This window comes from Pontibacter deserti, assembly GCF_023630255.1.
In the GTDB taxonomy this organism is placed as follows: Bacteria; Bacteroidota; Bacteroidia; order Cytophagales; family Hymenobacteraceae; genus Pontibacter; species Pontibacter deserti.
Window position 1 is genome coordinate 1,384,113 of record NZ_JALPRS010000001.1, and the last position, 230,686, is coordinate 1,614,798.

The 230,686-nt window shown below is 44.0% G+C and carries 189 protein-coding genes, 1 tRNA gene, 2 other RNA genes and 1 riboswitch (2 of these 193 only partly in view); of the genes, 104 read left to right on the forward strand and 88 right to left on the reverse strand.

Translation table 11 applies throughout. The annotated features are described in order from the left end of the window. The 3 genes from MJ612_RS05990 to MJ612_RS06000 all read right to left on the reverse strand — a co-directional run. Positions 1 to 3,413, reverse strand: partial view of a HAMP domain-containing protein gene (locus MJ612_RS05990; RefSeq protein WP_187030401.1) — the 5' portion only. Its footprint begins 547 nt before the window's first position; only the first 3,413 of its 3,960 coding nucleotides appear in the window; the start codon lies at positions 3,411 to 3,413; its stop codon lies off the left edge, out of view. Between the two features lie 140 nt (positions 3,414 to 3,553). Next, positions 3,554 to 4,300, reverse strand: coding sequence for a ParA family protein (locus MJ612_RS05995; protein ID WP_187030403.1), 747 nt, complete (start codon positions 4,298 to 4,300; stop codon positions 3,554 to 3,556). 86 nt (positions 4,301 to 4,386) lie between these two features. Continuing rightward, the gene (locus tag MJ612_RS06000) at positions 4,387 to 4,881 is read right to left on the reverse strand and encodes a SixA phosphatase family protein (RefSeq protein ID WP_187030405.1); all 495 of its coding nucleotides are present in this window, start codon (positions 4,879 to 4,881) and stop codon (positions 4,387 to 4,389) included. A 168-nt stretch (positions 4,882 to 5,049) separates the two neighbouring features. Between MJ612_RS06000 and topA the strand changes: the two genes are divergently transcribed. Then, positions 5,050 to 7,491: a type I DNA topoisomerase gene (gene topA, locus MJ612_RS06005; RefSeq protein WP_187030407.1), complete on the forward strand. Its 2,442-nt coding sequence runs from the start codon at positions 5,050 to 5,052 to the stop codon at positions 7,489 to 7,491. A gap of 611 nt (positions 7,492 to 8,102) precedes the next feature. Here topA and MJ612_RS06010 read toward each other — a convergent pair. Then, positions 8,103 to 9,194: a glycosyltransferase family 61 protein gene (locus MJ612_RS06010; RefSeq protein ID WP_187030409.1), complete on the reverse strand. Its 1,092-nt coding sequence runs from the start codon at positions 9,192 to 9,194 to the stop codon at positions 8,103 to 8,105. Between the two features lie 188 nt (positions 9,195 to 9,382). Here MJ612_RS06010 and pseB point away from each other — a divergent pair, with 188 nt between their 5' ends. The 8 genes from pseB (at position 9,383) to MJ612_RS06050 (ending at position 20,369) form a co-directional block, all read left to right on the forward strand. Beyond that, positions 9,383 to 10,402 carry a UDP-N-acetylglucosamine 4,6-dehydratase (inverting) gene (pseB, locus tag MJ612_RS06015; RefSeq protein WP_187030412.1) on the forward strand — a complete coding sequence of 340 codons (1,020 nt, stop codon included), beginning with the start codon at positions 9,383 to 9,385 and terminating at the stop codon, positions 10,400 to 10,402. Positions 10,403 to 10,445: 43 nt separating this feature from the next. Then, positions 10,446 to 11,651 (forward strand): UDP-4-amino-4,6-dideoxy-N-acetyl-beta-L-altrosamine transaminase, encoded by a 1,206-nt coding sequence (gene pseC / locus MJ612_RS06020; RefSeq protein WP_187030414.1) that lies wholly within the window; start codon positions 10,446 to 10,448, stop codon positions 11,649 to 11,651. Next, positions 11,648 to 12,340, forward strand: a complete 693-nt coding sequence (pseF, locus tag MJ612_RS06025) for a pseudaminic acid cytidylyltransferase (RefSeq protein ID WP_187030416.1) — start codon at positions 11,648 to 11,650, stop codon at positions 12,338 to 12,340. The genes pseC and pseF overlap by 4 nt, the downstream gene beginning before the upstream one ends. Continuing rightward, a complete protein-coding gene (gene pseG, locus MJ612_RS06030; RefSeq protein ID WP_250419070.1) occupies positions 12,333 to 13,808 on the forward strand; it encodes a UDP-2,4-diacetamido-2,4,6-trideoxy-beta-L-altropyranose hydrolase in 1,476 nt (491 codons plus the stop codon). The genes pseF and pseG overlap by 8 nt, the downstream gene beginning before the upstream one ends. Before the next feature lie 21 nt (positions 13,809 to 13,829). Then, positions 13,830 to 14,873, forward strand: a complete 1,044-nt coding sequence (gene pseI / locus MJ612_RS06035; RefSeq protein WP_187030418.1) for a pseudaminic acid synthase — start codon at positions 13,830 to 13,832, stop codon at positions 14,871 to 14,873. 3 nt (positions 14,874 to 14,876) lie between these two features. Beyond that, positions 14,877 to 16,151: a glycosyltransferase family protein gene (locus MJ612_RS06040; protein ID WP_187030421.1), complete on the forward strand. Its 1,275-nt coding sequence runs from the start codon at positions 14,877 to 14,879 to the stop codon at positions 16,149 to 16,151. 53 nt (positions 16,152 to 16,204) lie between these two features. Continuing rightward, complete coding sequence (locus MJ612_RS06045) at positions 16,205 to 18,820, forward strand: LamG-like jellyroll fold domain-containing protein (RefSeq protein ID WP_187030423.1); 2,616 nt, start codon at positions 16,205 to 16,207, stop codon at positions 18,818 to 18,820. A 64-nt stretch (positions 18,821 to 18,884) separates the two neighbouring features. Next, positions 18,885 to 20,369: a lipopolysaccharide biosynthesis protein gene (locus MJ612_RS06050; RefSeq protein WP_187030425.1), complete on the forward strand. Its 1,485-nt coding sequence runs from the start codon at positions 18,885 to 18,887 to the stop codon at positions 20,367 to 20,369. 65 nt (positions 20,370 to 20,434) lie between these two features. On the opposite strand, the gene MJ612_RS06055 is transcribed toward MJ612_RS06050, so the two are convergent. From MJ612_RS06055 to ffs, 4 genes are all read right to left on the reverse strand, one after another. Beyond that, positions 20,435 to 21,148: a cell division ATP-binding protein FtsE gene (locus MJ612_RS06055; protein ID WP_187030428.1), complete on the reverse strand. Its 714-nt coding sequence runs from the start codon at positions 21,146 to 21,148 to the stop codon at positions 20,435 to 20,437. Between the two features lie 6 nt (positions 21,149 to 21,154). Continuing rightward, complete coding sequence (locus tag MJ612_RS06060) at positions 21,155 to 21,358, reverse strand: fructose-6-phosphate aldolase (protein ID WP_162345577.1); 204 nt, start codon at positions 21,356 to 21,358, stop codon at positions 21,155 to 21,157. Between the two features lie 97 nt (positions 21,359 to 21,455). Beyond that, positions 21,456 to 22,112 (reverse strand): fructose-6-phosphate aldolase, encoded by a 657-nt coding sequence (gene fsa, locus MJ612_RS06065; RefSeq protein WP_187030430.1) that lies wholly within the window; start codon positions 22,110 to 22,112, stop codon positions 21,456 to 21,458. Between the two features lie 109 nt (positions 22,113 to 22,221). After that, positions 22,222 to 22,318, reverse strand: an RNA gene (ffs, locus tag MJ612_RS06070) — signal recognition particle sRNA small type. Positions 22,319 to 23,076: 758 nt separating this feature from the next. Here ffs and guaA point away from each other — a divergent pair. The 5 genes from guaA (at position 23,077) to MJ612_RS06095 (ending at position 29,012) form a co-directional block, all read left to right on the forward strand. Beyond that, a complete protein-coding gene (gene guaA / locus MJ612_RS06075; RefSeq protein WP_187030432.1) occupies positions 23,077 to 24,606 on the forward strand; it encodes a glutamine-hydrolyzing GMP synthase in 1,530 nt (509 codons plus the stop codon). 89 nt (positions 24,607 to 24,695) lie between these two features. After that, positions 24,696 to 26,387 carry an ABC transporter substrate-binding protein gene (locus tag MJ612_RS06080; RefSeq protein ID WP_187030434.1) on the forward strand — a complete coding sequence of 564 codons (1,692 nt, stop codon included), beginning with the start codon at positions 24,696 to 24,698 and terminating at the stop codon, positions 26,385 to 26,387. Between the two features lie 24 nt (positions 26,388 to 26,411). Next, positions 26,412 to 27,707, forward strand: coding sequence for a glutamate-1-semialdehyde 2,1-aminomutase (hemL, locus tag MJ612_RS06085; RefSeq protein WP_187030436.1), 1,296 nt, complete (start codon positions 26,412 to 26,414; stop codon positions 27,705 to 27,707). Positions 27,708 to 27,832: 125 nt separating this feature from the next. Continuing rightward, positions 27,833 to 28,369, forward strand: a complete 537-nt coding sequence (gene dcd, locus MJ612_RS06090) for a dCTP deaminase (protein ID WP_162345581.1) — start codon at positions 27,833 to 27,835, stop codon at positions 28,367 to 28,369. Between the two features lie 199 nt (positions 28,370 to 28,568). Then, positions 28,569 to 29,012: a hypothetical protein gene (locus MJ612_RS06095; RefSeq protein WP_187030438.1), complete on the forward strand. Its 444-nt coding sequence runs from the start codon at positions 28,569 to 28,571 to the stop codon at positions 29,010 to 29,012. Positions 29,013 to 29,080: 68 nt separating this feature from the next. Here MJ612_RS06095 and gldC read toward each other — a convergent pair whose 3' ends face one another. Further along, a complete protein-coding gene (gene gldC, locus MJ612_RS06100) occupies positions 29,081 to 29,422 on the reverse strand; it encodes a gliding motility protein GldC (RefSeq protein ID WP_187030440.1) in 342 nt (113 codons plus the stop codon). Between the two features lie 41 nt (positions 29,423 to 29,463). Here gldC and MJ612_RS06105 point away from each other — a divergent pair, with 41 nt between their 5' ends. Beyond that, a complete protein-coding gene (locus MJ612_RS06105) occupies positions 29,464 to 30,525 on the forward strand; it encodes an endonuclease/exonuclease/phosphatase family protein (RefSeq protein ID WP_187030442.1) in 1,062 nt (353 codons plus the stop codon). A gap of 130 nt (positions 30,526 to 30,655) precedes the next feature. Here the strand turns inward: MJ612_RS06105 and dnaN are convergent, their stop codons facing one another. The 6 genes from dnaN to MJ612_RS06135 all read right to left on the reverse strand — a co-directional run bounded on the left by dnaN (position 30,656) and on the right by MJ612_RS06135 (position 36,985). Beyond that, positions 30,656 to 31,780 carry a DNA polymerase III subunit beta gene (dnaN, locus tag MJ612_RS06110; protein WP_187030445.1) on the reverse strand — a complete coding sequence of 375 codons (1,125 nt, stop codon included), beginning with the start codon at positions 31,778 to 31,780 and terminating at the stop codon, positions 30,656 to 30,658. 106 nt (positions 31,781 to 31,886) lie between these two features. Next, complete coding sequence (gene gldG / locus MJ612_RS06115) at positions 31,887 to 33,587, reverse strand: gliding motility-associated ABC transporter substrate-binding protein GldG (protein ID WP_187030447.1); 1,701 nt, start codon at positions 33,585 to 33,587, stop codon at positions 31,887 to 31,889. Then, a complete protein-coding gene (gene gldF / locus MJ612_RS06120) occupies positions 33,581 to 34,309 on the reverse strand; it encodes a gliding motility-associated ABC transporter permease subunit GldF (protein ID WP_187030449.1) in 729 nt (242 codons plus the stop codon). The genes gldG and gldF overlap by 7 nt, the downstream gene beginning before the upstream one ends. 118 nt (positions 34,310 to 34,427) lie before the next feature. Continuing rightward, complete coding sequence (gldA, locus tag MJ612_RS06125; protein ID WP_187030451.1) at positions 34,428 to 35,342, reverse strand: gliding motility-associated ABC transporter ATP-binding subunit GldA; 915 nt, start codon at positions 35,340 to 35,342, stop codon at positions 34,428 to 34,430. A gap of 122 nt (positions 35,343 to 35,464) precedes the next feature. Continuing rightward, entirely contained in the window at positions 35,465 to 36,169 is a 705-nt protein-coding gene (locus MJ612_RS06130; RefSeq protein WP_187030453.1) for an SDR family oxidoreductase, read from the reverse strand. A 108-nt stretch (positions 36,170 to 36,277) separates the two neighbouring features. After that, complete coding sequence (locus MJ612_RS06135; RefSeq protein WP_187030455.1) at positions 36,278 to 36,985, reverse strand: SDR family oxidoreductase; 708 nt, start codon at positions 36,983 to 36,985, stop codon at positions 36,278 to 36,280. A 114-nt stretch (positions 36,986 to 37,099) separates the two neighbouring features. Between MJ612_RS06135 and MJ612_RS06140 the strand changes: the two genes are divergently transcribed. Next, entirely contained in the window at positions 37,100 to 37,831 is a 732-nt protein-coding gene (locus tag MJ612_RS06140; RefSeq protein ID WP_187030457.1) for an MlaE family ABC transporter permease, read from the forward strand. Positions 37,832 to 37,844: 13 nt separating this feature from the next. Next, a complete protein-coding gene (locus MJ612_RS06145; RefSeq protein WP_187030459.1) occupies positions 37,845 to 38,642 on the forward strand; it encodes an ABC transporter ATP-binding protein in 798 nt (265 codons plus the stop codon). A gap of 79 nt (positions 38,643 to 38,721) precedes the next feature. Here the strand turns inward: MJ612_RS06145 and MJ612_RS06150 are convergent, their stop codons facing one another. From MJ612_RS06150 to MJ612_RS06165, 4 genes are all read right to left on the reverse strand, one after another. Next, positions 38,722 to 40,023: a NupC/NupG family nucleoside CNT transporter gene (locus tag MJ612_RS06150; protein ID WP_187030461.1), complete on the reverse strand. Its 1,302-nt coding sequence runs from the start codon at positions 40,021 to 40,023 to the stop codon at positions 38,722 to 38,724. 101 nt (positions 40,024 to 40,124) lie between these two features. Then, the gene (locus MJ612_RS06155; protein WP_187030463.1) at positions 40,125 to 40,727 is read right to left on the reverse strand and encodes a bifunctional nuclease family protein; all 603 of its coding nucleotides are present in this window, start codon (positions 40,725 to 40,727) and stop codon (positions 40,125 to 40,127) included. Between the two features lie 17 nt (positions 40,728 to 40,744). Then, positions 40,745 to 41,725, reverse strand: coding sequence for an electron transfer flavoprotein subunit alpha/FixB family protein (locus MJ612_RS06160; RefSeq protein WP_187030465.1), 981 nt, complete (start codon positions 41,723 to 41,725; stop codon positions 40,745 to 40,747). A 1-nt stretch (position 41,726) separates the two neighbouring features. Beyond that, positions 41,727 to 42,467: an electron transfer flavoprotein subunit beta/FixA family protein gene (locus MJ612_RS06165; protein ID WP_187030467.1), complete on the reverse strand. Its 741-nt coding sequence runs from the start codon at positions 42,465 to 42,467 to the stop codon at positions 41,727 to 41,729. Positions 42,468 to 42,534: 67 nt separating this feature from the next. Between MJ612_RS06165 and MJ612_RS06170 the strand changes: the two genes are divergently transcribed. Beyond that, positions 42,535 to 42,867: a tetratricopeptide repeat protein gene (locus tag MJ612_RS06170; RefSeq protein ID WP_187030469.1), complete on the forward strand. Its 333-nt coding sequence runs from the start codon at positions 42,535 to 42,537 to the stop codon at positions 42,865 to 42,867. A 165-nt stretch (positions 42,868 to 43,032) separates the two neighbouring features. Here the strand turns inward: MJ612_RS06170 and MJ612_RS06175 are convergent, their stop codons facing one another. Together MJ612_RS06175 and MJ612_RS06180 are read right to left on the reverse strand one after the other, a co-directional pair. After that, positions 43,033 to 43,329 (reverse strand): antibiotic biosynthesis monooxygenase family protein, encoded by a 297-nt coding sequence (locus MJ612_RS06175; protein WP_187030471.1) that lies wholly within the window; start codon positions 43,327 to 43,329, stop codon positions 43,033 to 43,035. Between the two features lie 452 nt (positions 43,330 to 43,781). Beyond that, entirely contained in the window at positions 43,782 to 47,225 is a 3,444-nt protein-coding gene (locus MJ612_RS06180; protein WP_187030473.1) for a pyruvate carboxylase, read from the reverse strand. Between the two features lie 355 nt (positions 47,226 to 47,580). Here MJ612_RS06180 and MJ612_RS06185 point away from each other — a divergent pair, with 355 nt between their 5' ends. The 4 genes from MJ612_RS06185 to MJ612_RS06200 all read left to right on the forward strand — a co-directional run bounded on the left by MJ612_RS06185 (position 47,581) and on the right by MJ612_RS06200 (position 51,594). After that, the gene (locus tag MJ612_RS06185; protein WP_187030475.1) at positions 47,581 to 48,489 is read left to right on the forward strand and encodes a DUF2279 domain-containing protein; all 909 of its coding nucleotides are present in this window, start codon (positions 47,581 to 47,583) and stop codon (positions 48,487 to 48,489) included. A gap of 69 nt (positions 48,490 to 48,558) precedes the next feature. Continuing rightward, complete coding sequence (locus MJ612_RS06190; protein WP_187030477.1) at positions 48,559 to 49,512, forward strand: Smr/MutS family protein; 954 nt, start codon at positions 48,559 to 48,561, stop codon at positions 49,510 to 49,512. A 221-nt stretch (positions 49,513 to 49,733) separates the two neighbouring features. Then, positions 49,734 to 50,125, forward strand: an RNA gene (gene rnpB, locus MJ612_RS06195) — RNase P RNA component class A. Positions 50,126 to 50,457: 332 nt separating this feature from the next. After that, positions 50,458 to 51,594, forward strand: coding sequence for an MBL fold metallo-hydrolase (locus MJ612_RS06200; RefSeq protein WP_187030479.1), 1,137 nt, complete (start codon positions 50,458 to 50,460; stop codon positions 51,592 to 51,594). A gap of 88 nt (positions 51,595 to 51,682) precedes the next feature. Here MJ612_RS06200 and MJ612_RS06205 read toward each other — a convergent pair whose 3' ends face one another. The 5 genes from MJ612_RS06205 to MJ612_RS06225 form a co-directional block, all read right to left on the reverse strand. Next, positions 51,683 to 52,204, reverse strand: coding sequence for a nuclear transport factor 2 family protein (locus tag MJ612_RS06205; protein WP_187030481.1), 522 nt, complete (start codon positions 52,202 to 52,204; stop codon positions 51,683 to 51,685). Positions 52,205 to 52,264: 60 nt separating this feature from the next. Further along, positions 52,265 to 52,795, reverse strand: coding sequence for a glycine zipper domain-containing protein (locus tag MJ612_RS06210; protein WP_187030483.1), 531 nt, complete (start codon positions 52,793 to 52,795; stop codon positions 52,265 to 52,267). Positions 52,796 to 52,948: 153 nt separating this feature from the next. Next, the gene (locus MJ612_RS06215) at positions 52,949 to 53,551 is read right to left on the reverse strand and encodes a hypothetical protein (RefSeq protein ID WP_187030485.1); all 603 of its coding nucleotides are present in this window, start codon (positions 53,549 to 53,551) and stop codon (positions 52,949 to 52,951) included. A gap of 447 nt (positions 53,552 to 53,998) precedes the next feature. After that, on the reverse strand, positions 53,999 to 54,994 hold the full coding sequence (locus tag MJ612_RS06220; protein ID WP_222619609.1) for a transporter: 996 nt from the start codon (positions 54,992 to 54,994) through the stop codon (positions 53,999 to 54,001). 163 nt (positions 54,995 to 55,157) lie between these two features. Next, entirely contained in the window at positions 55,158 to 57,956 is a 2,799-nt protein-coding gene (locus MJ612_RS06225; RefSeq protein ID WP_317233041.1) for an MGH1-like glycoside hydrolase domain-containing protein, read from the reverse strand. 877 nt (positions 57,957 to 58,833) lie between these two features. Here MJ612_RS06225 and MJ612_RS06230 point away from each other — a divergent pair. Continuing rightward, positions 58,834 to 59,565 (forward strand): hypothetical protein, encoded by a 732-nt coding sequence (locus MJ612_RS06230; RefSeq protein WP_187030489.1) that lies wholly within the window; start codon positions 58,834 to 58,836, stop codon positions 59,563 to 59,565. Between the two features lie 147 nt (positions 59,566 to 59,712). Here MJ612_RS06230 and MJ612_RS06235 read toward each other — a convergent pair whose 3' ends face one another. Then, positions 59,713 to 61,941, reverse strand: coding sequence for a hypothetical protein (locus MJ612_RS06235; protein WP_187030490.1), 2,229 nt, complete (start codon positions 61,939 to 61,941; stop codon positions 59,713 to 59,715). A 717-nt stretch (positions 61,942 to 62,658) separates the two neighbouring features. Here MJ612_RS06235 and MJ612_RS06240 point away from each other — a divergent pair. The 10 genes from MJ612_RS06240 to MJ612_RS06285 all read left to right on the forward strand — a co-directional run bounded on the left by MJ612_RS06240 (position 62,659) and on the right by MJ612_RS06285 (position 74,781). Further along, on the forward strand, positions 62,659 to 63,891 hold the full coding sequence (locus tag MJ612_RS06240) for a DcaP family trimeric outer membrane transporter (protein ID WP_187030492.1): 1,233 nt from the start codon (positions 62,659 to 62,661) through the stop codon (positions 63,889 to 63,891). An 81-nt stretch (positions 63,892 to 63,972) separates the two neighbouring features. Next, positions 63,973 to 65,052 (forward strand): glutaminase A, encoded by a 1,080-nt coding sequence (glsA, locus tag MJ612_RS06245; RefSeq protein ID WP_187030494.1) that lies wholly within the window; start codon positions 63,973 to 63,975, stop codon positions 65,050 to 65,052. Between the two features lie 4 nt (positions 65,053 to 65,056). Continuing rightward, entirely contained in the window at positions 65,057 to 66,457 is a 1,401-nt protein-coding gene (locus MJ612_RS06250) for a porin family protein (RefSeq protein ID WP_187030496.1), read from the forward strand. A gap of 108 nt (positions 66,458 to 66,565) precedes the next feature. Continuing rightward, positions 66,566 to 67,663, forward strand: coding sequence for an amidohydrolase family protein (locus MJ612_RS06255; RefSeq protein ID WP_187030816.1), 1,098 nt, complete (start codon positions 66,566 to 66,568; stop codon positions 67,661 to 67,663). Positions 67,664 to 67,687: 24 nt separating this feature from the next. After that, positions 67,688 to 68,533, forward strand: a complete 846-nt coding sequence (locus MJ612_RS06260; protein ID WP_187030498.1) for a bestrophin-like domain — start codon at positions 67,688 to 67,690, stop codon at positions 68,531 to 68,533. Between the two features lie 372 nt (positions 68,534 to 68,905). After that, a complete protein-coding gene (locus tag MJ612_RS06265) occupies positions 68,906 to 69,706 on the forward strand; it encodes a bestrophin-like domain (protein ID WP_187030500.1) in 801 nt (266 codons plus the stop codon). A 162-nt stretch (positions 69,707 to 69,868) separates the two neighbouring features. Continuing rightward, positions 69,869 to 70,744, forward strand: a complete 876-nt coding sequence (locus MJ612_RS06270; RefSeq protein WP_250419071.1) for a hypothetical protein — start codon at positions 69,869 to 69,871, stop codon at positions 70,742 to 70,744. A gap of 37 nt (positions 70,745 to 70,781) precedes the next feature. Next, entirely contained in the window at positions 70,782 to 72,329 is a 1,548-nt protein-coding gene (locus MJ612_RS06275) for an alpha-amylase family glycosyl hydrolase (protein ID WP_222619610.1), read from the forward strand. A 253-nt stretch (positions 72,330 to 72,582) separates the two neighbouring features. Beyond that, positions 72,583 to 73,563, forward strand: a complete 981-nt coding sequence (locus tag MJ612_RS06280; RefSeq protein WP_187030505.1) for an acyloxyacyl hydrolase — start codon at positions 72,583 to 72,585, stop codon at positions 73,561 to 73,563. A gap of 225 nt (positions 73,564 to 73,788) precedes the next feature. Continuing rightward, entirely contained in the window at positions 73,789 to 74,781 is a 993-nt protein-coding gene (locus MJ612_RS06285) for a hypothetical protein (RefSeq protein ID WP_187030507.1), read from the forward strand. A 57-nt stretch (positions 74,782 to 74,838) separates the two neighbouring features. Here MJ612_RS06285 and MJ612_RS06290 read toward each other — a convergent pair whose 3' ends face one another. The 3 genes from MJ612_RS06290 to MJ612_RS06300 form a co-directional block, all read right to left on the reverse strand. After that, complete coding sequence (locus tag MJ612_RS06290) at positions 74,839 to 75,555, reverse strand: SIMPL domain-containing protein (protein WP_187030509.1); 717 nt, start codon at positions 75,553 to 75,555, stop codon at positions 74,839 to 74,841. A gap of 139 nt (positions 75,556 to 75,694) precedes the next feature. After that, complete coding sequence (locus MJ612_RS06295; RefSeq protein ID WP_187030511.1) at positions 75,695 to 76,009, reverse strand: hypothetical protein; 315 nt, start codon at positions 76,007 to 76,009, stop codon at positions 75,695 to 75,697. A 78-nt stretch (positions 76,010 to 76,087) separates the two neighbouring features. Continuing rightward, the gene (locus MJ612_RS06300) at positions 76,088 to 76,363 is read right to left on the reverse strand and encodes a hypothetical protein (protein WP_187030513.1); all 276 of its coding nucleotides are present in this window, start codon (positions 76,361 to 76,363) and stop codon (positions 76,088 to 76,090) included. Between the two features lie 191 nt (positions 76,364 to 76,554). Here MJ612_RS06300 and MJ612_RS06305 point away from each other — a divergent pair. Together MJ612_RS06305 and MJ612_RS06310 are read left to right on the forward strand one after the other, a co-directional pair. Next, positions 76,555 to 76,626, forward strand: a tRNA-Glu gene (locus tag MJ612_RS06305). A 373-nt stretch (positions 76,627 to 76,999) separates the two neighbouring features. Beyond that, positions 77,000 to 78,025 (forward strand): hypothetical protein, encoded by a 1,026-nt coding sequence (locus MJ612_RS06310; RefSeq protein WP_250419072.1) that lies wholly within the window; start codon positions 77,000 to 77,002, stop codon positions 78,023 to 78,025. Between the two features lie 244 nt (positions 78,026 to 78,269). Here the strand turns inward: MJ612_RS06310 and MJ612_RS06315 are convergent, their stop codons facing one another. The 3 genes from MJ612_RS06315 to MJ612_RS06325 form a co-directional block, all read right to left on the reverse strand. Next, complete coding sequence (locus tag MJ612_RS06315; RefSeq protein WP_187030517.1) at positions 78,270 to 80,870, reverse strand: NHL domain-containing protein; 2,601 nt, start codon at positions 80,868 to 80,870, stop codon at positions 78,270 to 78,272. Between the two features lie 560 nt (positions 80,871 to 81,430). Beyond that, on the reverse strand, positions 81,431 to 81,601 hold the full coding sequence (locus MJ612_RS06320) for a hypothetical protein (RefSeq protein ID WP_187030519.1): 171 nt from the start codon (positions 81,599 to 81,601) through the stop codon (positions 81,431 to 81,433). Between the two features lie 229 nt (positions 81,602 to 81,830). Further along, entirely contained in the window at positions 81,831 to 81,980 is a 150-nt protein-coding gene (locus MJ612_RS06325; RefSeq protein WP_187030521.1) for a hypothetical protein, read from the reverse strand. Between the two features lie 144 nt (positions 81,981 to 82,124). Between MJ612_RS06325 and MJ612_RS06330 the strand changes: the two genes are divergently transcribed. Then, on the forward strand, positions 82,125 to 82,538 hold the full coding sequence (locus tag MJ612_RS06330; RefSeq protein ID WP_187030523.1) for a hypothetical protein: 414 nt from the start codon (positions 82,125 to 82,127) through the stop codon (positions 82,536 to 82,538). 594 nt (positions 82,539 to 83,132) lie between these two features. Here the strand turns inward: MJ612_RS06330 and MJ612_RS06335 are convergent. Further along, a complete protein-coding gene (locus MJ612_RS06335; protein ID WP_187030525.1) occupies positions 83,133 to 83,987 on the reverse strand; it encodes an alpha/beta fold hydrolase in 855 nt (284 codons plus the stop codon). 460 nt (positions 83,988 to 84,447) lie between these two features. Here MJ612_RS06335 and MJ612_RS06340 point away from each other — a divergent pair, with 460 nt between their 5' ends. The 5 genes from MJ612_RS06340 (at position 84,448) to MJ612_RS06360 (ending at position 89,503) form a co-directional block, all read left to right on the forward strand. Beyond that, positions 84,448 to 85,575, forward strand: coding sequence for an OmpA family protein (locus tag MJ612_RS06340; protein WP_187030527.1), 1,128 nt, complete (start codon positions 84,448 to 84,450; stop codon positions 85,573 to 85,575). Positions 85,576 to 86,115: 540 nt separating this feature from the next. Beyond that, complete coding sequence (locus MJ612_RS06345; protein ID WP_187030529.1) at positions 86,116 to 86,328, forward strand: hypothetical protein; 213 nt, start codon at positions 86,116 to 86,118, stop codon at positions 86,326 to 86,328. Between the two features lie 511 nt (positions 86,329 to 86,839). Then, complete coding sequence (locus MJ612_RS06350) at positions 86,840 to 87,727, forward strand: AraC family transcriptional regulator (RefSeq protein ID WP_187030531.1); 888 nt, start codon at positions 86,840 to 86,842, stop codon at positions 87,725 to 87,727. 59 nt (positions 87,728 to 87,786) lie between these two features. Further along, positions 87,787 to 88,554 carry an MBL fold metallo-hydrolase gene (locus MJ612_RS06355; protein WP_187030532.1) on the forward strand — a complete coding sequence of 256 codons (768 nt, stop codon included), beginning with the start codon at positions 87,787 to 87,789 and terminating at the stop codon, positions 88,552 to 88,554. Positions 88,555 to 89,065: 511 nt separating this feature from the next. After that, positions 89,066 to 89,503 carry a hypothetical protein gene (locus MJ612_RS06360; protein WP_187030534.1) on the forward strand — a complete coding sequence of 146 codons (438 nt, stop codon included), beginning with the start codon at positions 89,066 to 89,068 and terminating at the stop codon, positions 89,501 to 89,503. Between the two features lie 130 nt (positions 89,504 to 89,633). On the opposite strand, the gene MJ612_RS06365 is transcribed toward MJ612_RS06360, so the two are convergent. The 3 genes from MJ612_RS06365 to MJ612_RS06375 all read right to left on the reverse strand — a co-directional run bounded on the left by MJ612_RS06365 (position 89,634) and on the right by MJ612_RS06375 (position 90,553). Then, a complete protein-coding gene (locus MJ612_RS06365; RefSeq protein ID WP_187030536.1) occupies positions 89,634 to 89,810 on the reverse strand; it encodes an ATP-binding protein in 177 nt (58 codons plus the stop codon). A gap of 227 nt (positions 89,811 to 90,037) precedes the next feature. Then, positions 90,038 to 90,244 (reverse strand): hypothetical protein, encoded by a 207-nt coding sequence (locus MJ612_RS06370; protein ID WP_187030538.1) that lies wholly within the window; start codon positions 90,242 to 90,244, stop codon positions 90,038 to 90,040. After that, the gene (locus MJ612_RS06375; RefSeq protein WP_187030540.1) at positions 90,245 to 90,553 is read right to left on the reverse strand and encodes a hypothetical protein; all 309 of its coding nucleotides are present in this window, start codon (positions 90,551 to 90,553) and stop codon (positions 90,245 to 90,247) included. Between the two features lie 280 nt (positions 90,554 to 90,833). Here MJ612_RS06375 and MJ612_RS06380 point away from each other — a divergent pair, with 280 nt between their 5' ends. The 3 genes from MJ612_RS06380 (at position 90,834) to MJ612_RS06390 (ending at position 96,749) form a co-directional block, all read left to right on the forward strand. Continuing rightward, the gene (locus MJ612_RS06380; protein WP_187030542.1) at positions 90,834 to 91,100 is read left to right on the forward strand and encodes a hypothetical protein; all 267 of its coding nucleotides are present in this window, start codon (positions 90,834 to 90,836) and stop codon (positions 91,098 to 91,100) included. 131 nt (positions 91,101 to 91,231) lie between these two features. Beyond that, on the forward strand, positions 91,232 to 95,605 hold the full coding sequence (locus tag MJ612_RS06385; protein WP_187030544.1) for a CusA/CzcA family heavy metal efflux RND transporter: 4,374 nt from the start codon (positions 91,232 to 91,234) through the stop codon (positions 95,603 to 95,605). A 4-nt stretch (positions 95,606 to 95,609) separates the two neighbouring features. Next, positions 95,610 to 96,749 carry an efflux RND transporter periplasmic adaptor subunit gene (locus MJ612_RS06390; RefSeq protein ID WP_187030546.1) on the forward strand — a complete coding sequence of 380 codons (1,140 nt, stop codon included), beginning with the start codon at positions 95,610 to 95,612 and terminating at the stop codon, positions 96,747 to 96,749. 337 nt (positions 96,750 to 97,086) lie between these two features. Here MJ612_RS06390 and MJ612_RS06395 read toward each other — a convergent pair whose 3' ends face one another. Then, positions 97,087 to 98,001, reverse strand: a complete 915-nt coding sequence (locus MJ612_RS06395; RefSeq protein ID WP_187030548.1) for a cyanophycinase — start codon at positions 97,999 to 98,001, stop codon at positions 97,087 to 97,089. A gap of 229 nt (positions 98,002 to 98,230) precedes the next feature. Here MJ612_RS06395 and MJ612_RS06400 point away from each other — a divergent pair, with 229 nt between their 5' ends. Beyond that, positions 98,231 to 98,938, forward strand: coding sequence for a pseudouridine synthase (locus MJ612_RS06400; protein WP_187030550.1), 708 nt, complete (start codon positions 98,231 to 98,233; stop codon positions 98,936 to 98,938). A gap of 240 nt (positions 98,939 to 99,178) precedes the next feature. Next, on the forward strand, positions 99,179 to 99,787 hold the full coding sequence (locus tag MJ612_RS06405) for a c-type cytochrome (protein ID WP_187030552.1): 609 nt from the start codon (positions 99,179 to 99,181) through the stop codon (positions 99,785 to 99,787). A gap of 270 nt (positions 99,788 to 100,057) precedes the next feature. On the opposite strand, the gene MJ612_RS06410 is transcribed toward MJ612_RS06405, so the two are convergent. The 3 genes from MJ612_RS06410 to MJ612_RS06420 form a co-directional block, all read right to left on the reverse strand. Continuing rightward, positions 100,058 to 100,660 carry a hypothetical protein gene (locus MJ612_RS06410; protein WP_187030554.1) on the reverse strand — a complete coding sequence of 201 codons (603 nt, stop codon included), beginning with the start codon at positions 100,658 to 100,660 and terminating at the stop codon, positions 100,058 to 100,060. 538 nt (positions 100,661 to 101,198) lie between these two features. Continuing rightward, a complete protein-coding gene (locus MJ612_RS06415; protein ID WP_187030556.1) occupies positions 101,199 to 101,621 on the reverse strand; it encodes an EamA family transporter in 423 nt (140 codons plus the stop codon). 217 nt (positions 101,622 to 101,838) lie between these two features. Then, complete coding sequence (locus MJ612_RS06420) at positions 101,839 to 102,354, reverse strand: DUF4136 domain-containing protein (RefSeq protein WP_250419073.1); 516 nt, start codon at positions 102,352 to 102,354, stop codon at positions 101,839 to 101,841. Between the two features lie 373 nt (positions 102,355 to 102,727). Between MJ612_RS06420 and MJ612_RS06425 the strand changes: the two genes are divergently transcribed. Next, entirely contained in the window at positions 102,728 to 104,563 is a 1,836-nt protein-coding gene (locus MJ612_RS06425) for an AMP-dependent synthetase/ligase (protein WP_250419074.1), read from the forward strand. Between the two features lie 55 nt (positions 104,564 to 104,618). On the opposite strand, the gene xth is transcribed toward MJ612_RS06425, so the two are convergent. From xth to MJ612_RS06445, 4 genes are all read right to left on the reverse strand, one after another. Next, entirely contained in the window at positions 104,619 to 105,392 is a 774-nt protein-coding gene (gene xth / locus MJ612_RS06430; protein WP_187030560.1) for an exodeoxyribonuclease III, read from the reverse strand. Between the two features lie 292 nt (positions 105,393 to 105,684). Next, positions 105,685 to 107,451: an APC family permease gene (locus MJ612_RS06435; RefSeq protein WP_187030562.1), complete on the reverse strand. Its 1,767-nt coding sequence runs from the start codon at positions 107,449 to 107,451 to the stop codon at positions 105,685 to 105,687. A gap of 331 nt (positions 107,452 to 107,782) precedes the next feature. Beyond that, on the reverse strand, positions 107,783 to 108,802 hold the full coding sequence (locus tag MJ612_RS06440; protein WP_187030564.1) for an LLM class flavin-dependent oxidoreductase: 1,020 nt from the start codon (positions 108,800 to 108,802) through the stop codon (positions 107,783 to 107,785). Positions 108,803 to 108,804: 2 nt separating this feature from the next. After that, positions 108,805 to 109,788 carry an ATP-grasp domain-containing protein gene (locus tag MJ612_RS06445; RefSeq protein ID WP_187030566.1) on the reverse strand — a complete coding sequence of 328 codons (984 nt, stop codon included), beginning with the start codon at positions 109,786 to 109,788 and terminating at the stop codon, positions 108,805 to 108,807. 362 nt (positions 109,789 to 110,150) lie between these two features. After that, positions 110,151 to 110,253, reverse strand: a riboswitch (SAM riboswitch). Between the two features lie 354 nt (positions 110,254 to 110,607). Between MJ612_RS06445 and MJ612_RS06450 the strand changes: the two genes are divergently transcribed. The 9 genes from MJ612_RS06450 (at position 110,608) to arr (ending at position 119,011) form a co-directional block, all read left to right on the forward strand. Beyond that, positions 110,608 to 112,017 carry an FAD/NAD(P)-binding protein gene (locus tag MJ612_RS06450; RefSeq protein WP_187030568.1) on the forward strand — a complete coding sequence of 470 codons (1,410 nt, stop codon included), beginning with the start codon at positions 110,608 to 110,610 and terminating at the stop codon, positions 112,015 to 112,017. 205 nt (positions 112,018 to 112,222) lie between these two features. Next, positions 112,223 to 112,462 (forward strand): Sec-independent protein translocase subunit TatA/TatB, encoded by a 240-nt coding sequence (locus MJ612_RS06455; protein WP_187030570.1) that lies wholly within the window; start codon positions 112,223 to 112,225, stop codon positions 112,460 to 112,462. Positions 112,463 to 112,647: 185 nt separating this feature from the next. Beyond that, positions 112,648 to 113,361 carry a ferritin-like domain-containing protein gene (locus MJ612_RS06460; protein WP_317233042.1) on the forward strand — a complete coding sequence of 238 codons (714 nt, stop codon included), beginning with the start codon at positions 112,648 to 112,650 and terminating at the stop codon, positions 113,359 to 113,361. An 8-nt stretch (positions 113,362 to 113,369) separates the two neighbouring features. Next, on the forward strand, positions 113,370 to 114,170 hold the full coding sequence (locus MJ612_RS06465) for a ferritin-like domain-containing protein (RefSeq protein ID WP_187030572.1): 801 nt from the start codon (positions 113,370 to 113,372) through the stop codon (positions 114,168 to 114,170). 257 nt (positions 114,171 to 114,427) lie between these two features. Continuing rightward, a complete protein-coding gene (locus MJ612_RS06470) occupies positions 114,428 to 114,988 on the forward strand; it encodes an RNA polymerase sigma factor (protein WP_250419075.1) in 561 nt (186 codons plus the stop codon). After that, positions 114,981 to 115,817 (forward strand): anti-sigma factor, encoded by an 837-nt coding sequence (locus MJ612_RS06475; RefSeq protein ID WP_187030574.1) that lies wholly within the window; start codon positions 114,981 to 114,983, stop codon positions 115,815 to 115,817. The genes MJ612_RS06470 and MJ612_RS06475 overlap by 8 nt, the downstream gene beginning before the upstream one ends. A 367-nt stretch (positions 115,818 to 116,184) precedes the next feature. Beyond that, a complete protein-coding gene (locus MJ612_RS06480) occupies positions 116,185 to 117,108 on the forward strand; it encodes a DUF808 domain-containing protein (protein WP_187030576.1) in 924 nt (307 codons plus the stop codon). A gap of 250 nt (positions 117,109 to 117,358) precedes the next feature. Next, the gene (locus MJ612_RS06485) at positions 117,359 to 118,450 is read left to right on the forward strand and encodes an endonuclease/exonuclease/phosphatase family protein (RefSeq protein WP_187030578.1); all 1,092 of its coding nucleotides are present in this window, start codon (positions 117,359 to 117,361) and stop codon (positions 118,448 to 118,450) included. A gap of 114 nt (positions 118,451 to 118,564) precedes the next feature. Then, positions 118,565 to 119,011 carry an NAD(+)--rifampin ADP-ribosyltransferase gene (gene arr, locus MJ612_RS06490; protein ID WP_187030826.1) on the forward strand — a complete coding sequence of 149 codons (447 nt, stop codon included), beginning with the start codon at positions 118,565 to 118,567 and terminating at the stop codon, positions 119,009 to 119,011. A gap of 51 nt (positions 119,012 to 119,062) precedes the next feature. Here arr and MJ612_RS06495 read toward each other — a convergent pair whose 3' ends face one another. The 4 genes from MJ612_RS06495 to tcmP form a co-directional block, all read right to left on the reverse strand. Continuing rightward, the gene (locus MJ612_RS06495) at positions 119,063 to 119,977 is read right to left on the reverse strand and encodes a pirin family protein (RefSeq protein WP_187030580.1); all 915 of its coding nucleotides are present in this window, start codon (positions 119,975 to 119,977) and stop codon (positions 119,063 to 119,065) included. 34 nt (positions 119,978 to 120,011) lie between these two features. After that, positions 120,012 to 120,968 carry an aldo/keto reductase gene (locus tag MJ612_RS06500; RefSeq protein WP_187030582.1) on the reverse strand — a complete coding sequence of 319 codons (957 nt, stop codon included), beginning with the start codon at positions 120,966 to 120,968 and terminating at the stop codon, positions 120,012 to 120,014. A gap of 100 nt (positions 120,969 to 121,068) precedes the next feature. Continuing rightward, positions 121,069 to 121,734: a hypothetical protein gene (locus MJ612_RS06505; RefSeq protein WP_187030584.1), complete on the reverse strand. Its 666-nt coding sequence runs from the start codon at positions 121,732 to 121,734 to the stop codon at positions 121,069 to 121,071. A 123-nt stretch (positions 121,735 to 121,857) separates the two neighbouring features. Next, complete coding sequence (gene tcmP / locus MJ612_RS06510; protein ID WP_187030585.1) at positions 121,858 to 123,003, reverse strand: three-Cys-motif partner protein TcmP; 1,146 nt, start codon at positions 123,001 to 123,003, stop codon at positions 121,858 to 121,860. Between the two features lie 325 nt (positions 123,004 to 123,328). On the opposite strand from tcmP, the gene MJ612_RS06515 reads away from it, so the two are divergent. From MJ612_RS06515 to MJ612_RS06530, 4 genes are all read left to right on the forward strand, one after another. Beyond that, on the forward strand, positions 123,329 to 124,132 hold the full coding sequence (locus MJ612_RS06515) for a pseudouridylate synthase (protein ID WP_250419076.1): 804 nt from the start codon (positions 123,329 to 123,331) through the stop codon (positions 124,130 to 124,132). Positions 124,133 to 124,333: 201 nt separating this feature from the next. Continuing rightward, positions 124,334 to 125,185 carry an alpha/beta fold hydrolase gene (locus tag MJ612_RS06520; RefSeq protein WP_187030587.1) on the forward strand — a complete coding sequence of 284 codons (852 nt, stop codon included), beginning with the start codon at positions 124,334 to 124,336 and terminating at the stop codon, positions 125,183 to 125,185. A gap of 195 nt (positions 125,186 to 125,380) precedes the next feature. Further along, positions 125,381 to 125,788, forward strand: coding sequence for a hypothetical protein (locus tag MJ612_RS06525; RefSeq protein WP_187030589.1), 408 nt, complete (start codon positions 125,381 to 125,383; stop codon positions 125,786 to 125,788). Between the two features lie 171 nt (positions 125,789 to 125,959). After that, on the forward strand, positions 125,960 to 127,237 hold the full coding sequence (locus MJ612_RS06530) for a GAF domain-containing sensor histidine kinase (RefSeq protein ID WP_250419077.1): 1,278 nt from the start codon (positions 125,960 to 125,962) through the stop codon (positions 127,235 to 127,237). Positions 127,238 to 127,285: 48 nt separating this feature from the next. Here the strand turns inward: MJ612_RS06530 and MJ612_RS06535 are convergent, their stop codons facing one another. Both MJ612_RS06535 and MJ612_RS06540 read right to left on the reverse strand, forming a co-directional pair. Further along, positions 127,286 to 127,720, reverse strand: a complete 435-nt coding sequence (locus MJ612_RS06535; RefSeq protein WP_187030590.1) for a hypothetical protein — start codon at positions 127,718 to 127,720, stop codon at positions 127,286 to 127,288. A 208-nt stretch (positions 127,721 to 127,928) separates the two neighbouring features. Beyond that, positions 127,929 to 128,525: a DedA family protein gene (locus MJ612_RS06540; protein ID WP_187030593.1), complete on the reverse strand. Its 597-nt coding sequence runs from the start codon at positions 128,523 to 128,525 to the stop codon at positions 127,929 to 127,931. Between the two features lie 535 nt (positions 128,526 to 129,060). Between MJ612_RS06540 and MJ612_RS06545 the strand changes: the two genes are divergently transcribed. The 13 genes from MJ612_RS06545 to MJ612_RS06605 all read left to right on the forward strand — a co-directional run bounded on the left by MJ612_RS06545 (position 129,061) and on the right by MJ612_RS06605 (position 145,895). Next, positions 129,061 to 129,852: a polysaccharide biosynthesis/export family protein gene (locus MJ612_RS06545; protein ID WP_187030595.1), complete on the forward strand. Its 792-nt coding sequence runs from the start codon at positions 129,061 to 129,063 to the stop codon at positions 129,850 to 129,852. Positions 129,853 to 129,867: 15 nt separating this feature from the next. Then, positions 129,868 to 132,180, forward strand: a complete 2,313-nt coding sequence (locus MJ612_RS06550; protein WP_187030598.1) for a GumC family protein — start codon at positions 129,868 to 129,870, stop codon at positions 132,178 to 132,180. A 169-nt stretch (positions 132,181 to 132,349) separates the two neighbouring features. Beyond that, positions 132,350 to 133,507, forward strand: coding sequence for a glycosyltransferase family 4 protein (locus MJ612_RS06555; RefSeq protein ID WP_187030600.1), 1,158 nt, complete (start codon positions 132,350 to 132,352; stop codon positions 133,505 to 133,507). 35 nt (positions 133,508 to 133,542) lie between these two features. Then, positions 133,543 to 134,862, forward strand: a complete 1,320-nt coding sequence (locus MJ612_RS06560) for a flippase (protein WP_187030602.1) — start codon at positions 133,543 to 133,545, stop codon at positions 134,860 to 134,862. A 142-nt stretch (positions 134,863 to 135,004) separates the two neighbouring features. After that, complete coding sequence (locus tag MJ612_RS06565; protein WP_187030604.1) at positions 135,005 to 136,150, forward strand: hypothetical protein; 1,146 nt, start codon at positions 135,005 to 135,007, stop codon at positions 136,148 to 136,150. Between the two features lie 133 nt (positions 136,151 to 136,283). After that, a complete protein-coding gene (locus MJ612_RS06570; protein WP_187030606.1) occupies positions 136,284 to 137,258 on the forward strand; it encodes a glycosyltransferase family 2 protein in 975 nt (324 codons plus the stop codon). Positions 137,259 to 137,320: 62 nt separating this feature from the next. Then, positions 137,321 to 138,250, forward strand: coding sequence for a hypothetical protein (locus MJ612_RS06575; RefSeq protein WP_187030608.1), 930 nt, complete (start codon positions 137,321 to 137,323; stop codon positions 138,248 to 138,250). A 47-nt stretch (positions 138,251 to 138,297) separates the two neighbouring features. Beyond that, positions 138,298 to 139,380, forward strand: a complete 1,083-nt coding sequence (locus MJ612_RS06580; RefSeq protein WP_187030610.1) for a glycosyltransferase family protein — start codon at positions 138,298 to 138,300, stop codon at positions 139,378 to 139,380. Beyond that, positions 139,377 to 140,477 (forward strand): glycosyltransferase, encoded by a 1,101-nt coding sequence (locus tag MJ612_RS06585; RefSeq protein WP_187030612.1) that lies wholly within the window; start codon positions 139,377 to 139,379, stop codon positions 140,475 to 140,477. Before MJ612_RS06580 ends, MJ612_RS06585 begins: the two co-directional genes overlap by 4 nt. Then, positions 140,474 to 140,962, forward strand: a complete 489-nt coding sequence (locus MJ612_RS06590; protein WP_187030614.1) for a glycosyltransferase family 28 protein — start codon at positions 140,474 to 140,476, stop codon at positions 140,960 to 140,962. Before MJ612_RS06585 ends, MJ612_RS06590 begins: the two co-directional genes overlap by 4 nt. Beyond that, positions 140,959 to 141,441 carry a PssE/Cps14G family polysaccharide biosynthesis glycosyltransferase gene (gene pssE / locus MJ612_RS06595; RefSeq protein ID WP_187030617.1) on the forward strand — a complete coding sequence of 161 codons (483 nt, stop codon included), beginning with the start codon at positions 140,959 to 140,961 and terminating at the stop codon, positions 141,439 to 141,441. The genes MJ612_RS06590 and pssE overlap by 4 nt, the downstream gene beginning before the upstream one ends. A gap of 84 nt (positions 141,442 to 141,525) precedes the next feature. Continuing rightward, on the forward strand, positions 141,526 to 142,455 hold the full coding sequence (locus tag MJ612_RS06600) for a hypothetical protein (protein WP_187030619.1): 930 nt from the start codon (positions 141,526 to 141,528) through the stop codon (positions 142,453 to 142,455). A gap of 518 nt (positions 142,456 to 142,973) precedes the next feature. After that, positions 142,974 to 145,895: a malectin domain-containing carbohydrate-binding protein gene (locus MJ612_RS06605; RefSeq protein ID WP_187030621.1), complete on the forward strand. Its 2,922-nt coding sequence runs from the start codon at positions 142,974 to 142,976 to the stop codon at positions 145,893 to 145,895. 128 nt (positions 145,896 to 146,023) lie between these two features. On the opposite strand, the gene MJ612_RS06610 is transcribed toward MJ612_RS06605, so the two are convergent. Continuing rightward, on the reverse strand, positions 146,024 to 153,784 hold the full coding sequence (locus tag MJ612_RS06610; RefSeq protein WP_250419078.1) for a PKD domain-containing protein: 7,761 nt from the start codon (positions 153,782 to 153,784) through the stop codon (positions 146,024 to 146,026). Between the two features lie 798 nt (positions 153,785 to 154,582). On the opposite strand from MJ612_RS06610, the gene MJ612_RS06615 reads away from it, so the two are divergent. Both MJ612_RS06615 and MJ612_RS06620 read left to right on the forward strand, forming a co-directional pair. Further along, positions 154,583 to 155,974: an undecaprenyl-phosphate glucose phosphotransferase gene (locus tag MJ612_RS06615; protein ID WP_187032592.1), complete on the forward strand. Its 1,392-nt coding sequence runs from the start codon at positions 154,583 to 154,585 to the stop codon at positions 155,972 to 155,974. Positions 155,975 to 156,120: 146 nt separating this feature from the next. Then, complete coding sequence (locus MJ612_RS06620; protein WP_187032594.1) at positions 156,121 to 156,966, forward strand: phosphatase PAP2 family protein; 846 nt, start codon at positions 156,121 to 156,123, stop codon at positions 156,964 to 156,966. Positions 156,967 to 157,026: 60 nt separating this feature from the next. Here the strand turns inward: MJ612_RS06620 and MJ612_RS06625 are convergent, their stop codons facing one another. From MJ612_RS06625 to MJ612_RS06655, 7 genes are all read right to left on the reverse strand, one after another. Further along, positions 157,027 to 157,437, reverse strand: coding sequence for a response regulator (locus MJ612_RS06625; protein WP_187032596.1), 411 nt, complete (start codon positions 157,435 to 157,437; stop codon positions 157,027 to 157,029). 6 nt (positions 157,438 to 157,443) lie between these two features. Continuing rightward, positions 157,444 to 158,838 (reverse strand): sensor histidine kinase, encoded by a 1,395-nt coding sequence (locus MJ612_RS06630; protein WP_187032598.1) that lies wholly within the window; start codon positions 158,836 to 158,838, stop codon positions 157,444 to 157,446. 292 nt (positions 158,839 to 159,130) lie between these two features. Next, positions 159,131 to 159,766, reverse strand: coding sequence for a response regulator (locus MJ612_RS06635; protein ID WP_187032600.1), 636 nt, complete (start codon positions 159,764 to 159,766; stop codon positions 159,131 to 159,133). A 7-nt stretch (positions 159,767 to 159,773) separates the two neighbouring features. Then, a complete protein-coding gene (locus MJ612_RS06640) occupies positions 159,774 to 163,577 on the reverse strand; it encodes an ATP-binding protein (protein ID WP_187032602.1) in 3,804 nt (1,267 codons plus the stop codon). A 168-nt stretch (positions 163,578 to 163,745) separates the two neighbouring features. Continuing rightward, positions 163,746 to 164,924, reverse strand: coding sequence for a CapA family protein (locus tag MJ612_RS06645; protein ID WP_250419079.1), 1,179 nt, complete (start codon positions 164,922 to 164,924; stop codon positions 163,746 to 163,748). After that, entirely contained in the window at positions 164,897 to 165,538 is a 642-nt protein-coding gene (locus tag MJ612_RS06650; RefSeq protein ID WP_187032604.1) for a phosphoribosyltransferase, read from the reverse strand. Before MJ612_RS06650 ends, MJ612_RS06645 begins: the two co-directional genes overlap by 28 nt. Before the next feature lie 181 nt (positions 165,539 to 165,719). Beyond that, positions 165,720 to 166,862: an acyltransferase family protein gene (locus MJ612_RS06655; protein ID WP_187032606.1), complete on the reverse strand. Its 1,143-nt coding sequence runs from the start codon at positions 166,860 to 166,862 to the stop codon at positions 165,720 to 165,722. A gap of 290 nt (positions 166,863 to 167,152) precedes the next feature. Between MJ612_RS06655 and MJ612_RS06660 the strand changes: the two genes are divergently transcribed. Beyond that, complete coding sequence (locus MJ612_RS06660) at positions 167,153 to 168,073, forward strand: bestrophin family protein (RefSeq protein ID WP_187032608.1); 921 nt, start codon at positions 167,153 to 167,155, stop codon at positions 168,071 to 168,073. A gap of 70 nt (positions 168,074 to 168,143) precedes the next feature. Here the strand turns inward: MJ612_RS06660 and MJ612_RS06665 are convergent, their stop codons facing one another. Beyond that, a complete protein-coding gene (locus tag MJ612_RS06665; RefSeq protein ID WP_187032610.1) occupies positions 168,144 to 169,007 on the reverse strand; it encodes a hypothetical protein in 864 nt (287 codons plus the stop codon). Positions 169,008 to 169,332: 325 nt separating this feature from the next. Further along, positions 169,333 to 169,944 (reverse strand): hypothetical protein, encoded by a 612-nt coding sequence (locus MJ612_RS06670; protein ID WP_187032612.1) that lies wholly within the window; start codon positions 169,942 to 169,944, stop codon positions 169,333 to 169,335. A gap of 255 nt (positions 169,945 to 170,199) precedes the next feature. On the opposite strand from MJ612_RS06670, the gene MJ612_RS06675 reads away from it, so the two are divergent. Next, positions 170,200 to 170,772 (forward strand): CDP-alcohol phosphatidyltransferase family protein, encoded by a 573-nt coding sequence (locus tag MJ612_RS06675; protein ID WP_187032614.1) that lies wholly within the window; start codon positions 170,200 to 170,202, stop codon positions 170,770 to 170,772. 33 nt (positions 170,773 to 170,805) lie between these two features. Here the strand turns inward: MJ612_RS06675 and ppsA are convergent, their stop codons facing one another. Both ppsA and MJ612_RS06685 read right to left on the reverse strand, forming a co-directional pair. Next, positions 170,806 to 173,259: a phosphoenolpyruvate synthase gene (gene ppsA / locus MJ612_RS06680; RefSeq protein WP_187032616.1), complete on the reverse strand. Its 2,454-nt coding sequence runs from the start codon at positions 173,257 to 173,259 to the stop codon at positions 170,806 to 170,808. 194 nt (positions 173,260 to 173,453) lie between these two features. After that, positions 173,454 to 174,080 (reverse strand): SRPBCC family protein, encoded by a 627-nt coding sequence (locus MJ612_RS06685; protein ID WP_187032619.1) that lies wholly within the window; start codon positions 174,078 to 174,080, stop codon positions 173,454 to 173,456. 257 nt (positions 174,081 to 174,337) lie between these two features. Here MJ612_RS06685 and MJ612_RS06690 point away from each other — a divergent pair, with 257 nt between their 5' ends. The 6 genes from MJ612_RS06690 (at position 174,338) to MJ612_RS06715 (ending at position 180,409) form a co-directional block, all read left to right on the forward strand. Further along, positions 174,338 to 175,093, forward strand: a complete 756-nt coding sequence (locus tag MJ612_RS06690; RefSeq protein WP_187032620.1) for an SDR family oxidoreductase — start codon at positions 174,338 to 174,340, stop codon at positions 175,091 to 175,093. Positions 175,094 to 175,115: 22 nt separating this feature from the next. Then, complete coding sequence (gene acsA / locus MJ612_RS06695; protein WP_187032622.1) at positions 175,116 to 176,834, forward strand: acetate--CoA ligase; 1,719 nt, start codon at positions 175,116 to 175,118, stop codon at positions 176,832 to 176,834. Positions 176,835 to 176,945: 111 nt separating this feature from the next. Continuing rightward, positions 176,946 to 177,935, forward strand: a complete 990-nt coding sequence (gene pdhA, locus MJ612_RS06700; protein ID WP_187032624.1) for a pyruvate dehydrogenase (acetyl-transferring) E1 component subunit alpha — start codon at positions 176,946 to 176,948, stop codon at positions 177,933 to 177,935. A gap of 5 nt (positions 177,936 to 177,940) precedes the next feature. Then, a complete protein-coding gene (locus MJ612_RS06705; protein WP_187032626.1) occupies positions 177,941 to 178,927 on the forward strand; it encodes an alpha-ketoacid dehydrogenase subunit beta in 987 nt (328 codons plus the stop codon). Further along, positions 178,920 to 180,164, forward strand: coding sequence for a dihydrolipoamide acetyltransferase family protein (locus MJ612_RS06710; protein ID WP_187032628.1), 1,245 nt, complete (start codon positions 178,920 to 178,922; stop codon positions 180,162 to 180,164). Before MJ612_RS06705 ends, MJ612_RS06710 begins: the two co-directional genes overlap by 8 nt. Continuing rightward, the gene (locus MJ612_RS06715) at positions 180,161 to 180,409 is read left to right on the forward strand and encodes an acyl carrier protein (protein WP_187032630.1); all 249 of its coding nucleotides are present in this window, start codon (positions 180,161 to 180,163) and stop codon (positions 180,407 to 180,409) included. The genes MJ612_RS06710 and MJ612_RS06715 overlap by 4 nt, the downstream gene beginning before the upstream one ends. A 149-nt stretch (positions 180,410 to 180,558) precedes the next feature. On the opposite strand, the gene MJ612_RS06720 is transcribed toward MJ612_RS06715, so the two are convergent. From MJ612_RS06720 to MJ612_RS06750, 7 genes are all read right to left on the reverse strand, one after another. Next, positions 180,559 to 181,212, reverse strand: a complete 654-nt coding sequence (locus tag MJ612_RS06720) for an OmpA family protein (protein ID WP_187032632.1) — start codon at positions 181,210 to 181,212, stop codon at positions 180,559 to 180,561. Positions 181,213 to 181,214: 2 nt separating this feature from the next. Next, the gene (locus MJ612_RS06725) at positions 181,215 to 182,969 is read right to left on the reverse strand and encodes a hypothetical protein (RefSeq protein WP_187032634.1); all 1,755 of its coding nucleotides are present in this window, start codon (positions 182,967 to 182,969) and stop codon (positions 181,215 to 181,217) included. Positions 182,970 to 182,978: 9 nt separating this feature from the next. Beyond that, positions 182,979 to 183,902: a hypothetical protein gene (locus tag MJ612_RS06730; RefSeq protein WP_187032636.1), complete on the reverse strand. Its 924-nt coding sequence runs from the start codon at positions 183,900 to 183,902 to the stop codon at positions 182,979 to 182,981. Between the two features lie 118 nt (positions 183,903 to 184,020). After that, a complete protein-coding gene (locus MJ612_RS06735; RefSeq protein WP_187032638.1) occupies positions 184,021 to 187,485 on the reverse strand; it encodes an acetate and sugar kinases/Hsc70/actin family protein in 3,465 nt (1,154 codons plus the stop codon). Between the two features lie 243 nt (positions 187,486 to 187,728). Further along, the gene (locus tag MJ612_RS06740) at positions 187,729 to 189,180 is read right to left on the reverse strand and encodes a hypothetical protein (RefSeq protein WP_187032640.1); all 1,452 of its coding nucleotides are present in this window, start codon (positions 189,178 to 189,180) and stop codon (positions 187,729 to 187,731) included. Between the two features lie 2 nt (positions 189,181 to 189,182). Continuing rightward, positions 189,183 to 189,596, reverse strand: coding sequence for a hypothetical protein (locus MJ612_RS06745; protein ID WP_187032642.1), 414 nt, complete (start codon positions 189,594 to 189,596; stop codon positions 189,183 to 189,185). 5 nt (positions 189,597 to 189,601) lie between these two features. Then, positions 189,602 to 190,921 (reverse strand): hypothetical protein, encoded by a 1,320-nt coding sequence (locus MJ612_RS06750; RefSeq protein ID WP_187032644.1) that lies wholly within the window; start codon positions 190,919 to 190,921, stop codon positions 189,602 to 189,604. A gap of 291 nt (positions 190,922 to 191,212) precedes the next feature. On the opposite strand from MJ612_RS06750, the gene MJ612_RS06755 reads away from it, so the two are divergent. After that, a complete protein-coding gene (locus MJ612_RS06755) occupies positions 191,213 to 191,695 on the forward strand; it encodes a hypothetical protein (RefSeq protein ID WP_187032646.1) in 483 nt (160 codons plus the stop codon). A gap of 2 nt (positions 191,696 to 191,697) precedes the next feature. Here the strand turns inward: MJ612_RS06755 and MJ612_RS06760 are convergent, their stop codons facing one another. Then, positions 191,698 to 192,594 (reverse strand): sulfotransferase domain-containing protein, encoded by an 897-nt coding sequence (locus MJ612_RS06760; protein ID WP_187032648.1) that lies wholly within the window; start codon positions 192,592 to 192,594, stop codon positions 191,698 to 191,700. Positions 192,595 to 192,827: 233 nt separating this feature from the next. On the opposite strand from MJ612_RS06760, the gene cysC reads away from it, so the two are divergent. Continuing rightward, positions 192,828 to 193,484 (forward strand): adenylyl-sulfate kinase, encoded by a 657-nt coding sequence (cysC, locus tag MJ612_RS06765; RefSeq protein WP_187032650.1) that lies wholly within the window; start codon positions 192,828 to 192,830, stop codon positions 193,482 to 193,484. 8 nt (positions 193,485 to 193,492) lie between these two features. Then, positions 193,493 to 194,287, forward strand: a complete 795-nt coding sequence (gene cysQ / locus MJ612_RS06770) for a 3'(2'),5'-bisphosphate nucleotidase CysQ (protein WP_187032652.1) — start codon at positions 193,493 to 193,495, stop codon at positions 194,285 to 194,287. Between the two features lie 2 nt (positions 194,288 to 194,289). Here cysQ and MJ612_RS06775 read toward each other — a convergent pair whose 3' ends face one another. The 6 genes from MJ612_RS06775 to MJ612_RS06800 form a co-directional block, all read right to left on the reverse strand. Next, complete coding sequence (locus MJ612_RS06775; protein WP_187032653.1) at positions 194,290 to 195,531, reverse strand: sulfate adenylyltransferase subunit 1; 1,242 nt, start codon at positions 195,529 to 195,531, stop codon at positions 194,290 to 194,292. A gap of 27 nt (positions 195,532 to 195,558) precedes the next feature. Continuing rightward, entirely contained in the window at positions 195,559 to 196,467 is a 909-nt protein-coding gene (cysD, locus tag MJ612_RS06780) for a sulfate adenylyltransferase subunit CysD (protein WP_187032655.1), read from the reverse strand. A 226-nt stretch (positions 196,468 to 196,693) separates the two neighbouring features. After that, positions 196,694 to 196,915 (reverse strand): hypothetical protein, encoded by a 222-nt coding sequence (locus MJ612_RS06785; RefSeq protein ID WP_250419080.1) that lies wholly within the window; start codon positions 196,913 to 196,915, stop codon positions 196,694 to 196,696. 9 nt (positions 196,916 to 196,924) lie between these two features. After that, the gene (locus tag MJ612_RS06790; RefSeq protein ID WP_187032659.1) at positions 196,925 to 197,335 is read right to left on the reverse strand and encodes a VOC family protein; all 411 of its coding nucleotides are present in this window, start codon (positions 197,333 to 197,335) and stop codon (positions 196,925 to 196,927) included. Further along, positions 197,314 to 197,811, reverse strand: a complete 498-nt coding sequence (locus MJ612_RS06795) for a VOC family protein (RefSeq protein WP_187032661.1) — start codon at positions 197,809 to 197,811, stop codon at positions 197,314 to 197,316. The genes MJ612_RS06790 and MJ612_RS06795 overlap by 22 nt, the downstream gene beginning before the upstream one ends. Before the next feature lie 23 nt (positions 197,812 to 197,834). Beyond that, positions 197,835 to 198,266: an SRPBCC family protein gene (locus MJ612_RS06800; RefSeq protein ID WP_317233043.1), complete on the reverse strand. Its 432-nt coding sequence runs from the start codon at positions 198,264 to 198,266 to the stop codon at positions 197,835 to 197,837. 165 nt (positions 198,267 to 198,431) lie between these two features. Between MJ612_RS06800 and MJ612_RS06805 the strand changes: the two genes are divergently transcribed. Next, positions 198,432 to 199,409 (forward strand): GlxA family transcriptional regulator, encoded by a 978-nt coding sequence (locus MJ612_RS06805; protein ID WP_187032665.1) that lies wholly within the window; start codon positions 198,432 to 198,434, stop codon positions 199,407 to 199,409. A 74-nt stretch (positions 199,410 to 199,483) separates the two neighbouring features. On the opposite strand, the gene MJ612_RS06810 is transcribed toward MJ612_RS06805, so the two are convergent. Next, positions 199,484 to 201,907: an ABC transporter permease gene (locus MJ612_RS06810; RefSeq protein WP_187032667.1), complete on the reverse strand. Its 2,424-nt coding sequence runs from the start codon at positions 201,905 to 201,907 to the stop codon at positions 199,484 to 199,486. 265 nt (positions 201,908 to 202,172) lie between these two features. Between MJ612_RS06810 and MJ612_RS06815 the strand changes: the two genes are divergently transcribed. From MJ612_RS06815 to MJ612_RS06830, 4 genes are all read left to right on the forward strand, one after another. Then, positions 202,173 to 203,534 carry a sigma-54-dependent transcriptional regulator gene (locus tag MJ612_RS06815; RefSeq protein ID WP_187032669.1) on the forward strand — a complete coding sequence of 454 codons (1,362 nt, stop codon included), beginning with the start codon at positions 202,173 to 202,175 and terminating at the stop codon, positions 203,532 to 203,534. Then, positions 203,524 to 204,876, forward strand: a complete 1,353-nt coding sequence (locus tag MJ612_RS06820) for a sensor histidine kinase (protein ID WP_187032671.1) — start codon at positions 203,524 to 203,526, stop codon at positions 204,874 to 204,876. The genes MJ612_RS06815 and MJ612_RS06820 overlap by 11 nt, the downstream gene beginning before the upstream one ends. Before the next feature lie 88 nt (positions 204,877 to 204,964). After that, positions 204,965 to 206,455, forward strand: a complete 1,491-nt coding sequence (locus tag MJ612_RS06825; protein ID WP_187032673.1) for a peptide MFS transporter — start codon at positions 204,965 to 204,967, stop codon at positions 206,453 to 206,455. A 20-nt stretch (positions 206,456 to 206,475) separates the two neighbouring features. Further along, positions 206,476 to 207,252, forward strand: coding sequence for an SDR family NAD(P)-dependent oxidoreductase (locus MJ612_RS06830; RefSeq protein WP_187032675.1), 777 nt, complete (start codon positions 206,476 to 206,478; stop codon positions 207,250 to 207,252). A 34-nt stretch (positions 207,253 to 207,286) separates the two neighbouring features. On the opposite strand, the gene MJ612_RS06835 is transcribed toward MJ612_RS06830, so the two are convergent. From MJ612_RS06835 to MJ612_RS06850, 4 genes are read right to left on the reverse strand one after another with little or no spacing between them, the layout of a single operon-like run. Further along, positions 207,287 to 207,709: a response regulator gene (locus MJ612_RS06835; protein WP_187032678.1), complete on the reverse strand. Its 423-nt coding sequence runs from the start codon at positions 207,707 to 207,709 to the stop codon at positions 207,287 to 207,289. Between the two features lie 23 nt (positions 207,710 to 207,732). After that, positions 207,733 to 208,521 carry a sensor histidine kinase gene (locus MJ612_RS06840; RefSeq protein ID WP_187032680.1) on the reverse strand — a complete coding sequence of 263 codons (789 nt, stop codon included), beginning with the start codon at positions 208,519 to 208,521 and terminating at the stop codon, positions 207,733 to 207,735. Then, positions 208,515 to 209,177 (reverse strand): hypothetical protein, encoded by a 663-nt coding sequence (locus tag MJ612_RS06845; protein ID WP_187032682.1) that lies wholly within the window; start codon positions 209,175 to 209,177, stop codon positions 208,515 to 208,517. The genes MJ612_RS06840 and MJ612_RS06845 overlap by 7 nt, the downstream gene beginning before the upstream one ends. Then, positions 209,177 to 209,548, reverse strand: coding sequence for a hypothetical protein (locus MJ612_RS06850; RefSeq protein ID WP_250419081.1), 372 nt, complete (start codon positions 209,546 to 209,548; stop codon positions 209,177 to 209,179). Before MJ612_RS06850 ends, MJ612_RS06845 begins: the two co-directional genes overlap by 1 nt. 229 nt (positions 209,549 to 209,777) lie before the next feature. Here MJ612_RS06850 and MJ612_RS06855 point away from each other — a divergent pair, with 229 nt between their 5' ends. The 8 genes from MJ612_RS06855 (at position 209,778) to MJ612_RS06885 (ending at position 218,462) form a co-directional block, all read left to right on the forward strand. Next, entirely contained in the window at positions 209,778 to 210,212 is a 435-nt protein-coding gene (locus MJ612_RS06855) for an HYC_CC_PP family protein (RefSeq protein ID WP_187032684.1), read from the forward strand. Between the two features lie 157 nt (positions 210,213 to 210,369). Beyond that, on the forward strand, positions 210,370 to 211,656 hold the full coding sequence (locus tag MJ612_RS06860) for an efflux RND transporter permease subunit (protein ID WP_187032686.1): 1,287 nt from the start codon (positions 210,370 to 210,372) through the stop codon (positions 211,654 to 211,656). Positions 211,657 to 211,793: 137 nt separating this feature from the next. Further along, entirely contained in the window at positions 211,794 to 213,692 is a 1,899-nt protein-coding gene (locus MJ612_RS06865; RefSeq protein ID WP_187032688.1) for an efflux RND transporter permease subunit, read from the forward strand. 118 nt (positions 213,693 to 213,810) lie between these two features. After that, the gene (locus MJ612_RS06870; protein WP_250419082.1) at positions 213,811 to 214,986 is read left to right on the forward strand and encodes a TolC family protein; all 1,176 of its coding nucleotides are present in this window, start codon (positions 213,811 to 213,813) and stop codon (positions 214,984 to 214,986) included. A gap of 84 nt (positions 214,987 to 215,070) precedes the next feature. After that, the gene (locus tag MJ612_RS06875) at positions 215,071 to 216,387 is read left to right on the forward strand and encodes an efflux RND transporter periplasmic adaptor subunit (protein ID WP_187032692.1); all 1,317 of its coding nucleotides are present in this window, start codon (positions 215,071 to 215,073) and stop codon (positions 216,385 to 216,387) included. Positions 216,388 to 216,456: 69 nt separating this feature from the next. Continuing rightward, a complete protein-coding gene (locus tag MJ612_RS06880) occupies positions 216,457 to 217,656 on the forward strand; it encodes an efflux RND transporter periplasmic adaptor subunit (RefSeq protein ID WP_187032694.1) in 1,200 nt (399 codons plus the stop codon). A 12-nt stretch (positions 217,657 to 217,668) separates the two neighbouring features. After that, positions 217,669 to 217,797 (forward strand): hypothetical protein, encoded by a 129-nt coding sequence (locus tag MJ612_RS18330; RefSeq protein WP_255487998.1) that lies wholly within the window; start codon positions 217,669 to 217,671, stop codon positions 217,795 to 217,797. 20 nt (positions 217,798 to 217,817) lie between these two features. Continuing rightward, complete coding sequence (locus MJ612_RS06885) at positions 217,818 to 218,462, forward strand: DUF3347 domain-containing protein (RefSeq protein WP_250419083.1); 645 nt, start codon at positions 217,818 to 217,820, stop codon at positions 218,460 to 218,462. Positions 218,463 to 218,583: 121 nt separating this feature from the next. Here the strand turns inward: MJ612_RS06885 and glgP are convergent, their stop codons facing one another. Both glgP and MJ612_RS06895 read right to left on the reverse strand, forming a co-directional pair. Further along, on the reverse strand, positions 218,584 to 220,236 hold the full coding sequence (glgP, locus tag MJ612_RS06890) for an alpha-glucan family phosphorylase (protein ID WP_187032696.1): 1,653 nt from the start codon (positions 220,234 to 220,236) through the stop codon (positions 218,584 to 218,586). A gap of 92 nt (positions 220,237 to 220,328) precedes the next feature. After that, on the reverse strand, positions 220,329 to 221,138 hold the full coding sequence (locus MJ612_RS06895) for a PepSY domain-containing protein (RefSeq protein WP_187032698.1): 810 nt from the start codon (positions 221,136 to 221,138) through the stop codon (positions 220,329 to 220,331). 210 nt (positions 221,139 to 221,348) lie between these two features. Between MJ612_RS06895 and MJ612_RS06900 the strand changes: the two genes are divergently transcribed. After that, on the forward strand, positions 221,349 to 221,966 hold the full coding sequence (locus tag MJ612_RS06900; RefSeq protein ID WP_187032700.1) for a hypothetical protein: 618 nt from the start codon (positions 221,349 to 221,351) through the stop codon (positions 221,964 to 221,966). Between the two features lie 71 nt (positions 221,967 to 222,037). Here MJ612_RS06900 and MJ612_RS06905 read toward each other — a convergent pair whose 3' ends face one another. Then, positions 222,038 to 222,688, reverse strand: coding sequence for a DUF2911 domain-containing protein (locus MJ612_RS06905; RefSeq protein WP_187032702.1), 651 nt, complete (start codon positions 222,686 to 222,688; stop codon positions 222,038 to 222,040). Between the two features lie 161 nt (positions 222,689 to 222,849). Here MJ612_RS06905 and MJ612_RS06910 point away from each other — a divergent pair, with 161 nt between their 5' ends. The 3 genes from MJ612_RS06910 (at position 222,850) to MJ612_RS06920 (ending at position 226,988) form a co-directional block, all read left to right on the forward strand. Further along, on the forward strand, positions 222,850 to 224,958 hold the full coding sequence (locus MJ612_RS06910) for a copper-translocating P-type ATPase (RefSeq protein WP_187032704.1): 2,109 nt from the start codon (positions 222,850 to 222,852) through the stop codon (positions 224,956 to 224,958). A gap of 111 nt (positions 224,959 to 225,069) precedes the next feature. After that, positions 225,070 to 225,780: a DUF305 domain-containing protein gene (locus MJ612_RS06915; RefSeq protein ID WP_187032706.1), complete on the forward strand. Its 711-nt coding sequence runs from the start codon at positions 225,070 to 225,072 to the stop codon at positions 225,778 to 225,780. 146 nt (positions 225,781 to 225,926) lie between these two features. After that, positions 225,927 to 226,988 (forward strand): hypothetical protein, encoded by a 1,062-nt coding sequence (locus tag MJ612_RS06920; protein ID WP_250419084.1) that lies wholly within the window; start codon positions 225,927 to 225,929, stop codon positions 226,986 to 226,988. Between the two features lie 22 nt (positions 226,989 to 227,010). On the opposite strand, the gene MJ612_RS06925 is transcribed toward MJ612_RS06920, so the two are convergent. Both MJ612_RS06925 and MJ612_RS06930 read right to left on the reverse strand, forming a co-directional pair. After that, positions 227,011 to 227,514: an ankyrin repeat domain-containing protein gene (locus tag MJ612_RS06925; RefSeq protein ID WP_187032708.1), complete on the reverse strand. Its 504-nt coding sequence runs from the start codon at positions 227,512 to 227,514 to the stop codon at positions 227,011 to 227,013. A 70-nt stretch (positions 227,515 to 227,584) separates the two neighbouring features. Then, a complete protein-coding gene (locus tag MJ612_RS06930; protein ID WP_187032710.1) occupies positions 227,585 to 229,135 on the reverse strand; it encodes a DUF3943 domain-containing protein in 1,551 nt (516 codons plus the stop codon). Between the two features lie 419 nt (positions 229,136 to 229,554). On the opposite strand from MJ612_RS06930, the gene MJ612_RS06935 reads away from it, so the two are divergent. Next, complete coding sequence (locus MJ612_RS06935; protein ID WP_187032712.1) at positions 229,555 to 229,890, forward strand: hypothetical protein; 336 nt, start codon at positions 229,555 to 229,557, stop codon at positions 229,888 to 229,890. 10 nt (positions 229,891 to 229,900) lie between these two features. Here MJ612_RS06935 and MJ612_RS06940 read toward each other — a convergent pair whose 3' ends face one another. Further along, positions 229,901 to 230,686 carry the 3' portion of an MATE family efflux transporter gene (locus tag MJ612_RS06940; RefSeq protein ID WP_187032714.1) on the reverse strand. Its footprint extends 639 nt past the window's final position, so only the last 786 of its 1,425 coding nucleotides appear in the window; its start codon lies off the right edge, out of view; the stop codon is at positions 229,901 to 229,903.

Below are 230,686 nucleotides of genomic sequence, written 5' to 3' on the forward strand. Positions count from 1 at the left end.
GAACCTTCCGCCAGCTTTCTGATCTCTTCAGCTACCACCGCAAAACCACGTCCTGCTTCACCTGCTCTGGCCGCCTCAATGGCAGCGTTAAGTGCAAGTAGGTTAGTTTGTGCGGCAATGTCTGTGATCACACCAAGTGACTTTGATATCTCCTGAGAACGAGTACTTAATACTTCAATCGTTTTAGCAGTAAGCGCCGCAGAGCTTGAAATCTCTTCCATGTTCTTCACCACTTCCGCAACTGTCTTTAGACCAATCTGAGAGCTTTCCTCACCAAGTAATGCTGTTTTGTTCACTACTTCGGCACGGTTGGCAGTCTCTTTAGTACCTTTCATGATCTCTTCGATCAGTTTAAAGGCCTGGTCTGTTTTTAACGCTTGGTTCTGTGCACCTTCTGCCATTTGCTGCATTGCTAAGGCCACATCCAGTGTCACTTTGTTCATGTCCAGACCTTTGGTAGCCATTTCTTCAGAAGAAGAACCTACTACTAAAGATGAGTCGTTGATTTCACCTAGTAACGCATTCAGGTTATCAACCGCCAGGTTAAGCGCATTCGCCATATCCTGGATATCACCGGCAGTCTGTATCTCAGCTTTCTGAGTCAAATCACCTTCAGAGATCGCACGTACTACACGAGATACTTCCAGTACCGGCGTTACGATTGATTCTAACAGGTCATTTAGTGTATCAACAAGCTCTTTCCAGCTGCCACCCACACCAAGTACAGTTGCACGCTCAGTAAGTTTACCTTCCACACCCGCAACTCTTGCCACACGAGATACCTCACCGGCTAGTCTGTTCAGGTCAACCACCATGGTATTGATTGTTTCAGCTAGTTCTGCAACTTCACCACGGGCTTCTAAGCTTAATTTCTGGGTTAGGTCACCTTTTGATACTGCTGTTACTACTTTTACGATGCCTCGTACCTGTGTTGTAAGGTTAGAAGCCATGGTATTCACATTGTCGGTAAGATCTTTCCAGGTACCGGCAACACCAATAACTCTCGCCTGGCCTCCTAGTTTACCTTCTGTACCTACTTCACGTGCCACACGAGTTACCTCACTGGCAAATGAACCAAGCTGATCCACCATTATATTGATCACGTCTTTGATCTGCAGGATCTCTCCACGCACATCCACCGTGATTTTCTGAGTTAAGTCGCCACTTGCAATAGCAGTTGCCACTTTAGATACGTCACGTAACTGAACAGTAAGGTTACCGGCCATCGCATTTACGTTATCTGTCAGTTCTTTCCAGGTTCCGCCTACGTTTGGCACTACTGCCTGACCACCCAGTTTACCTTCTGTACCTACTTCAAGCGCTACACGGGTTACCTCACCGGCAAATATGTTCAGGGAATCTACCATCTGGTTGATGTTCTCTTTAAGTAAGAGCATCTCCCCTTTTACATCCACCGTAATTTTTTGAGTTAAGTCACCTTTCGCAACCGCTGTAGATACGTTGGCAATGTCACGCACCTGCTGGGTAAGGTTGGCAGCCATGGTGTTCACATGGTCAGTTAAGTCTTTCCAAACACCAGCCACGTTAGGTACTATAGCCTGTCCGCCTAGTTTACCTTCCGTACCCACTTCACGAGCCACGCGGGTTACCTCATCTGCGAAGATGTTCAGCGAGTCCACCATCTGGTTAAGGTTACCTTTCAGGTCAGCAAGCTCGCCTTTTACATTAACTGTGATCTTCTGGCTCAGGTCACCTTTTGCCACCGCAGTCGCAACATTTGCAATGTCACGCACCTGGCTTGTAAGGTTTGAAGCCATGTAGTTTACGTTGTCGGTAAGGTCTTTCCATACACCACCAACGTTCGGTACATTTGCTTGGCCACCCAGTATACCTTCAGTGCCTACCTCACGTGCCACACGCGATACTTCCGCGCCAAACACATTCAGTCGGTCCACCATTTCATTCAATATATCCTTCAGGTCACCCAGCTCACCTTTCACATCCACAGAAACTTTCTGAGTTAAGTCACCTTTCGCAACCGCGGTTGCTACGTTGGCGATATCTCGTACCTGAAGTGTTAAGTTAGAAGCCATCAGGTTTACATTCTCTGTAAGCTCCTTCCAGGTTCCTTCTACTTTCGGCACATTTGCCTGGCCACCCAGTTTTCCTTCTGTACCTACTTCTCTCGCCACACGAGTTACCTCACCAGCGAAAATGTTCAGGGAATCCACCATCTGGTTGATGTTCTCTTTCAGGTCGGCCATCTCACCTTTCACGTTTACCGTGATCTTCTGAGTTAAGTCGCCTTTTGCAACCGCTGTAGATACGTTGGCAATGTCACGCACCTGAGAAGTCAGGTTGCTGGCCATTGTGTTCACGTTATCAGTCAGTTCTTTCCATACACCACCTACATTAGGCACTTTGGCTTGTCCGCCCAGTTTACCTTCTGTACCCACTTCACGTGCCACACGGGTTACCTCGTCTGCGAAGATGTTCAGTGAGTCCACCATCTGGTTCATGTTGTCCTTCAGCTGGGCAAATTCACCGCGAACATCCACCGAAATTTTCTGAGCAAGGTTACCTTTTGCCACGGCAGTTGCCACGTTCGAGATATCTCGTACCTGCAAGGTCAGGTTGGCAGCCATGGTATTCACATTATCGGTAAGGTCTTTCCATACACCGGCTACGTTTGGTACCGAAGCCTGGCCTCCTAGTTTACCTTCTGTACCCACTTCAAGTGCCACACGGGTTACCTCACCGGCGAACAGGTTCAGGTTATCGATGGTACGGTTTATAGTTTCGGCCATCACCTTAAAGTCACCTGATACCGGGATCTGGAATGTTTCATCCAGGTTACCGCGCGAGATGTTTTTAAGTACTTTACCTACTTCTAGTACCGGTACCGCAATCGAATCCACAAGACCGTTGATGTTGTTGATCATGTCCTTCCAGAAACCGGAAGCGTTCTCAGCAGAAGCACGGGCTTTCAGGTTACCCTCCACACCGGCTACTTTCGAGATACGTGACACCTCGCCACCCACACCACCGATCATTTCCACCATCGAGTTGTAAGCTTCTGCTATCTCGGCAAAAATGTCGTTATTCTGTTTGGTAAGTCGAACTGAGATATCACCTTTTTTAAAGGCATCCAGCGCGTATAGTACCTTATAAAGCTGTTCGTTAATATAGTCAGGGCTCTGCAGCAATTTTTCATCAGTGATTCTGATGTCTCCACCGTTAGAACCATTGATAGGTTTTTTGGTTGGAGTGGCAGGTTTTTCAGCCGGCGCTCCATCAACTGCTATAGTTGCGCCCGGAGCATCAGCTATTGCTGTAGAAGTAGCTTTTTTGTTACCGTTCCCTTCTTTAGGAACAGGAGTTTTAGCTGTACTGCCTTCCACATCACTGATGAGCTTGTCTTTGCTCAACTTCAAGTTTTTACCTAAGGCCATATGTGTTTAGTTGAATTGCTTTTTGAATTGTACTGAAAAGGCCAAAATCTCCTTTTCTTACTCCCTTATAAAAAGAGCAATTTATGCAACGCAAATTAATCAAATTTAATGGTTTGTTCAAATTTGGTAAATGATAGTATTTACCTTGTAATAAATTCCTCCGCAAGAGCCATATAATCTTTTGCACCTTTCGATGCAGCATCATATTCCATTATACTTCGCCCAAACGAAGGTGCTTCGGCAAGTTTAACATTAAGGCGTATGCTTTGTTTAAAAATATGCTCCTTTACGTTCTGCTGCAGATATTCTAATACTTCCTGACTCAGCTTTCTGCGCACATCAAACATCACCACTACGATACCTTTTATTTTAAGTTTCGGATTGAACGCTTTTTTTATTTTTTCTACTGTATTCAGTATCTGATCGAGCCCCTGTAAAGTGAGCACTTCCATTTGTAGTGGGATCAGAACTTCGTCGGAAGCAGTTAGTGCATTAAGTGTTAGCACTGATAAAGAAGGCGGACAATCTATAAGTATGTAGTCAAACCCTTTCAGATCTTTCAGCATCGTTTGCAGAAACTTCTCGCGTTCCGGTTGCGACACAAGCGATATCTCAATATCTACCAGTTCGTTAGAACCAGGCGCGATCCAAAGACCATCTTTTTCAACCAGCACATCCTGCAAACTGGTATTACCCAGGAATGCATCAGCTAAAGTTGCCTTAGGTTCTGTAACAGCAAGCGAGTAAGATAGATTCCCTTGCGGATCTAAATCTAATAATAAAACACGTTTGCCTAATTTACTTAAAGCACTCCCTAAATTTATTGTGGTGGTGGTTTTACCTGTACCGCCTTTCTGATTGATGACGGCTACTGTGGTTGTTGCCATTTTATAGTTGCGTTGATGTAAGGTCAGTTATTTAACTGCAGCCACTAAACTAAGTATAAAAACAACCTAAGACAAAAAGATTGTATTTAAACACTTTGTTGCAGGTTCATCTTTTCCAGTTCACCTGTTCTTACATAGATATCCTGCCATTGCTCCAGATCAAGTGCAACAGCAGCTACCTGCGCAGGCACCAGGTAGGGTAAACTCCTGTTTACCAGATTTCTGAGTAGTTGTGTAAGTGCAGGGTTATGAGATACAAGTACAATTTTTTTTACATGTGCAGGCAACTGGCTTATACTTTTAAGCAGCTGTGCTTCTTTAGGGTTATAAATTTCCGGATCGTAGGTAATATTGTCCTGCTCAAAGTATAAACGACTGGCTACAATACGGGCAGTGTCGCTGGCGCGCTTTGCGGGGCTGGCCAAAATAGCATCTGCTTTCTGGTAGTATTCTCTAATCCATTTGCCCAATTCGTGAGCCTGCCGTATACCTTCAGGAGTAAGCTCCCGCTCAAAATCTGGCTGCAGCGGATAAGGATCAAAAGTTTCTGCGTGGCGGCAGATCAGTAAATGTCGTTGCATAAGTTTTGCAGATATAGCCGTATAGTTGCTAAAAGGTATAAAACTGTTTGCTATAGCAGGGTAATTTAAGCACTATTAAACCTATGTTATATGGTAGAGGTTGTATTTGTAAGAAAAAAAATATGAACTTTGGGCAAAATAGAGCCTGAAAGGTTTTAAAAATAGAGGATGATAAAAAATTTAGTCATAGTTGAGTCGCCTGCAAAGGCCAAAACGATCGAAGGGTATTTAGGGAAGGATTTCGTAGTTAAGTCGAGTTTCGGCCACGTGCGCGACCTGCCTAAAGACAACAATGCTATCGATATAGAAAATGGGTTTAAGCCAACCTACGTTATCAGCAGCGATAAGAAAGATGTGGTGGCGCAACTCCGTAAACTGGCAAAAGAAGCAGAAACTGTATGGCTCGCATCCGATGATGACCGCGAAGGAGAAGCTATATCGTGGCACCTGACAGAGGCCCTAAACCTGAATGATGCTAAAACCCGTCGCATCGTTTTCAGGGAAATCACAAAAAATGCGATACTTAACGCGATCAGTTCCCCGAGAAGTATAGACATGGACCTGGTAAACGCACAGCAGGCACGCCGTATACTTGACCGCCTGGTAGGTTTTGAACTGTCTCCGGTACTCTGGAAAAAGATTAAAACCGGTTTGTCAGCTGGTCGTGTACAGTCTGTAGCAGTGCGTTTAGTGGTAGAGCGCGAACGTGAGATAGAGAAATTTAAAGCTGAAGCATCTTTCAGAATTACGGCATCTTTTGATGTACAGGGTAAAACACTGGAAGCTGAACTACCTACCAAGTATAAAACGGAAGAAGAAGCTCAGGCCTTTTTAGAAAAGTGCATTGGAGCAGCTTATACGATAGAGAACCTGGAGAAAAAGCCGCTGAAGCGTAGCCCGGCTCCACCGTTCACAACATCTACGTTGCAGCAGGAAGCCAGCCGTAAACTATACTTCTCAGTGGCCCAAACCATGTCGGTTGCACAGAAGCTGTATGAGTCTGGTAAGATTTCCTATATGCGTACCGACTCTGTGAATCTGTCTGAGGAAGCTATTCAGGGAGCATCCAGCGCAATACAGAATTCTTTTGGAGAGAAGTTTGTAAAAACCCGCCGGTTCAAAACAAAGTCATCAGGAGCTCAGGAAGCACACGAAGCCATCCGTCCAACTGATTTCTCTCAGATGAACGTGAGCAACGACCGCAACGAACAACGCCTGTACGAACTTATCTGGAAGCGTGCTATTGCATCGCAAATGGCAGATGCTGAAATTGAGAAGACAACAGCAACTATAGGCATTTCTACGCAACCAGAAAAACTGGTTGCTACAGGAGAGGTGATCAAGTTTGAGGGCTTCCTTAAAGTATACATCGAATCAAAAGATGATGATGAAGGTGCTGACGATGACGTAAAAGGCATGCTGCCTCCGCTTTCTATTGGTCAGACTATAGACCTGCGCCAGATGCTGGCTACACAGCGTTACAGCCGTCCTGCAGCCCGCTATACCGAAGCCAGCCTTGTGAAGAAACTGGAGGAAATGGGTATAGGCCGTCCGTCAACTTACGCACCAACTATATCTACCATTCAGAAAAGAGGTTATGTAGAGAAAGACAGCCGTGAAGGAAAAGAAAGACCTTACCGCGTGCTGACTTTACAGAAAGATCAGATCAGTTCTCAAACCAAAACCGAGATGACCGGTGCGGAAAAGGCCAAGCTTTTCCCGACGGATATGGCTATGGTGGTGAATGACTTCCTGGTGGAGCATTTCCCGAGTGTGATTGACTACTCATTTACAGCCAAAGTGGAAGCTGAATTTGACGAAATTGCGCAGGGCCATGAAGAATGGAAATCAATGCTGGATAAGTTCTATGGTAAATTCCATGAACGTATCGAGTCGAGTGAAAATATAGATCGTGCAGCTGTGTCCGGTGCCAGAGAACTAGGCACGGACCCGAATACCGGCAAGAAGTTAATAGCTAAACTTGGCCGTTTTGGCCCTTATGTGCAGTTAGGCGAAGAAGATCCGGAAAGTGGGGAAAAACCTGTTTATGCCAGTTTACGCAAAGGCCAGTTCCTGGAAAGTATAACCCTGGAAGATGCACTGGAACTGTTTAAACTGCCACGTGTGGTTGGAGTGTATGAAGACAAAGAAATGAAAGCCGCTATTGGCCGATTTGGTCCTTACATCAGCCACAACAGCAAATTTTACTCACTGCCAAAAGGAATGGATCCGCTGTATGTTACTCCTGAAGAAGCCATTGAACTGATTGAACAGAAACGTAAAGCCGAAGCTGAAAAACTGATCAAATCGTTTGATGAGAATCCGGATGTGCAGGTGCTGAACGGCCGCTACGGACCTTACATTGTGGTAGGTAAAAAGAACGTGAAGATTCCGAAAGGCAAAGAGCCTAAAGATCTGACACTACAGGAATGCCTGGATCTTGCTGAGGCTACGCCGGAGAAAAAAGGCAAAGGCGGATTTAAGAAAAAGACAGAAACAGCAACTGCAGAAAAAAAGCCAGCTACTAAAAAGGCTCCGGCAAAGAAAGCTGCAACTAAGACAAAAGCAGCAGCAAAGCCTAAAGCGACTGCTAAATCCAAAGCAAAGTAACTTTTATATTTAAATATGTAAAAGGGCAGCAAGTTTATACTTGTTGCCCTTTTGTTTTATAGTTTTACCTGTTATCCCAAGCGCAGCCGAGGGATCTTATATGTCCTATAGTTAAGGTTTATACTTATTCAGACCAGGCTATACTTTCAAATCGCCTGTTATCCTGGGAGCTTTACTAACCTACAGTTCTATAGTTGACTTTGGTGCCCTCACGGCCGGGAGGCCTCGTCTTTGGGCATCGCGCTGCTGATTTGAAGCTGCCTCCGCTCTGCTACGGCTGCCTTCGGCACCGCAACAAATCAAAGGCGCTCAACACAAAGACTGTGATCTTTCGATAGCTGATGCTATAGTTGATTTGAAATGCTATAGTTGTATAGCTTTATCGTGGTAATAATTCCGTAGGGACAGGTCGCGACCTGTCCGCTCACAGGCTGTAACTATAAAACTATACTTCTAACTATAGCAATAGCAGAAACTATCCCCTCTAGGGGATTATAGGGGTGTAAATGCTGTAGCTATGAAGCAATAGCTTGTGAATTTTGGGTGAGGTAAAAACTTCCCGCCTTAGACAAGGAGGGGTTGGGGGTGGTTAGACCACAGCAGCTATAAAACTATATCTTTTCCAGCCACTCTTCCACCTGCTGTACATTAACACTATAATTTTCTGACGTATCACCGGTTGTTCCTACTATACTTGCATATTCAAACCTTATCCCTTTACACAACAAGAAATAATGCGTCTTAACCAAATTGGCTGGGTGGAACTCAAGAACTTTACTATCCTCTGAAAAAAGTAGGTTTGTAAGGCCGGCACCGTGTGGGGCTATCACGGCTTCAGAGTTATAAAATAAATTTACCTGCTCCCGGTAACTTAACTCCTCTGCCCAAACAACTTCAAAATTATACCTGGCAAGCAGCGGCAACAAGTCCTGCTCATTCAGCAGTCGGCGTGTTTTGGCCCTGCTCCTGCTGATGTAGACTCTCCTTTTAACTTGCGCTGGTTGTATCTTATACCCTTCCCAAATTTTCGTTCTTAACCACTGGCTTACCGGCAAAGGCAGATACCCGCTCTGTGGATTAGATAGGAACGAAGGAAGTATAAACTGCTCTACCTGCCATTTCTCGTGCTTGCTAATGTAGACCACCTTTACATTTGGGTGCTCACGAAGTATAAATTCAAGTGTTTCGCGCTGATAAGCAGGCAGTTCACGGCGCATGATGATATTGATCGGCTCCTGAACCTGTTGCAGCAGAAAGTATAAACGTGGCAGGCAATCGAAAAACCAGTGGTAATTATTGTTTGCTGCCCATGGCAGATGCAAAATAGAAGTATACAGCCCTTTCCTAGACTTTGGTAGCATTAATGCAGGTGTTTTGTAGGCACTGGATTTAGATAAGCGGCTCACATCAAACACTGATTCCACCACCACTTTTCCATCCTGCACAACAGCCCCTGAATTACCTAAGAACATCACATCCCGAAGGTTAACTATAAACTGAGGTTTAATCCGGTACCCTAAGGTGTAATCCAGGCTATAGTTAAAACTTGACGCCGATTGCTCCAGAAAGGCTTGTTCCTGCTCATCAAAGTATAAAACCTGGGTTGGCGCCACCACTTTTTTAGAAGCATGATGCAGCACCGAAGTATAGCGGAAATAATAACTGGCAGTATGAAGTATCCGGAAGAGTGCCTTTTTCAGCATAGAGCAAAAGTATAGCCCGAAAGATACAACTTAAAGTTAAAAAGTTTGAAAGTGGTGGCGTCTGGTTTCATTTGTAGCAGTTCAACAATTTAACCATATAGCAATTCAACAATCAAAGATTAAATATTTAACTTGCAGCAAAATATTGGCTGTAGTTTGCCACACCCATAAAAGCATAAATTTAAAGCATGGCTTTAGACCTGAATCATAAGTCTATATTGGTAACGGGCGGTACGGGCTCGTTTGGTAAAAAATTTGTGGAAATGGTGTTTGCACGGTTTCCGGATGTGAAGCGCCTTGTAATCTACTCCCGCGACGAGCTGAAACAGTTCGAAATGTCGCAGACTTTTCCGCACAGCAAGTATAACGCTATTCGCTATTTTATTGGCGATGTACGCGATGGAGAGCGTTTCAAGCGCGCCTGCGAAGGAATCGACATTATAGTGCATGCCGCTGCCATGAAGCAGGTACCTGCGGCCGAGTATAACCCGATGGAGTGCATCAAAACCAACGTGTTAGGCGCAGAAAATATCATAAATGCAGCTTTGGATAGTGGCGTGAAAGATGTGGTTGCGCTGTCTACGGATAAAGCAGCTGCCCCGATAAACCTGTACGGCGCTACCAAACTATGTTCTGATAAACTTTTTGTAGCAGCCAACAACATGAAAGGCAAACGCGACATCAAGTTTTCGGTGGTGCGCTATGGTAACGTAATCGGCTCCCGTGGCTCGGTGGTGCCTTTCTTTTTGAAGAAACGCGAAGAAGGTGTGCTGCCTATCACCCACCAGGACATGACCAGGTTCAACATCTCGTTGGAAGAAGGCGTGGAAATGGTGTTTCATGCGCTGGAAAAACACTGGGGTGGCGAGATTTTCGTACCCAAAATACCATCTTATGTGATCACGGAACTGGCCAAAGCGATAGGGCCGGATTGTAAACAGGAGATCGTTGGTATTCGTCCGGGAGAGAAACTGCACGAAGAGATGATCACCGAAACTGACTCGCTGAACACCGTGGAGCTGGACAAATATTACGTTATACTTCCATCTACGCCAACCTGGACAACTGAATCTTTCCTGAAGGAATTTAATGGTAAAATGGTACCGCTTGGCTTTAAGTATAACTCGGGAACCAACGATGAATGGCTATCAGCAGAGCAACTGCGCGACCAGATCCGCCAGCACGTAGACCCGAATTTTACGGTTTAGTAAGACAACAGACACAAGTATTAAGATACAAGATTTCAGACTCGTGACTCAGCACTCAGAACTCAGAACTAATAGCAAGCCTATTCCCTACGGTCGGCAGCACATTACGCAGGAAGATATTGATGCGGTGATAGAAACGCTGCAATCTGATTTCCTGACACAAGGGCCAAAAGTGGCGGAGTTTGAACAGGCTTTTGCCAACTATGTAGGCGCTAAGTATGCTGTTGCTGTTAGCAACGGTACAGCTGCGTTGCATTTATGTACATTGGCGTTAGGTGTAAATGAGAAATCCAGAGTTATAACCACGCCAATTACTTTTGTTGCTTCGGCTAACTGCGTTCGTTATTGTGGCGGCACCGTTGAGTTTGCTGACATCGACCCTGAAACTGCCCTGCTGGATATAAACAAGGTACGTGTGATGCTGGCCAGCAAACCTAAAGGTTACTATACCGGCATTATACCTGTAGATTTCGCAGGAAACCCAGTAAACCTGGAAGAATTCAGGAAACTAGCTGATGAGTATGGAGTTTGGATCATAGAAGATGCCTGCCATGCCCCTGGTGGTTATTTTACCGACAGCAACGGCGAAAAGCAGTCGTGCGGGAACGGTAACTATGCAGACCTAGCTATTTTCTCTTTCCATCCGGTAAAACACATTGCAACGGGCGAAGGCGGTATGATCACAACCAACAGCGACGAACTATACCAGGAACTGCTGAAACTAAGAACTCACGGCATTACCCGCGACCCGCAAATGATGGAAGAGAACCACGGTGGCTGGTACATGGAAATGCAGGAACTGGGCTACAACTATAGAATTCCGGATATGCTTTGTGCACTGGGCATTACGCAACTGCAGCGCGCCGATGCCGGCCTTGCCCGACGCAAAGGCATTGCCAAAGTATACGACGAAGCTTTTGCTGATGTAGCAGGTATAGAAGTACTGGGGACTTCTGGGGAGGCTATCTCTGAGAACGGTGACACCGGCCACGCTTATCACCTATATGTAATTAAAGTAGCTGACCGCAAAGGCTTATACGACTTCCTGCGACAGCATAACATCTTTGCACAGGTACATTATATTCCGGCGCATACCATGCCCTACTACAGGAATCTTGGCTACAAAAAAGGTAATTTCCCGGAAGCAGAAGGCTACTATAGCGCGTGCCTGAGCCTGCCGATGTACCCAAGCCTGACAGCCGAAGAGCAGGAATTTGTTATTGAGAAAGTGAAGGAGTTTGTGGTATGAAATCCATTGCCATTATTCCAGCCCGGGGAGGCAGCAAACGAATACCCAGAAAAAATATAAAATGTTTTTTGGGTAAACCAATTATCGCCTACTCTATACAAGCCGCGCTGGAATCTGGCTTGTTCGATGAAGTGATGGTATCTACGGATGATCCCGAAATAGCCGCTGTTGCAAAGCAATATGGTGCTACAGTACCATTCATGCGAAGCTCAGACAACGCTGACGATTATGCTACCACAGCAGCCGTAATTACGGAAGTGCTGCAGAATTATGCTGCTCAGGGTACACAATTTGATGTTGGTTGCTGCATCTATCCTACGGCACCCTTGATTAAGCTTTCAGCGCTATCAGAAGGGTATCAGCAACTGCAAACACAAAACTTTGACACTGTTTTTCCGGTTCTAAAGTATAGCTACCCGATCTGGAGAAGCCTGAAAATGGAAGCCGGTAAAGTAGCACTTAATTGGCCGGAGCACCTTAACAGCCGCTCGCAGGATCTGCCTGCTGCTTACCATGATGCCGGACAGTTCTACTGGTTTAGAACAGACAGGTTCTTAAGCTCACAAAAGCTATTTACTGATAACTCCGGAGCCGTAGAACTGGAAGAACTGGAGGTACAGGACGTCGACAACGAAACCGACTGGAAACTAGCAGAACTAAAGTATAAACTCATCCACCGTCTTGCATAGCACCAATCCTAAACGTCGCATCATTTTCCGTGCAGATGGTAACAGCCGCATTGGGTTGGGCCATGTGGTGCGGTCGCTGGCGCTGGCAAATATGCTGCACGATGCGTTTGAATGCGTGTTTGCCATTCAGGAGCCAGATGAAGCGCTGAAAGCACAGATACTGGAGACTTGTCATGGCATCATTTCTTTACCTGTTTGTGAGCCGTCAGAAGAGCGTTTTAACTACGAGTTGGTAGCATATATCTCAGAAGAAGAAATCGTGGTGCTGGATGGGTATAACTTTGGGACTGCTTACCAGGAAACAATAAAATCAAGAGATGCACAACTGGTTTGCATAGATGACATTCACTCCTACTCGTTTGTAGCAGATGTTGTGCTGAACCAGGCTGGTGGTGTAGATGCAGCAAAGTATAAAGTTACTTCTTACACCAGATTGTTACTAGGTCCGCAATATGCCTTGCTGCGTCCGACTTTCTTAGAGGCATCCAAACAAAACAGAGCTATACCTGAAGGCAAGCTACACCTACTGCTAAACCTAGGCGGCGCTGACCCCGAGAACTATACGTTGAAGCTGGCGCAGGAATTTGCTGATTTACATAATTCAGTAACTATAGAAATAGTAGTTGGCAGCGCATACAAACATCTGGACTCATTACAACACTGGTTGCACGATAAGCCAGACTATAACCTGCACCAGAACCTGGATGCCAAACAGATGTGCCAGCTAATGCAGCAATGCGCAGTGGCAGTTACCTCTGCAAGTGGAGTGGCATACGAATATGCCGCAGTAGGTGGTGCATTATTTATACTTCAGACAGCCGACAACCAGGCTGATCTTTACAGCTTTTTGACTGAAACTGGAGTTGCAAAGCCTTATAGTTCAGCAGATTTAACCACAAATGTTACAGAACAGTTAAAAGAGCAGGTAGCGATACAAAGGCAGTTCTTTGATGGGCAAAGTGATACCCGTTTACGTGCAATATTTAAGCAATTAGATTTAAGTGCGAGCCTTATACTTCGGAAAGCAACTATAGCCGACCTGCAACTGGTGTTTGAGTGGAACAACGATCCGGAAGTACGCCAACGGTCGTTTAACCCGGAGCCGATCTTACTAGAAAACCACACTCGCTGGTTTACAGCTAAGCTTGAAGATACTGCCTGTATATTTTATATTGCAGAAGTAGCTGGCACTCCTGCCGCACAAATCAGGTTTGACATTAAAGATGCAACTGCAACAATAAGCTACCTGATCAGCAAAGATTACCGGGGCAAAGGGTTAGGACATACGGTGCTTCAAAAAGGTATTTCAAAGTTAAAGTCTGAAGCGCCGGAAGTGAAGGTTATTGAAGGGCTTGTGCAGCAGGATAACACAGCATCTGTAAGAGCATTTGAGAAAGCCGGATTTACCTACGGAACCCCAGATAAGCAGCACCCGCAGGCACACCGGTTTGTACTGGAACTGGCGTAGTAAATATAATTTTAGAAGATCATGATCAACGAAATAAATATTGCCGGCCGTATGGTTGGTGCAGGTCACAAACCTTTTATTATTGCAGAGATGTCGGGTAACCATAACCAGTCGCTGGAGCGGGCGCTGGCTATAGTTGATGCTGCAGCGGATGCAGGTGCAGATGCTATAAAACTACAGACCTACACCGCCGACACCATGACCCTGCCGGGAGCTTTTATTATTGAGGATGAAAACTCTTTATGGAAAGGTCGCGAACTTTACGACCTGTACAAAGAAGCCTATACACCCTGGGAATGGCACAAGCCTATTTTTGAACGTGCCAAAGAACGAGGCATGATCGCTTTTTCTTCGCCCTTTGATGAAACAGCAGTTGATTTTCTGGAAGAACTGGGTGCACCTGTTTATAAAATTGCCTCTTTTGAGAACACAGACCACCCGCTGCTGCGAAAGGTTGCTGCAACTGATAAACCAGTAATTATGAGCACCGGAGCCGCCACCGTGCAGGAGGTAGCCGAAGCTGTGCAGGTGTTGCGAGATGCCGGTTGCCAGGAGCTTATACTTTTAAAGTGTACCTCCACCTACCCTTCTACCCCTGAAAATACCAACCTGCTGACCATACCCCATATGCGCGAGCTTTATGATGTGCAGGTGGGCTTATCAGACCACACCATGGGGGTTGGTGCAGCCGTAGCAGCTGTTGCCTTAGGCGCAACCGTTATCGAAAAACATTTTACGCTGCGCCGTGCCGATGGCGGTGTAGATTCTGCTTTCTCGCTTGAGCCGGAAGAACTGAAAATGCTGGTGGTAGAATCAGAAAGGGCATGGCAGGCGCTGGGCCACGTGCAGTATGGAGTGCAGAAAGCAGAAGAAAAAAGCCGCCTGTTCAAACGCTCGGTATATGCAGCCAAAGACATTGCTGCCGGCGAAGCCTTTACCAAAGACAACATCCGGGTTATTCGCCCGGGTTTAGGTTTGGCGCCGAAACATTACGATGAGCTGTTAGGAAAACCTGCTGCCACCAACATTAAAGCCGGCACGCCCCTTACCTGGGACATGGTATAACCCATGAAAAAGTGGTACGACCTGTACAGTAACATCCTGCACCTGCACTTTTCAGAAGGGTTCCTTAATCTCCCGGAGAGTGCTAAAAATGCCGTATCTCCTACTAAACCACTCACCCGCTTCCTGAAAGTACTTGGCTATAGTTTAGTCAGGCTGCTGGGTAATCTGTTTAAGTCTGTTGAGAAAGGCGACACACTAAACAGCAAAGTATGGCTGTATGTGGTTAGCCAGAATAACTACGACAGTCTGCAGTTTGTAAAAGATGGCTTACCAGATGCAGTTTTTGTAGCAGGCCAGAGCAAGGAAATAGGTAAGTATAATAAAGCTGTCCAACGTATTTCGCTACGTAGTAAGGTTCTGTACTACTATAAGTTTCTGCCCTTATACCTGGAATTCCTGAAGTATAAAAAAGGCAGCACCCTCCGGTTTTATGACATCTTGTTTGATGCTGTCGGGTTTTATGAAGTATACCTGCACAAACTAAGAAAGTATAAGCCCGCAGCCATCATTTTTGCAAATGATCACAACGCCGATGCCCGCGCCATGCTGCTTGCCGCCAGAGCCGCAGGTATAAAAACAGCTTATATCCAGCATGCCAGTGTCAGTCCTATTTTTCCGCCTCTACAGTTCGACCTAAACTTACTTGAAGGACAAGACTCATTGGATAAGTATAAACATTGTGGCCCAGTGGAAGGACGTGTAGAATTGGTAGGTATGCCCAAAGCAGATGCCTATGTTTCCTTCAGAAATAAAAACCTAGAAATAAGAACTATAGGTATTGGGTGCAATTTGATGGATAGTGTTGCTGAAATTGAGAGCCTACTGCGCCAGCTTTCTGCTGATTTTCCACAGATCAATTTTATACTTCGCCCCCACCCGCGCGACACCCGCAACTTTAAAAGTATAGCAAGTATCAATCCGAACATCAGCATCTCTGATGGTAAAAAGGTAGCAACATTTGATTACCTGCGCCAGATTGATGTTCAGATCAGTGGCAATTCCGGGATTCACCTGGAGGCAGTACTACTAAATGTCTGGTCCATCTTCTACAACATGAATTCAGAAGAAAACTTAAAAGACTATTATGGATTTATTAAGTTTGGTCTTGTAGATGCTTGCCTTGACTATGAAGGTCTGAAAGAACTTCTACAACAACATATGCACGAAAAGCCGGAGGTATACCAGCGTGCCATGTATTACAATGCTACAGTAGGCACTGAATATGATGGGAAAAGCGGTGAATTAGCGGTAAAATTTATAAAAGAGTTCTTAGCTTAAATAATATAATTACTATTTTTAATTTATAGTAATAACTAACAACACCTACCTATTTGAAAACACTTATACTTCTCTCCGTTACTTTACTTTTTTTGATCTTTTCAACTAAAACAAGCCAAGCACAAGGTTCCAGAAACGCACTTCAGTTTGATGGATATGATGATTATTTATTCTTTGATACAAATAATCGAGGCATAACAAATGAAGTTACTGTAGAAGCTTGGGTTAAAACTACTGCAACAAAACTACAATTAGTGACTGCGAAGTACGATCGGGATGCTGAGCACGGTTACCAGCTGGTAATGAACCAAGGACAGGCAGCTTTCTCTGGCAGAGATGGATCTGGGGAGTACAGAATCTCTGGTTATTCTCCAAAAATAATAAATGATAATCAATGGCATCACTTAGCTGGAGTTTGCAAAAATGGAACCTGGTCAATTTATATTGATGGAATATTAGAAAATCAATCAGTTACTGGTTATGCTTTTGTTGATCTTAGAAGTAATGCCCCTTTTACCGTTGGCAATTATTATATGGTGAACAGAGATTTCTTCAATGGACAAGTGGACGAATTGAAAATATGGAAGAAGGGTAAATCGGTTGAAGAAATACGAGCAGGCATGTGTCAAACTGCAAATTTATCAAGTAGCGACCTTGTTGTATATTTAAAATTTGATGAAGGCAATGGTAGTACCATACAAGACTTAAGCCCAACCAAAATCAGCGGTACTTTCCGGAATATGATTCCCGCATCAGCATGGGTTATTTCTGGCGCACCAATTGGCGATAAGAGTACATACTTATATCCAGCTTTATGGTCCGGGCAACAATTCGATTTGGCAAGCACAGGAGGAAACAGAATTGCGGTGACTTCAACAGACCCAACTCTAAAGGGAATGCACATTTACTCTGTTGAATCGCCACCTGCTTCTAATACTGGCATAGACTATCCCGCTCAGGTTAACGATTATTTTGGAGTATTTAAGGTTGGTAATGCGAGCTCTGGCTATAAAGTAACAGCTTACCAGGTCAATGCCGAATGTAACAGAAACATCTTTAAGCGAGATAATAATACAATAACCAGTTGGGCTAAAATTGCCAGCGCACAATCTCCTTCTTTTCCATTCTTCAATTCAACTGCTTCACAAAATGAAGTTGCTTTAACAACATATATCTCAGGAAGTATAACCATACAAAGCTCAGGCGACTTTTGTTCGGGTTCAAATGGTACCCTTTCCGTTAATACAAACGGAACAGTACTATGGAGTACGGGTGAAGTAACAAAAAGCATTTCTATAACTACAGGTGGTACCTATTCAGTGACTGTTACTGAAAATGGCTGTACTTCTGTTGGAACAATTTCTGTTAATGCTGTAAATCCTCCCATTGTAAATTTAGGTCCTGATAGAACAATTTGTGAAGGTGAAACAGCTGTGTTGGAAGCAACTGCAGGAGCATTTACATATAAATGGAGCACAGGCGCTACCACTCGCAGTATATATACCTCAACAGAGGGAACCTATTGGGTCCAGGTAACAAATACAACAGGATGCACTACAACTGACGAGATAAATATTAAGGTTAATCCCAAACCGGTTGTTAGCTTACCAACTAACCATGAGATATGCCCGGGTGAAAGTGTAACGCTAGACGCAACAGTTCCATTGGCCCAATATAGTTGGTCAACCGGTGCAACAACGGCAGCTATACCTGTATCTGTACCCGGAAATTATTGGGTTGATGTAACACTGAATGGGTGTAAAGTAAGACTTAATACTTCTGTTACATACAAAGCTCAGCAAACATTTACAATTAGTGGTGCTTTAACTTTTTGCGAAGGCACAACAACTACGCTTAGTGTACCAGACATTGGGAATATTCTTTGGAGTAATGGAGCCACTACGCCAAGTATAACAGTAGCTGACGGAGGAACTTACAGTGCACAGACTATAGTAAATGGCTGCACTTTAACCAGCCAGGTGCAGGTTGCAAAAATTTCAAAACCAGTGTTTAGTTTAGGAGATGACAAAACTATTTGTGCAGGAGAAAAAGTAAATCTTAATGCACCTATTAATATGGGTTCATACCGTTGGAATACGGGAGAGACTACATCATCTATCGAAGTCTCAGAATCAGGAGCTTATTGGGTAGAAATAACCAGTAAAGGCGGCTGTACTTACCGTGACGAAATAAATATAACTGTTAAATCTGAACCTGACTTTACTCTTCCTGCTGAAGTTAACACCTGTTATGGCGAATATGTAACCATTGATGCTACAACTGCAAATGCTGCTACTTATCTATGGAATAATGGTAAAACGACAGCAAGTATATCTGTTACAGCGCCTGCAGATCTGGAAGTGACGATTACAATAGGCGGCTGCGATTATGTACGCAAAATAAAGGTATCTGCCGACGAATGCCCTATTATACCAAACATCATTACTCCAAACAGGGATGGTAAAAACGATACATTTGTGCTGCAGGGTATCAACATTGACAACATAGAAATAGAAATCTTCAACCGGTGGGGCAAAAGCATATACAAACGTACGGGATATGATAATATGTGGGATGCTGATGGTGCGAATGCAGGTATCTACTATTACCATCTAAAGAGCCGGCAAACAAATAAAGACTATAAAGGCTGGGTTGAGATTATAAAATAGACCTATACTATACTTTTATAGTTAATAAGCCAAAACCTGTACCTTTGCTCCCTGACTTTAGCCAATGAGTAGACAATTACAGCGCGAAGGTATCTGGAACACCATCATCTCGTACGCCGGCATCTCGATCGGGTACGTGAACGTGCTCATTCTCTTCCCAAATATTCTTAATGAAGAACAGGTTGGCCTTACCCGCTTACTGCTGACTATAGCAGAAATGTTTGCACAGTTTGCGGCGCTCGGGTTCGTGAACATGAGCGTGCGGTATTTCCCTTACTTCCGCAACAAAGAAAAGCAGCACCACGGCTTTCTGTTTGTACTGCTGTCGGTGCCCATGTTTGGCTTTGCGCTTATTACGGTGTTGTTCCTGCTTTTTAAACCTGCCGTAGCTAACTACTACTCCGAGAACTCAGAGCTGCTGCTGGATTACTATTACTACATTATTCCGCTGGCGTTCTTCACGCTGCTGTTCAACCTTTTTACAGCTTATCTGCGGTCGCTTTTCAAAACTATAGTTTCCTCCTTTGTAAAAGACTTCCTTTCGAGGTTGCTGATACTGGTGCTGCTTATAGTTTATACGTTCGGGTGGATGGACTTCAGGATGTTTGTGATACTGTATGTAGCCGCAAACTCTGCTATTGCCCTAGTTTTGATTGCTTATACTTTGTGGCTGAAACAGCTACATATTAAACCCTCTTTTGCTGTTGCCGCAAGTATAGTTCCGATCAAAGAGATGCTTTACTTCGGGCTGTTCACGTTTATGGGCAACATTTCTGTTACCATCATAAAGTCTGTTGACCAGGTCATGATAAGTGCTGTAAGCCTGGCTGATAACGGAATTTATACGACATCCTTTTATATTACCAGCGCTATAGTTACCCCTGCACTGGCTATTTTCAAGATTGCATTTCCGCAGGTTGCTGAGTTCTGGAAGGATAAGAATATGCCTGGTCTGGCTAAGTTTTATAAACAGATCACGCTCATTAACCTGATCATTGGACTATTACTGTTCATTGGGATCTGGGCCAACCTGGATAACCTGTTCTCTTTTATGCCTGAGACTTATAGCGCCGGTAAATATGTAGTGTTGTTTCTGGCGATAGCCCGGCTGGTAGATCTGGCAACAGGTATAAACGGGATTATACTTGCTACTTCCGACAAATACCGCTGGGACCTGCTGTTCAATATTGTACTGGCTGCACTAACTATCTGGACCAACTCTATATTTATCCCGCTTTATGGTATGAATGGTGCTGCATTTGCCACCATGCTATCATTGATATTTATAAACCTGCTTCGGATGTTCTTTGTGTTGTGGGCTTATAAGATGCAGCCGTTTGCCTGGAGTTCGCTGGGAATAACTATCATAGCTCTTATCGCACTGGGTGTTTCTTACCTTATACCTTACCTCGGAAATGTGTACCTTGATATAGCTGTTCGTTCGGTAGCAATAACTATAGTTTATGGCTCGTTGGCCTTAGGCTTTAATGTATACCCGGAAATGAATGTATGGGTACGTAAGATCGTAAAAACCTATACTGGTATATAAACCAACAGCTAAGCTGGAAATTCTAAAGTATAGCCTGGCTGTAGTTTATAGAAAAGGGAAGCAACTTAATAAGTGACGGTTGTAAACGCAAAAGTCTCTTTATTGGAATCCAGCACTTTGCCGCTCTCGCATTTCAGCACGCGTTTAGGATAACGGTTGATGATCTCGTAGTTGTGTGTAGCCATAAGCACGGCTGTACCACTGTTGTTAATTTCCAGGAAGAGCTGCATAATTCCATCAGCTACAATTGGATCTAAGTTACCGGTTGGCTCATCAGCAATAAGTATAACCGGCTCGTTCAACAAAGCTCGGGCTACCACTATACGCTGCTGCTCACCGCCAGAAAGTTGATGCGGCATTTTGTTGGCAGTTGCATCCAGTCCAACTCGCATCAGCACTTCCGAAATACGTTGCTTTATTTTGCTTTTATCCTTCCAGCCGGTAGCACGCAACACAAAAGATAGGTTTTCAGCTACAGTACGGTCAAATAATAACTGGAAATCCTGGAAAATAATACCAATACGGCGACGCAGGAAAGGAATTTTTGAGCGGGATAATTTGCTCAATGTAAAATCAGAGACAGAAGCCGAACCCGTAAGCAAAGGTAAGTCGGCATACAAAGTTTTAAGTAAAGAGCTTTTACCGCTGCCTGTGCGCCCTACCAGGTACACAAACTCCCCTTTCTCAATATCAAAAGATACACCACTTAGAATGGTATTACTGTCCTGATAAACAGCTACATCGCGCAAAGATACTACGGGTGAAGAAGAAAAACTCATGGGTACTTAAATCTCTAATTTCTGCAGTTTACCAAATTCTAACGACTCTATCAAAGCGGCCAGCGCATCTTCCTTACCTTCCAGTCCATAGCGGTCCAGGTTTTTCAAAGGTCTGTCTGCACGGAAATAGGCAATCAGTACAAAATTACTATCACGTAACTGTATGTAATCCGGAATCTTGGCCTTGCCTTTAACTTTGATAATGTACATTTTTTGGGGAATTAAGAATTATGAATTACGAATTAAAAATAAGCAGCAAATCTTATCACTCATTCTTAATTCGTAACTCGTAATTCGTAATTAAATATTACTTATTGCCTTTTGCGTGATCTGCCAGGAACTTCTGCAGACCGATGTCAGTCAGCGGGTGGTTCAGCAGGCTTGTGATTACATTTAGCGGGCAGGTAACTACATCGGCACCGATCTCTGCACACTGTACTAAATGCATTACGTGGCGAACTGAAGCAGCAAGTACCTGTGTCTGGTAACCATAGTTCCCGTAGATCTGCACGATCTGCTCGATTAGCTGCATACCGTCAGTAGAAACGTCATCTAAGCGACCAACAAACGGAGAAACATACGTTGCACCAGCTTTTGCAGCAAGTATAGCCTGGCCAGCAGAGAATACAAGCGTGCAATTTGTTTTGATGCCTTTTTCACTGAAATATCGGATAGCTTTTACGCCATCACGGATCATTGGCACTTTAACAACAATGTTCGGGTGCAGATCAGCAAGGAACTCACCTTCTTTTACAATGTTTTCATAATCTGTAGCAATCACTTCTGCGCTGATGTCGCCATCTACAATTTCGCAGATCTTTTTGTAGTGCGCCATCACATTGTCATGACCAAAGATACCTTCTTTTGCCATCAGCGATGGGTTGGTTGTTACACCGTCCAGCACACCAAGATCGTGTGCTTCGTGAATTTCCTGCAGGTTTGCAGTATCGATAAAGAATTTCATATGAGATGGGATGATTATACCTGCAAAGCTAAGGTATAAATCCTGAAACCGGAAAGAAAGCGTATTTTTTTGAGAGTGGCAGCGAATGCCGTTGGGGTATGGGCAAAAAAAAGTGGCAAACCAACATCGCGCCGCTTCGACCGCCTACCCTTGCTACCTTCCGGTCCTGGGGGATTTGGCAGGAGCTGGCCGTGCCGATTTGCCGTTACAAAAGTACTGATTTTATCTTTCAATGCAAACTATATGGGTATAAAATCTGATTAAATTTGCTTCAAAACTATAAACAGCAGGTTTTCAGGTAGTATAAATTCTTCTACTGTCATTTCGTACGGAGTGAGAAATCTCATATGTCCTATAGGTGAAATTAGTTGCAAATTGAACCAAGCTGTCCTTTCATAGCCACTTCTAATCCTGGGAGCTTTACTTGCCTTCAGTTTTATAGCTAGCTTTGGTGCGTTCACGGCCCCGCGGCCCCGTCTTCGGGCATCGCGCTGCTGCTTTCTTGCTACCCTCGTTCCTCGGGTTGGCTGCGCCACCGCAATAAAAAGGCGCTCAACCCAAAGACTGATATCAGTTCAATAGCTAATCTATAGTTGATTGGAGGTGTTATAGTGGTTTAGCTTTTCATGCACTGTAGATCCGTAGGGACAGGTCTTGACCTGTCCGCTCTACAGGCTGTAACTATAGAACTAAAAGCTGTTGAACCTCCATAGGCAGCAACTGTCCCCTTGAGGGGACTATAGGGGTGTAATCGTGCATGAGAAATAACTTCCCGCCTTAGAAAAGAAGGGCCAGGGGGATTGAACCTCAGCAACTATATCCTCTCCTCTCGAAAAGTGTTAGCCATAAGTTAAACAACTACAACTATAAAACCAGCCCTTCAGGTAGCCATTTATTATTCCCCTATCCTTCACATATCTTCAAAAGTATTGGCAATTACTATAAAAGCGCCTTACCTTTGCGCATGCCAGAAAAAATTCTCATCCTCGACTTTGGCTCCCAATATACCCAACTCATAGCCAGAAGGGTTCGCGAGCTTAATGTATACTGTGAGATTTACCCCTACAACAATGTTCCTGCCCTCACAGCAGATGTAAAAGGTGTTATACTATCAGGTAGTCCCTGCTCTGTACGCGATGCCGAACACCCAACTATAGAACTTGAACAATACTTGGGCAAAATACCTGTTTTAGGTGTTTGCTATGGTGCACAGCTTATAGCCCATGAAAGCTATGGCGAAGTAACACCATCAACCATCCGGGAATATGGCCGTGCACGCTTATCTGAGCTGCATACTTCAAACCGCCTGATGAAAGAACTCACACTGGGTTCTGTAGTCTGGATGTCGCATGGCGATACGATAAAAGAGGTACCTGATAATTTCGAAATCATTGCCAGTACCGAAACGGTACGTGTGGCAGCCTATAAACTCCGTAACCAAGAAACTTACGGCATTCAGTTCCACCCGGAAGTAACACACTCTGACGAAGGCAAAATCCTGCTCCGCAACTTTGTAGTGCATATCTGCGATTGCCAGCAAGACTGGACTTCAGAACAGTTTGTGGATGCAACAGTGGCAGAACTAAAACAGCAACTGGGCAACGATAAAGTAGTACTTGGCTTATCAGGTGGTGTGGATTCCAGTGTGGCTGCCATGCTGATTCATCATGCGATTGGGAAGAACCTTTACTGTATTTTCGTAGATAACGGTCTTTTGCGCAAAGATGAGTTCGAGAATGTGCTGGATTCTTACAAGCACATGGGGCTGAATGTGAAAGGCGTAGATGCGAAAGACAAATTTTACGAAGCCCTCGCCGGCCTCACCGATCCGGAAGCAAAACGAAAAGCCATTGGTCGTGTGTTTATTGAAGTGTTCGACGAAGAAGCACATAAGATAGAAGATGTGAAGTGGCTGGCTCAAGGTACCATTTACCCTGATGTGATAGAGTCGTTGAGCGTGAAAGGCCCTTCAGCTACTATAAAATCGCACCACAACGTAGGTGGCTTACCAGACTTTATGAAACTTAAAGTGGTGGAGCCGCTTAAAACCTTATTCAAAGACGAAGTACGCCTGGTAGGTAAAACCCTGAAAATAGATGATGCTATACTTGGTCGTCACCCATTCCCGGGACCTGGCTTGGCCATCCGTATACTTGGCGATATCACTCCTGAAAAAGTAAACATCCTGCAGCAGGTAGATCATATCTTTATCAGCAACCTGAAAAAGTCTGGGTTATATGATGAAGTATGGCAGGCCGGTGCTATACTTACCCCGGTGCAATCGGTGGGTGTGATGGGCGATGAACGAACTTATGAGAATGTGGTTGCCTTGCGTGCCGTTACAAGTATAGATGGCATGACCGCCGACTGGAGCCGCTTACCGTATGAATTCCTGGCTGATGTATCGAACGAGATTATAAATAAAGTAAAAGGCGTTAACCGCGTTGTGTACGACATCAGCTCCAAACCACCTGCAACTATAGAGTGGGAATAGGCTAATGACTGAATTTTGATTGAGTGAATGAGTGATTAAAACCTCGTTAATTCACACATTCACTCAATCCCTCCTACAAAATTGAAAATATGAACAACTTCTGTAAAAGTATACTTGTTATGTTAACGTTGTCATTAGCCACCCCGGCTTTTGCGCAACAACACGAAGATGTAAAGTATAGCAACGGCAAGATCCTCCTGCAACAGCAGCGCTATGAGCAGGCAATGGCGGAGTTCCTGCCGGTTACATCTCAAGGAAACACGTACGCACCGGAAGCTTCATATTTTTATGCTTTAGCAGCTTTCAAGGCTAAAAAGTATAAAGAGTCGCAGGAAATGCTGCAGCAACTAAAGTCGCAGCACCCTGACTGGCAACAGATGTCTGATGCCTCCTATCTGCTTGCTAATGTGCTTTTTGAGCGCAGTAATTTTGACGAAGCCCTTACACAACTGCAACAGCTTAATTCATCAGAGTTAGCGAATGATGCAGCCGGTTTAGAGCGCTTTTACCTGCAAAAGATTTCAGATAAAGAGGCGTTTGAAAAACTGATTCAGCGATACCCAAATGATGCTATTCTGGCTCAGGTATATGCTGATAAACTGATGAGTGGCTGGTATCGCCCGGAGGATAAGGCAACATTAGAGCGTCTGGTAAACAAGCACAACCTGGACAAGAGCAAGTACCGGAATGCCGCAGCACGCCGCCAACAGGGGTACAATGTGGCCCTGCTCCTGCCCTTCCAGTTAAACCAGGATCTTAACCAGAATGCACGTAAAAACCAGTTTGTAAATGATCTGTATGCTGGTATGCAGCTGGCCCAGGATTCACTGGAGTCTCAAGGTATTAAATTGAATCTGTATACTTATGATGCAGGCGCAGATACTGCGACAGTAAGCCGTATACTTGGTTTGTCAGAAGTAAAGCAAATGGACATGGTAATAGGACCCGTTTATAAGAGTTCAGCCCGCATTGCCAGCCGCTTTGCACGTGCAACCGGGACACCGGTAATTAATCCATTGTCTCAGGATGCGGAATTGGCCGGCCAGAACAGCAATGTGTTCCTGTTTGAGTCATCGGTAGCTACGCAGGCACGACAGGCTGCTGCTTATGCATACAGCACTTTCTCTCCTAAAACAGCGGTTATACTTTTCGAGAACACAAAAGACGATACCACCTTTGCTTATTTTTATAAAGAGCATTTCAAGAAGTTAGGCGGTAAAATAAAGACGTACAAAAAAATCAGTTCCAGCCAGACTTCTGCAACTGCCAGCACGTTCAACAAACTCAATTTAACTGATGTAGGGCATATGGCTGTTTTCTCAGAGAAGATGGCAGCTGCCGTAAATGCGACCAGCAAATTACAAGCAAGTGCAGCTAAACTGCCTTTAGTTACTTATCATAAGTGGCTAGATATTAACCAGATCTCACTGCGCCAGTTAGATAACCTGGAAGTATACTTCATTAGTCCGAAATATATAGATTCTACAAGTCCTGCTGTAAAAAGCTTTAAACAACGCTACATCAACCGCTACAACATAACGCCATCTGTATATGCCTACGCTGGTTTCGAAATGCTATACTATTATGGAAGTATGTTACAGCAATATGGATCTAACTTAACCCAGGCCTTACTGGAGTCCGGAATTAAACCGGGAGCCTTATATCCAGCAGTTGGTTATACCAACAGATCCTCCAGAAACGAACTGCGCCCGGACAACCAGTTTGTACCGATTACGAAATTAGAAAACCTACAACTTATGGTAGTGAACACTGTTTACTAACTATAAAAACCAAATTTATACCTGATGAAGACAGCCCCAATCAGTGAAGAACTGTTTCAGAGAGCACAAAACTTTATACCTGGTGGTGTTAATTCCCCTGTTAGGGCGTTCAGAGCCGTAGGCGGTAACCCACGTTTCATAAAATCTGCTAAGGGAGCATATTTATTCGATGAAGATGGAAACCGTTACATGGAGTTCATCAACTCCTGGGGACCAATGATTCTCGGACATGCTGCAGAAATTGTGCAGGAGGCTGTACAGCAAGCTATCCCTAACTCCCTTTCCTTCGGTGCTCCTACCCGCAAGGAAATCGAAATTGCCGAGCTTATCATTAGCATGGTGCCAAGTATAGAAAAGGTGCGCATGGTAAACTCTGGAACCGAAGCTACCATGTCGGCTATTCGAGTGGCGCGTGGTTATACCGGCCGCGACAAGATCATCAAATTTGAAGGTTGCTACCACGGTCACGGTGATTCTTTCCTGATTGCGGCTGGTAGCGGTGCCATTACACTTGGTGTTCCCGATAGCCCTGGTGTAACCAAAGGTGTCGCTAATGATACACTTACGGCCCCTTACAACAACCTGCAGGCTGTACAGACATTGGTTGATGCCAACAGAGGTAATGTGGCTGCTATTATTTTAGAGCCGGTTGCGGGTAATATGGGCCTTGTACTTCCTACTCCGGAGTTCTTGCAAGGCCTGCGCGACCTGTGTACCAAAGAAGGCATTGTGCTGATATTTGATGAAGTAATGACAGGTTTCAGACTTGCTCCGGGTGGTGCTCAGCAGCTATTTGGTGTTACTCCGGACATGACCACACTAGGCAAAATTATAGGTGGTGGTATGCCGGTTGGCGCATACGGTGGTAAGAAAGAAATAATGGATTGTGTTGCTCCGGCCGGGCCAGTTTACCAGGCTGGTACCCTATCCGGTAACCCGATTGCCATGTCGGCGGGTATGGCGATGCTGAATTACTTGAAGAATAATCCGCAGGTATACACCCAGCTTGATGAAACTACTGAACGCATGATTTCAGGAATGCGAAATAACATGCAGCAGTTGGGTCTGAACTATACTATAAATAAAGTAGGTTCGATGTTCACTATCTTCTTTACTGATCAGCCGGTAACTGATTTTGATAGTGCAAAAACATCTGATACAGCTCTGTTTGGCCGTTACTTTAACGAGATGCTGCAGCGTGGAATCTACCTTGCCCCTTCTCAGTATGAATCGCTGTTTGTTTCTACAGCAATTACACCGGAACTGGTAGACGAATATATCCAAGCAAACTATGATGCATTAAAAGCGATTCAGGGCTAAGTATAAAGTATAACTAAGAAGAAAGCGGCAGTTCCTGAAAATGGTGCTGCCGCTTTTCAGTTTATACTTGGTGTATATAGGCTTTATTCATTACTTTTACAATTAACTTTTAGCGTGCAATTTCCATGATCTTAACAGATAACCAGATTTTAAAAGAGATAGAGAAAGGTACTATCCTGATCGAGCCATTTAAGCGTTCCAGCCTCGGCACAAACTCCTACGATGTGCATTTGGGCCGTTACCTAGCCACCTATCGTGATGAGATTCTGGACGCACGCCAGCACAACGAAATTGATGTTTTCGAGATACCGGAAGAAGGGATCGTACTTCGCCCGGAAACTTTATACCTGGGCGTAACTTTAGAATATACTGAAACACATGCACATGTACCTTTCCTGGAAGGGAAATCAAGTGTTGGCCGTTTAGGTATAGACATTCATGCTACTGCCGGCAAAGGCGATGTAGGCTTCTGTAACACCTGGACACTGGAGATTTCTGTAACGCAGCCGGTGCGTGTTTACTATGGTATGCCGATTGGCCAACTGATCTATTTTGAGGTTAGCGGCGGTATCGAGAACTACTACAACAAGAAAGAGAACGCCAAGTATAACAATCGCACCATCACTCCCGTTGAATCTATGATGTGGAAGAACAACTGGTAGCATTACACCAATAACAGGCAATAAAAGAGCCATTCCACACCGGAGTGGCTCTTTTGGCATAATAACTGCAATACATCTTACAGAAGAGAACAACTGGTAAACAGAAGAAAATTTAACTGCTAAATGAATTTTTTTGGACGCAGGTTGGTTTAAAGAATAACAACAGGGAAGTAAAGTAAAACAGGAAAAGACAAACGCTATGAAAAGATTATTGGTATCAACATTCGCTTGCTTAAGCATTATTTTCTCAGCAGCAGCAAACGGAAATGAGAAATCCCTGACAGTGGAAAACAGAGCCAACAACCTCTCAGATCAGATGATCAGAGAACTGCGTCTAAATAACTACCAGTCTAACAAGCTTAGAGAAATAAACCTGGAAGTAGTAGCCAAGATGATGGCTGTAGAAGCTGAATTCAAAGGCAACCAGGAACTGATCGATCAGAAATGCAAAGCAATATGCTCTGAGCGTGATGAGAAGCTGGAAAATGTATTGAGCACAGTACAATACAATAACTACTTCGGCGATCGTAAAGTGTACAGCAAATACGATAAAGATTTTGTAGCTAGCGCAGGTCAGGCTTCTGAGAGCACAAAAGCTTTAGCAAGCACTACAGCTGAAACTGAAGTACCGACTGTAAACTAATTTATATCCAATCTATAAAACAAAAAAGACCGCTAAACATAGCGGTCTTTTTTGTTTTATACTTTATACTATTGATTGTTCTTCTGGCGTTCTGCTTCCACATGGTTCATCAGGTCTTCGCAAAGCGCGCGCATCTTTTGAGCCATCACGTTGTCGCTGGTAGCTGTAGCTATACTTTGCGCCATCGCACCAATTGTATCAATATAAAAATATTTCATCTCATCTACAGGCATGTCCTTTGTCCATAAATCAATTTTCATAGTACCGGCTTCATCTCTGTCCCAAAGCGAAATGTTGATCGCTTTTGCAAAATGAATCTTTTCACCAGCATCAGTAGCGCGCCAGCTAATAGCTTCAGGTATCTTCTGATCGTCAAGTGCTATGCTAAAGTATATTTCAGACTTCTTCATTTTCTTAATTTTTAAACTTTATAGTATCTAAATCTCGTAATATGCCTGATTACATATATTACCTACAAAGTTACGCGATGCGCCACGGAATAAAAATACTCTTTACGCTTTTTACCCTTTTCACCCTTACCGGTTGTGCCGGCCTGCTAACCCGCTCAGACAAAACCTATGCTGTCGGCTTTTATAACCTCGAAAAACTATACGACAGCAAAGCAAATGCCCGTAATATGGACTATACGCCTACTGGTACCATGAAATGGGATGATAAGCGTTACCAGCAAAAGCTAAAGAATATGGCCCAGGCCATTGTAACAATAGGCGGAAACGACGGACCGGCTGTACTTGGTATAACAGAAGCTGAAAGTCGTAAAGTACTGGATGACCTTGTAAACACTCCCCCGCTAAAGAAAAAGAAGTATGGCATAATCCATTTTGAGTCTGATGACCCACTTGGGCTTGACGTTGCGCTCTTATATAACCCTAAACGTTTTAAGCCGACTCTACAGAAAATAATAAGAGTAAATTACCCACAGCGTAACTTTAAAGGGAAAGATATATTGCAGGTTAAAGGCATGATGGCTGGCGAACCTGTAACCATCTATGTAAACCACTGGCCTCCAAATTATGGGAAAACACGTCAGGGCAACCGCAACAGACAGGCAGCCGCTAAAAAACTTCGTCAGCAGATAGATGCAGAGCTCAAAACAAATCCTGATGCCAATATTATTGTGATGGGTGACTTTGATGAAGAACCTAGATCAAAAATTTTACAGCAGACTTTAAAGGCCAACGGCAGACCAAACCCTTATTATAAAGAAGACCTGTTCAATACTTTTTACATTAACTATGTTCAGGGTTTGGGCAGCTTCTATAAACGTGGAGATTTTAAAATGCTAGACCAGATCATGGTATCTAAGGGATTACTGGATACAAAAGGGTTGGAATATGTACAGGGTTCAGCCCTGATACATGATCCTGAATTTCTGAAGTATACCTTCGGTAAGTATAAGAATACCCCAAGAACTACTTTTTCGGGCACCACTTATATAGGGGGTTACTCTGATCACTTCCCCGTCTATATAAAAGTTAAAGTAAATAAATAACAGCCCCCTCAGGTTATATACTGATTTTAAGACGCCTCAAATGCGTCTTTTTTTGTGCCTTATACTTGTCTGAAAATACAGAAGGCGGGCTTGTAGGCCCGCCTTCTGCGCGTTAGGAGAAATATATTCCTTATACGTAGTTGTTCAGCATTACAGGCATTACCAGCATCAAAACATTTTCGTTGTCTTCGTTGGCAAGCGGCATAAGCAAACCAGCTCTGTTTGGAGTTGATAGCTCAAATGTGATCTCATCAGAGTCCATGTTATTCAGCATCTCGATCAGGAACTTCGCGTTAAAGCCGATTTCCATATCTTCGCCATCATACTGGCAGGTCAAACGCTCATTTGCCTCGTTAGAGAAGTCTAGGTCTTCAGCAGAAACCTGCAGCTCTGAACCAGAAAGTTTCAAACGGATCTGGTGCGTAGTTTTATTTGAGTAGATAGAAATACGCTTAACAGAACTCAATAGAGCTTGACGTTCAATGATCAGTTTATTCGGGTTCTGAACAGGGATAACGTTCTCATAATCCGGATAACGCTCATCTATCAGACGGCAAATCATACGGATATTGTCGAAGCTGAAGAACGCGTTTGAGTTATTGAACTCCACGCGAACTGAAGTAGCCTCAGTTGGTAACGTAGACTTCAGCAGCGTGAAAGCCTTGCGAGGGATAATCAGCGATGCTTCCTGGCTGGTAGCGATATCGGTACGGCGGTAACGCAGCAGTCTGTGGCCATCAGTAGCTACAAATGTAACGTTATCAGAACGAAGCTGCACAAATATACCCGTCATGGCCGGACGAAGCTCATCGTTGCTAACTGCAAAGATGGTTTTGTTGATAGCCCTTGAAAGTACATTAGAAGGGATCTCAATCGCGTTGCCACCTTTTACAACAGGCACACGTGGGAAATCTGTCGCATTCTCGCCAGACAGTTTATAACGGCCGTTCGATGAGCTGATCTCGATAGTATAAGTTTCTTCGTCTATAGTGAAAGTAACCGGCTGGTCTGGCAGGTTCTTCAGGGTATCCAACAAAATTTTAGCTGGAGCGGCAATACGGCCATTTTCTTTTGCCTCAACAGGTAATTCCGTGATCATGGAAGTTTCCAGGTCGCTGGCAGTAATGGTTAAAGTGCTGTCGCTGATCTCGAACAGGAAGTTCTCAAGGATGGGCACTACCGGGTTGTTGGTTACCACCCCATTTATGCTGGCTAACTGCTTCAGCAGCGCAGATGAAGAAACTATAAATTTCATTCTATATCCCTATAATGTTATTTAGGCAAAGTTAAAAATAATTCGGATTTATACTAAGTCCGGAAGCAAAGGTTTTATAGATTTATACCTGTTTTAAAGTATATTTTTAGAACTTTTCATACTTACGCTTGCGCAGGTAGTAGCGTGTTATACCAAACAGCGCCAGCACCACAAGTGGGCCTATCAGGTTCAGCGCTTGCCAGAATGTTTTCTCCTCCTGCACACGTACCTTGTCTAACGGCCGAAGCTTAATTTCCTTGCTTCTCACGTTAATTAATCCTTCCGAATCCAGCAGGTAATGGATTGTGTTCATGGCAAGCTCCTTGTTGGCAAACTTAATGTTATTAAACCTGTCGAAACCAAGTTCATATGCCTGTCCGGTTCTTGGGTTCACATCATTCCGGATAAGGTCACCATCTGAGAAAACGGCAATCTTTGTCGGCACGCCCTGCTCTTTAACTGCTGTAGAGGCAGCCCCTGCCGGAGCTCTCCTGTTACGGAACAACGAGGTAAAGGAGCCTTCCAGCAGATATCCTACTGGCTGCTCCCCTGCTTGATATTGCTCGGGGTTTACCTCCATACGTATCTCCTCCAGCGTAAGCGGCACCGGGGCCTGCATTACCCGCGAATAGCGCGAAGTATAAACCAGAGGTGTCTTACGGACTCCGGTAGCCTTAACCGTATCTATAGTTCCAATAAACTTACTATATACGGCATCCAGGTTGCGGGTAATTGGGTGCTTGCTATACTTGTTCAGGAGCGGATAAAAACGCCAGTTCAGCATTTCAGTTTGTGGTCTGCCTCCTGTATAGCCGGTAACCATAGGTATAAACCCGGAGTTAAGATCCATTATTAGGGTTGGGTTAAGGCGTACACCATAGCGGAAGAACAGGTCGTCGAGGTTGTGGTTGTAAGGCATGGCAAATGTACCTCCGGCACCCAAACTATCTAGCTCGGCATTCATGGCATCTACAAAGAACACCGCTTTGCCCCCGTTCATAATGAACTGGTCAATTTTATACTTGTCGGCCTCGGTGTAAGATGCTGTTGGTTTGGCTATGATAATCAGATCCAACCCTTGTAGTGACGGAATCTGGTCCAGTTCTCCTAATGCCACGCGGTAATACTCCTGTAAAGAGCCTAACAAATCGGTTGCCTGCTGTTGCGGTAACTCCCCCTGTCCGGTAATATACCCAATCACTTTATTCCCCTGAAAAGCTACCTTGCGCACCGCTGTGGCTAGTTCGTATTCCACTCCTTCCACCGACTGGTTCAGGCGTTCGTCCGGAGAAGCAGCTAGGTTACCTTTCAGGAAGTTTACTGCCGTTTCTTTTCCTTTATACTTTATCACTGCTCCCGGAAAAACAAGGCGCTCTACCTGTTTGCCTTCTTCAGTTGCTTTCAGGTTAGTTGGTTGTATACCTTTTTGAGCAAGCTGCTGCATAAACTCTGCCCGCTTCTTTTCATCTGTGATTGAATTTGGGTCAAAGAATAGGAAACGTACATTCCCATCAGAGTAGATCCTGAACTCATCCAGCGTCTCACGCACCGATTGATGCAAACGCTTAAAGCCAGCCGGGAAATCACCCTCCAGGTAAACTTCTACAAACACTTCGTCCTGAAGATTACCCAACATCTGTTCGGTTACCGGTGAAATAGAATACCTTTTATCTTCAGTTAAATCAAGCCTGAAAAAGTAATTGTATACCAATGCATTAAGCACCACCAACACAACTATAGCTATAACATATCCGGTAATATCGCGGCGGTGCTTGCTTGCTGTTTTTGTAGTATCCTGCGTTACCATTTTCTGCTGCTCAGTACAAGTTTAGTAGATAGAATCATGATGGCTATTACCGTTAAAAAGTATAACACATCGCGGGAGTCAACAAGGCCTTTGCTGATGGCATCGTAGTGGTAAGAGATACCTAACTGGCCTATAAAATAACTATAGCTAGCAAGTGCCGGAATGGAAGCCAGCAGGTCGAAACCGGTATAAATGATGTAGCACATGAACAGCGCCACTATAAATGAAATGATCTGGTTGCTGGAAATAGATGAGGCAAAAACCCCAATGGCACAAAACACGCCAGCCAGAAACATAAGCCCCAGGTACGAGCCCACTACAGCAGCCGAATCTACGTTTCCTTGCGGATTACCTAATTCATATACTGTATAGTAGTATAGCAGCGACGGCAGTAGAGCAAAAAGCACCAGCAGCAATGCCGCAAAGTATTTACCTAGTATAAGCTGTAGATCTGTAATGGGTTTAGTCAGCAGCAGCTCAATCGTTCCTTCACGTTTCTCTTCGGCAAAGGTACGCATGGTTATAGCCGGTATCAGGAACAGGAAAAGCCATGGTGCCATAGAGAAGAGCGTCTGCATATCGGCATAGCCATAGGTTAGCACGCTGCTCTCCGGGAACACCCACATAAACATACCGGTAGCTACCAAAAACACCGCAATCACCATATAAGCGATCAGGGAGTTAAGGAAGCCGTTAAATTCTTTTTTAAGTATAGCGAGCATCTACGATGTAATTAAAAATTATGAATTAGAAATTAAAATCATGACCTGGCAGCTAGTGTTAAACTATAATCGACCAGGTACTTTAACCTTATCATTTCTAATTTCTAATTTTGAATTTCTAATTTTTTGTTAACTGTTGGAAAATCTGTTCGAGTGAGTTTTCTTCCTGCCGTAGCCCAACCAGTGGCCAGTTCTGTTCTGCTGCAATTCGGAACACTGAAGCACGGATATCGGCGTCCTGGAGCGATGTAATTCGATAGGTATTATTCTGAACCAGTTCAACATCTTCAACTCCGGCTATACTTTGCAGCAGTTCTATACTTATCGGTTGCTCAAACTCTACAAGCGTTAGTTTAGCTCCCCTGTTACCAGCCTGCAGACTTGCTACATCACTATCAGCTACCAGCTTACCACGGTTAATAATCACCACACGGTCGCAAATAGCGGTAACTTCCTGCATAATGTGCGTCGAGAAAATAACTGTCTTGTTCTGCCCGATGCGTTTGATAAGTGAGCGGATCTCTACGATCTGGTTGGGGTCAAGGCCTGTCGTGGGCTCATCAAGTATAAGTACCTGTGGGTCGTGCACCAAGGCTTGCGCTAAACCAACCCGCTGCCGGTAACCTTTTGATAATGCTCCAATCTTTTTGCCTTGTTCCAGCGTCAGACCGCAAAGCTCCACCATCTCCTGCACACGTGCTTTGGCTTGCTTGCCCTTTATGCCGTAAACTGACGCTACAAACTCCAGGTATTCGTGCACATACATATCCAGGTAAAGCGGATTATGCTCAGGCAAATAACCAACCATACGGCGTACCGCAATCGGGTCTCTTACCACGTCATGGCTATTTACAAGTATTGTTCCGGAAGTTGGTGGTAGGTAACAGGTGGCAATCTTCATAGTTGTGGATTTACCGGCACCATTTGGCCCCAGAAAACCCAGGATCTGCCCCTGCTCTACAGTAAATGATATATCATCTACTGCCCGCTGCGTTCCGAAAATCTTGGTCAGGTTCTTTACTTCTACAGACAAGCTTTAAAGAATTACAAATTAAGAATTACGAATTAAGAATGTGATCAAGGGTTTTAAATCCTTCCATTCTAATTATTTTGGCTCAAAAGTACTAAAATCCTGACTTTCTTAGAATCTTAGTTTTATTTCTGGATCCTGCCCTTCGGCATTAGCGGGCGAACTTCTATATCTACATGGTGATAATTTGGATGAGACTCCAGAGCATGAACTATAGTTGACGCAATATCTTCAGGGCGCATCATGTTTTCACGGGAGGTGATGTTCTCAAAGTTATCGAAGAAGTTTGTATTTACTGAGCCCGGGTAAATGCAGGTAACCTTAATCCCATAGTTGCGCACCTCCTTATACAAAGACTGAGAAATACCCCGCACCGCATGTTTAGAGCCGCAGTACCCCGACATTTCCTCGATACCTGTGGTGCCGGCAATAGATGAAATGTTTATGATGTGTCCTTCTCCCTGTTCTTTCATTTCCGGTAACACAAGGCGGGTGCAGTAGAAAATGCCATTTACGTTGGTTTCAAACATTGTATGCCAGTCATCAAGGCTTATCTCGTCTAACTTACCGCTTATACCTAATCCTGCGTTATTAACCAGCACGGCTACATGCACACCTAACCTGGTAATAGTTTGGTCAAAAGCATTCTGCACCGAATCCGGGTAGCGCACATCACATTCAAAAAAATGGAAATTCTGGTGCTGTAATTCGGGCGCTGTTCTGCCCCAGCCGGCAACTATAGCACCCTTATCTAAAAGCGCCTGAACTGTAGAAAACCCTATACCTTTGCTAACGCCGGTTACCACCGCTATCTTACCTTGTAATTCCATAGTTTTATAGTTTAAATTGCTGTTAGTTAATTGCTGATTGTTAAATTATTTATTACTGAATTGTTAACCTCTCTAACTCCTAAACTCTTCCTTCTTAAACTTTCTAACTTAAATATCTCCCAGTTGTGGCCTGATCAGAATTTCTTCTACCACACTGTTCTCTGACATAGTATAAGCTCCCCAGATAGCCTGAGCCACGTCTTCTGATTTCATAAAACGTTCCGGTGGCAGGTCCACTCCTTCCCAACTGGCTGTTAAAGTTGCACCCGGAAGTATAGCTGTTACTTTTACGTTATGCTCTTTTGTTTCTTCCCGCAGTACTTTCGTCATACCGTATAAAGCAAATTTAGAGATACAATAAGAGCCCCCGTTGGTGTAAGGCACAATACTGGCTGTAGAACAAAGCGTAAAAATATGTCCGCTGCGGCGTTTGATCATATCTTTCACAAAAGTTTTAGCTATATAATAAGCACTATACAAGTTAGTGTTGATCATGAAAGGGAGCGCGTCGTCATCTTCTTCACTTACCTTACCAGGTATAAAAAGTCCGCTGTTATTCACCACCACATCTACCTGAACCTTAAGCTCCTGCACGTACTTTATAAACTCTTGTAATGATTTACTGACACTTAAATCGGCCTGCATATACAGTACTTTTGAAAAAGTATAGGCTTGCTCTATATCTATTTTCAACTTTTGCAGGTCATTTTCGTTTCGGGAGCAGGTAATGATGTGGAATCCTTCTTTTGCGAATTGTTCTACAACTGCTCTGCCTATACCTTTTGTGCCTCCTGTTACAAGTATATATCGTTGCATGTGGTACATGTTAATTTTTATATGTTTTGCTATTTTAACCGTAAGATAGGCATTAATAGAGTATTTTTGACCTAAACTAACATAAACCCTGATCCTGAGAGGACAAACACCCATATGCTCGAGCATTTCGGAAAATATTTAATATTCATGGGTAGCCTTATCACCCGAAGCGAGTCTCCAAAGATTATCTTCAACAGGACGATAGACGAAGCCATCCTGATAGGTATAAACTCCATTTTTATAGTGGCTATTGTATCTACTTTTATTGGGGCTGTAACATGTGTTCAGGTATCTTATAATCTTACCAACGCACTTATACCCCGCTCTACCATAGGTTTTATGGTACGCGAAATGACAATACTGGAGCTGGCACCAACTATAACATCCATAGTATTGGCCGGTAAAGTTGGTTCTAACATTGCCGGCGGCCTGGGTACCATGCAAATAACCGAACAGGTAGATGCCCTTGAAGTAATGGGTATAAACTCTGCCAATTACCTGGTGCTGCCTAAAATACTTGCTGCACTGCTGGTTTTCCCAATGCTGGTTATACTTGCCATGTTCCTGTCGATAGCGGGTGGCTACGTGGCTGGTACGTTAACAAACGCGCTAACAGCTCAGGAATATATTACCGGTATACGCGATGCCTTTATTCCTTATAATATCGTATTTGCTCTTATAAAGTCTGTAGTTTTCGCATTCCTGATATCTTCTCTGTCTTCATTCCGGGGATATTATACGGCAGGCGGAGCACTTGAAGTGGGAGCTGCCAGTACAACTGCTGTAACAAACAGTGTAATTGCTGTGCTGATTGCTGATTATGTATGCGCCGAACTACTACTTTAGGCTTCTTTAACTTATGATAGAAATACACAATATACATAAAACCTTTGGCGGTAAGAAGGTACTTGACGGGGTAAGCGGTGTTTTTGAAACAGGAAAAACAAACCTGCTGCTTGGCGCCAGCGGAACCGGAAAAAGTGTTTTGCTCAAATGCATTGTGGGGCTGGTAAAGCCCGACATTGGCAGTGTAACATTTGATGGCACTTACTTTACCAATAACAAGTTGGACATCCGGCAGGAAATACGCCGCAAAATCGGGATGTTATTCCAAAGCTCAGCCCTGTTTGACTCCATGAATGTGGAGCAAAATGTAGAGTTTCCTTTAAAAATGCTTACTCCTGACATGAGCAAAAGCGACCGGATGGATCGTGTTAACTTTTGCCTGAAACGGGTGGGGCTTGAGGGATCAAATAAAAAGATGCCTTCTGAGCTGAGTGGTGGTATGAAAAAACGTGTAGGTATAGCACGCGCTATTGCTCCAAACTGTACTTACCTGTTCTGCGATGAGCCTAACTCAGGTCTGGACCCCCTTACTGCCCTTAAAATTGATGAGCTGATAAAGGAAATTACAGAAGAATATAATATCACTACTATAGTTGTAACCCACGACATGAACTCTGTAATAGAGATAGGTGATAATATTATGTTCCTGTACGAAGGCAAGAAACTCTGGGAAGGCACCCGTGACGAGATAATGGACACCGATATCAGAGAACTCAACGAATTTATCTTTGCCAACCGTTTAATGCGTGATGCAAAGAAAGTTGAAGAAGAAGAGCGTGAAGAACAGGAAGAGAAACGGGAATCGAAATAAAAAATTTGCTTTTAAAGCATAAAAGAAGAGGCTTCCGGTAAACCGGAAGCCTCTTCTTTTATTACTAACAATTTTGTGCTTAGATAGAGTATAACATACCTGCTACAGTAGCAGACATCATACAGGCAATAGAAGCTCCTAAAAGAGCAAGGAAACCCAGACGAGAAATATTGCCTTGCTGGTTAGGCGCCATACCTCCAATGCCACCAACCTGTATCGCAATAGAACTAAAATTAGAGAAACCGCAAAGCGCATATGTTGCCATAATTACAGACTTGGTTGTTAGTGTGCCTTCTGTTTTCATATTCGCAAGATCAAGGTAAGCCACAAATTCGTTAATAGCTGTTTTCTGACCAAGCAAGCTACCTACCTGTAGTGTGTCAACCCACGGAACACCCATGATAAAAGCGAACACTCTGAAAATCTGACCTAGAATGTACTGGAAAGAGAAACCATCAAACTGACCACCTGTGCTGGCAACCACAAGCTCGTTCAGGCCTGTAGCAGCACCCAGTTTCATTAAGGCATAGTTAAGTAAGGCAATTACTGCAATAAAGGCAAGCAACATACCACCCACGTTGGCAGCCAGTCTTAAACCATCTGCTGCACCTCTCGATACAGCATCAATTATGTTTACACCAACCTGCTCCGGGTTTACTTCCAGTCTCGTGTTTATTTTATCACCTTCGGTTTCAGGTACCAGCATTTTAGAAAGTACAATACCGGCAGGCGCGTTCATGATTGAAGCTGTAAGCAAGTGTGCTGCAAATATGGCTTGTTGTGCCGGGTCGCTGCCACCTAAAAAGGATACATAAGCTGCCAGTACACCACCAGCCAGCGTAGCCATACCTCCTTTCATCAAACACATCAGCTCCGAGCGCGTCATGTGGGAGATAAACGGACGTACCAGAAGTGGCGCCTCTGTCTGTCCCATAAAAATGTTACCTGCTGCAGATAAACTTTCGGCACCAGATAAGCGCATACCTTTCGACATTACCCAAGCAATACCATATACTATCTTTTGCAGAACGCCTAAATAGTATAAACCAGAAGAAACAGCTGAGAAAAATATTATAGTTGGAAGGACATTGAAAGCGAAGATAAACCCAAGTCCGGCATTTTGTGCAGGGTCGGCCAGGTTGCCGAAAAGGAAACGCGCTCCCTCGTTTGAGAAGCTCAGAAGTTTTACAAATGCCCGGCTTACAAATGCAAAACCATCGGCTACAAGCGGAACCTTGGTTACAAGTACTCCGAACAATAACTGAAGAAAAACACCGTATATAACGATTCTCCAGTTGATGGATTTTCTGCTCGTAGAGAACAGAAAGCCAATAGATAACAGGACAATAAGACCTATTATACCTCTAAAAATGTCAAACATAAGAAGGCTAAAAATTTGTCAAAAGTAAGGTATAAATGTTATAAAACAAAAAGTCCTGCACCTATTAAATGCAGGACTTTCGGTATAATATTATAGTTGTCTTAATTGCGTTTATTCAGCTCATCCCTGATTTTAGCAGCTTTTTCGTAATCCTCTTTTTCAAGTGCTTCGTTCAGCATTTTGTTCAGATCGTCAACCGAGGTTTCGTTAAGAGGTTCTTTAGAACTGCTGCTTGTTGTTGAAGTACTCTTCACAGTTGCAGCTTCTTCGTTTTCCTCCTCTTCTTCCTCCAGGTCGCTGAGTATAATACCGGCTTCGGATAATACACTTTCTACAGTATAGATCGGAACACCAAAACGTAAACCTATGGCAATGGCATCTGACGGGCGTGCATCCAGTTCAAATTCCTTTTCGCCATCGGAGCACATAATCTTGGAATAGAAAACCCCTTCTTTTAAGTCCGAAATCAGAACTTCGGTTATACTTACGTTTACCTGCTCTGCAAACGACTTGAACAAGTCGTGAGTAAGCGGCCGGTTAGGGTTTATTTTTTCGATCTGTATCGCGATAGATTGCGCTTCAAACATACCGATTATGATCGGCAGCCTTCTGTTTCCATCTCTCTCGCCAAGCACAAGCGCAAACGAGCCCGTCTGCGACTGACTGGAAGAGAGTCCGAGTATCTCTAATTGAATTTTTTTCACAATTAAGCCTTCTTAGTCTATTTGTCAAGGGCCTTGGCAGCCTCTATTAATTTAGGAACTACGTCAAAAGCGTCTCCAACGATGCCATAATCGGCAGCTTTAAAGAACGGCGCCTCCGGGTCCTTGTTAATAACGACAATAACTTTAGAAGAGTTAACACCAGCTAAGTGCTGAATAGCACCGGAAATACCTATAGCAATATATAGGTTAGGGCTTACAGCGATACCTGTCTGGCCCACGTGCTCGTGGTGAGGTCTCCAGTCAAGGTCAGCAACCGGCTTAGAGCAGGCTGTAGCAGCACCAAGCGCTTTTGCCAGATCCTCTATCAAATGCCAGTTCTCAGGTCCTTTCAGACCGCGACCACCCGACACTACAATCTCAGCCTCCGTCAGCAATACGCCGCCGCTGGTGTCCTGCATAATTGTTTCTTTCGGAGCAGCTACAAAGTCAGCATCGCTCAGGTCGGCAGAGAATTTCTCAACTGTTGCCGATCCGCTTCCTGTACTGGCAGCTTCAAGCGCATTTTTCTTAACAGCAATGATCTTTACATCAGAAGTAAGGTTTACATCAGCAAAGGCCTTACCTGAGAACACGCTACGTGTAACTATAAACTGACCGCCATCTGTTTTAGGCAGTGTAGTTACGTTAGTTGCCAGCGAGCCATTTAAACGCACAGCTAGCTTAGAACCAACTGCAGCGCCAATGTTTGAGTTAGAGAATACCAGCACTTTTGCATTCTCCTGTTGTGCAGCTTTTGCAATTACTTTTACATAAGCATCAGCAACAAACTGGTTCAGGCGGCTGTCGGCATCGTATAAAACTTTGCTTATACCGTGCTCACCTAATTTTGCAAGCGCATCTTCGTGCACCTCGCCTATTGCTACTGCTGTAGCTGTTGTACCAAGCTGCTGTGCTACCTGGTAGCCATAAGTGGCTGCTTCTAACGAAGACTTCTTGATCTCTCCGTTAAAACCTTCTACAAAAACTAATACAGACATTTTATAGTACTTTAGCTTCGTTTCTTAATAATGTAATTAATTCACCGGCATTTTCAGCATCGATCATCTTCACGCCACCTTTTTTCTCCGGCTTGCTGAAACTCACATAATCAGCTTTTGCTTCTGCTGAAACTGGTTCTACTACCTGCAAAGGCTTGGTACGTGCTGTCATGATACCACGCATGTTCGGAATACGAGGCTCCGACATAGGCTGCTGTGCGCTGGCTACAAATGGCAGTTTTACTTCTACCACTTCTTTACCGCCTTCAATCTCGCGCTCCAAGCGAGCTGTGCTGTCGTCAACCAAGTCCAGTTTAAATGCCGGTGTGATAGACGGAATGCCCAGCATCTCGCCTACCATGTTGTGTACCTGAAAGCCGTTATAGTCGATAGACTCTTTGCCCATCAGGATGATATCGTAGTTGTTCTGCTTGGCGATAGCCGCGATCTGCTGCGCTACAAAGAAAGCATCTTTAGGGTGCGCGTTAACACGGATAGCGTCGTCGGCGCCAATAGCAAGCGCTTTACGGATGTTTGGCTCAGCATCGGCCTCACCTACGTTTAGTACCGTAACAGTACCGCCTTTCGCTTCTTTCAACTCAATAGCGCGGGTAAGTGCGTACTCATCCCAAGGATTGATCACGAACTGTACGCCATTCTTATCAAACGACTTGTTGTCGCCGGAAAAGTTAATTTTGGAAGTTGTATCCGGAACGTTACTGATGCAAACTAATATTTTCATATGCGAAATGTTAGCTTATTAAAGGTTAAATTTGTTGCGAAGTTAGTTAAAATATAGCCAAATCGAAATGTCACAAGATAGAATAGCACAGCTTCATAAATTTCTGGAAGAAGACCCGAATGATCCCTTCACGATCTATGCCCTGGCCATGGAATATAGACCAACAGACAGGGAAAAAGCACTCTCTTACTACACGCAACTCCTGACCGAGCATGAACGATACGTGGGTACGTATTACCACGCAGCTAAGCTGTACGAAGAGTTGGGACAAAACGACGAAGCAGAACGCATCTATAAAAAAGGAATGCTGATCAGCAGGCAGGAAGGTAACCTGCACGCCTTCTCAGAATTGCAGCAAGCTTACAACAAGCTGATGGGCCTTGATTACGAAGATGACTAAACTGCCGGCTGCATGTATCAAAAATAGTATGCATGCAGCATATTTCCAAACTATACTTATATAACTTGTATAAGGTGGTTTTGTTATGATTTAAATCTTTTCTAAGTTATAAACCAAAAGAGCAGCCTTAAACCAGCTGCTCTTCTTTTTATCTTAAACTATAGCTTACCCGCAAACGTGCTCCAGGAACCTTACTTTGGTGCTGCCGGGCACTAACTTCAAACCCTTCGGGATGCCGTGGTGAGAGTCTTTGTAGTGGTTGGTGAACCATACTTTGTAGCTATCTTCGTCGGTCCAGTAGGTCATCAGCCAGATTTCATTTTCATTTTCCTGCGGGTACATTACCTCCAGTTTCAGAAAACCTTTTTCCTTATCAACCATGTGCGGCCTGTTCTTAAAGGCTTCTCTCACTTCTGCGGCCATGTCGTTGGCTATGGTAAACGTACTCAGTGCTATAAACATAATCAGTTCTTAAACGGCTGATGATAGTGCAACCAGCCGGAGTTTCAATCTATAAATTCTTTAAAATTAAGGAAAATCTGCCAGAACACGTACTTTAGTTCGGTTAACTATAGTTCTCATGAGATGTAAAACCCACCCCTGCCCCTCCCAAGAGGGGATTTTGGCTATAGTTATAGTTGGCATTATAGTTCGTAGTATATTATCACTGGCGCGGGTTTATAACCGCTGTTCTTCGCGATTTGTAATATGACTGGACGAAAGGCACAACTATAGTTTGACACTAGTCACAGATACCAGACTTGATTTGGAAAGAAGACGCTCTCGCAACATACTAAGGTTAATTCCCCTCCTTGGAGGTATTAGGGATGGGTTCAAACCTACAGCACCAACTATAAAACAAAGAGCCGCCCGATATACAGGCGGCTCTACAGTTCTGAACAATAAAAAATATCTTAAGATAAGGTCAGCACCAGGTCGTCGGTATTTACCAAAGAGCCTTCAGCCAGGTGTATAGCGGAGATCATGGTGTCTGCCGAGGCAGTTATAGTTGTCTCCATTTTCATGGCTTCAATTACAAACAGCGGTGTGTTCTTTTTAACCGGCTTTTCTTTCTCCACCAGTATTTTAGACAGTAGCCCTTGCAGTGGTGCCCCAACCTGCTTCGGGTTAGCTTTATCTACTTTCTGGTGCTCTACTTTTTCTACCTTCACCGACTTATCGCGCACATCAATGTTACGGGTTTGTCCATTCAGTTTAAAGAACACAGTACGCATACCGTCTTCATTCACGTGCCCCAGCGACTGGTATTTTATCACGATAGATTTACCGCGGGCAATGTCAATAATGGCTTCCTCGCCTGGCTGGAAACCATAGAAGAACAAGCGTGTTGGTATTTTAGATACATCACCATATTGCTCCAGGTGCTTATGGTAACCTTCGTATACTTTCGGGTACAGCTGGTAACTCAGGAAGTCGGTATACTTGGTATGATCTCCGAACTTCTGCTGAAAAGCTGCAAATTCACCTTCCAGATCAATTGGTGCCAGGTGCTCGTTTGGCCGGTCGGTAAACGGTTTCTCATCTTTCAGGATGATCTTCTGCAACTTTTTCGGGAACCCTCCTACTGGCTGGCCCAGCTCTCCTTTAAAGAACGACTGCACTGACTCCGGGAACGAGATCTCATCGCCGCGCTCCAGTACATCCACGGTGGTCAGGTTATTGGCTACTAAGTATAAAGCCATATCCCCTACAACTTTTGAGCTTGGCGTTACTTTAACCACATCACCGAACAGTGCATTTACTTCGGCGTAAGTTTCTTTTATAGTTTCCCACTTGTCGCCTAAACCCAGTGCATTTGCCTGCGGACGAAGGTTGGAGTACTGCCCTCCCGGAATCTCGTGGTGGTATACTTCAGCGGTACCTGCTTTCAGATCAGATTCAAACGGATAATAATATTCACGTACTGTTTCCCAATAGTTGGAGTGGCGGTTCAGGCTTTGCTGGTCGAACTCGCGGTGGCGCTCCTGGAAACGCATCGCCTCCACCATAGAGTTAAAGTTAGGCTGTGACGTTAAGCCCGACATAGATCCCAGAGCCACATCCACCACATCAACTCCAGCTTCAATTGCCTTTAAATAAGTAGCTGATTGTATGGATGATGTATCGTGCGTATGCAAGTGAATCGGTAAGCTTATGGTGTCACGTAGCGCTTCAACAAGCACCTGTGCTGCATATGGTTTCAACAGACCAGCCATGTCTTTAATACACAGAATATGGGCACCGCTGTCTTCAATCTGCTTAGCCAGTTGCAGGTAATAGTCCAGGTTATACTTTGTTTTCGATGGATCAAGTATATCGCCGGTATAGCAAATAGCCACCTCTGCAAGGCCCTGTGTACGCTTGCGCACAAAGTTGATGCACGGCTCCATGCTCTTCATCCAGTTCAGCGAGTCGAAGATGCGGAAAATGTCTACCCCTGTCTCCCACGACTTTTCTACAAAAGACTCGATCAGGTTATCCGGGTATGCTTTATAGCCAACACCATTCGAGCCACGGATGAGCATTTGCAGCAGGATGTTCGGGATTGCTTTGCGTATCTGTGCCAGGCGGTCCCAAGGGTCTTCGTGTAGAAAGCGCAGGCACACATCAAATGTAGCACCGCCCCATACTTCCATACTAAAGGTTTGCGGATTATCTTTGGCAAAGGCCTCAGCCACCTTCATGATATCAAAGGTACGCATGCGCGTTGCCAGCAGCGATTGGTGTGCGTCCCGGAAAGTGGTATCGGTATAGTGTATCTGCTTATCGTTACGGAGCCATTTCGAGAACTCTTCAGGCCCCAGTTGTGTGAGCAGATCTTTAGTGCCCGGCTGGTACACCTTGTTCAGGTTAAAACCGTGATAATCTGGTTTGGTAAGTATACGGTCTTTGTCCACTTTTTTGATATCCGGGTTACCGTTCACTATAGTTTCAGCCAGGAAGCCCAGCATTTTGGTAGCACGGTCCTGCGGCTTTTTAAATATGAACAGTTCCTGGTGGTTCTTTACAAAATCAACCGTTGCATCTCCTGAAATAAAGACCGGGTGGTTAATGATATTTTGCAGGAACTGGATATTGTGTTTCACCCCACGGATTCGGAACTCGTCCAGCGTACGCGACATCTTCATGGCGGCGTGCTTCAGGGTAGGTGCCTGCGCCGATACTTTTACCAGCAGCGAATCGAAGAACGGACTCACCTTTGCTCCCTGGTACACACTACCCTGGTCCAGGCGAATACCAAAACCTCCGGCGCTGCGGTAAGCGATGATAGTACCGTAATCCGGTTTAAAATCTTGTTCCGGGTCTTCGGTGGTTATGCGGCACTGTATGGCAACCCCATTGGCACGCACAATATCGTTAGGGCCCAACTGTACTTCTTCGTGATCTAAACGGTACCCATCGGCAATAAAGATCTGCGTCTTTATCAGGTCAATGCCTGTGATCATTTCGGTTACCGTGTGCTCTACCTGTATGCGCGGGTTTACTTCTATAAAGAAGATGTTGTTGGTATGCGGCTCCACCAGGAACTCCACTGTACCAACGTTATTATAGTTTACTGCCGAGCAGATCTTAATAGCATAGTCGTATAGTTTATGGCGTGTTTCCCTGTTCAGGCTGATTGCCGGCGCAACCTCTACTACCTTCTGGAAACGGCGCTGCACAGAACAGTCGCGCTCGAAAAGGTGCGTGATGTTGCCATAGTTGTCGGCCACGATCTGTACTTCGATGTGCTTCGGGTTCTCCACGTATTTCTCCAGAAATAGCGTATCGTCACCGAAAGCCTTCAGAGCTTCATTCTTTGCTTCAAAAAAGCCTTTTTCCAGTTGCTCATCATCCCTGATCACGCGCATACCACGGCCACCACCACCGGCAGCAGCTTTCAGCATCAGCGGGTAACCAATACGGTGCGCTTCTTCCAGGGCAGTTTCATATGTGTTCAGGTCCAGGTCGTTGCTCTGTATGATGGGCACTTCACAGCTTACGGCTACTTTTTTTGCAGCTATTTTATCACCAAGCGAGGCCATTACCTGCGGTTTTGGGCCAATAAATTTTATCCCGTTATCGGCGCAGCGCTGCGAGAAATGCTGGTTCTCAGACAGGAAACCATAGCCCGGGTGAATGGCATCTACGTCGTTCTCTTTGGCTATCTTAATGATGGCATCGATGTCTAAGTATGGCTGCAGGGGCTGGTTATCTTTACCAACCTGGTAGGCTTCGTCGGCTTTGTAGCGGTGCAGCGAATAACGGTCTTCGTAGGTATAAATGGCAACCGTTTTAATACCAAGTTCGGTGCAGGCACGCAATACACGTATGGCAATCTCGCCGCGGTTAGCAACAAGTACTTTTTTTATGTTCATATAAGGTGAGATGAATGTATAAGTAAAATCAGATCCTTCCGTGCCACCATTATGATAGCACAATTTGCATTTATAAGAACGTTCAATGTGATTTCTATACTTACTCCCGGGTTGAAGTAACTTGACCTGTAGCCCGTTCGGCACCCGTTAATACCGAAAAATTATAGATAAGGTTATAATTCAATTTTGACTATATTATTAAAGTATAAAGTACGGTTTTAACTCACCGTTTTGGGCTAGGTTATACTTCAATTGGAAGGGAAGAAAATATATTCAAAGTATAGTTGCAGCTAAGTTCAGAATAGCAGATGCAATGTATTGCTGGCATTTAACAGGTGTTCCGTATCTTTGACTGATGCTGAAACAACTGGCTATACTTTCGTTTCTGATTTGTTTGCTACTAAGGGTAAACATAGTAGCTGCTACAACTATAGCTACGCCAGATTCAAACCAGGTTCATAATCAAAAACTGTTGCTGCTCGGAGCTGGTTTTATGGTGGGTTATTCGGCTATGCTTGTCGGGCTAAATAATGCCTGGTATGCAGAGCAGGAACGTACAGATTTCCATTTTTTTAACGATAACAGCCAGTGGCGACAGGTAGATAAGGCTGGGCATTTCTGGGGAGCTTTTCACCAGAGCCGTGCCGGTATAGATATGCTGCGCTGGGCCGGTGTACCAGACAAAAAAGCTATACTTTACGGAGGCTTGTTGGGTGTGGTATTACAAACGCCTGTTGAAGTTTTTGATGGTTACCAGAAAGATTACGGTGCTTCGGTGGGTGATCTGGTTGCCAACACAGCTGGCTCAGCGGCTATAGTGGCCCAGGAACTGGCCTGGCGCGAAGTCCGCATCATGCCCAAGTATAGTTTCCATAAAACCCGCTACGCTGCCGAACGGCCTAATGTATTGGGAAAAAGCCTGGCGGAACAGGCCTTGAAAGATTATAATGGACAAACCTACTGGCTTTCTGTAAATGTAGGTGATTTTCTGCCGGAGCAGAGCCGGTACCCAAAGTGGTTAAGTATAGCAGTCGGGTATGGTGCAGAGGAAGTGGTATACAACCACGAGGCTACCAACTATAATTTAGGCTTTGATGCGCACCGGCAATTTTACCTGAGCCCAGACCTGAACCTGCTACACTTTAAAGGAAGAAGTAAAATTCTGAATACAGCTTTGTATGTGCTTAGTATAGTTAAAGTGCCTGCGCCTACGCTGGAGTATAATCGCAAGAATGGGTTTAAATTTCATAGCCTATACTTCTAGGCCAAACTATAGTAGCTTATACTTGTTCAACATCCGTAAATAGAACATAACAAACAGATTAAATAAACTATGAACGTAGGAGACCGTGTGCGACTGATGTCAGGTCGTGAGGAAGGCATAATTACCAGAATACTGGATAATAATATAGTTGAAGTAGCTATTGACAACGATTTTACCATACCCGTGGCCCGCCGTGAGATAGTGGTGATAGCTGCGGAAGAAAACAAGTATATGCGCACCGATGATGTGGTAGAGGCGCCGGTTCGTAAAGCGCCACCATCACCGGTATTAGCTGAAAAAGGCATTTACCTGGCTATGGTGCATCAGTCGGAAGAATTGCTGGCTGCAACTATAGTTAATAACACCGATTACGATGTGTTGTTTACTACCGGTGAGGAGCGCAACAACCAGTACCGCGGCCTGCAAAACGATAAGCTGGCACCAAAGACCACACGCGTTATCTCGCATTATCATCTGAAGGATTTTGAAAAATGGCCAAGCCTGGTGGTACAGTTCCTGCAGCACCGGAATGGCGCTCCTGCCCTATTTGAGCCGGTAACCAAGCGTGTGCAGTTCAGAGCTAACTCTTTTTACAAGAGCAAAAAAACAGCCCCGGTCATCAACAAGGAAGCTTACCTGTTCCAGCTCGATACAAAGCCAACTATAGTTGACACAGACAAAATCAAAGAACAGCTTGCCGAAAAGCCGGAACAAACAACTGAAAACTATAAGCTACAGGCACCAGAGCACGAAGTAGACCTGCATATCGAAAAACTGACTGAAGATTATAGCGGCATGAGCAATAGCGCGATGCTAAAACTGCAGCTCGACCGCTTTCAGGACGCATTGGACAGAGCGATGGCAGCCAATATGCACGAGATCGTGTTTATCCACGGGGCCGGCAACGGTGTACTCCGCAAAGAGATCCAGAAAATACTCAGCCGCACACCGGGCATTAAATTCTTCGAAGATGCCCGTAAAGAGAAATTCGGCTATGGAGCCACGTTGGTAAGGCTGAAGTAAGAGTTAGAGAGTTTAGGAGTTGATGAAGTTAGAAATTTAAAGGCAACTCTTTTTTGTCATTCCAAACGCAGTGAGAAATCTGGAACTACCAGTGTATTAGGTCCCAGATTTCTCGCGTTACTCGAAATAACAAGAATAATATTACCCCTAATTCCTAAACTCTCAAACTCTGTAACTCCTAAACTAAAAAAGCCTTACTTTTGTAATCTATAAAAGAGAAAACAGCAAGCCGTCTTATCGCCGCGAAGCAATTCGGGGAGGAAAGTCCGGGCAACGCAGAGCATCCTGCTTCCTAACGGGAAGGGTCTGTTTTGGAGACGAACCAGATACAGCCAGTGCCACAGAAAATTACCGCCAGCAGCAATGCTGGTAAGGGTGAAAAGGTGCGGTAAGAGCGCACCAGCGGTTGGGTGACCAGTCCGGCTGGGTAAACCTCAGGAGTTGAAAGACCAAATAGGCCGGCAGCGTCTTGCTTCGGCGAGACTAAGGGCTGCTCGTCCGATGTCGGTGGGTAGGTCGATGGAGCCTGTGCGCGAGTGCAGGCCTAGATAAATGATAAGACGCACGCTTTCGGGCGGAGCGACAGAACCCGGCTTACAGGCTTGCTGCTACTCTTTTTATAGTTTCCTACCTGCTCCTGTTTACTTTTATACTTCCAGGAGCTAACCATCAGCCTTTAATGACGGCGATGGCACCTCTACCCCATCAAAGATACTTGTATAAGTATACCCTCCCCGGCTATAACCTTAAGAACAGAAATTTACTTTAGATAGATAATGCTTTTGTAGTATAATAAAGCTAGATCAACCGTACTTATAATAAGTAAAAACTTGGCATGACATTTAGCTTACAAAGTATTTTCAGAATAAGCCAAATGAGGCCAATACACAGGTTTTAGATGAGGCATTTTGCCTGCCATAACTATAAAGATTACTTTTATACCTGATGATGAAGAGAATCAGCAACTGCTTGTATGTACTAAGCATACTTATACTGCTGGTTACGATGGCAGGATGTAAGGTACTGAATCTTGCCCCTCCGGTAGGTGCCAAACCAAAGGCTGATCGCCTGATGGCCATACAGAGCTCCCCCAACTTTAAGTATGGTCAGTTCCGGAACCTGGTGCCAACCAAAACTGGTCTCGACTTTTTAGGCTATACCAAGGTAATTTCGGTTAAGCTTGCCGGTAAGTTTTTCGGTGACAACGACCACCAGGAGCCAGCGCGGAAAATTCCGGTAATGAAAATCGACCTTACTCAATATGCTTGGGGTCAGGATTCGGCTACTGTAATTTCCTGGCTGGGCCACTCGGCTTCTTTTATTCAGATAGATGGTAAGCGCCTGCTGCTGGACCCCATGCTTAGCAATGTCGCTTCCCCCGTCAGCTTTGCTGGACCTAAACGCTTCTCCCCACCGGCCATCACCGCAGAAGAACTACCCCAGATTGATGCCATTCTCATATCTCACGACCATTACGACCACCTTGATTTTGATACTATCAAGAAACTCGGAAAGAAGACAAGGCACTTCTTCGTACCTCTGGGCATAGGAGTCCACCTGGAGCGTTGGGGCGTACCTGCCGAAAAGATAACTGAATTAGACTGGTGGCAGGAGGCCACTTTCATGGGGCTTAAGATTGTTGCGACTCCATCACGGCACTTCTCAGGTCGCGGCCTTAATAATGGTATGCAAACCCTCTGGAGTTCATGGGTTATTATAGGCCGCGTAAACCGGATCTTCTTCAGCGGCGACACCGGATACTCCAAAAGCTTTGCTGATATTGGCAGGAAGTATGGCCCCTTCGATATTACCCTGATGGAGTGCGGCCAATACAACAAACTGTGGCCCGACATTCACATGATACCCGAACAAAGCGTGCAGGCACACCTCGACCTGAAAGGAAAACTAATGATGCCCATACACTGGGGAGCCTTCGACCTAACCTCCTACTCCTGGAATGATCCTATAGAACGGGTAACCAAAGAAGCCAGAAAACTGGAAGTGAATATTACCACACCACGTATCGGCGAATCAGTTATCCTGCATAAATATGAGCCTGAACAGGTCTGGTGGCGGGAGTAACCCAGGATGGCATTTATTGTTGTAAATTAAAAATGTTAAATCGGCCCTGCCAAGGTTATGTTTTATTAAAGCTTATACATTATGTAGTTTACTTGCTTTGCTCTGGTGGCGTAAACTCATACCCCAACTGGCGTAGCGCGTCCGCCTCATTATAAAAAGTTAAGCTTTTCACGATTTTGCCATCCTCTATCAGGTAATTGGTATTTGCCCAGATAGTAATCGGTCCTCCCCCATTTTTATAATGAATATTCAACTCCGCCCAGTTGGCTACCCAATCGCCTTTGTTATCGCCGTCGGGTATACTTACACTGGCAAACCTTGACCGGTTATATTGAATTTTTTCATACAGGTTAGTGGCGTTGGCTTTCCAGTTCTCTACCGCCTGCTCTTTTCTGATTGAATCTCCGTAAGATGGTCCCATGCCAATATAGTTATCCCCCAGATAATTACTCATCGCATTGTAATCCAGGTTCTCCACGGCTTTTATATAGTTCTTAACCAGTTCAATGTTATCATCATTCTGCCTGGTACCAGTATTCTGTTTGTCTCCGGAAGAGGTACAGGCAACCAGGTAAATATTTGCTGCTGCTAAAAGGATCAGATGTTTCATATCAGTATTTTTAAACTATAGTCTTAAGTTCAGAATTCATTAAATGCTCCACACCAGCCATTATTTTATAGTGTATCCTTTCCCTTCTATACAGCCCGAAAATGCCCTAATATAACGACTCCAGTTTTCCTGTTCCTGGGCACTAACACTTGCTTGTATCTGCTGTTGTTCCGCCTTCTCTTGTTTTTTTCCTCTACGCCTGCCGGCTATAACACCGGTTATACCACCAATGGCTGCTCCTTCGCCAGCACCACCACCCACTATGGCTCCAATAGCGGCCCCTGCCGCTGCACCAGCAGCTCCACCCTTTAAGGCTTCACCGGTAGAGCTTGTTTCTGTTGGGGCTGCACCTTGCACTTTGGGCATGTTTGCCGGGTTAAGGCCGGTTTGTTGTATTGCCCAGTTATAGCACTCCGATTCATCTTTCTGTTGCTGTTCATTGCTTTGCCCCTTTGCCGGGTACACATACAAATTCAGCCCTCTCGATATCTGGTTATGACTTTGTGCTATAGTTTGGTGGGCAAAAACCACCAGGAATAAAACCAAAAGGAATAGACTGGCAGCTTTATTAATTAAATAGTTCGCTTTCATGTAATGATCTTTTGTAGTAAGGATAGATGCTACGCCATGATAACAGATAGAGGGAATTAAAGGGTGATATTAAAGCTTATAGTGGTGTTACTTACACCTCTTTAGAAGCCGGGGAAGTATAAGACAGTATATAATAAGTTAAGCCATTTCTGATCAGATCAGGAAGCCGTCCTCTCTCATTTTGGCAGCGACCGCATCCGCAATCTCATTGATTGTTTTATCTATATCAGTTGGATTAACCGTTTCCGTAGTTCCTGCCCAAACCAGTTTATCCGGGTTTACAGTGTATACTAATGTTTCTACCATATAATTTTTGTCAGTGGTGTAGTACCCGGGATCAGTATAGAATGCTGCCCCATACCCGTAATACCTGCCATAACCACCGTAATACCCGTGAGTTGCACCCGGCACATACCTGGTCTCCTCTTCTATATCCGCCAAACGCACCATTAAAATATGAGTGTATTGCCCGTCTGTCAGCATATTATTTAAGGCAGCTTCCCCACCTGACTTCATTGCCTCAGAATTAAGCATACTATAGGAAGCCACTGCTTTACCCGTCATGCGTTTAACCAGTTGGTCTTCCACCACACGTCGTGATGTTTCATCTTTCACCATGGCAATAACAAGTATTTTATTATTGGCGGCCTGGGTTACAGTTGCACCAGGGTCTCTCCAGGATTTAACGATTTGCGTAGTAGGCCCACAGGCGACCATAAATACTACCACAAATACAGCTATCAGAATTCCTCTCATAACTTTATCTTAACATTTATTTTTTTGTGTAGAGAGCAAACTAAGACACTTACAAGCAGAAGGGCTACTGCAGGTTTGTATTGATTATCGAATCAAATCGAATAGGCTAATTTGACCTCATTCTTTCCGTTTTTACCATCTACAGCTTCAATTAAAATTCTTTGCACAATGCTGTAAATAAGTAGTATGGCTGGTTGTATACTATAACAACGATTATTTGAAAGATTTAGTTATTTATAATAAAGGTTATATTTATAGCTCACAAACTTTCATCTGATCCAGTCATTTATCACGACTTAAACTATAGTTTTTCTGTTGATAAATGTGCTGTTGAGCAGCTAACTATAGCATCGGATAAAAAAAGAAATGAAGAATTTAAGGTGTGTAATGGCATAGCTATTTGTTATAAATCCCTTCAATTATTTACACAAGCATCTCAGAGCAGTATTAGAAAAAAACGTATTGATACCCGAATGATAAGACATCAAAAGTAGTACCGTTACCTGAATATACACTCGTATGAAACTGCAGTTTTACTACATGCTTCCCGGCAAAAGGTACGGCACAGGTAGCACCTACTCTCCAATGGTCAATCCGTCTGCCGGATGGTATATCATCTATTGAGACCTTTCCACCCTTGAACCAGTTACCATCTATACCAATCATTGATTGATTCTTAAAATAATAACTCACATGGGCTTGTGTACTCAGTAGCGGTTCTTGTTTCAGTATTTTGGTTTCCAGGTAAGCTGGGTTGCTTTCATAGAACCACATGCCTACATAGGCATCTGCATATACCTGATTGATTTTTTTAGAAGCACCTATTTCAGGCTTAAAAGCCCATCGGTGGGTCCCAAGATTAATTCTTTTATCGGTATAATATTGCCCTGTAGGTATAGAGGTAGTAAGGGTAATTCCTACAATAGTCTTTTGTGTGTACTTAACAAAGTCTTTCCTTTCCAGGGCCGGAGAGCCAATCAGGTTTATACCTATCTGTACCCTTGTATCACCAAGTCCGTTACGTGCAATACTTGTATCCTGCCCGATTACCTTTGCCTGGCCTGCTAAATCCACATAGGGCACAGTTACATGCATGCGTGCCAGCTTATGTGCAACCCCAAAAGTGCGGACATACCGAAAGGCATAAGTATGTGCTGTTAATGTAAAATCTTCAATAGGCAAAGAGGCATCAACAGCAACACTACCTTTTGTGTAAGCATAGCCTAATGCTACCGCATTCAGATCTTTGGGTAAATTGGCATAGGCCCTTGCCTCCAGTTCCTGGCTATTGGCACTTCCACTAAATCCGACACATATCAACAGCAGCCAGAATGCTTTTACGAAGAACTGATTATTACTTAAAATGTATACCCAGACGTTAGCGCTAGTGGGGTGTTGACCTGACTTTTGGTTTGTGCGAAAGTCTTGCAATGCCTCCATCATTTCATACCCACATTTCTGGTCAATATCAATAGTTAAGCTCTATTCTATTTCACTTTTCCAGTTGATTTTTAAGTCACTAAATTAGTGTTAAGTGAGTTTAACAAAGTAATTAGACCGGGAGCGCACAATGCCTTACTGTAGCAGGCGCTCCCGGCCAAATACGTCACCCATCCTTATTTGCAGAGTTTTCACCGTCACCACTGAAGCTGCCCTGTTCAGTTGCAGTCTGCTGTTGCTCTGATGAAATGGAACCAGATGCATCTACCACCATCTCGCTTGAATTTGCATCTCTTATCACTTCTTCAGTAATCATTTCCTTTGCGGACTCCTCTTTTTTAACGAATACTGCCCCCTTACCTGCCTTAAGCAAGCTTTCTGCGTCCAGCATACCGTAGAGCTGGATGAACTTTGCCACGAGCCCGGTCCAGCCTGTCTGATGGCTGGCGCCAAGGCCGGCTCCATTGTCGCCATGAAAGTACTCATAAAAGAGGATATGGTCCCTCCAGTGGGGATCGGTCTGGAATTTCTCTGTGCCACCATAGACAGGGCGCCGGCCATTTTTATCCGGCAGGAAGATACGGGTAAGTCGATCCGAGATTTCCTTGCTCACCTCGAAGAGGTTCATCAGCTTGCCGGAGCCGGTAGGGCATTCTATTTTAAAATTGTCGCCGTAGTAGGCATAGAACTGTAGTAGCGCCCGGATGATGAGCGCATTTACAGGCATCCAGACCGGCCCACGCCAGTTGGAGTTGCCGCCAAACATCCCGGTGTTCGACTCGCCCGGCAGATAGTCTACCCGGTATTCTCGATCACCCGTGTTAAAGACATAGGGGTGCTGCTCATGGAACTTGGAGAGCGAGCGAATGCCATGAGGGCTGAGAAATTCGTTCTCGTCAAGCATCTTGGTAAGTATCCGGCGTAATCGCTCAGGTGTGATTAAGGACATAATCCCGCGCTCGGCCTCACCGTAATGTCCGGGACCTACTGGATGTATATGCTCCAAAAGCTCGGGCATGCGCTCCAAACGCTGCTGTAAAAGGGCAAAAGCATGCGGAATTTGCTCACGTTGCCACTTTTCTGTTACCGTGACAGCGCATAAAGGAAGGAGTCCCACCATGGAGCGTACCTTCAGCTTCTGAGCACTGCCATCGGGCAGCCGCAGCAGGTCGTAGTAAAATCCGTCTTCTTCGTCCCACATGCCCTCCTGATCAGAGCGATTCATGGCAGCCGCGATATAGTAGAAGTGCTCTACGAATTTCAAAACCATGTCTTCGTAGATGGGGTCTTCCGCGGCGAGCTCTACTGCAAGTTCTGCCATGTTTTGGGTAAAGAGGGCCATCCAGGCCGTGCCGTCCGCCTGTTCGAGATAGCCGCCGGTGGGCAGCGGTGCGCTGCGGTCAAAAACGCCTATATTATCGAGGCCAAGAAAACCTCCTTCAAAAACATTCTTGCCGAAGCGGTCTTTGCGGTTTACCCACCAGGTGAAGTTAAGCAGGAGCTTATTAAATGCAGCCCTAAGGAAGTCAATGTCAGCCTCTCCGCGCATGGCCTGCTCAGTGCGGTGCAGGAAGAGTGTTGCCCAGGCATGTACAGGCGGGTTCACGTCGCTGAAGTTCCACTCGTAGGCAGGCAACTGTCCGCTTGGGTGCAGGTAAACCCCGCGGAGCATCAGTTTCATCTGAGTCTTAGCAAAGTCAGGGTCTACAATAGAGAGCGGGAGCGTATGGAAAGCCAGGTCCCAGGCAGCATACCAGGGGTACTCCCACTTGTCTGGCATAGAGATAATATCCTCATTCAGCATATGGAACCACTCCTTGTTCCGGAACTCACGTTTCCCTCCCAAGAGCGGGTTAGCGCGGTGTTCTTCCAGCCATTTATCAGCGTCGAAGAAGTAGTACTGCTTGCTCCACAGCATACCGGCTATGGCCTGGCGCATGACAGCAGCCGCTTCCGGGGAAACTGAAGGCGGGGTAACGGACTGGTAGAACTCATCCGCCTCCCGTAGCCTGGAAGCCATGATATCGTCAAATGCTGTTTTGAAGAAATCATCTTGTTTTTTAGCCTCTGCGCCTGGTTCATCCGGCAGGTGAGTCAGGCGCAGCCGTACCGTGGCAGATTGGCCGGCCTCGATCGTGAACCGATAATTGGCGGCCATCTTGGTTCCGGTCTTTTCGGGATTTACCGCTTCCTGTTGCCCTTTAACCACATAGTTGTTGATGCCATCCTTTGTATACCTGCTTTCATTCTCACCTTCCAGGTGTAGCAGTTCCCTGTTTGTTTCGTTGTCTGTAAAAAGTAATGGCACATCTCCTTCGCATGACAGGGTATAGTTATCCATGCCCTCGCGCATAACCAACGCAGTGCTAACTCCATTCGCTCCTTCTACCTGGCTGATATTTGGCTTCTGCCCGGCAGGGGTAGCCAACCATGCGGCCCAATCGTTTCGGAACCAAAGCGTTGGCAGCAGGTGTAATTCAGCTGCCTCAGGCCCCCGATTAACTGCCGTTATTTTTATTAATATGTCTTCAGGGTCAGCTTTGGCATACTCTACAAATACATCAAAGTACCGGTCATCATTAAAGACACCGGTGTCAAGTAATTCATATTCAAATTCGTTCTTGGATCGTCTGCGGTTCGTCTCCACCAGATCAGAATAGGGAAATGCCGACTGCGGATACTTATACAAGTACTTCATGTATGAGTGGGTTGGTGTGCTGTCGAGGTAGAAGTAGTACTCCTTAACATCTTCACCGTGGTTGCCTTCGCTGTTAGTTAGGCCGAAAAGCCGCTCCTTCAGGATTGGGTCTTTTCCGTTCCAGAGGGCCAGTGCAAAGCAAAGGAGCTGCCTGTCGCCGGAAATGCCGGCCAAACCATCTTCACCCCAACGGTAAGTGCGGGAGCGTGCCTGGTCGTGTGTAAAGTAATCCCAGGCATTTCCTCCTTCACTATAGTCCTCGCGCACGGTGCCCCACTGTCGTTCGCTTAAGTAGGGTCCCCACTTTTTCCATGCTGCCTTTCCAGTGCGATCGTCCTCAAGGCGGCTTTGTTCGATGGTTAGTTCAGATTTCATATAATATACTTAAACTCTTCATAATTGCCCATGATTTCTGCCAGGTTAATTGTCACCTTAAGCGAAAGACTTTAAGCTGAAATTGCCTCATCTTTAGCCTTTAAACTAGCAGGTTAATGAGATTTGTAATCACATACAGTGTTATATAACTGCATTAAAATGCCTCCGCAATTACTTTTAACCTGTTTTCTATACATCTGATGAAACTAGCATTCATAAAAATGAAGAAATGCGGAACAAAAACAATCAATTATTTGTATAGTGCAATTTTTTGATAAAAGTTACTTTGGGAAGCCCTTATTTGGTGAAGTGAATGATAATTTTTGTGAAGGAAATGCTTTGTATTACTAACTGTACTTTAATCAAACTTTTTAAGGTAGAAAGGCAAAAGTGCTAGTCCAGCAAAATACTCAATAATTGTTCTCAAATAATGCTTTATACCATGCAGATACCGTTGTCGCACTACAAAACACTCTATCATACTTGCCGTAATATAAATTGTACTATGGCTTTAATAGTCATAATTATTTTGCAAATTATCGACTCCTGCTGTTAGCAATAATATAGGTAGTGCTGCTTAAAAAACTTTAACCTTACTATTTATTCTCTTCAATTTATGCCAGGATTTAGCTGCTTAAGTCATAAATAGTGTAAGTATAAATTCTGCACTTGCTTTAATGGATATCCTATAGCTAAAAAAGTTGGCTATTAGAAGCGTAACCGGCCAAAGTAGATAACAGATGAAAAATTAACGTTACTAACAGAGATAATGCACCGGCACCCCACCATAGTAACAACTAATTTCCGGAAAGGGTATGTGAGGCCTGAACTAAAATGGTTACTGGTAGTCATAAGTATCCTGCTCTCCCTGGCTTCATGCCGCCCTCCGTTAGCTACTACTTCTCCCCGGTACCTGCCTGATGGAAAGTATAAAATTAAGCAAGAAGGTAAAGTAAGAGAGGCAACAGTTATCAACCATAACGATACTGCCTTCCTGCTTCTGGATGATAGGCAAACCCTTATTCCTGCCGCTAAGTATTTAGACGCCAATATCAAAAGTGCATTTGTAAACAAAGCCTTCGGGTTTAACGTGATTACAGTACCTTTCAAATTCCGGCCGCCACAGGACGACGTTCCTCAGCAACTTAACACTTCCTTCAACGCAGCGCTAGCCGCAGGATTTCGGAGCGACAGGTATACCTATAAAAAAGTAACATTAGCGCCTGGCTTGCAAAGGCGGGAAAGGTTTCATAGTGGCTACGGAGTAGGCCTGTTTTTAGGAGCCGGTACCGTTTTGGTGCGGAGTGCGTTTATTAATAACGCCTTACCACACGACTACGACGGCATGGTTGTTTACTATGGAGGATCTATAGTTTTAGGCTTAGGCAGGTTCAATACAGGTATAGCGTTGGGCTTCGACCTGCTGGCTGATAAGTATAAAGATCTCTGGATCTACCAAAACAAGCCTTGGATAGGTGCAGTTCTCGGCGTTAAGTTATAAAACATGAAGATCATCTTATACCTATTTTGCAGAGTAAAGTTCTACTCCCTAAGTATAAGATGATCTTTCAGCTTGTACAAGATGCTGACGATAAGAACCTGCCATGTATTAAACCCGCTTCTATAGAATTTGAATTCTGCTATTCGATTATCTTCTTCTGCCACCGCCTCCCCGTGACATCCCCCCTCTGCTGCCCATCGATCTTGAGGCATTATAGTTACGGCTCGAGCTCCTGCTTCGCATCTGGCTTTCGCGGTTCATACTTCCTCTATCGAAATTTGAAGCAGATTGCCAGCTTCTGCTACTGTTATTCCGCTGGTTCCAGTTGCCCTGGTTATCTCTTCGATATACATCACCGTTTCTGTCAGCATAGACATTATTGGCTGTATTAGCAGGTCTGGCTGTTGGCCTGTTGTCAAGCCCTCCCCGGTTGGCCGTAGTTGGTCGGTCGGCACCAGCTCTTCTGTCAGTTGTAGTAGGTCTGTTGGCAGCTGCTCTATCAGTTGCTCTTCTGTCCGTTACAGCACCTCTGTCAGCAGTAGAAGGTCTGGTAGTTGCCCTTTCTCTACCCCTGATATCTTCTCGTGTAGCAACACCTGGTCTATCTTTATAAACATTATTACGACCACCATTAACCCGGTTTCTGTCGCCCCTATCCACATTCCTATCTCCCCGGTTTACAGTTCTATCCCCTCTGTCAATATTTACATCAACGTCTCCATAATGTGATACATGGCCCCAGCCATATCCGGGATAACATCCGCCATGAAACCAACCATGCAATGCCGCGCCAACAAAAAGTCCCACAGTCAGGCCCACAAAGGCTGAACCTGCATACCAGCCAGCATATGGATTATAGGCGTATCCCATGCCCCAGGTAACAGGAGCCGGATAGTATACACTACCATACCATGGCGGGTAATAATAGCCTGTACCATATACCACGGTAGGGCCATCTACATAACTACCCACATAGCCCGGCGTATACCCTACCACCACGTATTCTGGTGTGGTTTCATATATGTACACGTATTTGGTATTGTACGCTTCGCTGCTGGCCGGTATATTTTCAACATCTTTTGGTCTTTCGGTGGCAACGGCCCATGGGCCTGTAGGATTAGAAGCTACAAACCAGACACCGTTATCAAGCGCGAAATACCTTCCTGATGCATCTTTCAACACAGTAATATTGGAGTTTTCGGCCAATTCCAGTGAAGTACCTTCAATATCATCGAATTTCGGCTTACCATCATATTCTACCTTAGTGGTAGCAGTTTTACGATCCACTTTGGCTGTTTGTGGAATTTCAGCATCAATTTTGGCTTCTTCTGCAGCCTCAGTACCTGCTACACTTGCCAATACTGCATCTCTTTCAGATCCTTCCGGTATTTTGGCAAAGTCTGCGGGTAATTTATCTGCACCAACATATTGCCATGGCCCCTGCAAAGATGATGCAGCAAACCACCTGCCAGCGATTAAAATATATGTTTTCTGGTTATCAATTGCCTTAAAAACCAGGTTAGGGGAATTATCTAAATACAGGAGGTTAGTTCCCAACACGTTTTTATATACCGGCTCTCCCGTAGTTTGCAGCAGCTCGGCTGGTTCCGTGCTAACAATTATCTCTCTTACCACTGGCTTTTCAGGTTCCGCGCCCTGAAGCTCCTCCTGCTCCTGCTTCTTGATCTGCGCATCTATGGATTTTACTTTAGCAGACAGCTTTGTATTCTGAGACCAACCACTTTTTACAGAAGTTGATTTATACCAGAGCCCCCCCACATATAAATTCCATTGATTGCCTTCCTTAAAGATCAAATAAGGGGAGTTCACCACCCGGTCAGCATCCAGTTCTATATCTTTCTGGATCTTTGGTTCCCCATCCAGGATCACGAGGGTGCTTGGTTTATCACGGTACAGTATTTTAGGTGGCTTGTTATTGAAATCTGCACCCGAGGCGATATTTTCTTTTCTGATGGTAGCTACCAGTTCATCAAGTGTTGTTTCTAGCTTCCATTTAGGTACTTCTGTTTCTATCAGGTTGGTGAGTTTGTCGATTTTTGTCTGGTCTTCAACACCCGGGAATTTAGCCTTGGTAATGTTCAAAGTTTCCAGGGTTGCCATACGGGTATCTTTATCCGTACTTATGGTTGCTTCATAAAAAATGGCTCCGAAAATAGGCTCATCTTTCGCCGTCGGATTAACGGATACAGCAGCTCTTCCGGTTAATTTATTCCCGGTCAGGTCATCAGGTTGAGGTTGGTAAATGACTACTTTACCACCTGATTTAAGGGCAATTTCCTTTGGCCACGTATTTTGCGCTAAAGAAAAAGTGCTGATAAAAGTAGTTACTATAAGTAATACAATTCTAGATACCATTATTAAATCATTTACATAAAAAGTACTATGATTTGCTGCAAATTTCACTCGGAATCTTACTCAGGCAATGGTCTTCGAATTGATAAATTCTTAGCTTAAGTACCTGAGATTAGAACAGGAAGGGACTGGTTATTTGAAATTGTTTTATGCAAGTTGGATACTTCATTCTAAAGGCTCTTTTAAATCCTAATAGATAAATGAGCAAGCCTATAAGCACATCACACATGTGCCACCCGCAATTCCTACTTCATTCCTTTATATCAACTTAAGGAAATGTTAAGCTTTTATACTTATAACTACCTTTATTTCTATAGATAGCATTTACATTATTTACGATTAAACAATAAAAAATGGGCTGATTTTGATATAAAGTTGTTATAACAATTATGTTATTTAGTGAAAGTTTGGTTTAATACTGTGGATATTACTCACATTTTATTTAACTAAAGTATTTAAATTTTAATTGCACGTATAATTATTATACAGTTTCAAAATATATTAATACCCGATTCTTTAATACAAGACTCAAATCACCCTTAGTATAATATAGATTGTATCTATTTACCCTGATTTCCAGAAAATCAGGTACTCTCCGGTGCGAAACAACCGCATCATACAATTACTGTTCATTACTGCTCCGGACAGTAGTATACTTAGCTAAAAGCTATAGCTAAGCTGATCATATCTCCAGATTTTTTGTACCAACCATTAGTTCCTATGAAAAATTTATTTACCCTGGCTTTTGTCATACAAAGTTTATTTGCTTCAGTAGCTACAGCTCAACAAGCTGAGCCACAGCAACAAAGACCAGTAAGTATGGAAATTTATGGGCATGCCATGACCGATGCCATTTACGATTTCAAACAAGTAGATCCTAACTGGTTTGATGTATTAAGGCCAACAAAATTACCTGCATTCGATAATCAGTTTGGTGCTGATAGAGAGATGCACTTCAGTGTCAGGCAAACCCGGTTTGGTGTCAAAGGCTATTTACCTACAGCTCTAGGCGAACTTAAAACCACATTCGAATTTGAGCTTTTTGGTACCGGTGTAGACGCCGGACAAACCACTTTCCGGTTACGGCATGCTTATGGCGAGCTTGGAAAATTTGGTGCCGGACAGTACTGGAGTCCTTTTATGGACATTGATGTATTCCCGAACTCATTGGAATACTGGGGGCCGAACGGTATGGTGTTTTTCCGCAATATTCAGGTACGCTATATGCCTATACAGGGTGATACCCGCCTTACCATTGCGCTCGAAAGACCTGGTGCAAGTGCTGACCAAGGGATTTATGAAGATAGGGTTGAACTTGAGGGGGTAAGCCCCCAGTTTACACTTCCTGACCTCTCTGCTGAGTACAGGTTTGGTCAATCCTGGGGCTATGTTGAACTGGCTGGAATGCTGCGCCGAATTGCATGGGAAGACCAAGGCAATACTCAGTTTGACTTAAGTGGTGACGACATCGGCTGGGGACTAAACCTGAGCTCAGGTATAAAATTCTTGGAAAAAGATATGCTCCACCTCCAGGTTGTTTATGGCGAAGGTATCCAGAACTATATGAATGACGCCCCTGTGGATATAGGTATTGAGAACCGCCCTGATGACCCTGTACGCCCAATCGAAGGTGTAGCACTCCCGGTACTAGGTGTTGTTGCTTTTTACGACCATTACTGGAGCGATAAGTTCAGCAGCACTATCGGCTATTCTATGTTAGATATAGATAACTCAGAGGCACAGGCACCCTCAGCATTCAAAAAAGGACAATATGCTTTAACCGACCTTATATATTACCCTACTTCTAATGTATTGATGGGCGTGGAATTCCAGTGGGGAGATCGGGAAAATTTTAATGACGGATGGAGTGTATCGGATTACAGGCTACAGTTTTCCTTCAAGTATAACTTCAATCAGAAGTTCTATCGTGAAGCTACAGACGAAGGCCAGTAAAGATGCATAGCCAGCAAGTACTAAGGTGGGTAAATCAACCTTGCATATAAATGAGGATTTGGAATTTCAAAATATGATGCTATGAAAAATCAATTTATTAATAGAGATTTTATCGCTCTTCTTGTATCTACTGCATTTCTTTTCTCTACCAATACTGGTGCATTTGCACAGACAGAAAAGAAAAGAGCAGCAACTACTACCCCACAAAAAGGGCAGATTGAATCTGTTCTGAAAGAAACTTATAACAAGTATAAAGATCTAAAAGAAGGAAAAAATGCCGATTATATACCCGAACTGGCTAAAGTACCCTCAGACCAGTTTGCAATCGTAATCATTGGCCCTGACGGCCATGTTTACAGCCAGGGCGATGTAGATGCGCTTTATTCTATTCAATCTATATCCAAAGTACTGACACTTGCCCGCGCCATAGAGGAATCAGGAGCCAAGGCAGTTCAGGATAAGATCGGGGTAGACCCTACAGGAGAGCGATTTAATTCTGCATTAGCGATAGAACAAAACAAAGGCAAAGAGATTAACCCGCTTGTAAATGCCGGAGCCATAGCAACAACAAGTATGCTGAAGGGCAACACGTACGAAGAAAAATGGAAAAACATTATACAAACGCATAACGACTTTGCCGGTAGAAAACTTGAAGTAAACGAGCCTGTTTATAAAAGTGAGGCCGCCACAAACCAACACAACCAGGCGCTGGCCTCACTTATGAACTCTTTTGAGCGCATGTATTTTGATCCGCCAAAATCGGTAGACCTCTATACAAAACAATGTGCCATTAACATAAATACCAAAGACCTGGCAATGATTGCGGCTACCTTAGCCAACGGCGGTACAAACCCGGTTACCAAGAAAAAAGTGGTTTCGCCTCAAACAGTGGCACATGTGCTGCCGGTTATGGCCACCTGCGGCCTTTACGACGACTCCGGCATCTGGTTCTATAACGTTGGTTTGCCAGCTAAAAGTGGTGTTGGCGGCGGTATAATGGCCATTGTGCCCGGTCAGTATGGTATTGCTGCATTTTCACCAAGGCTGGATGAAGCCGGAAACAGCATCCGTGCCCAGCGGGCAATAACTGACATAGTAAATAAGCTTAACCTGAACCCATACCTGATACATTCCAATACTTCTGGTGCAGCTAAAAAGTGAAGGTATGAAGACAGGTTTAAATGAAAGCTTGCTGCAGGCTAAGGTATGGACAGGTCCTGTTAAATATAGAATAATCTCCTCAGGTTGGTTAAAAGAAGCCAGTGCGATCATACTTCTGATCGTACTGGCACTTTTTTCACCAGCCCGATTACAGGCACAGGACGACACAAAGGTAGAAGCTTATGATACACTGAAACTGGAACTGGAGAAATACCCCAATACAACTTCAGGAGAGTTTACGCCGGGCCGGGGATTCGATATTTATAAAAGTAAATGGGGAAGTCTCAACCTGAGCATTTATGGCTTGTTCCGCTATATTAACCAGCAAGACTCCGACAGAAAATATATAGATCACCTGGGCAGGGAAAAGCCGGTAGATCCTCGACAGGATTTCCAATGGCATCGTACATTTGTTTGGGCTTCCGGCTTCTTTTATACTCCCAGGTTCAGGTATGTTATTAGTCTGTGGTCCTTACCTACAACAGACCAGACGCTCTTATTTGGTAACTTTCAGTACCGCTTTCACCGAGCCGCTACATTGGGCGCGGGTATCGGCCCCAATCTTGGTGTGCGGTCCATGCAAGGTCCGTGGCCATTCTTTATGTCATCTGACAGGATCATGGCTGAGGAAGCCTTACGACCTGGCTTTACATCGGGTATCTGGGTGAACGGAGAAGCACTGCCCCGGTTACACTACTGGCTGTTTATGGGTAATAACATGAGCCAACTAGGTATAACTGCCAACCAGCTTACCCGGCATCTTACTAAAAGTGCCAGCGTTTGGTGGATGCCTACTACAGGAGAGTTTGGCCCAAGGGGTGGCTTTGGAGATTTTGAGCAGCATGAAAAAGGCGCTACCCGCTTTGGAGCCTCATTCGTTTATGCTCGTGAAGACAGGTCAAATGCCATTTCTAATCCAACGCCGGCCAGTACCCAGATCCGCATCTCTGATGGCTCTTATCTGTTTGAAACCGGCGCTTTAGCTGATGGCGTTACCGTGCAGCGTGCTAACTATGAGATTCTTTCTGTAGATGCCGGTTGGAAGTATAGAGGACTTCACCTGCAGACGGAGTTCTTTTTCCGCAGGCTCTATGATTTCAATTCTACCGGTCCGTTGCCTATAAGCGAAATCAATGATAACGGATTTTATGTTCAGGCTTCTTATCCTATTATCAAGAAGCGGTTGCATATGTATGGTGCATACTCCATGGTGGTGGATGAGTTTGATCGGGATCCCTGGGAGGTTGTAGGGGGCCTGAACTATTACCCTTCAGGTACCAGAAACTGGCGCTTAAACCTGCACGCACTACGGGTAGAGAAATCGCCTGCCGGCTCACAGTTTGGCTTTTACGTTCCCGGGCAAACTGGTGCAACACTTTCAATAGGAACCGATATTCTGTTATGATGTAATTTCAAAACAAGGCTTTTCACTTCAAAGTATTCAATGAAGAACCTTCTACTATCTACACGCTCTAGCCGGGTTGTCAGTATTATAATTTCTGCCATACTGCTGATGCTGTTTTTAACACATACTGCTGAAGCCCAAAAGAGAAACAGGCAAACCCAGGCACCTCCTGACAATACCTTTCATGATTCCCATTTTCACCTGACTAACTACATCCAGGAAGGCGTCGATATTCATAAGTATTTAGAAATTATGGGCAGCCGCGTTGGCCGGTCTACGCTGTTTGGCATACCCTTGCAACAAATGTGGTATTACCCTAACTCAGGCAACTATGCTCCTACTTATTACCTGCAAAGCGATGCCCCACTCTATTATTATTCTTTTACTGACGCTTATATAGCAAGTATCTATAACTCTCTTTCAAAAGAAGAGAAACAACGCTTCGACCCTATGATTATAGGCTTTAACCCGGCTGATATGTATGCAAAAGCTCATATAAAAAGGGTGCTCCATACTTTTCCGGGTGTATTTACCGGTATCGGAGAATTCAGCATACACAAAGAGTTTGTTTCTGCAAAAGTAGCCGGTGAAGTTGCCAGCCTTACCAATCCTGCCCTTGACAGCCTGCTGGATTTTGCAGGAGAAGTTGGCTTGGTGGTGCTTTTTCATAATGATATGGATATGCCTTTTGCCAAAGCCGGTACAGAGCCAATATACTTAACCCAAATGAAAGACTTACTGAAAAGACATCCCAAAACAACAATTATCTGGGCACATGTGGGCTTAGGAAGGATAGTACGCCCGATTCAGGGCTCCCCTTCGGCTCCGTCAACAGAACGCACGCCCAGGCAAATGCAGATTGTGGACGATATTCTTTCGGACCCTGCGCTACGGCATGTATACTTTGATATCTCCTGGGATGAGGTTGCCAAGTACATTGTGGCTTCGCCGGAAGTGCTACGAAATTCTATCACAATTCTTAACCGATATCCTGACCGTTTTCTTTTTGGATCAGATGTGGTAGCACCTACAAGTCCGGAGATGTATTATGCAGTGTACAACATGTACGAGCCACTTTGGAAGGGACTTAAACCGGAAACCAGTGAAAAATTACGGAAGGGTAATTACGAGCGGATTTTTAACGAAGCCAGGCAAAAAGTACGACAATGGGAGAAGGTGCATGTAAGTACCGGAGCTAAAAAATAGCAAGATCCAAAATATTAAAACTATATGAGCCAGGTAAATTCAGGAATCGTTAGCGAGCCTAAACAGGAAAAGAAGGGACAGGGAATCGGGCAATTCTTTAGATCTATACCTGCTTGGGCTTTGTTTTTGATTGTTGTATCGGCTTGTATAGTAATTGCTGGCCTTGGATCCTGGATCGGGCAAGTAAGGTATCAGTCTGGAGCCAGAGAATCTGAGCAGCACCTTGGTACTGCGGTTGCAGCTATACTTGGGCTGCTGGCATTTATGCTGGGTTTTACCTTTTCCCTGACCTGGAGCCGCTACTCCAACAGAAACACCCTTGTTATACAGCAGGCAAAAGCCCTTGAAGCATGCTACCTGCATACCAGCCTGCTACCAGAAAACCAACGATCAGAAATTCAAAATTATTTAAAAGAATACATTGATATCCTGCTTGTTATCCAATCTTCAAAAGAGGTAGAAAAGCTGCTGGAACGGTTAGAGGAACTGCACGCTTCTATTTGGCGAGTTACATCATCCCTGGCTCAGGCAGATATGGATTCTGAGTTGAGGTCACAGTTTATCAGTTCAGTGAAAGACGTTTTAAATATAGCCCTGGAAAGAAGAATTGTAGCACTTAAGTTCCGGATTCCTGCCCCTATCTGGTCATCACTTTTGGTTCTCGCAGGTATGGGTATGCTTGCTTTTGGTTATCAAACCGGCATTACAGGTTCGAGTAGAACATTCGATATGCCGTTAGTCCCGATAGCTTTTGGAGTGGTTATAGTACTCATTTCCGATCTAAACTCTTCCGGGGTAGAACGCCGGTTTCAGGTTACAAAAGAGCCGCTACTTGAAGTAAAGAAGATGATTGAGAAAGAGATTGTTTAGATCGCATCCATACCCAGCAGCTATAATAACATATAATGTATGCAAACACTACCTAAGTATAGCTCATAAATCATCATTTAGTGCTAGCAAAAGAACAAGTATTGTCTGCTCTCCCGGCCCGGGTAAATTATTTGAGCTATACTATAAAGCGTTGTTAGTAGTAATCTAATGTATTCATTTTTATCTCGAAATGCCCAAATCTGAAACTCCTATAATCAACTACGTTCACTTCATCAGCCAGCAACTTTTTTGATTACTGATATAAGTATGGTACAAGAATAATTTAAGCTTATTTGCTTATTATTTATGATTATATGAAGGTTATATTTCGTATACGTTTATATAACCTGCCATTCATGAAATTTGCTACTAATGAAAATAGGTTTGCTTATTACAAGTTTGCCGTCGTGGGCCTTATTTATACTTATTGTAATCATTGGTGTACTTGCGGCCTTAGCTGGTATCCATATTGCGCTAAAAAAGGCCCCAAAAGAGGTTAAAGTTATGGAAGCCACTATCGGAACCGACGTTGGAGCAATGCTGGCATTGTTAGCATTCATGTTAGGCTTTACTTTCTCCATTACCTCATCCCGCTTTGCAGAGCGCAAGGAATTAGTGATACAACAAGCAAACGCTATTGGTACGTGTTATCTTCGTACAAGCTTTCTTCCGGAAAAACAAAAGAAGGCAATACGTGGGTATTTTCTTGAATATATCGGCATCCTGGTAAAATTACCAAGACAACCAGATAAGGATGTTATTAAAAAAGCTACCCAGAGAATGGATGCCATTAATTTATTGCTCTGGAAGCAGACCGCTTCGCTGGCTCAGGCAAATATGGATAGCGAATTGAGAGCTGCATTTATTGAGTCAGTAAATGAGGTAATAGATGTTTACAGCGAAAGAGAAACAGTAGCACTGGTATTTCGGATCCCCGATCTGCTATGGTTTTCCCTTATTTTACTCTATTTGTTAAGTTTATTTGCGATGGGTTATCAGAACGGCACCTATAAAAACCGGGGAGTTATTGATATTGCCTTTCTTGCCGCTGCTTTTGCTTTAGTTATTGTAATGATTGCTGACATGGATTCCTCCACCAAACCAACAAAATTCAAAGTAAGCCAGCAGCCTCTTGAAAATACTCAGAAGCTGATACAAACATATGTTCCTTAAAACTTATACATCTAAATATCAGGCAATAAGTTTAATCAAATTAAAACCTTCTACAGCTTTTTCTTATCTGTTACTGTTAAGTTTCGGCTTCTTAACATATGATCTATACTTAAAGATAACAAACTGTTTTCTGCTCCTGAACAACTATTTTGATTACTAGCTATGAGCATGAACGAAATTGTAATACTGGCACTTAAGGCAAGCATTTTACTTATAGTGCTTGGCTATGGTTTAAAAGCTACAGTAGATGAGGCTTTTTACCTGTTCCGAAAGCCAATGAAACTGTTTCGTACGCTGCTGGCCATAAACATTATCATGCCGTTGTTTGTAATTCTGTTGGTTAGCTTAATAGACCTGGCTCCATTAATCAGGGTTACGCTACTTGCTCTGGCAATCTCCCCTCTTCCGCCCTTGTTTCCTGCCAAACCACTTAAAGCCGGTGAGCGCGAAGAATATGTTATAGGTCTGCTGGTAGCTGCTTCTCTACTTTCAATCTTATTGATTCCGCTTTCATTGGAGGTATTTGAAGCAATAGCTAATAAACCTGTACAAGTATCTGAAAAGCGCCTCCTTTTAACTATACTTGTTACCATTATAGCGCCTTTGTTTTTGGGTATTGCTATCCGGCATTTAGCTCCTGGCTTTGCAGAAAAAGTTGCCAGTTCAGTTATCAAATTCGCTCAAGTCTTATTGATTCTGGCAATCGTGCCGCTGCTTTTTCTATTGTTCCCACTAATCAGGCATCTGGTAGGTAGCGGCATTGGGTTCATATTACTGCTCTTTGTATTTGTTGGTCTTATAGTTGGTCACCTTTTGGGTGGTACCTCCCAAAAAGACCGGAATATACTTGCTGTAGCAACCGCTGCCCGACATCCGGGTATTGCAATGACACTGGCTAGCGCTAATATTCAGCAGCAAGAGCTGGTACCTGCTGCAATTGTTTTATACTTGTTGATCGCCGCCCTGATTACGACCCCTTATCTGCTATGGCAAGGACGTGAAAAGCCCTCTCCTTCGCTATCCAAACCTCCCCTCTAAAAATTTATATTTATCTATCTATTTCAGATAAAAAGTTATGGACTTAAAACAAAATAGTGAGGTTCAGCATTCAGAAACAATGCAGGAAACCTATAGCAGGAACCCGGAAAAGCCATGGGCCAAACATCCTGTTATTTATGAGATCAACACCTGGGTATGGCTGGAAGAACTAAGCCGGAAATACCAACAGAAAGTGAATCTCTCCTCTGTGCCACCGGAGGAATGGGATAAGATCGCCATGCTTGGTTTTGATGCCGTGTGGCTGATGGGTGTCTGGGAGCGGAGCCCTGCCGGAATTGAAATATCCATGCGCAACAAGGGGCTGCTCGAAGACTTTAACAGAGCGCTGCCTGACTTCTCTGCTGAGGACAATGTTGGCTCGCCTTACTGCGTACGCAACTATGTGGTTGACGATCACCTCGGTGGGCCACAGGGTCTTGCTGCAGCCCGCGCCATGTTCCGTGATAGGGGGTTACGACTTATACTTGACTTTGTCCCTAACCATGTTGCAATTGATCATCCCTGGGTAACCGAACACCCTGAATACCTGGTACAGGGAAATGCTGACGATGCTAAGAAAGATCCGAATTCCTTCATAGAGTCGGGCGGTAAGGTGTTTGCCTGTGGCCGGGATCCATTCTTTCCGGCCTGGCCTGATGTACTCCAACTCAACGCCTTTGCTCCGGGACTCCGACATGCAGTTATCGACACACTTACGGATGTAGCAGGGCAGTGTGACGGTGTTCGCTGTGATATGTCTATGCTGATGCTCAATAAAATATTTGAACGCACCTGGGGAAACCGGGCTGGCACAAAACCGGCGGAAGAGTACTGGGCCACCATCATACCTGCAGTTAAAGCAAAGTATACGGAATTTAAATTCATAGCTGAGGCATACTGGGACCTTGAATGGGAACTGCAACAACAGGGTTTTGATTTCACCTACGACAAGAAACTCTATGACAGGATGGAGCACCAGGATGCCGAAAGCATACGTCAACATCTGCTGGCAGACCGTTCCTTTCAGGAGAAAAGTGTACGCTTCATCGAGAACCACGACGAGCCAAGAGCGGCTCACACATTTACTGGCGGTAAAGCCCGCGCTGCAGCTGCCGTAATTCTTACGCTACCTGGCGTGAAGCTGCTGCACGAGGGACAATTTGAAGGCAGGAAAGTGAGAGTGCCCGTGTTTCTTGCACGTCGCCCGGAAGAGCCGGTAGATCAGGATCTGCTAGCCTTCTATGGACGGCTGCTAAAGGGAGTAAACCATGATGTTTTTAGAAACGGGGAATGGCGGCTTTGTGAGCGGAGCGGCTGGCCCGATAACCAGAGCTACCTCCGTTTGTTGACATGGTGCTGGGTAAAAGGTGAAGAGCGCTTCCTTGTGGTCATCAATTTCAGCCAGGAGACTGCCCAGGCGCTGGTTCATATGCCGTGGGAAGAACTGGGAGAAAAGAAATGGCGTCTCAAAGATGTGCTTTCAGAAGAAACTTATGACCGAAGCGGCAGCGAACTACTTAATTCCGGACTGTTCGTCAATCTGGAGGCTTGGAAATGTAACTTGTTTCAGGTGCTCGCACTGTGAGCAACTATAGCCTATTATTAAATCAGAACGATTATTTTCAAAAATGAGCATATAGATTGTGTAAAAAACCAAGGGCAGCATAAGGCTTGTAGAGTAGTTAATTTTCTTGCCAATGAAGCGACCTTTACAAATTTTGTCAGTATGGCTGTTGTTAACCTATTGTTGCAGCTCTGCTATATTGGCACAACCCTCTGAACAACCTGCCCCTGTCAAAGGCCCCTGGTCATTTGGAGCTAATGCAAACTATGGAGCTATGTTACGCTACAGAAGTGGGATGTCAACGCTAAGCTTTACGCATCCTTTTGGGGTTGAAGTATACGCCAACAAGCATACTATTGGGAAACATACTTGGGAGCGGCTCTATAATTATCCCCAAATTGGCCTTGCCTTGTCATATTATAACTATGGCGTACCAGATGAACTTGGCATGGCAGTTTCGTTTACAACTTACCTGGATAACGCGCTTTGGCAATTCAGGAAAAGTAGCCTGCGCTTTAACCTGGGTACTGGCTTGGTATACTCTACCCGCTGTTATACCCCCGGCAGCAATGAGCAAAACTTAGCCATTGGCAGTAAGTTAGCCTTCGAGCTTCGAGGAACTTTACGTTATGAGTTCCCGGTAAATGAGCATGTCTTCCTGAACCTCAACCTGGCCTTCCGGCATTTTTCTAATGGAGCCTTCAGTAAGCCGAACCATGGCATGAACTTACCTTTAGTAGGCGTGGGAGTACGGTACCAGCCAGGAGAAGTCAGGTTGCTGGGTGTTCAGGATACCGTGCCCTCCTCTATAGCTAAACGCCTCCATTTCAATCTGAGAGTAGCTGGCGGCGTGAAGGAAGTGGTGAGGGTTGATGAGAAACACCCGATGTACAGCCTTACAATGTATGCCAGTAAAAGACTGACACAGACTAATACACTTTTGATCGGTGCTGATGGTTTTATAAATAAATCGCTGCTGAAAGAGTTTATTAATAATGGGCTTACTGTGCCCAACGATGACCTGGACCCGCGATTGGCAGGCGTAACTATAGGGCACGAACTTCATATGGATAGGCTATCGATTTTATTTCAGCTTGGGCGATATGTCTACCAGCCCTACAATCTGTATCCCAACTATTACCAGCGCTACGGCCTGCAATACATGCTCTCTCAAAACTTTTCTGCCGGTATTATGCTCTTGGCACATACCCGTTCGGCGCACGTTATTGAGTGGGGATTTGGTTTACATCTGTAAAGATCAGCTATGTAATAAGCAGCAGGATTAGTGAAAGGATATACTTCTATTGTTTTCTATTATGCTAAACAAGCCTCACCTATACTTAGAAAACTCATTCGCCTGAGTTTTGGCTACATTGCTTCTTAAAACTTATTTAACCGCAATCCATTTTATAAACTATAATCTCTCAGAAGGGAGGTATACAGCTATGTTTGTATCTTTGCACCGCAAAATTTACAAGCCATGGCTGACCTTAACCTATACAACCCATTTGGAAATATGCAGTTCGCCGACGAGCACTGTTTCCTGTGCGGTACAACTATAACCAAAGCTGACAGAACACCTGTTTTTGGAGAGTGGATGCAGCAAAAGTATAACCTCGAAAATAAAGAACTACTCCTGCTCGATAAAAGTGTTACCACGTTCAGTCAGCTTACCATCCCCTGTTGTGATCATTGCAATTCTGAATATATACTTCCGCTGGAGCAAGAAATTGAAACAGCAGCCGACTCAGGTTTTGAAGGTATAAGTGCGCTGGACCCGAAGAGGCTGTTTCAGTGGATCGGCAAGATGTATTACGGCACCTTGGTTACAGAACTTATCCGGGAAAAAGATCCGCTCATTATGCCGGAAAACCCTGTAAGTGAAAACCCTCAGATGCTGGGCAAATTCAAGACCTTTTTCCAGGTGCTGCAATCCCTGCGGGTGCCAATGGTTTTCTCAGATTTTTTGCCTTGCTCGCTGTTTATACTTCAGGTTGATCCTACAGAAGATGAGCTTCCTTTCGAGTACCAGGATGAGCTAACAACTATGGCTTTCAGCATAAAGCTTGGGCCTGTAGTTATCGTTTGTAAGTTGCTGGATAACGGTATCATCAACAAAGCACTGCACAGATTATACAAGCTTACAGAAGGCCAACTGTTACACCCAATACAGGTAGCAGAATTTAAAGCGCGTGTTTTCTATGCCGCCTATATCTTTAATGTAGTTCCGGATTATTTCATCAGAACTATAAAACCTGGAGATGAGCAACTGGTGCTGGATACCCTGATTGATGATGTGACCAACGAAGTATTTAACCCATGGGAGCCGCTGGCCTACGTACATATGCTGGAAGAAATGCTGAAACCATGGAGCATTCGGGAGCATGACATCATGAAAGACCCACAGCAGCCATTAACATTCCTGACGAATGAAGACGGCACATTTAAACAGATAGCAAAGTTTGAGCGATAAAATACAAAAAAGGCTTCCGGTTAATCCGGAAGCCTTTTTTAAAGTATAAGTATAAAATTAGTTTTCGATTATAAAGCTTACACTAACATTAGAAGTAACTATAACTTCACCACCAGCTATAGTTGGGCCTTCGGCACCTGCGCTATCCTGCGTTTTCATCATAGCAGCTTCGGCATAAAGAGGTATTGGTCTTCCACCGTTCGTACTTTCATTAATAGCATACACTCTGCCAACTTTTGCTCCAAGTTCGGTTGTTAAAGCTGTTGCTTTCTGCTTGGCATTATTTACTGCTTTTTTGCGTGCTTCTGCTTTATACTTTTCTATATCTGCAACCTGAAACTGCACACCATCAACTCTGTTCACTCCAGCTCCATACAAGCCAGACATCAGGTCATCAAACTTATTGAGCTTTCTTACAATTACAGTCATTGTTTTTTGAGCAGTATAAAAGTCCGGTGATGCTTTCCCATATTCGCCGCTGGTATAGATCGGGTAAATACTCATATAAGATGTCTGGATGTCTTTTTCGCTTACTCCCTGTTTTTTAAGATAAGAAATTATAGCAGCGGCCTTTGCATCCGCCTGTTTCCGCGCCTGTTCAAGGGTTTTCTCGCGTACTTCCACGCCCATAGCAAGTATAACCTGATCAGGCTGCACGCGCACCTCACCTACCCCATTTACATTTACCAGAGGCGGTAATACCTGTTGCTGTGCCTGTACTGCTACCTGGCCAAACAGGAACAAGGCCAGCAAAATAAAGAATGTCTTTTTCATGGTTTTATAGTTTTAGTCAGATAAAAGTATAGAGATTTTCTATATAGATGCGAATATCAAATGTTATACCACAAATTACCAATTAAAAACAAAAAGCCCTTACTATCTAGTAAGGGCTTCCATTTATAGCTCAGGACTATTAGTCTCCAGAATACTCAAATTCATCAGCGTTCTGACGTGCCAGCAATACAGCACCTATAGTTAGAGCTCCGGCTGCAAGTATAAGCTGGGTTGTTGTCAACCTTCTTGAAGCTCTGACAATAATGTTCCCGATATCCTGCAACAGGTCAGGCAGTTTCTCATGGTTACCCTGCAGCACATGCATTGCTGATTCTACCGTCTTCGACATATCATGCGGGTGCAAAAGTTTTAATACACTTTCATTTGAATCGCTTTGCTTCCCCTCTGATTTCTTAGAGTTATTATTTTGATTCTGTTTATTTTCGTTTTCCATAGTTATAATAGATACTTACACGAATGATAAATTAAATGAGTTTGTCTTTATACGGTATTTAACAACCTATCAGTTAACTCAGGAAGCAGATCTTCCGCCATACTCCTCTACCATCTGCGTCATACGTTGTACTAAGCTGTTCTCATTCACCATCATACTAGCCGGAAATCCAACACTCAGGTCATCAATTTGCAGACTCTGCTGCTCAGGGTTATAGTTATACTTTGCTTTAACACCTTTCTCATTTATATTTCCCTCGTTGCCCTGCAGGCTAAGTCCGAGTTGTTTCAATTTATCTTTTAACTGAGTGAAAGCATCCGGGCTAACACTAGTAAAATGAACTTGTCGTGCCATATGTTTGATTGTTTTGATTATGAACCTTAAAAGTACACTAACGCTATAAATAAATAATAGGTTAAGAGGCTGACATGTCTGTAAATACTGTCAGGTGGCTTATTTTAAGAACAGCATAAATAATTTAGCAATCAGATATTTGTTTTTAAGAAAAGGCATCCTATATTTGCACCGCAATACAGCAATTGCACGGTCCGTTCGTCTAGGGGTTAGGACTTCAGATTTTCATTCTGGCAACAGGGGTTCGATTCCCCTACGGACTACATGATTACCCATCAAAACCCGCTTATTTTATCAAATAAGTGGGTTTTTTGTTTCCAGAGTAACAGAAAAGTAACAAAAATGATCAATAGCGACGTTACTCTCCCACTTTATAACACATTATAGTTTAACGCTTCTTGTACTTCTTGGATATGAGGAGCTGTAAAATATTGTATATACTCACAGCTCTTTAAAAAGAAAAATCTACTAAATCAACTACCTTTACACTCTATTACTGAACCTAGTTTATCAGTAAGATTAGCACCTAAAAGAAGCCTACTTTAGCAAGCTTTTCAGTGATCAATCTTTACCTTCGGCTAAGTAAATTCCATCTTATCATTTATTCACAATTAATTCATGAAACATCTCTCTACTGTGGTATTACTACAGCTCATACACAAAAGCCCACTAGCATTAGCCATGCTCTTGGCATTCACGCTCATTTCGAGCCAAGCCTTTGCCCAACAGTTAATTTATACAGGAAAAGATCTCAGTAATAAATTCTATCTCTACAAAGGAGACAAGCTGAGGATTGAATACGCTGGGCCAGTTAAGAAAATGAAAGTATTCTTTAATGGTGCTTCAGATCCTGCTGCATCTTATGAGGATTATAACAAAAGAGCCGTTAAGCTAGAGAATATAGAACAATCGGAATGGGTTATTACTAAAGAAGGTTTACATAAGATCTCTGTGACACAGGAGAAGGGCGATTACGACCTTAAGCTGTTCCGCTATCCTGCCCCGGGCAAAGAAAAGGCCCCTTTAACCTATACCAAAAAATATTCTTTTGCCTACGAGCCAACTGATTTTAAAGCTGATGGCTTTACAACGTCTTACAAGAAAGTTCTAACCTCTAAACTCGTTTGGGATAATGTGGACGCAGAATGTTATGTTCCAGGCGATGAGGGACTCATAGATCATTCAATTAATAAATTCAATGCCAAGAAGGGCATTATCCTGTATGATGACACTTATAAAACGGGTCCTATCGTAGCAGGTGACAAAGTATTATCTAACCAATTGCCTTTTGCTTTACAGGCAGGTGATACCCTTACGTTTGAAATAAAATATGATGCCCCGGCTTCTTCCGGTAGTACATTCGGCAGAGCCTGGATTGCCCGGTATGATCAGCATTATGCGTTTGATCCAGAAACAGGATCGATGCCGGATTTTATTTTAAATACAGGGATGATCAAGGCTAGTACGCCTTCCAGCCATTCGATTGTGGCGGGGGCAGACGGCATGTTCTCTTTCTTTTTTAATGGGAGTGGTACCTTCACGGTGAAAGTAGTCAGACATCCAGGAAAAAACAACAACCCTAAATTTAGAATCCCTTACGACATGGTACCTGTAAAGCGAGAAGGGACACTACTATATTTCATTGAACCAAAGCTCAAATAAAGCACAACAAAAAGCAATCAAAAGCCCGTTACGGAAGTTTTCCTAGCGGGCTTTTATATTTCAATAAGCCTGAACATTTAGGAACTAAATGTTTCTAAATACACAAATAGTTTATTGATACTCTCTTTTTGATTAACGCTCTTTTGCTCCCGTAAAGCTCAATATGCCCTAACCTTGACCTTGAAAACAAGAAGACGCAAAAGGTATCTCTCGCGTCTTTTGTAATAAATCAAACTAGTAAAGCTTATTGCTTATGCACTTTGATCGTTTTCACTTCTTTATCGTTGGTCACACGTACCAAGTACAGGCCCGCAGCATGAGAAGAAAGATCTATCTCTGTCGGTGCAGTACGCCTGATGTGCATGCTGCGTACCAACCTTCCGCTAACCGAATATACTTCAACCAGCAAGCTGTTTTTGAAAATTACGTTGTCTAGTTCCAGGTAGAGTTTGCCATCCCGGGTCGGGTTTGGATACAGGCTCACACCCTTCAGCTCTTTTAAGTCATCTCCTAAACCGGTAGGTGCCTGAATGGTCAACGTCGCTGTAGCAGTGCCTTTGTAGTTGGGATCATTCACGGTGGCTAGTACCTCGTAAGTACCTTTGAGTGTAGGTGCTTCTGCTACGCCATTATAGGTAATGGTAACAGCTAAGCCTGCTGGTGTAGTGGTGGCTGTTACTACGCGTGGCTGGCCATTCTCCGGCTGCTCCAGATCATTTAAAGTAATAGTAGCAGTTGCTTTCTCCACCTGCATGGTTTGGGTAACTGGTGTGGCAGCTTCATAACACCCAGTACCAGCCTGAGTAGCTGTCACCTTTACTTCGCCAGCTCCCGTAATGTTTAGTATGTTACCATTCACTGTAGCGGGCCCTTCTGTGGTGTAGGTAATGGCCACGCCCGATGTCGTAGTGGCATTCAGCGTAATCGGTGCAGCACCATAGGTACTCGCAGCAAGGGCGTTGAAGGTAATCGTTTGCGGAGCTTTCTGTACGGTTACTGTGGCAGTAGCGGTATTGGTGTTGCCGCTTTTATCTGTCACGGTTAAGGTAACAGTGTTAGCTCCAACGTTTTCACATGAAAAACTTGTTTTAGAAAGCGCTATGTTTTGAATACCGCAGTTATCAGTAGAGTTATTATTTACCTGCTCAGGCGTGATGGTGGCTGCTCCGTTGGCATCCAGTGTTACTGAGATGTTCTTGGCTATGGCGGTCGGCTTGGTTACATCCGCAGCAGAAAGCGTTACGGCCTGCGTAATAGCTTCCGGAGAGCTGTTACCTGTTACCACGCAACGGTACTGCTTGTTGTGCAGGTCAGTGGAGTTGGCTATGGTTAACTTGGTAGTAGTAGCACCGCTGTAGATAGTATTGTTGGTGATGTTCTGCCAAGAAGTAGTAAACACCTGCCACTGGTAAGATACAGCATTGTTAGCTGTTACCGTAAAAGACGCGCTTATGCCCGGGCAAACGGTTGCATTCATTGGCTGTGTACCTATACTGGGAGCCGGGAGAGCAGCGCGTGTTATAGCAAGCGTATAGGTTTTAGTGATACCATTTTCGGCTGTCACCACTATGGCTAGTGTATTCACACCCACATTTAGGCTCATAGACTTTGCCGCTCCGCTTGCACTAACTGTACCATTAACAGTTAGAGTTGCTTTGGTATGGCTGAGAGTAGGTGTAATGTTAACAGTTGTTATTTCATTCGCTACTGAAGCGGTATAGCTGGTTGTAGCAGCAGCAAAAGCAGGTGAAAGTGTTCCTGTAGATAAGGTAAAAGATTTTAGATCAGCATCCGGTGACAAAACTACATTGTCTACCTTACGGATACGGTGACGTATCTCTTCTACGATGTAAAGATTATCCCTATTATCTAAGGCAACAGAATTTGGACGGATAACCATAGCATTAATTGCTAACACATTCTCTTCTTCACTTCCAGACCATGCACTACCGGTCCCCGTTAATGTTGTGATTATACCATCAGTAGTTACTTTCCGCACTCGGTAATTTTGAGAGTCTGCAATATATAGAATGCCACTACCATGGACTGCTAAGCCATTGGGATTATATAACTGAGCATTGATTGCCAATCCACCATCACCGTTATATCCAGATGTTCCAGTTCCTACTACGGTGGTGATGACACCATTCGTGCTGACTTTCCGGATTCTATGATTACCATATTCCGAAACATAAAGATTACCAGCGTCATCCAAAGCAATTTCAACAGGATTGTTAAATTGAGCATTTACTGCCTGCCCGCCATCTCCACTGAAACCTCTTACCCCAGTTCCTGCAACCGTAGTGACTACACCATTCGTGCTAATTTTACGAATCCTATGATTATTATAATCTGCAACGAAGAGATTGCCATTCTTATCAAATGTTAATCCCCAAGGCGTGTTAAACAGCGCATTAACTGCCTGCCCCCCATCTCCACTATAGCCTTGCCCATAACCAGCTATTGTCGAAATGATGCCATTTGTACCAATTCTACGGATCATATTTCCCGTTGAAAAATAAACGTTTCCTGCAGCATCTACAGCAACTCCCAGGGGATGATATATTTGCGCATTTATTGCTAAGCCACCGTCACCAGTAAACCCTCCAGTTCCGGTTCCTGCTATTGTAGTTATGATACCATTTGTATCTACTTTTCGAATTCGATGATTTCCCCAATCTGCAATAAAGAGATTACCAGCTGCGTCAATGGCTATGTCATTGGGATTATATAACGCGCTAGAGGTAGCAGGCCCCCCATCTCCTGCATAATAATAACCGTACCTGTTATCCGTAGTTCCGGCAATGGTAACAATGTTTTGCGCAACAGAAATAAAAGGAACCAAGAATAGGAAGCAAAGGAGTATTGGTTTCAATAGAGCATTGAGGTAGACACATCCCTTGTTTGGTCTTTGCATCGCAAAGACAATGTTAGTTGTTGTCATGAAAGGGTGGGTTGGTAGAAGTTTTACTATAGGATAAGTTTTTATGCAAAAGTATAAGTTTAATTCAATATAACAATGCCATGATCAAGCAAATAATCTATTAACTATCAGCCCATTAAACACAACAAAGCACTATATCTCTTATAAGAATTATCTAAGCCTAAGCTCATTAAGTTTGATGGAAATGGTAGCAGAATAAAGAATCTTAAAAATATGGATTTGCAAGAGACAAAGGAATACCTATTTCTAAGTATAAATTAGATTAATTAATTACACAAACTATAGATGATTTACCCTCAGAAATTAATTAAAAATAGAAACACTATTTCTTAAACTTACTAATTGCAAACAGGTTAATATTTAAAACCCACTACGGACTACTACTATAAAAAGTCGCTCCATATTAAATGGAGCGACTTTTTTGGTTCGATAAATTTCCCCTTTGGTTATGCATATCGAACCTAATAAAAGAGTAATCTTACATTATTACTGATAAGGAAGCGGGCATTAAAAGCCACATCTCCCAGCCATCCCCCCTGATGCCCTATCAGGTTCATCCCCGGTTTCCAATCTACCTCAATAGAAAAGAGAATATCCCGGAAAGAATACTCCAGCCCCAGGATCAATTCCACTCTTACTACGTTGTGGTGGTGGTCATCTTCATCATTGTATCATCATCAAACCAAGGATGCTTGTGATGGCCGTGATGATGCAGTTCCGCCTCACGACGCTTGTATTCTGCTTTCTTTCCTGCCACTCTGCCTCGGTGGCATTTTCTGCTTTAGCTGTATTTTCGTTTACCCAGGCAGAGAACTCCCCAAGCTCATTGTCTGCTTCCTGAGTGGCCTCGTTGGTTTCTCGTTAGGTATCATCTGCAGCAGCATCCATTTCCGTTTCTACCTTATTGGCTTCTTGCTCGGTCTCCCGTTGGGCCTCCTGGTTGCAGGCAAACATAAAGCCTCCTAAAGCAAAGGCCATTACAAACAATCTGATATAATCTTTTATTTTCATAGTTTTCCTAGGGTTTGGCGTTTCTATTTATCGCAGTATAGCCTATAAATAATATGGAACTAACATTTTTAACAGTCAAATAACAAACCTCCTACACCTCTCCTAAACAAAACCCTTTATATTTGTACCTTAAAATATCCCCTGTTGATACTCTACAGCGACCACATTATTAAACTGGATTACAAGCCAGCACATGACATCCTAACAGCATCCCTGCAAGTGCTGCGGGATTATGATGCAGCCGAAATCCGTAATGCCTTTCTATCTATTGTGGTCACGGTAAAAGAGTATAATGTTACGCGCTTACTGCTGGACTTTACCCGAAACACCTTGGATCTGACAGAGACAGAATACAAGCACTCCATCGCGCAGCTGACTGTTGGCTTGATGCAGACTCCGCTAGAGAAGATTGCCCGCATCGGCACCACACATCATGTGCGGGAGCAAAAGATTTCAGGCCTTTATGAGGGAATCAAAAATGCCGTTACACTGCCGATTGCTTTTCATATCTTTTCTGACAAAAGCACAGCTCTTGACTGGCTGCTGAAACAGGAATAACTGCCTTATTAAGCTTTTGTATAGGTGGTCTGACACTAACTGTTTCTGACCCAGGTAAATACTCTTTTAATATGCTATAAAAACAAAATATAGCTATAAGCAATACTTTGTTTAAATTCGTATAAACCAGTAGAACTTTCATAAAGTGGAGCATAAAAACAAGAAGTAGTGCTGATACCCCACCCTTATACTTCTTGGTTTATGCATAAACCCTTACCCCACCCTTACAGTTGATACCCACTAAAGGCTCCTGTCCCGGGAGCCTCCCTTTTAAAACACAACCAACTCAATACCTGGTGACATGGCATTTAGGCAAACACTGCATTTGCTATCGCGCCGTTACACTATTTGACTCAGATTTGATTTATTTGGTGAAATAACTTTAAACTTACTGCTATCCTAGCTCTATACATACTTCAACAGCAGCCAAATCCCTATGCAAATAGTTCGATAATTCATTCCTTTTTACCACAGTAAAAAAGCAATTTCAAGAAAATGGAGCGGCTTTTTGGTTTGATAATTTCCCCTTTGGTTGGGCTTATCTAACTTTTACAAATCGGGCGGTCATGGCAGCTATACTTCTTGGCAGCTACATCACTCTTCTTTGAGAAAAGAGAGTATCTGTAGGTTCACTTTTTCCGGCTGCTCATGATGCAGCCAATGCGTGGCCTCTTCCAAAAAGACAAGTTTCCCGTTCAGGCACCTGCCTATACTTTGCCGGGCCATGTGAGCGTCTAGCACAGCGTCCTTTTCCCCCCAGATCAGGAGTGTCGGCACTTCTACAGTCTGGTTTAAGCGGAGGCGGGAATACTTAAAAGCTCTGTACCAGTTAAGCATACCTGTCAAAGCACCAGGCTTTCGCCAGGCCTGCCTATAAGCAGCCAGGTCTTCTTTGGCAAAGGTGGAGGAATGCGCAGTACTCGTCATAGCATGAGCCAGCAATTTATAGTTAAGCGCCTGTAGCACTACCTCCGGCAGCACCGGCACCTGGAACGCAGCTGCATACCAGCTTTTGAGCATCTGTCGCGGGCTGTGCCGGAGGTAGTGCTGCATCACGTCCGGATGTGGAATATTGAGCAAGATCAGTTTGTCAAGCAGGTGCGGGAAATGCATGCCCATAGCCCAGGCCACCACTCCTCCCCAGTCGTGTCCTATCAGCACCACCTTTTCTCTGCCCAGCTGTTGGATAAGTCCGATTATATCAGCTGTTAGCTTTTCCAGCATATAGTCCTTTACTTCTTTGGGCTTGCTGCTTAGGTTATAGCCCCGTTGGTCTGGGGCAACGATATGGTAGCCTTGGCTGGCAAAGAAAGAGAGTTGTTTATGCCAGCCATACCAGTATTCCGGGAAGCCATGCAGAAACACCAGCACCTGACCCGCTTTGTCGCCCGCTGTCGCAGCATGCAGTGTTACATCAGGCAAGTGGAAATACATATGCTCCAGGTCCATGGCAGAAACAATAGTTTAAAGCGGTTTGAGTTATCTTACCTATAGCAGGTAAAATAGTTTTAACACTGCTATGCAAGCATAAAACACAGTTTAACATTTACACCCTATACCAATTCATGGAGTTTCATAGATCATACTCCACAGAAAAATGGTTTACATTCAGAGCATGGGTAGGGAGCCATATGTCTTATTGAAGTTTCTATTTTGAACCATAAGCTTACCTTACCCTTTGCTCTAAATATTCTTTATTAGCAGCAAAATAACCTTGAACAATGCGCTATAACTCCATGTAGGGGGCTACCACTATAAAACACTATCTATCTGATAAAGGCTTACTTATCTGCAAAGTTTACCTATTCCGTTTGCCGTCACATATTAACTAACCAATCACGTTTACTATAAGCGAGTGCATTGTAGCCTAGTGTATATACTTTACTTGGTACTCAACGTTGAAAATAAAATGAAAACTATCCTGCTATACTTATTATTCTGTTTATACATAGGACAGGTTAAGGCACAGAACCTTGTACGGAACCCAAGCCTGGAGGAGTTGAAAAATTACATTGTTGGGTTCAGGGGCGTAAGTGGCACACCAGACATTGCTTCCAAAGAAGATAAAGTCATACAATATCCACCCTATCATAATGCCTACATGTCAGACTCTCCTACACGCCATATTACCAGTATACGGTTTGGGGATATTTGCTTCTGCCAATGGTTCAGTTCCACATCCAGCGAACTGATGCAGGCACAGCTAAAAAAGCCACTTAAAAAGAATACCCAATATATTGTATCCCTTTATACAATAAGAGCCACTGTAATTGAGCCGCCAATTAGAGAGATAACTGTCTCTTTTACCCAAAAGCCTTTACCTTTAAACAGAAAGGTATATGGACAGCAAGACCACACATTAACAAGTGAGGGTATACCTTATTTGTCTCTGACTTCAGCTGCATCACCAAGTCTTGCTTCCCGCGAATCCTGGACAAAAGTAACCGGGGTTTATAAAGCCAGAGGAGGAGAAAAGTACCTACTTATTGGCAATTTTATAGGAGCAAACAGTATCGAGTTGGATGCATTGAACCCGGATAGTCCCCGGATTACAAGGTATAACAAGATAAAAGGAACCTACTACTGCTATGACAACATCAGTGTGATTCCTGTTTCCGCAGCCGCAAACCGGTCTGAATCAGCTATACCAGATCCAAAGCCACTATCAACTAAATTCGCCATAGGCAATACCATTACGCTGAAAGATTTAAACTTTAAAACAGGTGAATTTCAGATTTTAGAAACGGCTTATCTTACCCTCGACTCTCTGGCGGCATTTCTTAAAACCAAGCCGGAAGCTGTAATTGCTATTCAGGGGCATACAGATGATGTTGGATCAGAAGAAGCCAACCTCATCCTATCAGTACAGCGGGCAAAGGCTGTGATGGACTACCTGCTACAAAAAGGGATAGTGGCTGAAAGAATGACTTCAGAAGGGTATGGGGAAGCGATGCCGAAAGCAGATAATCTAACAATAGAAAGCAGAGCAATCAACAGAAGAGTGGAGATAAAGATTCTTCATAAAAAAGGTACTTGAACTCAAGGAGAATTCCTGTTGGCATTTCAATGTCTGAGATAAGTGAGTTTAGGCAGCTATACAAAGAAGAGGGGTAAATGATCAGCGGTTCCTTTTAGACATCGATAAGTAACAACTTGCGATACAATATCTACAAGCGTTTGTAAGTTAATTATCTAAGAAAGTCTTTCTTTTAGTAGAGTGGTTGTTAGACACAACAAAAGCTAGGTTTCAGAATACCATGACGTATGGAAAAGCTAACTATCACTTAACCTGAAGTATTTATTCTTTTAATCCTGAGTAATTAGACTTATTCACAATCATCAATTTACAACGCCTATTAAACAACTACTGCTGGTTTTCGCGCTGCTGTTTAGCACCACTGCTTCTTTTGCCCAACAAGCTGCTACAGCCACAGATCCTTGCAGGGAGCCTGTTGTAGAACTCTATGATACCAATCGGCAAAAGCTGGCCGAAGATGCTTTGCCCACTGGCAAGGTGACCGTGCTGGTTCGAAATAATCCAAGCTGCAACAAGGACTTCACCTTTAAAGCAGAAAAGATGAAACTGTATCTGATGGATGGGGAAAAGCCCCTAACCCAGGTAGAACTGAGTGGAAACAGCTTCGACTTTAGCGGCTGGCAAAAGTATTATGCAGCTGCCGACAACATCCGTTTTGAAATCACACAGGTGAGCTTTACCTACAACAAAGGCGAAGAAACTGGTAGCTTCCCAGGGAGCGTTCACAAAAGCTGGCCCCTCAAGACAAAGTAACCTGAGCAGGATAAAGCTTACCTAAGCTTACTACTACTGCAAGTAAACTTTATAAAAAACTACACGAGGTATACGCTTTATCTGGGACTATTTTAGCTATTAAAAGTTAATGGAAGTACTATTCTAAAATTTAAGATCACTGTGTAATTGGTTCAATAATTATATCCTTTGGTCTACTACAGTAAAAAAGCCACTTCATACCAAATGGAGTGGCTTTTTGGGTTCGATAAATTTCCCCTTTGGTTAGAGTCTGAAGTTGTTTGACCTATAGAATACAACTTCTACACTTCAGTATAGGAGTCTGCACGTTAATGTTTTCTTAGAGGAGGCTTTCGGGCAAGGTCATGTCTTCCCATGCGAGAAACAAAATCGTACTTCTTGCTCCAGTTTGCAATCCACTCTCTTTCGCCCAACAAGTTCTGTTTATCTGTTATATTTGGCCCAGCAAGGCCCATAGTGCCTACACGCCGTATCACTAAATGACTGAAAGCTAAAACAGCAGGCAGAGAAATTGAGAACTATAAGATTTGATAAGACTAAGTGTGGTGTAGAGGTCTTGCTTCGGACAGGTTCTGGCAATGAAATAAAAGGAGCCTACACCGACACAGAAGTATACAACACCGATTACTTTGAGATCCTGATTTTCAGAAAAGCAAAAGGTTTTGTCGTACTAAACCAGCGAAAGATAGAGCTTACCGATAATACCATTGTCTTTATTTCTCCTTTTCAGAAGCGACAATGGAAGCTTGATCCGGATCACCTGGACTTTACGTTTCTTATATTTCAGGAAGATTTCCTCAACGACTTCTTTGCTGACAAGCTGTTTACGTACCGGTTGCTATACTTTTACCAACTGGATTACCCGCTGAGCATGAAGGTCACTGCTGAGTATATCCAAAAAGCCTGTAGTACCCTAACCGAAATTCATACAGAACTCAGAGATGCCAATCCGGACAGTGAACACCTCATCCGTTCCCTGCTCTATTACTTACTGCTTAAGCTCAACAGGGATTACGCCCGGCTAAACAACCTCCCACTCGATAAGCCGGAGAACAATTATGCCTACCAGTTCAAGAAGCTGCTGGAGCTGCACATAAAGGAAAAGCAAAGGATCAGTGAGTATGCGGAGCTCTTAGGTATAAGCAGGATCACGCTAAATAAAGCGGTACAGGTGCAGTTTAACGTAACGGCCATGCATTTACTCAAGCAGCGGCTACTCTTTGAGATTAAGAATTACCTGATCCATTCCGGTTTAACAGTAGCCGAGATTGCGCACGAACTCCACTTCTCAGAGCCCAACCATCTGATGCGCTTTTTCAAAACCCAAACCGGACAGACCACATCAGAATTCCTTGCAGATTATCAAAATGGTAGCAAGGTCAATAGCTTTGGTAGCTAAGCACCAGAGCAGCGCCCCTACCTTTGTATTGAATTTAAGAATATTAAAATCAATACGATATGGCAACAAGAGCAAGTATACAGTTAGTCCGAAATGCAACGCTGGTAATCAATTATGCTGGTAAGAAGATACTGGTAGACCCTATGCTGATGCCGAAGGATTCTTTTGATCCGCTGGCCGGCAAGGCAAGAAACCCGATGGTTGATTTACCTTCGTCTATCGAAGAGATTGTGAAGGACGTGGACCTGGTGCTGGTAACGCATACTCACCCGGACCACTTCGATACAGTGGCCATTCAAACACTTAGTAAATCCATTAAACTGATCAACCAGCCTGCCGACGAGGAATACTTTCGGAAGGAAAGTTTTATTAATTCCGAGACCTTACAGGACAGCACTGTTTGGAACGGCATCACCATCCACAGGACAGGTGGCGAGCACGGCAGCGGCGAGATTCTGAAGCAAATGGGCACCGTTTCCGGTTTTGTTCTGAAGGCAGAAAGCCAGCCTACCATCTATATCGCGGGCGATACTATTTGGATAGACGAAGTGGAACAGGCGATTAAAAAATATAGGCCTGATTACATTGTGACAAACTCTGGTGGCGCTGCTTTCCCTGGCTTTGAAGCAACGCCTATTCTTAAAGACGAAGAACAGACGATGTCATTGATACAGGAGAGTGGTGAGGCCAAAGTGATAGCTGTACACATGGATGCACTCGACCATTGCCGTACTACGAGAAACTCGCTACGTGAAAAGGCAAATGAGTTGAACATCGGAGAAAACAAACTGCTCATTCCGCAGGATGGTGAAGTCATAGTGCTCTAGTCTCAAACCTGTATTTACCTTTCAAAATAACGCTCCACAGCAGCCAAATCTCTGTGCAAATAGTTCAATAATTCCATCCTTTGGACTACTGAAAGGGAAAAGTAAATATCAGATTTGCTTTTCCCTTTTTCTTTTGCGCTAAAAACTGCTGCACGAGGCTGGAAAGGACAAAAAAGCCATTCACCTTTGTCGTTCAATAATCTTCATTTTCCCCTGCTTTCTTTGGTTTACTTGTAGTTGGCTAATTCCATGTACCCTGCTAGTAGTAAAGACAACTTATGATCCATAGTCACTTTTCTGATCTACAGTGATAATGCTAATAAGTTTCAAGAGAGCTTCACTACCGCCACCCAACTAATTTTCTAACTACTTAAAATAGAGCCAAGGTCAATAAAGTCTGACAGCTATCGTTGATTACAAGAAGCACAAGCGGTAATAATCCGGTTAACAAGAGGTACCAATCAATATATTTATGTCTATATTTACTACCAACATCAACTAAACTAAAGACATGTATACAGGATTACAACACCTACACTCTTACCTGAGCTATTTAGTGCTGCTTGGTCTGCTGATAAGTTTTGCAGTTGCCCTTATGGGTTGGCTGGGTAATAAAACCTTCAGTGATAAAGACCGAAAGCTTGGCCTGCTGGGTCTGATTCCGGTGCATTTGCAATGGGTAATTGGCCTGATTTTATACTTTGTGTCACCACTGGGTTTTAAGAACTTCTCCGGCGAGGCGATGGGTGATTCTATTTCAAGACTATACATTTTGGAACACCCCCTCACCATGGTTATTGCTGTTATCCTGATCACAATTGGTTATTCTCGTGCCAAGCGCCAGATCGGTAACGACAACAGAGGCTTTAAGAGCATTGCAATTTTCTATGGTTTAGGCCTGATACTTATACTTAGCCGTATCCCATGGAATGCCTGGCTGGGTAATTAATATAAACTTATTATAACGTAAAACAGCCGCTTTACCTACTACAGATAAAGCGGCTGTTTTTTTTAAAACTACTTTTGATATTGATTTTAAAACTGAAGTACGCTGGTAATCAGGCATGGGTACAATACATTTAACCAAAGTATACCTTAAACTCAGCAACTTTACCTAGTTCTGAGGTTATTTCTATTTTACCGCCCGCATTTTCTACAATACGTTTTACGATGTAAAGCCCGATACCTGAACCTTCAACATGGTCGTGAAAGCGTTTAAACATGGTGTATAGTTTATCCTGGTCTTCCCGACACATCCCTAGCCCATTATTTTTTACAGATAAAACTACACAGTCCTCTTCCTCAAAGGTTTAAATTCCTATTTCACATGCGCTATCATGCGAACGGTATTTAATGGCATTACTCAGCAGGTTATACAAAATGCTCCGGAAGTTCTTGCGCGAAAACTTAAGCTGCCTTATCTTGAAATCTGAATCAACTTTGCATGGGAAACTGGACTCTTGATATAAAATAATTTCAAATCTTACATTATTTCATCAAACACAACCTGCACTGCTACCCGCTCCTGGTTATCCTCATCATCAACAGACCGCTGTACCTTACTAATACTGGTCAGATCCTCAATCGTTGTTTTAAATCTGTCTACAGACTTTTGGAAAAAACAGACTAATTCATTTAGTTCGGGGTCATGTATATTCTTCTCTTCCAGACAGTATACCAGGCGCTGCACCTAGCCATCAATGTTCAGTATAGGCGCTTTCAGGGCGTGGGAGGCAGCATAAATAAAGTTGTCTAGGTCACGGTTGGTACTAACCTGTTCATCGTATTTACGGGTTAAGTCTTCTTCATCGCGGCTTTTGTCTGAAAGATCGCGAGTTTTTTTTATCGTTATAAATCGGCATAAGTGTTTTACTGGCCCAGAACAAGGAACCATCTTTTTTTGCCGCCAGCCCTCAGACTGGTGTTGCTCCCTTGATTTAGCTTCTTTCAGCTCCTGTTCCGGCTTTTCCTGTGTATGGTCTTCATCAGTAAAAAGCATAACGTTAAACTAGCCTATAACCTCTTCAGCTTTATAGGCTTTCATGCATTCTGCACCTTCGTTCCAGGTGTCTATAATGCTATTAGGGTCCATGGCAAAATAGCGTACTCTTTTACCTGCTCAATAAAAGTAGAAGTAATGCTCTCGGTAAAATGTTTTGTCTTCATGTTCGAATTATAATTGGTGCACTCCCCGGATGCAGGTTAATAAATATGCGCATGAAGTGATATTTAAAACAAACTAACGGGAAAGCCACAACTGAAGTTAATGGTAATTACCTATGTGCACTGCACTGCTAAAAAAACCGAAGCTTTTAACCCTGCCTGCCGCCGGTGTGAGTGGAGCGGTAAAGGTACTTGGTATAGAAGGCCGAGTTGTAAAAGTGCTATCCAAATTTATACTTGCGTCAGGTATAAACCCTGCAAGTATAGTCCTGTCATCTCAAGCGCCAATGAGAGATAATGGGTACTATTGTATGGAATGTCGCAGATCTCTCTCGCTGGTTGGAATGACAAAAGTAGTAAACCGCAGTTCTTACATGACATAAATCATACTTTAAGACAAAATAAAACCTGAAATTTACTAACTGACTTTAAATTTGAGAGTTTAATAATTATACCCCTGTGCTGAAAGGCTGCATGTCGATCTGAGTAATTGCCATCGTTAGTGAGAAGTATAATGCTGAACAGAATTATAGCCTTTTCGATACAGAACAAGCTCATTATAGGCCTTTTTGTATTCGCGCTGATCGTGATTGGGGTTTATAATGTGACGCGGCTGCCCATTGATGCCGTGCCCGACATAACCGATAACCAGGTACAGGTAATAACAGTAGCGCCTTCGCTGGGTGCCCCCGACATTGAGCGGCTTATTACGTTTCCGGTAGAACAGGCCAACAGCAACATTCCAGGCATAAAAGAGATCCGCAGTTTTTCACGTTTTGGCCTTTCGCTGGTAACTATAGTTTTTAAGGAAGGCGTGGATGTGTACTGGGCTCGGCAACAGGTGGCAGAGCGGCTGCAAACCGTGCAGCAACAGATACCCGAAGGCGTTGGCAGCCCCGAACTTGGCCCCGTAACGACTGGCCTGGGAGAAATTTACCAGTACATGGTGCGCCCCAAGGAGAGTTATGTAGGAAAGTATGATGCCATGGAGTTGCGTACAATTCAGGACTGGATCGTACGCAGGCAGTTGTTAGGTGTGCCGGGTGTGGCCGATGTAAGCAGTTTCGGAGGTTACCTGAAGCAATATGAGATCGCAGTAGACCCTTCGCGGTTAAAATCCTACGGCCTTACTATTTCCGATGTGTTTACAGCACTGGAGAACAACAACCAGAACACCGGCGGCTCTTACATACACAAAGGCGATGCAGTGCTTTTTATCCGGAGCGAAGGCCTACTGGGAAGTATAAAGGACATTGAAAGTATAGCCATTAAAAATACAGCAGGCGGCTCCCCATTATACCTGCGCGATGTGGCGGTAGTAGGCTACGGCCATGCTACCCGCTTCGGGGCCATGACCTATAACGACAAAGGCGAAGTGGCCGGTGCCGTAGTAATGATGCTGAAAGGCGCCAACAGCAACCAGGTAATTAAAGAAGTAAAAGCCCGCATTGCCCAGATTCAGGAATCGTTACCAGAAGGAGTTGTGATAGAGCCTTTCCTTGACCGAACCAAAATGGTGAATAACGCCATCAGTACCGTTGAGAAAAACCTGCTGGAAGGTGCCCTGATCGTGGTGTTTGTGCTGGTGCTGTTCCTCGGTAACCTGCGTGCCGGGCTTATAGTTGCTTCCGTTATTCCGCTTTCGATGCTGTTTGCCGTTACCATGATGAACACCTTTGGCGTGAGCGGTAACCTGATGAGCCTGGGAGCTCTGGACTTCGGGTTAATAGTGGATGGGGCTGTGATTATAGTGGAAGCCGTGCTGCATACTTTCCATTTTAACAAGCGCTTTGCCACTACCAACTGCATCGACCAGGCACAGATGGATGATACCGTGCAGCAGTCGGCGAGCCGCATGATGAACAGCGCCATTTTCGGGCAGATCATCATCCTCATCGTTTACCTGCCTATACTTACGTTGCAGGGCATTGAAGGCAAAATGTTCAAGCCCATGGCACAGACGGTTACATTTGCCCTGATCGGCGCGGCTATACTTTCGCTAACCTATGTACCCATGATGAGCGCCCTGTTCCTGAGCAAAAAGATCAGCCACAAGGATACATTTTCGGACAGGATGATGGCCAGGGTGGAGAACTTTTACCAGAAGAACCTGCGCCGTGTGATAGAATTCCCTAAAATGATAATTGCCGGTGCGGTTATACTTTTTGCAGGTGCTGTGCTGGTTCTACTATCGTTGGGTGGTGAGTTTATACCTGCCCTGGAAGAAGGCGATTTTGCCGTAGATACCCGCGTACTCACGGGCAGTAACCTGAACACAACTATAAAATCAACACAACAGGCCGCAGGTATATTGTTAGACCGTTTCCCGGAAATAGAGAAAGTAGTTACCAAGATTGGCTCCGGCGAAATACCCACCGACCCGATGCCACTGGAAGCCAGTGATATGATGGTGATACTAAAACCTAAAAAAGAATGGACCTCTGCCAAAACCTTTGATGAACTGGCAGAAAAAATGGGCAAAGCCCTGCAGGATGTGCCCGGTATCACAGCCGGTTTTCAATACCCGGTGCAGATGCGCTTTAACGAACTCATGACTGGTGCCCGACAGGATGTGGTATGCAAGATTTTTGGCGAAGATCTGGATACACTGGCACACTATGCAAGAGAACTGGGCCAGATAGCCACGACAGTACAAGGCGTCACAGACCTGTATGTAGAAACTGTAACGGGCATGCCGCAGATCGTGATCAAGTATAACCATTCCGCCATTGCCCAATACGGCACCAACATAGCTGACATAAACCGCACCGTAAATGCCGCTTTTGCCGGCGTGAGTAGTGGCCTAGTGTTTGAAGGCGAACGGCGTTTTGACTTGGTGGTCCGGTTAAAAGGGGAATTGCGCCAGAACCTGTCCGATGTGCAGAACTTACTTATTCCGACGCCTGCCGGGCAACAAGTTCCGCTATACTTGCTTGCTGATGTGCAGCTACAGGAAGGCCCCTACCAGATACAGCGCGAAGATGCTAAGCGCCGCATTATAGTTGGCTTTAACGTGCGTGGCCGTGACGTGCAAAGTATAGTTGCTGAGCTACAGCAGAAAGTACAACAGCAGCTAAAGTTACCACCAGGCTACTATGTAGTGTATGGCGGCGCATTCGAGAATTTAGAGGCTGCCCGCAAACGCCTGACGGTAGCAGTTCCGGTCTCATTGGGGCTGATATTCCTGTTGCTATACTTTGCTTTCCGGTCAGTGCGTTATGGCTTGCTTATTTACTCTGCAATACCTTTATCGGCTATCGGGGGCATTTTCGCACTGTGGCTGCGGGGTATGCCATTCAGTATTTCGGCAGGAGTTGGTTTTATTGCGTTGTTTGGTGTGGCCGTGCTGAACGGTATTGTGATGATCGCAGAGTTTAACCGCTTGCGGATGTCCGGTGGTATGAGCTTAAAAGAGATCGTGCTGGAAGGTACAAAAACACGCCTGCGCCCGGTACTAATGACTGCCAGCGTAGCAAGCCTGGGCTTTTTACCTATGGCGCTCAGCTCGGGAGCAGGTGCCGAAGTGCAACGCCCGTTAGCGACTGTGGTTATTGGAGGGCTGATAGTAGCCACCATGCTTACGTTATTTGTGCTGCCATCACTTTACATCCTGTTCGAGAAAGCTGCCCACCATGAGGATAAACCAACTACACCGGTAACAAAAGCCATTGGAATTATACTGCTACTATTGCTTTTATCGAACCTGGCATCGGCACAACAGCCTATAACCTTAGAGCAGGCCATAACCAAAGCCCGGAAACAAAACCATCAACTACAAAACGAGCGACTGCAGGCCAATACTTTGCAAAAGTTACAGGGCACCGCCTGGGACATACCCCAGACTACAGTAACCGGAGAGTATGGGCAGATAAACAGCACCTACAAGGACACCCGCTTTAACATGTCCCAAAGTATAAAATTCCCGACGGTATATACCCGGCAAAAGCAACTGCTGAAAAAGGAATGGCAACAGGGCGTGTTGCAGGCAGAACTGACAGATTTTGAACTGCAATGGCAGGTAACGCAACTGTACTATGAGCTACTGTATGTTCGCGAAAAACAGCACTTACTGCTACGCGCCGACAGCCTGTACAAAGAATTTTTACGTACTGCCGAACTTCGTTTTAAACTGGGTTCTAGCAATATCCTCGAAAAAAATACCGCCCAGACACAGCGCGGTCAGGTAGGGCTGCAATTAAAAGAACTGCAACAGCAACTGGCAGATCTTCAGCAACTATTCCAGCTAGCGCTAAACACCGATACCGTTTATTTACCCGCTGCGGGCCCGCTAAAACTGGATATAGCCATACCCAACGACTCAGCAACTATAAGTACACACCCTTATTTAAAACTATTGCAGCAACAGCAACAGGTTAGCCAGGCCAGCACAAAAGCAGAGCGGTCCCGCCTCCTCCCCGACCTGCAGCTAGGCTACAACAACCAAAGTATAAAAGGCATACAAAATGTAGATGGCGTGGAACAAAATTATACTTCATCAGACAGGTTTACCTCTGTGGAAGTGGGTGTAGGCATTCCGCTGTTTTATGGGGCGCAGAAAGCCCGGGTACAGGCTGCTAGGATACAGGAACAAACCACCCTAAACAGTTATAATGCCGGCAAACGCTCGCTGGAACTGCAGTTGCACAAAGCCATAGCGCAGTACCAGATAGCTACCGAAAACCTTGCTTATTACGAGCAAATCGCATTACCAAATTCCAGGTCTATTATTAAAACAGCTGATGAACAGTTCAGAGGTGGCGAAATTGATTACCTGGAATGGGTACTGCTCACTAACCAGGCTATCGGGCTACAAACCAGTTACCTGGATGCCGTGCGAAACTATAACCAAACCATACTTGAAATTAAAGCCCTGACCGGAAGCCAATGATGCTATGAAGAAGTTAAGCTATATATGTTTTGTAACCGCTATGCTGGCTGGCTGCAGTTCTGAACAACCTGCAGGATCTACTGTTTCCGAAAAACCGCAGGAAACTAACCTGGTGCAGCTTACCCCCGCCCAGATAAAAAATGCGGGTGTAGTTACCGGTAAAGCCGAATTAAAGAAAATTGCATCGGTATTGCAGGTAAACGGCGTAATGGAAGCTCCGCCACAAAGTATGGTTTCGGTGAGTGTTCCTTTGGGCGGATACCTGAAAAAGACAAGCCTGCTGCCCGGCATGCACCTTAAAAAAGGACAACTGATGGCTGAACTGGAAGACCAGGCATACATACAACTGCAACAGGATTTCCTGACGGCCAAAGCCAGACTTGGCTACCTGAGCAGGGAGTACACCCGCCAGCGCGAACTGAACCAGAGCAAAGCCACCAGCGACAAAGTATACCAGCAAACTCAGTCCGAATACCAAAGCCAGCAGGTATTGCTGAAAGCCCTGAGCGAAAAACTGCGCATGGTAGGCATTAACCCGAACCGCCTCACCGAAAATAACCTCACCCGCACCCTCAGGCTCTATTCCCCTATTGATGGCTACGTAACCAAAGTAAATGTAAATATTGGCAAGTATGTGGTGCCTACCGATGTGCTTTTTGATTTGGTAGACCCACGCGACCTGCACCTGATGCTTACTGTTTTTGAAAAGGACTTGGACAAGCTGGAGATAGGGCAGCGGGTGGTGGCTTACCGCGCCAATCAGCCTGAGAAGAAGTATCCCGGAAAGATCATTTACATTGGTAAAGATGTAACAGACGACCGCGCTGTAGAAGTACACTGCCACCTGGAAAAAGAAGACCCTTCGCTGGTGCCCGGCATGTTTATGAACGCGGAGATTGAAGTACAAATCAAAGAAGCCTATACCTTGCCTGAAGATGCCATTGTTCGCTATGGTAACAAGCAGTACATCTTCGCAGCCCGCGACAGCGGCGTTTTTGAAATGATGGAAGCACAGACCGCCGCCTCCGAACATGGTTTTACGGCTCTGGTTCCTGGCCAAACTATAAACCCCGAAAACCAGACCTATGTAACCCGCAGCGCCTATACCCTGCTCATGAAACTGAAAAATAAGGAAGAAGAGTAGGTAATCTGCAATGTATTAAGGGTACTTGATCAGGGGCTTCGTCGGAAAAAGAAGATATACCCACCAGACTTTTGCAGGTCTAAACCAGGCATTTTGATGTTTTTACATGCTCCTATACTTTGCAAATAATCTTCCTACTTACATTTGAATCCATCGAAGTATAAGCTCATTGCTGCAGGCTATCTATAAATAAAGCCAATCCTCAACATAAGAAGCGACTCCAGAACTAACTAACTACCTTCCTGCCTATTCAGTAAAAGTTAAACCCAAACCGAAAGTTTTCAGTTTGTCTCCGCAGCAGGTTACGTTTATACTTTCCTGCTAGTCGTTAAATACATTATTTCAGGTCTTTTCCGTCGCTTTTATCCTCGTTAAAGGCAGGAATAGTGTAAGTTTTACCATTGCCCAGCAGGTGCATCTTCAGGTCAAAAATGGAAAACGGATCGCCTGGTTTTATGTCGTAGATATCGGTCTTGCTGATGTCCATGCCATCGAGAATGGTGACCAGCCCGCTGCCTACCACTTCTATTTCTCTTCCGTTCTTTACCAGTATAGCCGTGTCTTCTTCCAGGCCAATGCCGATGCAGGCCGGGTTCTGCGCCACCACCTGCGCCATGCGGATGATGCGGCCCCGGTCGATGAAGTGGGTATCAATGGCTACGTTTTTAAGCAGGTCCAGCCCGGCAGTGGAGCTTACCTCGTCTTTCAGCATGCCCCCTTGTGCTTCTCCTTTGTAGATCATGTTGGTAGACATGGCCGAAGCTCCCGCACTGGTACCGGCTACCACTATCCGTTCTTTGGTGTAGCGTTGTTTGATGCGCTCCAGGAAAGGGCTTCCGCCCAGTATAGAAGTAAGCCGTAGCTGGTCTCCGCCGGTAAACATAATGCCGGCAGCTTTATCGACCAGTTTTATGTTCTCCGGGTCTTTGGCATCCTGGCGGGTTTCTATATCCACTACTTTCACGTTATTAACACCAAGGCTTTTGAATAACTTCACATAGTCCTGTGCTGCCGGTACAGGATCGCTGGAGGCGGCCGGCACCACCACCACCAGCGGATTATCTCCTTTGAGTTCTTCTACAAAGCGCTTTAGTATCTGCTCGCTGATAAAGCTGGAGTTTTCCTCCTGCGACTCAGGACGCTTTTCTTCGCTCTTGCTTTCTTTTCCGCCTATAGCCAGCAATATGCCCTGGGGTATGGGTAAGCCCAAATGATCTGTTTTCTTTTTCGGAGATTTATGTTTTACTGCCATACTTCCTGCTGTGGTTTAGGGTGCTGCTTGTCAGCAATATACCTTATACTTCCTGTCGCTACAGAGGTTTGCGCTCTGGCTTTATTTGCTGACAAATGATTCTTTCTTTACTAAACCGCTTATACTTACAGATTTTAAAAAGTAATAAACCAACTAAAACTAAGAAGTCTTTGTTAATTTACACTTCCGTAGTCGCACCTGATATTCATATTCTGCTTTTCTGTTGTAAATGAAAGCTCTTAATTCCTCTCTCAAATATTTTATAGTTCAGAAATTAAACTTATCCAATAAAGTTGCAATCCATTATATTCTAACAAGAAGAGTGCTGGTAAACGGCAAACCCGGAACATTAAACCAGGTGCTGTTACCAGAGGATGAAGTACAGGTGGATGATCAGGTTATAAAAGAAGCGAGAAAAAACGTTTACATAGCCTATCATAAACCACGTGGTATAGAATCCACGATGAACGCTCAGATAGAAAACAACCTCTTAAATGCTTTAGACTTTTCGCATAGTGTATTTCCTGTCGGAAGGCTGGACAAGGCATCGGAAGGGCTTATGCTGCTCACTAACGATGGAAGAACTTCATTTAAGATACTTCACGCAGAAAAGCACCAGGAAAAAGAATACGTCGTAACCGTTGATAAACCTTTAACACAGCACGCTATTAATTGTCTAGCCACTGGTATAGTTATTATGGGAAAAAAAACACGCCCCGCTATAGTTAGACAGGTAGATGACATTACGTTTAATATTATTCTGAATCAGGGACTTAACCGGCAGATCAGGAGAATGTGTTATAAGCTTGGTTACCAGGTGGAGAAACTAGTGCGTACACGCATCATCACTCTTGAACTGGGAAATCTACCTCCCGGGGAATGGCGCTATCTAAATCAGTCAGAAATCAGCAATTTAATTCAGCAGGTTTCTAACTAAGCAGCTTTATACTTAAGTCCGATACACCTTACAGGTTTACAGCTTACGCAACAGCAGTGGCAGCTATACTTTGTATATGTTAATCTTACAAAGTTCTGTACCAGTAAAAATACATTCTTAGCACAAGTCAGCATTGTGTTTACTCAGTAATACCTTTTTTAATTCTTACTCACTCAGAAAATAAGTAAATTAGGTAATACTGTTTACTTAACCTCCCTCCCCACCTAAAACCTTACAACTATGAAAACATTACTCCTTCTTACATCTATTGTTATCTTTTCGGTACTGATGCTTGTTAAACCTTTTGCCGAAAACCAGCAAGTTAAAAAAGAGTTAAAAACTGCCAATTCTCAGCAACGAATTCAAGAGCAGATCGACCTGGGCGAACACCTTGTTCTTATTTCGGCATGCCATGATTGCCATACACCAAAAAAAATGACAGATAAAGGTATGGAAATGGATTACTCCAGAGCCTTGTCAGGGCACCCGGCTAAACTGCCGCCGCCAGCTATAGACCGAAAACTGTTGGAAAGTAAAGGGCTTATTGTAACACAAACGCTAACAGCCTGGGCGGGACCATGGGGAATTTCTTATGCAGCCAATTTAACATCTGATGCTACCGGAATCGGCAACTGGACAGAAAAACATTTTATTACGGCCATAAGGCAAGGAAAGCATAAAGGGCTGGAGTCTTCGAGAATGTTACTGCCACCAATGCCCTGGGATATGTACAGAAACATGACAGATGAAGAACTGAAAGCTGTATTTGCTTATCTTAAATCCACGAAACCCATAAAAAACGTGGTTCCAGCTCCACAACCTCCTTTAGCTGCTGCGTCTGGTAAGTAGCACTTCTGGCACAAATACTCGCTTGCCTGTGCAGGTATAGTGGCTATTTACTCATGTATTACAATGATACACGCACCTGACCGCAAACACACTATGAGGTACTTAGAATCAGAGACTTAATAGTTAGCTGATAATTCCTGCTTTAAACCAATTTAAAGGCTTGTTGAAAATAAGCGGTTTTCTTAGTGTTGCTATTTAAAGTATAACCTAAAAAGTAAATGAACTATGGCTTTCCAGAAGTCTTTGCTTTACTTAATGTTTCGATAGCAATTAACGGTTAGCTTTGCCTGGCAGGTATATCTGGAAACCTAAAGAAAGCGCTATACCACCTCCACCTGACTCCAGGTCAACGTCAGCTTTTGAATAAGTATAACCAATGATAGGTTCTATAGATACATTGCGTGCTACAAAATGCGCATACCCAAAGCGTATACCGGCCAATACTGAAAGAGGTTCATCATCATCGCTGTCTTCAGTGGAGCTACCGGCAAAGCCAAAAACGATTTCCTGGAAAATGCGTCCGGATGGGCCGCCACCTTGTGTGTAGTAGTAGCGCATGAATGGAGTTAAACCATACTGAAAATTTGTGCCCCCGTCAAAAGCATCTAAACCTAGAATAACTTCACCACCTATCGCTATATTCTGACCAAAGAAGTAACCTGCTTTCGGGTTGACCAATAAACTGTAGGTGTCGGTACTGAAATTGTAACCAGTTGAGGCAATACTCGCACCCACGAGCCAATTGCCTTTCCGGATAGATTCATCGGCTACACCAGCTGAGGTTTCAGGTAGCTGTATATCTGTTTCGTCTTGTGCTAGTGCGCTCCCTGTAATAATAAATACTAAAGCTGTTAATAGAAAAAAGTGTTTCATGGTAATAGTCCTCCATATTATAGTTAGATAAAATGCCCAGTATATTTATTGCATTATTTATACTATATCTAACGCTGCAGCCACTAGTTCGTTTTATATATATAGGTATAACTTTCTGAAATATAGCTATTTACAACACACTAAAGCAGCAAAACCAATTTAACTTGATTTTGGATCATACAGCATTTTACAACTAGGGCAAAGGCTGAAAAGGGAGGTTTATCAGGCGAACAAGATCTTGTGTTTAGTAAAAGGTATGATCTCAGGGGTGACTGCAGAATAAAAGAAGCTGTGCAATTTTTAATATATCAACAGCCTATTACAAAACGGATGACAGAACTGCAGAATTGGTTTCGAAATGCTGGCTTTCCAGGTGCGGATGATCTGGTAATATGTTTCCGTTATATCGTGAATTTGATGAGGTCTGCGACAGTGTTCGAGCAATAACAGGGCTCTTTAAGGCATAATCTACTTAATTGAAAAATCACTTTTCAGCGTTTAAGCCAGAGAGCATCCTGTTTGAACTTCGTGGCATAAGTTATTTCCAGATCAGAATTAAAGTGCCAGCCAGTATTGTTCCCATGCCAAGCAACAGTCTTGGTGTGAGTGGCTCTTTTAACAGGAAGTAAGAAAGCAATACAGTAATAATGATACCGGCCCGGTCTATGGTAGCCACTACAGAAACATCTGCTGTTTTGATAGCTTTAAAGTATAAGATCCAGTAAACGGCGGTGCAGGCGCCGGCAAGTATAAACCATGTAAGCGTTTTATTATCAATTACGCGCAGACCCTTTAGCGCACCGGCATACCAGGCATTGGCCACCACCATCGCAAACAAAACCCCAGTTCTTATTACCAGCGCTACATGCTCATCAGCGCCGCCCATGCCCATCTTAGCAAATACCATCGCTACACCTCCTGTGAGCATGGCGATCAATGCATAACTAAGCCAGGGCTCCATACTTTTGTAAGATTCTTTTTTTCATCCTGCAATAGTACAGCATGTTTGCTTTACAACTGCCAGCTTTCTTAAAAAATATTAAGTAGTAACAGGTAAGCTGTGATACATCAACTACTAAGGCTGGTAATGTTGATCTTATGTAGTAAACAAAAGTTGACCTTAACATTAATTACTTACAAAAGTATAGCGCTCTAAAGTACCAGCCTGCAACGCATCATTACAATGGAATTTTCTGTACTAATTCCCTTACTCCTGTCCTGATCCGTTCCTGCAGTTTGGTTGTATTATCTTCCGGTAAAACCCCTTCGGCTGCACCGTGCCATACCAGTTTATTTGTTGTGTTATCAACCAGATGCAGCGAAAGCGTGCCCTGTTTATACTTTCTTACAACTACCTCTTCACTTTTCCAGGTATAATGTCGCTCGCCAAAGTATAAAGGGGCATCATTCGTGAAATTTGTCTGGCGCGTCTGCACTTTTTCTGCTAAAACTAGTCCGAGATTAATTTTTAGGTCTGGGGATGAGGAACTCTGCTGAAGACCACGTTGCTGCAATTGCTGTACTAACTCCTGCTCCAGGTAATTAAGCTGGGTTCTATATGGTTTCAGGGTATCGCCGTTTGCTTCAATTTCATAAAACCCGAAGGTTTTATATTTACTGAGGCTAAAACCTGTATCTGCTTCGTGGTCAAGCACCCTGACAGGCGAACATGCTGCTGAGCACAGTATAAGCAATAAGCTTACTAGCCATATTTTATAGGTAGGGTTCAACATTCTCTGTTATTGTACTTAAATATGTATACGCCACCATCATTGCCCGGTTCCATCTATAGTTCGGATGTCTGTTATCTGAATTGACTTTTTAACGCCCATAGCCTGCTTCTTTTAACAACATTGGCTATTTAATGGCCTAGAAGGTAAATTTTACTATAAAGAAAAGAAGCTGAACTATTTGGGCTTACCTCCTTAAACCTGCTACCATTTTATGTTTCAGGTTTGCATTAAAATATACTAAACGTGTTGTACTTTTGCATTTTTAAACAGCTATTATAATTGACCGTAAAGGCACATATAGGAGGTGCCAGTGGTTGCCGGCAGAACAGAGGTGATGGAACCAGAAAATAAGGATATTGTGACGAAGATGGAGCCGAAACGGCTGTTTGATTGTCTAACGTACCAACTACAAAACTTCCCGCTTGAGGACATGTTTGCCGCCAAAGAAAATGGCGAGTGGCGTAAGTATAGCACTCCGGAAGTACAGCATAAAGTAAATCAGTTGAGCGCCGGCTTGCTCGCAGCAGGCATTACCCGCGGCGACGGTACCATCGAAGGTCGTGATAAGATCGCAATCATTAGCCAGAACTGCCCGGAATGGATGTTCGTGGACATGGCCATTCAACAAATCGGGGCAGTTTCAGTACCGGTTTACCCAAACATAAACGACAATGAGCTACAATTTATACTTCAGGATGCTGGTATAAAAATGGCCTTTGTGGGTGACAAATTACTTCATAAGAAAATGGAGCGCATCCAGGCTAACCTTTCTGGTTTTGATACCATCTATTCATTTAAGCCGGTGGAGTTTGTGCCCCACTGGTCTGAACTGCTGGCAGATGTAACGGAAGACGTTCTGGCACAACTCGAACATTATCGCGAACAGGTACTAGAAACTGACCTGGCTACCATACTTTATACTTCCGGCACTACCGGAATTCCTAAGGGAGTGATGCTTTCCCACCATAACATGATCAGCAATGTTTTTGGCAGTGCCAGGATCATTCAGGAAATAGGTGTACATGGAAAAAGAGCGCTCAGCTTTCTGCCTTTGAACCACGCCTTCGAACGTATGGCAACCTACTGCCTTATCTACTCCGGCACTTCTATATACTATGCCAAGGGCATGGATAAGATTTCGGCAAACCTGCGTGAAGTTAAGCCCACCCTATTCACCACCGTACCACGACTGCTGGAGAAAGTATATGAAGGCATTGTAGCTAAAGGAAAGGAACTAAAGGGCCTGAAACGAACGCTGTTTTTCTGGGCGCTGAAACTGGCCGAACAGTTTGAAATAAACAAGCCACTGCCCCTATCGTACAGACTGCAACTAGCTTTGGCAGATAGACTGATCTTTAGTAAATGGCGTGAAGCGATGGGTGGTGAACTGAAAGCCATTATTACCGGAGCCGCTGCCTGCCAGATACGCTTATTAAAAGTATTTACCGCCGCCGGCATTGTGATACAGGAAGGTTATGGCCTTACCGAAACATCTCCAATCATCAGCGGAAACCGTTACAACGAAGCAGGCCGAATGTTTGGCACTGTAGGTCCGCTGCTGGACGGTGTGGAAGTGAAAATTGCCGAAGATGGTGAAATACTTGCCAAAGGCCCGAATGTGATGATGGGTTACTACAAGCGCCCTGACCTGACTGCTGAAGTGATGGACGGCGAGTGGCTGCGCACAGGTGATATTGGAACTATGGTAGATGGTAAGTTCCTGAAAATAACAGACCGTAAGAAAGAACTCTTCAAGACCAGCGGTGGCAAGTATGTGGCACCACAACCCATCGAAAACAAACTGGTGGAAAGCGACTGGATTGAGCAGATCATGGTAGTTGGCGAACAGCAAAAGTTTGTAGGTGCGCTTGTTGTGCCCGCCTTCCAGACACTGAAACAATGGTATACCCAACAGGGCAAGCCCTACCCCGGCGACCAGGCAGTAACAAACGACAAACAGATTAAAGCCCTTATCCGGGATGCCATCAATAACTATAACAAACAGTTTAACCCTGTAGAACAGGTAAAAAAGTTTGTGCTGATGCCAAACCAGTGGACGATTGAGAACGGCGAACTAACTCCTACGCTTAAGCTGAAGCGCCGGGTAATTGTTAAAAAGTATGAGGATATGATCGGATCTATGTATGCTAACACCAATCTGGCATCTTAGCTTTATAACCCCCTGCAAGTCAGATCTTATCTATACTTGTTTTGGTACTAATGCTTTAATCTGTCAGCTCTATCCAGACGGGGGCATGATCGCTCGTTTTTTCCCAGGCTCTTACTTCCCTGTCTACCCCGGCTGCTGTAAGCCGGTTAACAAGTGGTGGGCTAAGCAATACATGATCGATTCTTAGACCAGCGTTGCGCCCAAAGGCGTTGCGGAAGTAGTCCCAGAAAGTATAGATTTGCTCATTAGGATAAATTTTACGTAATGCGTCCGTCCACCCTTGTTCCAGTAGCTTTTGGTAAACAGCACGGGTCTCTTGTCTGAATAAGGCATCATCAAGCCAACGTTCTGGCCTGTATACATCCCGTTCAGTTGGTATCACATTAAAGTCACCGAGCAATATTACAGGCTTGTCAGTTGCCAGTAGTTCAGACGCATGAGTAGCTAACCTTTCAAACCAGTGTAATTTGTAATCAAACTTCGGACCGGGAGCAGGATTTCCGTTTGGCAAGTATAAGCAGCCAACAATGATATCCTTTACTGCAGCTTCAATATACCTGCTCTGCATATCATCCGGATCGCCTGGCAATGCATGACGTATTTCTACCGGCTCCAAACTGTGGGTAAGTATAGCAACACCATTCCAGCTCTTCTGCCCGTGCCAGATAGCGTTATAACCAGCTTCCTGAATAACTTGTATCGGAAATTTTTCCTGAGGTGCCTTCAGCTCCTGCAAGCATACCACATCCGGCTTTTTTTCTTGTAACCACCGGAGTAAGACAGGTAGCCGAGCATTTATACCATTCACATTATAGGTCGCTATTCTCATAGTTGTCAGCAGTTGTCTTATATTACTAAAGGGGCTTATATGTATGCAGCGCTTAACAACATCAGTTAGTGCTATAAATTAAGAAATCATCTCTTTCAGGCTTGTTGTTTGCTAACGCTGTACAGGTATCAGGGTGCACCTTATATGAAAGTAGTAGAAAGAACTGTTACCTGTGATACAGACTGTGCTGGCTATACTTGAAAATCAATTACCTGTAGTAAACAAAAACTCATTTTTTTCAAAACCTGATTTTTCTGTTAGAAAAGAGACTGATTATAATAGTACAACTAACTTAAATAACTAACCTCACTCCACCTAGTTCCTGCAAACCATAGGGGAACCGATCACCGGGCGAGCCAATGAACATAAAATTCTTTGGTATGCCCCACTTTTCTGACAGTTGCTGAATAAGGTCCGGACCGAAATGCCCCCTGATGATGACAAAATCTACTACTAGTTCGGGATAGGCCAGATCCAACACTTCTACTTCATGCATCAATCTTTTAGGTGGCTCTTCTCCTTCCTTCAGCACGTTAACAATTTTAATCCGGTTAGTATGCTCATTTTCAACAATGTAGCGCATCACCTTGTTAATATTGGCTATATTATCTCCTTTTGTAAAGAAGACAAACTGCTGAGACCTTATGGTATGGATAAGGCGTTTTATAGTATAGGATTTAAAAGGTATGATCTTTTTAAGTGGCTGCTCTATCTGTCGTACCAGAAAAGCAAAAAAGATGAGCAGCTCTATACGGAACAACATGATAAGCACCAGCGACACAGTAGGTATAAAATACTTCAGGAACACCCATACATAAGCCGGGTTTAGAATAGCGTTACCTACTAGGGCCATTAATACAGCAGAAATAGCAATAAACAGCACCAACCCAGATGCACGAACCGGACGCGGAAGACGATTTCTGCGAAACTTGAGCAGAACATTACCAATACCAAAAAATGCCATTACAGCAAGGAAAGAAATGGTGTACACCCCCGCCAGGGCTCCAATATCGCCAGCTGTAATAAGAAGTATAGACACGCACAGCAGAAAGAAACTGATCATGATGAGGTAAGCCGAACCTTTCTTATTTGTGGTCAACAGGAACTGTGGCAGGCAGCGGTCAAGTGTCATGCGCTGCACCAAGCCTGTAACCCCGACATAGGAAGTAAGCACCGCGCCACTCAGTACCATGGCAGCGTTTATAGATACCAGAACAGCTAACCAATCTCCGCCTGCTACCTCACCCATATAAGCCAATAAAGCAGTCTGGTTTTCTTTTACAGCAGGTAATGGCAGTATGGCAATGGCCAGAAAAGCAGTTAAAGGATTAAAGATGGTAACTGCCAGCCACATATTACGCAAGGTTTTAGGGAATACGCCCTGCTCCTGTTCCTCCACAAAGTTAGCCGAGCTCTCAAACCCGGATATACCCAGCATGGCAGCCGCGAAACCGAAGAACAAGGCCCTCCAGATACTCCCTTCCAAAGGCTGGCTGTAATTAAGAGTAAGCGTATCAAAACCATGTGTAAAAAGGAAGAAAAACCCGACTATCAATAACAGGGTTAAGGTGGAAATATGCGTGATGAAGATAATGATGGCCACTATAGAAGATTCGCCGATACCCATTATGGTTAGCCCCATAAAAAGCGCTAGCAAAGCAATAGTAGCATAAATAATAGGTAGCCCTTCCCAAAGGTGGTGCACATAATGCATGGCCTCACTTGCCGAAATAACAGCGGTGGCCATATAGGAAAGCAGAGTAAGGCAGGCAGCCAGCGAGGCTGTGCTTTTGCTGGTTGTGTTTAGTAATGCATTGTAAGCTCCGCCGTTTAGCGGCAAAGCTCCCACTACTTCACCATAGATACTCCGGAATAAATAGAGAACCCCACCTACCATCAGCAGTGCCACCCATGCATACTGCCCTGCATAAATAATAGCCAGCGCCGAAACATATAAACAGGAAGACGTGATATCGTTTCCGCAAATGGCTGTAGCAGCCAGTTCTTTTAATTTAGGGTGCTGTACCGTTGTTGCTGAAGCAGTAGAAACCTCATTCATAAATCATTTTCAAGAGTTATATGCAGTATACGAGCTTCTATCAGAAAGATGTTGAGCATACTGTACTTGCTCACATTTTAACTAGGGTATCAACAGCAGCACGATCTGCTTCAGGTACGGAGTTTAAGGTATAGCCTTACTATGATCGAAGAATGGGTTAGCTACATCAGGTAGGTTTAAATAAAAATCCCTGCCGTAGGTTAAGCGGCAGGGGAAGGTAGTATAGATTAGTAAAGGTTTGTTCAGGTGCGTCAGCAAAGGAAAGGTTTGAGCAGGGTTAAACTATAAGTATAATCTTGTTCGGTTTCCTTGCTTAGCTCAGATGATAAGTTTAGGCAATAACATTTATGATAGATTCAGAGAAGCGCTCCATTTCTTCGATCTGAGGGCTGCATTGTAACAGGAAAAAGTCTACACCAACAGCCTCAAATTCGGCGATGCGGTCCTGCACCTGGGCTGGCGTACCTACCAGCCCGGAACGTAGTCCCCTGTTTGAAACAGAATAATCCTGCAGGGTAAGCTGGCGCTCCAGTTGCGTGCCTGATACCCACTGCTCCAGGTTTTTAAACCCGGCTGCAGATTCCTTTACATTGGTAATGCGATCAAATTCCTTTTTCACTTCCTGGTCTGAGTCGCGAACTATACTATAAGCTGCCACACCAAACTTCATAGGTGGTAACCCTAGGGCATCGCGTCGGCGTTTCATATCCTCAATGCGCTTGCCTATCAGCTCAGGAGAATCGCCATGCATTACATAACCATCGCATTGCGTGCTTATCAGGGTCTTGGCCGCTTCCGACTCACCTCCGGCATATATAAATGGCTTTTTCTTTGGCTTTGGCTGTAACACATTGTTCTCTACCTGATAGTATTTACCCTGGTAAGAGAAATGATCCTGCTCCCATACATTGGTTACAATATCCAGCCACTCTTTTGTGCGGGCATAGCGGTCATCATGCTCTTCAAAGTGAAGGCCATACTTAGTTGCTTCATCCTTCCACCACGACGACACCACATTTAACGAAAGCCTGTCGCCACTGATCCGGGCAATGTTGGCAGCTTGTTTGGCAAGTATAGCCGGGTTATGGAACGTAGGGCGCACAGCCACCATTATCTCCAGTTTTTCGGTAACTGCCGCCAGTGCCGCAGCCGTAGACCATGCCTCAAGAGAGGGAGCCTGCTCTCCTTTAATATCGTTCAGGAACAACTCAGCGATAAGAGAAAGACTATAGCCCCAGTCTTCGCTGCGTTGTGCCAGCTTTTTTACATAGTCCCAGTCCGGGGCCATGCTTTCCTCTTCCACGTTGCGCAGCCAGCCGCCGAAAACCGGTAACCAATATCCGAATTCCATGCCTATACCTCCTCTCTCTTTAATTGTGCTTTTGCCTCTAAAAAGTCTACCAGCTTAGCATGCGGATTAAACCCGATCACGTTAACAGCATCAGCCACAAAGTTCGAAAGGGCATTTATATCATAATAGTAAATCTGTCCGTCACGGTCGTCGATGGTATATTCTATACCGCCAACATCTATACCTGATTCCTGCACAATGCGCTCAATAGCATCTATCACTCCCTGTGGTGGTGTAAATCCTTCCACTCTCATACCGTTCTTAGGTGCATCAATAGCGCAGGCGTTTCTTACCAGTTCTTTACCGTTGGTAGTCTGGCAAATGTCTGCAGGACACAGGTTAAAGCTTTCTCCTGAAGTATAAACTTTAATAGCATACAGGTATTTGCCGCCTAAGGTCTCCACACGATTTATATGGCCGCCACGCGCAGGTATAAATTCCTGTACCAGTGCGGTATGGTCTATACCTAGTTCTACCTGGCCAGAGGCAACAGCTAATGCCAGCTCTTCCGGAGAATTGAAACGTATAATGCCAGCACCGCTTCCGCCAATGTTCGCTTTTACAACGATTGGGTAACGCAATCCTTCTGTAGCTTTAACTGCCTGCGAGGCATGGTTAATGACACGGGATTTAGGATAAGGAAGTCCGAGTCTTTCCAGCAACGATAACTGCAGCGCCTTGGAAGTTTCATATTGGAAAGCTTTATAGCCGTTGATCACGGTTACACCTTTAGCCTCTAAATGAGCAAGCAGATTAAGTGTATAGAATATGCCCTGCTCGTTGTTACGCAGGTAAGCAGAGGGGCTCATGCGGTTAAAGAAAAGGCTATAGTTCTGCTCCGCTGATGCCAGGTCATAGGTATGTTCTGCTGCGTTCAGGCGTGTGTATGCAATGCCGCGGACATCCAATTCATTAAATAAAGGACGGAACCACTCCTGGTGTTCATGGAAAATTGCAAATGGTTTTTCAGATGATAAAGTTGACATAAGATTCTCTGTAAAAATTAAAATTGAAAGTATAGGTATAGCTCACCTGCAAAGGCAGAGCTTTTGAATGTAAGGGAGGCAGGCAAAAACAAGTCCTTCAGGTACTGAAAGCTTTAGACAAAGCAAACCTTCGCCTTATTTGCTTTAAGCGCAAAAGGTTAATATGCCTGGCGGCTGCGTACGTAATGTGTTATAGTTTACCTAAAAGAAAGTATAGGCAACAGAATGCGCAGCTGGTTTAGCAACAACAGCAGCAACAACAAGTAGAAATAGTATTCGGAAGAGATAAACCGAAAGAAGATAAAGTGCTTTTCTGCAATAAAGAACCGATAAGGTTATTTGTTGTGATTTTCATGATTGATAATTTATATCCCCTAAATTTTTTAGGCAGGAATTAGCACCTGGTTTGATAACTGGTTGCTAGAAGTTCATAGAGCCTGTTCTCTCCCTTCTTCTTTATAAATCAAATACTGTGTAGGTATATTGACTTTACACTGCAAAGCTGCATGCAGAATTTTGGAATTGCAAATATTTCAGCAAAAAAATGTACGTACATCGGTTAAACTACTGCCATTTATCCCTGTTATACTTTAAACCTGTGGTTGCTTTATGATGTGTTCAGCAGTATTTCAGTCTCTCAACAAGCTGTTCGGACAACAAACCATACAGGTTAACTGGCGTAATACCAGATATTATTGAGTTACCTGGTACAGGTTAAACTTCTGCTCTCTTACTATACTAAACTATTGCACAGGCTACCAGCATAGGTTTTGTTTGTCTGATTAATCAAAGTTTCAGTTTACTTAAGTTATAGCACCTATGGCTATTGCAATTATCGGAGGAGGCTTAAGCGGCACATTAACGGCTATTCACCTGCTTCACAACGCTACATGTAACACCACCATTAACCTGATAGACCAGGACAGGTATAGGATGAACCGCGGAATTGCCTATTCCAGCCAATTAACGTTTCAACCTTTAAATGTTCCTGCTTCGGCTATGAGTCTGTTTCCGGAACATCCTCTCGATTTTTTCTATTGGCTCGAAGCACAACAGCATCGTTATGAAAAGCATTTAAAGCACCCTGTCAGTAAAGATGACTTTATACCTCGTTTTATTTTCGGGGACTACCTTAAAGCCCGGTTGCAGGAAGCAAAAATGAAGGCCCACCCAAGTATAAACTTTGTAGAAGTATATGACGAGGCTATTTCAGTAAAGAGGAAGGCCAATTGCTTCCAGGTAGATTTTCGTGATCATGAATCTATAAAAGCAGATAAAGTGGTGTTGGCTCTCGGCAACTTTCCACCAGCCCAGCTCCCCATACCTGATGCTGCATTTTATCAAAGCAGTAAATATGTTGCTTCTCCCTGGGCTGCAAAAGGGCTGGCAGATTTGCCTGTTGATGCCTCCTTATTACTGATTGGTTCCAGCCTGACAATGGTAGACTTAGTTGGTAGTCTTAAAGCACAGGGCCATAAAGGGAAAATTTATGTTATCTCTCGTCACGGACTACTGCCTCAGCCATTTGATGTATATACGCCTTCTTATCATAAGCTGAACCTTCCCATTCATTCAGACTTGTCTGTAATAGCATTATTCCGTTTTTTCAGGAAGGAGATAAAGAAAGCAGAAGAACAAGGCTATACCTGGAGAAGCGTACTGGATGCCATGCGTCCTGATATACCTGCTATCTGGCAGGCTTTACCATTAACTGAGAAAAAGCGGTTTCTCCGTCATGTACGACCTTACTGGGAAACACATCGCCACCGCATGCCTGCCAGTTCAGCAACTCTGATAAACGGTTTACAACAACAAGGGCAGTTAGAAGTGATCGCTGCTACTATCCTAAACATGGTGGATGAAGGGGAACATGCCTGTATCACCCTTAAAAAAAGAAAGTATACTGCTACCTCTCAAATAAAAGTGAGCCGGGTAATCAATTGTACCGGTCCTCAATCCGACTTCACTAAGATTCAGATGCCATTGGTTCAGCAACTGCTTGAGGAAGGCCTTATAAAACCGGATCAATTAAAGCTGGGCTTAGAAACAGCTCCTGATGGCACGCTAATAGGTGAACAAGGAACACCCATAGATGGACTTTATACTTTAGGACCGCCCCGAAAAGCTACTCTTTATGAATCAACTGCTTTGCGGGAGATAAGAGAACAGGCAAAGGAACTGGCAAATGTAATACTGCCATCGCCACTTACGCAGCTTTCGGAAGCATAGCTACTCTGGTTGCTCTTCCCGGGTACAGCTCCTGAAGCTAATGTATTGTATAGCAGCCTTTATCTCGGCTTCAGGAAATGTGCTATCAAGCGGTATTTATATTTATAGTTAGCTTTTAATCCGCTTATTTATAAAGAAATAGTTACCCCGGTAAATCCGGTTGCAGGTCTGCCCCGTTTGTATTGTCCATTTAAACTGTGAGACTATGCAACTAACCAACATTTTATTATTTCTAGGCGGACTCGGAGGCACAGAAGTAGTGTTGATCGTACTGGCTATACTTCTATTTTTTGGTGCTAAACGCATCCCTGAACTGGCAAAAGGTCTCGGACGTGGTATCCGGGAATTTAAAGATGCCTCCAAAGATATTAAAGAAGATTTCGAAAACTCAGTTTCTGATCATACCCCTCCAGCAAGAGAGTCGGAAACCAGGCTAAGAGCTTAATGCAACAAAGCCCACTATGTATAGTGGGCTTTGTTGCTTTTATACTTCTGAAATAGCCCCGGTAATATCTTTTTTTCGCTTGCCTAAATCCGGTTCTATTACCGGTGTCGTAGGTCTTGCAATGCTACCGGATAAGGGCTTTATCAGTGGCAGTTCAAAACCAGTTTACAATATGTTTTAAAATTATGGAAAAACTACAAGACACCTCTACTGAGAAAGACGCCGGCATAAAAAGGGCATTAGTGGCACCCATGCAGCGCCGTATGTTTATGCGATATGCCGGGGCTACAGCCGCACTCACAACCCTGCTTTTTGCTACCTCCTCCTGCGACGAAGACGGAGACGATATGCCCATGGATCCTAACACAGTTGACCTGGGCTCCGGTGATACAGGTATCCTTAACTATGCCTATGCGCTGGAACAACTGGAGGCTGCTTTTTACTCAGAAGTTGTAGCAAAATCTTTAGGCTTATTTAATCAGACGGAACAGCAGATAATGCAGGACCTGATGGGACATGAAAACATTCATAAAGACTTCCTGAAGGCAGCACTTGGCTCCGCTGCTATACCTGACCTGGAAGTAAACTTCAGCTCAATTAACTTCTCTGATAAAAACAGCATTTTAACAACTGCTAAAACATTTGAAGACCTTGGTGTAGCTGCTTATAATGGCGCTGGCAAGTTCCTGGAAAATGCTGGTTTCCTGACGCTGGCAGGTAAAATTGTATCTGTAGAAGCACGCCACGCCGCTGTTATCCGCGACCTGATCTCGAACGGCACCTTCTCCGATTCCGCCAACAACCAGGGCCTCGACCCTGCCATGATGCCAGCAGATGTACTCTCAGCTGCTTCTGCGTTCATCAAAACAAAAATTTCTGCTAACAATTTACCTAAATAAGCCTCGCCATGAACATATTTAAAATTATAGAAGACATAGAGAAAGTTGATCCGGAAGTATACAACAGACTTGACTCGCGCCGGAGTGCTTTTAAGGGTTTAGGTTCCATTGGTAAAAAGGCTGCGCTTTCAGCTATACCATTAGCACTTGGCTCGGTATTTCAAAAAGCATATGGGCAGAGCAACGGCATCGTGCTGGAAGTGCTGAATTTTGCGCTGAAGTTGGAGTACCTGGAGCGAAACTTTTATACACAGGCATTAGCTGCTAATGGGCTGATACCGGAAGGCGCGCCTAAAGGTGCCATCCAGAAGATTCAGATGCACGAGGCTGCACACGTTGAATTGCTAAAAACTACTATCCAAAGCCTGAACGGTACACCTATAAGTGAGCCAACTTTTAACTTTGGTAAAAACTTCCCTGACTGGAACACCAATTACCAGACCTTCCTTACTCTGGCTCAGGCTTTTGAAGATACAGGAGTACGAGCCTACAAAGGACAGGCTGCTAATCTGATCAATAATGATGCTGTGCTAACGGCAGCCCTGCAGATACACTCAGTAGAGGCGCGCCATGCAGCCCACATACGTCGCATGCGAAACAATGCCGGCTGGATAATTGGAGATGGCACTAACAGTAATGTGCCGGCGGGTGCGCAGCCGGTTTATGCAGGAGAAGGTAATCTTGCCCAGGGTGGCATTAACGACATCTCTGCTCTTGGAGAGGGTTATTCAGCAGAGATTGCTTCCGGCGCTTTTGATGAGCCACTTACCAAAGAGCAGGTAGCAACTATAGTTTCATTATTCGAATAGCCAGCTAAAAACAGGAACTGTTATTTTTCAATAATTCTATATACCCCGAATTAAGGAGCTGCTTCTGGTAGCTCTTTTTTTATTTCAGGCCAACTGCTATGTTAAGTATAGTACCAGTTAAACCTGTATAATTTTAAACTTTTTAACCCCGTAACAGTTTGGAAATTAATTTGGGTAAAGACGATACAATATATAATTAACTAAATATTTAGTATCTTTCGGATACCCTTGTATTTTCATATACTAAGGTGAATTAATTGGCGAATCAACAACAACCTATACTTAAGCTTAGCGAGGAAGAGCTGGTAGCACGTTTACGTGCTCGTGATACTTCGGCTATGTCTGTGCTGTACGATATGTATAGTGCTACGCTTTATGGTGTTGTATTGCAGATAGTGAAGATAGAAGAAACAGCGGAGGATGTGCTGCAGGAAGCATTTGTAAAGATCTGGAACTCATTTGAGAGCTACGATACATCAAAAGGAAGGCTATTTACCTGGATGATAAATATCTGCAGGAACCAGGCTATTGATACAATCCGATCAAAGCAGCACCGCGTAAATAATAAAACGGAAGATATAGAGACGGGTGCACGTCTGGCCTTTTCAGCAGACGATTTCAAGCCGGAACATATCGGAGTACGGGACATGGTAGAAAACCTGAACCCTGAACAAAAGCAGGTAATTGACCTGATGTACTTCAAGGGGCTGTCACAGAGCGAAATTGCTGAAGCTTACAACATTCCGTTGGGAACAGTAAAAACCAGGGCGCGCAGCGCAGTAAAATTATTATCAAGATTTTTTAAAGGCCGTGCATAACGAAGACTACATAGCATCTGGAATTCTGGAGCTGTATGCAGCCGGAGGATTAACCCAGGCAGAACGGGAAGAAGTAGAACAACGTGCTGCTGCTTCTCCTGAAATTCGTTTGGCACTGGAAGAAGCCTGTGCAACCATGGAAGCCTATGCAACGCTTTATGCCGTACAGCCAAGACCTGAACTGAAAGACAGAATCATGCAGCAGTTTGCTACTCCTGCACAGGAAAATAATGTTATAGCTGAAGAAGAAACACCTGTACATCCGCTGGTATACCCTGGAGATGAGAAAGAAGCATCTGCTTATAAATGGATGTTTGCGGCAAGTATAGTTTTGTTCCTGTTATCAGGCTGGTTAAGCTTTCATTTTTATAACAAATGGCAGGAGGCTGAGCAGCGATTAGCGGGTGTTATTGCCTCAGAACAGCAGCTTGCACGCAATTTCAGGCAAACATCGCAACAATTTAAACAACAGGAAGAAACACTGGCTATCCTTCGGAACCCCGCTTATAAACAGGTACTTCTAAAAGGTGTAGCAGCACACCCGGAAGCTGAAATGAAAGTTTACTGGAATGCAGCGCAGCAAAAAGTATATGTGGATGCAGTAAGCTTGCCAGCACCGCCTACCGGCAAACAATACCAGTTATGGGCTCTTAAAGATGGCAAACCGATAGATGCCGGCATGATTGAAGTTTCAGATGACAAGGCAGGCATGCAACAGATGAAAAACATCGGTGCGGCCCAGGCCTTTGCTGTTACGTTAGAACCTACAGGCGGCAGCGCCTCGCCAACACTCGAGCAACTTACCGTTATGGGAAATATTGATTCCTGATGGTTTAAACTCTTTAAAGTCAAGTATAAAAGCCAATCTGTTTTAACCGGAGCGGCTTTTTCAGCTCTCTATTAAACCGGCAAAGCGGCACAAGTATGTAGAAGAAGGAAGTAACATAGGTAGTGCTACCTTACTGGTTGCCATACTTTAGAAGAAGTATAAAATTAAGCTAGCAAGTATAGATCAGCAGGAAATCAAATTAAAACTCTTACAGAATATCAATCTAATTTCATTCCGTTTGCTTAGGTGTTCCTGAATTTACGTTATTTGCTGAACGAAAAACCCATCTTGTAAATAACAGGCCGCAGGGTAACTATATTGGCAGGAAACGGGTAAAAACAACTTTTCTTAAAACAGAAAGCACATAATGGCTTCAGGACTTCTTGCTCTTTTAGATGACGTGTCTGCACTTGTAAAAGTTAGTGCGGCAAGCTTGGATGATGTTCCCACGCAGGTGGCAAAAACTTCAGGTAAAGTATCCGGTATTGTAATTGATGATACTGCCGTAACGCCTAAGTATGTAGTAGGACTTGATCCATCGCGCGAGCTTTCGATCATCTATCACATCGCCAAAAAATCATTGATCAATAAATTGCTTTTGCTAAGCCCGGCAGCTATTGTACTTGGTTTGTTTGCTCCGTGGGCAATCTCACCTATACTTATGCTGGGCGGTGCCTTCCTGTGTTTTGAAGGATATGAAAAGGTGCATTCGATGTTCAGTAAGCACCACACCGACGACAAGGGCAGCCCAACCACCGAAACCGAAACTATAACCCCCGAAGAACTGGAAAAGGAAAGAATAAAAGGAGCCGTGCGCACCGACCTGATCCTATCCGCAGAGATAGTTGCGATTACCTATGCTACCGTAGCAGACAAACCACTTGTTACGCAGATTGCCGTGATGCTGGCCGTTGCTATTTTTATTACGATAGCCGTTTATGGGTTTGTAGGTTTAATTGTGAAAGCCGATGATATAGGGCTGCACATGGCCAAAGAAAAACATCACCAGCAGGTAAGGAACATCGGGCACGGTATTGTTAAGTTCATGCCTCATTTTTTAAAGATACTCAGTTATGTTGGTACGGCAGCCATGTTATGGGTTGGAGCAGAGATCATTGCACATGGCATTCCTTTTACAGCGCATGCACTTCATGATTTAGAGGTATCTTTGGCTCATTTACCGGCACTTGCCTGGTTGGCAAAGGTTATCATCTGCGCCATCGGAGGCTTGATCTTGGGGGCAATAATTGAAAAGATCGTAGTGCTCGTACGCAAAGTCATCAAGAAGTAATCACACCTCTTAAATTCATGATCCGATTCCGGTAAACATAGCTAAGAGCAAATAATTCTAACATAAAAAGCCCGCTTATTATACTTAATAAGCGGGCTTTTTATGTTAGCAGATCAGAAGTGTTTCAAGCAGGTCAAAGCAGTCTTGCCATATTTCTTCTGTTCCATTCTACCCGCTTGTATTTGTAACGTATCAAACATTTACCTAAACAATGTAATTAACCTGCCCAACCTGAAAGTATAAGCTGTTGATGGATAAAATACTGGTAGTGCTTACCTATTTTCTGGCCATAGTAACCGTTTTACCACTATGGCGGCACGATGCCTGGTGGGTGCGCGGGCTTGACTTTCCCAGGTTTCAGTTTATGCTGGCTGCATTGTTTATGTTTGTAGCAGAGGCTATTGTGCTGGACTTTTCCCGCTTTGATTCCTGGTTGATGCTTGGTATTGCACTTGGCTCTTTCTGTTTCCATTGTGGTTGGATACTCCCCTACACCAGACTTTTCCCGGTTGAAGTAAAAACCGCCAAGCACAGAGAACCCGAAAACCTTATCCGCATTTTAACAGCTAATGTGCTTATGCCTAACCGCAATGCTGACGGCCTGCTGCACCTGGTTAAGAAACACCAACCCGATGTGCTGGTTGCCCTGGAAACAAACCTATGGTGGGAAGAACAACTGCGTGTGCTGGAAAACGAGTATAGGTATACAATAAAGTGCCCTTTAGAGAACAAGTATGGCATGCATGTCTATTCCAGGCTACAATTAGAGGATGCGGCCATACAATACTTGGTGGAGCCGGATGTTCCCTCGATGCATGCGTTAGTGGTACTGCGTTCTTCTAAAAAAGTACGGGTTCATTTTTTGCATCCTGCCCCACCAAGCCCCACCGAGAACTTAGCTTCTTCGGAGCGGGATGCAGAACTCCTGGTAGTTGCAAAAAGTGTTTCTGATGAGCTTTCACCGATTATAGTTACCGGCGATCTGAATGATGTTGCCTGGTCTTCGACAACACGCCTTTTCAGGAAAATAAGTGGTTTGCTGGACCCACGTATCGGGCGCGGTATGTTCAACACTTTCCATGCTGATATATTGATTGCACGCTGGCCGCTCGATCACCTCTTCCATAGCGAACATTTTACACTGGCCCATATTGAAAGGCTTCCATACTTCGGCTCAGACCACTTCCCTATGCTGGTAGAGCTGGAATATGACGAAACCCACGGAGCAGACCAGCAGGGACTACTGGCAGAGCAAGAAGACCACGAATGGGCTGAGCGTAAAATGGATGAACATGAAGTGGAAGAATCGGATGTGCATGAGCCTGGCAAACGAAAATTTTAACTATAAGCCTGTTGCCTGTAAGCTGCTGCTGCCTGGTTTTCTTTTATACTTTAGTTGGCTGACCTTTTACCTGATAAATCTTCAATCTCAAGAATCAATCTTAAAGACACACTAATGGAAAAACATACCAGTGACAACAAACCGAATGCACCCATCCAAAGTCCTTTTGCTCAGACATTCTTCCACGGCACAAAGGCTGAACTTAAGATAGGTGACTTTGTAGAAGTTGGTCTTAATTCAAACTATGGGCAACAGCGAAAAGCAAAGTATATCTATCTGACAGCCACTTTAGATGCTGCTATTTGGGGAGCTGAACTTGCATTAGGCGAAGGACGTGAAAGAATATACTTAGTAGAACCAACAGGCCCGATTGAAGATGATCCCAACTTAACTGACAAGAAATTTCCAGGTAATCCAACAAAATCATACCGCTCAAAACATCCATTTAAAGTTGTTGGTGAAATTACTATATGGCAGGGACACTCACCGGAACAAGTTAAAGCAATGAAAGACAGATTAGCAAAGCTTAATGAACAAGGTATTGAGGCAATAGAGGATTAAGCTGGCAAAATTGATAAAAAAAATGAACTGTTAAAATGGGCCTTACCTTACTCAGGAAAGTGCCTGTGGTGACGGGTTACTTGCTGGTTTGGATTTATCTTCCGGCAAAGGCACATACTCTAAGTTATCTGTAGGCGGTAGAAGTATTCTGCCGGCTTTCCAGTCTGCTTTGGCTTGTTCTATCCTGTCTTTCCTGGACGATACAAAATTCCACCAGATGTGCCTTTCCCCAAGCGGCTCGCCGCCGAGCAACATGAGCGTAGCGGGTTCTTTAGCAAGTATAACCGGGTCAGCATTCTTATTAAAAACCAGCATCTGCCCTACAGTATAAATACTCCCTGAAACTTCTATACTTCCTTTAGCCACATAAATTCCACGTTCGGTATGTTCTTTGGGCAGGGTTAAACGTGCACCTTTCTCTACTACCACATGCAGGTAAAACAACGGTGAATGGGTTTTAACGTCATTTCTTAAACCATAAGCATCACCAGCTATTAGTCGCATCCAGATGCCGGTATCGGTATAAACAGGTAGTTGCTCCGGTTTATAGTTGTTGAAGGCAGGAGCAACTTCTTCATCTTTCTCTGGCAGCGCCACCCATGTCTGGATCATCTCCAGGTTGCCGCCTGCCAACGATGCCGGGTCTTCGAAGCGTTCGGAGTGTGCAATGCCGCTGCCGGCTGTCATCCAGTTAACCTCTCCCGGACGAATGACCTGCTCCACTCCCAGGCTATCGCGGTGCGTAACCTGCCCGCCAAACAAGTAACTGACCGTCGACAAGCCAATATGCGGATGCGGCAGTACATCCATCGAATGGGTTAGTTCAGGCGCTACATGTACCGGGCCAGCATGATCCATAAATATAAAGGGACCTACCATACGGCGCAGGCGGAAAGGCAGGATCCGACGTACGTTCATGCCCGGTGCAAGTGCGGCCTGGCGTGCTTCAATAACTATATCCAGCATACTTGACTTATTATAAAGTTGATGTTCTATACTTCTATTTTACGTAAGCCGAAGCCTGATTCAGTTGCTCCATATCAGATGGCGTTAGTTTAACTTGAGTAGCTTCTGTAAATGCCTGCAGGTGCTTGCTTTTAGTGGCGCTGGCAATAGGCGCTGTTACAGCCGGGTTATTTACCAGCCATGCCAACGCTACTCCGGCCTGCGAGATCTGGTGTCTGGCGGCAACATCATCTAAAGCGGCAAGTATACGTTTTCCTCTTTCATCAAGGTATTTTTGTACGCCGCCTCCACGAACGCTTTTGTTCAGATCTGCTTCAGTTCTATACTTGCCCGTCAGGAAGCCGCTGGCCAACGAGTAATATGTGATCACGCCCAAACCTTCTTCTTTACAAATGGGTCCTATGCCTTCTTCAAATGCTTGTCGGGCATAAAGGTTATACTCTGGCTGAAAGACCTCATAGCGGGGCAGCCCCTGTTTTTTGCTTGCTTCCAGTGAGTTTCTTAACCGCTGTGGCGACAGGTTTGATGCGCCGATATACTTTACCTTACCTGACTCTATCAGCTTCTGGTAGGCACCCAGCGTTTCTTCTACAGGCGTATCATCATCATCCCAGTGGGTTAAGTATAAATCGATCTGCTCCACCTGCAATCTTTTTAAAGAATCCTCGGCTGCCTTTAAAATATGTTTTTCGGAAATGTCTTTATGCCCCTGCCCCATATCGGAGCCTACTTTGGTAATTATAGTTACATCGTTATAGTTACCGCGCTCTTTCATCCATTTACCGATGATCGTCTCTGATTCACCGCCTTGGTTACCCGGAGCCCAGCGCGAATAAGCATCAGCTGTATCGATGGTGTTAAAACCTAAACTTACAAATTCATCCAGCACCGCAAATGATTCTTTCTCATTCAGGGTCCAGCCAAATACGTTACCTCCCAACACAATGGGCGCTGTATATAGATCGGTATTGCCTAATCGTCTCTTTTCCATGCTAGCTTTGTTTTCGTGTGGTTAACTACGCTGAGTCAGGAATGTTTACGCAACTACCCGGCTTCAGATATCTGGCAAGTATAAACTGTTTTAGAAAAGATCAGGGACGTGAACGGTAGCCCAGGCCCAGGAGTGTGTGTAATGCAAGGTTAGGCACTTTAGCTACGCCACCACCTGCCAGCGGCATTTGCGCCCAGGCGGCAGTTATCTTGGCTTCCGGCCGTACAAACCAATGCTCCCCTATTTTTAACCGGGGCCCTACAGCTGCCTGCAGGCAAACGCCTGAAATGTGATAGCCACCTCCAAGCAAACTGCGCACAGGGTTAATTGCTTTGCCACGTATCCTGCCTTCGGGGTGAGCAATAACCATCCCCAGGCCTATCTTAAAAATGGCAGGTGAACTGGCTACAGAAAAGTCTCTGTTGATCATGGCCAGGTTATAGCCATGCGATACTTCAAAATGCTCGATCTCTGGGGGCGGGTTTTGCAGGTATAATTTATGGTGCACCAGCTCGGCACTCCATTGTCGGTAGCCCATGCGGTAAGCATAATAAGGCGCACCTCTCCAGGGGCGGGTCCGGTAGCGGGCTGTAAACTGAATGGGAGCTTCTCCGGGTTGCTCTATACGCAAGCGCATCGGCAGGCTCCAGGCGGTACCGGCAAATACTTCCGCTGTTAATTCTTGGGCATAAAGGGTGTGCTTGCTGCTTGCCAGTAGTAAGAGAAACAACAGGAAACTATACCGATATGCTTTACTCCTTCTCATCCGTTCAGTGAATTAAGGATGCAGGTGCCAGCTAAAATAACGGCCAAAGTATAAATGAGTTTATCCACTCACCTCAAGCAAAACACACTAATTACCAGACTGATAACTGTTAACTGCTAACTGTTAACTGTTAACTGAAACCTTATACTTTACTACGGCAGCAGGTGTTGGCTGCCTGATGGCCTGCATCGTTTTAGGATTCAGCAGCTCTATTTTACCAGCTTTGCGCAGCTGCTCACAGGCAGCAACATAGTTCTCGCGGATATAATTTGTGCCTGGGCTGTCGAGCTCATACATCTTTTCGATAGACTTATACTTGTACAGGTTTGCCTGGTTTGTAATGCGCTCCACCAGGTTTGGTATTGTAAACTCCGGCACTTGCTCGAACAGGGAAGTCTGGGGTTGCAGGAAATCATTGGCAATAAATAAAGGAACGTCATCTTCCTGCAGTATACTATAAGGCAGCATTGTTTCTTTAAAGCTTCGGTAGGCATGGCCGTCACGAGAGGCAAAGAGCAGGTAATGCTCCGGGTCTTCGGTATCGGGCAGGTTTATTTTAAAGAGTAGCGTTAAACACTCCTTTGCATGCAGCGCTTGTATAAAATGATCCAGGATAAACTGCTGCCGCTTGCTTTTCGCTTTCTCTTTGCGGCAATAGTTACTGATGACCTGCAGGCGCTCCCCGAATAACTCTGCCAACACAGGGCTTACTTTTTTACCGGCTACTGCCCGGGTTATAGTTTCAGGAGAGAGCAGCATGAACAGGTCTGACTGACCTGAACTGATAGCCTGCCCCAGTACCTGCTGCGCATAACTGCCCTGGAACGGATCCATGAAAACCAGGGAGCTGCAGCCAGACTCTAGCAGTTCAGTCATCAAGGCTTTATTTTCTGCAGTAGCCAGTGGCAAAGGCTGATGCACCAGCTCCTCGTAATAGGGTAACGCTTCTATACATTGACCTGCCTGCTCCAGTATAGCTTTGTTTTTATCATAAAAGAAGGTGTGTATGGCCTGGTTTAATTTTGGTTGTTTAAAGATACTTTTGTAAATATAAAAGTGGTGATGTGCCGGTAAGGGGGTATTATCTGCCAGTGCCTGTTCTTCCCCGGCATGCAGGTCGATCAGGAGCAGGTCAGGTTGGGCGTCTTCCTTCTTTTTACTTAAACGCAATGTGTTCCAGGCTTCGAAGTATTTACCGAAAACCTCCTGTTTTATCTCTGTAAAGCTGCGTTTTGCTGTAAAAAAAGCGTTAAATTCTGTGGCAGGCATAAATTAAAGCAAGCAATAAGCTATAGCACTATAGTTCGACTTTTAACGGGTAAAAAGCCGGTTTAACAGTATTGAAATGCACGCTATCAGGTAAGACACTCAGTATCAGTAATTTTAAAATCAGTTTTAGAAAAAGAAAGTACATCCGGCACATGCATCAAACTACAGTCCGCTAAATTACTTAGTTTATCATCATTAAAGCTAATTATATTAGTTTATTTCTACACAGCTATACTTGCCAAAAGAAACAAATTTGAACAGATGAAACTTCTGCCTGCTATTTTTGCTTTTGCTTAGCACTTACAACTATAAGAACTTACCCTACTTGCCAGTTTACCTCCCGCCCACACCAGCCTGTTTTAATCCGTTCGAAGAATCTCTGGAGCAGTACACTTTACCCGAAAAATTTACGTACCTGTTTAACTATACGCCGCACCCGCTCAGTTTACTGGCCGCACAAAAGTTACAGGAGCACCTAAATATACAGGAAGACTGGGAACACAACTTTGGCTTACAGGAAGCGCAAACAGGCGCCATTATCGGGAAGATGTTTGGGGTGCTGGTGGTGCAGACGGCAGCAAAAGAAGTAGGGTACCTGGCTGCATTTTCGGGGAAACTGGCAGGCAGTTACAACCATGCCCGGTTTGTACCACCCATTTTCGACAGCCTGACCGAAGGCAGCTTTCTTAATACCGGGATGCAGGAACTGACGCGCATAAACCAGCAGATACGTTTGCTGGAGGAAGTACAGACAGTAGAAAGCAGGGAGGAAATTGCGTGGCTGCAGGAAACCCGCAGATCGCATTCTGTTGCGCTACAGGGCAAACTCTTTGACCAGTACCAGTTCCTGAACAAGGCCGGGGAAGAAAAAAACCTGCGTACCCTGTTTACACATACCAACAGCAACAATCCTCCTGCCGGGGCCGGCGAATGTGCTGCTCCCAAGCTGCTGCAATATGCTTTTCAGCACCAATTAAAACCTCTGGCAATGGCTGAATTCTGGTGGGGCTTATCTCCTAAATCAGACTACTGGAAACATGGCCACTACTACCCTGCCTGCCAGGAAAAATGTGCGCCCATACTGGCACACATGCTGGAAGACGTTGTGATGGATGAAAGGCCGGTGTAAAGCCAGGTAAAGTAGCTTTCATACCTGATACTTCATAGCCTCAGGTATAAATTATAGTTTAGATAACTACTTCAGCATCAGCCAATGAAATAAAACTAGATAAATAACTAGTAACCGTACCTCAAAACCGAGGTAACTGCACAACAAGGCATTTTTATACTTGTACAATAGCTATAGTATGTTAAACTTTAGTTATAAGCTATGGCAAACGCAGTTGTATCTAAAAACTACCCGCTACACAAACTTAACCTGCATGTAGAAGAACGGAAAGGCAATGCGCCCGCTATTATATTTCTGCACGGAATTTCAATGTCGCGGGAGGTGTGGCAAAAGCAGCTGGAAAGCGAAGCACTAAGCAACTATCACCTGATCTCTGTAGAGCTGCCGGGTCATGGTACCTCCGACTGGTCTGATGAGCCGGAAACCCACTATACGCTGCCTGGCTACGCACAGCTGTTGCAGGAGCTAATACCAACGATTACCGATGAGAAGTATGTGGTGGCCGGCTACTCGCTTGGCGGAAATGTAGCCATAGAAGCTTTGCCGGGACTAAAGAACTGTATCGGGGTGCTGATTGTGAATACCGCCGTAGCCAACTCACCGGACGATATAGTAAGGGCTTTTAAAACTGATAAGGCGGACGTACTGAATACGATACTGAAAGAACAGGCCGACGACGGCGAACTTGATAAATATGCGACCTCATTTTTAGCTGTAAGAAACGGGCATATACCTACTACACTGGCCGACGACTATAAAAAAACAGACCCCAAAGCCAGAACGGTGCTGGCACAAAGTGTAGCCGTAAGCAACCATGCCGACGAAATAAAAATAATGCAGCAAGCCAAAGTGCCAATTGCGCTGATAACCGGCGAAGAAGACCAATTAGGAGAAAAAACTTACCTGCAAGACCTGGAAGTACCTAAGTGGACTGGTGACACCATTATGGTACCAGATGCCGGGCACATGCCGCAACTGGAGAACAGCGCTTATTTTGATCAAAAGCTGGTGGAGTTTGTAGAACACTGCCGCACACAAAGCGAGGCCAGGTAATTATACTTTATACTTTTCAGAATGTTCTGTTCCTGCAAGCGCCTTTTGCTCTTATGCCGTATTTCTTAAACTGCCCCTCTTTACTCAGATTTATACCTGTTAAACATTAGTGTTTACAACATCAGGTTCAGATTTAATTGCAATCTATTCCTATATTACTGCAACAATCAGAGCAGAAGGGAGTTAAGAACAAGTATGGAGCTTTACAGCGATAAACTTATCAGGGTACACTATGCTGCCGAGCAGAGCATTTTATATGCTGACTGGCAGGAACAAAGACCTTATAGTGCAGCTGAGGTTAAAACAGCTTTTATGGATGTTGTTTCTAGTGCAAGAGATCTTAACATCAAAAACTTAATGCTCAACTTCTCGGATAATACCCAGGACCTGACAGAAGAAGAATATAAAGCTGCACTGGCCCAGCTTGTGGTAGGACTGTTGCCAACAACGATCCGTAAAATTGCCTGCGTAGGAACCTCCAGTTCAGTGCGCGAAGATCGTATCCTAGCAGCATTCAACGAGATCAAAGAATCCATAAATCGCCCTCTTGAATTCAGTTTTTTCTCGAACAGAACGAAAGCGTTGCTCTGGCTTAAGAAGTAAAGTAAGTTTATACTCGCGATATCCCTCCTGCTTATCAGAATAACGAGCCCAAATCTGCCCTGTCTACAATTACCAGCATTTTATCTCAAGTATAATTTATAGTCTTTTTCATTTTGTAATACAGGAATATTGCACAGATTGCAACCTGGATAAGTATAAAGTGCGTTAAGTTTGCATTACAAAATAAACCTACTCAACAATTACAACTATATGCCTGCTCAGTTCCCGGTTCAGCCTGAAGAGTTTGATCGAGTTAAAGATCTGTCGGAATTTGATCTGGATTATGCCAGCCTTGAAAATAATTTTACAGACCTGTTAAAACTGGCGGCACAAGTGGCGGGCACAGAAATTTCGCTGCTTAACCTGATCGATGCTTATACCTTGTGGACAGTGGCTGGGCATGGTTTTCCGACGGGGCAGACGCCGCGCGAGAACAGCGTTTGCCAGTATACCATACTGGAGCCGGAACAGTTTGAGGTAAAAAACTTAATGCTGGATAGCCGCTTCAGGAATCTTCAGGGTGTAAAAGACGGGCCTCAACTACGCTATTATTTCGGCCTGCCGCTTAAAACCAGGAACGGGCAAAGTATAGGTTCGTTATGTGTTTTGGATACCTCTGAAAAAAACCTGACACAGGACAAGATCGGGTTATTAAAGATTATTGCAAACGAGGTTGTTAGCCGGCTTACTACCCAGCAGCAGGTACAGGCACTACGTCAGCAATTGGCAGAAGCAAAGGAAGTAAACAAAAGAGTAGCACACGATATAAGAGGTCCTATTGGCGGTATCATCGGGCTTGCCAAAATGATCTCCCGGAAAGCAGACAGCCATACCCCGGAAGAGATACAGAAGCTAAGCCAGCATATTTATACCAGTGGCACCTCATTGCTGGATCTGGCAGATGAAATATTAACCACCGGAAAGAAAGCAGATACCACCGTGGCGCAATTGCAGGAAAACAGCCTTACCCTGCAGCAATTCAAAGACAAGCTTACAGAACTTTACCAGCCACAGGCTACCGACAAAGGCATTGTGTTTGAAGTGGAAACCAATCCGGATCAGGACATAATCGCTTTCCCTAAAAACAAACTGATGCAGATAACCGGTAATCTGATCTCCAATGCCTTTAAGTTTACTCCACCGCTGGGGGCAGTTACTGTTAAATTAAACATTCTCCCGGAACCGAATGTCAGGATGCTTCACATACAGGTAATTGATAACGGCATAGGTATAACAGATGAGCAGTTGGCAGAAGTAATGAACGGTAGGCAAAACTTTACTACCATTGGTACAGACGGAGAGCAGGGATTTGGTTTAGGGCTACAACTAGTGAAACACCTTGTAAATAGTTTACAGGGCACCTTCCGTGTTACCTCTGTACCCGGTCAGGGCACCAGCTTTGAGTTAAAGATACCGGTTGGTATTGTTTCGCCAATTTTATCAAATTAACAACAAAGCCTGTTATAAGAGAGCTGATCTGCTGGAAATCATAAAAAGTTATTTTGAGAATAGCCACTCCAGCGCTTCCAGCTTATCATCAAAATCTTTAGACTCGCAAGGCAACGAAAATTCGGAGGCTATGTCGTAAATGGATTTTATAGCTACCTGCTGCACTATATCCGGAGCCATCAGGTTAGCCACACGCCTTAGCTTACTGTGTTGCAGCAACTCAGCCGTATGATTGGCAATCCAAACCTGGTCATCCATTGTGGGAGCAGCCATACGGGTATAATCTGCAAGTATAAGTTCTACCTGGTTATCCAGGATAAAATTACAGGCGTAAATCATTGCTTCACGCAGCTCTTTGCTAGGAATCACGCCCCTCCACTCATTCCATATAAAGTTCTCTTCCGGATTATGCCGTATCGTGACATATTCTTTCTCCCATACTTTTTCCAATGCAATTGATTTTGCAGCAACAGTCACGACCATACAAAAATTAAATAATTCCTTTTAAAATTTGTACGTATATAAACTACCTTTGACCTATGTTAAGCAAATCAAGTTAGTTAAGCATGATAAAGTATGGGTAGTTATAGGTACCTGAGCAACAAGCAGCAGTTTATACCTTTACAATAATGCCCCTCCGGCGTATGTTACAGCAATATAAGTAAATGAAAGTCAGGCCGAAGCTTTATACTTATGCATTGCTCTTAGCTTTCCTGAACTGTTTAAACACAGGAATGAGAGCCACTACTATACTGATAGGTACTATCCAGCCCAGGTACTCTTTTATTATCGGAAATTGAGTACCGAGAAAATATCCTGCCAGTACATAGGTGCTCATATAAAGTATACTTGCCACTATAGTCAGGAACATAAATACAGAAAACTTCATGTTAGTTGTTCCGGAGATCACAGGGCTGAAAGGCCTGATAATAGGTAAGTATTTACCAAAGATGATAGCAGCTTTCCGGTGCTTATCAAAATAGTCGGCAGCCATATGCAGGTACTTCTTTTTAAAGTACCAAGTATCTTCCTTGTCATAGAGTTTTCTGCCAAATTTCTTCCCGATAAAATAACCTGAAGTATCCCCTACTATACCTGCCAATATCAGGGAGAAGAGCAATATAGCTACAGAAACACCTAATGAATCGGTACTTACCAGCAGCCCTGCCGTAAAAACCAACGTTTCTCCGCCAGGTATAACCAGTCCGATCAGTAGTCCTGTTTCGGCAAATATCAGTATCGCAATAATGAGGAAACCTCCCCATTCAATAATGCTCGTAGTATCCATTTATAATGCGGTTTCAAAATCAACAACAAGGGTAAAACTCCCTTATTGTCGCTTTTGTTACGCATCCCTTGTATTCACAGCCTCCTGTTTCTGACCTGCATCATCCGCTTACTGTTAATGATGATAGTTATAGTTAAATTAAATCTGTATTAAGTATAGATATTGTGCTTAAGGTAAACCAGATATCCCACTGCAAGCGCTTTTGTCTGTTGAATTATTCTGCTTCACAACTCCTTCCTGTTCCAGTAACAGCTCTTAACTTAAGTAATAAAAGGATCTCTACAATCGCATCTTCAGTTCTATCTGAGCTACTGTTTAAGACATGTAATATAAGTTATACTAATAACTCTATGCTCAACTGAAACTTGTATTCTTCAGTCTTTATAACACATAAACAAACCATAGGATGCTTATATAAAGCAACTTCAGGCCATCCGTGTCGTATACAAAATATTCAATTAAATGTAAATATTATATAACATAAAGTTATATAATGCAAGCCATATATGTTAATAGACACCCGAATATACTATCTATGAAAATAGCTTTTCCTCCTCTATGCTATATTATTGCTTTATGCACAGTTATGTTTACTTCTTGTATAGACACAAGCAAGGCTACGTATTTTAATAACATCAGTAATACTGAATTTCCTTCAGAGGATCTACAGTTATTAGAGCCTGTGATACAGGAAAATGATCTTTTAAGTATATCAGTAAACAGTCTTAACCCAGAAGCTTCAGTAATTTTCAACATGCCCAATGTTTCAGCTACTGAGACATCTACTGTTTCAGGCAATACTGCCCAGGCATCTGGCTACCTTGTTGACCAAGATGGCTTTATACAATTCCCATTTCTGGGTAACATAAAAGCAGCTGGTTTAACTAAAAAAGCATTAAAAGAAAACATAACCAGGGAATTAGAAAGAAGGAAACTGCTCATAGAGCCCATCATCAATATTCGCTATTTAAACTATAAAGTATCAGTGCTGGGTGAAGTTGCCCGCCCCTCGGTTTTCACCATTCCTAATGAGAAAATAACATTATTGGAGGCGCTTGGACTGGCAGGTGATTTAACAATTTATGCCAACCGCGACAATGTGTTGTTAATCAGGGAAGAAGATGGCACCAAGAAATTAACAAGAATAAATTTAACAACAGATGAACTGTTCACTTCACCTTACTACTACTTAAAGTCTAATGATATTATATATGTAGAGGCAAATAAGTCTAAGATCTCCAGCACAGGCACTGCCAGGCAATGGTTACCTGTTGTCTTTAGTGCATTGTCCCTTACCGTAATTGTTATTGATCTCTTAACCAGATAACTAACCCTAATAGCTATGGTTAATAAAGCAACTCCTGACGCAGAAAACAACCTTTTTTTTAGTTTATTATATAAGTACCTGCCTTACTGGCCACTGTTTGTACTACTACTGCTGCTTGGAGGGCTAGCAGGCTGGGGTTATCTGTCTTATGCCACCCCAGTTTATGAAACAACAGCTACATTGATTATAACGGATGAGAAAAAGGGTATGAATGATCCCCGGATTTACGAAGCGATTGATGTGTTTAACTCAACCAAAATTGTAGAAAATGAGATGGAGGTTATACAATCGCGAGCTTTAATGAAGCAGGTAGTAGATTCTCTTAACCTCTATGCCCCAATCTATGAAGAAGGTGAGATCAAATCTTTACATGCTTATTCAACCTCCCCTATTATTATAAAGGCTAAATATCCCGAAAAAATAAGGGCGCAAGAGAAAGTATACTTTTCCTACAATAGTAAAACAAGCAAGGTTAAAATAAAAAATAAGGAGTATCCGCTGGATACTTGGGTAAGAACACCTTATGGTACTTTCCAGTTTCAGCATAATCTTAAACAGGAGGCCATGCCTACTTACCCTCTTTACTTTTCTTTAGAAAATCCGAGGATCGTAACTGAGGGTATTTTAGGCAGATTAGATGTAAAGGCTGCTAACAAATTATCCAGTGTAATTAATCTGTCGCTGCAAGACCCTGTACCACAGAGAGGTGAGGACATCCTGAACCAGTTAATTTATGCTTATAACCAGTTAGCTGTTATTGACAGAAATGTTCTGGCTGCCAACACGCTCGCCTTTATAGAAGATAGAATTAAGTTTGTTGAAAAAGAACTTGATGTTGTAGAGAATGAAGTACAACAATATAAATCAACAAAAGGAATTGTAGACCTTGGAGAGCAGGGTAAACTATTTTTACAGAATGTAGGAGATAATGACCGTAAATTAGCTGAGGTAAATTTACAACTCGCCGTGCTGGATAAGGTTGAACGCTACGTGGTCTCAAAAGAGAACTCCGCAAGTATAGTTCCTTCTACCTTAGGGCTTAATGATCCGGTTCTGGCACAACTCTTACAGAAACTTTACGATACTGAGATACAATACCAAAAGCTAAGTAAAACAACGGCTGAGAACAACCCTATACTTGTTTCTGTAACAGATGAAATAGAGAAAATACGCCCGAGTATACTTGAAAGCATTAGAAACCAGAGAGTAAATCTGCAGGCAAGTAAGGCAAATTTAGCTTCTACAAACGGGCAATATAATTCTGTTCTACAAAAGATTCCAAAGAAAGAAAGAGAGCTCCTTGAAATAAGCAGGCAGCAAGCTATAAAGAATAGTGTTTATAGTTTCCTTCTTCAAAAAAGGGAAGAAACGGCCCTCTCCTACGCGCCTACGTCCGGAGATAGCAGAGTAGTGGACATGGCAGAAGCTGCATTGCTACCTGTTAGCCCTAAGCCATTTACAGTTTACCTGATTGCAGCAGTATTAGCCATGATATTAGGTGTAACTATGGTAACCTCGAAAGAGCTGCTAAACCAGAAAATATTGTTCCGGTCAGAGATAGTAGATTGTACACATGCCCCTATCGTTGCTGAACTATCTTATGTTAAACCTAGAAAAGGCCCTCTTTTTAAAGAGCCAAGCGAAGTATTTGTTGTAGAGCAATTCCGGCAGATGAGAGCCACTATGGGTTTGTATGGCAGAACCTTTAGCAAAAAGAAGATTATGGTTACCTCCAGTATTCCGGGTGAGGGCAAAAGCTTCGTGAGTACTAATCTTGCCCTAAGCTTAGCTTTATCAGGTAAAAAAGTCATACTCATAGATCTTGACCTGAGAAATCCGAATACTTCTGTGTTGTTTGATTTGCTTAAGCATGAGGGTATTACCGAGTATCTGGTAGGTGAATTAGACGCTTGTGATATGATTATAAGCACCGAATATGAGAATCTAAGCATTATGCCAGCTGGAGCCAGGATAGGTGATAACTCAGAGCTTTTACTGAACGGACGCCTGGAAGCCCTTTTTAAATACTTAGAAACTGAATTTGATTATATTCTTGTAGATACCCCTCCGGTAACCTTAGTATCTGATGCCTACCTTATTACAGAGTTCTGTGATATATCCTTATACGTTATAAGGCATGATTACACCCCTAAGGTAGTAGTACAACGCCTTGAGGATAGTAATATCAGTAAATCATTAACTAATATGGCTATTGTGTTTAATGGTGTAAAAGCAAGGGGTTTTGTGAAGGGTGAATATGGCTATGGCTATGGTTACGGAAATGAATATGTGTATAAGAGAAATAAGTATGGTATGAAAGCCACATGATATAAAAAAGTCTGCTCCTTCACTTAATGCTTACCCACTAGAAGTTTAACTCTGCAGATGAAAATTTGATAGTTTTAAGTGGTGCGGCATTCGTTAAAACATAAAGCCTGACTGCATTAAAACAGTATCTTCCGAGAGCTGCTACAATTTTGATTTCTATTAAAGTACTATGGAAGATGAATTAGTGATCGGGTTTTTGAGTGCCAGAGATCCCAGAGATAAAAGGACATGGTCTGGTATTTATTACATGATGTGGAAGGCGTTGGAAAAACAATTTCCTAAGGTAATACTATTAGGTCCTGTAAAGCTTCCTCTTTTTTTCACTTTCATCTTTGCCTTGCTTCATATCATTCATCGATTTAATGGGAAAAGGTTCAACAAGAAAAACAATTATTTGATAAGTAAATACTACGGGTATGTTTTTAACAAAAAGTTAAAGCGAAAAAAAATAGATGTACTTTTTGCCCCTACTGCTTCAGTTGAAATTGCATACTTAAATACACGCCTACCAATTTGTTATTATTCAGATTCTTCTTTCGGCCAGCTGAATGAATACTATGCCAGCTTCTCTAATTTCTCAAAATCGTCCATAAAAACATCAAACAGAATTGAGCAACGGGCTATCAGTAATTCAGCCTGCAATGTTTATCCGTCTTCGTGGGCTGCAGATTATGCTAAGTTAAATTATAAGGCTAAGAATACTTATGTTATAAAAATGGGAGCCAATATTGATATCCCACCTACTAAAAGCGAGGTAACCAAGCATTATAACCATAAAATAAAACTGCTTTTTCTTGGGGTAGATTGGAAGAGAAAAGGTGGAGACATAGTACTAGAAACTGTAGAACAATTAACTAAAAAAGGGTATGATTTTCAATTAATGGTCTGCGGATGTAAACCTGCCAGAGAGCATCCTCATATTACTGCAATACCTTTTCTTGATAAAAACAAAGCAGAGGATAGAAAAGCTTTTAACAAATTATTATACGATACTGATATTCTATTCTTACCAACCAGAGCCGAATGTTATGGCATTGTTTTTTGTGAAGCAAATGCCTTCGGAGTGCCAGTTATTTCAACCGACACAGGGGGCGTTAGCTCCATTATAGAGGATGGTGTAAATGGTTTTCTCTTACCTCTTACAGCAAAAGCCGAGGCCTACACAGACAAAATAGAATATCTGATTAATAATAAAAATGTGTTAAAAAAGATGTCTTTAAAAGCTAGGGAAAAGTATGAAGAGGAGCTAAACTGGGAGGTTTGGGGCAAAAAAATGAGAGAAATATTATTAATGATTTTTAATAACGAGCCTCAAAAGAGTCTTTAACTGTATGATGATACTGAATGAAAAGTGTTGAATAAATGACAGTCGTACGAACAGAGAGCAGTAAATTAGGCACAAATGTTCTATCATTAGGGGTAGTACAGGTAGCTAATTATCTAATGCCATTGGCAACAGTGCCAATAGTATCAAGGATTATTGGCCCTGAAAAATTTGGTGTAATTAACTTCGCTGCTGCTTTCGTAGTTTATTTATCTTTACTCGTTAACTATGGTTTTAGCTTAACCGCTACAAGACGTTTAGCTGCTAACCCTTCAGATCCGGAAAACAGGAACAGAATTTTTAGTGAGGTATTTACTGCCCAGGCTATTCTATTATTAATAGCTACTGTAATATTCTTGGTCTGTCTCTTATCTATCCCCCAACTGAGAGAAGAGTGGTTAGTTTCGGTTTTTACTTTTTTTTCCTGCGTCGGTACACTGTTTACTCAGGAGTGGTTGTTTCAGGCAATGCAGGATTTATCTAAAGTAGCCATATTAAATTTCTTATCTAAGTTAATTTTTGTTGTAAGTATTTTACTTATTATTAATGTCCAATCAGATTATATCTGGTATGCTTTAGCTCTTAGCACTTCGCAGGTTCTGGTAGGTATATTTTCATTTGTATGGTCATTTAAAAAGTATAACATAAAACTATACATAATAGACCTACCTTCATCTTTAAAGCTGCTTTGGAAAGAGAAAACTTATTTTACATCTCTGATAGTAATAAACCTTTATACTACGGCTAATATAGTACTTCTTGGTTTCATGACTGATGCAGCACAAGTAGGCTATTATACAGCAGGCACAAAGATTACTTTTATCATACAAACCATACTTATACTTCCTTTCCGGCATACTTTCTTTCCTTATATATCAAATGAAATTACAAAAGACATAGATAAGGGACTTCAGATTGCTCAAAAGCTGCTTCCAATCGTATTATGGCCAACTTTTATCTTATGCCTGAGTACCTTCTTTTTAAGTAAAAACATTATCCTGATATTATTTGGTGACGCATTTGAGCCATCCACAATAGTACTTAGAATTCTCTCTTTCCTACCTATGATTATTGCACTAAGCAATATTTGGGGCATATTAGTAATGCTAAATTTAAATTTTGACAAGATTTACTTTAGAATTACTACACTCTGTGCTGTACTAAGTGTTCTCCTTAACTTTTGGTTAATACCCATCTGGAGCTATGCGGGTACTGCAATGGTACTGTTACTAACCCAACTTTTAGGCTTAATACTTATTTTTCTATACTTACAGAAAATGAAGATCAAGCTTATTAACCCATCTTATTTTAGTCCGCTTGCCATTCGAAAAATTCTGATAGCCCATTTTAATAGGTAAATATGAGATTGACATAATAAGTAATAACAAATCAGTTATCTAATTATCAGCTATGGTTTCACGGTCTTCATACATCGATTTAAAATATGGGTTCGTTATTCTTATAACGCTGGTAAGTATAAAACTATGGTCATTTACAGGCGTGTCTGATAGTGTATTTGACTATCTGGAGGTGTTAGTACTTGTTGGCTTATTCTTTTTTTTATTAACACACCATGCAAGGCATCAAGAGCTGATATACAAAAATATTGTTTTGCTTTTTATTGCCATACCAATACTCAGTGCTGTAGGAGCACTTGTTTTCCATGACCAATCCTTAAGCCTTTCTTTACTGGTTCTTAGAGCTAACTTTTTTTGGCTATTCTATTTTTTATTACACCTTTTCAACATCGAGCCTAAAAAGATAATCTACTTAATGATAGTAGTAGGACTGGTTTGGGTTCTTTTAACAGTTGTACAGCAGTTTACTTATCCAGATTATTATTTCGCAACCAGAACTGAGGATGAATCATATTATTTCCTGAGAGCTGGCGTTTATCGCTTTATGCTTAATGGGCATCATTATGGAGTATTTATTACGCTATACTTTTTTTATAACTTTTTAGTAAGTCGTAAATTAACTAATCTGGTTTTTGTCTTTATTGGTTTATCAGGGTTCTATTACTATGGCACCAGGCAATTTGCATTAGCTTTATTAGCATGCATGATCTTGGTATTATTTATGGTGAAAGGTAAAACTAGGTTTTTAGCTTTCACTTCTTTATCTGTATGCGCGCTTGTTATCTTCTTTTATCAAGATGTTCTGTTTGGCGAATATGTGGAAATGACTAATAATCAAATGCTCAATGAAGATGAAGTACGCCTGATTTCTGCTCATTACTTCTTATTTGAATATTGGCCACATTGGTTAACTAAGGTCATTGGAAATGGCATACCTCACTCCCTCTCAAACTATGGCAAAGAAATAGATTATATTAAAGAGAACCTCCAGTTGTTCAGGAGTGATATAGGAATTATAGGTGCCTTTAATCAGTTCGGAATATTTTATGTATTAAATATTTTCTGGCTGAACATAAAGAGTTTACGAAGCAGGTATTATACTGAACAAACCAAGTACCTTAAGTTAATATTTTTATACTCGCTACTGCTGCTTTTAATGAGTGAGTACTATGCTAATGCCAGTGCAATACCATTTTTTTGCTTCATTTTATATTTAGTAGATAAATCTTATGAATCAACTATGAATGAACAAACAAAAAACTTAAATCCTGATACTAATATACTTTAAGACTTTTATAACCTCTATTAAAACTCTTACCCTAACAATATAACGTTTTACACAAAAAATTATCTTTCATAGACAAGAGATCTTTATTATGAGTATATTAAAATACAATCTTATCAACCAATCTTAATATAATATGACATTCAGTGGTAAATATACTTTTAGCATTGGTATACCAGCTTACAAAGGTATGTTCCTTTCTGAATGCATTAAAAGTATACTTACCCAGAAGTATACAAACTTTGAGTTAATAATAATAGATGACTTCTCTCCTGACAGACTTGAGACTACAATAAATCAGTTCAGAGATGATCGGATCAGATATTATAGAAACTCCCAAAACATAGGAGGAAAAAATGTAATAAATAACTGGAATAAGTGCTTGGAAAAAGCATCAGGTGAGTTCTTTATATTGATGGGAGATGATGATATGATGGAACCAGATTATCTTGAAGAATTTGAGAAATTAATTAAGAAATATCCTGACCTGAATGTATACCATTGCCGCTCACAAATTATAAACGAAAAATCTGAAACTATAACTTTTACTCCATCCTGGCCTGAGTTTGAAACTTTATATGACAATATATGGCACCGGATAAATAATGGCAAAAGGGATCAGTTTATATCAGACTTTGTGTACAGAACAAAGTTTTTAAAGATGAATGGAGGCTTTGTTAATTTACCTCTTGCCTGGGGAGCAGATGATATCACAGCTTATGTAGCTTGCGGCACAAAGGGTATTGCACATACAAACAAACCTATATTCAAGTACAGGAAAAACAGCCTAAGTATAACAAGCACAGGCAATCCTGAAATGAAGATGCGCGCAATTGATCTCGAACAAAAATGGTTTGAAGATTTTTTGCTAAAGCAACCTGAGTGTAACTATGACTATATTCTCTATAAGGATATAAACAGGAAAGTTCATCAACATATAAGACGTAAAAAACTACAAGTCATCTCATTATCATTAAAATCCGACTTTTGGAAAAATGCAGGGAGGTGGATTTACTCATCCAGAAAATACAACATATCAGTTGTAAATATTCTATATGCTATGTTGATCAGAGTAGTGCATGACTCCAATCTTTTGAGGAACCATACCTGAATAAAGCATAAATAGCTGTACATAACCAAAATGCTATATGTAAAATTTCTAGTCTAATTAAAATGAACAGAACGGATGGCATATCATTACAGATAAACATTTCACCTTCGGACTATTTACTGTGCCGGAAACTGCTCCAGTTTCAAATAAATTTCTTTTATAATCATATAGATGAGGTAGTACTGACTATAGAATCTAAAAAGAGTAAAGGAAAAAGGTTTGGAAATAACTTTAATAACTATCAGGATAAGCTTAATTTGTTTCTGGAATCTTTAAGAAATCAGTTTCCTAAAATTCGGGTGGTGCCAGTGGATTATAGCCCCGACGCTAAGAAAAAAGTTGCTAAACTTTTTTTCTCGAATACCAAGTTCTTACCTGATAAAGACTTTAGAGGTGGCCCTTTCTATTGCTATTTTTTTGGGTTATACTCTTGTGCATTCCAAAAGATATTGCACCTTGATTGTGATATGATATTGGGAGGAGATGCAAAGCATTGGCTTACCGGGGCCATTAAACTCCTCAATGATCCTTCAGTAGCCTTTGTACTACCCCTTTCAGGTCCACCAACCTCTGAATTCAATATCTGCCAGTCATACACAAAAAGACTTAACCGGTATACTTATGTATTTGATCGTTTTACAACAAGAGTCTTTTTAACAGACATAACTAAGTTCACAAATCATAAACTCTTTTTAAAACTAATTAAACCTAATATAAAAAGAATTGGCCGTGCACTATTACAACAAAATTTCTGGGAGATGCCGGAAGTATTGATAACAGAGAATATCAGAAGAACCAAGACATATCGTGTAGATTACTGGGGAGAGAATGACCAGCAAGGGTGTTATTCCCTACATCCTGTATATAAGCCTGCTTCCTTCATTGAGTTTGTACCTAAACTACTGGAGCAGGTTCAGAATAATAAGTTACCAAATGTTCAGAAGGGAAATTACGATTTGATATATGAGGCATTTATGACGCACACTAATTAATTGAAATTTTGCTGAAACTATAGTTTGATCTAGTTAAAAATTTGTGGATGATGGAGAAGAATAGAAGATCATTATACTTATACCCGATCACAAAGCATACCTTCAGGGAAGGTGGGAATAACTACATACAAAATTTAGTAATAGCACTGAGTCATGAATTTAATATTGTAAATAATCAGACATCCTGGGGCTTATTGGATGTGCTGCTAAAGATCCCGAAGACAAATATCATTTATTTGAATTGGATAGAAGATATTGCTGGTAAACGTTGGGCTGTGATGCAGGCAATACTATTATACTTTATTATTATCATATCCAAGCTACTTCAAGTTAAAATCGTGTGGTTCATCCACAATAACTTATCTCATTTCAAACAAAACCTCTGGCTCAAAAAAATAATCGTAACCGTATTAGCTCGGCATGCTGATGTTATTCTTTCTCATTCAAAAGCCATAACACTAAAAATACCACCTGAAAAGCATTATTCTTTTGATCACCCAATTGAAAATTTCACTCCTGTAAAAGCTATTAAAAAACCAGAATATGACTTATTAATATGGGGTAGAATTGAGCCTCATAAAGGGGTAGATGATTTTATAAAGTATAATTATAAATCAGACAGCCTGCTAAATTATAAAATACTAATTGCAGGTAAATTTCATTCACAAGAGTACTACAATTCACTACAGAAGTTCATCCTTCCAAATATTAAAATAGATAACAGGATTATCTCTGAACCTGAATTAATGCTATACTTAGAAAACTCCAAGTATGTACTGTTCACTTATAACTCACCTTCTGTTTTAAGCTCAGCTGCTTTATGTAAAACTCTATCTTATGGTAAAACTATTATAGGCCCTGATAGAGGATCATTTAAGGAGCTAGGCAGAAAAGGGTTAATTTATAATTATAGAGAATACAATGACTTAAAATCACTTCTGGTAAAACTAGAAAACAAAAATAATCCAGTAGACATAACAAAATTAAAATTATACATAGAAGCTACTTCCTGGATAAACTTTACTGATTTTCTTACCACTACTCTTAAGTCAGTTTTTAAAGATAAAGTATCAGTGGTAGAATCTTCTTTGATTACATCCTATTCAACGGAATTATCTGAAAATAAATGACCAATTATTTGATATATACTACCCTTACCGCTTGGAGAGAACCCCCTCGTTCCAGACATCAGGTATCAGGTTGTTTACAAAAGAAGGGAGTTGTTTATTTTGTTGAAAAAAGCAAAATAGGGTTACCCAAAATTGTTTTGACTACTACTGATGATAATCTAGTACTTATCACACCTTACTTTCCGGTCGATTACCGGATTCGATATCGAACTCCATTAGTAAATGAACTCTATCACTATTGGCTCTTAAGTGAAATCCGGAAATTATACATTGAATTCGAAATGGTGATAACCTTCGATCATACCTCACATATTATAACTAAGTTTTATCCAGATGTGGTGTACTACTGCGGAGATGATTTTATAGGCAACTCAGAGTTTAGCTTTTATCCTATAAATTTGTTTCACAGCATAATTGAACAAAAATTAGCTTCTAAAGCTAAGATGTGTATAGTTACATCAGATTATCTGCTTTCACGGCATATCAAATATAATAAGAGAACATATTTAGTACCATTAGGAGCCCCATCTGTTGAATACGACAAGATTTATAAACCATCACACTTAAAAAAGCCTGTGTTGGGTTTAGTGGCATATTTGAATTTCAAAATTCCACTTGATGTACTTGATCAACTAGTTTTAGAGTACAAGATTTATCTAATTGGCCCGGCAGCAAAGAATATAAAAGAAAGGTATAAGCATCACAGAAACGCAATATTTACGGGGCCTAAAGAAGGAACAGATTTATATCAGCTCCTGCAAAACAATGTTGATGTTTGTATTGCACCTTATGCAGAGGAAAGAATAAATAAAGGAGTCACACCTAATAAAATGTGGCTATACTTAGCATTAGGAAAGCCTTGTGTCGTAACAGAAATACCGAACATCAGAAACTTAGAGCTTGGCGAAAAGCTAGTTTATAAGTGTAGCAACCAGAACTTTAGCAGTACCTGTCATAAAGCATTTGATGAAAACAATGAAACCTTATTTCAATTAAGAATTCAAAAAGCTAATGATAACTCCTGGAGTCAAAGAGTTGAATCTATTCTAAATTACTTTCAAACAACAGAGAAATCTGTACAGGCAAATGTTCTATGACAACAGCTTCAGGCATAAAAAGTCATACAGATGTTGAAAACTTAAAGGTTATGGCAATCGCTTCGGCAGGTGGTCATTGGATTCAATTGCTGCGTCTTATGCCTGCATTTGAAAATTGCTCAATAATCTTCATTTCTACTAACTCAAGTTTCTCAGATACAGTAAAAGGGTATGATTTTCATGCTGTTACAGATGCAAACAGATGGAATAAATTAAGATTGATAAAGATGGTTTACGAAGTTTATAAGCTTGTAAATAACATTCGCCCGAACGTAATTATTTCAACTGGTGCTGCACCAGGTTTAGCAGGTATGGTTATTGGCAGGTTTTTAGGCGCAAAAACAATCTGGATTGATAGTATCGCTAATGTAGAGAAACTTTCCTTAAGTGGAAGTATAGCCTCCGTGGTTGCTAACAGGGTTTATACACAATGGCCAGACCTTAGAACAGGTAAAATCATCTTTAATGGTAACGTATTGTCATGATTTTTATAACTGTCGGTACTCAGGAACCTTTTGATCGCTTAATAGCAGCTATAGACCGGATTGCGTCACGATTTGAGCAAATTGACATTATAGCACAGGTGGCTAAATCAGAATATAGAGCAAGAAATATAAAAACATTCCCCTTCTGTTCACCTCCTGAATTTGATGCCTTATTTCTGAAGGCAGATTTAATAATAAGTCATGCAGGTATGGGAACCATCATATCTGCAATGGAATACGAAAAGCCTATTTTAGTCTTACCCCGATCAGCAAAATTAGGAGAACATAGGAATGAGCATCAGTTAGCAACAGCCAAAGCCTTCGATAAACTTAATTTTATTCAAGTAGCATATAATGAGTCAGAGCTTGAAACTAAACTGCATGAAATATTAAATGGAGACCTGAAACATTCGCATAAATTAAATAAGTATGCATCCCCGGAGTTAATAGAATCAATCAGGAATTATATTTTTGATTAAAATGAAGCATTAATTAAAGTTGATACTATAACCTCATACAATGCAGCAGCTGAATTAATGGATAACTATAATTAATTTTTGGCAATGGGAAGCACAACAGATAAAGCTATATCTCTTCAGATCAATTTATCCCCAACTGACTACCCCTTATGCAAACAACTTCTAAGGAAACAGATCAGTTATTTTTATGAAGATGTTGAGGAGATAATACTTACTGTAGAAACAAAAAAGAGTAAGGGTAAAAAGTTTGGCGAAAACTTTAAAGCAAATTGCCATAAGCTTGCTCAGCTTCTTGCAGAATTAGTTTTAACATATCCTAAAATACGCATTGCTCCTGTAGATTATAGCCCTGAAATTAAGAAAGCTGTTTCAAAAAGATTTTTCAAAAACACAGATGCTATACCGGATAAAGATTATAGAGGAGGTCCTTTTTACAGTTATTTCTTTGGGCTTTACTCATGCAAAAGTCGTTATGTAATTCATATGGATTCTGACATGTTTATAGGGGGTAAAGCAACACAATGGATACATGGAGCTTTAAAACATTTGCAACAACAATCGGTAATGTTTGTTAATCCTCTTCCAGGGCCACCCAATAGCAATTTCCATTTAAAACAACCATATCATAGTCGCCAGAACCGTTATACTTATTATTTCAAAACCGTAACCACTCGATTCTATTTAACCGATTTAGATCGTCTAACTTCAGAACAACTCTCTATTAGATTGATAAACCCATCTCTTCGTCGAATAGCTAAAGGTATAATGCAACGCAATTTTTGGGAACTACCTGAAAAACTCTTTTCAGACCTACTTAAAAAGAAAGGGTATTACAGAGTATGCTACTGGGGGGAAAATGACCAAAATGGCTGCTTCACGCTCCATCCGCTTATAAAGCCTGAAAGTTTTATAACTAACATTCCCAAATTTTTTGAGCTTATAGATAAGAATGATTTTCCGGAGAGTCAGCGCGGATGGTATAATATACATAAAGATACTCTTAGATTGTTATAAGCTTATACTTCCATTTACTACGCAAGCACCATACTTTTCCTCAAATCAAAGTTCCCCAAGTATACTTAAAATGATACTAGTATATTGATCGCTGATTTCATTTTAGGGTATTATCCCCAATCCTATTTTAAGAAGCTATAGCTAACATCTTTTCAGATGATGTTTTTCAAGGCAAACTGCGCCTATACAAAGCATCATTACTAAAATCATATTTAAAACACCTCACCAATTGTACTATATAACTTATATTAGATTTACCTAATTTTAATTATATCATTATCAACCCTGTCTCAAATTGGAAATCTTCATTATAAACCCATGGTTTTTAGTGAATTACTTTTCACATGTTTGAAAATATTATACTTTCAAACTTAATCAGTATCTGGAAGACAAAAATCTAAATTATTGCTTATTGTATTTTAACCATAACGCTTAAACATCGACATCAATATTATCATAATTAAATTTAAATAACACCCAACATTGACTTAATCAACCACCCTTATTTTCTTAGTACTATGCCATTATCACCAAAAAAGAAATGCTTTTACAAGCTTACTTTTATAGTTCTCTTCTCCCTCCTTATAACTTTCTTTAATAATACTTATGCTCAGATTTCATCCACAAGAGTAACTGATTGGACGAAAGCTGGTGTCGTTGGGGGTATACCCAGTGGTGGTAGTGAGATACTAGCAGTAAATTATGGAATTGTTGCTGACGGAATAACAGATAATACCTTAGCCATAAACAACTTACTTAAAAGCTCTGCTTCGCTGGATAAAATTATTAAGTTTCCCGCAGGTATTATACGTTGTGAAGGATACATAACTTTACCAGCAGTTGGAAGGCGCATTATTAGAGGTACTTTATCCAGTACAGGCGAAAAGCTAACTAAGTTTATTTTTAATACCGGGGCAACTTCTACCGGAAACTTTGTACTACAAGGCTCATACACTACCAGCGAAGTATCTGTAATAAGTGGTTTTACAAAAGGGTCAACTCAATTGGTTGTTTCCTCTTCTTCTGGGCTTGCTGCAGGAGATTATATAGAAATCAGACAAAACAATGACCCTGTTCTTATGAACAGCTATATCTCTCCTGATTACAACACAGGTAGCAGATCTATAGGCCAGGTATTACGCATTGCATCAGTGAGTGCCAACACTCTTACCTTACAGAAACCTTTAAGATTTTCTTATAATGTAGGAGGTGAGTTTTATCCTAAAATCCGGAAGTTTGTACCAGCACAACAAGTTGGGTTTGAGGACTTTTATACAGAATGTCTACAAGATGGTGCCAAGTGGACATTCAGGATAGCAAGATCTGCTAATAGCTGGATAAAGAATGTGCATTCTTATAAAAGTGTTAGAGTGCATGTTGAGTTAGCCACATGTATAAATATGACTGTTCGTGACTCTTATTTCCATGATAGTTTCAATCATGGTGGTGGTGGCAATGGATATGGTGTTTTGACAACGGGGCGCACAACTGATTGTTTAATTGAAAACAATACTTTTAGAAGACTGCGCCACTCTATGATGGCAGACCATGGAGCAAATGGGAATGTTTTTGGATATAACAAGTCTAGTGAAGCTTACAGTTCTACCAGCACAAATATTCCAAGTGATATTTCTATCCATGGTTACTTTTCCCATATGAATTTGTTTGAAGGCAACTTAGTAGAAAATATACATTCTGCAGACCAATGGGGACCTTCAGGTCCGGGCACCACATTTTTCCGGAACAGAGTTACAAAAGAGAGACTCCGTATAGATGACTATTCTGTAGATAATAATGTAGCAGGAAATGAAGTAATTACAAGATATATTGATGTTCACTCAACCACTAAAGGTACTTTTGTACATGGCAACGTAGTTGGTGGCGTAACAACCTGGGCCTCGGGAGCCGGAACTGATAATCTTCAGGCCTCATACTACTTAAGCCAGAAGCCTGCTTTCTTAGCTACTACAGATCCATGGCCTTTGTATGGCCCTAAACCTGTACAACAGGTGGTAGCAGCCCCTTCTGCACCTACAGCTAATACTGCTACAGCTATTAGCCAGACAGGTTTTACAGCAACTTGGACAACCTCTACCGGAACTGATAGCTATAGAATAGACGTATCAACAAGCAGTAACTTTAGCAGTTATATCACAGGTTATCAAAACAAGACAGTAGCTGGCAATACCCTTCAGATTAGTGGGCTTAATACTAATACAACTTATTATTATCGGGTAAGAGCAGTTAATACAGGTGGCACTTCAGCTTCTTCTAATACTATAAGCGTTACTACTTTAGCTGCAGAGCCTGTTAATGAACTAGTAAATAATGCGCCCATAGTTACAAACCCTATCCTTGACCAAACAGCAACGGTAGGAATTACATATACTTATACTTTCCCGACTAATACTTTTAATGATACTGATGGAGATGGGTTGACATATACAGCAACTTTATCAGACGGGAGCCCATTGCCATCATGGCTTACCTTTAATGCTTCAACGCGTACATTTAGTGGAAGTCCAGTAGCAGTACAAACTGGTTATATTGATATCAAAGTAACAGCAACCGATCCTAGTAAAGCACTTGCCAGCGATACATTTCGTTTAACAATTAAAAGCTCAAGTTCTACTGGTGGAAGTTCAGGTTCTCCTGATGGCACTGTTCCCTCTGCAATAAGAATAAACGTTGGAGGTAATGATTATATAGCACAAGCAGGTACTTTTATTAGGGATACCTATTTTAAGTCTGTCCAAAGCTATACAGGATACAATAGTAAAAGTGTATCTAACACCACTGATTCTGAATTATACCAATATTACAGGACAGGAGAGTTCAGTTATAATATACCTGTTTCGTCAGGAGATTATAAAGTTGTACTTCACTTCAACGAGGTATGGGGTATCTCAGGTAAAAAGGGTGTAGGAACTCGCCTTTTTAATGTTAAGACCGAAGGTATACTAAAACTTACTAATTATGATATTTTTGCCAGAACTGGCTCCAGTTCAAAAGCAATTTATGAGTCAGTAAATGTAAATGTAGCAGATGGCCTTTTAAATATTGATTTTATTCCAGTTAAAAATGGAGCATTAGTATCAGCTATTGAAGTGATACCAATTAGTACAACTACAACCAGCTCGTTAAATTCTACTGATACTTCCGGTATAGGCATCATGAATACAGAAACAGTAAGCAATTTATTAGTATATCCGAACCCTGTTGATGAGCAAATATTTGTAGAATTTCTAAGTACATATAAAGGAGATGTACAGATAACACTCCTAGATCAATTAGGAAGAAAGCATTTGGAATTAAAACCAAAAGATTTAACTGGAAAGCTAAATATTAATATCGCCAATTTAAATTTAACGCATGGCGTTTACTTTCTAGTCGTAACCTCTGAAGGAAAAAAAGAGGTAAAAAAGATTGTAAAAAAGTAACCCCAAACTATAACATCATTAAGTATCTATAACTTTGATGGTAATAAACAGAATACCCACCTCAGGAAGGTGGGTATTCTGTTTTAAGGATTTTACAGACTTCTTATTTTGCAGTGCTTATAAGTTCATTACTGTATTATTAACTGAGTGGAGGCCTGAGTAGTTTTTGATTTGGCTCTTACGATGTATGTACCTTTGTTCAACTGATTCATCAAATTAAGCTCATATTTGAAAATACCACTTTCATCTGTCTTAATTCTATGTGTTTGTATCAACCGTCCTGTCATATCATGTAACGTAATCATTACTTCTTCTTGAGGACCAAAATCATTTAATTCGAGATTCAACATATCACCCTTATTAGGGTTAGGATAAACCATTAATTTATTCTCTTTTATTACAGCATTAATAGATTCTCCATTGGCTAAAACCTGTGAAGCTGCAGGCTGATCGATAACAGAAAATCCTATAGTCAGGCTGGTTCCTGCCGTGCCACCACCACCCGAAGCTGTATAAGGAGTAGCCATTAAAGTATAGTTTCCAGTCTTAGGTGTCCATGCTTTATAGTTACCATTGGTATCACCAAATACAGAATATGGTGCTTTGTTTTCCTTTACATTCAGTACCTGAGCTCCGGTCAAAGAGATAATTACACTGCCCACAACTGTAGGACTTGTATTCACCCTAATGTTTAAATTTCTGGTAGGTAACGTAGCCAGATTCAGAACAGCTCCAGCCGTAATTGTTTGTATTTCAAGATCTGTATTAGCATTTATTAATGAATAGCTAACAACCTGCTGGTTAGATACCGGAGCCGGGTTTACCGTTACATTTACCTGATCTGGTGCACTAACTGTTCCCTTATCATCTGTTACGACCAGAGCAAAAGTATAGCTACCCTGCAGCAGCCCGCTCACAGTTGGCTGGGCGGCAGTGGTGCTGGAGAAGGTGGCCGTGCTCGGGCCGCTTATTTGGCTCCAGGCATAAGACGCAATAGCGCCGTCAGCGTCTGTTCCTGAACCATTCAACTGAGTACTGTTAGTAGGCAGGGTTATAGTTTTATCAGGGCCTGCATTAGCAACCGGTGCTTGATTGGTAGCCGTAGCACTATTGACTGTCACAACGACCTGGTCTTCGGCTGAGGCGCCCTGGTTATCAGTTACTGCCAGGGTAAGGGTATGCACTCCTACTGCCAGGCTCACTGAAGCAGTGGCTCCGGTAGCCAGTTGGCTGGTTCCTTCTTTCCAGACATAAGAGACAATGGTGCCATCAGCATCCGTAGATGCTGAGCCGTTGAGCTGCACTGTGGCCAGGTTTCCGGCCCCGGCTGTCACTGTCTGATCCGGACCGGCATTGGCCACCGGTGCCTGGTTCACTGTCGTTGCCGGATTGACTGTGACAGTAACCTGGTCCGGGGTACTTGCCGCGGCCTTCTCATCAGTAACGGTAAGAGCAAAAGTATAGCTGCCTTGTACCAGCCCGCTTACTGTCGGCTGGGCGGCAGTGGTGCTGGAGAAGGTGGCCGTGTTCGGGCCGCTTATTTGGCTCCAGGCATAGGCGGAGATGGTACCGTCAGCGTCCGTGCCCGATCCATTCAGCTGCACGCTGTTTACAGGCAACGTAATGGTCTTGTCTGCCCCGGCATTGGCTACAGGCAACTGGTTGCTGCCGTCTATTGTGCCAAGTACTTCAATGGCAGAAATCTTCGGCCGGTTTACTCCCCCTTCGCCAGGCAATGCGCTGAAAACAAGGGTGAGCATGCCGTCTGTTACACTTGTCTGCAAGACTTCGGTGGTAGCAGTAAGAGCTCCTACCTTTTTGACAATGTCATAGTTATCGAGCACCTTCACGCCTTCTAGGCTCACATCAAATACCCGCTGGCCGATGGCCGTCCAGTAGATTTCTGCAAAGTGCAGCACAACGGTATACTGGCCATTGCCTACCGGGAAATTGTAAGTTAAAGTAGCCGTGTTGGAAGTGGTACTGCGCTCAGACTGGTAAATTATATCGTCGGTGGTGCCGGCAATGGCGGATGTTTTAGAGAAGGTGCTGCCCGGGTCCGGAGAAAAATAAGCATCTGCGGCAAACGTGCCAATGGAGGTAGACGCCTGACCTCCTCCCGAATTGATCCGGTATAAAGCCGTACTTGGAGCCGTAGCACTATTGACTGTCACAACGACCTGGTCTTCGGCTGAGGCGCCCTGGTTATCAGTTACTGCCAGGGTAAGGGTATGCACTCCTACTGCCAGGCTCACTGAAGCAGTGGCTCCGGTAGCCAGTTGGCTGGTTCCTTCTTTCCAGACATAAGAGACAATGGTGCCATCAGCATCCGTAGATGCTGAGCCGTTGAGCTGCACTGTGGCCAGGTTTCCGGCCCCGGCTGTCACTGTCTGATCCGGACCGGCATTGGCCACCGGTGCCTGGTTCACTGTCGTTGCCGGATTGACTGTGACAGTAACCTGGTCCGGGGTACTTGCCGCGGCCTTCTCATCAGTAACGGTAAGAGCAAAAGTATAGCTGCCTTGTACCAGCCCGCTTACTGTCGGCTGGGCGGCAGTGGTGCTGGAGAAGGTGGCCGTGTTCGGGCCGCTTATTTGGCTCCAGGCATAGGCGGAGATGGTACCGTCAGCGTCCGTGCCCGATCCATTCAGCTGCACGCTGTTTACAGGCAACGTAATGGTCTTGTCTGCCCCGGCATTGGCTACAGGCAACTGGTTGCTGCCGTCTATTGTGCCAAGTACTTCAATGGCAGAAATCTTCGGCCGGTTTACTCCCCCTTCGCCAGGCAATGCGCTGAAAACAAGGGTGAGCATGCCGTCTGTTACACTTGTCTGCAAGACTTCGGTGGTAGCAGTAAGAGCTCCTACCTTTTTGACAATGTCATAGTTATCGAGCACCTTCACGCCTTCTAGGCTCACATCAAATACCCGCTGGCCGATGGCCGTCCAGTAGATTTCTGCAAAGTGCAGCACAACGGTATACTGGCCATTGCCTACCGGGAAATTGTAAGTTAAAGTAGCCGTGTTGGAAGTGGTACTGCGCTCAGACTGGTAAATTATATCGTCGGTGGTGCCGGCAATGGCGGATGTTTTAGAGAAGGTGCTGCCCGGGTCCGGAGAAAAATAAGCATCTGCGGCAAACGTGCCAATGGAGGTAGACGCCTGACCTCCTCCCGAATTGATCCGGTATAAGGCCGTACTTGGTGTAGGGTTATTATTAATGCCTTCACCAGTTAATCCAACGCTTAAAGGCGAGTTGGTGCCTGTATGAGTTATGCTGAGCTGTGCTACTTTGGTTCCTAAAGAAGAAGGTTTGAAAGTGACACCTATTGAAGTTGATCCACCTGCATTGACTGTTACAGGGTTGGTGAAGTTATGAGAGAACTCAGCATTATTAGCACCTGTAAGACTTACCGAATTAACTTGTATAGAAGTAGTCCCGCTATTTGTTAGTGTTATAGTTTGCGGAGCAGAAGTTGTGCCTGCTTGTTGCGAAAAGAAATGAAGTGATGTTGGGTTTGCTGCTAACACACCGTTTGTAACTGTCTGAGCGATCACTTCAACGGCCGATACTTTCGGTCTGTTAACTACACCTTTAAAGTTTAAATTTAATGTCCCGTCCTGTACATCTACCAGTACTTCTTTTACAACAGCTGTCATAACTCCGACATCAGCTAAGATATCATAATTGGTAAGTCCAGGTATTGGATTACCCTCGGCTGTAACATTAAATACGCGCTTACCTATACCATAAGCCCCGCCCCCAGTGGCTCCATAATATATCTCTGCAAAGTGTAGCTTAACCAAATACTGTCCTGCAGCAACTGGGATGTTGTAATCGAAGCTTCCTAAATCTACACTACTACTGCGCTCACTTTGATACAACGCGTCATACTCTGTTCCTTCTATACTTGCAGCAGTGTTGGTATATACATTCCCACCACTAAAAAGTTTATCAGCTGCAAAGGTGTTATCAAAAGCGATCATCTGCGGCCCACCTGAATTTATACGTATGGCTGTGCCTGGCTCGCCACCTGACAGAGCAACAGTTGTAGAGCCTCCTGAACCGGAATGAGTTAACGTCATCGTTGCTGTCTGTGAACCTGTAGCTGTGGGTTTAAAGGTTACACTTAAATTTATACTTCCACCTACCGGAATAACTATTGGTAAAGCATAAGGCGAGGTATAAGTAAAAGCAGCAGAACCTGTTATCCCTATTGATGATAATACAATGCTTTGATTTGTTCCGGTGTTAGTTATAGCCACTAATTTTGTACTTGATGTATTGACTGCAATTGCCCCGTATTTTACTTCACCAGGAGCGGAAAGCAGGCTCTGAGTCAATGCATTTCCGGTAGGTGTGGTTGGAGCAAACATGTAAAAGCGTTCCTGTGAGTTTAATTCCGGAGATCCACCCATACTACCAGAGCCTGCCATTACATAGATGCTATTGTTGTTAACAATAGCTTGTGTGCCATGACGTCCGGTCTGTAGATCAGCTAATCTACGCCATGTATTTTTAGAGACATTAAGTGCTTCTGTTTCTTTGTGTGCTCCGGACTGAGAAACGCTTTCTCCACCAATTACAACAACTTCATCTCCAAGTACTGCTGTAGAAGCACCAGCTCGTGGAGTTGGAATATTACTGCTACTTGGTAGCGTAGACCATGTAGAGGTTTCAAAATCATAAACATCTACTTCTGGCACGGTTAAACTATATGTTTCTCCTGTAGCGTAGGAAGAACGACGTCCACCAGCCAAGTATAGCTTATTATTAATTAATGCGGCATGACTATGGTCTCTAGCCCGAGGAGCATCCGGAAGTGTTTTCCATGAATTCGTTGCGGGATCAAATTCATCAAACCATTTAACATGCCCAGCATAATGCCCGTCAGTGATACCACTTATTAAATAAATCTTTTTATTTCTTACGACTACCCCGGCAGATCCCCTACGTCTTGCTTCGGGTATCGCTGGACCATCTAACCATTTATCTGTAAGTGGATTATATATATAAATTTTAGGTATAGGAGTCTCATGAGGGTAGCCACCGGTAAATGCACCTACTACATAAATAAGCCCATCTATTGTTACTGCCTGGAAATGATTCATTTCTATTGGAGTATTGGCTTTGTTCGTCCAGGTTTTATTTACCGGATCATACGCTTGAACAGGCTTGGTTCCTCTTCCTCCCAATAAGTAAAATTTATCACCAGCCTGAACAAATGCATTCTCATGTCTTGAAGTTGGAGTGCCGGAAGCGGGAGCAATTGTTTCCCAAGATCCCACAGATGTGACTGGATCAGCAGTAACGTTAATGATATCCCAGGTAGCGGTAAAAGGAGATGACTCACGGGACGTAGCAATTATACCTACTGCCAAAGCGGGAGAGCCTTGAAGAACTGTAAGCAATGCTCCGCTTACCTGTATAGGACTTCCTACATTAGTAACTGGCCCACCATCACGTGCATATTTAGCCTGAACAGTTCCGGCAGATGGGTTTACAGAGAGATACAAATCTAAAGTAGAAGCAGGTATACCCCCGTTAAGTTCGTACTGAAATGAAGTAGGTTGACCTCCGTTTTCATATACAACCTCGATTCCTCCTGCCCCGCCATTAGCGTTTAAAACAACTTTTAGATAATTGTCCTGATCACCTGTACCAATGTAAAGCCCCTGAGACTGAAAATTTTGTGGCGCTTTATTATTGAAGAATGGTCCGAACATACTTGTATGTACTGTAAATGGTCCAGTACTTGCATTTACATTAACGCCAAATTGAAAAGCGTTCTCCTGGTTATTTAAGCTTCCTAAGGCATCTCCTGCAGAAACGGCAACCACAGAGAAAGCTCCCACAGCCCCACCAGCAATAAGATTTCCTTCATCATAAAGGTTGTAGTAATCATTATCCGGCTTTTTATTGCTCATAAGTCCGGTAAAACCCAATCCAAACAAACCTGTGCCCGGATCATTATTGAAGAGGTCATAGCGTATAGGTAAATTTGTAGCTAAGCCATTTTGAGGGTCTAAAGCAAATAAATCAATATTATCACCCAATTGATCATTGTCATCATCTGAATCGTTAAGATCTGATAAAAGGTCTCTATCAAAGTCCTGAGGCATACTTGATGCAGAGCAAGGGTTAGTAGCATTATCTATTTCATCTGCATTGGAATAGCCATCTAGATCATCATCCAGACTAGTACTGTAAGTACCTGTACAGCTCACAAAATCTGCAGGCTCAAATATTGTTATTACATCAGATCCGTATGTTGCCGCCCAAACTGATCCCGGGAAAATATCATTGTCTCCCTGTGCTACGACATCCAGCGGCTGAGACCCAAATCCTGAAGCAAATGGTAAATCCTGAGTTAATTTGTTTGTGCTTGATCTGGGGTTTGTAACATCACTTCCATCTTCTGTAAGAGTAATCTTATGAATGTTACCTCCAAAGTCTGCAGCAAGCAATGTCCCTTTTAACGCATCATTAAAATTAGATGCTGTGTACTCTGTCATACCATTAGTAGAATTTTCGAAGGTAAGTAATGCCAGATCGGTTTCTCCAGGGTTCTGAAAGTTACCTTCAATAGGATTGGCCATGCTTAGTGGTAACGGTGGCCAGTCTGCAGGCAGTGGACTTGTACCTGTTTTACTTGTACGCCAAAAACCAGATACTCCATCATGTGTATAAAGACCAGCACCTGAAGGGTTTGCACGCGTAGGGGTAGGATGACCAGCATAATGACTACCTGGTACATAAGTGCTAAGATCACCTATAAAATGTAGGTTGTCCAGATTATTAACTTTTGGATCATTTTGTCCAGGTCCGGTAGAACCAGGTTCGCCACTTACATAATTATTAGTGACTCTTCCGTCAGATCCTTCATTTTCGGGATAACCTCCCCATCCAGCATTTGCGCCATTGTCAATACTGTACATTCTCCTGGCCTTACCCGGAGTTTTAGTAATTACTAAATCATAAGCGTTACGATACCCAGGAGAAAAAATCTGTACTGGACCACCAGCAACAATCTTCGCCTGATTCAGTCCGTCGTTTCCACCAAAAGGATCATTTACATCAGAACCATCAGGGTTATTTGTTCTTGTCGGATCATCAAGTGTTGGTAAGTTATACTTATATGCCGTATTACCACTGCCTTGTGTAGGCATTGCATCAATAGCTGTGAGGTCTATTGATAAAATGGCAGCTGATAATGCATATTCACATGTAAAGGCAAAGTTATTAGATGGGGAACCCGCATTAGTAGATCCTCCTACAGCTAAAAAAAGTTTGTTTGATTGCTCATCAAGTTGCATTCCATTGACAGAATGATTCTCTTCTGAGCGTGGCAAACCTCTTACCAGATCAATTTTAGTCCAACCACTACTCGTTCTAGTTAAACGAGATACTATGCCAGAGTTAGTATCAAGATTTTTATCGCCTGCAGACGATCCACCTCCTATTCTGCTGTCACTGGAGCTAACATACAAAATAGGTTGTGCGGCTGTACCCGTAACCAATATACCTGTTACCTGCCTTTTAGTAACGCTTGTATTGAGCGTACCATCATCATTATAATTAGGTATCTGGTTTATAAGGCCAATTGTTTCTGTAGCGGTTACAGAGTAGCTATTTGCGCCATTGCGCTTTATTGTCAGAGCTTTTATAACACCATCCTGCTGTGATACATATAGCCGGCTATCTGGCCCGAACTGAAGAGAAGTTGGATTACTTAATACAACATTCTGAAGTCCGCTTGTATTGAAATTATATTGTGCATTTGCTAGATATGCTCCTGATAGGTCTGTCGGAGGAAGCTTTGCTTTTTTCTTTTTTTGTTGTGCCCAACCATCCTGAACAGCAAATAGTAACGTAAAGACTGTGCACATCCAAAGAACTTTTATTCCAAAAGTACTGACAGTAAATATCTTGCACATAGCTGATAAGAGTTTTCTATTATAGAAGACAGATTTTAAGCAATTAAAAACCTCTAAAGGTTAACAGGGTGCAGGTTTATTTGAGTAGATAAATCTTACAGATTTATGGTCAAAATCCACATCAATTGACCTGAAGACTACATACAGTGGATCTATATTAATTTTAAATCAAAGCCAGACTAACTAACTTGATCATGTGAGGAAAGCTAGCAAATTCAAAAAATCTTAAAAGAGACAGCGTATTTAGAAAGACAATTATATCATAGGTAATTATTTTCCTTCTATAACATCTATCAATAAAAAATTTGGTGTAAGTTTTTTTGCAAATAATAAGCTTATTGCCTCCTATTTATACTTTAAATAAACCAATTAATTATTATTAAGTTTCAATAATAATTTTTAAGAAGTGTATGCTCGTTTATACTTGGTGAGTGTTAATAATTAGTTAGTATAATAATAAGAGCAGTAACAATGCACCCCCACCTTTGTATACTAATTCATTTTCTGCATCTAACGCATAAAAATATAGTGCAATTAAAGAATGGTATTGTTTTATAGTACATTAACTCACTATAATCCCGCTTTAACTAAAGAAGTTAGAATATAGCAATCTCACTAACTATAATTAAGTATACTATAAATAAAAATTATCCTGTGTAAGAGTTTTTATTTGCACCCTGCGCCTTTTCGTCTGCTTAGAAAGTGTAATCTATAGAATTAAGAAATGACATAAAGTATACTATTTATACTATGACGCATAAATACTCAATTTTATTTAGGTGGATTAATGTCATAGTAGACTACTGTCTCTTGAATGGAATCTTATATGCCTGCTTCATTACGACAAATCATGATCTGGCCTGGCTGGATGTTTATGATTATAGGCTAACGATTCTTCTTTTGAACTTCTGCTGGTTCTACTCTTCTAATATTTTTGATATATACAGCTATATTCTGAAACGTGATGCAATACTTATTTTAAATGCCAACTTAGGTGCCTTGTGTATTTTTTCTGTGCTTGCTGCTCTTATCAAACTTACGCTACCTGAGCTTTATATTCCTCCTACCCCATTTATATATTACTTTGCTTTGTTCCCTTTCTTAATATTGGTGTGGAGATTTTTATTTCTCTTACTAAGACGGCATTACCGTAAATCCTGGATTGGCTATAACAAAATTGTCATTATAGGTTCAGGTTCAGTAGGAATCGATTTTCACAATTATATTTCATCAAACCCACACCTTAACTACCGTGCTCTTGGAATTTTTGATGATGACCCGAAACTTGTTCCTCCTTATATAAATTATTTAGGCTGTGTAGATGAATGTTTAAATTATGCTAATGCTAACAATATAAAAGAAATTTACTGCGCCCTGCCACAAACAGAATGTGAAAGAATAGAGCGTTTAATGCAGGAAGCTGATGATAAAATTATTCGCTTCAGGATTGTGCCAGATATAAAAGGGATAATTCACAAGCCCCTGTTAGTTGATATGTTTGGGTTTGTACCAGTGCTTAAACCCAGACCAGAACCTCTGGAAAATAAAGCGAATGAAATAGCGAAAAGAACTTTTGATATTGTGTTCTCTTTACTGGTAATAATCTTAGGACTGAGTTGGCTAACACCTATACTTGCACTAATAATAAAACTGGATTCAAAAGGCCCTGTCTTTTTTGTACAGCTGAGATCCGGTAAAAACAACAAACCTTTTTACTGCTTAAAGTTCAGAAGTATGGTGGTTAACAGTGAATCTGATAGCAAGCAGGCTATTAAAGGTGATGAAAGAGTAACGAGAGTTGGTCGAATAATCAGAAAAACCAGTATTGATGAGTTACCTCAGTTTATTAATGTATTGCTGGGGCACATGTCGGTAGTTGGTCCAAGACCTCACATGTTAAAACAAACTGTTGATTACTCTCAGGTTATTAATTCCTACATGGTCAGGCATTTCCTTACACCTGGTATTACAGGCTGGGCGCAGGTAAACGGTTACAGAGGTGAAACAAGAGAAACTTCGTCTATGTTTAACAGGATAAAAGCGGACTTGTGGTATCTTGAAAACTGGTCGATTCTTCTCGACATGAAAATCATCTTTCTTACCATCTGGCAGTTATTGAAATTTGAAGATGATGTCTACTAACTGTCTGAACAAATTAAGCAGAACAGCATCTTCCTATTGTGTACCTTAATAACTAGTATAAAGCAAGCTCTAAGATTTTACAAGTTCATACTCACCTAAGTAATAACATCTTATGCCAAAAGTATAGCAGCAATAAGTTTAAGGTTATGAAAAGACCAATTCACTTTTTGATGACTTTGGTGCTGACGCTGATGATATTTGGTCATCAACTTCTGGCGCAACAGACAGACTCACTTAAGAAGTATGAAACCCCAAAGCCTGATACCACGCTTAAAGTCCCTTTTTATAAATCAAAGCTTTTTAAGGCCACTATCGTTCCGGCTATACTTATCGGGTATGGCGTAAGCACCATCCGGGACAATGGACTCTATAGCAGCTATGACGCCCGCGAAGATATTCTGGATAACCACCCCAACTTTGATACCTGGCTGGATGACCCGCTCCTAATTGCGCCCTATGTAGAATTAGCCATTGTGAACCTGATGCAGGTAAGGTCAAATAATGACCTGGTTAATACCTCTCTTGTGACACTTAAAGCAGAAGCCGTAATGGCGGTGATGGTATTTGGCCTGAAAGAAGTAACGAAATTGGAAAGACCCAACGGAGAAGATGACGAAGCAATGCCATCCGGGCACACAGCGCAGGCTTTTCTGGCAGCCTCTATTGTACATACAGAATTACGCCATCATAGCCAGTGGTATGGGGTAGGCGCATACGCAATTGCTACCAGTGTAGGCGCCATCCGGATGTTAAAAAATAAACACTGGCAATCTGATGTATTTGTAGGGGCTGGAATTGGTATACTATCGGCACATTTGTCTTATTTGTCGCACCGTAACCGCTGGGGCCGCAAACCTTTTACCTTAATACCAACTTACAACCAAAAAGCAGCCGGATTGGCTTTGTTCATCGACCTTGATCAGCTCTCCCATAAAAGCCGTAGCTTGGCAAAAATTACTCCTCAACCTGCTATAACCCAGCACACCTGGTGAGTTAAATCTTAGTTTAGCTAAGTATAAAACTATACAGCAGTTATGGTTTCTTTTTTAACCTTAGGCAGCACTATCTAATTTCTGGAGCACCCTGTTCAGCGCTTCTTCTGATAGCGGTTTGGTAACATAATCTATCACCCCTTTATACTTCATCGCTGTCTTTACATCAGATTCAACATCAGAAGATGAAAGCATTGATATCTTAGTGTGCAGTTGTTCATGATAACCGAACTCATTGTATAGGTTCAGAAAGTCAAAACCATTCATAAATGGCATATTGATATCCAGCAGTATCAGGTCAGGAACGTTGGCGCCACTCTTAATACACATCGAAAGATAGTCGAGCGCTTCAGGCCCGCTCATACAATAATGCACATCCCCTGATATTCCAGAATGCTCAATTACAATCTTACAGAAGAGGTTGTTTACTTCATCATCATCCACTATCAAAACCTGGCTAAGCTTATTCATTTTGTTCTATTTATTAGGAATGATAACACTAAACGTTGTTCCTACCTGTTCATCACTTACTAATTCCAGCGTTGCTCCCATCTTCTCGATGGCCTGTTTCACTATAAATAAGCCCAGCCCCGAACCACCTGCTTTCAGGTTTCCCCGGAAGAACATATCATAAATTTTGTCCTGTATACTTTTAGGTATTCCCGGCCCGTTATCGGTTACTTCAATCAAAACATTTTTAAACTGGTTCAGCACAGTTACCAGTACAAACCGGTCCTCTCCTTCTCTGTAATGGTGCACAATGGCATTACAGATCAGGTTCTGTAATACTGCACGCAACAGGCCCTCATCAGCTTCAACAGCTATACTTTCCTGCACACAAACTTTTATCTTGATATGGGCAGCCTGTGGCAGCAATTTTAAGGCCTCAGCTATTTCATGTATAAATGAGTTCAGGCAAATATGTATCTTCTCAACTTCTTTCTGGGAAATCCTTGTCAGGCTGATAAGATCGTTTACAGTTGTAGATAAAAGAGAATGAGACTTACCGAGCATTTCCAGGTAAGTTTTCATTTCCGGATAACTTGCTTTTGAATTTGCTAGCTCAAGCACCCCTTTCATGGCAGCCAGCGGCGATTTAAGATCATGTGATGCCCGGTACATGAACATATCAAGATCCTTTATTTTAGACTTTAGCTTATGCTGAATGTTTTTTATATCGGTGATATCCCGTTCCGTTAATACAACGCCACTCAGTCCGCCTTTTTCATCTTTCAGAGGTACGGCGTTAACCAGGTATGTTCTTGGGAAATAAGCTTCCCGCTTTTTGACTACAATCTGGTCATAAACAGCCTCCCCTCTGAAAGCCCTTACCAGCGGCAATTCATCTTCTGAAAATTCTGTAGTACCATCGTGCTTTAAATTAAGCGTTTCACTTTCCATCAGGTCGCTCCCGTTTATTTCCCGGTTCAGAGCAGCCCTGTTTATGATTGTGATGTTGCCTTGGTTATCGAAAGCGGTAATTTCAGGGGGAACCGTATCAATTACAGTTTGCAGGAGGGAGTTTTTCTGGTAAAGCGCCTTTTTATTTTCTTCGTGTTCGGTAATATTTTGTATCAGCAATAAAACATGCTTTTTATGCAGCGGTATGGCCTTAGCTTCAAAGTATTCCTGTTTTGCACCTAACCCCAATGTATAAGTTACCATGTGTACGGCTCCTTTATATAAGGCATCCGTTACAGCTTCCATCACTTGTGTAACTATACTTTCAGGAAGGATCATGCTAAGGTGAGGCCTGAACTCCTGGTGCAATAAAAGATCAGAGACTGCTCCGGTCTCAAATTCCTGGTAGTGGCCGGTGCTTGTAACCAGAAGAACCAGGTCTGTTGTGACCTTTTTAGTGCCCTCTCTCATCCATTATAGTGTTTTGGTGCTTTATACCTGTACCAGGGTAAGTACAAGTATTAACTTTTCATTTTAAGAGCAAACAGAACCATAGCGAAAAAGCTCTGTTCTATTCTAACAAAGAACGTGTAAGACAGGAGGGAAAGCTAAGTATTTGACGCAAAATGCATGTAGCAGCTACTACACAATGTTATCACATCATTTATGACAACATATGACTATATCAATACTAGAGTTAATACTATAAAGAAAGTATAAACCTAAAAATCAGTAGACACAGGATGAAGTTGTAGAAGTATAGCTAGTCGAGCAGGTTTTGGTTAATACAGTATTTGGTTAGCTCCGGAATGGTAAAGAGGTTCATTTTTTTATAGATCCTGTTTTTATAAGTATGCACGGTGCTGGTTGTAATGTGGAGCGCTTCTGCTATACTTTTAACGCTTTCTCCGGATGCCAGCTTACACATAATCTGGAATTCCTTATCAGAGAGCTGGTCGTGCTGCTGTGTTTGTTTGCTTCCTGTTCGCACTGCTTCTACAAGGTACTCAGCCAGTGCAGGAGATACATACTTTCCGCCTTCATAAATCTTCCGGATAGCAACTATAAGTTCGCGGGCGGCACCTTCTTTGGTTAAGTAGCCAGCCGCTCCGGACATCAGGGCGCGTACAGCATATTTTTTCTCTGAATGCATGGTTAAGATCAGTACCGGTATAGTAGGAAAGTATTTGTTTATGTCTTTAAGCACATCAATACCTTCTTTTACCGGCATACTAATATCCAGCACAACTACGTCCACTTCGTTCTTCTGTAGTAACCGGATAACTTCTGCACCATTGGTCGCTTCTGCCACCACCTGCATATCAGACTCGCGCTTTACTACTTTTTTTAGTCCTTCCCTTATCAGGACGTAATCGTCAGCAATTAAAAGTTTGATCATACTTAATTCATTTTTTAAGCGTTGCATCTACCAGCAACTCCACCGTAGTTCCCTTGCCCGGGCAAGATTCAATTATCAGGTCTGCACCAATACGCTGCGCTCTTTCCTTAATGCCCAGTATCCCGAACGACCGCTTCTCTGCCAGAACGCTGTCATCGAAACCAATGCCATTATCGGTTACCAGAAATCTGAATTTATCATTTTCTTTTGTAATCTCAATACTGGCAGCCGTGGCGCAGGCATGTTTGATAATGTTTGTGACTGATTCCTGCATCACCCGGTATACTTCTATGGCTATGTTTGGTTCAAGTTCTATCTTCTTTACTCTCGATCTTACAGCTATCGGTATACCTATGCGTTTTTCAAGATCGGTAACAAGCTTTTGTATTTCATAAACCAGTTCCAGGTCGTCAGACAAAGACGGGCGTAAATGAGAAATGATCTTTCGTAACGAGATAAGCGATTCATCTAGGGCTTTTTCCATGCTGCCCAAACTTTCCAGCATCACATTTTTATACTTGCTCCTGCTGTCTTCTATGCGGTCGTAAAGCAGCAATATCTCTATTTTAAGCGCAGTAAGCGCCTGCCCCAGATCATCGTGTATTTCACGGGCTATCAATTTACGCTCTTTCTCTCTCAGGTCCTGCAAGTGCGACGTCAGGGAATGCAATTGCTCATGCGATTTTATCAGCTCCTGTTTTTTACGGATCTTTTCTTTTATCTCAATCTTGAGTTGATCATTTGCTTTCTGAAGTTCCGCTGTCCGCGACGCGACACGTGCTTCCAGCTCGCTGTTATACTTGCTCAGGAGTGTTTCTGCCCATTTCAGCTCCGTAATGTCGGTGCAGGCACCAATGTAGCCTAACAGCTGGCCATCCGGTGTAAATCTGGGGCAACCATTATCCAGTATCCAGCGATATTCTCCATCCTTATTCAGAAGCCGGTACTCTATGCTGAACTGCCTGCCTGCTTCAAAAGCGTTTGTGTATGTTTGTATGCAGTTCTCCAGGTCATCGGGGTGCACGCCTTCTGTCCAGCCGTTACCGTATTCTTCCTCAGAGGTGCGGCCCCTGAACTCAAGCCATCGGTTGTTAAAAAAGTTGCAAAGTTTGTCCGTTCCTGACATCCAGATCAATACAGGAGCTGCGTTGGCTACTTCCCTGAACCTATTTTCAGACTCTATCCGAGCAATTTCTTCCAGCTTCCGATCGGTAATATCAGCAAAGTACCCGGTTGAGCCTTTAGCTGTTGGATAAAGCCTGCAATCAAACCACCTGCTCAACTCTATATCAAAATACTCTACAGAAACTGGCTGCAGCGTTTGTAAAGCCACCTGTATCGTTTTATATAATTCACTTCCGGCCAGGTACGGGTAAACATCAAGGACGTTTCTACCAATATGTTCTTCCCTTGTTTTGTTGGTTATCTCCAGTGCCCTGTTGTTTACATAAACAAATTCCAGGTTATTGTTTACATGATAAAAGGCATCGCTTATACTGTTAAGTATAGATTCAAGCAATTCTTTTCTTTCGGCCGTGTCGGAAAGCAACTTCTGCTCTTTTACTTTCCATTCGTTCCGTTGCTTTGCATTCCGGATGGTAGACCTGATCCTGGTAACAAGCTCACTTGCACTGAATGGTTTGACAAGGTAATCATCAGCACCTGTATTAAAACCTAGTACCTTATCTTCCTCCCCTGCTCTTGCCGATAATAGTATAACCGGTACTGCAACAAGCTCTGGTATCTTTCGCACCTTGTTCAGCAAGGTTACGCCATCCATCACAGGCATCATCACATCTGAAAGTATAAGGTCTGGTTTCTGGTGCCGCAGCACTTCCAACGCCTGCTGTCCGTTTAGAGCAGTAAGTACACGATAGTCTTTTTTCAGCAACCGCGATACATACTGTATCATATCCAGATTATCATCTACCAGTAAAACTATCGGCAGGGTCTCATCTTCGTTCAGACCAACAATCTCCACCATATCTTCCGAGAGGTTTACATGGTTAAGATCCGAATCTACCAGAGATAGTGCATCTGGTTTCTGTGGGCCAAGTATACTTCTGTCGGCTTCCGTTTCAGTTCCAATTTTATCCTGTGGCAGGTGGCTCCTGCCTTTAGGTATGGTAACTATAAAAGTGCTCCCCTTACCAGTTGTACTTGTAACATTTATACTGCCGCCGTGTAACTTTACAAGCTCTGCCACCAGTGCCAGTCCTATACCTGATCCATCAAACGTTCGTCCGATATTCTGCTCCACCCTATAGAACCGCTCAAATAAATGTGGCAAATCTTTTTCAGGTATCCCGACACCTGTATCAGAAACCAGAAGCACAACATCGTTCTCTTCTTCAACCAGTTCTATACCTATACTTCCGGATAAAGTAAATTTATAGGCATTGGATAACAGGTTGAGTACGATCATTTCCCACATATCCGTATCCACATAAACCGGCTCCGAAATAGCATTACAGGATACTCTATACTTTAACCCGGACTGCATCATAACAGACTCAAAAGTACTGGCCAGATCCCCTGTAAATGAAGCCAAGGCGGTGGGCACAAAGCTGGCTTTATATCTGCCTGCTTCAACAAAAGAAAAACTAAGCAGATTGTTTACCTGTTTGAGCAGCCTTAGTCCGTTGCGCTGCATAATGCGAAGGCTTTCTTTATCTTCTTCAGAGAAGGCATTGGGCTTGTTCAGCAACAACTCCAGTGGCCCCATGATCAGGGTGAGTGGTGTGCGGAGTTCGTGGCTTACATTACTGAAAAAGTCTGTTTTGGCTTTATCCAGCTCCAGCAACTTTTTAGATAACAGTCTTTCCTGCTCAAAGGCCCTTACATTGGTAACAGTAGCATTAACCTGCGACGAAAGAAGTTTAAAGAAGTTCAGGTAATCATCGTTCAGGGGAAGTACGGCACTTATACCAACTATAAAATACCCCCTGATTATGTTATGACCTGCGTCCTTTACCGGTACTACAGCTACCTGATCGGGTAAAACGCCATGCTCCGGCTTTTTTAGCAGGTTTCGTAAAACCGCAGGTATAGTAGTTACAACTAAAGCGCCATCATCTTCCGGGTTGTGCAGGGATATTGGTGGTTGCAGCAGCTCAGGTATATCTTGCAGATCAGTGGTAAAAGCTTCTTTGGTATAGTTATCAAGTATAAATTTGCCTTCTTCTGCTTTATAGAGTAACACAAACGGCAGATCTCTCCTGTTTTCAGCGAGTACCTGCATTACTTCGAGGCGGGCATCGTTTACTGTTATATCAGTACGTACTCCTGATATCCTGCTTATGGTAGTAAGCCTGCGCTCACTCAGAACCTGTAGTGTATCTTCGTGGCAGGCACAAAACAGACCGCCTATACTTCCATCTGTATTAAATATCGGGCTGTATGAGTAAGTATAGTAAGTCTCTTCTTTAATGCGGTTCCTTTTAGTGTAGAGAAGGTCTTTTTGCCGGTAACACGTTTCGCCGTTCCTGAGCACGTTTTCCATAAGCGGCCCGATTACATGCCAAATTTCTTTCCATTGCTTTTTACCTGATTTACCTACCGCAGCCGGATGTTTAGAACCCAGCACAGGTATATAAGCATCGTTATAGAACATGATCATTTCTTCCCCCCACCACACAAACATAGGGTAAGCCGAAGTAAGCATAAGCCTGATGGTGTTCCTGAGCGATTCAGGCCAATCGGTAACAGGCCCTAAGGAAGAGTTATCCCAGTCATAGTTTCGCAAGGCGTAGGCCATCTGGCTGTTGCCACAGAAGATGTTTTCTAAGTTCTCTGTTTCTGTAGTGCTCATCCTGATCTTGTAAAACTTTTAGGCATTGTTGCCTGTAATGGCGGTAAATCCAAACGGATTTGAAATCAGAAGCTAAGAAAAAAATGCATGATCTGCGATATGGTCAGCAAATTTCTTCTCGATGAATAGCAGTTTCTGAAGATACCAGGATGTTAAACTGTTTCCGGCTTAATAAGGATACCTGTTGTTCCATTTTAAGAACAGGTTGTTGTGACAGAGTACTATTTCGGTACCCCATTTTATACTTTCCTTGTTCAGCACATTTGCTAACCATGCTGCATCTTCCGGCGAAGTATAGTTAAGTCTGAAATTTTTGATCTGCATCGGCACCATCAGCAAAGAGATCAACTCACCGGATGCAGGATCAATCTTCGGGAAGTACATAAGAGAAAGATCGTCGCGGTATTGTTCGTGCCCGCTTATACCTTCATAGTCATTAATAAAATCTCCTGCTCCGTAAATAATAAGCTTGTTTTTGTATACTTCCAGGCCGCGAGGATGATGAGAAGAGTGCCCGAATACCAGATCTACTCCGGCATCATCAATTAACTGGTGTGCAAAGCGTTGTTGGTTAGGAGGAATATCGTACCCCCAGTTACTTCCCCAATGCACCGAAAACACAACAACATCACCTGTATGCTTTAGTTGCTGTACCTGTGCTGCAATGGTTTTAAGGGTGTCATCGCTAAAATCGGGGAGCAGGTTTACGCCGGGTAGACTTGGGGTTGCGGCCCAGGTATAAGGTACTCCGCTTGTAACAGAACCATAGGCAAGTATAATAACTCGCCCCGATCGGGTGGGTAAAACAGCCGGTTTAGCAGCCTCATGCAAGTTTTGACCTGCCCCTGCAAAAACAATCTTTTCCTTAGTAAGAGTTTGGAGGGTATCCAGCAGGCCGGGGCGTTCCCAGTCAAGGGTATGGTTGTTAGCGAGTGAGCAAAAATCTATACTTGCAGCAGTCAGCACCTGCACGTTCTCTGGGTGCATCCGGTACTGTACTTCTTTTTCCGGCCAGGGGGTGTTATGCAGTGTTATACTTGTTTCCAGATTAATGATCTTCAGGTCGGGTTTTACCTGTTGCCATACCTGCAGGGCATCTCCCCAGATATACCTGTAATCTACAGGTTTTGGAATTTTACCGTTCTTTCGCTCCGCCAGCCTGACATAGTCCCGGGCATCCTTTGCATAACTTTCATAAATCTGCGGATCAACCGAATCTGGCATTACCTGGTCTATGCCCCTGCCAATCATTACATCACCGCAAAGAAACAGAACTATATAAGGGGAATCAACTGAAGGGAACGTCATTACAGGGAATATCAGGAAGCCTGATGCTCTGCTTTCCACTTTTGCATAAAGGCCAGTGCCTCATCATCTGTCAGGTTCCGGAAGTAGGCATATACCTGCGACACCCCGGAATAAAACTCAGGTGTTTCCAGCACTACAACTTCATCTGCTGCCTGACGCAGCTCTTTTTGCTTATCCCAGCCAGAAACCGGAGCCGCCACTACAATTTTACCAGCTCCCATGTTCCTGCACATTTTAATTGCCGCAAACACTGTAGAACCGGTAGCGATGCCATCGTCTACCAGCAGCACCGTTTTATCTTTTAAGGAAGGCAGTGGTTCCCCGTTGCGCAGCGCTTTCACTCTTCTTTCAATCTCTACTTGCTGCTGCTCCTCTATCCTCTCAATCAACTCTTTTGACAGGCCGGCCTGTGCACTTGGGTTTAAATAAATGCTTCCATCTTCTGCTATAGCTCCTACTGCATATTCGGGGTTATGCGGATGCCCCAGTTTACGAGCTACCAGCAAAGAGAAGTCAGCATCTAAATGCCGGGCAACATAATAAGCTGTTTCTGCACCTCCTCTTGGTATCCCTAACACGATGGCGCCTTTCCCTTTATACTTCTCCAGCGCTTCTGCCAACTGTAAAGCAGCATCTTTCCGATCCCTGAACATCGCCTGAATTTAACCAATGTTTATACTTCCGATACTTTACCAATTCCTAATAAAGCCACAATGGCTCTTACCGTTTTGTCCTCTTCTTTTTTACGATTGTAATTTGAACAGGTACACCGGTTGCATCAACGCGTTGGGTTGGTAGCAGATTAAGTATAGTTACTTACCCAATGGTGCTGGGCTACATTTTGCTTTTAACCAGAAGCTCCTTCTTTTCCTGTTTTGCTACATACGGGAAGTGGCTTTTATACTTGTTTAGTCTGCTCTCGAATACATGCCAGAAAAAAGCACTTAACAGCAGCAAAAGAACTGTATAAACAAAAAGTAACCCGCCAGCACCAATCATCTCCTCAGCATTAATATGGTAATGTCTCAAGAGTTTAGTAACAAAGTAGGGAACAAAGTTGTGCAGCAGGTATAAACCATAACTGATGCGGCCTAAATAAACCATTGGCTTTGCCGCAAGTAAACTGCCGGCCGTTCCTGCAAATCCATGTGCCGCCCCCATCGTCAGGCTGATGAAAAGGAAAATGATTGCAAACTCCTTCAGCACGGCCACTCCCGGACTAAAAGAAAATAAGTGAGGTACAAACTGGAAAAAAGAGAAAACTATTAACCCGGCTATACCTGCTCTCTGCACCCAAACCCCAAAGGAGTTGCGCCAGCTTACATTTTCTTTGAACCTGCTGCTTTTCTCAACTATAGCTAACAATGCCCCGGCACCTAAAAAATGAAAAGAACTGATAGGTAATACGCCCAACCTGCTCCCGCCTATCTCAAGGAAAGCACACGTCAGTTTAAATAGCGGGGCCAGCAGTATAAATCCTATAACTGTAGAGGTAAGGTATCGCTTAGGGGTGAAAAGGATTACAAACGGCCATAGGAGGTAAAATTGTTCTTCTACAGCCAGAGACCACAAATGAGAAGCTTCTCCTATCCAATGGCCCTCCAAGAAAATAGCAATGTTTGAAAGATAACTCAGGTGCCATGGCAAGTATAACAGCATGTTATGAGACCCGAGCAGAGTGGTAAGCAGAATCACAAGGTAAAACAACGGGAAAATACGAAGCAGGCGGCGGGCATAAAAACTTTTAATGATTTGCCCTTTACCGGCACCCACCTTTTCGGCTTTTGTACGGGCATCTAACAAAATGCCTGTTATCAGGTAGCCACTCAACACGAAAAAGAGCTGTACGCCAAGGCCGCCCAAGCCCATTTCCTTTACTTCCGGGGTCCAGTGAAAAAGTATAACCATTGCCACTGCAATTGCCCTGAGCCCATCCAGTTGCACCATGTAACCTGGTGCTGTATGCTTGCTATTCATAAAAACTGCTTTCCCTATACGCTGCTCCCACCACTTAACCTTTTAGAAAGCAGGCCGCAAAATTACAAAAAAGGAACAGTTTAAAGTTGACAAAACCTGAAGATGATCTTCTGATGTTGTGAGAATTTTGAAGCTTGCCTTTAAACAGAATCAGGGCAGCAGGTAATCCGGAACAGAAATCTTGAAACGTTCTTGAAGTAAACAAGGTATCAGTCCACCATATAAGCTATGGTTTATATGCATTAAATTTGCCGCTTTAATTCGTTTCCGGCCACTCACGCACAGATAACATGATAATAAGACCAAAACTTAACTGGCTAAGGATGCTTTTTGTTTGGCGGGGATCTGTTCTGAAAGAGATACTTCCGAGGCTTATTACATTGTTTGTGCTTTCGCTGCTGGTTGTATACCTGCGTGGGAAGTTGTTCGATTTTAAAATACCTCTTAACCCTGCACCATTTACCTTGATAGGCATTGCTCTAGCTATATTTCTTGGCTTCCGGAACAATGCAAGCTATGACCGGTTCTGGGAAGGACGCAAACTATGGGGCGCATTGCTTAACGTTACCCGCTCACTGGCAAGGCAAAGCGCTACCATGAGCGGACTATCCTCAGACTCAAAAGAAGTCCACCACTTCATTCATCTGCTGATTGCTTTTACTTACTCCCTAAAGCACCAGTTAAGACTTACAGATGCAACAGAAGACATGCAACGGCTCCTGCCACTTCCGCTGGCCAGTGCTCTACAACAGGCCAGGTATAAACCCATCATGCTACTGAAGGAAATGGGGCTTTGGGTGCAGTACCGCAAACAGCAAGGAAGTATAGATACGATCACCCAGACAGCCTTTGACAATAATTTTAACCAGCTTTCAGATATTGTGGGTGGTTGCGAACGAATTGCCGGCACTCCTATTCCGTATCCCTACAGTGTATTATTGCATCGTACAGTATATGCTTTTTGCTTTTTGCTGCCTTTTGGTCTGGTAGACAGCATCGGGTGGATGACACCTTTCTTCGTGGTTTTTGTAGGCTATACTTTTATGGCCCTGGATGCCATCATAAGCGAGATTGAAGAACCTTTCGGTATCGCCCCTAACGACCTTGCCCTGAACAGCATGAGCCAGATGATCGAAACCACTCTTCTGGAAATAATAGATCAGCCTGCACCCATATTCCCAGAAAGTAAAGATCCTTATATTTTAAATTAAGCAGCAGATAAGCTATTGGTAATTACACGTTATCAGTTAACAATAGCCTAACTAAACTATAAGATAAGGCTTATCTCAACCTGTAAAAGTATAGATTAAGATTATTGGCGAAGGCTTTTTCGCTCAGGGTAAAATACCCGTTGCTGCTCACTGAGAAAGTAACCGCTTCTCCCTGTGGCTCCATGGTATAAGGCAGGTTGTTATAGTTCTTCTGCAGGGTCTGCTCTATCGGTTCGTTCCCTTTCCGTTCATAATGGTATAATTGCGTGTACGTCTTTATTATTATCTCTCTGCCATCATCAGACAAAGCTGCACTGACTACCCCATTGTAAGACAAAGAACCCACCAGCTCGGCTGTATTAGTGGCACTGGTATTACAAGGAAAGCTTATTTTATAGATCCTGGAGGTGTTATCTCTTTTGGTAATGATATAAATATTTTTGCTTGCATGGTCTACCAAAAAAGCTTCTGCATCGTGGGCGCCATCCGGGTAGGTAAATTTTATACTTGTATAACTCTTAACTGTATCAGTGGAGGCATCCGGTTCCCGGAATTTATAGATCGTGTTCACTTGGTTTACTTTTGTATTGTCGCCAATGTCAGCTATATACAACTCATTACCAGACAATAACATATCTTCCCAGTCCCGGTTAGTAGTACCTTTTAAGTAGATGGTTTTCGCAAGCTCGCCGTTATGACGCAGTAAGTATAACTGGGCAGGGTTGCCCCCGTCTTCGTGCGCCCATAAATAACCCGGGTTTACTTTACTATCTGCAATACCAGAAGTTTCTGCCAATAGTGGTGTTACAGGTGTAATTACAGGAATATTATTGATCGCTTTTGTTTCAGCGGGTATTTCCTCTTTTGTGCATCCCAGCAAAAAAGAAAACATACATACTGCGACGACCTGGGTTATACTTAAAAGTTGCCTCATACGCACAAAGTTTCAACAATCACTCTTTATTCGGTACCTACCATTCCTACTGAAGAGCATGGTAGTTCATCAGATTTTAAACATTCTGCAAGGCTTTATAAGCAGCTTACTTCTCACCTGCAGAAATCTTCCTTGCTACAAAATCCCGAAAAAGAAAGTTCGTTGGCTGGCTCGTAAGTCCGATAAAAGTTAAAAGCCACTTCACCGGGCTGATGAAGTGGCTTTTAAAGGATAGGTGTTTTTTTAGATTGGTGTATGCTAAGACTTAAGAAAGTAAGACTTTAGCTGGAACAGCATTTTTGTAACTTTATAGTTACCAGCCGGGCTACTGTCCTTCTTTATCTTTCGGAGGATTGATCATGATGTGAGCGCCGTGTGTTCCGGGGTTCATTATCCAGGGCATAGCCGGACCTTCAGGCTTCAGGGGCAGGCCGGTACTTTCTGCGGTAGCAAACGGAATATATACTACATAGCGCAGGTAACCATTCTTTACTTCACCGGTTGCAGCATTAAAGTCATCATCAGAAGCAGTATAAACAAAGAGCGTTGTTGGTTGTCCGGGCATCTTAAGTTTACCACTTTTTACTTCCTTTTCGCGGGCGGCAAATATTTCCTGCGCTGCCTTTCCTGCTTTCCGCAGTTCCCGTCCACGGGCCATAAACGGATTCAGGTCGCGGTGGTAACAAGATACAGAGAACCCTTTCTGCTTAGGGTTATCCGCAAGGCAGATCATTTCGTTGGTACCTTTTCGCAGCTGTGTAAACTCCCCTTTCTGGTTATACCCATACACGGTAGCCCCTGCCCTTTTATCTGATGGGGCAGCCAGTACAGCGGCTTTAATTTGTATTTCCGGTGCTGGTATATTTGTCTTTGTTTGCCCTGTAACACTTATTGTGGTTGCAGCCATTATAGCAATAAAAAGTAGTGTTTTTTTCATGCCTGTATAGTTTAGGTAGTACATTTTAACAGAGATTCCTCTGATAACTAAATAAGATATAACGTGCAGCAGTACGTAGGTACAGTGCAGCATCCTTACCAGATAAAAGCTTTACCAGCCCCTCGCTTTCAGAAGTTTATCAGTGCTTTAACTTTTACCTATACCTGCCATAACTTTTTAGAGTTATACGTGTAATCACTGATTATCAATGTGTTTAGTTATTCAGCTTATACTTCTGGATATTTCTGCTCCTATATGAGGAAAGGGCCATACTTTATAGTTAACGGGATTACACTTTACCGGCTGCTCGCTGCTTTCTTGCTGTTACTGCTGCTCTTTTACAAAAGGCTGGACTTATTTAAGTGGCTGCTGCCCCTTAGTTTTTTTACAGATGCCATTGATGGTTTTCTGGCGCGTAAGTATAAAACAGCAAGTATTCTAGGCTCTAAGCTCGACTCGATAGCAGATCAGTTTACGATTATTGCTGCAATTGCCGGTATGTTTATTTTTAGAGGGGATTTTGTACGGGAAAACGTAGCTGTTATAGCCGTTGTGCTTGGCTTATACTTTATCCAGACAGTTTTAGCCCTGATCCGTTACAACCGGATAAGTAGTTTCCATACCTACCTGGCTAAAATAGCAGCCATACTTAGCGGAATTTTCCTGATACTGCTATTCTTGCTGCCTGAGCCACTTTACCCGCTGTTCTATGTAATGGCCATACTTACAGGTATAGAATTGCTGGAAGAGATCATACTTGTGTTTGTGTTACCGGAGTGGCAGGCAGATGTTAAAGGGCTTTACTGGATTTTACAGAAAAAGAGGTGATACCATTTAGCACACCTGATTTTTGATTCTTGTTCAGGAAATTGCTGCCCCCGGCCCCTGCACACCTGCAGGTTGTTTTACTAATGGCTGAAGCTCCTGTTCTGCCTGTACCATATTCTCTACTCCTCTGAAGAAGGCGTCCGGGTTAAAGGAAATACTATCAATGCCACTCTCAACCAGGAACGTCGCATACTTCGGATAGTCGCTTGGTGCCTGCCCGCAAAGCCCAACTTTTGTACCTGTTTGCTTGGCTTTTTGTATAGTCATTATAATCAGTTGCTGCACCGCCGCATCAAAAGGGCTGAAGATACCACTCAGTAACCCGGAATCCCTGTCTGCACCTAATGTGAGCTGGGTCAGGTCGTTCGATCCGATAGAAAAACCATCAACTATCTCCGCAAATTCTTCGGCAAGCAGGGCATTACTTGGTATCTCCACCATCACGTAAATTTCCAGGCCATTCTCTCGGCGCTGCAGGCCATACTTAGCCATAAGCTCAATTACCTTTTTACCTTCTTCAACGGTCCTGCAAAACGGGATCATCAGCTTCACATTAGTCAGCCCCATTTCATCACGCACCTTTTTCATGGCACGGCATTCCAGTTCAAACCCGTCCTGGTACAGCGGGTGGTAATACCGCGACGCGCCGCGTAACCCTATCATTGGGTTCGATTCCTGGGGCTCAAATTGCCTGCCTCCAACCAGGTTGGCATACTCATTAGATTTAAAGTCGCTCATCCTGACAATCACATCTTTCGGGTAAAAAGCAGCCGCAATAGTGGCTGTGGCTTCAGCCAGCTTCTCAATAAAGTAATCTTCTTTGTTTGGATAATGGTGCGTCAGCTTTTCTATTTTTTCGCGGGTTTCTTTGTCGGCTATACTTTCAAAGTGCTTTAGTGCCATGGGGTGTATCTGTATTGCATTGTTAATAATAAACTCCATGCGCATCAGCCCCACCCCATCGTTTGGCAGAAAAGAATATTTAAATGCCTGCTCCGGATCGCCAAGAATAAGCATGGCTTTGGTATGTGGCCTTTCCAGCTTGCTCAGATCTATTTTGTGTTCCGACCATTTCAGGCGGCCTTCATACACGTAGCCTGTTTCACCGTCAGCTGTCGAGATAGTTACTTCCTGCCCGTCTGTTATAGTTTGGGTAGCGTTGTTTGTTCCTAACACGGCCACAGCGCCCACTTCACGGGCTACTATGGCAGCATGGCTGGTACGGCCACCTTGTTCTGTTACAATAGCGATGGCTTTTTTCAGTATCGGGTCCCAGTCCGGGTCTGTTTTTTGGGTAACTAATACCTCCCCTTCCTGTAGTTTGTCTATTTCGCTGGGTGAGTGAAGTATACGGGCTATACCTGTTACAATGCGGTTGCTCAAGCCTATACCCGCACAAAGTATCTTCCCTTTTTCCTGGAGCGTGTATTCTGTAAAGAATGCCTGGTTCTTGTGCTGGCTCTGCACCGTTTCGGGCCTTGCCTGCACTATAAACAATTCCCCGGTTATACCATCTTTTGCCCACTCAATGTCCATAGGCTTCTGGTAATGTGTTTCTATCTTTTGTGCCCACCTGGCAAGTTGCAGTACTTCTTCATCGGCCAGTATAAATTGCTCCTGCTTCTCTTCGGGAGTATCCAGGTTAACAATTGCATCAGCCGGGCTTTGGAGCTCAACTGCATTATTTTCAGCATACACCATAGTTTTAAGTTTGCTGCCCAGCCTATGTGAGATAATAGGTTGTCTGGCTACGTCGAGCATTGGTTTAAACACGATGAATTCGTCTGTATTTACGTTGCCCTGCACTATATTCTCACCCAACCCCCAGGAACCGGATATAACAATCGCATTCTCAAAACCTGTATCTGGGTCCAGGGTAAAAATGACGCCGGAACTGGCTAAATCCGAACGAACCATCATCTGAATACCAACCGATAACGCCACCTGCATATGTTCAAACCCATTATCAATTCTATACTTTATTGCCCGATCTGTAAACAACGAGGCGTAGCTGTGGTGGCAGGCTTTATACAGGTTTTGCAGACCACGCACGTTTAAGTAGGTCTCCAGCTGGCCCGCAAAGCTGGCAGTAGGTAAGTCTTCGGCAGTGGCACTGCTCCTTACAGCCAGAGAAATATCTGTTCCATACCGGGAAACCAGGTAGTTATAGCCTTTTTCAATTTCCTGTTGTAACTCAATTGGTAATTTGGCTTCAAGTATAAGCGCTCTTGCCTTTTGCCCCACATCTGCCAGGTTATTGAAGTGCTCCCGATCCAGCCCGGCCAGTACTTGAGTTAACTCCTCCCGCAAGTTATTCTGGTCAACAAAAAACCAGTATGCATCAGCAGTGGTCGCGTAGCCATCCGGCACTTTTATACCTGCAGGGTTCAGTTGAGTATACATCTCACCCAACGATGCATTTTTACCTCCTACTTTACTTAGGTCCTGGTAACTGATATCTTTAAAAAACTTAATGAAAGGTGCCATATGAGAATACTGGGTAATAACTACTAAAGTGTAATGTAAAATCAGTAAGGATGATCTGTAATGGGAAGGGCAGCCCTTTAGTACAACAGGTGATACATTAAAAAGCAGGTAGAAACTATACTTTAGGGTGAATTGCTTCTACCTCATAAAGTGACGGTTACCATGCCATCAATCTACAGACCAATAAGTCATTGTTAATCAATGTTAATCTTACGCTCAGCTCTTTCTTTTATACCAAGCATCATTCTGCGCTCCATTATAAAATGTATCGGGTCGAATAGCAGGAAGAGCAGCATGCGTTTTAGCCACCCCTCTTTTTGCCCATGAGAACGAATGATGAAACGAGTAGTATGCGCATCCAACGGTTGAAGTACAAAAGCACCCCAGCCCTGTAATACTATAAAATGATTTTCTTCCAGCGCTGTCACGCGCAGCAGTGTTTTGTCGCCGTATACTTTTCGGGAGCCAAGCCTGATGGTGTCACCGGCTTTCAGGTGTTGCCATTCCGGTACAATACTATCAGCATTATGAATATCTGCCCGCACAAGGTTTTCCAGGAAAGAGTAACTATAAAATCCGGCCCGGTCCTGCCCTATCTGCACCAGCCAGGCCCATACTTCCGTTACAGGTGCATGTATGGTAATGGCATGATGTGCAGACGCATGGTCCATTAATTCATCTCCGGGCAAAGGCTGTAGCTGCTCTTCTTTAGTACTCCCCCAGTTAACATACTTCCTCCTGAAAATGGCAACAACGGCTACATAAGCAACTAGCGCAGCTATTACCCACTTACCGGAACTGTTAGATCTTCTCCCGCCCATCTGTACTACTATATACTTTAGGTTCAAACACCATCAGGCCTAACTTCTTTTACTAAACCTAAGCGCTGATAGCCAGTAAAGCATGGCTTACTTTTATTAGCTTACGTATTATTTATAAAACAATAGTTATAATATACCATAGAATATTCATCATTATTTTACAGCAGTCGCAGACTTCCCTCACCCTACTTCCTGCAAGTTGTTTCTAAATAAAAAGCGTTAAAGCAGGTAATAATTTCTAACCTAAAAGACTTACTATGGAAAAACCGTTTCAGGATAAAGTTGCCATTGTAACAGGTGGGAGCTTTGGTATTGGTAGAGCAACGTCCATTTTGTTTGCACAGCGCGGAGCAAAAGTAGCTGTTGTAGATTGGGTGGAAGACCCGGAAACAGTAAATAATATTAAAGTTGCCGGCGGTGAGGCTATTTTTATAAAGTGTGATGTGTCGAAAGACAGTGATGTCCGGAATATGGTAGAACAAACTGTAAGCACCTTTGGCCGATTAGACTACGCTTTCAACAATGCTGGTATTGAAGGTGCTTCCGCACCCACACACGAAGCTACTGAAGAGAATTTTGAGAAAGTGATAGGTATTAACGTGAAGGGTGTGTGGCTCTGTATGAAGTATGAGATCTCGCACATGCTGCAACAAGGCAAAGGAGCTATTGTTAACTGTTCCTCCATCGCCGGAGTGATCGGTTTCCCGGGAATCCCTATTTATACTGCATCGAAGCATGCAGTTATTGGCCTTACCAAAACTGCTGCCCTGGAGTATGCTCAATCTGGTATCCGGGTAAATGCTGTGTGCCCCGGCGCTATACAAACAGCCATGATCGATCGCTTTATGGAAAAAAACAAAGTTTCGAAAGAGTCTATGGTTGCGGGAGAACCTATGGGCCGTTTTGGTGAACCGGATGAGATTGCAGAGGCCGCTATCTGGCTGTGTTCTGATGCTTCTTCCTTTACAACAGGCCATGCCATGGTGGTAGATGGAGGCTGGGTAGCTCGTTAGCAGAAGAATTTATACTAGAACTATGGCTGTAACCCCAAACTTACAGGATTATACTTCTGTCACCGCTGGTTTCAGTTGGGAAAAGGAACAGTCTAGCCTAACCGGTTTACCAAACAACCAGGGCCTCAACATTGCACACGAGGCCATTGACCGACATGCCACAAGCGAATTAAAGGATCAGGTTGCCTTCCGCTTTATTCATAAAGACAGGTCTGTAATGGACTGCACCTACAAAGATTACCTGGAGCTGACCAACCGGTTTGCCAATGTACTGGGGGAGTTAAATGTAAACAAAGGTGATCGGATTTTTTCATTTCTGGGCCGGATACCAGAGCTATACTTTGCGGCGCTGGGTACATTAAAGAAAGTAGCCGTTTTCTGTCCGCTGTTCAATGTATTTGGGCCGGAGCCAGTGTTTCAGCGCCTGAGTCGTGGCGATGCTAAAGTATTGGTTACTACCAAAGATTTGTTTGAGAAGAAAGTACGCCAGTTGCTGGAGCGGCTGCCGGAGTTAAAATATGTATTACTGACGGACATAGACCAAGATGAAGATGAACAGATCCGCTCACTGCCCCGCCTGATGGAACAGGCTTCGGATGAGTTCATCATCCCCCCTACCGACCCTGAGGACCCGGCGCTGCTGCACTTTACAAGCGGTACCACCGGCATGCCCAAAGGTGCCTTGCACGTGCACAAAGCTGTGCTGGTACATTACGTAACCGGTAAGTATGTGCTCGACTTCCATCCAGGCGATATCTACTGGTGTACCGCTGATCCGGGCTGGGTAACCGGTACTTCTTATGGCATTATCGCTCCGCTTGTGAATGGTGTAACAAATGTAGTGGATGAAGAAGAGTTTGATGCCACACGATGGTATTCTATACTGGAAGAACAGAAAGTCAACGTCTGGTATACTGCTCCCACCGGTATCCGCCGCCTGATGCGCATGAACATCAACCCACGTGAAAAGTATAACCTCGAGAACCTGCGCCTGATGCTGAGTGTGGGCGAACCGCTGCACGCAGAGGCTGTAGTATGGGGTGAGAAAAACTTCGGTATGCCTTTCCTGGATAACTGGTGGCAGACTGAAACCGGTGGTATTATGATCGCCAACTATAGGGCGATGCAGGTAAAGCCCGGCTCTATGGGTAAACCACTGCCAGGTGTAGAAGCAGCTATTGCCGAGGTAATCGATGACAGTTTCAGAATTATTGAGGAACCTGACAAAGACGGGCACCTGGTACTAAAGCGTGGCTGGCCCTCCATGTTTCGCACTTACCTGCACGACGAAGAACGCTATAACAAAAGCTTCCACGGCGACTGGTACATTACCGGTGATCTGGCCAAACGCGACACAGAGGGATATTACTGGTTTGTTGGCCGTGCAGATGACATCATCAAAACTTCCGGCCATATGGTGGGACCTTTTGAAGTAGAAAGCGCGCTGATGGAACACCCAGCCATAGCCGAAGCCGCTGTTATCGGTAAACCCGATCAACTGATAGGAGAACTGGTAAAAGCTTTCATTGTGCTGAAACCGGAACAACACGCTGATGAGAACCTGAAGATGGATATCACAGCACATGCCCGGAGAAAGCTAGGTCCTGCTGTGGCACCTAAAGAAATTGCTTTCATAGATAATTTACCAAAAACCAGAAGTGGCAAGATATTGCGCAGGCTACTAAAGGCTCGTGAACTCGGTTTACCGGAGGGGGATTTGTCGACGCTGGAGCAGCCGTGATAAAAGCTGGCGCGGGTTTATCATATAGTTGTATTTATAATCCAATTGGGCCGGAGGCCCAAACTATAGCAGGCACGAGCGTGGACGCTCACACCATTATTTGTCATACTCATGGAACAACAACCGCTGCAAAATATAAATCTAAACCCAGAGCAAGCCAAAAAACTGCTCTACCAGATGCTGCTTATCCGCAGGTTTGAGGAGAAGTCGGCGGAGATGTATACCAAGGAGAAGATCCGTGGTTTTCTGCATTTGTATGTTGGCGAAGAGGCGGTAGCCGTGGGTGTGATGCAGGCGCTACGGCCGGAGGATAATGTACTGTGCACCTACCGGGAGCATGGTCATGCGCTGGTGCGCGGCTTGGAACCAGGAGTGATCATGGCGGAAATGTATGGCAAACTGGAAGGCTGTAGTCGTGGTCGCGGTGGCTCTATGCACCTGTTCGATGCTAAAACAAAGTTCTATGGCGGAAATGCGATTGTAGCTGGTCACCTGGCGATGGCAGTTGGGTTGGGTTTGGCAGACAAGAAGATGAAACGAAATCAGATCACCTGTTGCTTTTTTGGCGAAGGCGCCATGGCCGAAGGAGCTTTTCACGAAGCCATGAACCTGGCGGCGCTCTGGCAGGTGCCGGTGCTGTTTATTTGCGAAAACAACCTGTACGCCATGGGCACTGCCATAAAGTATACCCACGCCCAAACCGATCTGGAGAAGAAAGGAGCCGCTTATGGTATAGCTTCTGCTTCGGTAGACGGCATGGATCTGATGGCGGTGATGCAGGCCGCCAACACGGCGGCTGAAAGTATACGCCAGACGGAGCAGCCATACTTTCTGGTTTGCAATACCTACCGCTTCCGGGCGCACTCTATGTTCGATGCTGAATTATACCGTGAGAAAAGCGAAGTAGAAGAATGGAAAAAACAAGACCCTATAACTGGCTTCTTTAAGTACCTAACACAACAGCAGATTCTTACTGATCATAATTATAAAGAGTTGGAAGCACAGGTAGAGCAGGAAATAAACAAAGCTGTTGAGTTTGCCGAAACCTGCAACTGGGAGCCGGTGGAGGAACTTGCAAAGTATACTTACAGCGAAAGATAAAACCTATGCCTGGTCAACTGATCACATACCGCGAGTGCCTGAAGCAAGCCATACGGGATGCCTTGCTGGGTGATGAACGAGTGTTTGTAATGGGTGAAGATGTAGGGCGATACGGAGGCGCTTTTGCAGTGAGCAAGAACCTGTTACAAGAATTCGGATCGGAGCGTATCATGGACACACCTTTGTCGGAGGCAGGTTTTGTGGGTGCAGGCATTGGTGCTGCCCTGGGCGGCATGCGGCCAATTGTAGAGATCATGACCGTAAACTTCAGCCTGCTGGCTCTTGACCAGATCGCCAACAATGCTGCCACGCTGCTGCATATGTCGGGTGGGCAGTTTAATGTGCCGCTGGTGATACGCATGAGCGCCGGAATTGGCAGGCAATTGGCCGCGCAGCACTCGCATAGTTGGGAGCCGCTGTTCGCACACCTGCCCGGTTTGCGCATACTATCAGCGGGCACTCACGAAGACGCCCGTCACATGCTCGCCCCTGCCCTTGCCGACCCGGATCCGGTCATCATCTTCGAATATACTTCGCTGCTAAACCTGGAAAAAGAGCTGCCAGAAAATATAAGCCAAGTAGATGTCAGCAAAGCTAAAGTTCGGCGCGAAGGCAAGGATATTTCCATCATCACCTATGGTACCGGTGTGTACAAGGCTTTAACTGCTGCCGAAGAGCTGGCGGCCTCAGGGATAGATGCCGAGGTGTTAGACCTGCGCGTGCTGCGTCCGTTAGACGATGAAACTATACTTGCTTCGGTTACTAAAACCAACCGCGCGTTTATAGTGGAAGATGCCAGCAGATCGGTGAGCATATCATCAGAAGTGAGTGCCCGCATTATGGAGCGCTGCTTTTACGACCTGGATGCGCCGGTGCAGCGGCTGTGCGGAGCCGAAGTGCCTATCCCCTATCCCAAGCATTTAGAAGACGCCGCCGTGCCTCAACCAGCCCAGATTGTATCCTCCATCAAAACCATGCTGCAACATGCTTGAATATAAAATGCCTAGCCTCGGTGCCGATATGGAAAGCGGCTTTCTGCGTGAGTGGCGTGTAAAGGCCGGCGACAAGATCCGTAAAGGAGACATCATTGCTGAAGTGGAAACGCAGAAAGGCATTGTAGAGATCGAAGTGTTTGATGAAGGTATAATTGGTGAACTGCTGGTTCAGGCAGATGAACAGGTACCCGTAGGAAGAACTATGGCAACTATACTTACCGAAGAAGAAGCAGGCAAAGCAGCAACTGTACCGACAAAGGCTGCCGCCCCTTTAATTGAAAAAGCTGTAGCACCACCACACCACATACGCGCCTCACCGCTGGCCAGAAGAATTGCTTCTGAGAAAGGAATTGATATTGCCACTATACATGGTACGGGCCCAGACGGAGCTGTTACAAGGGAGGATGTAGAGCACGCCATAGCTGCACAAGTTGCTCCTCCAGCAACGATGTCAGAAAAACCTGAACTGAGTAAAGAAGCTGCGCCCGCAAGACCGGAAGAAAAGCCTGTTACTCCAGCGATAGAAGTTCCGCCAGCTGCCCCTAAAGAACCTCCTAAAGCACCGGTCGCCTCAGCTGAAACTATACGCATGGCCGTAGCCGCTGCCATGAGCAAATCGAATCGGGAAGTGCCGCATTATTACCTCGAAACTAAAACTGACATGCAACCTGCGCTTACCTGGCTGACAGAAGCAAACAAGCAAAGGCCGGTAAAAGAGCGGTTACTACCGGCGGTGCTGCTGATAAAAGCTGTAGCAAAAGCTCTATCTGATGTGCCAGACCTGAATGCCTGGTGGGAAAACGGGCTACAGCGAAAGGAAAGTATAAATGTGGGCTATGTGGTAGCATTGCGGACAGGTGGCATTATGGTACCGACTATACACGATGCCGATACAAAATCGCTGGATGAAGTCATGCTGGCGCTGAACGACCTGATTCCGAGAGCACGTGCCCTGCGGTTGCGTAGCTCTGAATTAGCCGACTCTACTATCACCGTTACCAGTTTGGGCGAAGGCGGCGTGGAAACTGTTTATGGTGTGATTTACCCTCCGCAGGTGGCCTTGGTTGGTTTTGGTGGCATAACTGAACAGCCCTGGACTGAGAACGGCATGCTGGCTGTGAGGCCTGTACTCAAAATCACACTCGCCGCTGACCACCGCGCCTCCGACGGCAGCACCGGCAGCCGCTTCCTTACCGCCATCAAAAATTACCTGCAACAACCTGACAAACTATGACACAGGAAGAGATAAAGCAGGCGCTGCTCCTGCGCCTAAAAAGTATAGCGCCCGACACCGAGCCGGCACAACTGCAACCCGACGATAATATCCGTCTAACCCTAGGTATAGACTCGTTCGATTACCTGCAATTTATTGTAGCGCTGGATGATCAGTTTGGCATTGATACACCGGAAGAGGATTACAGTAAGATTCAGACGCTGAAGGAGCTCACAGAGTATGTGGAAGCTAAGGTGAAGAAGTAATGAGTACAAATTCAACTGTTTCACGAAACTGGTTTGGCACAAAAACAGAAGCGGGATGATCATTTTTATACTTAGATCATCAATGGTGATAAATAAAAATCAATTATAAATTGATGACTTCCTGCTGATTTCATGGTTTACCACCACTCCTAATTCTTAACTTCAAGGGTACCTACCTTTGGTAAAATCTGGATCACAAATCTACGATCGCGGATATCACCTTTACGGCCTGCACCTTCAAAGCCGCTTCCGGCAGCAATAAGCTCTATTCTGTCTTTAGGAAATTTTATACCGGCACTTTGCCAGAACTTAAGAAGTGATAGTGCACGCTGGTAACTTAACTGAAGTGCATATTCCCGCTGCGTAACATTACGGGGGTCACCAGCCGGAAAACTGGCAGCGCGCCCATCAATTACGATCAGGTATTTTACATCTTTCTCGTCTATCGAATTGATGACCTGGCTCAGGTTCTGGCCTGCCCTGCGTAGTGGTACCCGCGAACGCTCAGGTATAACAGCACTGCTTTGTTCGAACAGTACATCAACTAATAACTCGTGGCGTTTATACTTTTCATTGTACTGGAAATAGTCGTCATCCAGGCGGGCGAGAGCGGCCTTTATTTCATCCAGTTTGCGCTTTTCCTGCACTTCAACCTGCAGCCTGGCAATGTTCTCACGGTTCTCCTGGTCTTTGCCTTCAAACATTTTATAGCTCAACACAAAAAGCACCAGCATCACCAGGAAAAGCACTGTCATCAGGTCGACGTAACTGGGCCAGAAAAAGTCTCTGCTCTCCTTGCTCATACTTACCTCCTGCTATTCCCGCCACCGAATATTTTACCAAGCGCCGCTTTAAAAGGACCAGGTTCCATACTTTTCAACATCAATGTGTTTAGGGTATGTATCTGCTGCAGTAACTGCTGCTGAATAACAGCATCTGCTTCCATTTTCTGGAGCAGGCGTTCGTTTGTCTGGCGTATCTCACCGGATAGTTGCTGTTGTGTGGAGTTAAGTCTTTCCTGCTGCTGATTCAGGTTCTCGAAAGGCTGCATGTAATCCAGGATGCGCTGGTAAATGTTGTCTTCGTTCAAGTTCCTGAAATGCTCCTGCCACTTTTCGTATGCATTCTGTGCATCGCGTTCCTGGTGTTGCAAACGTGCCTCCATCAGGTCAGTCAGGCGCAGTGCCGCTTTATCAAAATACTGCTCTATCCGAGAGCCAATATCTTGTAATTCGCGTTCGTGCTGCCCAAAGAAATTAACCTGCCGTTGAATGGATTCGTCGTGTTTTTGCAGGTAGCCCGGCACCTGGTCAAAGCCTTCCTGCAGGCTGGTTAAGCGGCCAAGTACATCACTAATCGTATGAGTTAGTTCCGCACCTTTCTGCACCGATTCGTTTAGCGCCACCTGGTACTGCATAAAGTTCCTGAACAACTGCTCGCTTTCCTTCATCTTATCGAACACCTGCAGGTTAGCATTCGCCATCTGCGTGAAGCCAATTTTATCCAACTTCTCAATAAATTCTTTTTGGGTGCTGATGTTTTCGGTAAGGGTATCAACTATAGGCCGGAAGCCCAGTACTTTGTCGAGGAAATCTTTATTAAACGAATCCAGCACTGATTTCAGGTTGCTTAAGCTAGCAGCCATGTCAGAGTTCAGCTTTGGCAGCAGGTGCGTTTGCAGGAAAGTATAATAATCATTTTGGCGTCTGTCTCTTATACTTCGGGCATTCTTCAAGGCATGATTTCCCATCAACGTAAGCAATAAACCACAGAAGCTACCGGCCATGGCAATCATCACCCCAAACAGAAAAGAAGGAATGTTCTGATCAGTTATAAAAGAGCCTGCCGTACCATCATCTGAAGTAAAACCCGACCAGATCAAACTCGACAAACCGATAATGACACCTGAAAAAGTACCCAGCAAACCAATGTATAGCGGTGTAGTAATGGTAGACTGTACTTCTGCATCCAGGGCTTCGGAGTAGCGCTCCGACACATCTTTCAAAATATCGAAATCAGCAGCTGCACCCTTATTACGTTTCAGGTACTCGTTGGTGTTTTTGATGATCTTACTGAACGTCTCAGACGGATTCCGGACTTCGATCAGATCTATAGTTGCAGCACCTTTCCCACCCGAAGCCACTGTACTTACCAATGCATCCGGATCGCCCTGCACCAGGTAAATATTATGCCCCATTACAAGCTTATCAAACTTTTCGCGGGCAATAGTATAAGCCGGCACCGGACCACCTTTCGCTTCAATGTGCAACAGGTCGTTCTCTACAGAAACTATCCGCTTTACAGTTGGGTTGGATGGCGTAAATTCGCGGAAAGGTTTGCCTGCCAGGAGTGCCGTCCATAGTAGTTCAGTAGTCTGAGTTGCGGTGGTAACTTTTGGCGCAGTATGATCGAGCAATGATTCCGTTACGGATAGTTGTTCTTCGGAAGGAAACAGGTTCTTGATGAGCTCAATTTTAACCTTGTTATTCCTGTATACATAAAACTGGTAACCAAGTATAGCAAGTACTAAAAGTGCTTCAAAAATAAATATACCTTCCATGTAAGCGGGTTATCTGAAATCGATTCTGGCTTTCTCCTGTATTCTCCAGCCGTTGTTTACTTTAGCCAGCACGCCATCCTGCTGCTGCACTATCCTGGATACCATGCGGTTCGATGGCTTCTCAAAATCAAAGGCATTCTCCAGGCGATCTATACCTTGTGAGATAACAAAAGCATGATTTCCCCCCAGATTAAAACGGTAACGCGTCATGTTGCTGCCATCAGCCGGGGTATCAATTTCAATATAACTATCAGAATCGGGTCGCAGCTGCAACTGGTGCTGACGTATCACCCCGTCTTCCGGAATAATAGCGTATAAGATTCCTGATTCTGCAAGAACTTCCGACTCAGCCTCCGGCATAGGTGCTGGCTGGCTTAATCCGGCTTCCTGTTCCAGTTCATCCAGCAGATCGCTACCTGCTATTTCAAGTCTGATACCATTTGAGGCTGGTAGTTGCTGCTCTCTTTCTGGCTCATTATAGTTCATTCTTTCTCTTGGTTCGTTACGTCTGCGGTTCTCCTTTTTACGTTTCTGCTGCTCCGGCTGAAGGGTTTCCTGCTGTTGTGGGAGTTGTTTTTCCTGCGGACGTCTTTCCTGTAGTTGGCGATCTGGTTGTGGAGTTTGTCTTTCCTGTTGTGGCCTTTCCTGCTGAGGTTGTCTCTCCCGCTGTTTCTGACGTGGTTCCTGTCGCTCCGGTTGCTGCTCTTGTCGCGGCAGGTTTTTTCGGCCAGTCTCTGTTTGTTCTAAAGCAGGCTTAGTCCCACGATTAGAAGCGCTTTGTAGTTTATTCTGATTTGCCTCAAGGTATTTAATACGTTCCTTCAGCGACTCTATCCTTTTTGATAAAATATGATGGGTGCTGTTAGCCCTGAGAAAAGCAAAACCTGCTCCTGCCAGCGCTATTATACTTATTATAACTGCAATTGTAACCATCTATAAAATTGTTTTTCTGATTGAGAAGTAATGTCTTTTAAAGTATAAATATACCATCCACCATTCCTAACTATAATTTGCAGGAGTGATGGATGGTATACATTAGAACCTATGCACTTTAGGAAATAGCCGTTACCTGTGCCTGCTGTTTATACAGCTCTTTCGACAGCAAGTATAGCGACTGCTTGAGCGGCATGAAGAACATAGTCTCGTGCAGTTGCTCCCTGTCTGTCAGGCCACGTACAGTGTCTTCCAGAACCATCGTGTAGCTATCCTGCAGGTTCATGCGCATAAACTCCAGCACACGTCTTGGGTCCACTTCTACGCCCATCGAGCGCATCAGCGGCGAAATATCCGGATCGTCCAGTAGCATGGTCAGGCAGTTCATCACGTTGTCCATCACTTCCTGGCGAAGTTGCCCGGTGATCTGTGTCTTAGTTACTGGAGCAAGAGCGTCTGCAATGTTGGCCGAACCAGTAGGACGCATGATCGGGATGTTGGTCAGGTCGTTCAGGTCGGTTCCTTCCAATGCCATGGCACCGCCGTTGGCTGTTACCTGCTTCGGATTATCTACCAGTACCAACTTAAAATTAGCCGGTGGCTCCTGACCCGTTACCTTATGGAAAATAGCTTTGGCATAGCGCTCCACATTCGACAGGTTATTACCAGCACTCAAGAGCTTGATGTATAAACTACCGCGGCCGCTGAACGAGATGTAACGAGGCACTTTCACGTCTAATTGCTGCACCAGTTGTGCCAGGTGGTACATCAGCGAACCAAAGTGCAGGTAGAACATCAAACGCAGCTGACGCGCCTGCAGGAGCTGAGAACTATAGTTTAGCTCCTTGTCGTAGCTGAACAGCAAGGAGCTGATGTCGGCAGAGTTGAAATCCGGATTGTCCAGGGCTGTTTCCAGGAACTTACGGTATTCACGACCTTCTTCTGTTAAAGGTATGCGCAGCACATGATCTACCCCATACTGCAGCAGACCGTTGTCTTTCTGAGTCTTTACCGTAGCAAAGCCATCGCCCCACAGGTCGTTCCCAGCAAAGCGGAACGAGGAGCTATGCGAAGGTCTGCGGTTGGTGAACAGCAGCACGTCGGTCGTACCACCACCTATGTCCACGTTGATCAGGTTCTCGTCCTGGCTCGGCACCACCGCACCGGTCCTGGACAGGAAGTAAAACGGCGCTACCGACTCGGTAATGCACACGGTTGTTCTGCCATTCTTGAACACGTTGTTATACACGGTATCCCACACGTTCTGGAACATGTTGCGTGAGTATTCATCAAAGCTCAGCGGCGCAAACCACACGATCTTGGTGCTCGCCACGTTGCCATGGTTCAGTACCACCTTGTTCTTGATCAGCAGCATGATCTCGGTGAAGAACGCTTCAATACGGCGTTTGCCGGTGTTAGTCAGCGTCTCGCTCCACTTCAGATCGGTGTGGTAGGTCTGCTTGTACTGGTCCTGGTGCGTACCTTCGGTGTTGATCGAGAAACCGATGTTGATGTTACCAAACAGGTTCGTGATCTGGTTCTCAAAATCCAGCGACTCGCAGGTTGCCGTACGGGTTGGGAAGTTATATAAAGAGCCTCCAGAACCGATGATCAAAGGTATAAATTCGCGCTTGAGCAAAGTCTCCACAGCAAACAGACGGCCGAAGCCACGCTTGTGGAAACGCTGGTAATCTGTCAGCGAAGGATCGTCGGAAGGCTTGTTCAGCATAACCAATTGCTGGTCGTTAGCCGTGATAGAAAACTCACGCGGCGGCTGGTTAGCACCCGAAGTATAAGCAATGTGCGTGTTCGAAGTACCAAAATCGATAGCAAAGGTAAAGTTATGGATACCCTGCTGCATTTCCTGAAACTTCGGCACGATGAGCGCCTTGCCTGTGAAGTCTACACCGGCATGCGTAAACTCAGCATAATCAAAATGGGTACCACGTACTTCATAATAAGTGCTGCCAGCGCTGCTGTTACTCTTCTTGGTTCTACGATGTGCTGTAGCCGAAATAATACCGCCACCAGCTTCCAGTTGCTTGCCACCTACAAAGAAGCTGAGCGAGTGGTTCTTGTTTACTAGCAGCGGATCAATGTCTTCGTCCACCAGCATGACCTTGTAGAAGTCATTGTACTGCACCGCGTCGGTAAACTTGTAGAACGGAAACACACCCAGACCAATTCTGGATTTCAGGATATGGCCTTTTTCCGGAATCACGTTGCCATGCGCGTCTTTCGAGTTCAGCGGATTATCGTAGTAGCTGCGCTCGTACACCACATCTCCGCGCTCGGTCGGCACACGCAGCGTTACGCGCACGTGGTTCACATCGATGTGGAAGGTCAGGTGGTTGGACAGGTCTTCCGGGTTGAAGAACTGGAAGTATAAGCTGGTAACCGGCAGCAGGTAATTAAACGATTTCTCCGTTACGCCCGGCTGGTATACCACGGTACCGCTGTAGAAACGGTCGGTATTCACCTCGTAAGGCACCTGCACCAGCGTCTCCTGTAACAGGTCGTTGATGGTTAAGTATGGATAGTTGAACCCGACGCCCGGAAGTGAACGGTTCTCCAGTGGTTTTTCATCGTAATATCCGACTACCGTATTTACCGGCCAAGCCAGGTTATTTACATACTTTATATTCGGTGCCAGTCGCAGCTCAGGTTTTAGTACGATTGGTCGTTCGCCTGCAAAACCGGTATGGGTTGGGCGAATGAACAGATCGCTGCTCGTAACGGCTGTCTGATCTTTCTTCACCAGGAAGTTCAGGTGGCCGACATGTACCGGGTTCTGCTGGAAATCTACCAGTTGCAGATATTCAGAAGCAATGGCGTTCTGTCCTACATTACCGGCCATGTTGATCTTGCGCAGCAGGTTCTCGTCCAGTGAATTATACACCGCCGGAAATGCCTGGATCATCGCTGGGTTCGACACAAACAGCTTGTGCACATACTCCCTGAAATCCTGCTCACGGTCTTCCAGCGACACATAGTTATGGTCGAAGTAAGTACCGATGTTCTGCGCACGGTTTATACTTAATGGCTGCACGTTTGGCGCTACAAACAGGAAGGTCAGTGGTGATGTACCGCCGATCAGCTGCATGTGTCGGTCACCGCGTGGGCTTGTGGATTCGAAGAAGATCAGGAAAATATCATCGATGCCCTGGAAGCGGCTGTCGTTCATGAACAGCTCCAGCGTGCGGCCCAGCAAACTCGTGTTCGGGTTTGCCTGCATGGCACCCAGTTGCTGGTGCTTGTTCCAGCGACGGATTATGATCTTGTTGCCCGCCTGTGCGTAGCTCTGGTGGTTATAAAGCAGTTCCCACAGATCCCAGAAATGCGTCACAAATTTGTGATATACAGTATTTGTGTTGTTACCTGCTACACCACGCTTTACAAAGTCGAAAGCGGTTTCGAACAGGTGCATACGGGCAAACGGCGTAGGTATAGAAGCATTGATCTTCAAGGCTCTGCCACCGGCGCCATCGGTTATATCTTTAATCTCGGTGCTTGTGATCTGGCTGGTTTTAGCCCAGCCTTCCACGTTTGATCCGGTTTTATGTAGACGAAGTACTTTCGGCATGTTTGTTTCAGTTTGATTAAGTATTGTTTGCCTTTTATGGCGCGAGCGTCTTCGCTCGTGACTAACTATAGCTGGGCTTCTGGCCCTTAACTTTGTTTTCCGGATTTGCAATCCGAAAGAGAGAATTGTCCCCTTGAGGGGACTATAGGGGTGTTAAGTTCAGTTTTAGTTTCGATGCTTTGATTAGCAGCTACTACTCGTGCACGATTACACCCCTTTGGTCCCCTCAAGGGGACAATTTCACTAACTATACTTCAGCTTTTCCTCCACCAGGTTTTTAGTCGCAGTTTCGAATGCTTTTATAGTGGCCTTGAAAGCATCGCGGTCGGAGATGGATTCTGAGGCGCGGTTAAGCTCTTTGACAAAGGAGCCCTGGTGAATGCCCTTGTTCAGGAAACCGGTCTCGATCTGTTTGTCCGACACCATGCGGTTGAAGTCTGTTTCGTTCAGGTTCAGCGCAGCAAAAGTTCTTTCCTTGCGGCTAAGCTCACGCAGCCATGCCTGGTAACCGAACTCCGGATTTGTCAGGAACTTGTTCAGTTCGCGGAACACCGGTTCGTTACGGATAGCGCTGGTCAGATCCACACCTTTGGCATAAGCGGCTTGTGCGTCGCCTGGAAGGTGCGTAGTATAGTAGCGCTCAAAATAATGGAAACGGATCAACTGCTTGGCAATACGGTCCTTGGTCTCATTATCGAGGTGTTGGAACTGCACGTTGCTTATGTCCTCGCGGAGGCCATACTCGTGGTATACTTCATTACCCGAAAGCTCATTGTCGGAGTAATCCATAAAGTCTACGATTGCCAACGCGCTTAAAAGCTCTACTAAATGTGCGTCATTTCGCTGGCTGGCTCGGCCCGGGTTGTTCTCCATAGGCTTGTCCGGCGCGTCGCCCATGTAGTATACCGCATTCACGCCATTCAGGTGGTTTTGGTAATACGACAGCGCGTCTTTCGCTTTGGTAGTAAAGGTATTAGAATCGATAAAGTCGGCTTCTACCCCAGCAGCAGGTTGCTCCAAAGAAAAGTATGGCAACACCACCATGGCCCCTGTTAGGGCTGTATTTATACTGGCAGCATTAGGCAACGTTGTGCGCGGATCTTTGAAATTTTTCAGCAGCAGCGGGAAACCGGCAGCGCCTGTTCCACCAAATATCGAGCTAACAAAAAAGATACGGTCGCCCGGCTGGAAGTTCGAAGCAAAAAAGCGCATTTCCGGAGAATCAATGATCTCGTTGAGTACCACGCTGCCCACATTCGGACTACCACGGAAGCCCACATCAAGGCTGTTGTTCAGGTTCTCGGGCGTAAACAGCAAATCCATCAGCGCTTGGCTTTCGATGTCGAGCTGGTTGTAACCCACATGGTCTTTAAAAGGCTTGTTAATGCCGCCGAAATCATACACAAAACTATCGCGGATCTTGGCAGTACCATCACCGGCTATACTTGACAGGGTGCTGATATCGGTGTGGAAGAAACCTTCGTCGCGGCGACCAAGGGAATCGTGAATGTGCTTGTAGGTTTTTAGCAGCTCCACGGTGCGGTTCATGTCGCCGTTCTGCGTGTCCGGATCAATGATGATCGGTACGATTTTATCACAGTTCTGAATTTTGACACCTGCGGCCATCAGCATGACCAGCGAACGGATCACACGGGAACCGGTGCCACCTATTCCGAATACAAAAAGCTTTGCCATAGTTATTTTTTGTTAGGCCATTTCATAGGAGTTGTCCATGCCTGCACGGAGCCTCTTTTGAGTAGTATAGAGAAAACGAAAAAAAGGATCAGGCTGTATATCACGTTCACAAAAGCGAACATGTACGTGTAAGAGTGCTTCTCGATCTCGTTGCCGCTCACCTGCGTGATTGGGATAATGAAGGCGATGATCGCGTTCAGGATTAGGAACATTACCCAGTGCTGGGTTTTATACAGGCCAGTGCTCATGGCGCGGTTCAACACATAGTAGTACAGAATAACGATTCCCAGTGTGATGATGAACAACATCAGCCCCGTGTTCGGGAAAACCACCTCGCGGTAATCGTTGGTGAAGTTTGCAGGGATTGGCCGGCCTAAAACCAGTTCGTAGAGTCCAGAAAAAAACTTTTGTATCATGCTTGTTAGTCAGCTTTGTTAAATTGTATGGTTGCATTAAAAACGAAGTCGCTCTGGTCGCGGTAAAGCGCCTGAACGCCATCTATTATCTTGGTTAACTGGTAAGTCTTTTTCGGAGCCGCTGCCGGGTTGTTGTCGTTATCGGTTGACCATGTCGTGATCCAGTTTGGCGTAACCTGCGGCAACTGCACGGATATGGTACCCGAATTAGCGGTTAGCTCGGGTACGCGCACCCGCACAAAATGACTATGCTTAGCCAGGTCCGGTGTGGCTTTTATACTTTCGTCGGCGGCTGTAACCGAAACTATAATTGGCCTGCTGCCCGTGCTGCTTACTTTCAGATTCTTTTTTAGGTAATCAATACTTTGCATGGACATCGGCAGGCTGCTCAGGTCCAAACCAATTGTAAATTCGACTGGTTCTTTCTTTTCAGGCTGCATATTTACCGAGGTACACGGATCGGCGTTGCGGCTGCTGCAGTACACTACTCCGGCTGGTTTGAATTGCTTTTCTTTAAGTAGTGCAGAGTATGGTACGGCCTTATACTCAAAACCAAAGTATGCCTGCTGAGCCGGCAGGTTACGAAGCACTTTATTTGTAACCACCTGCACATCCTGCTGCTTCCCAATCACCCAGATATAATAAGGAATCTCTTCGCCGTTGAGGGCGCGTCTTACCTCAGGCTTCTTTACAGCCGGGTGATACGTGCCGAAGAAAGGCGATGAATTGGCAAGTATAGCAATGGCCAGTCCCTGGTGCTCGGCTTCTCTAAGGCTGCTCCTGATGTCCGAATCCAATGAAATAAACTGCCCCTGGTCGCGCGGGTCCGGGCCATGTATAAAATCCGAAATAATAATGCTGACAGCTCCTTGGTCAATTGACTTTTGCAAAGCAGCTTTTAGCATAGCCGGTAGCGGTGTGCCTCGCACATCATCCTTGATACCACTAACGATATAACTTTTCATGGTATTGTATGACACGCTATCCAATACAGGACGACTTTGCGCGTCTTCCTTAGCCAGGTAAAAAGCCTTTTTAGCTACGTAGCGTCCGTCCTCTACTTCCGAGATCAGCTTGTTCAGGTTATTCTGGAAGGTTGTAGCTTCTTTGCCGGCTGCCGGTGTTGGCATAAAGCCTTTCATACCGTTCGATATTTCCAGAAATACATTCACATTTACCTTTTCGGGTGCAGCAGTTACTGCAGGTGCTGTAGATGCTGGCGTTTTAGTGGCAGCGGGTCTATCATTTTGAGCCGGTGCTGTGGTAGCAGGGTCGGTTTCGTCGTTTCCGGACTGCTTTTTAAAACACCCGGTTAAGACGAACATGATGAGAAGTAGTAGCAAACAGGAGCTACGCACAATCCTTTTTAGAAGCATGCATTTATATTTATTGGCCGTTGGGCAATACTATGAAAACGTAAATAAGGTTTTTTAGTACATCCGCTATGCCATTATCGACAGTTTAGGTATTATATTAAAGTATAGCCCATTAACGATATAAAGCGCTGCTTAGATACATATACTATGATAAAACCTTACAGGAAGAAATATAACCGAACTTATACTATAGCCGTTTCAGAAGCTTCAGACATATAAATCAAAAGACTTCTGAGAAAAATGTATAACACCAGCGAAGTTAAAACTGCTGATAAGCTTATCAGGGAACAATTGGTAGAACTACTTAAAGGTGGGTTTGCCCCAAACGTTATTCTGTTGCGCGAGTTCACATTTGATAAAGCCGGGGTTATACTTGATGGATTACATTTTTCAGCCTGGATACTGCTGGGTCATATTCATGGGCGGCACCTTACACTGCTGAACTTTATGAAAGACCCAGCAAACAATCTGGATGTATGGCCCGAAGCACCTTGGCCCGAAAACCATAATCCTGAAAATGAGCAGGAATGGAACGCAGCAATAGATAGCTATGAAAAGGACCTGGCCGAGATGATGGCCTTGGTACAAAACCCTGCTTATCCTTTATTTGAAATACAGCAGAACGGCAAAACCTTCTCTTGGGCTGCCTTGACGGCATTACACCACACCGGCTACCATATCGGGCAACTTAAAACCATAGGCAGACAACTGGGAGTCTGGTAATTTTATTCCTGATACAAAATTTCCTGTGAGGCGATGATTTCCTCCTTTAGCCGCTCAAAATCTTGGTGTGGTGGGGTCACAGCATAAGACATAGGTTGTCCTATAGTTGTAGGATATCCCAGAAACCTGATCAGAGGACCTGCAATTACGTTTGCCTGCTCTGCCTGTTCTTTTGTGAGGTGGTTCATCCAGTAGCCAGATTGTCCTTTTTTAAGATGTTTCGGGTTATGTTTTTTCAGTGTATCAAAGCTCATTGCATCCTGTAGTTCTTCCCTCTCCTCCTGGCTAAGTGTTATGCCTAAATACTGCAGCAAACGACCCAACTCTGCCTGGAAATCAAGCAGGAATCCTTCGTAAAAACAGATGTGAATGTGGTGTTCTTTACTTAACCGCAAGTGGTCGAATACATGCCAAACCCACTCCTGCATCAAATCGTTAAAGTGACTTTCTAGATACTTTTCCGGCTCAGTTATTTCCTGCGGGTAGTACTTGAGCATATAAGCTGAAGTATAATATTTAGAAGCCGATATAGCCCTGTCACGCGGGTCTCGGACAATGTACACTTTCTTATCGAACAAGTTTAGCAACTCACCGCTGCGCTTACAGATCGGGGAATGTGTCCAGACGTGATTTGTTTGTGAAATGTAATTTCTTATATCTTCAACAGGCATTTTAAAAATGCTGCTGATGCGGTAACTATACTGGAGGTCAGTTATGTCCAATACATCAATGCTGGCCTGGCTCGGGTAATTCAGATCCCACTCTTTTGCTAACGTATAAATGGGTTGCTTTTGGATGTAACTGGTTGTATCTGTTCCTGATTTTTGCAGCAGTTGCTGTAAGATCTGGTAAAGCCAGAAGTTGCCACATTTGGGTGCGCCGCCCTGCAGTATTTTCATAGATGGTGTGCCTTTTCCTGATTTTAATGCTACCTATACGAATTCTTTTTAGCCTGGTATAAAATACTGACTACTAGTTGCTATACGTACCTGACACCACACAACAATTGTACTAAACAGATAATCAACCTTTTACAAGCCATACCTTCATTGGTAAATTAAACTTCCAAACAACAACTCTGATGCAGCTTTTCAGTACATGTAAAGCGGTAACCTAACTATTTGGAGGCTTCATGAGAAATATTTTTCCTTTCCAGTCAAAGTTAAGCTCTGATCAGCGCAGCCGGCAGATGCAACAAGCGCCACGCCTGATCTGGTTTACAGGCCTGTCAGGGTCAGGTAAAAGCACCCTTGCTTTACGCCTGGAGCATCACCTTTTTCATCTGGGCTTTAAAGTATACTTACTTGATGGCGACAACCTGCGCAGCGGGCTGAACAGCGACCTTGGATTTAATAACGACGATAGGAAAGAGAATATCAGGCGTGTAGGCGAAGTGGCAAAACTGATGCTGGATGCAGGCCTGATAGTGATCTGCGCTTTTATTTCGCCTTTCGAAGAAGAGAGAGAACTTGTAAAGAATCTGGTAGGAGAAGAGAAGTTTACAGAAGTTTACGTGAACTGCCCGCTTACCATCTGCGAAGCCCGCGATACCAAAGGGCTTTATCAAAAGGCAAGAAAAGGTGTTATCGCTGATTTTACAGGTATAAGTGCACCTTATGAGCCACCGGTTTCACCTTGCGTTGAAGTGCAGACTGGGGAAGAATCTATTGATGAATCTGTTTACAAACTGATAAATTTTATAGAGCCACTTCTGGAAGTACAGGAAAAATCAAGCACACTGCTTTCTGAATGGAGTTTAAAACCTGAGGCTTTTACATTTCTGCCTTAAAGTATAAGTTGGGCACAAACAGAACTGTTCATGTTCCTCAATTGCTCGAAACAGCCCGAGAGGCCGCACTTCAGGCTGGTAAAGCAATTATGGATGTATACTTATCCGGAAATTTTGGTGAGACTACAAAACAGGATACCTCTCCCTTAACACTTGCCGATAAAGCAGCACACGACATCATAACGCAACACCTGCAACCTACAGGGCTGCCTATACTTTCTGAAGAAGGAAAACACGCAACTTTTGACGTCCGGAAAAACTGGAACAGGTACTGGATAATTGATCCGCTGGATGGCACCAAGGAATTTCTGAAGCGCAACGGCGAATTTACAGTAAATATCGCGCTGATGCAGCAAAACAGACCGATTGCGGGCGTTGTATTTGCTCCTGTTTTAGATACGTTATACTTTGGATCGCAGCAAACAGGTGTGTACAAACAAACAGGCGGAGAAACTATAAGCTTGCTCCCATTACCCGAAAGGATAACAATTGCAAAGCTTCTGCAGAAACCCGAAGTTACAGTTATTGCCTCCAGAACACACCTTACACCAGAGACGGTAGCATTTACAGACCAGTTCCGGAAAGTGCAGTTTACAACTATGGGCAGCTCTCTTAAGTTTATGTTGCTGGCAGAAAACAAAGCCGACATTTATCCCCGTTATGCACCAACCATGGAATGGGACACTGCAGCGGCACACGCTATACTTCACGCACTTGGCAAAGGCATCTACCAGACTGATCTGCAAACCGAACTGGAGTACAACAAACCAGACCTGCTTAATCCTTCTTTTGTAGCTTTTTGATTTTATTGGATCATGCAGGCTGCCACTGTAGCACAACTGTTTTCATCTATCAGAATAGCACCGCCGTTTTCTCTCAGGCGAGAGTAAGCATCGTGCGGGAGCGGTATGGCTGTTTTTATACTTGCTTTTACAATATCATTTAAATTTGCCTGCCCCGGCTCAGGCTCCTGTTGCAGTGTTTCAATGTTGATACGGTAAGCAATGCCGGTAACTATAGCTTTGGTGGTTGTACTGTTTAACTGCAACAGGTACTTTGCCCCAATAGTTAGCGGCTTATTGTCGAGCCAGCATAACATTACTTCCAGTTCCTGCGACATGGCGGGCACACTATCTTTTTTCACGATCATATCGCCACGGCTAACATCAACCGCATCCGATAGCTGCAGCACTACGCTTTGCGGGGCAAAAGCCTCATCTACCTCGCTAGACGCTGTTTCTATTTTACTAATGGTGCTTTCTGTACCGGCAGGAAGTATAATTACCTTGTCACCTTTGCGGTAAATGCCACTTATAATTTTTCCGGCATATCCACGGTAATCAGGCAACTCTTCGGTTTGCGGCCGAATCACATACTGCACCGGGAAACGGGCGTCTTTCAGGTTAACACTTTTCTTCACTTCCACTTGCTCCAGAACCTGTAGCAGCGTATCGCCATTATACCAGGACATTTCCGTTGATCTGCTTACAACGTTGTCGCCTTTAAGGGCACTTATAGGTATAAAACTAACTGATTTCAACCCGAAGTCTTTGATCAGTACCTGATAGTCAGCTACGATCTGCTCGAAAATATCTCTGGAATAACTTACCAGGTCAATCTTGTTTACCGCCACTACCAGGTTTGGGATACCCAGTAGGGACGAAATAAGCGTGTGCCGTTTTGTTTGTTCCGCTACGCCCTGGCGTGCATCAATAAGTATAACCGCGAGGTCAGCGGTAGAAGCCCCGGTTACCATGTTACGGGTGTACTGCACATGCCCCGGTGTATCAGCAATAATAAATTTGCGCACAGCTGTGGAGAAGTATTTATAGGCTACATCAATGGTAATTCCCTGCTCCCTCTCCGCCCTGAGGCCATCCGTTAGCAGCGCCAGGTCTATGCATCCGGCTGCATTACTCCTGCTCTGTTGTTCCATGGCAAGCAATTGGTCTGCATAAATAGCTTTGCTATCGTGCAGCAGCCTGCCAATAAGCGTACTTTTGCCGTTATCTACACTACCTGCCGTAATAAACCGAAGTATATCCATAGCGCTTTCTTCTGATTTTTCTCCTGGTTAAAAGTAGCCGTTCTTTTTTCTGTCTTCCATGGCGGCTTCTGATACTGTATCGTCGATGCGGGTGTTGCCTCTTTCGCTGGTGCTTGCTGCAGTTAATTCTGCAATAATGGCTTCAACGGTAGTGGCTCCAGATTCTATTGCTGCTGTGCAGGTCATGTCGCCTACGGTTCGGTAGCGAACAGTTTTCTTAAGTATAGTTTGGGACTGGTTTTGTGGGATAGCATCAGGTACAGCCATCAGGTTTCCCTGGTGCTCCATCACTGCCCGTTCGTGTGCAAAGTATAGCGCTGGCAGTTCTATATTTTCCCGTTGTATGTAGTGCCATACGTCCAGTTCTGTCCAGTTACTGATTGGGAACACACGCACATTTTCGCCGGGATGAATTTTGCCGTTATAGGTATTCCATAGTTCAGGGCGCTGCAGTTTTGGGTTCCATTGCCCGAAAGCATCTCTTACCGAAAAGATCCTTTCTTTGGCCCGGGCTTTCTCTTCATCGCGGCGTGCGCCACCAATACAGGCATCAAACCCAAACTCTTCAATAGCATCCAGCAACGTATTCCCCTGCAACGCATTCCGGCTGGAAAATAACCCTGCTGGTTCGGTCAGCTTTTTTATCTTAATGGTATCTTCTACATAACGGATGATGAGTTGCTCTCCAATGTGTGCGACTAAACTGTCACGAAACGCTAGAACTTCAGGGAAATTATGGCCGGTATCGATGTGCAGCAGCGGGAAAGGCAGTCGCCCCGGACGGAAGGCTTTGAGGGCAAGGTGAACAAGAACTACGGAGTCTTTGCCACCTGAAAAAAGCAACACAGATTTCTCGAACTGCCCTGCCACTTCCCGCAGAATATGAATAGCTTCTGACTCCAGTTGATCTAAATAATCGAGTGTATACTTGCTCATGCCGTTGCGCGATCGTTTGCCGTGATACTAAAAGCAGCTGAACTTTTGAAAGCTTCAGCTGCTTTTGTTCACCATACGTACGGCAGGCTCTACATGGAGTTAAAGAATATAGTAGCTGTTTATACTTTCAACTCAGATTATCAACAATTTATACTTCCCAGTTATGCTGCTCAGTCTATAGTTAATGTCCGGAAGAAAAGATTAAGCAACACATGAAAGCAGGGAATCAATCCAGTACCTTGCAGTAAAAACCTAAATCGTTCATCAGCTTTGTTACAGGTTCTACAACAGCGGTTTCGTATTCAACCCTGAGTATATTGTCACAGTCTTCCAGGTCAAAGTTGATTCTGGCACCGGGTATTTTATGCTGAAGCTGCTGCTGTATTATTGCTGCTGTCTGGTCATCTGAAACATCAGTTTTAAATACTTCTACCATCTTCTCATCCATACTAAAAATTTATTTACTTACCTGATAATGCAGCAACCATTGGTTTCCGTACTTATCCCGGAGGTCGCCAAACAAAGCTCCCCAGAAAGTATATTCCAGCACATGTGTTTGCTTTCCGCCTTTCGATAGCTTTTCATAACATGCTCTGATCTCGTCTTCGCTGTTGCAGCTCAGCATCATCGAAACACTATTTCCCCTTATCAAAGCATGTTCTCCCACCATATCCGAGGCCATAAGTACTACAGAATCCTTGGTCAGTGTGGAATGCATGATGCAGTCCTTCATCCGGGGAGGCAATTTTTCAGCAAACGGCGAATCTCCAACTGTCTGAAAGTATAGTTCTCCGCCCAGGCACTGCTGGTAAAAAGACATGGCTTCCCGGCAGTTTCCGTTGAAGGTCAGGTATGAGCGGATGTCCATTGGTTTTCAGCTGCTTTAACCAGATCAGAAATTACCAGTTTCTTCATTTGCAAGAGGGCTTGCATCACACGTTCTGATCTTTGCTGGTCCTGTGCACTCATCAGTTCATCTAAAATTTCCGGCACTATCTGCCACGATACACCGAATTTATCTTTCAGCCAGCCACATTGCTCCTGTGCCGGGTCCGCAGAAAGTTTCTCCCAGTAGTAATCAATTTCATCCTGTGTCTGGCAGTTTACCACAAAAGATATAGCAGGAGAAAAAATAAAGTTTGGCCCGCCATTCAGTGCTGTAAACTCCTGTCCTTCCAGTAGGAAGCTTACAGTTAACACTGTGCCTTTAGGCATCGGTGCACCTTCCCCATAATAAGCAATCTTCCCAATTTTGGAGTCCCTGAAAATTGAAGTATAAAACTTAGCCGCATCTTCGGCCTCATTGTTAAACCATAAACAAGGTCTTATCTTTTGCTCTATCATAGTTTTAAGAATTTAATAGTTTACTAATTGGCTTCCACATACTTTTTAAAGTTATCAAGTATAGCCTGCCATCCACTTTTTTGCATATCCACCGGAAAAGTATCTTCTGCTTCAAAAGTTTCTACTATCGCAGTTTCATTACCTTTATTTGTAAAGGTTATACTTACTTTTCTGCCATCTGCAATAGTATATTCTAACGCTTCCAGCTCTTTTACTAAAGTATAAACTCCTTCAAAATCAAAGCTCATACTTCCATCTTTGGCGGCCATAGTTGTTTTAAACTTGCCTCCGGTCTTAAGATCATTCTCAGCGTATGGGGCATGCCAGTCATCTGATGCCTGATTCCATTTAGTAATGTGGGCAGGTTCAGTCCAGTACTCCCATACTTTCGATACTGGGGCATTAACTGTAGTTTCCACTGTAATAGCTGTCTTGTTTACTGTTTCCATTATCATAGTTTTTATAGTTTATAAATTTATTTTCTTGTTTAATATGGCAAAACGCGCCTCCTGTTTTTCAGCAACTTATAATACAAATGTAGTATGATTTCCTAAACTATAAGCTGTGCAAAAACGACAAAGAAAGGGCGTTTTACGACAGCTTTTTTGTATATTAGTCCTATGAAAGATGTCGCTATTTTAGTACCGGAATCATCCGTGATGCAGGCCATTGCAGACCCGCGTTATCTGCTAACGGCGGTAAACCAGTTTATGGCAGTATCAGGTAAAGAGCCCTTGTTTAATGTGCAGCTGGTGGGCTTGAAAAAAGAAGTTATACTGAACGACGGACTCTTTACAGTACACACTGATAAACAGCTAAAAGATGTAAATAAGGCTGACATTGTGTTTATACCTGCGCTTGCCGGCGATATGCCTACCGCGGTAGCTGCAAACCAAGAGCTCATCCCCTGGATTGTAGAGCAATACGATGGCGGTGCTGAAGTGGCATCGTTGTGTGTGGGTGCATTTTTGCTGGCTTCTACCGGACTGCTTAATGGCAAAAAGTGCTCCACCCACTGGGGCTTTGCCGGCGAGCTGAGAGAAATGTTTCCGGAAGTGGAAGTGGTAGACGGAAGTATAGTTACCGAAGAGAACCGGTTATACTCCAGTGGGGGTGCAAACTCTTACTGGAACCTGCTCTTATACCTGGTTGAAAAGTATACCGACCGTGAAACTGCCATCCTTGCCTCTAAGTATTTTGCCATAGACATAGATCGGAACAGCCAGGCCGCATTTGCGATGTTTAAAGGCCAGAAAGATCACCCGGATGCTGCTGTGCGTACGGCGCAGGAGTTTATAGAAAATAATTTTAATGACAAGATCACCGTGGATCAGCTGGCAGATAAAGTAGCTATAGGCCGCAGAAGCTTTGAGCGGCGCTTTCTAAAAGCGACCAACAACTCAGTGCTGGAATATATACAACGGGTTAAAATAGAAGCTGCCAAACGTAGCTTTGAGAGTAGCCGCAAAAATATAAATGAAGTTATGTTTGATGTTGGCTACACCGATACAAAAGCCTTCCGTACCATTTTTAAAAAGATCACTGGCCTTACCCCGATCGAATACCGCAACAAGTATAACAAACTTGTTCTAAAATAAACCTGGCACATTAATGCATAAAAAAAGCCGCTCTACAAAACAGAGCGGCTTTATTTTAACAGCTAAATTTACTATTAATCAAATCTGAGGTTAAGCACAGGATTAACTCTAGCCGCTTTAATAGCCTGGTAACTTATAGTTATAAAGGCCACCAATGCTGCTATAACACCTGCTGCTATAAATACCCACCAGGATATTTCGATGCGGTAAGCAAAATCCTGCAGCCACTGGTGCATGGCATACCAGGCCAGCGGGAAGGCAATAAGCGCCGCCACTACCACCAGCTTCAGAAACTCTTTGGAGAGCAAAATTACGATCGAAGCATTTTCGGCTCCCATAACTTTGCGTATGCCGATCTCTTTTTTGCGGCGCTCCGCAGCATAGGCAGCCAGACCGAACAGGCCCAGGCAGGCGACAAAAATGGCAATGCCGGTAAATATCCAAAGCAGGGTTTTGAGCTTGTCTTCTGCCTTGTACATCTTAGCAAATGTATCATCCAAGAAAGTATACTCGATCGGGTAATCCGGCGCGAACTTATTCCATACTTGCTCTACCTGCCGTATAGTACCAGCTACATCAGCGGCATCAATTTTCACTGCTACCTTCACGTATGCATCAGGGAATATCTGGAGCACGGTTGGCTCTACCTTCTCATACAGACTCTTGAAATGGAAATCCTTCACCACACCAATGATCTTTCCTTCACTCAGCGAATCAGGATTTTCATCGTTCCATACCTGCCAGATCAAAGGTTTTCCGAGTGCCTGCTCCGGAGTACCAAAGCCCAGGTCTCTTACAGCTGTCTCGTTAATCATATAGGCTTTGCCGGCATCTGTTTTATAGTCTTTTGAGAAATCTCTGCCTGCTATAACTTTTACATCGAGCGTATTGATATAGTCGTAATCCACCATCAACTGCGTAACCCTGTGGTGTATCTTTTCACCATTTCTGGGCACAATGATTCTGTCACCGGCTGTGGCATCCCCCGGGAAACCATAGCCTACCGACACATTCTTTACGCCCGGTGCTTTTTTAAGCTCGTTCTTAAATGTTTCATAGTTCTCGAACATATTATCTCCCCTCATCTGGAAAAACATGATCTGATCCCGGTTAAAACCCAAGTCTTTGTTGTGCAGGTAAGATACCTGCCTGAAAACTACTACTGCACAAATGATCAGGAATATCGATAAGGCAAACTGCACCACGATCAAACCATGCCGCAGCCATTGTATCTTGCCCACCCGGGTATCAACTACCACGGCACTTTTTAGCACCCTGACAGGTTTAAAGCCCGACAACACCATAGCCGGATAGAATCCAGCCAGCACGCCTACCACCAGTGTTAGTAAAAGCAAAAGCAACAGCAGCGATGGGTTAGTGAACACATTAAAAGACATTTCTTTGCCCGTAAATGCGTTAAGCGATGGCAGGAGCAGCGAAGTAAGCGCCGCAGTAAAGATGACGCTGATAAGTGTCAGCAGCACGGTTTCGCCCAGGAACTGAAGCATCAGCTGCCCGCGGCTCGCCCCAACCGCTTTTCTGACCCCTACTTCCTTACCCCGCTGCATAGACTTGGCCGTAGCCAGGTTTACGAAGTTGAAGCAGGCAATCAGTAGGATAAACACGGCGGTTATACTTAAAGCCTTTACATAAGTGATGTTCCCCTTGATGAACTTGTCATATTCGAAATCAGAAGAATACAGGTATACTTCATCCAGGGGCTGAAGGTGCGGCACATAGTCATAAGGCTTGTTGTGGTCCGGGTCAATTTGCTTTCTGACAATACCTCTGAACCTGGTTTGCGTGAGTTCCGGGTCTGTTCCAGGCTTCAGCTTAACATAAGTATAAAACTGCTGCCACGACCAGCTTTTCATGCGCTCGGCAGGCAGCTCAGCCGCTGCCAGAGGCACTACAAAGTTTACCGGCATATGAAATTTCTCTTCGGTACTGAACACCCCTTTTACAAGGTAAGGCAGTTTGTTTACAGATAATTTCTGGCCAACAGGATCGATGTCTCCGAACACACGCTCTGCAAACTTATCCGAGATAACGATGGAGGAAGGATCATCGAGGGCTTTTTCGGGAGAGCCATACTTGAACGGAAGCTGAAATACCTTGAAAAAATTAGGATCGGTAAAGAAGCGCCCGCTTTCGTATATACGTTTATCTCCTACCTCTACCAGGTTATTGGCTTCAAACTGCAGCATCAGGATACGCACCGTCTCTTCTACCTCCGGGAAGTTTTGCTCCAGCGTGGTGGCAAACATGGGAGGCACAGGCGCTAATGTTGTGTTGGCTTCCGCTGACCTGTCGTTGTAAATGCGATAGACCCTTTCCCTGTCCGGCAGAAACTTATCATACTGAAGCTCATCATACACAAACAAGCCTATCAGGAGGCAAGCTGTTAAGCCAAGTGCTAAACCTGCAATATTGATCAACGTGAACCCCTTATGTCGGAAGAGGTTCCGGTAAGCGGTTATAAAGTAGTTCCTGTACATATAACTGATGATTTGATGATTGGTTTTATAGTTTTATTTTGTGTTACAGCGGACATGAACCGGCTTACAGAACCAATGCCAAACCATTATATTTCTAACTATCAGCAACTTACATTATTCCATATATTCAGGTGCGTGCAGAATCGCGCGATGGGTGTGCGAAAATGCACACTTAATTCGTACTAAATTATGGTTTTACTTCAGAATCAGGTTATTGTAAGAGTGGCATAATTGTAGTTTCTTACGTTGTGTTAGATTTTAACTTATGTTATTAAAGAAGGCCTCCATACTTATTGTAGACGATGACACAGATGTACTTACTGCTGTGCGCTTACTTTTACGGACACAGGTAAAGGAAATTATTACTGAAAAAAACCCTGATAATATTCCCGCCATACTTAAGAAGCAGGACTTCGATGTAATTCTGCTGGACATGAACTTTAAGAGCGCCCTGAACACAGGCAATGAAGGCTTGTACTGGCTCCGAAAAATAAAAGAACTGAAGTCTGAGGCAGCCGTGATCATGATTACGGCCTATGGTGCCATAGACCTGGCCATAAATTCTGTAAAAGAAGGAGCATTCGATTTTATAGTGAAGCCCTGGCATAATGAGAAGTTGCTGGGCACCATAACGGCAGCCATTGAGAAAAAATCCGGCGGTGCAAAAGTTTCCTCTCCTAACTATAGCCAGCCGCCTTCTATAGGTTCTGAGTTACTGGGCGAATCAGAAGTTATGCAAGACATCTTTTACAAGATCAGCAAGGTTGCTCCTACCGATGCCAACATCCTGATATTAGGGGAAAATGGTACCGGTAAAGAGCTTATAGCAAAAGCCATACACCAACAATCCCTGAGAGCCGACAAACCTTTTATAAAAGTTGATGTAGGCGCGCTGACAGAATCCCTTTTTGAAACAGAATTATTCGGCCATAAGAAAGGGGCTTTTACCGATGCCCGCGAAGACCGCGCCGGCCGGTTTGAAGCAGCAGACAAGGGTACTATCTTCCTGGATGAGATCGGCAACATCTCGCTGCACCAGCAGTCGAAACTATTGAGCGTTCTACAGAACAGGCAGGTGATACGTGTAGGCGCTAACGAGCCTGTTGCTATTGATGTGCGGTTGATTTGTGCCACCAACGTAACATTAGCAGAACTGGCCAACGAATCCCGTTTCAGAAAAGACCTGATCTACAGGATAAATACCGTAGAAATTACAGTACCCCCTCTGCGTAAAAGGGGCAACGACATTCTGCTGCTTGCAACACATTTTGGTGCTGTTTACGCAAACAAGTATATGAAGCCGGTGCCGGAATTCAGCAAGTCCGCCCAGGAAAAACTCCTCCATTACCACTACCCCGGCAATGTACGGGAGCTGCAGTATGCCATTGAGCGTGCAGTTATCATGGCTGACAACGCTGTGCTTGAAGCTGATGATATTCTGTTCTCTCCTATTGAAACAGCCCCGGCAAAGGAAGTAACAGTACAGGAAACGAACCTGGAGGAACTGGAGAAAGTAACTATAAACCGCGTGCTCCAAATGCATGGCGGCAACCTTACGAAAGCTGCCAAGGAATTAGGTATCACCAGAACAGCCTTATACAGGCGCATGAACAAGTATGGGTTCTAACAACTTTGAGTGGAAGGTCATCATCAGGGTAGTTTTTCTGCTGATTACCCTTAGTATACCGGCTGTTGCTATTATCAATGGCTGGTCTGAGCTTCTTGTTTTCTGGTTGCCGGTAGTTGTTTACCAGGTATACGAACTCATAAAATTTTTAAAGCAGGCCCAGCAAGAGCTAAACCAGTTCATAGAGTCGGTGCACTACCGGGACTTCTCCAGGTATTTTAATGAAAGCCATACTTATAACCAGTTACGATCGCTTCGGAAAGGCTTTAATGAAATAAACGCAACTTTTAAAACGATAAACCGGGAGAAAGAAACACAGTTCCAGAACCTGCAGAAGGTGATGGAGCTGGTTAATACTGGCATCCTGACATATAATGTCGAAAGTGGCGAAGTGGTGCTGATGAACGAACCGCTTAAAAAACTGCTGCACCTCCCCTACATGAAAACGCTGCATTACCTGGCTAAGAAAGATGAAGACCTATATAAAGAAGTAATAAAACTGGAGCCCGGGCATACAAAAATCACCACCGCCCATACTTCTTACCTCGAAAAAAATTCTTTTAAGTTACTTCTATCAGCAACAGCTTTTCAGAATGATGGCCAGCACTATAAACTGGTAGCTTTCCAGAACGTGAACGAAGCGCTCGACGAAACAGAATCGGAAGCATGGCAGAAGCTCCTGAATGTGATGACGCATGAGATCATGAACTCTGTTGCACCTATTTCATCGCTCGCTAATACGTTAAAGCACCGGTTACAGGAAATAACTATAAAAGGCGCCTCTGCAGATGATGTGGATGACCTTGAAGTAGGCGTAGAAACTATAAAACGCAGAAGCGAAGGCTTACTACGCTTTGCCGAAACGTACCGTAACCTGAGCAAGATTACAAAGCTTAACCTGACAACGGTATATGTGCAGGAGCTTTTCAGTAACCTGCAGCGGCTTATGGCACCTACCCTGGCACAAAAGAATATCCAACTAGACATCAACCTAAAAGACCCCGCCATATCTTTAAAAGCAGATACAAACCTGCTGGACCAGGTGCTGATCAACCTGCTGGTAAATGCTATGGAAGCTGTTAAAGATCAACCTGACCCGCACATTACTCTTACCGCTTATACCGACTCTGAAAACAAGACAGTTATCAGGGTTATAGATAATGGTACTGGTATGTCCAGAGAAGTACAGGAAAAAATCTTTATACCATTTTTCAGTACCAAAAAGCAGGGAAGTGGTATAGGCCTTAGCTTATGTAAACAGATCATGATGCTGCACCGCGGAAGTATACAGGTACAATCTGAAGAAGGAGAAGGAACCGCTTTTTCGTTACGATTCGTATAGCGGTTCTCATGAATTTATACTTATATTTAGCTTGGTTAAACTAAATCATTACCTATAACAGATAAGCTTTACGCCCTTATACATACCCATGGATTTAACAGAACCTAAGATTCCTGAAGCACCGGCTTCTACAGGTCACCCGAAGCAGTTATACATGTTGTTCTTTGCTGAAATGTGGGAGCGTTTCTCGTTCTACGGCATGAAGGCATTGCTGCTGGCTTACATGGTAACAGAGCTGAAATTTGATGAACCGAAAGGCTATGCTATACTTGGTTCGTATGCCGCTTTGGTTTATACCATGCCCCTGTTTGGTGGTGTAATGGCCGATAAGTACCTGGGTTACCAGAAAGCCGTAACGTTTGGTGGTATATTAATGAGTATTGGCCATCTGGTACTGGCTGTGCCCGAAGACTGGAGCTTTTTCTACGGTATGGCTTTCATAATCTGCGGTAACGGGTTCTTTAAACCCAATGTATCAAACCTGGTTGGTACGCTATATGCCAATAATGACCCCCGCAAGGATAGTGGGTTTTCCATTTTCTACATGGGGATAAATATTGGGGCTGCGCTGGGCGGTTTGCTCTGCGGGTATGTAGGCCAGCAGATTAACTGGCACTATGGTTTTGGTTTGGCTGGTATTTTCATGATAGTAGGACTTATCGTTTTTGCGCTGGGTAAAAAGTCGTTGCAGGAACGCGGTCTTCCGCCTGATGCTGCTGCTCTTAAAAAACCACTGCTAGGTATACCAACCGAAATCATAATTTACGGAGCCTCTCTGCTGATTATACCTGTTATAGTTGCCCTTTTCCATCGGTATGAGATAATGGATTTCATTATGTTCGGGTTAGGCGCTGTTTCCTTCCTCTACATTCTGGTTACAGCCTTCAAGATGGATCCGGTAGCCAGGTATAAATTATTTGCGGCGTTGGTTCTTATTTCTTTCTCTACGCTGTTTTGGGCATTTTATGAACAAAACGCAGGCTCGCTTAACCTGTTTGCCATGCGCAATGTAGATATGCATGCAGGTGGAGTAGAATTGCCGGCTTTATCGGTTAACAATTTTCTGCCCCCTGCCTGGGTTATTGCGCTCAGCTTCTTCTTCGCCTGGTTATGGCCTGCTCTTAACCGCAGAGGCATGGAGCCATCTACTCCGGGTAAATTCGGACTCTCTTTCGTGCTGCTTGGTCTTGGGTTTTGTGTGTTTTATGCTGCCTGCAAATTAGGTTCTGACACTGGGCTTATCTCATTGCCTGCCTTTATACTTGGCTACTTCTTTATCATCTGTGGTGAGCTTTGTATCTCTCCTATTGGTCTGTCTATGGTTACCAAGCTGTCACCGGCAAGAATTGTAGGTATGATGATGGGCATCTGGTTCTTTGCCAGCGCCATTGGTGAGTTCCTGGCTGGGAAGATAGGCGCTTTAATGAGTGTTCCTGAAAATGTAGTAGATAACCCTGTGCTGTCGCTGCCATACTATGCTGACATCATTAGCCAGATCGGGATGTACTCGATCGGTATTGGTATTTTGCTTATACTTATCAGTCCGCTGATTCGCAGATGGATGAGCGATGTACGCTAACTTTATTTTATTTATAATCTATGGAAAACGGTAAAACAATACTTATAGTTGGTGGTACCTCCGGTATAGGCAGAGCTACTGCCGGCTTAGCAGCTGCGCGGGGTTATAATGTTGTAATTGCAGGGCGCAGTGAGCAGAAGGCACAGGAGGTGATAGATGAAAATGCTCTTAAAGGTTATCCTATACAATTTATTTCTACAGATATAGCAAACGGTAAACAGGTGCAGGATTTGGTGAGCCAGGTAGTTCACATGCACGGCAGGCTTGATTATGCCTGCAACAGCGCTGCCCTTGATGAAGGCTTAGGCATACGTCTGGCTGATGTGGAAGAAGAAGATTATGACCATCAGATGGGTGTTAACCTGAAAGGAATATGGTTGTGTATGAAATACCAGATCAGGCAGATGCTGCAACAAGGTAGCGGGAGTATAGTTAATATTTCTTCTATCAATGGCCTTGGCGGAGCAGAAGGGGCTTCTATATATTCTGCTGCAAAAAGTGGTATACTAGCCCTTACCAAGTCTGCAGCCCAGGAATACGCCACAGAGGGAATCAGGGTAAACGCGCTGTGTGCCGGAGCTTTCAGAACACCCATGTTAGAAGGTGTATTTACCAAGACGAATGCGGCAGATCCTTCAGCTGTTGAAGAAATGTATAAATCAGTTATACCAATGCATCGTATCGGCACACCTTCCGAAGCTGCAGAGGCTATACTTTGGTTACTATCAGAACAGGCATCTTATGTAACCGGGCACTCAATGATTGTTGATGGAGGGTTTAGTTCCAGTATGCGATAAAGCTAATGAATTGAATTTTTAGTTGCAGCAACAACTAAAAGAAACTGGCATTACCGATAAGCGGCGAGAAGTAGTTTTTGCCCATTACCAGTAACTGCAATGCCTCACGCAATTCTTCCGGCTCAGCACTCTTAAGCAAATAACCATGTACGCCCTCCCTTACCAGTTTATCAACTAGAGGCAACTCTCCATACATAGATACAATCAGAATCTTCACCTCCGGATACTTGCTTAAGATATAACGTGCCGTCGCTATGCCATCCATTTCAGGCATTTCCAGGTCAAGCAATACAATATTAGGCAGCAACTTCAGCTCAATCTCTTCTATCAGTTCTGCGCCATTTCCGGCATCTGCAACAACAGTAATCTCAGGGTATAATTTTATAATTTCCAGCAAGCCTTTTCTGAAAAGGGTATGGTCGTCGGCTATGGCGAGGGTAAGTGGCTGGAAACTCATATAATAGACTATTTAAAGTAAAGTTACGAAATAGGAACAGAAATAAAAGCCTTTGTACCTTTAGCCGGAGCTGAAGTATAATCAAGTGTTCCATCTAATAACTCTACTCTTGCCTGAATGTTCATAAGGCCCAACCCTTTACCCTGCTTATCATCATTTCCCGGCTCTGATGATGGTTCATGATCAAACCCTATTCCATCATCTTCATAGTTTACCTGTAGCTGCTCAACCTCAAAGTTAAGGTCTATCTTGATATTGGATGCCCTTGCATGTTTTAGCGTATTGTTCAGTAACTCCTGCACAACACGGTATAAGAATAGCTCTGTTCTTGGGGAGAGGCGCTTCTCCGGATCGTTACTGGTAAAGTATAACTGTAATCCAGAAACTGCAGGTACAAAATTCTTTAAACCTTCTAATGCACGCGATAAACCTGCTTTCTCCAGAGATGCCGGCATCAGGTCATGGGAAATGTGCCGTACACTGGTTATTACTTCTTCCAGTAAATTCTTGGTCTGATGCCCTCTTTCAATGTTTTCTGTCTGTGCTGTAAGTTGGTGTACATTTAATTTTACGAGAGCCAGCATCACTCCTACTTCATCGTGCAGATCTCTCGCCACACGACGGCGTTCAGATTCCTGTGCCTGTAAGGTAGCATCCAGCAACTGGCGTTGTTTAGCTTCCTGAAGCTGTCGTAAGTTTTCCTGGTGCTCCAGCATACGCCGTTGGTACTTAAAAACAAACCCAATAATGGCTATAGCCAAAGCAAGCAATACAGGAGTAATAATAAAGAGCGGTTGTAAAATCTTTAACATACTGATGTTTTTCTTAGCACGAAGACTAAAGCCGTATTAAATAAAATGTTCAGCACCAGCAGTACGGTAATGCAAATCCGGGCTGCATCATAAGACTGGGCCAGCGCCTGATTAAATAATGCAAAAGACATACTCGTACCAGCTTTATAAATCAGCACGCCACAGCTAAGCAGGAATATAGCATCACTATCCAAGTAAGTTATAGTTAAGTCGTTTGCCACTTTATAGAAGTATAAAACTGCCAGTACAATAAGCATAGAATTAGCAGCCATTTTAGCAGTTGAGTTCATCAGATGTACACCATCTATTAGGGTGGCATCTACTATACTGAACACTAACAAAACTACTACCGAGGCGATGATCCCTTTTTTAATAAGAGAACTTTTAAAACTATAGTAGTAGATAGCAGCCAGCAACAGGTATTCCAGGGCAGTGTAAATATGTAGCAGCCAGATATTATTTTTTGTACCCAGCAGGATGGTGATTTTTCCGGCCGCCTCAGATGCAACTATAAGCGTGACAAACAGGAAAAGTAACTTGAATTGTAAGCTCTTTTTACTGCGGAATAAGAAAAAGCCTGCTATAAAAGGTATCAGCGGACTTACCATTGATACATTGGCAAGCCATGGATAGACTTGTCTTAAGAAGAATTCCATCAGTTACCTAAGCTTCCAGTTTCAGAGCAATCCGGCGGACAGATACTTGAATGGTCAACTACCATTTCTTCTATATCATTTCCGTTGGCATCTACTCCAACCAGCACAAGTTGCTTCTGCCCGTTTTCGTCTAACGCATAATACATCCTGATGCCCACACAACCATCTTGTTCAAGTAGTTTCAGAAGTATATCACGGCCATAGAAGTGGCCTTTTATTACCATCTCCTGTCCTTCGGTTTCTGCCTGTTTCCGGTAGTTGGCTGTCCAGGCAATAGCTTGTGCGAGTTCTATTACTTCTCCTTCTGTTCCATCAAAAATAGCCATAGATAAAGTTGTGAGGTTAAACGATACTCTAAATATAGTGAACATTATATGTTAAAAAAATACCTATTGCTACCTATTATTAATTGTTTCGTTAACTATAAGAGTATCAAAGTTCAGCAGTCTAAATAGTGTATTTAAAGTAATAATTAGCCATTATTTTGTTAGCTATAATCTACCTGACTTGGGCATCTTCAGAAAAAGTATAAAATTATTTCAGGAATTTATAACAAGTGTACTTTTAACCTTGTTACCTTTGTTCTAGTATAAACTGAACGTGAAACTATACCGCCAAATCATATTGCTAACCTTAACTTTGCTGGTGCTTGTCTCCTCGACGGGTATGGCTGTGGGCATGCATTTGTGTGGTGGTGAGTTGCGTGATGTTTCTTTTTTCGGTGCCGAGGCTGATTGCCCAATGGAGCAGCAGAAACAAAAGCTGCCGGCCTGTCATAAAGTACCTGATAAAAATGATTCCGCTAAGGACTGCTGCGATGACCATACCCTGGTATTCGAACACGCTGATGCTACCTCAGATTCCAAAGCACTTATACTTACAAAAGCTTTAGACCTGAAATTTGTAGCTGCATTTAAAGCAGTTATACTTCAGTTTTTTGCACCTGAGACTGATCTCAAACCAACGTACGCGCTCTACGAGTCGCCCCCTATTGCCCGGGATATTCCTGTTCTCGTGCAATCATTCCTCCTATAACCTTATCATTTCCTGATGCCATACTATGGCTGGCGTAGCTGTGTCTTTTTCGGAAGATACGGGCTGCTCAGGCTATACTGTATACTTTGGTGTCAAACCATACCTGCCGCTTTCCTGTGGCTCCTCAACTTCCTGTTAAGGTTAATCTTATACTTACATGATTGCGAAATTAATTTCCTTTTCGCTCCGTAACCGTTTCATTGTGCTGCTTATTGCGGCAGCGCTGTTCGGCTGGGGCTTATATTCGGTGCAGACAAACAAGGTGGACGCTATCCCCGATCTGTCTGAAAACCAGGTGATCGTTTTTACCGAGTGGATGGGCCGCAGCCCGCAGATCATCGAAGACCAGATCACCTACCCGCTCGTGACCAACCTGCAGGGCCTGCCCGAGGTGAAGTATGTGCGCGGCAGCTCGATGTTTGGCATGAGCTTTATCTATGTGATTTTTGAAGATGAGACCGATGTGTACTGGGCACGCGAACGGGTACTGGAACGCCTGAGTTCTGTAGGTAACATGCTGCCCGAAGGCGTTGCTCCTACCCTTGGCCCGGACGGTACGGGCGTAGGACACATACTTTGGTATACTTTAGACGCACCGGGCATGGACCTGGGCGAGCAGCGCGCATTGCAGGACTGGTACATAAAATTCGGTTTGCAGAACGTGAAAGGTGTGAGTGAAGTGGCCTCTTTTGGCGGTTTCCAGAAACAGTACCAGGTAACCATCGATCCGAATAAACTTACCTACTATAAGCTTTCCATACCACAGGTTATCCAGTCCATCCGGGCTAATAACAACGAAGCCGGCGGCCGCAAATTCGAGCTCTCCGACATCGGTTATATCATCAAAACAACTGGCTATTTACAATCTGCTGAAGAGATTCAGAACATTGCCATTGCGACCAACAACACCATTCCGGTACGCGTGCGTGATGTGGCGTCGGTGCAGATGACGGGCGAAAGCCGACTAGGTATTTTTGATGTAAACGGTGAAGGCGAGGCAGTAGGTGGCATTGTAGTAATGCGTTATGGTGAGAATGCCGATGAGGTAATAGACAATGTAAAAGTGAAGATGGAAGAAGTCGCCGAAGGTCTTCCGAAAGGTGTGAAATTCAACATCGTCTACGACCGCAGCGGTCTGATTAATGAGTCGATAGATTCCATCAGAACTACCCTTATCGAAGAAATGCTGGTGGCCTCGGCCATCGTATTTTTGTTCCTCTTCCATTGGCGCAGTGCCTTGGTTATACTTATTCAGTTGCCGCTTTCGGTTGCCATAGGTTTTATACTTCTCAACGCCTTCGGTATCTCCTCCAACATTATGTCACTAACCGGTATCGCCCTGTCCATTGGTGTGATCGTGGACGACGCCATTGTAATGGTAGAGAACGCCTACCGGCACTTGGCGGACGCTCAGAAAGGTAAAAAATGGATGGAAGAGGAATAGAATTTTGAATGAACTCCAACTGTCATTTCGAACAAAGTGAGAAATCTATTTAGAATTTCAGATAGATCTCTCCTTCCGTCGAGATGACAAAAGAAAAATCACTCATTCAAAATTCAATTATTCAAAATTGAATCAACATGAAATTATCAAAAGAAGATAGAATCCGGATCATTGAGAAAGCTGCCAAGCAGGTGGGCCCGAGCGTGTTCTGGAGTACCATAATTGTAATTACCTCCTTTCTGCCGGTGTTCCTGCTAACAGGTCAGGAGGGCAAGCTGTTTGGTCCGCTGGCGTGGACGAAGACGTTCATCCTTATCGTAGACGCCATCGTGGCGATCACGCTTACGCCTGTGCTCATCTCTTTTTTCCTGAAAGGGAAGTTTAAGGAAGAGACAGCTAACCCGATAAACCGGGCACTGGAGCGTGTGTATGGACCTTTATTGCGTTGGTGCCTGAATTGGCGCAAAACAACTATAGGCGTAAACATTATTGCATTACTGGTGGCTATTCCCATGCTCTTTAGTTTGGGAACGGAGTTTATGCCGCCGCTGGACGAAGGCTCTATCCTGTTCATGCCGGTTACGCTGCCCGATATTTCGAATGCCGAAGCCAAGCGCATTCTGCAGGTGCAGGACAAGATCATCAAATCAGTGCCGGAAGTGGAAAGCGTGTTGGGCAAAGCTGGTCGTGCCAGCACTGCCACCGACAACTCCCCTATCAGTATGATCGAGACCATCATCATGCTCAAACCGCAGTCGGAGTGGCGCGAAGGTATAACCAAACAGGACATCATCCGCGAACTGGATACCAAACTGCAGATTCCGGGTGTAGTGAACGGCTGGACCCAACCGATCATCAACCGCATTAACATGCTGGCAACCGGTATCCGTACCGATGTGGGCGTAAAAGTATACGGCCAGAATCTGGACTCTATTGCGGCTGTTTCGGAACGGGTGCGTGGCGCGCTGCGCAATGTGGAAGGCGTAAATGACCTTTATGTAGAGCCGATCACAGGCGGCAAGTACCTGGAGATCGACATCAACCGCGAAGCCCTGAGCCGCTATGGTTTAACTGTAGACGACGTGAACATGATTGTGGAATCTGCCCTGGGCGGTACACCGATCGGCAATACCATCGAAGGTCGTCAGAGATTTTCTATCAACGTGCGCCTGGCGCAGGAGTACCGCAACAGCGTAGAGCGTATTCAACGCATTCCGATCCAGGCAGCTGCTGCGGGTACAATTCCACTTTCTTCGGTGGCAACGGTTGGCTTTACAGATGGCCCACCGATGATCACATCTGAAAATGCGCAGTTGCGCGGAGCCGTACTTTTCAACGTGCGCGACCGCGATCTGGGCAGCACCGTGAAGGAAGCCATGGAGAAGATCAGCAACGAAGTAACAGGTATACCAAACGGCTATTACCTGGAGTGGAGCGGCCAGTGGGAAAACCAGGTACGCGCTACCCAAACGCTGCAGCTTATCATTCCGCTTGTGGTAATAATTATCTTCCTGATCTTATACTTCTCTTTCAACTCCCTGAAAGAAGCCTTCTTCAGTTTGGTCACGATCCCTTTCGCGCTGATCGGCGGCGTGTTCATCGTCTACTTTTATGGCGTGAATTTATCGGTGGCTGTGGCAGTGGGCTTTATTGCGCTGTTCGGTATGGCCATCGAAACGGGTATGCTGATGGTGGTGTACCTGAACGAAGCTATGAAAGAGCTGGTAGAGATCAAAGGCAATTCCCACGAAACCATCACCAAACAGGATATCCGCGACTTTGTATTTAAAGGTGCCGTGAAGCGCCTGCGTCCGAAGATCATGACGGTGTCCGTATCGCTGTTCGGTCTGATTCCGGTACTATGGGCAACGGGTGTGGGTACCGATGTGATGTTACCGATCGTGCTTCCGCTTATCGGGGGCGTATTTACCTCTTCCATCCACATCCTGCTGGTAACGCCGGTAGTGTTCGAAATGGTGAAAGAATATGAATTAAAGAAACACGGCAAACTGGATATCTACGATGTTAAGCATTAAGAAATATACTTTAGAAAGTCCCCCTTTGAAGGGGGCAGGGGGATGTTTTGCAGTTGCTGCAATACTTATACTTTCCCTGTTGATAATAGCTCCCACACACGCCCAGCAAGTGCAAACCATGAACCTGGACAGTGTGCTGCAACGGATCAGCAATAACAACCCCATGCTGCAGATGTACGAAAGCAGATCTAAAGCTATGGATGCTTACTCCGAAGGTGCTAAAAGCTGGATGGCTCCTATGGTTGGCGGGGGTGTTTTCATGTCACCTTACCCAGGCGCTGAAGTGATGGAAGACCGCGACAAAGGTTCAATCATGGTTTCGGCGGAGCAGGATGTGCCCAACCCTGTTAAACTGCGAGCCAAGGAAAAATACATGAAGTCTCGTGCTGGTATTGAGTTAGCTGCAAAGGATGTTACTTATAACCAGCTTCGTGCTGAAGCCAAAACTGCTTACTACAATTGGGTGGTGTTGGAGAAACAGATGGCAGTGCTGAAAGATAACGAGCGCATTATGGAGTTCATGCTGAAGCTGGCCCGTATCCGCTACCCCTACAGCCAGGGCAAACTGGGCAGCATTTACAAGGCGGAGGCCAGGCTGCACGAAGTGAAGAACATGCAGCTGATGACGGCTAACCAGATCGAACAGCAGAACGTGCAGCTCAATACCCTGATGAATTTGCCTAAAGATCAGAAGTATAAAATTGACACCACGGTAACCATACCGGAACCTGCCATACTTGCTGTAGATACTACCTACCTGACCGGTGCCCGCAGCGACGTGCGCCAGCTCGACAGAACGATCGAATCGATGCAGCTGAATGTGCAGATGGAGAAACTGGAACGATTACCGGACTTTAAACTGCGCTTCGACCACATGTACCCGCGCGACCCAATGATGCCGCAGCAGTTCACGGCGATGGGCATGATCTCGATACCGATTGCGCCCTGGTCGTCGAAGATGTACAAGGCCAACACCAAAGCCATGAACCTGGAGATACAAAGCATGCAGCGCGAGCGCGAATCTATCCTGAACGAAGCACAAGGTATGGCCCGCAACATGGCCCTGGAGCTGAACACCATGCGCCAGCAGGCAGACAACTATAACAACAAGATCATCCCGGCTTTTAAAAAGAACTATGATGTGACCATGCTTGCTTACGAGCAGAACAACGCCGATCTGCCTTTGGTGATCGATGCCTGGGAGTCGCTGAACATGGCCCAGATGGAGTACCTGAAGATCCTTCAGTCACTCTTCCAGATGACCGTGAACTACGAAAAAGAGATAGAAAGATAAATTGTGAATGAGCGAATGTGTGTATGAGTGAATTCAAAACTTACGCACACATTCATTCACTCAATCACTCAATCAAAATTGAACATGAAACGATATTTGAATATACTTTTCCTTGCGCTGGCTATACTGGTAGCTGCCTGCAAAGGAGAAGACCATAAACATGCGGAAGGTGCTACGGAGTATACCTGCCCGATGCACCCGCAGATTGTGCAGAACGAGCCTGGCACCTGCCCTATCTGCGGCATGGACCTGGTGCCAAAAGCGGTGCATGGCGATGGCGTAGAGATAACCGAAGACCTGGCGTTCCTGCTGAAGCCTACAAACAGCACTGTGGTTGCCAGCATTGCCACGACCAAACCGGAGCAGAAAACGGCAGAGGCAAGTATAAAAATGGATGGCATTATCACCTACGATCCACGCAGGGTGTACTCAGTGCCGGCACGCGTGGGTGGGCGCATTGAGAAGCTGTTTGTAAAGTATAATTTTCAGCCGATCCGCAAAGGCCAGAAGCTGATGGAAGTCTACAGCCCGGACATGATCACGGCACAGAAGGAGCTTTTATATTTAGTACAGTCGGCTCCGGAAGATAAGCAACTGATACAGGCTGCCAGGCAAAAACTGCAGTACCTCGGTGCTACCAACGAGCAGATCAACCGCCTTATTAGCCGCGGCGAAGAGAGCTATACTTTTGCGCTTTACAGCCCTTACGATGGCTACGTGATAGACCTGAATGCAACTGCTCCGGCAGCCACGGCAAGTATGGCAGCAGCACCTGCAGCAGCCAGCGCAGGAGGCGGTATGGACGCGATGGGCGGAGGCGGTGCAGCCACAGCTGCTACACCAGCTACAGCACCCGCAACTCCAGCCGGACAAGCCATACAATTGCGCGAAGGCATGTATGTAACGGTTGGTCAGCCGCTGGTGCGTGTGGTAAATGCGGAGCAGTTATGGGCCGAGTTTAATGTGCCTGCCGGCGAAATGAGCTCACTGGCAAAAGGCTCACCTATAGTCATTAATTTCCCGCAATTGCCGGGTGAAAAACTGGAAGCAAAAGTAGATTTCTTTCAGCCGTTTTTTGACGAAGGCGAGAACTTTGCCAAAGTGCGGGTATACCTGCCACGCGACAACAAACAGGTGATGGTAGGTCAGTTAGTAAGCGGCCAAGCTACTTATAAAACAGAAGCTGCCCTTTGGATTCCGAAAGCTGCCGTACTGGACATTGGTACAAAGACAGTCGCCTTCAAAAAAGTGGATGGCGTTTTTGAGCCGGTTGCTGTTACCACTGGCGCAGGTGCAGGAAACGAGATCCAAATCACTTCCGGTTTAAAACAAACAGATGTGATCGCCGCCAACGCGCAATTCCTGGTAGACAGCGAAAGCTTTATAAGAGTTAATAACTGATTTGAAGATTAGAAAATTTGGAGATGTGAAAATTCACTCATCCACTCAATCACTCATTCAAAATTAAACATGAGACGATATCTGAACATACTCTTCCTGCTGGTTGCTATACTTGTAGCGGCCTGCTCTGTGGAAGAAAAAACACATGCAGAAGGCGAAAAGGCTGCCTATACCTGCCCGATGCACCCGCAAATTGTGCAGGACAAGCCCGGCACCTGCCCTATCTGCTTCATGGACCTGGTGCCGGTGTCGCAGTCCGATAAGGAGAACGGAGAACTGATGCTAAGCGAGAGCCAGATCGCGCTGGGCAACATCAAAACCAAACGTATAAAATCTGGTTCGGTGGGCAGCAATTCCATACTTACCGGCAAGCTGGTGCTCGACGAGACCCAGACTGATGTGATTAGCAGTCGCGCCGCCGGACGAATTGAAAAACTATACCTGAAAGAAAGCGGACAAACTATAAAAAAAGGTCAGCCACTATACGAACTATACTCTGAAGAGCTCCTGACGCTGCAACGCGAGTACCTGCTGTCTTTGGCGCAAAACCGTGAATTAGGGAAAGAAAACCCACGTTTTGCTTCGTTCCTAGAGGCTGCCAAAAAGAAGCTTCTGCTTTACGGTTTAACCGAAGGCCAGATCCGCAATCTTGCCAGAACAGGACAGGTTAGTTCGCGCATTACTTTTGTAGCTCCTGCCGGTGGTGTGGTTACAGAAGTAGCCGCTGCCGAAGGACAGTATGTGGCTGAAGGCGGCGTACTGTATCGCTTGGGAAAACTGGGCAAGATCTGGGTAGAAGCCGAGCTGTATCCGCAGGAAGTTGTTAACGTGAAAGAAGGAGATCCGATCAAAGTTTCGGTAGAAGGATTTGGCCAGGAGCCAGTTACAGCAAAAGTTACTTTCATTAGTCCTGAGTTCAGGGCCGGCACACAGGTTGCTATACTTCGAGCAGACCTATCAAACCTTAATGACCAGTACCTGCCGGGTATGCAGGCCAACGTTATACTTCCATCCGATATGGGGTCTAGTTTATCGCTTCCTACTGATGCAGTCATTCGCGACGAAAAAGGCGCCCATGTTTGGGTGCAGTCGGGTAAGGATACGTTCAAAGCCCGAATGGTAACACTTGGCGAAGAAAGCGCTGACAATGTAGCTATCCTTTCCGGGCTAAAAGAAAACGACAAGGTAGTAGTATCGGGCGCATACCTGCTTTACAGCGAGTTTGTATTGAAGAAAGGCGCTAACCCAATGGCCGGCCATCAGCATTGAGTTATACTTTATATGAAAGACTGCTGCAAAACCGGCGATGAAGAACCGAAAAGTAACTGGAGTAAATGGTGGAAGGTCATAGTTATTTCTGCCGTGGTGCTGGCCATATTTATAGTGCTTATGAATCAACTAAATTCTTAATTTTATACTTTAACCAAAACATGAAAAACATCATGAAGAAAACGTTTGTGGCTGCTGCCCTTGCAGCGTTTGTACTGACCTCCTGTGGAGAAAACAAGCAGGAAACTACTGCCGAAACCGAGAACATGGAGCACCACGAAGGTATGGCCCACGGCGACGCCATGCCAGCTGAAGGAAAAGTAGTGGTAGAAACTCCGGATTATACTTCAGTAACCGGTCCGGTAAAAGAACAGATCACAGCCGTAGTAAACAGCTACCTGAAACTGAAAGACAATCTGGTGGCTTCTGACGCGCAGAAAGCACAGGCTGATGCTAAAGCCGTAGTAGCGGCTGCTGAAAAAGTTGATGTTTCCGGATTGCAGGGCGAGCAGAAAACGTTTGCTGAAGAAAAACTGGGCGAAGTTAAACAGGCTGCCTCTAAAATGGCTGAATCTACAGACGTGGAAGCGCAGCGCGGCGAACTGGAACTGCTATCTGAAGCAACATTTGCCCTTACCAAAGCCTTTGGTGCTGCCGGCCAGACACTGTACTACCAGCACTGCCCAATGGCCAACAACGACCAGGGCGCTTACTGGCTGAGCTCAAACGAAGAGATCCGTAACCCATACTTTGGCGACGCGATGCTGAAGTGCGGTAGCAACGAAGAAGTTTATAGCAAAAAGTAGAAGTACAATACTTTAACCTTATATATAAAAGGTCATTACCCTTAACAGGTAATGACCTTTAGTTTTTGATAGTTTTTGAACTTATACTTTGATGTTTTTAAGGAACAGTTTTTTCAGTCTATCAAGTATACATCTTTTCATAGTACGCTCTTGCCAATCTATCTGAGTCGAAGAAGGGTATTACTTCCCTCATACTGTTTTTAATAATGGTAAGCCATTTAGCTGGTTGCTGATAATACAATGGCAGAATCTCCTGCTCGAGTGTATCCAGTAAGTTGGTAGCATCGTGCTTGTTTTGCTCATGCAAGGGTAGTGCAGCGTCAACAGGAGGAACCATAAAACCATTGTTACCATGCTTTATAAACTCAGGCACCCATCCGTCTGCAGTAGAAAGCAAAACTGCTCCATTCATGGCCGCAGACATGCCACTTGTACCGGAGGCTTCATGGGTTACCAAGGGGTTACTCAGCCACAGGTCTGCCCCCTGCTTTAATAGCTTGGATAATTTTAGCTCATAGCCTACTAATACAGAGCATTGCGGATGCTTCTTGCTCAGGTGTACCAAACGGTCGAAAACGGAGATAGCGCCATAGTCTGCGGGATAAGGCTTCCCTGCCCAGATGATCTGAACGGGCTCTTGGGTATTAGCCAGTAATCGTTCAAAGCGCTCCATGTCTTCCAGTATAAGGTCTGCGCGTTTGTAAGCGGCAAAGCGCCTTGCCCAAACAATGGTAAAAATGTTTTCATCCAGCAAATCACCAGTTTGGTCAGCAACTTCCTCGAAAAGCCGTTTCTTAAGTTTCTTTTTTCGATGCACTAATTTTTTATCATTGCCCTGGTTCAGGTAACTATATAAGTATGGGTCTGCCCAGTAGGCGTAGTTTTGAGCATTGGTGATATGGGTCAACGGACAAATGTCATGATACTTTCCCCATAGTTTATGCGCTACTTTACCATGCATTTCAGAAACACCATTCGCTTTGCGTGCAAGCCGAAGGGTGGCCAGCGTGTGGTCAAATGTATCTTGTTTTATACCTGTAATGTGTTTTACTTCATCTAGCGGCAGATAAGAGAAATAACCCATCTTATCGAGTAGCCGGATATCGGTTTTCTCGTTCCCATCCGCCTCTGGTGTATGTGTAGTAAACACCAGACTTTTTCTGATTTCTGCTACATCCCTGTGCTTCTGGTATAAGGCAAAAGCTAATGGTAAAGCATGTGCTTCGTTGAGGTGGTATACTTCCGGAGCAAGACCCAGGATCTCCAGTAGTTTGAGCCCTCCTGTTCCTAATAAAATACTGGCTGCTATTTTTGCTTCCTGGTTTGAATCATATAGTTTATGTGTGATAGACTGGGCTAAATAATCGTTCTCAGGCAGATTTGTGGTAAGAAAAAAAACCGGGGCTGTACTAAAAACCTTTGGAGGCAGGAAATAAACGCCAACCTGTACAGGTGCATGGTTTACTTTTATTTCAAACCTGATATCGGTTTTTTCCAGGAAAGAGTAGATCTTCTCTAAAAATAATACCCCCATGGTTTGGTCTGACCGATGCACCTGATCATAGTAACCATACTTCCAAAGGATGCCTATTCCGATTATGTTTTGTTTTAAATGATAAGCGCTCCGCATGTGAGAACCTGCCAAAAAACCCAGACCACCGCCATACGTTTTTAGGCATTGCGCGATAGCGTATTCCATTGAGAAGTATGCGACACGCTTTTGGTAAGCAGGTGCGTAAGCGTAAGGATGCAGCTCCTTTTTATAGTCCGTCATAACTACATGCTTTTGATAGTAGGTGTACGTTATCAGAAAGCACCTGTTATATTGCCGCAATAAACCTAACGGTTATTGTTTGCAGAATAGCCCTATCGCACCTGATGTACTTTCTTTTTTACTTTTCTGATACCTGGTGAGGACACAAAGTATAATACAAAACCGGACAAAACAGTGAAGAGCCCGAAAATAGAAAATGCTCTTAGCAGGATGTTACCGAAGTTATCACGGGATTCATAGTCCATGGTGTGCAGCATCCAGAAGAAATCGAACAGGCGCCACTGGTTATGGCGTATAGCCTGGAAAGTACCCAGTTCAGCAGAAACATATACTGTGCAATTATCCGGCTGACTAAATGTAACAGCCCAGGCTGGAAGTGGTTTTTCACGGTACTCGTGGTGCGCTCCTACTTCTGAAAGATATTCTACCTTCTCAACCTTAACCGGATCTGCGACCTGGCTTTTGGCTACAACAAGTGCTTCTTCTTTGGTTAGTGCAGGTATAAGTTTCCCGCTTGCTGCATTTGCCAACTGCACTTTAACATTAGAAGCCTGAGCAGGCATATGAGAACCTGCCGCATGTGCAGCATGGTCCATTGCACCAGAAAAATACCGAAGCTGATACACCGGCACCCCTGCAACTTCAATCAGTTGTATTGATAATACAGAATCCACCTGTGCTTTTGCTTTCAGGTTATCCAGCACCACCTGCGGAGATACCATATTCATAGAAGCAGAGAAATTCCTCTTTTCCTTACGCAGATGATCGCCGTGTACTTCATCAATATCGTTCCAGCTGAAGTAAAGACCACCTAAGGTCCAGAACAGAAATTGCACACCAAGTATAATTCCCAGGTAACGGTGCGATTTACGGATATAGTAGTTATTGCTCTTTAGCTTCATTTAGCTAATATAATAATAATAAGATATACTTTACAGGATCAAAGGTAAATTTTCAGGAAGTATAAACAAGCGTTCTATTGCAGCTATAGTAATTCCAGCACCCCTCTTTGCCATTCAATAAACTATGCGAATTTCATTATTAAGGCATTTGCTAAATATAATTTTTATAATATATTTGATTTTATATGTTTAACCTTATCAGCTTAAAGCATGAAGAAACTTTTTACACTTATTTTGCTAGCCTGTACAATTACTGCATTCGCGCAGGACTTTCAGCCAGGCAAACTCATTTTTGCGAATGGCAAAGAAATGACCGGATTAGTTAAAACATCTTCGGTGCAAGAAGAAAATGTTGTTTTTAAGGCGACAGATTCAGCTGCCAAAGAAAAAATCAACAGAGCAGAATTAAGCAAGGTTACTTTCCCACAGAAAGACTCTGATGCTGTGGTATATGTTCCGGTTCATACTGTTACTTATGGCCGGAAATCAAAAGAGCCATATTGGCTGCAGGTTTTAATCGAAGGGCCGGTGACATTATATGGACATGGCGCCACAATGAGTTTCAATAGAGGCGGCATGCCACATAATGTTTCGGATGTCACTTTTTATGCGAAGCGAACAGATGAAAAGGAAGCTACCTGGGTGGGTATGCACTTTACCTCAGGTGCGATGGGTGTGAATGTGCAGAACACCTTCAGAAAACAATCAGCTTTATACTTTGCCGACTATCCTGAGCTGGTTACCAGAATTGAAAATAAGGAGTTCAAAGTAACAGATCTGCCGGTTATAGTAACGGAATACAATAAATGGAAATCCGCAAAAAAATAGCATGCCTATGCCATTAAACAAAATGAGGCGCCTGATTTTAGGCGCCTCATTTTGTTTATATCATTCTATAATCACACTGTAGCCACCGGTACGGTTACTTTTAGCTTTTCCCAACTGATCACAACAGCACCTTTACCATCAGCCTCTGATACGATCTGGTACCGAAGCCGCTCCTGCGGCTGCGCTGTTGCTTCAGGCTTTACAGAAATGCGCAATACGTCTTCCTTCTCTGAGTAATCATCGGCCAGGTGCTGCTCCCAGTTTTTGTTAATGATGATGGCCCACTCGTCCTTACCCGGAATAGTGAACAACGCATATTTGCCGGCAGGCAACTGCTTTCCTCCTATCAGTATATCCTTATCAGTTGTAAAGCTGGTAGCCGAGTGTGCGCCAGTTACCCATACCTGATCATAAGCAACTAAACCACCCCAGATATTGCGGCCCCGCACGGCTGGTGAATGGTAGTTGATCGTCAGGTGTGCGTCATCGATCATACCATGCGCTTCTGCTTTCAAGCTACCTTTCAGCATATCCGGTTCTGCCTGTTCTTTGATTATTACAGCACCTTCACTCACCTTTGGAGTATGCGCTTCAGGAGCATGTTTGGCGTGCTGCGTTGCTTCTGCTGCAGGAGTTTCATGCTCGCTGGCAGGTTGGTTGCAGTAAGACAAAGTACCGCAAAGTATAAGGGCTAAAAAGCTGGTAGAGATTCTGGAGTTCATGTAGATTAGTTTAAGATTATTGATTATCCTGAGCTAAAACTACAAATTATTTCCTTTTGGCTTATATGCCTTAAGCACCCATCCTATAACTTCTTAACATTATACTTGGTACAAATTAATAGAGAGACACTCAAATTAATACATCCTGGAGGTAAGCAAGTATGGATCACCAACATCACAATCATCCTAAGCATAGTCAGCAAGAGCAGGCAAAAGAGCAGCAAGACAAAGTAACTGAACGGCTGGAGGAGAAAACGCTGCACGGCCACGAACACGCCATGCACGCAGACACCACCGGTCATCCGCCGCACGGTAAGCACGGCCACGATCACCACCGCATGATGATCGAAGATTTTAAAAAGCGGTTTTGGGTATCGCTGGTACTTTCCATACCTGTTATTATCCTGAGCCCGATGGTGCAACACATTCTGGGCTTTACGCTGGAGGTGCCTTATGCTATTTACATTGCTTTTATACTTTCTTCAGTTATCTATTTCTATGGCGGGTGGCCATTTTTAACAGGGCTGGTAGAGGAAATAAAAAAAGGTTCTGCGGGCATGATGACGCTCATTGGGGTTGCTATTACAGTCGCTTATCTCTATAGTACGGCTATTGTTTTTGGTCTGGAGGGTATGGACTTTTTCTGGGAGTTGGCCACGCTGATCGTGATCATGCTGCTGGGGCATTGGATCGAAATGCGCTCGGTGCTGGGTGCCTCCAAAGCGTTGGAACTGCTGGTAAGTATGATGCCTGCCGAGGCAATGCTGATCCGGGATGGTGAAACAGTAAAAGTGCGCATAGAAGACCTGCAGAAAGGTGACCTTATACTGGTGAAACCCGGTGAGAAAGTACCGGCCGACGGCGTAGTGGAGGACGGCGAAAGCCACCTGAATGAAAGCATGTTGACCGGCGAGAGCAAACCAGTGAAAAAGAACAAAGGCGACAAAGTGATCGGCGGCTCTATTAATGGTAATGGTGCCCTGCGGGTGCTGGTAGAGCATACCGGCAAAGAGAGCTACCTCAACAAAGTGATCACCCTGGTGCAGGAGGCGCAGAAAACCAAATCAGAAACCCAGCGCCTGGCTAACCGCGCTGCCAAATGGCTCACGTACATTGCGCTAATTGCCGGCTTCGGCACCTTGGCGGTATGGCTTATACTTGGACAGGACTTTGCTTTTGCACTGGAGCGGATGGTTACCGTGATGGTAATCTCCTGTCCGCATGCGTTAGGCTTGGCAGTTCCGCTGGTAGTAGCTATTTCAACAGCCGTTTCGGCTAACAACGGCCTGCTCATCCGCAACCGCACCGCCTTCGAAAATTCCCGCAGGATCACCACCATCATCTTCGATAAAACCGGTACCCTCACCCAAGGCTCCCACGAAATTGCCTCTGTAGTGACTTTTGATAAAACTATGGATGAACGCGAAATGCTGCGGCTGGCGGCTGGTGTGGAGCAGAACTCAGAACATTTTATTTCGCAGGGTATACTTCGCAAGGTTAAGGCAGAAGGTATAACGGTGCCCCCTTCTGAAGCCTTTAACTACCTGCCGGGTAAAGGCCTTGAAGGTATGGTGGACGGCCGGGATGTGAAAGTAGTTGGGCCAAATTACATCAAAGAGTATAACATACAGGTACCTGCCAGTACTGCCGAAGAAGGCGTGGAAACAGTTGTTTATACTTTGGTGGACGGACAACCGGTAGGCTACATCACCATGCGCGACCAGATACGTCCCGAATCTGCCGGCGCCATACAGGTGCTGAAAGAAAATGGTATCAAGAACCTGCTGCTGACCGGTGATAACGAGCGCGTAGCCAGAAGTGTAAGCGATAAACTGAAGATGGACGGCTACCTCGCGAACGTACTGCCGCACCAGAAACAAGACAAGGTAAAAGAGCTACAGGCAAAAGGTGAGTTTGTAGCCATGACCGGCGATGGTGTAAACGATGCCCCTGCCCTGGCGCAAGCCGATGTAGGCATTGCCGTAGGCTCCGGCACCGACGTGGCCGCTGAAACAGCCGATATTATACTAGTCAACAGCAACCCGCAGGACATCGCATCACTTATACTTTTCGGCAAGGCAACTTACCGTAAAATGATCCAGAACCTGATCTGGGCTACCGGCTATAACGTGATCGCGCTACCCCTGGCGGCAGGTGTGCTCTACAACCAGGGCATTATGATCTCGCCTGCCGTGGGAGCGGCTTTGATGAGTTTGAGTACCGTGATTGTGGCCATCAATGCCCAACTCCTGCGAAGGCAGCTAAAGTAACGGGCAACAACGTGTCTAATGCCGGGTCGTATAACCAAAATCATAAGTAACTGATAAACAGATAAACAAGTTACTTTTTTTAGTATTTCAGACAACCAATAAACCACAACTATGAAAAAACTTAATTTTAAAAAAGGCCTGGTTCTCTTTTCCTGCCTTATGGCTTTCTCATTTACAGCATGTAACGAAAATGCCAAAACCGTTGAAGAAACCACCACTGAAACCGAAGAAACAACAACCGGAGTAACAACTACTGATACAGCTGCAACCACGGGTATGGATACGACCGGTGCAGGAGGCGGTATGATGGCACACATGCATAAAAATATGGAGGAAATGCGTGGCATGCGAACAAATATGACCGGAGATCCTGATTATGACTTTGCTCAAATGATGGTCATGCACCACCAAGGGGCTGTAAGGATGGCAGACGACGAAATAGCTAATGGTACAGACACCAAAATGAAGCAGATGGCTCAGAAGACGAAGGAAACCAACCAGGCTGATATCAAAAAGCTGCAGGACTTCACGAGTAAACACAAACCAACCAAAGGAGATACAGCCACTACCAGCAGGATGATGCAGCCGATGGGCAAAATGATGGGCGATATGCACAAAAACATGGGTGATATGAGCAGCATGAACACCGACCAGAACTTTGCCCAGATGATGATCCATCACCATGAAATGGGCAATGAGATGGCGAGAGAATTTCTGAAACAAGGCAAAACACAGGAAATGAAGCAAATGGCACAGAAGACGATCGACCAACAAACGAAAGAGATAAAAGAGCTTCAGAACTGGCAGCAACAGAATAAATAACAACTAACCGAATAGCCAATAAAGCTGATACTACTCAATAAGGCCATCAAGTCACCATACTTGATGGCCTTTACATTTTCTTAAAACAAGTATACATCTTCCAGAAATAGATTATCTTTCAGTAAAAATCACTTATACTTCGCCGCATGAAGACTCTCCTGAACATCGTGTTACCTGTTATATTTTCCTTTGCTGTAATTTCCTGTACTTCGCCTGCAGAGCATACAAAAGAAAAATTGCTTGCTAATGGTCGTCAGCCGCAAGTCGCTATGGCAACAGATGGCACCACACGCATTGTGTACGGAGAAGATGAAACTATTTTCTGCGCCACTTCTTCGGATAACGGCCAGACCTTCTCACAGCCTGAGGTTGTAGGTAAGATTCCGGGACTTTTACTGGGGATGTCGATGGGGCCACAGATAGCAAGTTCTGCCAATTATACTATAGTTACCGCTATTGATAAAAAAGGTAATATCCATTCCTTCAGCCTGAAACATGGGACAGATAAATGGGTTAAAGCGGCAGATATAAATGATGTGCCAAAGGTAGCTGTAGAAGGATTGATGAGCGTTGCCAGCGATGATAAGGACAACTTTTATGCCGTGTGGCTGGATGTCAGGAATGACAAGAAAAACAAAATTGTGCTGGCTTCAACATCAGGTGCAGCCGGCACGTGGTCACCTAACCGGGTAGTATATCAATCCCCTGACAGTACTGTGTGCGAATGCTGCAAACCAAGTATAAACGTAAAAGGCGAACAGGTAACCTTGATGTTCAGAAACTGGGTGAATGGCTCCAGAGACTTTTACTATACCTCTTCAAAAGATAAAGGCCAGCATTTTTCTGCTGCAGAAAAACTGGGCAATGGCACCTGGAAGCTGGAAGGCTGCCCTATGGATGGCGGAAGTATACTGGTTGATGAAAACGATGAGGTGCATACAACCTGGCAGCGTGAAGGCAAGATATTTTATGCCAAAGCCGGAAGTCCGGAAGTGCAGTTCGGTAAAGGCCGTAACAGCCGCATCTGTGGGAACACAAATCCGGTTATAGTGTGGCAGGATAAATCTGAACTGAAGCTAAAGGCCCTGAATGCAGATAAGGAATTGGTAGTGGGCAACGGCAGCTACATAGAAGCTGCTCCAATGCCAGATAATACCACGTTGTGTGTATGGGAAAACGAGAAGAAAGTATACTTCAAGAGAATATAAATGCTTTATACTTTCACTTTCTTTAGCTGCTCTTCAGGTTATGTTCCTGCAGTAATGTTATGGCTTCTTCGTTGCCCTGTTGGTAAGCTAAGTCAAGTGCAGTTAGGCCACGAACATCTCTTATAGTCGTATCAGCACCATATTCCAGCATAAGCTTTACTAAGGCATTTCGCCCGAAAAGTGTGGCGAACATTAGCGCAGTACCGCCATTTCCGTTCTGTGTATTCAGCTCCGCACCTTTCTCGATCAGCAACTTTGCAATGTCTGGGTATCCTTTAAAACATACGCCCATTAAAGCGGTGTTTCCGCCACTATCCTGTGTGTTCGGGTCCGCTCCTGCCTCCAGCAGCAAACGGGTAACTTCCTCGTGCCCGTCGTAAGCCGCTATGATCAGGGGTGTAAATCCTCTTCCATCGGTTATACTTAGATTCGCGCCGGCTGCTATCCGTTGTTTTATATAAGCTGCATCCCCTCTCCGGGCTGCATCAAAGAGCAGGTGTTCTTCGCTGGTGGAGTAAAATGTCATAGGATTAATACTTAGATAGTTAGTTACAGGAGCGTACGCAACAGGAACTGAAATGGCTGTTCAATCTATTTTAATTGTACCGCCCGCTACGTTGCGGTGCCTCCAGGAAGAGCTGCAGAAAAAGCTTTTGCTCCGTTATAACAGAGCGCTGGTTTGGGTAATCTTTCAACCACCTGTTGGTAGTATACCCAAAGTGCTCATATCCTAAACTTATGTTCTTCAGAAGCCGCACCGTAACCCGTGGCCTTACAATCCCGATCGAATTGCTTCCCTTCAAGCCTTCAAATGTATGGAGCCAGAAATGATAGTATACAAAAGACGTGGATACATGTTTTCCAAGCGTTAAGGTACTTTCCACTTTGCTTTGTACACCATTGGTAAACGTATAATCTCTGAAACCATTTGTATCCGGGCCGAAGCGGGTGCTGTTACCTGCCAGCGGTACCACGCCCAGGTGCACATTGGTATACAGGTTTATACTTTTCCTGAATTCAATTTTAGAGAATACGCCGCCTCCAAACCCAAGCGCTCCTAACTCAAAATTACGTGTGTTCCAGAAATCATAATATTGAAAGGCACCTGTTAGTAGCGCCAGTTTGCCAATCTGCATGTTCCTGCCCAGCAAAATGCCATAACCTGTTACGTTATTGATCATGCCCCCTACAGTATCAGCTCCGGTACTAAATTCGGTGCGTAGCCTGAAAAAATCAAAAGGTTTGCGCCTTGCTACTTCAAAGGGCTTACCGTAATCAAGTTGCAAAGAGAGCATGGCATTGTTTCCTCCTTTCCCGAATACCTCGTTCTGCTGTTCGTTAAGGCGATGTATACCGGCAAATACAGTTAAATTGAGCGGCTCTTTTTCATATACATCCTTATCTGTAACCTGGAAAGTTTTCCCCTGCAACAACCTGTTAAACCCGCGTACCGGATTAATCAGCCCCGCAGCAATCTCACGCATTGCGCGTTCTCTTCCACGGGTTCGGTCATCAAGTATACTTGAACTTATGCGGTAAAAGATCTCGCCAAGTGCTGCGCCGTTCAGGGGCGTATAGATCATATCATTATAAGATGGTAAGGTGTTCTCTCCAAAGTATTCCCAGGTTAAGCTTCCTGCTATGGCAAAAGGTAACGACTGCCAGTAAGAATAGCCCTGCGACCGTGCCGCATTAAAGTATAAAGTACCCTGGTACGGGTGCCCGATAAAGTTTATCCCGAAATGGTCTGAATCCCATTCCGGCTCAGATTTCAGATTCTTCTCCCAGGTTTCTGAATTTACATAACTATAATCAGCCTTTGCGACATACCGGTTAAAACCCATGAATAAAGCATTTACTGCAATAACCTGTGCAGCAGGTTTCCAGACAGGAGCTCTTTTGTTATACACCGTATCATCTTCATCAAGCTGAGGTTCGGTTAAAGGCTGATGTAAAGCATTTAGCCTGTTGAATTTCTTTTTATCTGCAGACCTGAAAAAATAACATACCTCGTTTTTGCTACTCAGCTCAAGAGTTTTTTGCCCGTTTACTAATGCAGGTGGTACAGCAGCTGCAGGTATAATTTCTTTTGCCTGAACAATAGTGACGGAGAAAATAAGAATTATAAAAGTATAGCGTAATATCATGAGTAGCTTTCCCGGGTGTAGGAATTTACAGGCTTACCATTTTGAGTATGGGTTACCTGATAATTTTGAGACTCTTACGGGAACAGCTCTTAATGGTGACACGTACCTCTCTTTTACAGGTCAAACTCACCTTCTTTTATAGTTTCTGAAAAAAATTAAAATATTTTTTAAAACTACACAACCTTCTAAAACCTGCTCCCGTATATATGAATGGCTAAAAGTTGAAAAGTTTTTTATAAACTTATTCATAAACAGAAAGGCTCCTTGTAAAAGAGGAGCCTTTTTTGTTTTTATCCCTTCCTATCAGCAATGTGCTCCTTATACATCGGTCCGATGATGTTATACTTCTTTAAATTTACCCTTCACAAGTCAAACCTGTTAAAAGTTTACCGTATACTTCACAGAAACATCTATGGTACATGACATTTGATATAGAAGATTTTATTAACCGGGTTCCGCACGGAATTACGAAGCAGGAACTGGGACAGATGATCTATGAAGAGATCAGGGTTGCTGAGAACACCAAAGTAGGCTTTTTAGACCAGGCAACTGATAATCCGGAATTTTACGTGGACATAACCCGACAGCTGGATTTTTATATCAACCAGTTGAAGACCATTTACAACAGGCTGGCCCCAACTCCTATTGCGCTTGATGAAGAAGTATTTGCATCAGAACAACCAGATATAGACAAGATAAATGAACTGATCAAACGCATTGAAGATGCCGAGAGAAACAGGTGGTCAGGAATATAACCGGCAGCAGCTATACTTTAATTTTTTTCCAGTCGCCTTTTTTAAACAGTACCAACCCTGCAATAGTAATGGCCGTTTCAGCAACCGGTATCGAAATAAAAACACCATCGGGTCCCATCTCAAAATACTTTGCCAGTAAATAAGCCAGCGGAATCTGGAACAACCAGAACCCAAAGAAGTTGATTCGGGTTGGGGTCCAGGTATCGCCGGCTCCGTTAAAAGCGTTCATCAGTACCATACCAATACCATAAAAGATGTAGCCCGTGCTCATGATATAAATAGCGCGTGCCGCAATAGCCTGTATCTGGGTATCATTGGTAAAAAAAGAAACGAAAAAGTTGGCACCACCCAATGAAAGTATAGTTACCAGCAGCATAAAGCTCACGTTATACTTTGCCGTTTTTATAACCGACTGCTCTGCCCTTTGTAGTTGTTTAGCCCCCAGGTTTTGCCCCACCAGCGTGGCCGCCGCGTTGCTTAGTCCCCAGGCTGGCAACATAAAAAACATCATCAGGCGTAGCGCCGTCTGGTAACCTGCCGACCCATGGTCGCCACCGGTAACAGCCACCAACTGCGCCAGGAAAATCCAGCTGCACGAAGCTATCACAAACTGCAATACGGCCGGTGCTGCAATCTTGACTAATGCGCGTATCTGCTGCCAGTCAGGTATAAAGTAAGGCAGTTTGATTGAAAGTGAGCTTTTACAACCCAGCAGAAAGTATACTTGGTAACAAACACCTGCTCCCCGCCCTAGTGTAGTTGCAATAGCAGCACCTGTTAAGCCAAAAGCAGGTAT

What these genes read in the sequence shown, in the direction of transcription:
- MJ612_RS06575 (WP_187030608.1), top strand. Translation starts at nt 137,321, where the DNA reads ATGAACAGAACGGATGGCATATCATTACAGATAAACATTTCACCTTCG.
- pseI (WP_187030418.1), top strand. Translation starts at nt 13,830, where the DNA reads ATGATCAACGAAATAAATATTGCCGGCCGTATGGTTGGTGCAGGTCAC.
- MJ612_RS06410 (WP_187030554.1), bottom strand. Translation starts at nt 100,660, where the DNA reads ATGAAACACTTTTTTCTATTAACAGCTTTAGTATTTATTATTACAGGG.
- MJ612_RS06205 (WP_187030481.1), bottom strand. Translation starts at nt 52,204, where the DNA reads ATGAAACATCTGATCCTTTTAGCAGCAGCAAATATTTACCTGGTTGCC.
- arr (WP_187030826.1), top strand. Translation starts at nt 118,565, where the DNA reads ATGGAAAAACATACCAGTGACAACAAACCGAATGCACCCATCCAAAGT.
- MJ612_RS06450 (WP_187030568.1), top strand. Translation starts at nt 110,608, where the DNA reads ATGGCTATTGCAATTATCGGAGGAGGCTTAAGCGGCACATTAACGGCT.
- MJ612_RS06555 (WP_187030600.1), top strand. Translation starts at nt 132,350, where the DNA reads ATGGAAGATGAATTAGTGATCGGGTTTTTGAGTGCCAGAGATCCCAGA.
- MJ612_RS06790 (WP_187032659.1), bottom strand. Translation starts at nt 197,335, where the DNA reads ATGGACATCCGCTCATACCTGACCTTCAACGGAAACTGCCGGGAAGCC.
- MJ612_RS06400 (WP_187030550.1), top strand. Translation starts at nt 98,231, where the DNA reads ATGAAAGCTCTTAATTCCTCTCTCAAATATTTTATAGTTCAGAAATTA.
- MJ612_RS06825 (WP_187032673.1), top strand. Translation starts at nt 204,965, where the DNA reads ATGGATTTAACAGAACCTAAGATTCCTGAAGCACCGGCTTCTACAGGT.
- pseB (WP_187030412.1), top strand. Translation starts at nt 9,383, where the DNA reads ATGGCTTTAGACCTGAATCATAAGTCTATATTGGTAACGGGCGGTACG.
- MJ612_RS06365 (WP_187030536.1), bottom strand. Translation starts at nt 89,810, where the DNA reads ATGTGTCGGGAAGACCAGGATAAACTATACACCATGTTTAAACGCTTT.
- MJ612_RS06730 (WP_187032636.1), bottom strand. Translation starts at nt 183,902, where the DNA reads ATGGTTACAATTGCAGTTATAATAAGTATAATAGCGCTGGCAGGAGCA.
- MJ612_RS06250 (WP_187030496.1), top strand. Translation starts at nt 65,057, where the DNA reads ATGAAGACAGGTTTAAATGAAAGCTTGCTGCAGGCTAAGGTATGGACA.
- MJ612_RS06050 (WP_187030425.1), top strand. Translation starts at nt 18,885, where the DNA reads ATGAGTAGACAATTACAGCGCGAAGGTATCTGGAACACCATCATCTCG.
- MJ612_RS06630 (WP_187032598.1), bottom strand. Translation starts at nt 158,838, where the DNA reads ATGAGAGAGGGCACTAAAAAGGTCACAACAGACCTGGTTCTTCTGGTT.
- MJ612_RS06550 (WP_187030598.1), top strand. Translation starts at nt 129,868, where the DNA reads ATGGTTAATAAAGCAACTCCTGACGCAGAAAACAACCTTTTTTTTAGT.
- MJ612_RS06835 (WP_187032678.1), bottom strand. Translation starts at nt 207,709, where the DNA reads ATGAGTTTCCAGCCACTTACCCTCGCCATAGCCGACGACCATACCCTT.
- MJ612_RS06190 (WP_187030477.1), top strand. Translation starts at nt 48,559, where the DNA reads ATGAACGTAGGAGACCGTGTGCGACTGATGTCAGGTCGTGAGGAAGGC.
- MJ612_RS06785 (WP_250419080.1), bottom strand. Translation starts at nt 196,915, where the DNA reads ATGGATGAGAAGATGGTAGAAGTATTTAAAACTGATGTTTCAGATGAC.
- MJ612_RS06355 (WP_187030532.1), top strand. Translation starts at nt 87,787, where the DNA reads ATGGCAACAAGAGCAAGTATACAGTTAGTCCGAAATGCAACGCTGGTA.
- xth (WP_187030560.1), bottom strand. Translation starts at nt 105,392, where the DNA reads ATGAGAATAGCGACCTATAATGTGAATGGTATAAATGCTCGGCTACCT.
- MJ612_RS06935 (WP_187032712.1), top strand. Translation starts at nt 229,555, where the DNA reads ATGACATTTGATATAGAAGATTTTATTAACCGGGTTCCGCACGGAATT.
- MJ612_RS06850 (WP_250419081.1), bottom strand. Translation starts at nt 209,548, where the DNA reads ATGTTCACTATATTTAGAGTATCGTTTAACCTCACAACTTTATCTATG.
- MJ612_RS06425 (WP_250419074.1), top strand. Translation starts at nt 102,728, where the DNA reads ATGGAACCAGAAAATAAGGATATTGTGACGAAGATGGAGCCGAAACGG.
- MJ612_RS06735 (WP_187032638.1), bottom strand. Translation starts at nt 187,485, where the DNA reads ATGCCGAAAGTACTTCGTCTACATAAAACCGGATCAAACGTGGAAGGC.
- MJ612_RS06710 (WP_187032628.1), top strand. Translation starts at nt 178,920, where the DNA reads ATGCTTGAATATAAAATGCCTAGCCTCGGTGCCGATATGGAAAGCGGC.
- MJ612_RS06810 (WP_187032667.1), bottom strand. Translation starts at nt 201,907, where the DNA reads ATGTACAGGAACTACTTTATAACCGCTTACCGGAACCTCTTCCGACAT.
- MJ612_RS06590 (WP_187030614.1), top strand. Translation starts at nt 140,474, where the DNA reads ATGACAACAGCTTCAGGCATAAAAAGTCATACAGATGTTGAAAACTTA.
- MJ612_RS06725 (WP_187032634.1), bottom strand. Translation starts at nt 182,969, where the DNA reads ATGGAAGGTATATTTATTTTTGAAGCACTTTTAGTACTTGCTATACTT.
- MJ612_RS06445 (WP_187030566.1), bottom strand. Translation starts at nt 109,788, where the DNA reads ATGTCAACTTTATCATCTGAAAAACCATTTGCAATTTTCCATGAACAC.
- gldC (WP_187030440.1), bottom strand. Translation starts at nt 29,422, where the DNA reads ATGAAGAAGTCTGAAATATACTTTAGCATAGCACTTGACGATCAGAAG.
- MJ612_RS06930 (WP_187032710.1), bottom strand. Translation starts at nt 229,135, where the DNA reads ATGATATTACGCTATACTTTTATAATTCTTATTTTCTCCGTCACTATT.
- MJ612_RS06535 (WP_187030590.1), bottom strand. Translation starts at nt 127,720, where the DNA reads ATGGTCGTGACTGTTGCTGCAAAATCAATTGCATTGGAAAAAGTATGG.
- MJ612_RS06910 (WP_187032704.1), top strand. Translation starts at nt 222,850, where the DNA reads ATGGATCACCAACATCACAATCATCCTAAGCATAGTCAGCAAGAGCAG.
- MJ612_RS06095 (WP_187030438.1), top strand. Translation starts at nt 28,569, where the DNA reads ATGAAAAGATTATTGGTATCAACATTCGCTTGCTTAAGCATTATTTTC.
- dnaN (WP_187030445.1), bottom strand. Translation starts at nt 31,780, where the DNA reads ATGAAATTTATAGTTTCTTCATCTGCGCTGCTGAAGCAGTTAGCCAGC.
- MJ612_RS06040 (WP_187030421.1), top strand. Translation starts at nt 14,877, where the DNA reads ATGAAAAAGTGGTACGACCTGTACAGTAACATCCTGCACCTGCACTTT.
- MJ612_RS06925 (WP_187032708.1), bottom strand. Translation starts at nt 227,514, where the DNA reads ATGACATTTTACTCCACCAGCGAAGAACACCTGCTCTTTGATGCAGCC.
- topA (WP_187030407.1), top strand. Translation starts at nt 5,050, where the DNA reads ATGATAAAAAATTTAGTCATAGTTGAGTCGCCTGCAAAGGCCAAAACG.
- MJ612_RS06210 (WP_187030483.1), bottom strand. Translation starts at nt 52,795, where the DNA reads ATGAAAGCGAACTATTTAATTAATAAAGCTGCCAGTCTATTCCTTTTG.
- MJ612_RS06165 (WP_187030467.1), bottom strand. Translation starts at nt 42,467, where the DNA reads ATGAAAATATTAGTTTGCATCAGTAACGTTCCGGATACAACTTCCAAA.
- MJ612_RS06235 (WP_187030490.1), bottom strand. Translation starts at nt 61,941, where the DNA reads ATGGTATCTAGAATTGTATTACTTATAGTAACTACTTTTATCAGCACT.
- MJ612_RS06055 (WP_187030428.1), bottom strand. Translation starts at nt 21,148, where the DNA reads ATGAGTTTTTCTTCTTCACCCGTAGTATCTTTGCGCGATGTAGCTGTT.
- MJ612_RS06880 (WP_187032694.1), top strand. Translation starts at nt 216,457, where the DNA reads ATGAGACGATATCTGAACATACTCTTCCTGCTGGTTGCTATACTTGTA.
- MJ612_RS06760 (WP_187032648.1), bottom strand. Translation starts at nt 192,594, where the DNA reads ATGAAAATACTGCAGGGCGGCGCACCCAAATGTGGCAACTTCTGGCTT.
- MJ612_RS06280 (WP_187030505.1), top strand. Translation starts at nt 72,583, where the DNA reads ATGTTACGCTACAGAAGTGGGATGTCAACGCTAAGCTTTACGCATCCT.
- MJ612_RS06505 (WP_187030584.1), bottom strand. Translation starts at nt 121,734, where the DNA reads ATGAGAAGGAGTAAAGCATATCGGTATAGTTTCCTGTTGTTTCTCTTA.
- MJ612_RS06860 (WP_187032686.1), top strand. Translation starts at nt 210,370, where the DNA reads ATGATTGCGAAATTAATTTCCTTTTCGCTCCGTAACCGTTTCATTGTG.
- MJ612_RS06690 (WP_187032620.1), top strand. Translation starts at nt 174,338, where the DNA reads ATGGAAAAACCGTTTCAGGATAAAGTTGCCATTGTAACAGGTGGGAGC.
- MJ612_RS06460 (WP_317233042.1), top strand. Translation starts at nt 112,648, where the DNA reads ATGGAAAAACTACAAGACACCTCTACTGAGAAAGACGCCGGCATAAAA.
- MJ612_RS06485 (WP_187030578.1), top strand. Translation starts at nt 117,359, where the DNA reads ATGGATAAAATACTGGTAGTGCTTACCTATTTTCTGGCCATAGTAACC.
- MJ612_RS06650 (WP_187032604.1), bottom strand. Translation starts at nt 165,538, where the DNA reads ATGTTCAGGGATCGGAAAGATGCTGCTTTACAGTTGGCAGAAGCGCTG.
- MJ612_RS06465 (WP_187030572.1), top strand. Translation starts at nt 113,370, where the DNA reads ATGAACATATTTAAAATTATAGAAGACATAGAGAAAGTTGATCCGGAA.
- MJ612_RS06675 (WP_187032614.1), top strand. Translation starts at nt 170,200, where the DNA reads ATGAGGAAAGGGCCATACTTTATAGTTAACGGGATTACACTTTACCGG.
- MJ612_RS06060 (WP_162345577.1), bottom strand. Translation starts at nt 21,358, where the DNA reads ATGTACATTATCAAAGTTAAAGGCAAGGCCAAGATTCCGGATTACATA.
- MJ612_RS06805 (WP_187032665.1), top strand. Translation starts at nt 198,432, where the DNA reads ATGAAAGATGTCGCTATTTTAGTACCGGAATCATCCGTGATGCAGGCC.
- MJ612_RS06720 (WP_187032632.1), bottom strand. Translation starts at nt 181,212, where the DNA reads ATGAGCAAGGAGAGCAGAGACTTTTTCTGGCCCAGTTACGTCGACCTG.
- MJ612_RS06605 (WP_187030621.1), top strand. Translation starts at nt 142,974, where the DNA reads ATGCCATTATCACCAAAAAAGAAATGCTTTTACAAGCTTACTTTTATA.
- MJ612_RS06180 (WP_187030473.1), bottom strand. Translation starts at nt 47,225, where the DNA reads ATGAACATAAAAAAAGTACTTGTTGCTAACCGCGGCGAGATTGCCATA.
- MJ612_RS06895 (WP_187032698.1), bottom strand. Translation starts at nt 221,138, where the DNA reads ATGAAGCTAAAGAGCAATAACTACTATATCCGTAAATCGCACCGTTAC.
- MJ612_RS06295 (WP_187030511.1), bottom strand. Translation starts at nt 76,009, where the DNA reads ATGGAAAACGAAAATAAACAGAATCAAAATAATAACTCTAAGAAATCA.
- ppsA (WP_187032616.1), bottom strand. Translation starts at nt 173,259, where the DNA reads ATGGCACCTTTCATTAAGTTTTTTAAAGATATCAGTTACCAGGACCTA.
- MJ612_RS06610 (WP_250419078.1), bottom strand. Translation starts at nt 153,784, where the DNA reads ATGTGCACAGTCTTTACGTTACTATTTGCTGTTCAGGATGGTTGGGCA.
- MJ612_RS06215 (WP_187030485.1), bottom strand. Translation starts at nt 53,551, where the DNA reads ATGAGAGGAATTCTGATAGCTGTATTTGTGGTAGTATTTATGGTCGCC.
- MJ612_RS06380 (WP_187030542.1), top strand. Translation starts at nt 90,834, where the DNA reads ATGTGCACTGCACTGCTAAAAAAACCGAAGCTTTTAACCCTGCCTGCC.
- MJ612_RS06325 (WP_187030521.1), bottom strand. Translation starts at nt 81,980, where the DNA reads ATGAAAATAAAAGATTATATCAGATTGTTTGTAATGGCCTTTGCTTTA.
- MJ612_RS06455 (WP_187030570.1), top strand. Translation starts at nt 112,223, where the DNA reads ATGCAACTAACCAACATTTTATTATTTCTAGGCGGACTCGGAGGCACA.
- gldG (WP_187030447.1), bottom strand. Translation starts at nt 33,587, where the DNA reads ATGGTAACGCAGGATACTACAAAAACAGCAAGCAAGCACCGCCGCGAT.
- MJ612_RS06105 (WP_187030442.1), top strand. Translation starts at nt 29,464, where the DNA reads ATGCCTGATTACATATATTACCTACAAAGTTACGCGATGCGCCACGGA.
- MJ612_RS06160 (WP_187030465.1), bottom strand. Translation starts at nt 41,725, where the DNA reads ATGTCTGTATTAGTTTTTGTAGAAGGTTTTAACGGAGAGATCAAGAAG.
- MJ612_RS06820 (WP_187032671.1), top strand. Translation starts at nt 203,524, where the DNA reads ATGGGTTCTAACAACTTTGAGTGGAAGGTCATCATCAGGGTAGTTTTT.
- MJ612_RS06375 (WP_187030540.1), bottom strand. Translation starts at nt 90,553, where the DNA reads ATGCTTTTTACTGATGAAGACCATACACAGGAAAAGCCGGAACAGGAG.
- MJ612_RS06145 (WP_187030459.1), top strand. Translation starts at nt 37,845, where the DNA reads ATGATAGAAATACACAATATACATAAAACCTTTGGCGGTAAGAAGGTA.
- MJ612_RS06140 (WP_187030457.1), top strand. Translation starts at nt 37,100, where the DNA reads ATGCTCGAGCATTTCGGAAAATATTTAATATTCATGGGTAGCCTTATC.
- MJ612_RS06495 (WP_187030580.1), bottom strand. Translation starts at nt 119,977, where the DNA reads ATGCTGGATATAGTTATTGAAGCACGCCAGGCCGCACTTGCACCGGGC.
- MJ612_RS06665 (WP_187032610.1), bottom strand. Translation starts at nt 169,007, where the DNA reads ATGAGGCAACTTTTAAGTATAACCCAGGTCGTCGCAGTATGTATGTTT.
- gldF (WP_187030449.1), bottom strand. Translation starts at nt 34,309, where the DNA reads ATGCTCGCTATACTTAAAAAAGAATTTAACGGCTTCCTTAACTCCCTG.
- pseF (WP_187030416.1), top strand. Translation starts at nt 11,648, where the DNA reads ATGAAATCCATTGCCATTATTCCAGCCCGGGGAGGCAGCAAACGAATA.
- MJ612_RS06270 (WP_250419071.1), top strand. Translation starts at nt 69,869, where the DNA reads ATGAGCATGAACGAAATTGTAATACTGGCACTTAAGGCAAGCATTTTA.
- MJ612_RS06905 (WP_187032702.1), bottom strand. Translation starts at nt 222,688, where the DNA reads ATGAACTCCAGAATCTCTACCAGCTTTTTAGCCCTTATACTTTGCGGT.
- MJ612_RS06750 (WP_187032644.1), bottom strand. Translation starts at nt 190,921, where the DNA reads ATGTTCGTCTTAACCGGGTGTTTTAAAAAGCAGTCCGGAAACGACGAA.
- MJ612_RS06395 (WP_187030548.1), bottom strand. Translation starts at nt 98,001, where the DNA reads ATGGCAGTAAAACATAAATCTCCGAAAAAGAAAACAGATCATTTGGGC.
- MJ612_RS06255 (WP_187030816.1), top strand. Translation starts at nt 66,566, where the DNA reads ATGCTGTTTTTAACACATACTGCTGAAGCCCAAAAGAGAAACAGGCAA.
- MJ612_RS06135 (WP_187030455.1), bottom strand. Translation starts at nt 36,985, where the DNA reads ATGCAACGATATATACTTGTAACAGGAGGCACAAAAGGTATAGGCAGA.
- MJ612_RS05995 (WP_187030403.1), bottom strand. Translation starts at nt 4,300, where the DNA reads ATGGCAACAACCACAGTAGCCGTCATCAATCAGAAAGGCGGTACAGGT.
- pssE (WP_187030617.1), top strand. Translation starts at nt 140,959, where the DNA reads ATGATTTTTATAACTGTCGGTACTCAGGAACCTTTTGATCGCTTAATA.
- MJ612_RS06900 (WP_187032700.1), top strand. Translation starts at nt 221,349, where the DNA reads ATGAAGAAACTTTTTACACTTATTTTGCTAGCCTGTACAATTACTGCA.
- MJ612_RS06655 (WP_187032606.1), bottom strand. Translation starts at nt 166,862, where the DNA reads ATGAATAGCAAGCATACAGCACCAGGTTACATGGTGCAACTGGATGGG.
- MJ612_RS06915 (WP_187032706.1), top strand. Translation starts at nt 225,070, where the DNA reads ATGAAAAAACTTAATTTTAAAAAAGGCCTGGTTCTCTTTTCCTGCCTT.
- MJ612_RS06800 (WP_317233043.1), bottom strand. Translation starts at nt 198,266, where the DNA reads ATGATAATGGAAACAGTAAACAAGACAGCTATTACAGTGGAAACTACA.
- MJ612_RS06545 (WP_187030595.1), top strand. Translation starts at nt 129,061, where the DNA reads ATGAAAATAGCTTTTCCTCCTCTATGCTATATTATTGCTTTATGCACA.
- MJ612_RS06435 (WP_187030562.1), bottom strand. Translation starts at nt 107,451, where the DNA reads ATGAATGAGGTTTCTACTGCTTCAGCAACAACGGTACAGCACCCTAAA.
- MJ612_RS06670 (WP_187032612.1), bottom strand. Translation starts at nt 169,944, where the DNA reads ATGAAAAAAACACTACTTTTTATTGCTATAATGGCTGCAACCACAATA.
- MJ612_RS06795 (WP_187032661.1), bottom strand. Translation starts at nt 197,811, where the DNA reads ATGATAGAGCAAAAGATAAGACCTTGTTTATGGTTTAACAATGAGGCC.
- tcmP (WP_187030585.1), bottom strand. Translation starts at nt 123,003, where the DNA reads ATGCCTGCCACAGAATTTAACGCTTTTTTTACAGCAAAACGCAGCTTT.
- MJ612_RS06010 (WP_187030409.1), bottom strand. Translation starts at nt 9,194, where the DNA reads ATGCTGAAAAAGGCACTCTTCCGGATACTTCATACTGCCAGTTATTAT.
- MJ612_RS06740 (WP_187032640.1), bottom strand. Translation starts at nt 189,180, where the DNA reads ATGGCAAAGCTTTTTGTATTCGGAATAGGTGGCACCGGTTCCCGTGTG.
- fsa (WP_187030430.1), bottom strand. Translation starts at nt 22,112, where the DNA reads ATGAAATTCTTTATCGATACTGCAAACCTGCAGGAAATTCACGAAGCA.
- MJ612_RS06525 (WP_187030589.1), top strand. Translation starts at nt 125,381, where the DNA reads ATGGAGCTTTACAGCGATAAACTTATCAGGGTACACTATGCTGCCGAG.
- MJ612_RS06615 (WP_187032592.1), top strand. Translation starts at nt 154,583, where the DNA reads ATGACGCATAAATACTCAATTTTATTTAGGTGGATTAATGTCATAGTA.
- MJ612_RS06660 (WP_187032608.1), top strand. Translation starts at nt 167,153, where the DNA reads ATGATAATAAGACCAAAACTTAACTGGCTAAGGATGCTTTTTGTTTGG.
- MJ612_RS06705 (WP_187032626.1), top strand. Translation starts at nt 177,941, where the DNA reads ATGCCTGGTCAACTGATCACATACCGCGAGTGCCTGAAGCAAGCCATA.
- MJ612_RS06920 (WP_250419084.1), top strand. Translation starts at nt 225,927, where the DNA reads ATGAAGACTCTCCTGAACATCGTGTTACCTGTTATATTTTCCTTTGCT.
- MJ612_RS06260 (WP_187030498.1), top strand. Translation starts at nt 67,688, where the DNA reads ATGAGCCAGGTAAATTCAGGAATCGTTAGCGAGCCTAAACAGGAAAAG.
- MJ612_RS06625 (WP_187032596.1), bottom strand. Translation starts at nt 157,437, where the DNA reads ATGAATAAGCTTAGCCAGGTTTTGATAGTGGATGATGATGAAGTAAAC.
- MJ612_RS06300 (WP_187030513.1), bottom strand. Translation starts at nt 76,363, where the DNA reads ATGGCACGACAAGTTCATTTTACTAGTGTTAGCCCGGATGCTTTCACT.
- MJ612_RS06540 (WP_187030593.1), bottom strand. Translation starts at nt 128,525, where the DNA reads ATGGATACTACGAGCATTATTGAATGGGGAGGTTTCCTCATTATTGCG.
- glgP (WP_187032696.1), bottom strand. Translation starts at nt 220,236, where the DNA reads ATGACGGACTATAAAAAGGAGCTGCATCCTTACGCTTACGCACCTGCT.
- MJ612_RS06875 (WP_187032692.1), top strand. Translation starts at nt 215,071, where the DNA reads ATGAAACGATATTTGAATATACTTTTCCTTGCGCTGGCTATACTGGTA.
- MJ612_RS06600 (WP_187030619.1), top strand. Translation starts at nt 141,526, where the DNA reads ATGGGAAGCACAACAGATAAAGCTATATCTCTTCAGATCAATTTATCC.
- MJ612_RS06620 (WP_187032594.1), top strand. Translation starts at nt 156,121, where the DNA reads ATGAAAAGACCAATTCACTTTTTGATGACTTTGGTGCTGACGCTGATG.
- MJ612_RS06150 (WP_187030461.1), bottom strand. Translation starts at nt 40,023, where the DNA reads ATGTTTGACATTTTTAGAGGTATAATAGGTCTTATTGTCCTGTTATCT.
- MJ612_RS06480 (WP_187030576.1), top strand. Translation starts at nt 116,185, where the DNA reads ATGGCTTCAGGACTTCTTGCTCTTTTAGATGACGTGTCTGCACTTGTA.
- MJ612_RS06885 (WP_250419083.1), top strand. Translation starts at nt 217,818, where the DNA reads ATGAAAAACATCATGAAGAAAACGTTTGTGGCTGCTGCCCTTGCAGCG.
- MJ612_RS06170 (WP_187030469.1), top strand. Translation starts at nt 42,535, where the DNA reads ATGTCACAAGATAGAATAGCACAGCTTCATAAATTTCTGGAAGAAGAC.
- MJ612_RS06200 (WP_187030479.1), top strand. Translation starts at nt 50,458, where the DNA reads ATGATGAAGAGAATCAGCAACTGCTTGTATGTACTAAGCATACTTATA.
- MJ612_RS06715 (WP_187032630.1), top strand. Translation starts at nt 180,161, where the DNA reads ATGACACAGGAAGAGATAAAGCAGGCGCTGCTCCTGCGCCTAAAAAGT.
- guaA (WP_187030432.1), top strand. Translation starts at nt 23,077, where the DNA reads ATGCCAGAAAAAATTCTCATCCTCGACTTTGGCTCCCAATATACCCAA.
- MJ612_RS06840 (WP_187032680.1), bottom strand. Translation starts at nt 208,521, where the DNA reads ATGTTAAAGATTTTACAACCGCTCTTTATTATTACTCCTGTATTGCTT.
- MJ612_RS06405 (WP_187030552.1), top strand. Translation starts at nt 99,179, where the DNA reads ATGAAAACATTACTCCTTCTTACATCTATTGTTATCTTTTCGGTACTG.
- MJ612_RS06285 (WP_187030507.1), top strand. Translation starts at nt 73,789, where the DNA reads ATGGCTGACCTTAACCTATACAACCCATTTGGAAATATGCAGTTCGCC.
- MJ612_RS06240 (WP_187030492.1), top strand. Translation starts at nt 62,659, where the DNA reads ATGAAAAATTTATTTACCCTGGCTTTTGTCATACAAAGTTTATTTGCT.
- MJ612_RS06265 (WP_187030500.1), top strand. Translation starts at nt 68,906, where the DNA reads ATGAAAATAGGTTTGCTTATTACAAGTTTGCCGTCGTGGGCCTTATTT.
- MJ612_RS06185 (WP_187030475.1), top strand. Translation starts at nt 47,581, where the DNA reads ATGCTGAAACAACTGGCTATACTTTCGTTTCTGATTTGTTTGCTACTA.
- MJ612_RS06230 (WP_187030489.1), top strand. Translation starts at nt 58,834, where the DNA reads ATGCACCGGCACCCCACCATAGTAACAACTAATTTCCGGAAAGGGTAT.
- MJ612_RS06635 (WP_187032600.1), bottom strand. Translation starts at nt 159,766, where the DNA reads ATGATCAAACTTTTAATTGCTGACGATTACGTCCTGATAAGGGAAGGA.
- MJ612_RS06685 (WP_187032619.1), bottom strand. Translation starts at nt 174,080, where the DNA reads ATGGGCGGGAGAAGATCTAACAGTTCCGGTAAGTGGGTAATAGCTGCG.
- acsA (WP_187032622.1), top strand. Translation starts at nt 175,116, where the DNA reads ATGGCTGTAACCCCAAACTTACAGGATTATACTTCTGTCACCGCTGGT.
- MJ612_RS06080 (WP_187030434.1), top strand. Translation starts at nt 24,696, where the DNA reads ATGAACAACTTCTGTAAAAGTATACTTGTTATGTTAACGTTGTCATTA.
- MJ612_RS06000 (WP_187030405.1), bottom strand. Translation starts at nt 4,881, where the DNA reads ATGCAACGACATTTACTGATCTGCCGCCACGCAGAAACTTTTGATCCT.
- MJ612_RS06585 (WP_187030612.1), top strand. Translation starts at nt 139,377, where the DNA reads ATGACCAATTATTTGATATATACTACCCTTACCGCTTGGAGAGAACCC.
- MJ612_RS06290 (WP_187030509.1), bottom strand. Translation starts at nt 75,555, where the DNA reads ATGAAAAAGACATTCTTTATTTTGCTGGCCTTGTTCCTGTTTGGCCAG.
- MJ612_RS06640 (WP_187032602.1), bottom strand. Translation starts at nt 163,577, where the DNA reads ATGAGCACTACAGAAACAGAGAACTTAGAAAACATCTTCTGTGGCAAC.
- MJ612_RS06335 (WP_187030525.1), bottom strand. Translation starts at nt 83,987, where the DNA reads ATGGACCTGGAGCATATGTATTTCCACTTGCCTGATGTAACACTGCAT.
- dcd (WP_162345581.1), top strand. Translation starts at nt 27,833, where the DNA reads ATGATCTTAACAGATAACCAGATTTTAAAAGAGATAGAGAAAGGTACT.
- MJ612_RS06580 (WP_187030610.1), top strand. Translation starts at nt 138,298, where the DNA reads ATGATGGAGAAGAATAGAAGATCATTATACTTATACCCGATCACAAAG.
- pdhA (WP_187032624.1), top strand. Translation starts at nt 176,946, where the DNA reads ATGGAACAACAACCGCTGCAAAATATAAATCTAAACCCAGAGCAAGCC.
- MJ612_RS06500 (WP_187030582.1), bottom strand. Translation starts at nt 120,968, where the DNA reads ATGGAAAAGAGACGATTAGGCAATACCGATCTATATACAGCGCCCATT.
- MJ612_RS06570 (WP_187030606.1), top strand. Translation starts at nt 136,284, where the DNA reads ATGACATTCAGTGGTAAATATACTTTTAGCATTGGTATACCAGCTTAC.
- cysD (WP_187032655.1), bottom strand. Translation starts at nt 196,467, where the DNA reads ATGAGCAAGTATACACTCGATTATTTAGATCAACTGGAGTCAGAAGCT.
- MJ612_RS06560 (WP_187030602.1), top strand. Translation starts at nt 133,543, where the DNA reads ATGACAGTCGTACGAACAGAGAGCAGTAAATTAGGCACAAATGTTCTA.
- MJ612_RS06865 (WP_187032688.1), top strand. Translation starts at nt 211,794, where the DNA reads ATGAAATTATCAAAAGAAGATAGAATCCGGATCATTGAGAAAGCTGCC.
- MJ612_RS06360 (WP_187030534.1), top strand. Translation starts at nt 89,066, where the DNA reads ATGTATACAGGATTACAACACCTACACTCTTACCTGAGCTATTTAGTG.
- MJ612_RS06390 (WP_187030546.1), top strand. Translation starts at nt 95,610, where the DNA reads ATGAAGAAGTTAAGCTATATATGTTTTGTAACCGCTATGCTGGCTGGC.
- MJ612_RS06755 (WP_187032646.1), top strand. Translation starts at nt 191,213, where the DNA reads ATGTATAACACCAGCGAAGTTAAAACTGCTGATAAGCTTATCAGGGAA.
- cysC (WP_187032650.1), top strand. Translation starts at nt 192,828, where the DNA reads ATGAGAAATATTTTTCCTTTCCAGTCAAAGTTAAGCTCTGATCAGCGC.
- MJ612_RS06275 (WP_222619610.1), top strand. Translation starts at nt 70,782, where the DNA reads ATGGACTTAAAACAAAATAGTGAGGTTCAGCATTCAGAAACAATGCAG.
- MJ612_RS18330 (WP_255487998.1), top strand. Translation starts at nt 217,669, where the DNA reads ATGAAAGACTGCTGCAAAACCGGCGATGAAGAACCGAAAAGTAACTGG.
- MJ612_RS06520 (WP_187030587.1), top strand. Translation starts at nt 124,334, where the DNA reads ATGGCAAACGCAGTTGTATCTAAAAACTACCCGCTACACAAACTTAAC.
- MJ612_RS06845 (WP_187032682.1), bottom strand. Translation starts at nt 209,177, where the DNA reads ATGGAATTCTTCTTAAGACAAGTCTATCCATGGCTTGCCAATGTATCA.
- MJ612_RS06385 (WP_187030544.1), top strand. Translation starts at nt 91,232, where the DNA reads ATGCTGAACAGAATTATAGCCTTTTCGATACAGAACAAGCTCATTATA.
- MJ612_RS06870 (WP_250419082.1), top strand. Translation starts at nt 213,811, where the DNA reads ATGAACCTGGACAGTGTGCTGCAACGGATCAGCAATAACAACCCCATG.
- MJ612_RS06745 (WP_187032642.1), bottom strand. Translation starts at nt 189,596, where the DNA reads ATGATACAAAAGTTTTTTTCTGGACTCTACGAACTGGTTTTAGGCCGG.
- MJ612_RS06415 (WP_187030556.1), bottom strand. Translation starts at nt 101,621, where the DNA reads ATGGAGCCCTGGCTTAGTTATGCATTGATCGCCATGCTCACAGGAGGT.
- MJ612_RS06440 (WP_187030564.1), bottom strand. Translation starts at nt 108,802, where the DNA reads ATGGAATTCGGATATTGGTTACCGGTTTTCGGCGGCTGGCTGCGCAAC.
- glsA (WP_187030494.1), top strand. Translation starts at nt 63,973, where the DNA reads ATGAAAAATCAATTTATTAATAGAGATTTTATCGCTCTTCTTGTATCT.
- MJ612_RS06175 (WP_187030471.1), bottom strand. Translation starts at nt 43,329, where the DNA reads ATGTTTATAGCACTGAGTACGTTTACCATAGCCAACGACATGGCCGCA.
- MJ612_RS06130 (WP_187030453.1), bottom strand. Translation starts at nt 36,169, where the DNA reads ATGGAATTACAAGGTAAGATAGCGGTGGTAACCGGCGTTAGCAAAGGT.
- MJ612_RS06340 (WP_187030527.1), top strand. Translation starts at nt 84,448, where the DNA reads ATGAAAACTATCCTGCTATACTTATTATTCTGTTTATACATAGGACAG.
- MJ612_RS06345 (WP_187030529.1), top strand. Translation starts at nt 86,116, where the DNA reads ATGAAACTGTATCTGATGGATGGGGAAAAGCCCCTAACCCAGGTAGAA.
- MJ612_RS06815 (WP_187032669.1), top strand. Translation starts at nt 202,173, where the DNA reads ATGTTATTAAAGAAGGCCTCCATACTTATTGTAGACGATGACACAGAT.
- MJ612_RS06220 (WP_222619609.1), bottom strand. Translation starts at nt 54,994, where the DNA reads ATGATGGAGGCATTGCAAGACTTTCGCACAAACCAAAAGTCAGGTCAA.
- MJ612_RS06775 (WP_187032653.1), bottom strand. Translation starts at nt 195,531, where the DNA reads ATGGATATACTTCGGTTTATTACGGCAGGTAGTGTAGATAACGGCAAA.
- hemL (WP_187030436.1), top strand. Translation starts at nt 26,412, where the DNA reads ATGAAGACAGCCCCAATCAGTGAAGAACTGTTTCAGAGAGCACAAAAC.
- MJ612_RS06830 (WP_187032675.1), top strand. Translation starts at nt 206,476, where the DNA reads ATGGAAAACGGTAAAACAATACTTATAGTTGGTGGTACCTCCGGTATA.